The organism is Pseudomonas muyukensis (assembly GCF_019139535.1).
Classification (GTDB): Bacteria; Pseudomonadota; Gammaproteobacteria; order Pseudomonadales; family Pseudomonadaceae; genus Aquipseudomonas; species Aquipseudomonas muyukensis.
The window spans coordinates 1,500,001-1,725,721 of the sequence record NZ_CP077073.1; the positions used below are offsets into that span (position 1 = coordinate 1,500,001).

Annotated in this window: 204 protein-coding genes, 6 tRNA genes, 2 rRNA genes, 1 other RNA gene and 1 pseudogene (1 of these 214 cut by a window edge); 130 read left to right on the top strand and 84 right to left on the bottom strand. The window is 64.5% G+C overall.

Annotated elements, in window-relative coordinates; all coding sequences use genetic code 11:
* The first annotated feature begins 31 nt into the window (after positions 1-31).
* The 7 genes from KSS95_RS06745 to KSS95_RS06775 all read left to right on the top strand — a co-directional run bounded on the left by KSS95_RS06745 (position 32) and on the right by KSS95_RS06775 (position 7,771).
* A tRNA-Ile gene (locus tag KSS95_RS06745) sits at positions 32-108 on the top strand.
* 6 nt (positions 109-114) lie between these two features.
* A tRNA-Ala gene (locus KSS95_RS06750) sits at positions 115-190 on the top strand.
* Between the two features lie 242 nt (positions 191-432).
* A 23S ribosomal RNA gene (locus tag KSS95_RS06755) occupies positions 433-3,325 on the top strand.
* Between the two features lie 130 nt (positions 3,326-3,455).
* Positions 3,456-3,571 (top strand): 5S ribosomal RNA (rrf, locus tag KSS95_RS06760).
* Positions 3,572-4,208: 637 nt separating this feature from the next.
* Positions 4,209-4,868 (top strand): paraquat-inducible protein A, encoded by a 660-nt coding sequence (locus tag KSS95_RS06765; protein WP_217852720.1) that lies wholly within the window; start codon positions 4,209-4,211, stop codon positions 4,866-4,868.
* Positions 4,855-5,478: a paraquat-inducible protein A gene (locus KSS95_RS06770; RefSeq protein ID WP_217852722.1), complete on the top strand. Its 624-nt coding sequence runs from the start codon at positions 4,855-4,857 to the stop codon at positions 5,476-5,478. The genes KSS95_RS06765 and KSS95_RS06770 overlap by 14 nt, the downstream gene beginning before the upstream one ends.
* Positions 5,471-7,771, top strand: coding sequence for a PqiB family protein (locus KSS95_RS06775; RefSeq protein ID WP_217852724.1), 2,301 nt, complete (start codon positions 5,471-5,473; stop codon positions 7,769-7,771). The genes KSS95_RS06770 and KSS95_RS06775 overlap by 8 nt, the downstream gene beginning before the upstream one ends.
* A gap of 245 nt (positions 7,772-8,016) precedes the next feature.
* Here KSS95_RS06775 and rpsT read toward each other — a convergent pair whose 3' ends face one another.
* Complete coding sequence (gene rpsT / locus KSS95_RS06780) at positions 8,017-8,295, bottom strand: 30S ribosomal protein S20 (protein ID WP_003247625.1); 279 nt, start codon at positions 8,293-8,295, stop codon at positions 8,017-8,019.
* A gap of 249 nt (positions 8,296-8,544) precedes the next feature.
* Between rpsT and murJ the strand changes: the two genes are divergently transcribed.
* The 6 genes from murJ to ispH all read left to right on the top strand — a co-directional run bounded on the left by murJ (position 8,545) and on the right by ispH (position 15,880).
* Positions 8,545-10,083: a murein biosynthesis integral membrane protein MurJ gene (gene murJ / locus KSS95_RS06785; protein WP_217852726.1), complete on the top strand. Its 1,539-nt coding sequence runs from the start codon at positions 8,545-8,547 to the stop codon at positions 10,081-10,083.
* A gap of 118 nt (positions 10,084-10,201) precedes the next feature.
* Positions 10,202-11,152, top strand: coding sequence for a bifunctional riboflavin kinase/FAD synthetase (gene ribF / locus KSS95_RS06790; RefSeq protein WP_217852728.1), 951 nt, complete (start codon positions 10,202-10,204; stop codon positions 11,150-11,152).
* On the top strand, positions 11,149-13,980 hold the full coding sequence (gene ileS / locus KSS95_RS06795) for an isoleucine--tRNA ligase (RefSeq protein ID WP_217852730.1): 2,832 nt from the start codon (positions 11,149-11,151) through the stop codon (positions 13,978-13,980). The genes ribF and ileS overlap by 4 nt, the downstream gene beginning before the upstream one ends.
* Positions 13,973-14,488 (top strand): signal peptidase II, encoded by a 516-nt coding sequence (lspA, locus tag KSS95_RS06800; RefSeq protein WP_217852732.1) that lies wholly within the window; start codon positions 13,973-13,975, stop codon positions 14,486-14,488. Before ileS ends, lspA begins: the two co-directional genes overlap by 8 nt.
* Complete coding sequence (locus KSS95_RS06805; protein WP_134693357.1) at positions 14,481-14,918, top strand: FKBP-type peptidyl-prolyl cis-trans isomerase; 438 nt, start codon at positions 14,481-14,483, stop codon at positions 14,916-14,918. The genes lspA and KSS95_RS06805 overlap by 8 nt, the downstream gene beginning before the upstream one ends.
* A gap of 14 nt (positions 14,919-14,932) precedes the next feature.
* A complete protein-coding gene (ispH, locus tag KSS95_RS06810; RefSeq protein ID WP_217852734.1) occupies positions 14,933-15,880 on the top strand; it encodes a 4-hydroxy-3-methylbut-2-enyl diphosphate reductase in 948 nt (315 codons plus the stop codon).
* A gap of 1 nt (position 15,881) precedes the next feature.
* Here ispH and KSS95_RS06815 read toward each other — a convergent pair whose 3' ends face one another.
* Positions 15,882-16,361: a GspH/FimT family pseudopilin gene (locus KSS95_RS06815; RefSeq protein WP_225935564.1), complete on the bottom strand. Its 480-nt coding sequence runs from the start codon at positions 16,359-16,361 to the stop codon at positions 15,882-15,884.
* Between the two features lie 108 nt (positions 16,362-16,469).
* Here KSS95_RS06815 and pilV point away from each other — a divergent pair, with 108 nt between their 5' ends.
* The 5 genes from pilV to thiO are packed head-to-tail and all read left to right on the top strand — an operon-like array spanning position 16,470 to position 19,479.
* Positions 16,470-16,829, top strand: a complete 360-nt coding sequence (gene pilV, locus KSS95_RS24620) for a type IV pilus modification protein PilV (RefSeq protein WP_217852735.1) — start codon at positions 16,470-16,472, stop codon at positions 16,827-16,829.
* Entirely contained in the window at positions 16,826-17,461 is a 636-nt protein-coding gene (locus KSS95_RS06825; RefSeq protein WP_217852737.1) for a PilW family protein, read from the top strand. Before pilV ends, KSS95_RS06825 begins: the two co-directional genes overlap by 4 nt.
* Positions 17,458-17,928 carry a hypothetical protein gene (locus KSS95_RS06830; protein WP_217852739.1) on the top strand — a complete coding sequence of 157 codons (471 nt, stop codon included), beginning with the start codon at positions 17,458-17,460 and terminating at the stop codon, positions 17,926-17,928. Before KSS95_RS06825 ends, KSS95_RS06830 begins: the two co-directional genes overlap by 4 nt.
* Position 17,929: 1 nt before the next feature.
* A complete protein-coding gene (locus KSS95_RS06835; protein WP_217852741.1) occupies positions 17,930-18,328 on the top strand; it encodes a type IV pilin protein in 399 nt (132 codons plus the stop codon).
* Positions 18,329-18,381: 53 nt separating this feature from the next.
* On the top strand, positions 18,382-19,479 hold the full coding sequence (thiO, locus tag KSS95_RS06840) for a glycine oxidase ThiO (protein WP_217852743.1): 1,098 nt from the start codon (positions 18,382-18,384) through the stop codon (positions 19,477-19,479).
* 165 nt (positions 19,480-19,644) lie between these two features.
* Here thiO and KSS95_RS06845 read toward each other — a convergent pair whose 3' ends face one another.
* Together KSS95_RS06845 and KSS95_RS06850 are read right to left on the bottom strand one after the other, a co-directional pair.
* Positions 19,645-19,875, bottom strand: a complete 231-nt coding sequence (locus tag KSS95_RS06845) for a PP0621 family protein (RefSeq protein WP_217852745.1) — start codon at positions 19,873-19,875, stop codon at positions 19,645-19,647.
* A gap of 96 nt (positions 19,876-19,971) precedes the next feature.
* Positions 19,972-20,991: an outer membrane protein assembly factor BamD gene (locus tag KSS95_RS06850; RefSeq protein WP_217852746.1), complete on the bottom strand. Its 1,020-nt coding sequence runs from the start codon at positions 20,989-20,991 to the stop codon at positions 19,972-19,974.
* Between the two features lie 149 nt (positions 20,992-21,140).
* On the opposite strand from KSS95_RS06850, the gene rluD reads away from it, so the two are divergent.
* The 8 genes from rluD to KSS95_RS06890 all read left to right on the top strand — a co-directional run bounded on the left by rluD (position 21,141) and on the right by KSS95_RS06890 (position 27,169).
* Positions 21,141-22,103, top strand: coding sequence for a 23S rRNA pseudouridine(1911/1915/1917) synthase RluD (rluD, locus tag KSS95_RS06855; RefSeq protein WP_217852748.1), 963 nt, complete (start codon positions 21,141-21,143; stop codon positions 22,101-22,103).
* The gene (pgeF, locus tag KSS95_RS06860) at positions 22,100-22,837 is read left to right on the top strand and encodes a peptidoglycan editing factor PgeF (protein WP_217852750.1); all 738 of its coding nucleotides are present in this window, start codon (positions 22,100-22,102) and stop codon (positions 22,835-22,837) included. The genes rluD and pgeF overlap by 4 nt, the downstream gene beginning before the upstream one ends.
* Positions 22,838-23,087: 250 nt before the next feature.
* Entirely contained in the window at positions 23,088-25,652 is a 2,565-nt protein-coding gene (gene clpB / locus KSS95_RS06865; protein WP_217852752.1) for an ATP-dependent chaperone ClpB, read from the top strand.
* A gap of 381 nt (positions 25,653-26,033) precedes the next feature.
* Positions 26,034-26,109, top strand: a tRNA-Asn gene (locus tag KSS95_RS06870).
* 4 nt (positions 26,110-26,113) lie between these two features.
* Positions 26,114-26,190: transfer RNA gene (locus KSS95_RS06875), tRNA-Pro, on the top strand.
* 6 nt (positions 26,191-26,196) lie between these two features.
* A tRNA-Lys gene (locus KSS95_RS06880) sits at positions 26,197-26,272 on the top strand.
* A 103-nt stretch (positions 26,273-26,375) separates the two neighbouring features.
* A complete protein-coding gene (locus KSS95_RS06885; protein ID WP_217852754.1) occupies positions 26,376-26,912 on the top strand; it encodes a dihydrofolate reductase family protein in 537 nt (178 codons plus the stop codon).
* 77 nt (positions 26,913-26,989) lie between these two features.
* Entirely contained in the window at positions 26,990-27,169 is a 180-nt protein-coding gene (locus KSS95_RS06890; RefSeq protein ID WP_263974810.1) for a dihydrofolate reductase family protein, read from the top strand.
* Between the two features lie 124 nt (positions 27,170-27,293).
* Here the strand turns inward: KSS95_RS06890 and KSS95_RS06895 are convergent, their stop codons facing one another.
* From KSS95_RS06895 to KSS95_RS06910, 4 genes are all read right to left on the bottom strand, one after another.
* A complete protein-coding gene (locus tag KSS95_RS06895) occupies positions 27,294-28,589 on the bottom strand; it encodes an NAD(P)/FAD-dependent oxidoreductase (protein WP_217852756.1) in 1,296 nt (431 codons plus the stop codon).
* A gap of 84 nt (positions 28,590-28,673) precedes the next feature.
* Positions 28,674-28,847: a DUF3094 family protein gene (locus KSS95_RS06900; protein ID WP_023631877.1), complete on the bottom strand. Its 174-nt coding sequence runs from the start codon at positions 28,845-28,847 to the stop codon at positions 28,674-28,676.
* Between the two features lie 132 nt (positions 28,848-28,979).
* Entirely contained in the window at positions 28,980-29,609 is a 630-nt protein-coding gene (locus tag KSS95_RS06905) for a DUF1780 domain-containing protein (RefSeq protein WP_186662695.1), read from the bottom strand.
* A 55-nt stretch (positions 29,610-29,664) separates the two neighbouring features.
* Entirely contained in the window at positions 29,665-30,096 is a 432-nt protein-coding gene (locus KSS95_RS06910) for a hypothetical protein (RefSeq protein ID WP_217852758.1), read from the bottom strand.
* 86 nt (positions 30,097-30,182) lie between these two features.
* On the opposite strand from KSS95_RS06910, the gene KSS95_RS06915 reads away from it, so the two are divergent.
* Positions 30,183-30,890, top strand: coding sequence for an energy-coupling factor ABC transporter permease (locus tag KSS95_RS06915; RefSeq protein ID WP_217852759.1), 708 nt, complete (start codon positions 30,183-30,185; stop codon positions 30,888-30,890).
* Between the two features lie 96 nt (positions 30,891-30,986).
* On the opposite strand, the gene yacG is transcribed toward KSS95_RS06915, so the two are convergent.
* The 4 genes from yacG to KSS95_RS06935 are packed head-to-tail and all read right to left on the bottom strand — an operon-like array spanning position 30,987 to position 33,884.
* Positions 30,987-31,187, bottom strand: a complete 201-nt coding sequence (gene yacG / locus KSS95_RS06920) for a DNA gyrase inhibitor YacG (RefSeq protein WP_217852761.1) — start codon at positions 31,185-31,187, stop codon at positions 30,987-30,989.
* Positions 31,184-31,807, bottom strand: a complete 624-nt coding sequence (coaE, locus tag KSS95_RS06925) for a dephospho-CoA kinase (RefSeq protein WP_217852763.1) — start codon at positions 31,805-31,807, stop codon at positions 31,184-31,186. Before coaE ends, yacG begins: the two co-directional genes overlap by 4 nt.
* On the bottom strand, positions 31,807-32,673 hold the full coding sequence (locus KSS95_RS06930; RefSeq protein WP_217852765.1) for a prepilin peptidase: 867 nt from the start codon (positions 32,671-32,673) through the stop codon (positions 31,807-31,809). Before KSS95_RS06930 ends, coaE begins: the two co-directional genes overlap by 1 nt.
* A gap of 2 nt (positions 32,674-32,675) precedes the next feature.
* Complete coding sequence (locus KSS95_RS06935) at positions 32,676-33,884, bottom strand: type II secretion system F family protein (RefSeq protein ID WP_217852767.1); 1,209 nt, start codon at positions 33,882-33,884, stop codon at positions 32,676-32,678.
* Between the two features lie 227 nt (positions 33,885-34,111).
* Here KSS95_RS06935 and KSS95_RS06940 point away from each other — a divergent pair, with 227 nt between their 5' ends.
* The 6 genes from KSS95_RS06940 (at position 34,112) to KSS95_RS06965 (ending at position 38,863) form a co-directional block, all read left to right on the top strand.
* Entirely contained in the window at positions 34,112-34,522 is a 411-nt protein-coding gene (locus tag KSS95_RS06940; RefSeq protein WP_217852769.1) for a pilin, read from the top strand.
* Positions 34,523-34,580: 58 nt separating this feature from the next.
* A tRNA-Thr gene (locus KSS95_RS06945) sits at positions 34,581-34,656 on the top strand.
* 161 nt (positions 34,657-34,817) lie between these two features.
* Entirely contained in the window at positions 34,818-36,140 is a 1,323-nt protein-coding gene (locus KSS95_RS06950) for a tyrosine-type recombinase/integrase (protein ID WP_217852771.1), read from the top strand.
* A 907-nt stretch (positions 36,141-37,047) separates the two neighbouring features.
* Entirely contained in the window at positions 37,048-38,028 is a 981-nt protein-coding gene (locus tag KSS95_RS06955; RefSeq protein WP_217852772.1) for an integrase domain-containing protein, read from the top strand.
* Positions 38,025-38,300 carry a hypothetical protein gene (locus tag KSS95_RS06960; protein ID WP_217852774.1) on the top strand — a complete coding sequence of 92 codons (276 nt, stop codon included), beginning with the start codon at positions 38,025-38,027 and terminating at the stop codon, positions 38,298-38,300. The genes KSS95_RS06955 and KSS95_RS06960 overlap by 4 nt, the downstream gene beginning before the upstream one ends.
* Positions 38,301-38,470: 170 nt before the next feature.
* Positions 38,471-38,863 (top strand): hypothetical protein, encoded by a 393-nt coding sequence (locus KSS95_RS06965; RefSeq protein WP_217852775.1) that lies wholly within the window; start codon positions 38,471-38,473, stop codon positions 38,861-38,863.
* An 89-nt stretch (positions 38,864-38,952) separates the two neighbouring features.
* Here KSS95_RS06965 and KSS95_RS06970 read toward each other — a convergent pair whose 3' ends face one another.
* A complete protein-coding gene (locus KSS95_RS06970; protein WP_217852777.1) occupies positions 38,953-40,119 on the bottom strand; it encodes a hypothetical protein in 1,167 nt (388 codons plus the stop codon).
* 1 nt (position 40,120) lies between these two features.
* A complete protein-coding gene (locus tag KSS95_RS06975) occupies positions 40,121-41,287 on the bottom strand; it encodes a hypothetical protein (protein ID WP_217852779.1) in 1,167 nt (388 codons plus the stop codon).
* Positions 41,288-42,376: 1,089 nt separating this feature from the next.
* On the opposite strand from KSS95_RS06975, the gene KSS95_RS06980 reads away from it, so the two are divergent.
* Positions 42,377-42,607 carry a hypothetical protein gene (locus KSS95_RS06980; protein WP_217852781.1) on the top strand — a complete coding sequence of 77 codons (231 nt, stop codon included), beginning with the start codon at positions 42,377-42,379 and terminating at the stop codon, positions 42,605-42,607.
* 161 nt (positions 42,608-42,768) lie between these two features.
* Positions 42,769-43,737: a LysR family transcriptional regulator gene (locus KSS95_RS06985; protein ID WP_217852782.1), complete on the top strand. Its 969-nt coding sequence runs from the start codon at positions 42,769-42,771 to the stop codon at positions 43,735-43,737.
* Between the two features lie 19 nt (positions 43,738-43,756).
* Here KSS95_RS06985 and KSS95_RS06990 read toward each other — a convergent pair whose 3' ends face one another.
* On the bottom strand, positions 43,757-44,218 hold the full coding sequence (locus tag KSS95_RS06990; RefSeq protein WP_217852784.1) for a Rid family hydrolase: 462 nt from the start codon (positions 44,216-44,218) through the stop codon (positions 43,757-43,759).
* A gap of 243 nt (positions 44,219-44,461) precedes the next feature.
* Here KSS95_RS06990 and KSS95_RS06995 point away from each other — a divergent pair, with 243 nt between their 5' ends.
* The 3 genes from KSS95_RS06995 (at position 44,462) to KSS95_RS07005 (ending at position 46,747) form a co-directional block, all read left to right on the top strand.
* Entirely contained in the window at positions 44,462-45,145 is a 684-nt protein-coding gene (locus KSS95_RS06995) for a hydrolase (RefSeq protein WP_217852786.1), read from the top strand.
* A 162-nt stretch (positions 45,146-45,307) separates the two neighbouring features.
* Complete coding sequence (locus KSS95_RS07000; protein ID WP_217852788.1) at positions 45,308-45,694, top strand: helix-turn-helix domain-containing protein; 387 nt, start codon at positions 45,308-45,310, stop codon at positions 45,692-45,694.
* Positions 45,695-45,733: 39 nt separating this feature from the next.
* A complete protein-coding gene (locus KSS95_RS07005; protein WP_217852789.1) occupies positions 45,734-46,747 on the top strand; it encodes an alpha/beta hydrolase in 1,014 nt (337 codons plus the stop codon).
* A 247-nt stretch (positions 46,748-46,994) separates the two neighbouring features.
* Here the strand turns inward: KSS95_RS07005 and KSS95_RS07010 are convergent, their stop codons facing one another.
* The 4 genes and pseudogenes from KSS95_RS07010 to KSS95_RS07025 all read right to left on the bottom strand — a co-directional run bounded on the left by KSS95_RS07010 (position 46,995) and on the right by KSS95_RS07025 (position 49,381).
* The gene (locus KSS95_RS07010; RefSeq protein ID WP_217852791.1) at positions 46,995-47,591 is read right to left on the bottom strand and encodes a transglycosylase SLT domain-containing protein; all 597 of its coding nucleotides are present in this window, start codon (positions 47,589-47,591) and stop codon (positions 46,995-46,997) included.
* Between the two features lie 231 nt (positions 47,592-47,822).
* The gene (locus KSS95_RS07015; protein WP_217852793.1) at positions 47,823-48,605 is read right to left on the bottom strand and encodes a hypothetical protein; all 783 of its coding nucleotides are present in this window, start codon (positions 48,603-48,605) and stop codon (positions 47,823-47,825) included.
* Positions 48,606-48,682: 77 nt separating this feature from the next.
* A complete protein-coding gene (locus tag KSS95_RS07020) occupies positions 48,683-48,925 on the bottom strand; it encodes a hypothetical protein (RefSeq protein ID WP_217852795.1) in 243 nt (80 codons plus the stop codon).
* Between the two features lie 11 nt (positions 48,926-48,936).
* Positions 48,937-49,381, bottom strand: a pseudogene (locus KSS95_RS07025) (hypothetical protein).
* A gap of 329 nt (positions 49,382-49,710) precedes the next feature.
* On the opposite strand from KSS95_RS07025, the gene eprS reads away from it, so the two are divergent.
* Both eprS and KSS95_RS07035 read left to right on the top strand, forming a co-directional pair.
* A complete protein-coding gene (eprS, locus tag KSS95_RS07030) occupies positions 49,711-52,701 on the top strand; it encodes an autotransporter serine peptidase EprS (RefSeq protein WP_217852797.1) in 2,991 nt (996 codons plus the stop codon).
* A 50-nt stretch (positions 52,702-52,751) separates the two neighbouring features.
* Entirely contained in the window at positions 52,752-55,844 is a 3,093-nt protein-coding gene (locus tag KSS95_RS07035; RefSeq protein WP_437179577.1) for an autotransporter outer membrane beta-barrel domain-containing protein, read from the top strand.
* Positions 55,845-55,905: 61 nt separating this feature from the next.
* Here the strand turns inward: KSS95_RS07035 and KSS95_RS07040 are convergent, their stop codons facing one another.
* The gene (locus tag KSS95_RS07040) at positions 55,906-56,571 is read right to left on the bottom strand and encodes a TIGR02466 family protein (protein ID WP_217852798.1); all 666 of its coding nucleotides are present in this window, start codon (positions 56,569-56,571) and stop codon (positions 55,906-55,908) included.
* A gap of 286 nt (positions 56,572-56,857) precedes the next feature.
* On the opposite strand from KSS95_RS07040, the gene KSS95_RS07045 reads away from it, so the two are divergent.
* The 3 genes from KSS95_RS07045 (at position 56,858) to KSS95_RS07055 (ending at position 59,692) form a co-directional block, all read left to right on the top strand.
* Positions 56,858-57,670: an alpha/beta fold hydrolase gene (locus tag KSS95_RS07045; protein WP_217852800.1), complete on the top strand. Its 813-nt coding sequence runs from the start codon at positions 56,858-56,860 to the stop codon at positions 57,668-57,670.
* A complete protein-coding gene (locus KSS95_RS07050) occupies positions 57,663-58,874 on the top strand; it encodes a PAS domain-containing sensor histidine kinase (RefSeq protein WP_217852802.1) in 1,212 nt (403 codons plus the stop codon). The genes KSS95_RS07045 and KSS95_RS07050 overlap by 8 nt, the downstream gene beginning before the upstream one ends.
* Positions 58,875-59,185: 311 nt before the next feature.
* On the top strand, positions 59,186-59,692 hold the full coding sequence (locus tag KSS95_RS07055; RefSeq protein ID WP_217852804.1) for a hypothetical protein: 507 nt from the start codon (positions 59,186-59,188) through the stop codon (positions 59,690-59,692).
* A gap of 64 nt (positions 59,693-59,756) precedes the next feature.
* Here the strand turns inward: KSS95_RS07055 and KSS95_RS07060 are convergent, their stop codons facing one another.
* Entirely contained in the window at positions 59,757-61,244 is a 1,488-nt protein-coding gene (locus KSS95_RS07060) for a methylenetetrahydrofolate reductase C-terminal domain-containing protein (RefSeq protein ID WP_217852806.1), read from the bottom strand.
* A 372-nt stretch (positions 61,245-61,616) separates the two neighbouring features.
* On the opposite strand from KSS95_RS07060, the gene metE reads away from it, so the two are divergent.
* Positions 61,617-63,905 carry a 5-methyltetrahydropteroyltriglutamate--homocysteine S-methyltransferase gene (gene metE / locus KSS95_RS07065; protein ID WP_217852808.1) on the top strand — a complete coding sequence of 763 codons (2,289 nt, stop codon included), beginning with the start codon at positions 61,617-61,619 and terminating at the stop codon, positions 63,903-63,905.
* A gap of 141 nt (positions 63,906-64,046) precedes the next feature.
* Positions 64,047-64,571: a histidine phosphatase family protein gene (locus tag KSS95_RS07070; protein WP_217852809.1), complete on the top strand. Its 525-nt coding sequence runs from the start codon at positions 64,047-64,049 to the stop codon at positions 64,569-64,571.
* 145 nt (positions 64,572-64,716) lie between these two features.
* On the opposite strand, the gene KSS95_RS07075 is transcribed toward KSS95_RS07070, so the two are convergent.
* Positions 64,717-65,673, bottom strand: coding sequence for an arsenic resistance protein (locus KSS95_RS07075; protein ID WP_217852811.1), 957 nt, complete (start codon positions 65,671-65,673; stop codon positions 64,717-64,719).
* Between the two features lie 76 nt (positions 65,674-65,749).
* Between KSS95_RS07075 and KSS95_RS07080 the strand changes: the two genes are divergently transcribed.
* A complete protein-coding gene (locus tag KSS95_RS07080; protein WP_217852813.1) occupies positions 65,750-66,457 on the top strand; it encodes an SDR family oxidoreductase in 708 nt (235 codons plus the stop codon).
* Between the two features lie 93 nt (positions 66,458-66,550).
* On the opposite strand, the gene KSS95_RS07085 is transcribed toward KSS95_RS07080, so the two are convergent.
* Entirely contained in the window at positions 66,551-67,732 is a 1,182-nt protein-coding gene (locus KSS95_RS07085; RefSeq protein WP_217852815.1) for an acetyl-CoA C-acetyltransferase, read from the bottom strand.
* Between the two features lie 273 nt (positions 67,733-68,005).
* Between KSS95_RS07085 and KSS95_RS07090 the strand changes: the two genes are divergently transcribed.
* The gene (locus KSS95_RS07090) at positions 68,006-68,278 is read left to right on the top strand and encodes a PepSY domain-containing protein (RefSeq protein WP_217852817.1); all 273 of its coding nucleotides are present in this window, start codon (positions 68,006-68,008) and stop codon (positions 68,276-68,278) included.
* Positions 68,275-68,808 (top strand): cytochrome b/b6 domain-containing protein, encoded by a 534-nt coding sequence (locus tag KSS95_RS07095; RefSeq protein ID WP_217852819.1) that lies wholly within the window; start codon positions 68,275-68,277, stop codon positions 68,806-68,808. The genes KSS95_RS07090 and KSS95_RS07095 overlap by 4 nt, the downstream gene beginning before the upstream one ends.
* Positions 68,809-68,909: 101 nt before the next feature.
* Here KSS95_RS07095 and KSS95_RS07100 read toward each other — a convergent pair whose 3' ends face one another.
* From KSS95_RS07100 to KSS95_RS07115, 4 genes are read right to left on the bottom strand one after another with little or no spacing between them, the layout of a single operon-like run.
* On the bottom strand, positions 68,910-70,034 hold the full coding sequence (locus KSS95_RS07100; protein WP_217852821.1) for an agmatine deiminase family protein: 1,125 nt from the start codon (positions 70,032-70,034) through the stop codon (positions 68,910-68,912).
* A gap of 4 nt (positions 70,035-70,038) precedes the next feature.
* Positions 70,039-71,133 (bottom strand): extracellular solute-binding protein, encoded by a 1,095-nt coding sequence (locus KSS95_RS07105; protein ID WP_217852823.1) that lies wholly within the window; start codon positions 71,131-71,133, stop codon positions 70,039-70,041.
* A 3-nt stretch (positions 71,134-71,136) separates the two neighbouring features.
* A complete protein-coding gene (gene aguB / locus KSS95_RS07110; protein WP_217852824.1) occupies positions 71,137-72,033 on the bottom strand; it encodes an N-carbamoylputrescine amidase in 897 nt (298 codons plus the stop codon).
* Positions 72,030-73,079 (bottom strand): agmatine deiminase family protein, encoded by a 1,050-nt coding sequence (locus KSS95_RS07115; protein ID WP_217852827.1) that lies wholly within the window; start codon positions 73,077-73,079, stop codon positions 72,030-72,032. Before KSS95_RS07115 ends, aguB begins: the two co-directional genes overlap by 4 nt.
* 134 nt (positions 73,080-73,213) lie before the next feature.
* Between KSS95_RS07115 and KSS95_RS07120 the strand changes: the two genes are divergently transcribed.
* The 4 genes from KSS95_RS07120 (at position 73,214) to KSS95_RS07135 (ending at position 77,368) form a co-directional block, all read left to right on the top strand.
* Positions 73,214-74,095: a LysR substrate-binding domain-containing protein gene (locus KSS95_RS07120; RefSeq protein WP_217852829.1), complete on the top strand. Its 882-nt coding sequence runs from the start codon at positions 73,214-73,216 to the stop codon at positions 74,093-74,095.
* 157 nt (positions 74,096-74,252) lie between these two features.
* A complete protein-coding gene (fabV, locus tag KSS95_RS07125) occupies positions 74,253-75,452 on the top strand; it encodes an enoyl-ACP reductase FabV (protein WP_217852830.1) in 1,200 nt (399 codons plus the stop codon).
* Positions 75,453-75,618: 166 nt separating this feature from the next.
* Positions 75,619-76,305: a GNAT family N-acetyltransferase gene (locus KSS95_RS07130; RefSeq protein WP_217852832.1), complete on the top strand. Its 687-nt coding sequence runs from the start codon at positions 75,619-75,621 to the stop codon at positions 76,303-76,305.
* 154 nt (positions 76,306-76,459) lie between these two features.
* Positions 76,460-77,368, top strand: a complete 909-nt coding sequence (locus KSS95_RS07135) for an alpha/beta hydrolase family protein (RefSeq protein WP_217852834.1) — start codon at positions 76,460-76,462, stop codon at positions 77,366-77,368.
* 59 nt (positions 77,369-77,427) lie between these two features.
* Here the strand turns inward: KSS95_RS07135 and KSS95_RS07140 are convergent, their stop codons facing one another.
* The 5 genes from KSS95_RS07140 to KSS95_RS07160 form a co-directional block, all read right to left on the bottom strand.
* On the bottom strand, positions 77,428-77,769 hold the full coding sequence (locus KSS95_RS07140; RefSeq protein ID WP_217852836.1) for a HopJ type III effector protein: 342 nt from the start codon (positions 77,767-77,769) through the stop codon (positions 77,428-77,430).
* Positions 77,762-78,058, bottom strand: coding sequence for a DUF1244 domain-containing protein (locus KSS95_RS07145; RefSeq protein WP_050706872.1), 297 nt, complete (start codon positions 78,056-78,058; stop codon positions 77,762-77,764). The genes KSS95_RS07140 and KSS95_RS07145 overlap by 8 nt, the downstream gene beginning before the upstream one ends.
* An 11-nt stretch (positions 78,059-78,069) precedes the next feature.
* Complete coding sequence (folM, locus tag KSS95_RS07150) at positions 78,070-78,762, bottom strand: dihydromonapterin reductase (RefSeq protein ID WP_217852838.1); 693 nt, start codon at positions 78,760-78,762, stop codon at positions 78,070-78,072.
* 76 nt (positions 78,763-78,838) lie between these two features.
* The gene (locus KSS95_RS07155) at positions 78,839-79,408 is read right to left on the bottom strand and encodes a putative antibiotic biosynthesis monooxygenase (protein WP_217852840.1); all 570 of its coding nucleotides are present in this window, start codon (positions 79,406-79,408) and stop codon (positions 78,839-78,841) included.
* A gap of 148 nt (positions 79,409-79,556) precedes the next feature.
* A complete protein-coding gene (locus KSS95_RS07160; protein ID WP_217852842.1) occupies positions 79,557-80,180 on the bottom strand; it encodes a hypothetical protein in 624 nt (207 codons plus the stop codon).
* Positions 80,181-80,374: 194 nt separating this feature from the next.
* Between KSS95_RS07160 and KSS95_RS07165 the strand changes: the two genes are divergently transcribed.
* Positions 80,375-80,830, top strand: a complete 456-nt coding sequence (locus tag KSS95_RS07165; RefSeq protein ID WP_217852844.1) for a flavodoxin — start codon at positions 80,375-80,377, stop codon at positions 80,828-80,830.
* A 147-nt stretch (positions 80,831-80,977) separates the two neighbouring features.
* Here KSS95_RS07165 and KSS95_RS07170 read toward each other — a convergent pair whose 3' ends face one another.
* Positions 80,978-81,862: a LysR family transcriptional regulator gene (locus KSS95_RS07170; protein WP_217852846.1), complete on the bottom strand. Its 885-nt coding sequence runs from the start codon at positions 81,860-81,862 to the stop codon at positions 80,978-80,980.
* 101 nt (positions 81,863-81,963) lie between these two features.
* On the opposite strand from KSS95_RS07170, the gene KSS95_RS07175 reads away from it, so the two are divergent.
* From KSS95_RS07175 to KSS95_RS07195, 5 genes are all read left to right on the top strand, one after another.
* Positions 81,964-82,350: a CidA/LrgA family protein gene (locus KSS95_RS07175; protein WP_217852848.1), complete on the top strand. Its 387-nt coding sequence runs from the start codon at positions 81,964-81,966 to the stop codon at positions 82,348-82,350.
* Positions 82,340-83,026, top strand: coding sequence for an LrgB family protein (locus tag KSS95_RS07180; protein WP_217852850.1), 687 nt, complete (start codon positions 82,340-82,342; stop codon positions 83,024-83,026). Before KSS95_RS07175 ends, KSS95_RS07180 begins: the two co-directional genes overlap by 11 nt.
* Positions 83,027-83,198: 172 nt before the next feature.
* Positions 83,199-84,104: an alpha/beta fold hydrolase gene (locus KSS95_RS07185; protein ID WP_217852852.1), complete on the top strand. Its 906-nt coding sequence runs from the start codon at positions 83,199-83,201 to the stop codon at positions 84,102-84,104.
* 116 nt (positions 84,105-84,220) lie between these two features.
* Entirely contained in the window at positions 84,221-85,135 is a 915-nt protein-coding gene (locus tag KSS95_RS07190; protein ID WP_217852854.1) for an SDR family oxidoreductase, read from the top strand.
* A 385-nt stretch (positions 85,136-85,520) separates the two neighbouring features.
* Complete coding sequence (locus tag KSS95_RS07195; protein WP_217852856.1) at positions 85,521-88,682, top strand: hypothetical protein; 3,162 nt, start codon at positions 85,521-85,523, stop codon at positions 88,680-88,682.
* A gap of 14 nt (positions 88,683-88,696) precedes the next feature.
* Here KSS95_RS07195 and KSS95_RS07200 read toward each other — a convergent pair whose 3' ends face one another.
* Positions 88,697-89,479 carry an IclR family transcriptional regulator gene (locus KSS95_RS07200; RefSeq protein ID WP_217852858.1) on the bottom strand — a complete coding sequence of 261 codons (783 nt, stop codon included), beginning with the start codon at positions 89,477-89,479 and terminating at the stop codon, positions 88,697-88,699.
* A gap of 189 nt (positions 89,480-89,668) precedes the next feature.
* Between KSS95_RS07200 and hmgA the strand changes: the two genes are divergently transcribed.
* The 4 genes from hmgA (at position 89,669) to KSS95_RS07220 (ending at position 94,463) form a co-directional block, all read left to right on the top strand.
* Entirely contained in the window at positions 89,669-90,970 is a 1,302-nt protein-coding gene (hmgA, locus tag KSS95_RS07205; RefSeq protein ID WP_217852859.1) for a homogentisate 1,2-dioxygenase, read from the top strand.
* Positions 90,971-90,973: 3 nt separating this feature from the next.
* On the top strand, positions 90,974-92,266 hold the full coding sequence (gene fahA, locus KSS95_RS07210; RefSeq protein ID WP_217852861.1) for a fumarylacetoacetase: 1,293 nt from the start codon (positions 90,974-90,976) through the stop codon (positions 92,264-92,266).
* 13 nt (positions 92,267-92,279) lie between these two features.
* Positions 92,280-92,909: a maleylacetoacetate isomerase gene (gene maiA / locus KSS95_RS07215; protein WP_217852863.1), complete on the top strand. Its 630-nt coding sequence runs from the start codon at positions 92,280-92,282 to the stop codon at positions 92,907-92,909.
* A gap of 204 nt (positions 92,910-93,113) precedes the next feature.
* Positions 93,114-94,463 carry an MFS transporter gene (locus tag KSS95_RS07220; RefSeq protein ID WP_217852865.1) on the top strand — a complete coding sequence of 450 codons (1,350 nt, stop codon included), beginning with the start codon at positions 93,114-93,116 and terminating at the stop codon, positions 94,461-94,463.
* Here the strand turns inward: KSS95_RS07220 and KSS95_RS07225 are convergent.
* The gene (locus KSS95_RS07225; protein ID WP_217852867.1) at positions 94,452-95,258 is read right to left on the bottom strand and encodes a SirB1 family protein; all 807 of its coding nucleotides are present in this window, start codon (positions 95,256-95,258) and stop codon (positions 94,452-94,454) included. The two genes, KSS95_RS07220 and KSS95_RS07225, sit on opposite strands and share 12 nt — an antisense overlap.
* Before the next feature lie 123 nt (positions 95,259-95,381).
* Here KSS95_RS07225 and KSS95_RS07230 point away from each other — a divergent pair, with 123 nt between their 5' ends.
* A complete protein-coding gene (locus KSS95_RS07230; protein WP_217852869.1) occupies positions 95,382-96,401 on the top strand; it encodes a Leu/Phe/Val dehydrogenase in 1,020 nt (339 codons plus the stop codon).
* An 81-nt stretch (positions 96,402-96,482) separates the two neighbouring features.
* Here KSS95_RS07230 and KSS95_RS07235 read toward each other — a convergent pair whose 3' ends face one another.
* Positions 96,483-96,746 (bottom strand): YebG family protein, encoded by a 264-nt coding sequence (locus KSS95_RS07235; RefSeq protein ID WP_217852871.1) that lies wholly within the window; start codon positions 96,744-96,746, stop codon positions 96,483-96,485.
* Between the two features lie 220 nt (positions 96,747-96,966).
* Between KSS95_RS07235 and KSS95_RS07240 the strand changes: the two genes are divergently transcribed.
* On the top strand, positions 96,967-97,437 hold the full coding sequence (locus KSS95_RS07240; protein ID WP_031315617.1) for a phosphate-starvation-inducible protein PsiE: 471 nt from the start codon (positions 96,967-96,969) through the stop codon (positions 97,435-97,437).
* Positions 97,438-97,440: 3 nt separating this feature from the next.
* On the opposite strand, the gene KSS95_RS07245 is transcribed toward KSS95_RS07240, so the two are convergent.
* From KSS95_RS07245 to KSS95_RS07265, 5 genes are all read right to left on the bottom strand, one after another.
* Entirely contained in the window at positions 97,441-97,740 is a 300-nt protein-coding gene (locus KSS95_RS07245; RefSeq protein ID WP_217852873.1) for a DUF3509 domain-containing protein, read from the bottom strand.
* Between the two features lie 130 nt (positions 97,741-97,870).
* Complete coding sequence (locus tag KSS95_RS07250) at positions 97,871-98,218, bottom strand: HPF/RaiA family ribosome-associated protein (RefSeq protein ID WP_134691200.1); 348 nt, start codon at positions 98,216-98,218, stop codon at positions 97,871-97,873.
* A gap of 177 nt (positions 98,219-98,395) precedes the next feature.
* Positions 98,396-100,699 carry a TonB-dependent Fe(3+) dicitrate receptor FecA gene (gene fecA, locus KSS95_RS07255; protein ID WP_217852875.1) on the bottom strand — a complete coding sequence of 768 codons (2,304 nt, stop codon included), beginning with the start codon at positions 100,697-100,699 and terminating at the stop codon, positions 98,396-98,398.
* A 198-nt stretch (positions 100,700-100,897) separates the two neighbouring features.
* Positions 100,898-101,827: a FecR domain-containing protein gene (locus KSS95_RS07260; protein ID WP_217852877.1), complete on the bottom strand. Its 930-nt coding sequence runs from the start codon at positions 101,825-101,827 to the stop codon at positions 100,898-100,900.
* Positions 101,824-102,318, bottom strand: a complete 495-nt coding sequence (locus tag KSS95_RS07265; RefSeq protein ID WP_217852879.1) for a sigma-70 family RNA polymerase sigma factor — start codon at positions 102,316-102,318, stop codon at positions 101,824-101,826. Before KSS95_RS07265 ends, KSS95_RS07260 begins: the two co-directional genes overlap by 4 nt.
* Before the next feature lie 265 nt (positions 102,319-102,583).
* On the opposite strand from KSS95_RS07265, the gene KSS95_RS07270 reads away from it, so the two are divergent.
* The 6 genes from KSS95_RS07270 to KSS95_RS07295 all read left to right on the top strand — a co-directional run bounded on the left by KSS95_RS07270 (position 102,584) and on the right by KSS95_RS07295 (position 108,948).
* Entirely contained in the window at positions 102,584-102,889 is a 306-nt protein-coding gene (locus KSS95_RS07270; protein WP_217852881.1) for a DUF3649 domain-containing protein, read from the top strand.
* Positions 102,886-104,454 carry a PepSY-associated TM helix domain-containing protein gene (locus KSS95_RS07275; RefSeq protein ID WP_217852882.1) on the top strand — a complete coding sequence of 523 codons (1,569 nt, stop codon included), beginning with the start codon at positions 102,886-102,888 and terminating at the stop codon, positions 104,452-104,454. The genes KSS95_RS07270 and KSS95_RS07275 overlap by 4 nt, the downstream gene beginning before the upstream one ends.
* A complete protein-coding gene (locus tag KSS95_RS07280; protein ID WP_217852884.1) occupies positions 104,448-104,774 on the top strand; it encodes a DUF3325 domain-containing protein in 327 nt (108 codons plus the stop codon). The genes KSS95_RS07275 and KSS95_RS07280 overlap by 7 nt, the downstream gene beginning before the upstream one ends.
* A 4-nt stretch (positions 104,775-104,778) precedes the next feature.
* A complete protein-coding gene (locus tag KSS95_RS07285) occupies positions 104,779-105,351 on the top strand; it encodes an RNA polymerase sigma factor (protein ID WP_217852886.1) in 573 nt (190 codons plus the stop codon).
* Positions 105,348-106,319, top strand: coding sequence for a FecR family protein (locus KSS95_RS07290; protein WP_217852888.1), 972 nt, complete (start codon positions 105,348-105,350; stop codon positions 106,317-106,319). Before KSS95_RS07285 ends, KSS95_RS07290 begins: the two co-directional genes overlap by 4 nt.
* Before the next feature lie 235 nt (positions 106,320-106,554).
* Positions 106,555-108,948 (top strand): TonB-dependent siderophore receptor, encoded by a 2,394-nt coding sequence (locus tag KSS95_RS07295; RefSeq protein WP_217852890.1) that lies wholly within the window; start codon positions 106,555-106,557, stop codon positions 108,946-108,948.
* A gap of 115 nt (positions 108,949-109,063) precedes the next feature.
* On the opposite strand, the gene KSS95_RS07300 is transcribed toward KSS95_RS07295, so the two are convergent.
* Complete coding sequence (locus KSS95_RS07300) at positions 109,064-109,939, bottom strand: helix-turn-helix domain-containing protein (RefSeq protein WP_217852892.1); 876 nt, start codon at positions 109,937-109,939, stop codon at positions 109,064-109,066.
* 230 nt (positions 109,940-110,169) lie between these two features.
* Between KSS95_RS07300 and KSS95_RS07305 the strand changes: the two genes are divergently transcribed.
* Positions 110,170-111,069: a DMT family transporter gene (locus KSS95_RS07305; protein WP_217852894.1), complete on the top strand. Its 900-nt coding sequence runs from the start codon at positions 110,170-110,172 to the stop codon at positions 111,067-111,069.
* A gap of 276 nt (positions 111,070-111,345) precedes the next feature.
* Here KSS95_RS07305 and KSS95_RS07310 read toward each other — a convergent pair whose 3' ends face one another.
* Positions 111,346-112,320 (bottom strand): 2-hydroxyacid dehydrogenase, encoded by a 975-nt coding sequence (locus tag KSS95_RS07310; RefSeq protein WP_217852896.1) that lies wholly within the window; start codon positions 112,318-112,320, stop codon positions 111,346-111,348.
* A 211-nt stretch (positions 112,321-112,531) separates the two neighbouring features.
* A complete protein-coding gene (locus KSS95_RS07315) occupies positions 112,532-113,479 on the bottom strand; it encodes a LysR family transcriptional regulator (protein WP_217852898.1) in 948 nt (315 codons plus the stop codon).
* A gap of 180 nt (positions 113,480-113,659) precedes the next feature.
* Here KSS95_RS07315 and KSS95_RS07320 point away from each other — a divergent pair, with 180 nt between their 5' ends.
* The 4 genes from KSS95_RS07320 to KSS95_RS07335 are packed head-to-tail and all read left to right on the top strand — an operon-like array spanning position 113,660 to position 118,436.
* On the top strand, positions 113,660-115,186 hold the full coding sequence (locus tag KSS95_RS07320) for an efflux transporter outer membrane subunit (RefSeq protein ID WP_217852899.1): 1,527 nt from the start codon (positions 113,660-113,662) through the stop codon (positions 115,184-115,186).
* The gene (locus KSS95_RS07325; RefSeq protein ID WP_217852901.1) at positions 115,183-117,360 is read left to right on the top strand and encodes an FUSC family protein; all 2,178 of its coding nucleotides are present in this window, start codon (positions 115,183-115,185) and stop codon (positions 117,358-117,360) included. Before KSS95_RS07320 ends, KSS95_RS07325 begins: the two co-directional genes overlap by 4 nt.
* A 4-nt stretch (positions 117,361-117,364) precedes the next feature.
* The gene (locus KSS95_RS07330; RefSeq protein ID WP_028689551.1) at positions 117,365-117,565 is read left to right on the top strand and encodes a DUF1656 domain-containing protein; all 201 of its coding nucleotides are present in this window, start codon (positions 117,365-117,367) and stop codon (positions 117,563-117,565) included.
* A gap of 10 nt (positions 117,566-117,575) precedes the next feature.
* Positions 117,576-118,436: an efflux RND transporter periplasmic adaptor subunit gene (locus KSS95_RS07335; RefSeq protein WP_217852903.1), complete on the top strand. Its 861-nt coding sequence runs from the start codon at positions 117,576-117,578 to the stop codon at positions 118,434-118,436.
* Positions 118,437-118,529: 93 nt separating this feature from the next.
* Here the strand turns inward: KSS95_RS07335 and KSS95_RS07340 are convergent, their stop codons facing one another.
* Both KSS95_RS07340 and KSS95_RS07345 read right to left on the bottom strand, forming a co-directional pair.
* Complete coding sequence (locus tag KSS95_RS07340) at positions 118,530-119,306, bottom strand: enoyl-CoA hydratase (RefSeq protein ID WP_217852904.1); 777 nt, start codon at positions 119,304-119,306, stop codon at positions 118,530-118,532.
* Positions 119,307-119,321: 15 nt separating this feature from the next.
* The gene (locus KSS95_RS07345) at positions 119,322-119,786 is read right to left on the bottom strand and encodes a universal stress protein (protein ID WP_217852906.1); all 465 of its coding nucleotides are present in this window, start codon (positions 119,784-119,786) and stop codon (positions 119,322-119,324) included.
* Positions 119,787-119,956: 170 nt separating this feature from the next.
* On the opposite strand from KSS95_RS07345, the gene KSS95_RS07350 reads away from it, so the two are divergent.
* The 5 genes from KSS95_RS07350 (at position 119,957) to KSS95_RS07370 (ending at position 126,445) form a co-directional block, all read left to right on the top strand.
* Positions 119,957-120,862: a LysR family transcriptional regulator gene (locus KSS95_RS07350; RefSeq protein WP_134691164.1), complete on the top strand. Its 906-nt coding sequence runs from the start codon at positions 119,957-119,959 to the stop codon at positions 120,860-120,862.
* Between the two features lie 550 nt (positions 120,863-121,412).
* Entirely contained in the window at positions 121,413-122,969 is a 1,557-nt protein-coding gene (locus KSS95_RS07355; protein ID WP_217852908.1) for an MFS transporter, read from the top strand.
* A 26-nt stretch (positions 122,970-122,995) separates the two neighbouring features.
* Positions 122,996-124,084: an HlyD family secretion protein gene (locus KSS95_RS07360; RefSeq protein ID WP_217852910.1), complete on the top strand. Its 1,089-nt coding sequence runs from the start codon at positions 122,996-122,998 to the stop codon at positions 124,082-124,084.
* Entirely contained in the window at positions 124,081-125,547 is a 1,467-nt protein-coding gene (locus KSS95_RS07365) for an efflux transporter outer membrane subunit (protein ID WP_217852912.1), read from the top strand. The genes KSS95_RS07360 and KSS95_RS07365 overlap by 4 nt, the downstream gene beginning before the upstream one ends.
* A gap of 103 nt (positions 125,548-125,650) precedes the next feature.
* Positions 125,651-126,445, top strand: a complete 795-nt coding sequence (locus KSS95_RS07370) for an SDR family NAD(P)-dependent oxidoreductase (protein WP_217852914.1) — start codon at positions 125,651-125,653, stop codon at positions 126,443-126,445.
* Between the two features lie 171 nt (positions 126,446-126,616).
* On the opposite strand, the gene KSS95_RS07375 is transcribed toward KSS95_RS07370, so the two are convergent.
* The 4 genes from KSS95_RS07375 to KSS95_RS07390 form a co-directional block, all read right to left on the bottom strand.
* Positions 126,617-128,308 carry an alpha-keto acid decarboxylase family protein gene (locus KSS95_RS07375; RefSeq protein WP_217852915.1) on the bottom strand — a complete coding sequence of 564 codons (1,692 nt, stop codon included), beginning with the start codon at positions 128,306-128,308 and terminating at the stop codon, positions 126,617-126,619.
* 45 nt (positions 128,309-128,353) lie between these two features.
* Entirely contained in the window at positions 128,354-129,685 is a 1,332-nt protein-coding gene (gene paaK, locus KSS95_RS07380; protein ID WP_217853944.1) for a phenylacetate--CoA ligase PaaK, read from the bottom strand.
* 153 nt (positions 129,686-129,838) lie between these two features.
* Positions 129,839-130,981, bottom strand: a complete 1,143-nt coding sequence (locus tag KSS95_RS07385) for an acyl-CoA dehydrogenase family protein (RefSeq protein ID WP_217852917.1) — start codon at positions 130,979-130,981, stop codon at positions 129,839-129,841.
* A gap of 72 nt (positions 130,982-131,053) precedes the next feature.
* Complete coding sequence (locus KSS95_RS07390) at positions 131,054-131,467, bottom strand: acyl-CoA thioesterase (protein WP_134691157.1); 414 nt, start codon at positions 131,465-131,467, stop codon at positions 131,054-131,056.
* A gap of 504 nt (positions 131,468-131,971) precedes the next feature.
* Between KSS95_RS07390 and KSS95_RS07395 the strand changes: the two genes are divergently transcribed.
* Together KSS95_RS07395 and KSS95_RS07400 are read left to right on the top strand one after the other, a co-directional pair.
* The gene (locus KSS95_RS07395) at positions 131,972-132,712 is read left to right on the top strand and encodes an SDR family NAD(P)-dependent oxidoreductase (protein ID WP_217852919.1); all 741 of its coding nucleotides are present in this window, start codon (positions 131,972-131,974) and stop codon (positions 132,710-132,712) included.
* A gap of 46 nt (positions 132,713-132,758) precedes the next feature.
* Positions 132,759-133,673 (top strand): HpcH/HpaI aldolase/citrate lyase family protein, encoded by a 915-nt coding sequence (locus KSS95_RS07400; RefSeq protein ID WP_217852921.1) that lies wholly within the window; start codon positions 132,759-132,761, stop codon positions 133,671-133,673.
* Here the strand turns inward: KSS95_RS07400 and KSS95_RS07405 are convergent.
* The 16 genes from KSS95_RS07405 to yaaA form a co-directional block, all read right to left on the bottom strand.
* Positions 133,653-134,330, bottom strand: coding sequence for a TetR/AcrR family transcriptional regulator (locus KSS95_RS07405; protein ID WP_217852922.1), 678 nt, complete (start codon positions 134,328-134,330; stop codon positions 133,653-133,655). The genes KSS95_RS07400 and KSS95_RS07405 overlap by 21 nt on opposite strands.
* 296 nt (positions 134,331-134,626) lie before the next feature.
* A complete protein-coding gene (locus tag KSS95_RS07410; RefSeq protein WP_217852923.1) occupies positions 134,627-135,439 on the bottom strand; it encodes an SDR family oxidoreductase in 813 nt (270 codons plus the stop codon).
* A 119-nt stretch (positions 135,440-135,558) separates the two neighbouring features.
* Positions 135,559-136,023, bottom strand: a complete 465-nt coding sequence (locus KSS95_RS07415; protein ID WP_217852924.1) for a multidrug transporter — start codon at positions 136,021-136,023, stop codon at positions 135,559-135,561.
* A gap of 142 nt (positions 136,024-136,165) precedes the next feature.
* Entirely contained in the window at positions 136,166-137,620 is a 1,455-nt protein-coding gene (locus tag KSS95_RS07420) for a mannose-1-phosphate guanylyltransferase/mannose-6-phosphate isomerase (RefSeq protein WP_217852926.1), read from the bottom strand.
* A gap of 36 nt (positions 137,621-137,656) precedes the next feature.
* A complete protein-coding gene (locus tag KSS95_RS07425; RefSeq protein WP_217852928.1) occupies positions 137,657-138,304 on the bottom strand; it encodes an alginate O-acetyltransferase AlgF in 648 nt (215 codons plus the stop codon).
* Between the two features lie 20 nt (positions 138,305-138,324).
* Entirely contained in the window at positions 138,325-139,482 is a 1,158-nt protein-coding gene (locus KSS95_RS07430; protein WP_217852930.1) for an alginate O-acetyltransferase, read from the bottom strand.
* 10 nt (positions 139,483-139,492) lie between these two features.
* Positions 139,493-140,950, bottom strand: coding sequence for an MBOAT family O-acyltransferase (locus KSS95_RS07435; protein WP_217852932.1), 1,458 nt, complete (start codon positions 140,948-140,950; stop codon positions 139,493-139,495).
* Positions 140,951-141,155: 205 nt separating this feature from the next.
* Entirely contained in the window at positions 141,156-142,256 is a 1,101-nt protein-coding gene (locus tag KSS95_RS07440) for a mannuronate-specific alginate lyase (RefSeq protein WP_217852934.1), read from the bottom strand.
* 7 nt (positions 142,257-142,263) lie between these two features.
* A complete protein-coding gene (locus KSS95_RS07445) occupies positions 142,264-143,706 on the bottom strand; it encodes an alginate O-acetyltransferase (RefSeq protein ID WP_217852935.1) in 1,443 nt (480 codons plus the stop codon).
* Positions 143,707-143,719: 13 nt separating this feature from the next.
* Complete coding sequence (gene algG, locus KSS95_RS07450; protein ID WP_217852937.1) at positions 143,720-145,279, bottom strand: mannuronan 5-epimerase AlgG; 1,560 nt, start codon at positions 145,277-145,279, stop codon at positions 143,720-143,722.
* A gap of 18 nt (positions 145,280-145,297) precedes the next feature.
* Positions 145,298-146,776, bottom strand: coding sequence for an alginate export family protein (locus KSS95_RS07455; RefSeq protein WP_217852939.1), 1,479 nt, complete (start codon positions 146,774-146,776; stop codon positions 145,298-145,300).
* Positions 146,773-148,305: an alginate biosynthesis TPR repeat lipoprotein AlgK gene (algK, locus tag KSS95_RS07460; RefSeq protein ID WP_225935567.1), complete on the bottom strand. Its 1,533-nt coding sequence runs from the start codon at positions 148,303-148,305 to the stop codon at positions 146,773-146,775. Before algK ends, KSS95_RS07455 begins: the two co-directional genes overlap by 4 nt.
* A 12-nt stretch (positions 148,306-148,317) precedes the next feature.
* Positions 148,318-149,484 carry an alginate biosynthesis protein Alg44 gene (locus KSS95_RS07465; protein WP_217852941.1) on the bottom strand — a complete coding sequence of 389 codons (1,167 nt, stop codon included), beginning with the start codon at positions 149,482-149,484 and terminating at the stop codon, positions 148,318-148,320.
* Between the two features lie 34 nt (positions 149,485-149,518).
* A complete protein-coding gene (gene alg8, locus KSS95_RS07470; protein ID WP_217852943.1) occupies positions 149,519-151,000 on the bottom strand; it encodes a mannuronan synthase in 1,482 nt (493 codons plus the stop codon).
* Positions 151,001-151,071: 71 nt separating this feature from the next.
* On the bottom strand, positions 151,072-152,388 hold the full coding sequence (locus tag KSS95_RS07475) for a nucleotide sugar dehydrogenase (RefSeq protein WP_217852945.1): 1,317 nt from the start codon (positions 152,386-152,388) through the stop codon (positions 151,072-151,074).
* Between the two features lie 813 nt (positions 152,389-153,201).
* A complete protein-coding gene (gene yaaA, locus KSS95_RS07480) occupies positions 153,202-153,981 on the bottom strand; it encodes a peroxide stress protein YaaA (protein WP_217852947.1) in 780 nt (259 codons plus the stop codon).
* A 136-nt stretch (positions 153,982-154,117) separates the two neighbouring features.
* Here yaaA and KSS95_RS07485 point away from each other — a divergent pair, with 136 nt between their 5' ends.
* From KSS95_RS07485 to moaE, 5 genes are all read left to right on the top strand, one after another.
* Positions 154,118-155,236: a polysaccharide deacetylase family protein gene (locus KSS95_RS07485; RefSeq protein ID WP_217852949.1), complete on the top strand. Its 1,119-nt coding sequence runs from the start codon at positions 154,118-154,120 to the stop codon at positions 155,234-155,236.
* A 298-nt stretch (positions 155,237-155,534) separates the two neighbouring features.
* Positions 155,535-156,929 carry a PhoH family protein gene (locus KSS95_RS07490; protein ID WP_217852951.1) on the top strand — a complete coding sequence of 465 codons (1,395 nt, stop codon included), beginning with the start codon at positions 155,535-155,537 and terminating at the stop codon, positions 156,927-156,929.
* A 152-nt stretch (positions 156,930-157,081) separates the two neighbouring features.
* Positions 157,082-157,552 carry a cyclic pyranopterin monophosphate synthase MoaC gene (gene moaC, locus KSS95_RS07495; RefSeq protein ID WP_217852953.1) on the top strand — a complete coding sequence of 157 codons (471 nt, stop codon included), beginning with the start codon at positions 157,082-157,084 and terminating at the stop codon, positions 157,550-157,552.
* Entirely contained in the window at positions 157,552-157,797 is a 246-nt protein-coding gene (locus KSS95_RS07500) for a MoaD/ThiS family protein (protein WP_217852955.1), read from the top strand. Before moaC ends, KSS95_RS07500 begins: the two co-directional genes overlap by 1 nt.
* 2 nt (positions 157,798-157,799) lie before the next feature.
* Complete coding sequence (moaE, locus tag KSS95_RS07505) at positions 157,800-158,252, top strand: molybdopterin synthase catalytic subunit MoaE (RefSeq protein WP_217852957.1); 453 nt, start codon at positions 157,800-157,802, stop codon at positions 158,250-158,252.
* A 153-nt stretch (positions 158,253-158,405) separates the two neighbouring features.
* Here moaE and rhlB read toward each other — a convergent pair whose 3' ends face one another.
* Positions 158,406-159,881 carry an ATP-dependent RNA helicase RhlB gene (rhlB, locus tag KSS95_RS07510; protein WP_217852959.1) on the bottom strand — a complete coding sequence of 492 codons (1,476 nt, stop codon included), beginning with the start codon at positions 159,879-159,881 and terminating at the stop codon, positions 158,406-158,408.
* Positions 159,882-159,973: 92 nt separating this feature from the next.
* The gene (locus tag KSS95_RS07515) at positions 159,974-160,630 is read right to left on the bottom strand and encodes an alpha/beta hydrolase (RefSeq protein WP_217852960.1); all 657 of its coding nucleotides are present in this window, start codon (positions 160,628-160,630) and stop codon (positions 159,974-159,976) included.
* Positions 160,631-160,964: 334 nt separating this feature from the next.
* Here KSS95_RS07515 and KSS95_RS07520 point away from each other — a divergent pair, with 334 nt between their 5' ends.
* The 4 genes from KSS95_RS07520 to KSS95_RS07535 all read left to right on the top strand — a co-directional run bounded on the left by KSS95_RS07520 (position 160,965) and on the right by KSS95_RS07535 (position 165,122).
* Entirely contained in the window at positions 160,965-161,993 is a 1,029-nt protein-coding gene (locus KSS95_RS07520) for an amino acid ABC transporter substrate-binding protein (protein WP_217852962.1), read from the top strand.
* Between the two features lie 67 nt (positions 161,994-162,060).
* Positions 162,061-163,239 carry an amino acid ABC transporter permease gene (locus KSS95_RS07525; protein WP_217852964.1) on the top strand — a complete coding sequence of 393 codons (1,179 nt, stop codon included), beginning with the start codon at positions 162,061-162,063 and terminating at the stop codon, positions 163,237-163,239.
* A 10-nt stretch (positions 163,240-163,249) separates the two neighbouring features.
* Positions 163,250-164,347, top strand: a complete 1,098-nt coding sequence (locus tag KSS95_RS07530) for an amino acid ABC transporter permease (protein ID WP_217852966.1) — start codon at positions 163,250-163,252, stop codon at positions 164,345-164,347.
* A gap of 10 nt (positions 164,348-164,357) precedes the next feature.
* On the top strand, positions 164,358-165,122 hold the full coding sequence (locus tag KSS95_RS07535) for an amino acid ABC transporter ATP-binding protein (protein ID WP_011535571.1): 765 nt from the start codon (positions 164,358-164,360) through the stop codon (positions 165,120-165,122).
* A gap of 185 nt (positions 165,123-165,307) precedes the next feature.
* On the opposite strand, the gene algW is transcribed toward KSS95_RS07535, so the two are convergent.
* Positions 165,308-166,468 (bottom strand): Do family serine endopeptidase AlgW, encoded by a 1,161-nt coding sequence (algW, locus tag KSS95_RS07540; RefSeq protein ID WP_217852968.1) that lies wholly within the window; start codon positions 166,466-166,468, stop codon positions 165,308-165,310.
* 268 nt (positions 166,469-166,736) lie between these two features.
* Between algW and KSS95_RS07545 the strand changes: the two genes are divergently transcribed.
* The 3 genes from KSS95_RS07545 (at position 166,737) to cysN (ending at position 170,612) form a co-directional block, all read left to right on the top strand.
* Positions 166,737-167,495, top strand: coding sequence for a Nif3-like dinuclear metal center hexameric protein (locus KSS95_RS07545; protein WP_134691115.1), 759 nt, complete (start codon positions 166,737-166,739; stop codon positions 167,493-167,495).
* A gap of 282 nt (positions 167,496-167,777) precedes the next feature.
* Positions 167,778-168,695 carry a sulfate adenylyltransferase subunit CysD gene (gene cysD, locus KSS95_RS07550; protein ID WP_217852971.1) on the top strand — a complete coding sequence of 306 codons (918 nt, stop codon included), beginning with the start codon at positions 167,778-167,780 and terminating at the stop codon, positions 168,693-168,695.
* Between the two features lie 15 nt (positions 168,696-168,710).
* Complete coding sequence (gene cysN, locus KSS95_RS07555) at positions 168,711-170,612, top strand: sulfate adenylyltransferase subunit CysN (RefSeq protein WP_217852973.1); 1,902 nt, start codon at positions 168,711-168,713, stop codon at positions 170,610-170,612.
* 207 nt (positions 170,613-170,819) lie between these two features.
* On the opposite strand, the gene KSS95_RS07560 is transcribed toward cysN, so the two are convergent.
* On the bottom strand, positions 170,820-171,299 hold the full coding sequence (locus tag KSS95_RS07560) for an Lrp/AsnC family transcriptional regulator (protein ID WP_217852974.1): 480 nt from the start codon (positions 171,297-171,299) through the stop codon (positions 170,820-170,822).
* A gap of 127 nt (positions 171,300-171,426) precedes the next feature.
* On the opposite strand from KSS95_RS07560, the gene KSS95_RS07565 reads away from it, so the two are divergent.
* Both KSS95_RS07565 and mdeB read left to right on the top strand, forming a co-directional pair.
* Entirely contained in the window at positions 171,427-172,623 is a 1,197-nt protein-coding gene (locus tag KSS95_RS07565) for a methionine gamma-lyase (protein ID WP_217852976.1), read from the top strand.
* Between the two features lie 24 nt (positions 172,624-172,647).
* The gene (gene mdeB / locus KSS95_RS07570) at positions 172,648-175,338 is read left to right on the top strand and encodes an alpha-ketoglutarate dehydrogenase (RefSeq protein WP_217852978.1); all 2,691 of its coding nucleotides are present in this window, start codon (positions 172,648-172,650) and stop codon (positions 175,336-175,338) included.
* 146 nt (positions 175,339-175,484) lie between these two features.
* Here mdeB and KSS95_RS07575 read toward each other — a convergent pair whose 3' ends face one another.
* Positions 175,485-175,922, bottom strand: coding sequence for a Z-ring associated ZapG family protein (locus KSS95_RS07575; protein WP_217852980.1), 438 nt, complete (start codon positions 175,920-175,922; stop codon positions 175,485-175,487).
* 135 nt (positions 175,923-176,057) lie between these two features.
* On the opposite strand from KSS95_RS07575, the gene KSS95_RS07580 reads away from it, so the two are divergent.
* The 3 genes from KSS95_RS07580 to zapE all read left to right on the top strand — a co-directional run bounded on the left by KSS95_RS07580 (position 176,058) and on the right by zapE (position 179,408).
* Entirely contained in the window at positions 176,058-176,693 is a 636-nt protein-coding gene (locus KSS95_RS07580) for an alpha/beta hydrolase (protein ID WP_217852982.1), read from the top strand.
* Between the two features lie 25 nt (positions 176,694-176,718).
* The gene (locus tag KSS95_RS07585) at positions 176,719-178,068 is read left to right on the top strand and encodes a tryptophan--tRNA ligase (RefSeq protein ID WP_217852984.1); all 1,350 of its coding nucleotides are present in this window, start codon (positions 176,719-176,721) and stop codon (positions 178,066-178,068) included.
* Positions 178,069-178,313: 245 nt separating this feature from the next.
* Entirely contained in the window at positions 178,314-179,408 is a 1,095-nt protein-coding gene (zapE, locus tag KSS95_RS07590) for a cell division protein ZapE (protein ID WP_217852986.1), read from the top strand.
* A 116-nt stretch (positions 179,409-179,524) separates the two neighbouring features.
* Here zapE and KSS95_RS07595 read toward each other — a convergent pair whose 3' ends face one another.
* Together KSS95_RS07595 and KSS95_RS07600 are read right to left on the bottom strand one after the other, a co-directional pair.
* A complete protein-coding gene (locus KSS95_RS07595) occupies positions 179,525-180,421 on the bottom strand; it encodes a GlxA family transcriptional regulator (protein WP_217853946.1) in 897 nt (298 codons plus the stop codon).
* 234 nt (positions 180,422-180,655) lie between these two features.
* A complete protein-coding gene (locus KSS95_RS07600) occupies positions 180,656-181,696 on the bottom strand; it encodes an NADP(H)-dependent aldo-keto reductase (protein WP_217852988.1) in 1,041 nt (346 codons plus the stop codon).
* A gap of 257 nt (positions 181,697-181,953) precedes the next feature.
* Between KSS95_RS07600 and rplM the strand changes: the two genes are divergently transcribed.
* The 7 genes from rplM to KSS95_RS07635 all read left to right on the top strand — a co-directional run bounded on the left by rplM (position 181,954) and on the right by KSS95_RS07635 (position 186,827).
* Positions 181,954-182,382 (top strand): 50S ribosomal protein L13, encoded by a 429-nt coding sequence (rplM, locus tag KSS95_RS07605; protein WP_008097538.1) that lies wholly within the window; start codon positions 181,954-181,956, stop codon positions 182,380-182,382.
* A gap of 14 nt (positions 182,383-182,396) precedes the next feature.
* Positions 182,397-182,789: a 30S ribosomal protein S9 gene (gene rpsI / locus KSS95_RS07610; RefSeq protein WP_003260797.1), complete on the top strand. Its 393-nt coding sequence runs from the start codon at positions 182,397-182,399 to the stop codon at positions 182,787-182,789.
* 266 nt (positions 182,790-183,055) lie between these two features.
* Positions 183,056-183,649: a ubiquinol-cytochrome c reductase iron-sulfur subunit gene (petA, locus tag KSS95_RS07615; RefSeq protein WP_217852990.1), complete on the top strand. Its 594-nt coding sequence runs from the start codon at positions 183,056-183,058 to the stop codon at positions 183,647-183,649.
* The gene (locus KSS95_RS07620; RefSeq protein ID WP_046857021.1) at positions 183,649-184,860 is read left to right on the top strand and encodes a cytochrome b; all 1,212 of its coding nucleotides are present in this window, start codon (positions 183,649-183,651) and stop codon (positions 184,858-184,860) included. The genes petA and KSS95_RS07620 overlap by 1 nt, the downstream gene beginning before the upstream one ends.
* Positions 184,860-185,639 carry a cytochrome c1 gene (locus KSS95_RS07625; protein WP_217852992.1) on the top strand — a complete coding sequence of 260 codons (780 nt, stop codon included), beginning with the start codon at positions 184,860-184,862 and terminating at the stop codon, positions 185,637-185,639. Before KSS95_RS07620 ends, KSS95_RS07625 begins: the two co-directional genes overlap by 1 nt.
* Before the next feature lie 117 nt (positions 185,640-185,756).
* On the top strand, positions 185,757-186,380 hold the full coding sequence (locus KSS95_RS07630) for a glutathione S-transferase N-terminal domain-containing protein (protein WP_217852994.1): 624 nt from the start codon (positions 185,757-185,759) through the stop codon (positions 186,378-186,380).
* A gap of 12 nt (positions 186,381-186,392) precedes the next feature.
* Positions 186,393-186,827: a ClpXP protease specificity-enhancing factor gene (locus KSS95_RS07635; protein WP_217852995.1), complete on the top strand. Its 435-nt coding sequence runs from the start codon at positions 186,393-186,395 to the stop codon at positions 186,825-186,827.
* A 48-nt stretch (positions 186,828-186,875) separates the two neighbouring features.
* Here the strand turns inward: KSS95_RS07635 and KSS95_RS07640 are convergent, their stop codons facing one another.
* From KSS95_RS07640 to KSS95_RS07660, 5 genes are all read right to left on the bottom strand, one after another.
* Positions 186,876-187,094 (bottom strand): YgdI/YgdR family lipoprotein, encoded by a 219-nt coding sequence (locus KSS95_RS07640; protein WP_186661581.1) that lies wholly within the window; start codon positions 187,092-187,094, stop codon positions 186,876-186,878.
* A gap of 46 nt (positions 187,095-187,140) precedes the next feature.
* Positions 187,141-187,719, bottom strand: a complete 579-nt coding sequence (locus KSS95_RS07645) for a BON domain-containing protein (protein ID WP_134691081.1) — start codon at positions 187,717-187,719, stop codon at positions 187,141-187,143.
* Positions 187,716-188,309, bottom strand: a complete 594-nt coding sequence (locus KSS95_RS07650; protein ID WP_217852997.1) for a phosphoheptose isomerase — start codon at positions 188,307-188,309, stop codon at positions 187,716-187,718. Before KSS95_RS07650 ends, KSS95_RS07645 begins: the two co-directional genes overlap by 4 nt.
* An 88-nt stretch (positions 188,310-188,397) precedes the next feature.
* Positions 188,398-188,769 carry a YraN family protein gene (locus KSS95_RS07655; RefSeq protein ID WP_217852999.1) on the bottom strand — a complete coding sequence of 124 codons (372 nt, stop codon included), beginning with the start codon at positions 188,767-188,769 and terminating at the stop codon, positions 188,398-188,400.
* On the bottom strand, positions 188,769-190,586 hold the full coding sequence (locus tag KSS95_RS07660) for a penicillin-binding protein activator (protein WP_217853001.1): 1,818 nt from the start codon (positions 190,584-190,586) through the stop codon (positions 188,769-188,771). Before KSS95_RS07660 ends, KSS95_RS07655 begins: the two co-directional genes overlap by 1 nt.
* Before the next feature lie 189 nt (positions 190,587-190,775).
* On the opposite strand from KSS95_RS07660, the gene rsmI reads away from it, so the two are divergent.
* The 18 genes from rsmI (at position 190,776) to lpxC (ending at position 210,292) form a co-directional block, all read left to right on the top strand.
* Complete coding sequence (rsmI, locus tag KSS95_RS07665) at positions 190,776-191,651, top strand: 16S rRNA (cytidine(1402)-2'-O)-methyltransferase (protein ID WP_217853003.1); 876 nt, start codon at positions 190,776-190,778, stop codon at positions 191,649-191,651.
* Positions 191,652-191,812: 161 nt separating this feature from the next.
* Positions 191,813-192,172, top strand: an RNA gene (gene rnpB / locus KSS95_RS07670) — RNase P RNA component class A.
* 309 nt (positions 192,173-192,481) lie between these two features.
* The gene (gene mraZ, locus KSS95_RS07675) at positions 192,482-192,937 is read left to right on the top strand and encodes a division/cell wall cluster transcriptional repressor MraZ (protein ID WP_011535546.1); all 456 of its coding nucleotides are present in this window, start codon (positions 192,482-192,484) and stop codon (positions 192,935-192,937) included.
* Entirely contained in the window at positions 192,934-193,881 is a 948-nt protein-coding gene (rsmH, locus tag KSS95_RS07680) for a 16S rRNA (cytosine(1402)-N(4))-methyltransferase RsmH (protein WP_437179581.1), read from the top strand. The genes mraZ and rsmH overlap by 4 nt, the downstream gene beginning before the upstream one ends.
* Positions 193,878-194,171, top strand: coding sequence for a cell division protein FtsL (gene ftsL, locus KSS95_RS07685; protein WP_134691069.1), 294 nt, complete (start codon positions 193,878-193,880; stop codon positions 194,169-194,171). The genes rsmH and ftsL overlap by 4 nt, the downstream gene beginning before the upstream one ends.
* A complete protein-coding gene (locus KSS95_RS07690) occupies positions 194,171-195,901 on the top strand; it encodes a peptidoglycan D,D-transpeptidase FtsI family protein (RefSeq protein WP_167659463.1) in 1,731 nt (576 codons plus the stop codon). The genes ftsL and KSS95_RS07690 overlap by 1 nt, the downstream gene beginning before the upstream one ends.
* Positions 195,901-197,388, top strand: a complete 1,488-nt coding sequence (gene murE / locus KSS95_RS07695; RefSeq protein WP_217853005.1) for a UDP-N-acetylmuramoyl-L-alanyl-D-glutamate--2,6-diaminopimelate ligase — start codon at positions 195,901-195,903, stop codon at positions 197,386-197,388. The genes KSS95_RS07690 and murE overlap by 1 nt, the downstream gene beginning before the upstream one ends.
* Positions 197,381-198,748: a UDP-N-acetylmuramoyl-tripeptide--D-alanyl-D-alanine ligase gene (locus KSS95_RS07700; RefSeq protein WP_217853007.1), complete on the top strand. Its 1,368-nt coding sequence runs from the start codon at positions 197,381-197,383 to the stop codon at positions 198,746-198,748. The genes murE and KSS95_RS07700 overlap by 8 nt, the downstream gene beginning before the upstream one ends.
* Positions 198,748-199,830: a phospho-N-acetylmuramoyl-pentapeptide-transferase gene (gene mraY / locus KSS95_RS07705; protein WP_134691063.1), complete on the top strand. Its 1,083-nt coding sequence runs from the start codon at positions 198,748-198,750 to the stop codon at positions 199,828-199,830. Before KSS95_RS07700 ends, mraY begins: the two co-directional genes overlap by 1 nt.
* A gap of 6 nt (positions 199,831-199,836) precedes the next feature.
* Positions 199,837-201,183: a UDP-N-acetylmuramoyl-L-alanine--D-glutamate ligase gene (gene murD / locus KSS95_RS07710; RefSeq protein ID WP_217853009.1), complete on the top strand. Its 1,347-nt coding sequence runs from the start codon at positions 199,837-199,839 to the stop codon at positions 201,181-201,183.
* Positions 201,180-202,394 carry a putative lipid II flippase FtsW gene (gene ftsW / locus KSS95_RS07715; RefSeq protein WP_134691061.1) on the top strand — a complete coding sequence of 405 codons (1,215 nt, stop codon included), beginning with the start codon at positions 201,180-201,182 and terminating at the stop codon, positions 202,392-202,394. The genes murD and ftsW overlap by 4 nt, the downstream gene beginning before the upstream one ends.
* On the top strand, positions 202,384-203,463 hold the full coding sequence (gene murG / locus KSS95_RS07720; RefSeq protein ID WP_217853011.1) for an undecaprenyldiphospho-muramoylpentapeptide beta-N-acetylglucosaminyltransferase: 1,080 nt from the start codon (positions 202,384-202,386) through the stop codon (positions 203,461-203,463). Before ftsW ends, murG begins: the two co-directional genes overlap by 11 nt.
* Positions 203,456-204,904: a UDP-N-acetylmuramate--L-alanine ligase gene (gene murC / locus KSS95_RS07725; protein ID WP_134691057.1), complete on the top strand. Its 1,449-nt coding sequence runs from the start codon at positions 203,456-203,458 to the stop codon at positions 204,902-204,904. The genes murG and murC overlap by 8 nt, the downstream gene beginning before the upstream one ends.
* Entirely contained in the window at positions 204,901-205,857 is a 957-nt protein-coding gene (locus KSS95_RS07730; protein ID WP_217853012.1) for a D-alanine--D-alanine ligase, read from the top strand. The genes murC and KSS95_RS07730 overlap by 4 nt, the downstream gene beginning before the upstream one ends.
* 6 nt (positions 205,858-205,863) lie before the next feature.
* A complete protein-coding gene (locus KSS95_RS07735; protein WP_217853014.1) occupies positions 205,864-206,733 on the top strand; it encodes a cell division protein FtsQ/DivIB in 870 nt (289 codons plus the stop codon).
* 14 nt (positions 206,734-206,747) lie between these two features.
* Positions 206,748-208,016: a cell division protein FtsA gene (gene ftsA / locus KSS95_RS07740; RefSeq protein WP_134691051.1), complete on the top strand. Its 1,269-nt coding sequence runs from the start codon at positions 206,748-206,750 to the stop codon at positions 208,014-208,016.
* A 55-nt stretch (positions 208,017-208,071) separates the two neighbouring features.
* Positions 208,072-209,268, top strand: coding sequence for a cell division protein FtsZ (ftsZ, locus tag KSS95_RS07745; RefSeq protein ID WP_134691050.1), 1,197 nt, complete (start codon positions 208,072-208,074; stop codon positions 209,266-209,268).
* A 112-nt stretch (positions 209,269-209,380) separates the two neighbouring features.
* Positions 209,381-210,292, top strand: a complete 912-nt coding sequence (gene lpxC, locus KSS95_RS07750; RefSeq protein WP_217853016.1) for a UDP-3-O-acyl-N-acetylglucosamine deacetylase — start codon at positions 209,381-209,383, stop codon at positions 210,290-210,292.
* 227 nt (positions 210,293-210,519) lie between these two features.
* On the opposite strand, the gene KSS95_RS07755 is transcribed toward lpxC, so the two are convergent.
* The gene (locus tag KSS95_RS07755; protein WP_217853018.1) at positions 210,520-210,975 is read right to left on the bottom strand and encodes a DUF721 domain-containing protein; all 456 of its coding nucleotides are present in this window, start codon (positions 210,973-210,975) and stop codon (positions 210,520-210,522) included.
* A 317-nt stretch (positions 210,976-211,292) separates the two neighbouring features.
* Between KSS95_RS07755 and secA the strand changes: the two genes are divergently transcribed.
* The 4 genes from secA (at position 211,293) to KSS95_RS07775 (ending at position 217,098) form a co-directional block, all read left to right on the top strand.
* On the top strand, positions 211,293-214,028 hold the full coding sequence (secA, locus tag KSS95_RS07760; RefSeq protein WP_217853020.1) for a preprotein translocase subunit SecA: 2,736 nt from the start codon (positions 211,293-211,295) through the stop codon (positions 214,026-214,028).
* 187 nt (positions 214,029-214,215) lie between these two features.
* Positions 214,216-215,433, top strand: coding sequence for a bifunctional glutamate N-acetyltransferase/amino-acid acetyltransferase ArgJ (argJ, locus tag KSS95_RS07765; RefSeq protein ID WP_217853022.1), 1,218 nt, complete (start codon positions 214,216-214,218; stop codon positions 215,431-215,433).
* Positions 215,434-215,524: 91 nt separating this feature from the next.
* On the top strand, positions 215,525-216,157 hold the full coding sequence (locus tag KSS95_RS07770; protein ID WP_217853024.1) for a glutathione S-transferase family protein: 633 nt from the start codon (positions 215,525-215,527) through the stop codon (positions 216,155-216,157).
* Positions 216,154-217,098, top strand: a complete 945-nt coding sequence (locus tag KSS95_RS07775; protein ID WP_217853026.1) for a Nudix family hydrolase — start codon at positions 216,154-216,156, stop codon at positions 217,096-217,098. Before KSS95_RS07770 ends, KSS95_RS07775 begins: the two co-directional genes overlap by 4 nt.
* A gap of 77 nt (positions 217,099-217,175) precedes the next feature.
* Here KSS95_RS07775 and KSS95_RS07780 read toward each other — a convergent pair whose 3' ends face one another.
* From KSS95_RS07780 to KSS95_RS07800, 5 genes are all read right to left on the bottom strand, one after another.
* A complete protein-coding gene (locus tag KSS95_RS07780) occupies positions 217,176-218,021 on the bottom strand; it encodes a hypothetical protein (RefSeq protein ID WP_217853028.1) in 846 nt (281 codons plus the stop codon).
* The gene (locus tag KSS95_RS07785) at positions 218,018-221,011 is read right to left on the bottom strand and encodes a T6SS effector BTH_I2691 family protein (protein WP_217853030.1); all 2,994 of its coding nucleotides are present in this window, start codon (positions 221,009-221,011) and stop codon (positions 218,018-218,020) included. Before KSS95_RS07785 ends, KSS95_RS07780 begins: the two co-directional genes overlap by 4 nt.
* Before the next feature lie 192 nt (positions 221,012-221,203).
* Entirely contained in the window at positions 221,204-221,779 is a 576-nt protein-coding gene (locus tag KSS95_RS07790) for a cob(I)yrinic acid a,c-diamide adenosyltransferase (protein ID WP_217853032.1), read from the bottom strand.
* A gap of 1 nt (position 221,780) precedes the next feature.
* On the bottom strand, positions 221,781-223,808 hold the full coding sequence (locus KSS95_RS07795) for a sensor histidine kinase (protein WP_217853034.1): 2,028 nt from the start codon (positions 223,806-223,808) through the stop codon (positions 221,781-221,783).
* 36 nt (positions 223,809-223,844) lie between these two features.
* Complete coding sequence (locus KSS95_RS07800) at positions 223,845-224,762, bottom strand: putative 2-dehydropantoate 2-reductase (protein WP_217853036.1); 918 nt, start codon at positions 224,760-224,762, stop codon at positions 223,845-223,847.
* Between the two features lie 100 nt (positions 224,763-224,862).
* Between KSS95_RS07800 and KSS95_RS07805 the strand changes: the two genes are divergently transcribed.
* The gene (locus KSS95_RS07805) at positions 224,863-225,348 is read left to right on the top strand and encodes a YajQ family cyclic di-GMP-binding protein (RefSeq protein ID WP_011535522.1); all 486 of its coding nucleotides are present in this window, start codon (positions 224,863-224,865) and stop codon (positions 225,346-225,348) included.
* A gap of 111 nt (positions 225,349-225,459) precedes the next feature.
* On the top strand, positions 225,460-225,721 hold the beginning of the coding sequence (locus KSS95_RS07810; protein WP_217853038.1) for a mechanosensitive ion channel family protein. The gene runs 578 nt beyond the window's last position; 262 of the gene's 840 nt are visible here — the first part of the coding sequence; its start codon is at positions 225,460-225,462; its stop codon lies off the right edge, out of view.

Sequence of the window (225,721 nt, forward strand, 5' to 3'; positions counted from 1 at the left end):
TAAAGACGATGCTGTAACGCGACCCTGTTATAGGTCTGTAGCTCAGTTGGTTAGAGCGCACCCCTGATAAGGGTGAGGTCGGCAGTTCAAATCTGCCCAGACCTACCAATATGCGGGGCCATAGCTCAGCTGGGAGAGCGCCTGCCTTGCACGCAGGAGGTCAGCGGTTCGATCCCGCTTGGCTCCACCACTTTCTGTTGTGTCTACTTGATCAGAACTTAGAAATGAACATTCGTTGATGAATGTTGATTTCTGACTTTTGTCAGATCGTTCTTTAAAAATTCGGATATGTGATAGAAATAGACTGAATGCCAGTTTCACTGCTGGTTATTCAGGCTAAGGTAAAATTTGTGAGTTCTGCTCGAAAGAGCAACGTACGAATTTTCGGCGAATGTCGTCTTCACAGTATAACCAGATTGCTTGGGGTTATATGGTCAAGTGAAGAAGCGCATACGGTGGATGCCTTGGCAGTCAGAGGCGATGAAAGACGTGGTAGCCTGCGATAAGCTTTGGGGAGTCGGCAAACAGACTGTGATCCAGAGATCTCTGAATGGGGGAACCCACTCAGCATAAGCTGAGTATCTTGTACTGAATACATAGGTGCAAGAGGCGAACCAGGGGAACTGAAACATCTAAGTACCCTGAGGAAAAGAAATCAACCGAGATTCCCTTAGTAGTGGCGAGCGAACGGGGACCAGCCCTTAAGCTGGTTTGAGATTAGTGGAACGCTCTGGAAAGTGCGGCCATAGTGGGTGATAGCCCCGTACACGAAAATCTCTTGCCAGTGAAATCGAGTAGGACGGAGCACGAGAAACTTTGTCTGAACATGGGGGGACCATCCTCCAAGGCTAAATACTACTGACTGACCGATAGTGAACCAGTACCGTGAGGGAAAGGCGAAAAGAACCCCGGAGAGGGGAGTGAAATAGAACCTGAAACCGTATGCGTACAAGCAGTGGGAGCCTACTTTGTTAGGTGACTGCGTACCTTTTGTATAATGGGTCAGCGACTTATATTCAGTGGCGAGCTTAACCGAATAGGGGAGGCGTAGCGAAAGCGAGTCTTAATAGGGCGCTTTAGTCGCTGGGTATAGACCCGAAACCGGGCGATCTATCCATGGGCAGGTTGAAGGTTAGGTAACACTGACTGGAGGACCGAACCGACTACCGTTGAAAAGTTAGCGGATGACCTGTGGATCGGAGTGAAAGGCTAATCAAGCTCGGAGATAGCTGGTTCTCCTCGAAAGCTATTTAGGTAGCGCCTCATGTATCACTGTAGGGGGTAGAGCACTGTTTCGGCTAGGGGGTCATCCCGACTTACCAAACCGATGCAAACTCCGAATACCTACAAGTGCCGAGCATGGGAGACACACGGCGGGTGCTAACGTCCGTCGTGAAAAGGGAAACAACCCAGACCGTCAGCTAAGGTCCCAAAGTCATGGTTAAGTGGGAAACGATGTGGGAAGGCTTAGACAGCTAGGAGGTTGGCTTAGAAGCAGCCATCCTTTAAAGAAAGCGTAATAGCTCACTAGTCGAGTCGGCCTGCGCGGAAGATGTAACGGGGCTCAAACCATGCACCGAAGCTACGGGTGTCATCTTTGATGACGCGGTAGAGGAGCGTTCTGTAAGCCTGTGAAGGTGAGTTGAGAAGCTTGCTGGAGGTATCAGAAGTGCGAATGCTGACATGAGTAACGACAATGCGAGTGAAAAACTCGCACGCCGAAAGACCAAGGTTTCCTGCGCAACGTTAATCGACGCAGGGTTAGTCGGTCCCTAAGGCGAGGCTGAAAAGCGTAGTCGATGGAAAACAGGTTAATATTCCTGTACTTCCAGTTATTGCGATGGAGGGACGGAGAAGGCTAGGCCAGCTTGGCGTTGGTTGTCCAAGTTTAAGGTGGTAGGCTGAGATCTTAGGCAAATCCGGGATCTTAAGGCCGAGAGCTGATGACGAGTGCTCATTAGAGCGCGAAGTGGTTGATGCCATGCTTCCAAGAAAAGCTCCTAAGCTTCAGATAACTGGGAACCGTACCCCAAACCGACACAGGTGGTTAGGTAGAGAATACCAAGGCGCTTGAGAGAACTCGGGTGAAGGAACTAGGCAAAATGGCACCGTAACTTCGGGAGAAGGTGCGCCGGTGAGGGTGAAGCACTTGCTGCGTAAGCCCACGCCGGTCGAAGATACCAGGCCGCTGCGACTGTTTATTAAAAACACAGCACTCTGCAAACACGAAAGTGGACGTATAGGGTGTGACGCCTGCCCGGTGCCGGAAGGTTAATTGATGGGGTTAGCGCAAGCGAAGCTCTTGATCGAAGCCCCGGTAAACGGCGGCCGTAACTATAACGGTCCTAAGGTAGCGAAATTCCTTGTCGGGTAAGTTCCGACCTGCACGAATGGCGTAACGATGGCGGCGCTGTCTCCACCCGAGACTCAGTGAAATTGAAATCGCTGTGAAGATGCAGTGTATCCGCGGCTAGACGGAAAGACCCCGTGAACCTTTACTATAGCTTTGCACTGGACTTTGAGCTTGCTTGTGTAGGATAGGTGGGAGGCTTTGAAGTGGGGACGCCAGTTCTCATGGAGCCATCCTTGAAATACCACCCTGGCAACCTTGAGGTTCTAACTCAGGTCCGTTATCCGGATCGAGGACAGTGTATGGTGGGTAGTTTGACTGGGGCGGTCTCCTCCCAAAGAGTAACGGAGGAGTACGAAGGTGCGCTCAGACCGGTCGGAAATCGGTCGTAGAGTATAAAGGCAAAAGCGCGCTTGACTGCGAGACAAACACGTCGAGCAGGTACGAAAGTAGGTCTTAGTGATCCGGTGGTTCTGTATGGAAGGGCCATCGCTCAACGGATAAAAGGTACTCCGGGGATAACAGGCTGATACCGCCCAAGAGTTCATATCGACGGCGGTGTTTGGCACCTCGATGTCGGCTCATCACATCCTGGGGCTGAAGCCGGTCCCAAGGGTATGGCTGTTCGCCATTTAAAGTGGTACGCGAGCTGGGTTTAGAACGTCGTGAGACAGTTCGGTCCCTATCTGCCGTGGACGTTTGAGATTTGAGAGGGGCTGCTCCTAGTACGAGAGGACCGGAGTGGACGAACCTCTGGTGTTCCGGTTGTCACGCCAGTGGCATTGCCGGGTAGCTATGTTCGGAAGAGATAACCGCTGAAAGCATCTAAGCGGGAAACTTGCCTCAAGATGAGATCTCACTGGGATCTTGAATCCCCTAAAGGGCCGTCGAAGACTACGACGTTGATAGGTTGGGTGTGTAAGCGCTGTGAGGCGTTGAGCTAACCAATACTAATTGCCCGTGAGGCTTGACCATATAACACCCAAGCAATTTGCTTACGCAGATTGTGGTGGTGAAGACGAAAGACCCGAAGATTCGTAGGGCCACAAATTCACATATCCGAATTGGCTGAGAGTGCTGCAAGGCATTCACGGCAACCGAATTTCTTGACGACCATAGAGCATTGGAACCACCTGATCCCATCCCGAACTCAGTAGTGAAACGATGCATCGCCGATGGTAGTGTGGGGCTTCCCCATGTGAGAGTAGGTCATCGTCAAGATTCATTTCGCAAAACCCCTATCTGCGCGAGCAGGTAGGGGTTTTGTCTTTGTGGTGCAGAAAACCCCGGCAGGTGCGGCCCTTGTAGGAGCGGCCTTGTGTCGCGATCGGGCGCGCAGCGGCCGCAAAACCTGCAGCCTCGGTCCTCCAGGACAATCGCGTCGCCTGGATTACGGCCGCTGCGCGCCCGATCGCGACACAAGGCCGCTCCTACAGGGGCCATTGCAGGGCCGGGGCCAGGCAGACCGCGCCGCTTGGTTCGCCAGCAAGGCTGGCTCCTACAGGCCGCAGGCGGGCGGCGATCGCTGTAGGAGCCGGCCTTGCCGGCGAACACCGGCGCAGCCGGTGCCATCCTGCAGCCTCGGTCCTCCAGGACAATCGCGTCGCCTGAATTACGGCCGCTGCGCGTCCGATCGCGACACAAGGCCGCGCCTACAGGGACCATTGCAGGGCCCGGGCCAGGCAGACCGCGCCGCTTGGTTCGCCAGCAAGGCTGGCTCCTACAGGCCGCAGGCGAACACCGGCGCAACGCGGCGCCGGCACCACCAGCCCGAAACCTTGCCGTTGCTCAATGGCGTCTCCCACAATTCGAGTCGGAACACTAGAATAGAGCCGACGCGTCCATTCAGAACTCCCATATGCCCAACCCTGTTGACCCCCAAGCGCTCACGCAGCTGCCGCTGGACGAACTCGTGGCCTGTCACGAGTGCGACCTGCTACTGCGCAAACCGGTGCTGCAGCACGACGAGAAGGCCCAGTGCCCGCGGTGCGGCTATGAGCTCTATGCCCACCGACACAACCTGGTCAATCGCAGCCTGGCCCTGGTGCTCACCGCCCTGTTGCTCTACGTGCCGGCCAATTTCCTGCCGATCATGCAGTTGCACCTGCTCGGCCAGACTTCCGACGACACGGTCTGGAGCGGTGTGCTCGGGCTGTACAACTCCGAAATGCGCGGCATCGCCGTGGTGGTGTTCCTGTGCAGCATGGCCATCCCGTTGCTCAAGCTGCTGTGCCAACTGGCGGTGCTGCTGAGCATCCGCCTGGACATCGGCCGCAGCTATGGCTTGCTGATCTATCGTATTTACCACCACCTGCGCGAGTGGGGCATGCTCGAGGTCTACTTCATGGGCGTGCTGGTGGCCATCGTCAAGCTGGTCGACCTCGCCGAGCTGAGTATCGGCCTGGGGCTGTTCTGCTTCATCAGCCTGTTGCTGGTGCAGGTATGGCTCGAGGTGGTGATGTCGCCACACCAGATCTGGGTGGCACTGTCGGGGGAGGATGTCCATGCGGGCGATTGATGCAGGCATCCTGGTCTGCAATGAATGCCATGAGCTGAACCGCCGGGTGGCCGACAGCACGTCGCAGACCTGCACCCGCTGTGGCGCCACCGTGCATGCGCGGCGGCCGAACAGCATCGTGCGCACCTGGGCGTTGCTGATCACGGCAATGATCCTCTACATCCCGGCCAACGTGCTGCCGATCATGACCGTCAGCGCCCTCGGCCAGGGTAGCCCCGACACCATCATGTCCGGGGTGATCACCTTGATGAAGCACGGCATGCTGCCCATCGCCGCGGTGGTGTTCATCGCCAGTATCCTGGTGCCGACGTTCAAGCTGGTGGGCATCGCCCTGCTGCTGTATTCAGTGCAACGGCACCAGCCGCTTTCGGCCCGCCAGCGCATCCTGATGTACCGCTTCATCGAGTTCATCGGGCGTTGGTCGATGTTGGACATCTTCGTCATTGCCATTCTGGTGGCAGTGGTGAATTTCGGCCGCATCGCCAGTGTCGAAGCCAACCTGGGCGCCGTCGCCTTCGCCACCGTGGTGATCCTGACGATGCTCGCCGCTTTAACTTTCGATCCCCGACTGATCTGGGATAACACGGAGTCGGATGACGACCATGAGTGACTTGCCTACGGCTAAAACCCGCCCCGCTTCAAATTGGTCGGCCATCTGGATCCTGCCGCTGATCGCCCTGGCGATCGGTGGCTGGCTGGCCTGGCAGGCCTACCGCGACGCTGGTATCGAGATCCAGGTGCGTTTCGAAACCGGTGAAGGCATCGTCGCCAACAAGACCGAAGTCATCTTCAAGGGCATGTCGGTGGGCAAGGTCACCAGCCTGGTGCTGGACAACAAGGGTGACAACCGCGGTGTCATCGCCACTGTCGAGATGAAGAAAGAGGCTGGCCCGCATCTGACCAAGGGCACGCGCTTCTGGCTGGTGAAGCCAAGCGTCAGCCTGGCGGGGATCACTGGCCTGGAGACGCTGGTCTCAGGTAACTACATTGCCGTGGACCCAGGGGACGGCGAGCCGACCAAGCGCTTCACCGCGCTCAAGGAAGCACCGCCGCTGTCCGATAGCGAGCCGGGCCTGCACCTGACGCTCAAGGCCGAGCGCCTGGGTTCGCTCAACCGCGACAGCCCGGTGTTCTACAAGCAGATCCAGGTCGGCCGGGTGAAGAGCTATCGCCTGTCCGACGACCAGGGCACGGTAGAGATCAAGGTGTTCATCGCGCCGCCCTATACGGCCCTGGTGCGCAAGCACACGCGTTTCTGGAACGCCAGCGGGGTCAGCATCGATGCTGATTTCTCCGGGGTGAAGGTGCGCACTGAATCGCTGTCGAGCATCGTCGCCGGCGGTATCGCTTTTGCCACGCCGGAAAACCGCCAGGACAGCCCGCCCACCGACCCGAGCCTGCCGTTCCGCCTGTACGAGGACTTCGACGCGGCCCAGGCCGGTATCCGGGTCAAGGTCAAGCTCAGCGACTTCGAAGGCCTGCAGAAGGGCCGCACGCCTGTGTTGTACAAGGGTATCCAGGTGGGCTCGCTCAAGGACCTCAAGGTCGAAAGCGACCTGACCAGCGCCACGGCCGAACTGACCCTGGATCCGCTGGCCGAGGACTACCTGGTCGAGGGCACGCAGTTCTGGGTGGTCAAGCCATCGATCTCGCTGGCGGGTATCACCGGCCTGGAGGCATTGGTCAAGGGTAACTACATTGCCGTGCGCCCGGGCGAGCCGGGGGCCAAGCCGCAGCGCGAGTTCGAGGCGCGGCCCAAGGCGCCACCGCTGGACCTCAAGGCGCCGGGCCTGCACATGGTGCTGTTCGCCGATACCCTGGGCTCGCTGGAGGTGGGCAGCCCGGTCATGTACCGCCAGGTGCGCGTGGGCAGCGTGCAGAGCTACCAGTTCGCCCGTAACAGCAAGCGCATTCTCATCGGTGTGCACATCGAGAAGGAATACGCCAACCTGGTCAATGGCTCGACACGCTTCTGGAATGCCAGCGGCATTACCCTCACGGGCGGTCTGTCGGGTATCCAGGTCAAGAGCGAGTCGCTGCAGACCCTGATGGCCGGTGGTATTTCCTTCGACACGCCGAAGCCGGACGTGCCGCTCAAGCGGCGTATTCCGCGCTTCCGCCTGCACGAGAGCCAGGATGCGGCCAACCGTGCCGGTACCTTGATCACCATTCGCGTGGACCGCGCCGATGGCCTCAAGCCCGGCACGCCGATTCGCTTCCGTGGGCTGGATGTAGGCAGTGTCGAAAGCGTCGACCTGACCGCCGATCTGCAGGCGGTGTTGCTGCGTGCGCGAATTACCCAGGCCTCCGAGCGTATCGCCCGTAGCGGCACGCAATTCTGGGTGGTCAAGCCGGCGTTTGGCCTGGTGCGCACCGAGAACCTCGACACCCTGGTGAGTGGCCAGTACCTGGAGGTACTGCCGGCGCTCAAGGACAAGGGCCCGCAGCGTGATTTCATCGCCTTGAGCGATGTGCCCGAAGTCAAAGGCGAGGAGGTCGGTTTGCCGCTGACGCTGAGCGCGCCGCGGCGCGGCTCGATCAAGCCAGGTGTGCCGGTCACCTACCGTGAGGTCACGGTGGGCAAGGTCACCGGCTTCGAGCTCGGCCAGAGCGCCGATCGCGTGCTGATCCACATTCTGATCGAGCCGCGCTACGCCGGCCTGGTGCGCGGCGGTAGCCGTTTCTGGAACAGCAGTGGGTTCGGCTTCGACTGGGGCCTGTTCAAGGGCGCCACGGTGCGCACCGAGTCGCTGGAAACCCTGATCGATGGCGGCATCGCCTTCGCCACCCCGGATGGCGAGCAGATGGGCAACCCGGCGCGCCCGCAGCAGACCTTCGCGTTGTTCGACAAGCCGGAAGATGCCTGGCTGCAGTGGGCGCCGAAGATCCAGATCGGCAAGTGATGAAGGGCGGGGCCGTCATGCGGCCCTGCCCCTGTAGGAGCGGCCTTGTGTCGCGAAAGGGCCGCAAAGCGGCCCCAGCGTTACCACATGGATTGCTGGGGCTGCTGCGCAGCCCTTTCGCGACACAAGGCCGCTCCTACAAAGACAATTGTTCCCGCAGGATAAGTGATCTGCCAGCGTGGCCCGGCAAATCACAGGCATAAAAAAACCGACCCTAGGGTCGGTTTTTTCGACAAGAACGTCGCTTAGGCAGCTGCAGCTTCTTTCAGCGCCTTGATGTGGCCATTCAGACGGCCTTTGTGGCGAGCAGCCTTGTTCTTGTGGATGATACCTTTGTCGGCCATACGGTCGATTACTGGTACAGCCAGAACATAAGCAGCTTGCGCTTTTTCGGCGTCTTTTGCGTCGATGGCTTTAACTACATTCTTGATGTAGGTGCGGACCATGGAACGCAGGCTGGCGTTGTGGCTGCGACGCTTCTCAGCCTGTTTTGCACGTTTCTTGGCGGAAGGTGTGTTGGCCACCGTCGAGCTCCTCGAAAGACTTTAGGTAAATAGCAAACAAAATAGGCCGCGAATCATGCCGACGAGTCGAACGGATGTCAAGGCCACCTGCAGGGTTCCGCCGAGCGGTGGGTCGATGAGCGGGAAATATTCCCTTCTGCCGCACGACCTGTAAACTCGGGAATTTTGGCTCCCCCTGCGAAGGCGCGGGAGTATCGCACATTCGAACGCTCTCTGCAGCGTCCTCTGCCCCTGGCGTGAAACTTTTCGATGAATCTGCTCAAATCCCTGGCCGCAGTCAGCTCCATCACCATGATTTCCCGGGTGCTCGGCTTCGTCCGCGACACCATCCTGGCGCGGGTCTTTGGCGCCGGTATCGCCACCGACGCCTTCTTCATCGCCTTCAAGCTGCCCAACCTGCTGCGCCGGATTTTCGCCGAAGGGGCGTTCTCCCAGGCCTTCGTGCCGATCCTGGCCGAATACAAGACCCAGCAGGGCGAGGAGGCCACCCGCACCTTCATCGCCTATATCAGTGGCCTGCTGACCCTGGTCCTGGCGCTGGTCACCGTGGTCGGCATCCTTGCCGCGCCCTGGGTGGTGTGGGCCACCGCGCCAGGTTTTGTCGACAGCGCCGAAAAGTACCAGCTGACCACCAGCCTGCTGCGGGTGACCTTTCCTTATATATTGCTGATCTCGCTGTCGTCGCTGGTGGGGGCCATCCTCAACACCTGGAACCGCTTCAGTGTGCCGGCCTTCACGCCGACCCTGCTCAACGTGGCGATGATCGCCTTCGCCGTGCTGCTGACCCCGTACTTCGACCCACCGATCATGGCCCTGGGCTGGGGCGTGCTGGCCGGCGGCCTGGCGCAGCTGCTGTACCAGCTGCCGGCGCTGAAGAAGATCGGCATGCTCGTGCTGCCGCGCCTGAACCTGCGCGACACCGGGGTATGGCGCGTGCTCAAGCAGATGCTGCCGGCGATCCTCGGGGTATCGGTAAGCCAGATCTCGCTGATCATCAACACCATCTTCGCCTCGTTCCTGGTGGCCGGCTCGGTGTCGTGGATGTACTACGCCGACCGCCTGATGGAGCTGCCGTCGGGCGTGCTCGGCGTGGCCCTGGGCACCATCCTGCTGCCGACCCTGGCCAAGACCTACGCCAACCAGGACCGCCAGGAGTACTCGCGGATCCTCGACTGGGGCCTGCGCCTGTGCTTCCTGCTGGTGCTGCCGTGTACCCTGGCCCTGGCGATTCTCGCCGAGCCGCTGACCGTGGCGCTGTTCCAGTACGGCAAGTTCACCGCCTTCGACGCGGCCATGACCCAGCGTGCGCTGATCGCCTATTCGGTGGGCCTGCTGGCGATCATCCTGGTCAAGGTACTGGCACCTGGCTTCTATGCGCAGCAGAATATCCGCACGCCGGTGAAGATCGCGGTCTTCACCCTGGTCTGCACGCAACTGCTCAACCTGGCCCTGATCGGCCCGCTGGCCCACGCCGGGCTGGCCCTGGCCATCAGCCTGGGAGCCTGCCTGAACGCCGGCCTGCTGTACTGGAAGCTGCGCAGCCAACAACTGTTCCAGCCCCAGCCGGGGTGGACGATGTTCCTGCTCAAGCTGGTGCTGGCGGTGGCCTTGATGTCGGCGGTGTTGCTGCTGGGCATGCATTACCTGCCGGCCTGGGAGCAGGGCGACATGCTCGCGCGCTTCGTGCGCCTGGGCGGCCTGATCGCGGCGGGCGTGGTGACCTATTTCGGTTGTCTGTTCCTGTGTGGTTTGCGCCCGCGGCATTTCGCCCGCAAGGCGTTGCATTGAGGCGTCAGCAGGGTCAGGCGTCGGTTTTTCGCATTCCATGCCCACCGGGGGCGCTGCTGCCTGTCGCCAGCGCCCGGGTGTGGTTATAATCGGCCACTTTATGAGCAAGAAGCGCGTTATGCAGCTGGTTCGAGGTCTTCACAACCTGCGCCCCGGGCATCGGGGCTGTGTCGCCACCATTGGCAACTTCGACGGGGTCCACCGCGGCCACCAGGCGATTCTCGCGCGCCTGCGCGAACGTGGTCAGGCACTCGGCCTGCCGACCTGCGTGGTGATCTTCGAGCCACAACCCCGCGAATACTTCGCCCCAGACAGCGCGCCGGCCCGCCTGGCGCGCTTGCGCGACAAGGTCGAGCTGCTGGCCGCCGAAGGCATCGACCGGGTGCTGTGCCTGTCGTTCAACCAGCGCCTGAGCCAGCTCAGCGCCGAGCAGTTCGTCAAGGCCGTGCTGGTCGAGGGCCTGGGCGTGCGCCACCTCGAAGTGGGCGATGACTTCCGCTTCGGTTGCGACCGCGCCGGTGATTTCGCCTTCCTCACCGAAGCCGGCAAGCGCCATGGCTTCAGCGTCGAGGCGGCCAACACCGTCATCCAGGACGGCCTGCGGGTCAGCAGCACCGAAGTGCGCAAGGCCCTGGCCGAGGGCAACTTCGAGCTGGCCGAACACCTGCTGGGCCGCCCGTATCGCATTACCGGCCGCGTGCTGCATGGCCAGAAGCTGGCCCGCCAGCTCGGCACACCTACCGCCAACATCCAGCTCAAGCGCCGTCGCGTGCCGCTGTCCGGGGTCTACCTGGCCAGCATCGAGATCGACGGCAAGCATTGGCCGGGTGTCGGCAACATCGGGGTACGACCCACCGTCAGCGGTGATGGCCGTCCCCACCTGGAGATTCATCTCCTGGATTACGCCGGCGACCTCTATGGCCGGCGCCTGACGGTGGAATTCCACCACAAGCTGCGTGAAGAGCAGCGTTTCGCCTCCCTGGAGGCGCTGAAGTCGGCGATCGACGCGGACATCGCCGCCGCACGTGCCCATTGGCACGCTCAACCGCTAACGAAGAGCCTGAAATGACCGACTACAAAGCCACGCTTAACCTTCCGGACACCGCCTTCCCCATGAAGGCCGGCCTGCCTCAGCGCGAACCGCAGATCCTGCAGCGCTGGGACAGCATTGGCCTGTACCAGAAGCTGCGCGAGATTGGCAAGGATCGTCCGAAGTTCGTCCTGCACGACGGCCCGCCCTACGCCAACGGCAAGATTCATATCGGTCATGCGCTGAACAAGATTCTCAAGGACATGATCGTCCGCTCCAAGACCCTGTCGGGCTTCGATGCCCCGTACGTGCCGGGTTGGGACTGCCACGGCCTGCCGATCGAGCACAAGGTCGAGGTCACCCATGGCAAGCACCTGAGCGCCGACCGCACCCGCGAGCTGTGCCGCGAGTACGCCGCCGAACAAATCGAAGGGCAGAAGACCGAGTTCATCCGCCTGGGCGTGCTGGGTGACTGGGACAACCCCTACAAGACCATGAACTTCGCCAACGAGGCCGGCGAGATCCGCGCCCTGGCCGAGATGGTCAAGCAAGGCTTCGTGTTCAAGGGCCTCAAGCCTGTGAACTGGTGCTTCGATTGCGGCTCTGCCCTGGCCGAGGCCGAGGTCGAGTACGCCGACAAGAAATCCCAGACCATCGACGTGGCCTTCCCGGTCGCCGACGAGGCCAAGCTGGCCGCCGCCTTCGGCCTGGCCGAGCTGGGCAAGCCCGCCGCCATCGTGATCTGGACCACCACCCCGTGGACCATCCCGGCCAACCAGGCGCTGAACATCCACCCGGAGTTCAAGTACGCCCTGGTCGACACCGGCGAGCGTTTGCTGGTGCTGGCCGAAGAGCTGGTCGAGGCGTGCCTGAAGCGTTACAACCTCGAAGGCTCGATCATCGCCACCGCAGCGGGTTCGGCACTGGAGCTGATCAACTTCCGCCACCCGTTCTACGACCGCCTGTCGCCGGTGTACCTGGCCGACTACGTCGAACTGGGCGCCGGTACCGGCGTGGTGCACTCCTCGCCAGCCTACGGTGAAGACGACTTCGTCACCTGCAAGCGCTACGGCATGGTCAACGACGACATCCTCACCCCGGTGCAGAGCAACGGCGTGTACGTCGAGTCGCTGCCGTTCTTCGGCGGCCAGTTCATCTGGAAAGCCAACCCGGCCATCGTCGACAAGCTCAGCGAAGTCGGCGCGCTGATGCACACCGAGACCATCAGCCACAGCTACATGCACTGCTGGCGCCACAAGACCCCGCTGATCTACCGCGCCACCGCGCAGTGGTTCGTCGGCATGGACAAGCAGCCTTCCACCGGCGAGCCGCTGCGCGAGCGCGCCCTGAAGGCCATCGAGGACACCCAGTTCGTCCCGGCCTGGGGCCAGGCGCGCCTGCACTCGATGATCGCCAACCGCCCGGACTGGTGCATCTCGCGTCAGCGCAACTGGGGCGTGCCGATCCCGTTCTTCCTCGACAAGCAAACCGGCGAGCTGCACCCGCGCACCGTCGAGCTGATGGAAGAAGTGGCCAAGCGCGTCGAGAAAGAAGGCATCGAAGCCTGGTTCAAGCTCGACGCCGCCGAACTGCTGGGTGACGAAGCCGGCCAGTACGACAAGATCGCCGACACCCTCGACGTCTGGTTCGACTCCGGCACCACCCACTGGCACGTGCTGCGTGGCTCCCACGACATCGGCCACGCCACTGGCCCGCGCGCCGACCTGTACCTGGAAGGCTCCGACCAGCACCGCGGCTGGTTCCACTCCTCGTTGCTGACCGGTTGCGCCATCGACGGCCACGCGCCGTACCGCGAGCTGCTGACCCACGGCTTCACCGTGGACGAGAACGGCCGCAAGATGTCCAAGTCGCTGGGCAACACCATCGAGCCAGAGAAGGTCAACAACACCCTGGGCGCCGACATCCTGCGCCTGTGGGTCGCCGCCACCGACTACTCCGGCGAGATGGCCGTTTCCGAGCAGATCCTGCAGCGCAGCGCCGACGCCTACCGGCGTATCCGCAATACCGCGCGCTTCCTGCTGTCCAACCTGTCCGGCTTCGACCCGGCGCGCGACCTGCTGCCGGCCGAAGACATGCTGGCCCTGGACCGCTGGGCGGTCGACCGTACCCTGCTGCTGCAACGCGAGCTGGAAGAGCACTACGGCGAGTACCGGTTCTGGAACGTCTATTCCAAGGTGCACAACTTCTGCGTACAGGAGCTGGGCGGCTTCTACCTCGACATCATCAAGGACCGCCAGTACACCACCGGCGCCAACAGTGTCGCCCGACGTTCCTGCCAGACCGCGCTGTATCACATCAGCGAGGCCCTGGTGCGCTGGATCGCGCCGATCCTGGCGTTCACCGCCGACGAGATCTGGCAGTACCTGCCGGGCGAGCGCAACGAGTCGGTGATGCTCAATACCTGGTACCAGGGCCTGAGCGAACTGCCGGCCGACGCCGAGCTGGACCGCGCCTACTGGGACCGCGTGATGGCGGTCAAGGCGGCGGTCAACAAGGAGCTGGAGAACCAGCGTACCGCCAAGGTCATCGGCGGCAACCTGCAGGCCGAGGTCACCCTGTTCGCCGAAGAGGGCCTGACCGCCGACCTGAACAAGCTCGGCGACGAGCTGCGCTTCGTGCTGATCACCTCCGCGGCCAGCGTGGTGCCATTCGTCCAGGCGCCGGCCGATGCCGTGACAACCGAGGTCGACGGGCTCAAGCTGAAGGTGGTCAAGTCTGGCCATGCCAAGTGCGGCCGTTGCTGGCACTTCCGCGCCGACGTCGGCAGCCACCCGGAACACCCGGAAATCTGTGGCCGTTGCGTCGACAACCTGAGCGGCTCCGGTGAGGTACGCCACTATGCCTAATGCGTCCGCAGGGCGCTTCGGGCGCCTTGCCTGGCTCTGGCTGAGCCTGGTGGTGCTGGTCCTCGACCAGGCCACCAAGGTCTACTTCGAGGGCGCGTTGAGCCTGTACCAGCAGATCGTGGTCATTCCCGACTACTTCAGCTGGACCCTGGCCTACAACACCGGCGCCGCCTTCAGCTTCCTGGCCGACAGTTCCGGCTGGCAGCGCTGGCTGTTCGCCGTGATCGCCGTGGTGGTCAGCGCCGTGCTGGTGGTCTGGCTCAAGCGCCTGGGGCGCAACGAGACCTGGCTGGCCGTGGCCCTGGCCCTGGTGCTGGGCGGTGCATTGGGCAACCTGTACGACCGCGTGGTGTTGGGCCATGTGGTCGACTTCATCCTGGTGCACTGGCAGAACCGCTACTATTTCCCGGCCTTCAACCTGGCCGACAGCGCCATCACCGTTGGCGCGGTGATGCTGGCGCTGGATATGTTCAAGAGCAAGAAGTCCGAGGAAGCCGTCCATGACTGAGACCCGTATCGGCCAGAACACCGAAGTCACCTTGCACTTCGCGCTGCACCTGGAAAACGGCGACACCGTCGACAGCACCTTCGACAAGGCCCCGGCCGTGTTCAAGGTCGGCGACGGCAACCTGCTGCCGGGTTTCGAGAACGCCCTGTTCGGTTTCAAGGCCGGTGACCAGCGCAAGCTGAGCATCGCCCCGGAGAACGCCTTCGGCCAGCACAACCCGCAGAACGTGCAGGTGATGCCACGTTCGCAGTTCGACGGCATGGAGCTGTCCGAAGGGTTGCTGGTGATCTTCAACGACGCCGCCAACACCGAACTGCCCGGTGTGGTGAAAGCGTTCGACGACCACCAGGTGACCATCGACTTCAACCATCCACTGGCGGGCAAGACGTTGAACTTCGAGGTGCAGATCCTCGACGTCAAGGCCTTGTAAGCCGGGAGCCGAGCATGCAAATCAAACTCGCCAACCCGCGCGGCTTCTGCGCGGGTGTCGACCGGGCGATCGAGATCGTCAACCGCGCCCTGGAAGTCTTCGGCCCGCCGATCTATGTGCGCCATGAAGTGGTGCACAACAAGTTCGTGGTCGAAGACCTGCGCAGCCGTGGCGCGGTGTTCGTCGAAGAGCTGGACCAGGTGCCGGACGACGTCATCGTCATCTTCAGCGCCCATGGCGTGTCCCAGGCGGTGCGCCAGGAAGCCGCCGGGCGTGGCCTGAAGGTGTTCGACGCGACCTGCCCGCTGGTCACCAAGGTGCATATCGAAGTGGCCAAGTACAGCCGCGACGGCCGCGAGACCATTCTCATCGGCCACGAAGGGCACCCGGAAGTCGAAGGCACCATGGGGCAATACGACGCCAGCAACGGCGGCGCCATCTACCTGGTCGAGGACGAGGACGATGTCGCCAAGTTGCAGGTGAACGACCCCGACCACCTGGCCTTCGTCACCCAGACCACGCTGTCGATGGACGATACCAGCCGGGTGATCGACGCCCTGCGCGCACGCTTCCCGAACATCGGCGGCCCGCGCAAGGACGACATCTGCTACGCCACCCAGAACCGCCAGGATGCCGTCAAGCAACTGGCCGACGAGTGTGACGTGGTGCTGGTGGTGGGCAGCCCCAACAGCTCCAACTCCAACCGCCTGCGCGAGCTGGCCGAGCGCATGAGCACCCCGGCCTACCTGATCGACGGCGCCGAGGACCTGCAACGCGGCTGGTTCGACGGCGTACAGCGGATCGGCATCACCGCGGGGGCCTCGGCCCCCGAGGTGCTGGTGCGTGGCGTGATCGATCAACTCAAGGCCTGGGGCGCGACCGGCGCCGAAGAGCTCGATGGCCGCGAGGAGAACATCACCTTCTCCATGCCCAAGGAACTGCGGGTACGCTCGCTGATCTGACTCAGTCTCCTGCACAGCGGCGACCCTCGTCGCTGCGCAGGCTGACCCGGCCACTGGGGCCCAGCACCACCTGGTGCTGGCTCCCCGGCCCGCTGCGCTGGCAGATCTCCAGCGTGATCCCGACGAAGCCGACGCCCACGGGCGCCCCCCGCCGACTGAAGCGCACCTCCCGGGTAGAGCTCGCCAGCACTCTCGCCGGCCTGGCCAGGCGATGTTCGCGCAGCAATTGGCCGTCGCGCTCCTGCATCACCCGCCAGCCCTTGCCCCAGTCACCCTCCAGTGGATGTACCGTCAGCGCCTGTTGCTGCAGCGCGGCCTGGTTGCGCGCGGCGCGCAGCGTTTGCGCCAGGTCCCGGGCCACGGCGGCTAGTTGCAGGGTTTCGCCGAGCCGGTTGTAGGCCGTGATACCCAGGTGCGTCAGCAGGCTGCCAATGGCCAGCGCGCACATCATTTGTAGCAGTGTTACGCCTTGTTGCTTCACCGTGCATTCCTCCCTGGAAGTGCTTCGCTATAGCTTCCGGCTTGGCCGCGCAGGGCGCCAGTCAGCCGCTTCGGGCAGGGCGCGAGGAAAGGTCCCAGGAGGGTGAGGATGCAGGCGAAGGAAGGCGGGATGACGTTGCTGGAGGTGCTGCTGGCCATGACCGTGCTGGCGCTGGGTGTATTCGCCGCGGCGGCCTTGCAGGTACGCGGCATGCAGGCTGCCGACAGCGCCAGGCGCGATGGCCTGGCCTTGCAACTGGCCCAGGGCATGCTCGAGCAGGTGAGGGCACGTGGCGCGCTCGATGCAGGCGAGGAGGGCGCCTGGCGGGCACGGGTCACGCAGGCCTTGGGCGCTTCGGCGCAAGGGCGGGTGCGGCGCGCGCCCGGCATGCTGGCGCTGGAGGTGCACTGGCCCGGCATGGCGGATCGGCGGCCGGCGTTGCAGCTACAGGGCCGGGTGTTGCCATGAAGCGTGGGCAACGCGCCTTTGGCCTGATCGAGGTGTTGCTGGCCGTGGCACTGGGCGTTTTGCTGCTGGCGGCGGCGGGCCAGGTGTTCGTCCAGGCCTACCAGGCCTGGCGCCTGCAAGGCGCGGCGGCGCGCTTGCAGGACGATGCGCGCCTGGCCCTGCAACGCATGGCCGAGGATATCCGCATGGCCGGGATGTTCGGCTGCCTGCGGCTGGCGCCGGCAGACTTCGCCGACCCCGCAGCCGTCCAAGCGTTCGCCAGGCCCATCGAGGCCTCTGGCGACAGCCTGACGCTGGTGGGCGCCGAGCTGCCGGGCCTGCTCGGCGCGCCGGACTGGACCGTGCTCAGCGACTGTCGCAGCTGGGCGCGGGTCCAGCGGGGCCAGCATGTGCCGGGCGATACCATGCTGGCCCTGCCGGTGCGCCGGGTGAGCTACCGGGTGCGCAACGGCAGCCTGCTGTTCACCAGCAACGCCCAGCATGCCGCGCTGATCGACAATGTGCGGGCCATGCAGGTGCAGCGGGTCGAGGACCGTGTGGATATCGAACTGCTCATGCACGACCGTGATCATCAACTGCAGCAGCGTCACGCGCTGAGCGTGGCGCTGCGCAACCCCGGTGATGGCGCGTGAGCCGCCAGCGTGGCGTGGTGCTGCTGCTGGCGTTGAACCTCAGCCTGCTGCTCGGCCTGTTGGCGGCGCTGGGCATGCGCGATGCCTTGCAGCAGGCGCGGCAGGTGGGCGAGCAAGTGCGGCGTGCCCAGGCGTTCGAGCTGGCCGAAGCGAGCCTGGTGGAGGGCGCGGCATTGCTCGATGCGGGGCTGGCGAGCGAATGCGGGCCGTGCCTGCCGCCGGACCTACCCACTGCCAGGCCTGGTGAGCCTTGGCAAGCCACCGAGAGCGGCTTCGTGCTGTTGCAGGCACTGGGGACCACCAGCCGCGCCGCTGGCCTGCCCGTTGGCGAACAGGTGAGCCTGGTGCGGGTAACGGCGCTGGGCCGCGAGGCGCGCGGCCGGCAGTACCTGGAGGCGGTGTATGCGTTGGACGACCAGGCCCAGGTGCGGCGGGTCAGCTGGCGCCAACGCCTGGAGGAAGGCTGACATGCAGCGCGGCCTTGGTCTGATCGAATTATTGATTGTCGTGGCGCTGATCGGCATGCTGGCAGCCATTGCCTACCCCAGTTACAGCGACCAGCTGCGCCGCGCCGCGCGCAGCGAGGTGGTCGGCCTGCTGCACGACGCCGCGTTGCGCCTGGAACAACACCGCGCGCACGCCGGTGGCTATGCCGATAGCGAGCAGTTGCAGACGCTGCTGCCGCCGGGCAGCCGTTACTACCAGCTGCACGCCCAACGTGACGCAGAGGCCTTCACGCTGCTTGCCCGACGTGTGCCCGGTGCGTTGATGGCGCACGACTCCTGTGGCGATTTTCGCCTCGATCAGGCCGGCGTGCGTGACAATCCGGGCGGCAGCGAAGGTACTGAAACCTGCTGGGGGAGCTGAAGCGCATTGGGTGCCTGGGCACCGTGGAATTTCTTCAGGTGTTGGATCGAACCATGAGCAAGCAAGTAGTGATTGTCGGTGGTGGGGTAATTGGCCTGCTGACAGCGTTCAACCTGGCGGCAGAGGTCGACCAGGTGGTGGTGTGCGACCAGGGCGAGGTGGGCCGGGAGTCGTCCTGGGCCGGGGGCGGCATCGTCTCGCCGCTGTACCCATGGCGCTACAGCCCAGCGGTGACCGCGCTGGCGCACTGGTCGCAGGATTTTTATCCACAGCTGGGCGAGCGTTTGTTCGCCAGCACCGGGGTCGACCCCGAGGTTCATACCACCGGGTTGTACTGGCTCGACCTGGACGACGAAGCCGAGGCCTTGGCCTGGGCCGCGCGCGAGCATCGCCCGCTCAGCGCGGTGGATATCTCGGCGGCCTACGACGCGGTGCCGGTGCTTGGCCCGGGTTACCGCCATGCCATCTACATGGCGGGCGTGGCCAACGTGCGCAACCCGCGGCTGGTGAAGTCGCTGAAGGCCGCGCTAGAGGCGTTGCCAAACGTGACCCTGCGCGAGCATTGCCAGATCACCGGGTTCGTCCAGGACGGTAGCCGCGTTACCGGTGTGCAGACCGAGGACGGTGTGATCGCCGCTGACGATGTGGTGCTCAGCGCCGGAGCCTGGAGCGGCGACCTGCTGCAGACCCTCGGGCTGACGCTGCCGGTGGAGCCGGTGAAGGGGCAGATGATCCTGTTCAAGTGCGCCGAGGACTTCTTGCCGAGCATGGTCCTGGCCAAGGGGCGCTACGCGATCCCGCGCCGCGACGGGCATATCCTGGTGGGCAGCACGCTGGAGCATGCCGGCTACGACAAGACCCCGACCGGGGATGCATTGGAGAGTCTGAAGGCCTCGGCGGTGGAGTTGCTGCCGGCCCTGGCGGAGGCCGAGGTGGTGGGGCACTGGGCTGGTTTGCGCCCTGGCTCGCCCGAAGGTATCCCGTATATCGGCGCGGTGCCGGGGCATGAAGGGCTATGGCTGAACTGCGGGCATTACCGCAACGGGCTGGTGCTGGCGCCGGCGTCGTGCCAGCTGTTTGGTGATTTGCTGCTGGGGCGCGAGCCGATCATTGATCCGGCGCCGTATGCCCCTGCGGGGCGGTTGAGCTGAGCGCGTAACCACTGTAGGAGCGGCCTTGCCGAGGCGTCGGGCCGGTCGGAAAGGGCTGCGTAGCAGCCCCAGGATTTCATTGTTGACGCAAAGATCGCCGGGGCCGCCTAGCGGCCCTTTCGCGACACAAGGCCGCTCCTACACGGATCGTGTAAGGCGCGTTGGTTAGCGTTGCTGGCCTGGCCCTTGTTCCAGATGCTGCTGGCTGCAATACCACTCCTTGCCCAGCTGCAACGCCCGGTCGTTGGGCAGGTGCACGCCGCAATGGGCGCAGCGCACCATCTTCAGCGGGTCTTGCAGCCGGGGCTCGGCCGGCGACTGCTGACTGCTCTTGAACTTGCGCCACAGCCAGAACGCGGCAGCGATCAGGGCGATCCAGAAAAGTAGGCGAACCATGGTGTCCAGCTTGTCGAATGAAGAAGGCGACAGTCTAGGGCGCGGCCAACAAAAAAGGGAGGCCTCAGGCCTCCCTTTGTTTCGCTTGCGCGTGGCTCAGTCGAACAGACCGAAGGTCATGTAGCTGAACCAGGAGCGGTCCTTCTCGGCTTCCTTCGGACCTTCCGGCAGGATCACATCGCCGTTCTCGTCCTTGGGCAGCAGCTCTTGCGGGATCTCCGAACGGGCATCCTGGAACTGCTTGACCACGTCCTGGTTGGCGCGGGTCTCGCCTGGCGGCAGCGGGGTCTTGGTCTCGATCAGGCCCAGGGTGGCCTTGGACAGCCAGGAGCGGTTGCCGTTTTCGTCCACCTTGGTGACGAACTGGCCGTCGACCAGGCTCGGGTGGTCCGGGTAGTTGAGTTGCAGGGTCTCGAGGCTGGTGGCGGCCAGTTCGTCCAGGTGCATGCGCTGGTACGACTCGACCATCACCGCCAGGCCGTCACCCACCGACGGGGTTTCCTGGAAGTTCTCCACCACGTAGCGGCCACGGTTGGCGGCGGCGACATAGGCTTCGCGGCTCAGGTAGTAGTTGGCCACGTGGATCTCGTAGGAGGCCAGCAGGTTGCGCAGGTAGATCATGCGCTGCTTGGCGTCCGGCGAGTAACGGCTGTTGGGGAAGCGGCTGGTCAGCTGGGCGAACTCGTTGTACGAGTCGCGGGCGGCGCCCGGGTCACGCTTGGTCATGTCCAGCGGCAGGAAGCGCGCCAGCAGGCCGCGGTCCTGGTCGAACGAGGTCAGGCCCTTGAGGTAGTAGGCGTAGTCGACGTTCGGGTGCTGCGGATGCAGGCGGATGAAGCGCTCGGCAGCCGACTTGGCGGCCTCTGGCTCGGAGTTCTTGTAGTTGGCGTAGATCAGCTCGAGCTGCGCCTGGTCGGCGTAGCGGCCGAACGGATAGCGCGACTCCAGGGCCTTGAGCTTGTTCACGGCGCTGGTGTAGCTGGAGTTGTCCAGGTCGGCCTGAGCTTGTTGATACAGCTCGGCTTCGCTGAGGTTCTCGTCAATGACTTCCTTGTTGGAGGAACAGGCCGCGGTGAGCCCGAGGATGGCGATCAGCAGCAGGTGTTTCACTTGCATGGCGGCTTGCGTCCCTTTGACGGCCGCTGTCTTGGGCGGTGCCGTCCTGTTATGATGAGCGCCCCCGGCCAAACCCCGGGGCAAAAGAAGCCGTATTTAACCACAAGCGCGCAGCCGAAACCAAAGGCTGAACGCCCGTCGATTCGAGCATGTCCGAGATCATTCAACTTAGCGCAGAGGTCCCGTCCGAACTGGGCGGCCAACGCCTCGACCAGGTCGCCGCCCAATTGTTCGCCGAGTACTCGCGTTCGCGCCTGTCCTCGTGGATCAAAGATGGCCGCCTGACCGTCGATGGCGCGGTGCTGCGACCGCGCGACACCGTCCACAGTGGCTCCATCCTGGCCCTCGAGGCCGAGCAGGAGGCCCAGGGCGAATGGGTGGCTCAGGACATCGAGCTGGACATCGTCTATGAAGACGACCAGATCCTGGTGATCAACAAGCCCGCCGGGCTGGTGGTCCACCCGGCGGCTGGCCACCCCGATGGCACCCTGCTCAATGCCCTGCTGCACCATGTGCCGGACATCGTCAACGTACCGCGCGCCGGTATCGTGCACCGCCTGGACAAGGACACCACCGGCCTGATGGTGGTGGCCAAGACCCTGCAGGCCCAGACCAACCTGGTCGACCAGTTGCAAAAGCGCTCGGTCAGCCGCGTTTATGAATGCATCGTGGTGGGCGTGGTGATCGCCGGCGGCAAGATCGACGCCCCGATCGGCCGCCACGGCGGCGAGCGCCAGCGCATGGCGGTGACCGAGGGCGGCAAGCCGGCGGTCAGCCACTACCGCGTGCTCAAGCGCTTCCGGGCGCACACCCATGTGCGGGTCAAGCTGGAAACCGGCCGCACCCACCAGATCCGCGTGCACATGGCCCATGTCGGTTATCCGCTGGTCGGCGACCAGACCTACGGCGTGCGCTTCCGCATTCCGCCGGCAGCCAGCGTGGCCATGGTCGAGGCGGTCAAGCACTTCCCGCGTCAGGCCCTGCACGCGCGCTTCCTGGCGCTGGACCACCCGACCACCGGCGAGCGCATGGAGTGGAAGTCGGAGCTGCCGGATGACTTCCAGTGGCTGCTGTCGCTGCTCGACCAGGACCGCGAGAGCTTTATCGGATGAACGGCCTGACCCAGGCGCTGCTCTTTCCCGACTGGCCAGCCCCGGCCACGGTTCGCGCCTGTGTCACCACCCGCGAGGGCGGCGTCAGCTTGCCGCCCTACGCATCCTTCAATCTCGGTGACCACGTGGGCGACGACCCCATCGCGGTCGCCGAGAACCGCCGTCGCCTCAGCGCCGAGTTCGCCATCCAGCCCGCCTGGCTCAAGCAGGTGCACGGGTTGGCGGTGGCCGATGCCGATCCCGCCGTGGTGGCCGAGGCTGATGCCAGCTGGACCGACCAGCCCGGTATTGCCTGCACCGTGATGACCGCCGATTGCCTGCCTGCGCTGTTCTGCGACCGCGCCGGTACTCGCGTGGCCGCCGCCCATGCCGGCTGGCGCGGGCTGGCCGGGGGCGTGCTGGAAGCCACCCTTGAGCGCTTGGCGCTGGCGCCTGAAGAGGTGCTGGTGTGGCTGGGCCCGGCCATTGGGCCGCAGGCGTTCGAGGTGGGCCTGGAGGTGCGCGATGCCTTTACCGCCGTGCATCCCGAGGCCGCCGCAGCCTTTGTCGACGGCGAGCGCCCTGGCAAGCTGATGGCCGACATCTACCAGCTGGCGCGGATTCGCCTGGCGGCGCGTGGGGTGACTGCCGTTTATGGTGGTGGCTTGTGCACGGTCAGCGATGCGCGGTTCTTCTCTTATCGGCGCACCCCGCAGGGTGGGCGCTTTGCTTCGCTGGTCTGGTTGCAGCCGTAATGATGCTGGGGGCGCTTTGCGCCCCTTTCGCGACACAAGGCCGCTCCTACAGGGAATCGTGTAGGAGCGGCCTTGTGTCGCGAAAGGGCTGCAAAGCAGCCCCCAGCCATCCCCCCGCCTGCTGACCCGCGTCAACCCCGCTACGCTTGAATCTTCCAGAATCACCCTTATCTATTGGTCATCTCAGGCAGGTTCTTCATTACAGGTGCTGTCCATCGCTCCGCCTGCCCTTTACAGGAAGGTATCCCCCATGCGAATAGACCGACTGACCAGCAAGCTGCAACTCGCGTTATCCGATTCCCAATCCCTGGCCGTGGGCATGGACCACCCGGCCATCGAGCCCCTGCACCTGTTGCAGGCGCTGATCGACCAGCAGGGCGGCTCGATCAAGCCGCTGCTGATGCAGGTCGGCTTCGACGTCAACAGCCTGCGCAAGGCGTTGACCAAAGAGCTCGACCAACTGCCGAAAATCCAGAACCCCACGGGCGATGTGAACATGTCCCAGGACCTGGCGCGCCTGCTCAACCAGGCCGATCGCCTGGCCCAGCAGAAGGGCGACCAGTTCATCTCCAGCGAGCTGGTGCTGCTCGCCGCCATGGACGAGAACAGCAAGGTCGGCAAGCTGCTGCTCGGCCAGGGCGTGAGCAAGAAGGCCCTGGAGAACGCCATCAACAACCTGCGCGGCGGCGCGGCGGTGAACGACGCCAACGCCGAGGAATCGCGCCAGGCCCTGGACAAGTACACCGTCGACCTGACCAAGCGCGCCGAGGAAGGCAAGCTCGACCCGGTGATTGGCCGTGACGACGAGATCCGCCGCACCGTGCAGGTGCTGCAGCGCCGTACCAAGAACAACCCGGTGCTGATCGGCGAGCCTGGCGTGGGCAAGACCGCCATCGCCGAAGGCCTGGCCCAGCGCATCATCAACGGCGAAGTGCCCGATGGCCTCAAAGGCAAGCGCCTGCTGGCCCTGGACATGGGTGCGCTGATCGCCGGCGCCAAGTACCGCGGTGAGTTCGAAGAGCGCCTCAAAGGCCTGCTCAACGAGCTGAGCAAGCAGGAAGGCCAGATCATCCTGTTCATCGACGAACTGCACACCATGGTCGGCGCCGGCAAGGGCGAGGGCGCCATGGACGCTGGCAACATGCTCAAGCCGGCCCTGGCCCGTGGCGAGCTGCACTGTGTCGGCGCCACCACGCTCAACGAATACCGCCAGTTCATCGAGAAGGACGCAGCCCTGGAGCGCCGCTTCCAGAAGGTGCTGGTCGAGGAGCCGAGCGAGGAAGACACCATCGCCATCCTGCGCGGCCTGAAAGAACGCTATGAAGTGCACCACAAGGTGGCCATCACCGACGGTGCGATCATCGCCGCGGCCAAGCTCAGCCACCGCTACATCACTGACCGCCAGCTGCCGGACAAGGCCATCGACCTGATCGACGAAGCCGCCAGCCGCATCCGCATGGAGATCGATTCCAAGCCCGAGGTGCTCGACCGCCTCGACCGTCGCCTGATCCAGCTGAAGGTGGAATCCCAGGCGCTGAAGAAGGAAGAAGACGAAGCGGCGAAGAAGCGCCTGGAAAAACTCACCGAGGAAATCGAGCGCCTGGAGCGCGAGTATTCCGACCTCGAAGAAATCTGGGCCTCGGAAAAAGCCGAGGTACAAGGCTCGGCGCAGATCCAGCAGAAGATCGAGCAGGCCCGCCAGGAACTGGAAGCCGCCCGCCGCAAGGGTGACCTCAGCCGCATGGCCGAGCTGCAGTACGGGGTGATCCCGGACCTGGAGCGCAGCCTGCAGATGGTCGACCAGCATGGCAAGAGCGAGAACCAGTTGCTGCGCAACAAGGTGACCGAGGAAGAAATCGCCGAAGTGGTGTCCAAGTGGACCGGCATCCCGGTGGCCAAGATGCTCGAAGGCGAGCGCGAGAAGCTGCTGAAGATGGAAAGCCTGCTGCATGAGCGGGTGATTGGCCAGGACGAAGCGGTGACCGCCGTGGCCAACGCCGTGCGCCGTTCCCGCGCCGGGCTGTCCGACCCGAACCGCCCGAGCGGCTCGTTCCTGTTCCTCGGGCCCACCGGGGTGGGCAAGACCGAGCTGTGCAAGGCGCTGGCCGAGTTCCTGTTCGACACCGAAGAGGCCATGGTGCGCATCGACATGTCCGAGTTCATGGAGAAACACTCCGTGGCTCGCCTGATCGGCGCCCCGCCAGGCTATGTGGGCTATGAGGAGGGGGGCTACCTGACCGAGGCCGTGCGCCGCAAGCCGTACTCGGTGGTGCTGCTCGACGAGGTGGAGAAAGCCCACCCGGATGTGTTCAACGTGTTGCTGCAGGTGCTGGAAGACGGCCGCCTGACCGACAGCCATGGCCGCACCGTGGACTTTCGCAACACCGTGATCGTGATGACCTCCAACCTGGGCTCGGCGCAGATCCAGGAACTGGCCGGTGACCGCGAGGCACAGCGTGCGGCGGTGATGGACGCGGTGGGCGCGCACTTCCGGCCGGAGTTCATCAACCGCATCGACGAAGTGGTGGTGTTCGAGCCGCTGGGCCGCGAGCAGATCGCCGGCATCACCGAGATCCAGCTGGGTCGCCTGCGGGGTCGCCTGGCCGAGCGCGAGTTGAGCCTGAGCCTGAGCCCGGAGGCGTTGGACAAGCTGATCGCCGTCGGTTACGACCCGGTGTACGGCGCACGGCCACTCAAGCGCGCGATCCAGCGTTGGATCGAGAACCCGCTGGCGCAGTTGATACTGTCTGGCGAGTTCCTGCCTGGCGCGGCGATCACTGCGAAGGTGCAGGGCGAGGAAATCGTCTTCGCCTGATCACGGCGGTCGTTGAAGAGCCCCGCGAAAGCGGGGCTTTTTTATGTGGGTTGTCCCGACGCTATCACGGGGCAGGCAGCGCAAACCCCTGATTTTCCGGCTTCCAAGCTAACTTGCTGAAAATTTTGAAAAAAGTGCTTGCACAAAATTCGGAGTGCCCCTAATATTCGCCCCGCTGTCAGGCACTGAGCGAATCACCAGCAACATCGGAGATCGCAAAACAACTTACAAATCAGTAAGTTGAACGAAAAAAAGTGGTTGACAAGCAAAACGAAGAATGTAGAATAGCCGGCCTCAGCAGCGACAACGCGAAAGCGAAGCAGCTAAAGAGTTCGAAGCTAACACAGACTTCGAAGCAGTAAAGATGTACCGAAGTTCAGTTCCGCGATAGCTCAGTCGGTAGAGCAAATGACTGTTAATCATTGGGTCCCTGGTTCGAGTCCAGGTCGCGGAGCCAATCTCGGGGTGTAGCGCAGTCCGGTAGCGCGCCTGCTTTGGGAGCAGGATGTCAGGAGTTCGAATCCCCTCACCCCGACCATTTTCCGGGTCGTTAGCTCAGTTGGTAGAGCAGTTGGCTTTTAACCAATTGGTCGTAGGTTCGAATCCTACACGACCCACCATGTAAAAAGGGCATCTCGACTGAGATGCCCTTTTTCTTTTGCCCGCGATTTATCTCCCCGCCCTTTGCTACCCTGTGGCCTCTGCCCGCAGGAGCGCCCGTGCATGCCACTCAAAGCCCGTGTTTTCATCGCCACCAGCCTGGATGGCTACATCGCCCGTGAAGATGGCGGCCTCGATTGGTTGATGGGCGCCACCCAGTCTGCTGACGACCATGGCTACGCCGGGTTCATGGCGGGTGTCGATACGCTGGTAATGGGGCGCGGGACTTTCGACAAGGTCATGACCTTTGGCGAGTGGCCGTATCCGGATACGCGGGTGGTGGTGGTCAGCAGTACCCTCGAGGCGCTGCCCAGGGGTGTGCCAGAGCGCGTCGAGTTGCACCCGGGGCCGATCCCGGTGTTGCTCGAGCACCTGCAGGCCACGGGCGCGAAGAGCCTGTACCTGGATGGCGGCAAGCTGATTCAGGGGTTCTTGCGTGAGGGGTTGGTGGACGAGCTGACCATCACCCGCATTCCCGTGCTGCTGGGGCAGGGGATACCGTTGTTCGGTGATTTGGCGAAGGATGTGCCGTTGCAGCACATGAGGACGACCAGCTACGCGAGTGGGTTCGTGCAGAGCACGTATCGCGTGGTCCGTTGAATGGCTGGGGCCGCTTTGCGGCCCTATCGCGACACAAGGCCGCTCCTACAGGGGGACGCGATCGTCTGTAGGGGCTGATTCAGGGGTTCTTGCGCGAGGGGTTGGTGGACGAGCTGACCATCACCCGCATTCCCGTGCTGCTGGGGCAGGGGATACCGTTGTTCGGTGATTTGGCGAAGGATGTGCCGTTGCAGCACATGAGGACGACCAGCTACGAGAGTGGGTTCGTGCAGAGCACGTATCGCGTGGTCCGTTGAATGGCTGGGGCCGCTTTGCGGCCCTATCGCGACACAAGGCCGCTCCTACAGGCGATCGCATCCCCCTGTAGGAGCGGCCTTGTGTCGCGAAAGGGCTGCGCAGCAGCCCCAGGATCTCAAGATCTCAGTGCAGCTTCAGACGCGGCTCGGTCCCCCGGCCAATCTTGCTACCCAGCATCATCATCGCCGTGCGGAAGAACCCATACAGCGCCATCTGGTGCATGCGGTACAGCGACACATAGAACATCCGCGCCAACCAGCCCTCCAGCTTCACGCTGCCCATCAGGTTACCCATCAGGTTACCCACCGCCGAGAACCGCGACAGCGACACCAGCGAGCCGTAGTCCTTGTACTCGTAGCTCGGCAGCGCCTTGTTCTCCAGGCGCGCCTTCAGGCTCTTGGCCAGCAAGGACGCCTGCTGGTGCGCGGCCTGGGCCCGTGGCGGCACGTTGCGGTCGCTGCCCGGCTGCGGGCAGGCGGCGCAGTCGCCGAAGGCGAAGATGTTGTCGTCCAGGGTGGTCTGCAAGGTTGGGCGCACCACCAGCTGGTTGATGCGGTTGGTCTCCAGGCCATCGATGTCCTTGAGGAAGCCCGGCGCGCGAATGCCCGCCGCCCATACCTTGAGGCTGGCTTGAATCACTTCGCCCGAGGCGGTCTTCAGGCCATCGGCTGTCACTTCGCTGACCGCGGCGTTGGTCATCACCGTCACCCCGAGCTTTTCCAGGGTCTTGTGCACCGGCACGCTGATGCGCTCCGGCAGTGCCGGCAACACCCGCGGGCCCGCTTCGATGATAGTGATGTGCATGTCTTTGGGCTGGATCTTGTCCAGGCCATAGGCTGCCAGCTCGTGCGCCGCGTTGTGCAGCTCGGCCGCCAGCTCCACGCCGGTGGCGCCAGCGCCGACGATGGCCACGCTGATCTGCTCGCTGGCCACGTCGCCCGCGTGGGCACGCAGGTAGTGGTTGAGCAACTGCTGATGGAAGCGCTCGGCCTGCTTGCGGCTGTCGAGGAACAGGCAGTGCTGCGCCGCGCCCAGGGTGCCGAAGTCGTTGGTGTTGCTGCCCACGGCGATCACCAGGGTGTCGTAGCCGAGGGTGCGCGCAGGCAGCAGCTCGTGGCCCTCGTCGTCGAGGGTCGCGGCCAGCTGGATCTGTTTGCCTTCGCGGTCCAGGCCGCTCATGCGACCCATCTGGAAGTTGAAGTGGTTCCACTTGGCCTGGGCCACGTAGTTCAGTTCGTCTTCCGAGGAGTTCAGCGAGCCGGCTGCCACTTCGTGCAGCAGCGGCTTCCAGATGTGCGTCAGGTTGGCATCAACCAGGGTGATCTCGGCCTGTTTGCGCTTGCCCAGGCTTTTACCCAGGCGGGTCGCCAGTTCCAGGCCGCCGGCGCCGCCGCCGACAATCACGATGCGATGAGTCATGGGGATATCTCACAAGTTTTACGGAATTCGTGGGCACAAGGCCCGGCAGCATCCGGCACGAGGGGTGGGCGAGCGCAAGGCAGCTCATAGCACCAGTCCACTCAGCAGGCGGCTCAACAGGCCCAGACCGATGGTCACGGCCACCACCAGCAACAGGAGCAGCCATGGCCGGAAGGGCCGGCGCTCGACTTGATGCTGGGGGGCGCTCAGATACTCATCGACGCGACGCTGATCTTCAGGATTCAGGCGGCTGGTCATGGTGGGCCTCGTCAGATAGACGTTCGTGACTGCGTGTACGCCACAGCGGCCACGCAAACGCATGGATCGAATGATAATGCTTTCTATCCCTGGCGCCGAGTGTACGTGATCGCAAAGACACCCGGCACTGGATCAAAGACTGATGCCAACGTCGAACACGATGCTGCGCCCCAGGTTGCCGCGTAGAAAGTCCGGCGCATCCGGGTGGGCGAACAGCACCCGGGCAAAGGTCGGCCCCACCAGCGACAACGACCGCCAGCCCTGGCGCAGGTACTCGGTGGGCGGTGGGAAATGGCTGTTGAGGTCGAGCACCTCGCGCTTGAGGCTGGCGAAGGCGATGATGTCCAGCTCGCCCAGGTCGAGCCCGCGCTCGCGGTAGTTGTGCGACTTCTTGCGCAAGGTCGGCGCCAGGCGCCCGAGCAGCTCCTGGGCACTGATGCGCCGGGGCCGCTGCTCGCGGCGCACCAGCTGGGCCAGGGAAAACGCGCTGCGCCGGCGTTGCAGTTCCTCGCGCCACTCGTCGTTGAGCCGGCGGCCCTCGTCGAGCACGAAAAACACCTCGAACGCCGCGTCGCGGAACAGCACATCCGGCGGCTCCTGCCCGGCCGGGGTGAAGTCTTCGCTGCGGTAGGGGATGTTCAAGCCTTGCAGCAGGCGCTGGCACACCCAACGCTCACGCTCCCATTTGCGGGCATTGGACAGGAACGCATTGGCTTGCTCGGCCTGGATGGTAAGCAGGCGCAGGTAGTCTGAGTCATCCATGGGGACAAGCTTAGTCGCTAATTGATGACGGTAAGATGCTGTTTGTGCGTGGGAATCAGCCCAGCACCAGCCATTGCTGGACCACGCCCAGCAGATGCAGCAGCCCACCGCCCAGGCAGATCGCCGAACTGACCGCGATGAAACGCCGGCTGCGCCCGGTGCCGGCCAGCGCCAGCGGCCCCAGCAGGCCCCGGGCCAGGTACACCAGGGTAATCAGGCAGATCACCGGCAAGAGTAAAGGTAACGGTCGGATCAGCCCGGCCGCCGACAACGCATAGGCCGACCAGACGAGCAGTATCGCCGCGATCGCTGCGGTGACCAGGGCCGGGTAGGCGCGCCCTTGTTCCGCCGCCCTGGCCATGCGCTCGCCGGCACCGAACAAGCGGTACCAGCGCGGGCCAACGGCGATCACCGCCAGGTGCAGCACGCTGGCGATGGCGCTGAACGCCGCGCCGAGCAGCAGTGGCAGGTTAAGTCCTTCAGGCATAGCGGATGCATCCTGCATCGAAGTGAGGTGCCAGCCTATAGCAACCGGCCAAAAGGGAGAATGGGTGTAGACTCAGGCTTGTCCACATGGCCGACAGGGATAGTGTTCAGGTGATCAGCGCACAGGTCTTGTCCAGTACCAGCCTTACCCTTGGCTGGATAGGTTACGTGCCCCTGCTGGTCTGGGCCGCCAGCCGCACCCGCTGGGTGGAGCTGTTCACCGATACTCGTCGTCAGCACCTGCTGTTTGGCACGGTGTTCTGCCTGTTCATTCTCTGGCTGGTGCGGCGCGATTTCGATACTGGGGTGTCGTATCACTTCATCGGCATGACCGCCGTCACCTTGCTGCTGGACTGGCCGCTGGCGGTGCTCGGCGGCTTCCTGGCCCAGCTCGGCCTGTTGCTGCTGGGCCGCCAGGACCTTGCCGCCATCGGTGTCAACGGCCTGCTGATCGTTGGCTTGCCGGTGCTGGTCACCGAGGTGTGCGCGATCCTGGTCGAGCGCGCCCAGCCGCGTAACCTGTTTGTGTATATCTTCTGTTGCGGGTTCTTTCCTGCCGCGTTGACTGTGCTGGTGTGCCTGGCGGCCGGGCTGGGGGTGTTGTGGATGGACGAGCGGTTTGCCATGCCGGAGTGGCTCAGCGACTTCGTTGGTTATCTATGGCTGATGATGTTCCCCGAGGCGTTCATCAACGGCACGGTGATCAGTGCCCTGGTGGTGTTCTGTCCCGAGTGGCTGGAAACGTTCAACCGCTCCCGTTATCTGCAGGCACCCTGGAAGGACGAGGAACGCTGATGTTCGCCGGCAAGCCGGCTCCTACAGGGCATGCGCCGAACCTGTAGGAGCCGGCTTGCCGGCGAAGAGGCCATCACAGCCAACCCAAAAACCAGGTCAATGCCGCGGCTCCAGGTCCCCCGAATACAACTCATCCTCGGACTCTTCCGCCCCCGCGATCTTGTGCTCCTCGGCCGCCCAGGCCCCCAGGTCGATCAGCTTGCAGCGGTCCGAGCAGAACGGCCGGAACGGGCTCTTGTCCCCCCATTCCACAGGCGCGCCACAGGTCGGGCAATCAACGGTCATCGGCTGGCTCATGGCTGGCCTCCTCGCAAAGTCAGGTAAAAGTGGTGCAGGCGGTCGATCTCGTCGTGCAGTGCTTGCAGGTCACGATCGTTGACCACCACGTCATCGGCATGGCGCAGGCGCTCTTCCCGGGCCAGCTGGGCCTTGAGAATCGCCTGCACCTGTTCCGGGCTGGTGTTGTCGCGCGCCAGGGTGCGTTGCACCTGCAGCTCGGCAGGGGCATCGATCACCAGGATGCGCTGGGTCTTCTGGTACTGCCCCGACTCGATCAGCAGCGGCGACACATACACCGCGTAGGGCGTCTCGGCCTTGGCCAGGTAGCTGAAGATCTCCTGGCCGATCAGCGGGTGCAGCAGTTGCTCCAGCCATTGCCGTTGCGCAGGGTCGGCGAAGATCAGCTGGCGCAGGGCGCCACGGTCGAGCTGGCCGTCGTCGAGCAGTACGCCCGGGCCAAAGCGCTCGACGATACTGGCCAGGGCCGGGCGACCCGGCTCGACGACCCAGCGGGCAGCCTGGTCGGCATCGACCAGGTGCACGCCCAGCTCGACGAAACGCTCGGCGGCGGCGCTCTTGCCGCTGCCGATGCCGCCGGTCAGGCCAAGAATCCAGGGGGTGAAGGGCGCTGTGCTCATCAGGTTCCAAGCAGTTGCAGGTATGAGGCGACTATTTCATCACCCCAGAGCAATGCGATCCACCCCGCAATGGCCAGATAAGGCCCGAAAGGCAATGCAGCGCCCATTTGCGTGCGCTTAAGCCGCACCAGCGTCAGCCCAACCAGCGCCCCCACCAAGGAGGCCAGCATCAAGGTCAGCGGCAAAACCTGCCAACCACCCCAGGCACCCAGCATGGCCAGCAGCTTGAAGTCGCCAAAGCCCATGCCCTCCTTGCCGGTCACCAGCTTGAACACCCAGTACACCGTCCACAGGCTCAGGTAGCCCGCCACCGCGCCCCATACCGCATCGGCCAGCGGCACCAGCAACCCGAAGGCGTTGACCACCAGCCCCAGCCACAACAGCGGCAGCACCAGCACATCCGGCAGCAACTGGTGCTCGGCATCGATCAGGCTCAAGCCGATCAGCCCCCAGGTCAGCAGCATCACCGCCAGCGCCGCCACGCCCGGCCCGAAATGCCAGGCCACCAGCAGCGACAGCAAGGCGCTGGCCAGCTCCACCAGTGGATAACGCGCACTGATCCGCGCCTTGCACCCCGCGCAACGCCCGCGTAAGGCCAGGTAACTCAACACCGGTATGTTTTCCCACGCCCGGATCGGGCGCTGGCAGTGGGGGCAGCGCGACGCCGGCAAACACAGGTCGAAACGCTCGTGCTCGGCCTGGGGCAGCCCCAGCACCTCCTGCGCCTCCCGCTGCCACTGGCGTTCGAGCATCACCGGCAGTCGGTACGCCAGCACATTGAGAAAACTGCCCACCAGCAACCCCAGCACCGCGGCCAGGGCATAAAAGAACGGCGGATGATCGACGATTACGGCCCAGGCATTCATGTTCAGATCAGGCTACCCAACTGGAAGATCGGCAAGTACATCGCCACGACAAGGCCCCCCACCAGCAGCCCGAGGATCAGCACGATGGCCGGCTCCAGCAGCGTGGTCAACTGCTCCAGCGCCTGGCCCACCTGTTCTTCGTAATGTAGCGCGGCCTTGTCCAGCATGGCGTCGAGGGTACCGCTGGCCTCGCCGACCGCCACCAGCTGGCGCAGCAGCGGCGGGAACAGCCCGTCCGCCTCCATCGCCTGTTGCAGGCTCGCCCCATTGGCCACGCCCTGGCGCAACGCCAGGATCGCCCGCTCATGCAGGCAGTTGCCACTGACCGGCGCCACCGTGGCTAGCGCATCCAGCAACGCCACCCCTGCGCTATAGGAAGTCGCCAGGCTGCGCGCAAACCGCGCCAGCGCCGCCTGCCCGAGCAAGGTGCCAACCACCGGCACCCGCAGCCCCCAGCGCACTATCCACAGGCGCGCCGGCAGATGCCGCCGATACACCTCCCGCCCACCAAACCCCAACACAGTTATCAACAGCAGCAGCCACCCCACGTGATTACCCAGCCCTGTGGATAAATCGATCACCCACTGGGTAAATGCCGGCAACGCCTTGTCGAAACTGGCAAACAACCCCTGAAACCGCGGCACCACCTCCAGCAGCAACAACGCCGCCACCCCAAGCCCGGTCAGCAGCAACAGCGCCGGATACATCATCGCCTTGCGCACTTTCTGCCGCAGTGCCTGGCGCTTCTCCAGCATCCCCGCCATCTGCTCCAGCTGCCGGTCCAGCGTGCCCGACTGCTCGCCCACCCGCACCAGGTTGCAGTACAGCGCATCGAACCACGCCGGATGGCGCTGCAACGCCTCCGCCAGCCCAAGCCCCGCCGCCACATCCTGTTTCAACCGCGCCAGCAACGCCGACATGCCGCTGTCCACCGTGCTGCGCGCCATCACCTCGAACGCCTGCAACAACGGCACCCCCGCCGTCAGCAAGGTCGCCAGTTGCCGGCTGAACCCCGGCGCATCCGCCTTGCCCGCCCGCTGCGGCCAACGCCACTGCAACCCACCCGCCAGCCGCACCCGCGTGGCCCGGATGCCCTGGCGTTGCAGCCAAGCCTGCACAAAGGCTGGGCTGCGCCCCGGTTGCTGGCCGTGTTGACGAGCGCCGGAGGCATCGATGCCCTCCCAGGCGTAGAGGCGGGTAGACGGTGGCATGCGAAGGTCCTTTGCAGTGCGGCGACAAGCCCCGTAACAGCTTGCCAGGCCCGAGGCCGGGCGCGTTTCCATGACGCTCACTAGAGTAGTTCAGCGAAGATGACGCCCTGCCGTGCAGGGGTGACAAAAGGTGTCGGTTCAGGCCTACTGCGCGCCTGCCGGCCGGGGCGCAACCCAAGATGAAATGCGCCGACCGCGCCTCCATGTATTACGAAGGAAGACCGTTCATGAAAGGGCAACGAGGTATCACCCTGATCGAACTGATGATCGTCGTCGCGATCATCGGCATCCTGGCGACCATCGCCATCCCCCTGTACACCAACCACCAGGCCCGCGCCAAAGCCGCGGCGGCGCTGCTGGAAATCTCCGCGCTGAAAACGCCGATGGACATCCGCCTGAACGAAGGCAAGGACGTACCCGACGTCGCCAGCCTCGGCGGCCAGCCCGCCACCGCCCATTGCGCGATCACCGCCAGCGGCACGGCGGCCGACGGCACCGCCAGCATCGCCTGCACCCTGGCCGATGCACCAGCCAATGTGCTGGGCAAGACCGTGACCCTGGCCCGCACCCAGGCCGGGTGGAGCTGCGTGACCACGGTGGAGGAAGACCTCGCGCCGAATGGCTGCAAGGCGCCGTGAAAGTGAGGTGAAACAGGGGTTTGCGTAACGGACACGGCAATGGTACGTTGCGCAACACGCCGGTGTAGCTCAGTCGGTAGAGCAGCGCACTCGTAACGCGAAGGTCGCAGGTTCGATTCCTGTCTCCGGCACCAGTTCAGGTTCCAGCGAAGGCTACCAAAATCTCTGGAACCCCCGTAAAACCCGCCTTCTGGCGGGTTTTTTCGTTATGGCGTTCCGTCGGAATCCGACAGCTGCCAGCCGATTTAGGGGTAACGTTTGGGATAAAGTCGATTCGATAAAGGGGTTTACCCTTATGGCTCGTACTACTGCTCCCCTGACCGACACCGCCTGCCGCTCGGCCAAGCCTACTGACCGCCCCTACAAGCTTTTTGACGGTGACGGTCTTTACCTCCTCGTTTACACCAATGGCCGCAAAGGCTGGCGCTTCCGATATGTGAAACCGGATGGGCGAGAGGGGCTGACTTCGTTTGGCAACTATCCCGTCATTGGGCTCGCAGATGCTCGGCAGAAGCGTCTGGAGACTAAGAGGATGCTGGCTGAAGGCATAGATCCGATTGCGTCCAAGCAGCAGGCCAAGGCCGAGGCGGTTGTCAGAGGCCACACATTCGAACGCGTTGCCTTGGACTGGCATAAGGAAATGTCCGTGAAGTGGGCGCCAGGCCATTCGAGGACCGTGCTCAGTCGTTTGAAGACTCACGTATTCTCGCTGCTCGGCGCACGTGCCATCGTTGATCTGGATACCTGCGACCTCATGCAGCCGCTGGAAGAGATCAAGAAACGCGGCACGATCGATGTGGCCTTGAGGGTGCAAAACTACCTACAGAGCATCATGCGTGAGGCTAAGCGGCAACGGCTGATCACGGTGAACCCTGCATATGACCTTGAGGGTTTCATCAGCGCGCCACGGGTTACGCACCGGCCTGCACTCCCGCTGTCACGTCTGCCTGAGTTGATGGACCGCATCGAGAACTACAAAGGGCGCACGCTCACTCGGCTGACAGTCATGCTGTCGCTGCATGTGTTCGTACGCTCCAGCGAATTGCGCTTCGCACGTTGGAGTGAGTTCGACCTGAAGCGCGGCATATGGGAGATACCAGACACGCGGCCCGCGTTGGACGGCGTACCGTATTCGACCAGAGGAACGAAGATGGCGGGTGACATCCATCTGGTCCCTCTGTCACCGCAAGCGGTGGCGTTGCTCGAACAGATTCATGCGATCACGGGGTACTTCGACCTGGTGTTTACCAGTGACGCTCGCTCGTGGAAGCCTATGTCCGAGAACACGGTCAACAGCGCTTTGCGGAACATGGGCTACGACACCAAGACCGAAATCTGCGGGCATGGCTTTCGCTCCATGGCGTGCAGTGCCTTGGTCGAATCCGGGCTGTGGTCAGAGACCGCTATCGAGCGGCAGATGAGCCACAGAGAGCGCAACAACGTTCGGGCGGCGTATATCCACAAGGCGGAGTTTCTGGAGGAACGGCGATTGATCATGAGTTGGTGGAGCCGTTACCTCGAAGCGAACCGGCAGGAGCATATCTCGCCGCATGAGTTCGCGAATCAGACCGGGGCAAACGTTTCTAGCCTAAGAGCAAGGCGTGGCGCAGTCGAGTGAGCGCAGGGCTTTGATATTTCGGTGCTCCGCTTTTCCATGCGGGTCCATCCAAACAGGGCTGCAAAGCCGCCCTGTTTGGATGGACCTCACCTAAAAAGATCAAAAGCATCACATCGGCCACTGGGTGCCACGGTGTTCCGCATACGCCCAATCCCATTTTTAATCGCAAAATCCAGCGGGCAAGTCGCTTGACCCTCTCGGATTGCGGGCGTAGAAAAGACAGTGCAAAGGCTGTCGTTGACAGCACTCCCAGGTGACCCGAGCCTTCAAGGTCACGCCGCTCCTGCGGTGGTTCTCCCCCCAAATGGCGATTCGCGTCCGGCAGTTCGCCCGGTCACCTCCCCGGTGATGGATGCCAACTTCAGATCATGGCCTTCGTGCGCCAGACAACACTTCCTACTTCGCTGCACTGCAGCAACCTTTCCGCTTGGCCGAATCTTGCGCCAACCTACGCCCGTCTCTTTCTCCTGGAAAGAGACGGGCGCTTCCAACACTGCTGCAGCCCTCATCGCACTTGGCTTTGCGGCTACTCCATTCGTGACAATCGGCGTGACAAACGCCGATGTCATCAGCAACAGCGCTGTAGATGATGGTGCCGCAGACCACGGAATGGACTGCACCTGACTGACAGTCAGGCATGCCCCGGTCATCGCATTGCTGCGTTCACCCGGCTCAGGATCTCGCGGCACTGGTCTCGTCAGCCAGTGCAGCCTCCACCCGCCCATCGGTAACGGTGCTCAGGAGGCCAGATCATGAGATGCCCCTGCTCCCGGTCGTGAGGAGCCGCCAGTCCTGCGTTAGAGGACATCCCCACAGGTCGCAGGGGCCTTGATCCCTGATAACACTCAGCACTCTTGGCGGGATGACGTGGGGCGAGGATCGGAGAACGGTAGATGAGGTGACTGACATGGCATTGGTGGGTAGACGCGATGGTCGTAACTTCGGCTACGGCCGGCAATTGAGCTACGCAGGACCGCAGGCGCTGAAAGACATGTTCGCCGGCGGTCACTACGGCACGGTCAAAGCGCACTGTGATCGGTGGCAGGCATTCGTCAAATGGTGCCGCTCCGAACAGGAGCCCGGCATCAATGATGCGCGGCAAATTGATCGAAAGGTATTGGCGGACTATGCGGCGTACCTGCGCGACGTGGTTAGGCGCGGTAACCTCGCCATCAGCACCGCGCAAAATCGGCTCTCCAGCGTTAACAGAACCATGGCGGCGCTTCGCGGTGATCAGTACGTGAAATTGCCCAGCCCGAGCAAGGCGTTGGGTATGCAGCGCACCGGGGTTCGCCACTCGGTGCCGCAGGGCCAAGACCGCGAACAGGTTAAGCAGATTGTCAATGCGCTTTGCAGCCAACATCAGCTGCGGGCCGCCGCGATTGTTCTGTTGGCGCGAGCCACCGGCATGCGCTTGCGTGAGGCCATCTTGGCTGACCTACCACGGCTATGCCGTGAAGCTAACGACCTAGATAGGATTAACATTCAGGATGGCACCAAGGGCGGCCGTGCCGGCGCCTCGGCGCCACGTTGGATAGAAGTGGACGACCATATTCGTGGCGCACTTGGATTCGCATGGCAGGCGTCACCTGCAGGTAGCCGCAACCTGATTGCGCCACACGAAAGCTACCTGAATCTTCTGCAAGAAAGCATCCGCCCGGCGCGGGACATCCTGCATGCACACAACCTCAAGGGCCTCCATGAGCTGCGAGCGGCGTACGCATGTGAGCGCTATGAGCAAATTACCCAACATCGCGCGCCTATCAATGGCGGCCTATGTTGCCAGGTAGATAGGAACCTTGATCGTGAGGCTCGTAGGCAAATCAGCTATGAACTGGGGCACGGTCGGATCGACGTGGTCGCTGCCTACATTGGAGGACGCGCATGAGTAAGCCATTCGACATGGAGCTGTTCTTGGCTGCGGTGCTGACGGGGTCACATGTGACGCGACAACGTCATCTGAGCCAGGCAAAGCGCATCCAAGCTGAAATCGCATTGCGTTGGCATCGAGAGATACCTTGGAGCTGGCAGAGAAAGCATATCGCTTGGTTTCTACACCATCACATATGCCATTGCAGTGAGGCGACGCGGTACTACTATTTGCTGACTGCGCGGCTGCTTGTTCGTCGTTTAGGAAAAACTTGGGTGTTTAGGTTCTGATCGAAGATTTGAATTGCTTGGCACGGCTGTCACCAGCACGCTCCAATTAATCCTTGATAAGGGGCTTGCTATTTTCAAAGGAAGCATTTCATGATGTGCAGAGCTAGTGGTGTTTAAAGCTGCGCTGCTCAGCGCTAACAGATTGATGGTTGTTGTTAACAGGAGAAAATATGAAAAGTAGAAGCCTTGCTTTTTATAGGTTGCTGCACGAAATAGAATATGAAATAGGTAGCGAGTGCTACAATGGAAATATTCAGAACTTCGGACCGGGAGGGACTTGGGAAGGGGAGGGTAGGGATTTTCGTTACCCTATTCGTTTTACAAATTCTGATGGTGTGCGTGAAAAGTATAGAGGTGAACTGCCGTATACTAAAAGTACTAGCGGAGAAATGGCGAATTGTATCCTTGGTGAGGAGCGATTTAACTCGGCTCATTATGCCTTTGGGGCAAATGAGCTTTACATTCTGCGAGGTATAAAACATGCCCTTGAAAAGCTAGAAACTCGGTTTGGTATTGATTTTGAAGAGTTGTTGGAACGGGAAAAATCTAGTGGTGTAGAGTGATTGGTTTGTATTAAATGTGATTGGTCTAGTTGCAGCAAGCTGATGGGGCCTGGAGGCCCGGCGAGCCTCCAGCGAATAGATGTTTGAGTTCAAGCGGGGGGGCTAAAGTAGTCGCCTGAATGTTTGAAATTTAATGCTAGTTTATGGATGATTCGTTCAACTGGATCGCATACGGACTCGATGTCGGCTCGGTCAATTGTGCCGTTACCGAAACCGTGAAAAATCAAGTTTCTAATCAGGTAGTATCCCGTTTTTTCGCTATCTTTTTTCCCGGCTTTAGCTAGTACCGCTTCGCAAGCTCTTTCCACGTCCGCTACAAGGTCTCGATGACTGGCTGACAAAAAGTCAAAAATCCGCTTGATTCGATAAGACTCTGCGCTCTTTCTTCCTAAGTCACCTACTAGATCTTTTGTTTTCCAGGCGTCGCTTGCGAACACAGGGGTGTTTACTACCTTTAGAAAGTCTTGCACTACCCCTGTAAATACATGATGCATTAATATTTCAAAAAATTGGTACTGCAAGAAGAAGCGAACAATCGGATCGCAATCAGTTGCGTCAGCAGGTAGAACGTGGGAGACAAGGAATTGGAAACAGTTATCTCTCAATTCTTGGGGTACACCCGAAACGTAAATATCCTGTTCTTTTACAAACGAATCAGTGTTTTTTCGAGGCTTGAGTGTGCCTATGTCATGCGGGAAGATTTTTGCTTCAGCCAAGCTTATTTTGAATTCGCTAACTAGCGACTTGGCTTCTTCTGAATCCTCGGAAAGGCGATCACTTCCGTAAATTACAACAATTATCTCGTCTTCGTAAAACTCTTCTAGGTCATAAGTTTCCCCCCAGGAAACGGTGATTCCCTGCTTTTGACCAATAGTTCCTCTTGTTAAATTGAAAATCGCACCTAACGCATAGCCAGAAATAACTTCTTTTTCAGTTTGGGTTATGGTTTTTCCAATCGAAAGGGTTGGTAGTGGGAATATGTAGCCGACAGCTTTTTGGGAGGAGTTCTCACTAGTCTTATACTTTATTCTGGAGAAGTCTCCGTCCTGCCAGTCATTGCTTTTGCATACGTCAAGTATATAATTGTACTGCCAGGCTAAATTGATGTCAGCGCTGTAGGTGGGGATGCGTATATATATATATTCGCCATCCGCACCTTTGAGTTCTAAGAGTGATGTCGACTCATTTCCTTCGGGTTTCTGTACGTTCCCCGTAGGCAAAAGCTCGAACTCTTCGTCATCATGCCAAACTTTCATATTAGAAAAGCTGCGTGCGCGTCTTGTGGAGCGCACCCTCAATGCTGGTTTTCAGGTCCTTGAATGAATCACCTTCAGAGTTTAGAAGTTCCCTGAAGTAAAATTGGAAGAACATTCGCTGTGCATTACCAATTTTCTTGGTGTTTTTTGAGATCCAGTCAAGTGCTGAATTTAATTCAATCAAGAATTCTTGTGGTTCACAATCGAAATACAAATCATCGCAGATTTGTTGAATGTCTTCGAGGTTCTCAAGAACTTCCCTGTCTTTCAACTTGCCAATTGCTGCGCCGAAGCCAGCGAAAACCTGCGTTTTTTTAAAGCATTGTTTGGAGTCTTTGCCCCAAAGTGATTTTCCTTGAAGGTCATCCTTGGTGATTGATGTGCCGTTCACTAGCTCGATGACTTTGACAATAAACTTGTGAAGTGCGTTTACATATTCTTTGAAAAGGTCTCGGTTGTTGTTTTCGTGAGATAGCTTTTCTAAGCTGCGAATGTTCTCGAGCAGATCAGTTCGTTCCAGAGGTTGCTCATTTCGCTCCAGATATGAATTAAAGCCTTCGATTACATCTTTGAAATTATATTCGTTAGGTTGAGTCGCATGTTCGCTATCGACTTCTCTGACGAATTTCAGCCCTTCCACTCCGGTATTATGATACTCCCAATACAACATTTCTATTTGCTGGCGCAAAGACATGGGTGTCTGTCCACTATTAAGAGTTAGCATTCTATACAAAATGCCAATCTTGTTTAGGCCCATGTATACTTCTACTCTAATAGGAGTGTCTCTTACGGCTGCTAAATCTTTTGGGGAAGTGTCGGCTATTACATCCTTAAAAGAATGTGTCCTCTGAAGTCCGTCAAGAATTAGTAAGTCCCCTTGGCGCTTAAGGATGGCAGTAATTATATCTTCGTCTTTTTTAGGTGTTGGCCTGCCGTTGTCCGCTACGTCATAGCTGAGTGCTAAGACGATGGGTGGGATAACACAGCCTTTACGAATATCATCACGTAACAACGAATAGACTGTTTTTGAGGATGTTACTCGTTTGCGCTGGAAGGGGTTCTTGTCCATAGCCTCGCTAATGAGATCTAGATACTCGCCCAGCGTAGTTTGTATTAGCACATTTTCAGAATTGATTCGTTGGTCGAAAATTCTAGATTTGACTTCCATTTCTTATCCTTTGCATTTAGGTGTAATTTTGCGAAATATATCATAGCGCCATCATTATTTCCACTGCTTCTGTTTGTGCTGACTTTTTATATTTTGCAGACTGTAACTTTGGCGGGGTGCATTTGTGATTGTATTTTTTTATAGTTAATGTCAGGCGACGCTCTTGCGTTTCTATCTGGTGTCAAAAAGGCGTGTAATACAATGCGATATAGGTATTTATAAGGGTAGTTTTAGGGGTAGATTTTTTCCAATTATCTAGCGAACCTATTAGAAAACAACCGCATGCTGGGTTTGTCGACTCCTGTCTCCGCACCAGCACCCAGAAGTCACCGCAGTCCTTGCAGTGCGGGCGTTTTGTTTCTAGCTATCTCAACAGGCCTCATCACTGACCAGATGTAGCTAACCTGCACGCGTCTGCTATGACGTGGCTGCTGTACGCAGAAGACCATCTGGTCTGCCGGGTTATCTTTTCCTCGGTTCGCCAATCTGCGTACAGCTGCCACCCTCACCACTCCGAACGTAATTTATATCGAGTGCGTTTTCACCATGGCAGCAGTACGTGGGACACCTCCGGTGTGCCGGTCCCTTTCGTCCCGGTCGGCCAACCCACGTACTGTTGCCACCCAGATCCTTCATGCAAGCCATTTCCTACGTTTCCCATCGCCATTTCCTATCCCCAAGAACCTTGCACTAGAAGCCCCCAAGGAATAAATTCCCTACCAGTCGCGGCAAATTCCGCGACCGGGTTTGGCGACCCGGATAAACTTGGCGCAGCAGCGCCCCACACGATTGCAGGCGCTTTTTTTGCGTCCGCAGCCTCGTGCCATGGCGGCTGTGCGCGGGAGACCTTCGGGTTTGCCGGGTTCCAAGTTCCCGGTTCGCCAACCTGCGTACAGCTGCCACCCATTGTTTGGCGACAATGCGTGGTGGTTCCAACCTAACTTGGAGTCTCATGCATGACCATCACACGTCTGTACAGGATCCTCGCATCCGCTCTCCGCCGCCCAACCCCCGCGGCCACCCCATCCCCCACCTTCTACCCAATCGACAGCCAGTCCCTCGCCGAACGCGCCAACCGGGAGGTGCCCCATGCCTGACCATGAACGCCTGTCCACCCTCCAGAGCTACGTCTGGACCCTCGAACTGCTCGGCGAGGCACTGGTCCAGCACGACGAGGTGCTGGAGTGCGAGCACAACCCGCAACTGAGCTTCCGCAACACAGCGGGCATCCACCAGGCGATCCGGATCATCAGCCGGTTGGCCAGCGAGCAGTTCGGCAAGCTGGAGGCGATGAAAGAGGTGTGTGTTTCTGAAGACTGATGCCGCGCATCATCGGGGCCGCTGTGCGGCCCTATTGCGTGGCGTGCCCTGATCGAGCGCCACTTGCACCGCCCAGTTCTCAACCAATCGCCAGAACAATATGGCTGCTTCACCCACCCCCATCTCGTATCATCAGCGCCTTCGCATCCGGAACGAACTGTGTGAAATCGCCAACTGGAAAAGCGCCAACTGCCGCTGATGGGCCGAAGTGGGACGTCGCCGAGGCGGTCAATCAGCTCTCGTGGGACGACTTGCGCATCATCAAGACGCTCAGTGATTGCGGCAACCGTGCGGCGACGGCCAAGAAGCTTGGCATCAATGTCTCCACCGTTTCGCGCCGGGTGGCCCAGGTCGAGCGAACCCTCGGCATCGCGCTGTTCGACCACCGCAAGTCAGGCTACCTGCTCACCGCCGAGGGCGCGGAATTGCGAGCACTCGCCGAGCGCGTGGAGCTGGATATCGTCAGCGTCACGCGGCGTGTTTCACGTTCAGGCCAAGGCCCGCTGGGGAAACTTCGCATTACCACCAGCGACTCGCTGCTGCTGTACTTCTTCACCCCCATCATCGCGGACTTCAAGGCCCTGAACGAGGGGATCAGCCTCGAGGTGCTGGTGGGCAATGAAACCCTCAGCCTCGCCCGGGACGAGTCGGATATCGCCATTCGGGCGACGAGAAAACCTGCGGAAAGCCTGGTGGGCCGTAAGCTGGCGAACATTGCCTGGGCGCCTTACTGCAGCGCCAAGCAGATGACTGGCGAGCCCTTGTTCGAAGAGGGGCAGGCATGGGTGTCCTACTCGGCAGCGCTCAGCGGGTTGAGGGCGACACGCTATGTCGAAAGCCGGGTCGCCGCGGAGCGCATTGCCTACCGCACCGATTCCGTTGCAGCCGCAAGCGTTGCTATCGCGGCGGGCCTGGGGTTTGGATTTTTGCCCTGCATGCTGGGCGACATCACCCCGGGGTTGGTACGCGCAGGCCCGGTGGTGCCAGAGCTTCAGGACGAGTTGTGGCTGCTGACGCACCAGGACATTCGCAAGTCGTGGCGCGTCAAAGCATTCATGACCTTCTGCGCCGCTGCCGTGGCCAGTCAAAAGCCCTTGGTCGAGGGGCAGTCGGTACTCCCGGTCGCCTGATCGCAACCGGGAGTGCAGCTTAGATGTCCCGGGCGCCAATCACGGCCTTGCAGGCGATCTCGATCAATTGCGGGCGCTGGGCAAGCCTCGACACCCCAATGATATTGCTCGCGCACTGCGGCCGCTCAGTGCCGTAGGCCGCCTTGCGCACTTTGCCGACCACCGCGAAGGCAGCGTCCATATCCAGTACATAGAGCGTTTCCTCGACAACGTCTTGCAGCGTCGCGCCATACAAGGCGAGCAGCTTTGAGATGTTGTCGTAGGCGACCTGCATCTGCTCGCCCATCGACGAGAAATCACTGGGCTTGCCGTCGGCGTTCAGTGGCGCCGGGGCTACCAGGTTGCCGGCCTCGTCATGGTTGAACTGGCCTGATACGTAGATCTCGTTGCCTACCCGCCGTGCCTGCGGATAGCCATACGCCTCCTCCCAGGCAACGCCCCAGTAGGCGGTCTGCTTGTTGAACGGTTGTGAAGCTGCCATTGCATTCTCCTGCACATGACGGACCGGCTTAGTCCGAATGGAAGGGCGAATGCTAGCAGCGCGGCTGCGTATTCAATGGCGCAAAAATGAGCCGGCAGGGGCGCAAAAGTGCGCCACCGGCAGGCGCTTTGTTTCGTTATCTTTTGCTCGTCCTCAAGCAACGACGCTGAGGCGAGCACTCGTGGCGACGGTAATGCCTGCAACGGGGGCGATCGAACTTCATCACATTGAAAGGAAACAACAATGAGCAATCCTAAGACTGAAGTCCTGACCCCGTTCAACAGCCAACTGATCTTCATCGACCAGCAGCCGCAGATGGCCTTCGGCGTGCAGAGCATCGACCGGCAAACACTGAAGAACAACACCGTTGGCCTGGCCAAGGCCGCGAAGATTTTCAATATCCCCACCACCTTCACCACGGTCGAGACGCAAAGCTTCTCGGGCCACACCTACCCCGAGCTGCTCGCGGTGTTCCCCGACGCGCCGCTGCTGGAGCGCACCTCGATGAACTCCTGGGATGACCAGAAGGTGCGCGACGCACTCAAGCGCAATGGCCGCAACAAGATCATCGTCTCCGGCTTGTGGACCGAGGTCTGCAACGCCACCTTCGCCCTGTCGGCAATGAACGATGCCGGCTATGAAATCTACATGGTCGCCGACGCCTCCGGCGGCACCACCAAGGAAGCCCACGATTACGCCATGCAGCGCATGATCCAGGCCGGCGTGGTACCGGTGACCTGGCAGCAGGTGTTGCTGGAATGGCAGCGGGACTGGAAGAACCGCGACACCTACGACGCCGTGATGGCGCTGGTCAAGGAACATTCCGGCGCCTATGGCATGGGCGTCGACTACGCCTACACCATGGTGCACAAGGCGCCTGAGCGCGTTCAGCATGGCCCCACCTTGGCACCTGTCGCTGCTGCCTGAGCCATCGCCAGCCCCTGCCCTGGGGCTGTTCACTGACGTGCGAAGGGTGCGCAGTGGGCTGATCCGAATCAACGAGCCTGGCCTGGAACCTCTGCGGTCTCCAGCGGCCAGCGCTGCTCGGGTCAGGCGCGCGCATCCTGCTACCTGGATTGATGGGTGTGTATGAACAAGGACAACTCCACCGTGCTGGCGACGCTCACCCTGGCTTCGACAGGGCAGCTCAAATCCTGGCAGTTGAGAACGGCCACACAGCTGATGCTGGACAGGCTGGATACCTGCCTATCGGTGACTGAAATCGCCAAGGCGTGTGCATTGTCGCGCAGTCACTTCTCACGCATGTTCAAGGAAAGTACCCGGATGTCCCCGCAACAATGGTTGCGTGAACAGCGGGTGATGAAGAGCAGGGAGCTATTGAAGACGTCCACGATGTTGCTCGCAGAGATCGCCCTGGAATGCGGCTTCTGCGATCAATCGCACTTCTGCCGCACCTTCGTGAAGGCTGAAGGCATGACACCGAAGGCTTGGCAGCAACAAGTTGTCTGCACTTGACCCTCTGACTACCGCCTCAACAGAAACAGGGGAAATGAATTGAACGTTTTGACCAAAACACTCGCGGGCTCGCTGCTTGCCTTGTCGATCGGTAACGCATTCGCCGGCGCTGGCGTCGAGCACAGCACCCAGGCATTCCTCGATGCCTTGAACGCGGGCGGGGGCACACCCATCGAGCAGCTTTCGCCGAAGGACGCCCGCGCGGTGCTGGCCGGCGCTCAGGCCGGGGTGAAACTGACACTGCCCAAGGCGGATGTCAGCGAAAAGACCATCAGCGTCGATGGCCAGGCCATCCGCTTGACCATCGTGCGCCCGGCGGGGGTGAAGGGGACCTTGCCGGTGTTCATGTACTTCCACGGCGGCGGCTGGGTGCTCGGCGACTTCCCGACCCATGAGCGCCTGGTGCGCGACCTGGTCGTCGGGTCTGGGGCGGTGGCGGTGTTCGTCAACTACACCCCGTCCCCAGAGGCGCACTACCCGACGGCGATCAACCAGGCCTACGCGGCCACCCGATGGGTGGCCGAGCACGGCAAGGACATCGATGTCGACGGCAAGCGCCTGGCGGTAGCGGGCAACAGTGTCGGCGGCAACATGGCGGCGGTGGTCAGCCTGATGGCCAAGGACAAAGGCACCCCGGCCATCAAGTACCAGGTGCTGCTGTGGCCGGTGACCGACGCCAACTTCGAGACCGCGTCGTACAACCAGTACGCCGAGGGGCACTTCCTCACCCGCAACATGATGAAGTGGTTCTGGGACAACTACACCACCGACCCCAAGCAACGTGCCGAGATCTACGCCTCGCCGCTGCGCGCGACCACCGAGCAGTTGCAAGGCTTGCCGCCAGCGCTGGTGCAGACGGCGAGTGCCGATGTACTGCGTGATGAAGGCGAAGCCTACGCTCGCAAGCTGGACCAAGCCGGCGTGCCAGTCACGGCGGTGCGCTACAACGGCATGATCCATGACTACGGCTTGCTGAACGTGGTCAGCCAGGTGCCGGCGGTGCGCGCTGCAATGCTGCAGGCAGGCGAGGCGCTGAAAGTGCATTTGCAGTGAGCCCACCCAAGCCCGCAGGTGGATGCCCTGAAAGGGCGATCAATGCGGGCAGCGATAAAACTGCCATTCAGTTAGCGCTTCATCGCACTTATTGGGGGCTGCTTTGCAGCCCTTCGCGGGTAAACCCGCTCCTACACGTACAGCGTTCGATTCAGCGTTTGCGCAATCCTGTTGGAGCGGGTTTACCCGCAGAGCGATAACGGACTGGCAGCCGGCTTTTGGGTCGACAACCTATCGCCAGGCGGCCCTACCAGAACCACCCACCCCGCGCGAGCTCCTGCTCGCAACTGCGGTACTGCGCACCGAACACCGAGGCCCGGGCCTGGACCTTCTGCGAAACGTTCTTCAGCCACGGCTTGGCGTCGTAGCTGCGGTTGCGGTAGCCGCCCCAGCCTTCGTGGTAATTCAGGTACTGGCCATAGGCGTCCCATTTGGACGTGCCATTGACCTGCTGGCTCTTCTGCATATACCAGCCCATGAAGTCGAGGGCGTCGGCGAAGTCGTCGCGGGCGGCGCCCCAGCCGCCGGCTTCACGCTTGTAGTCGGCCCAGGTCTCGTCCTTGGCCTGGGCATAGCCGTAGGCGGTGCTCACCCGGCCCCAGGGGATGAAACCGAGGAAGTAGTAACGCGGCGGCAGGGCATCGTGCTTGAACGAGGACTCCTGGTACATCATCGCCATCGGCACCTGCACCGGGGCGCCCCAGCGCGCCTGCATCTTCAGCGCCGCCTCGTGCCACTTTGGCTTCTCGCGGAAGATCTCGCAGAGGTTTTCGGGGTTGGCGGGCGGCTTGGTGGCGCAGCCGGCAAGGGCCAGGAGCAGGGCTGGCAGCAAGGGCCGAAGCATGACGGGGAGTTCCTTTTGCGAACGTCGGGGGCGCTGGCGCTTTATACCGTCTTTTCAGGTGCAGATGAATCAGCGGCTGCGGCGCAGTGCGATTGTGGTCAGGTGATTTTCTGAGCTGTGGGCTTGGGCGATTGCAGGTCACAAAGCGGGTTCACAACTTCGGATGCCCGGGGCCGCTTTGCGGCCCTTTCGCGACACAAGGCCGCTCCTACAGGGGGCGATGCAAGGGGGTCAGCGGGTGCTCGCTTGCTCGATCAGTAATTGCCAGTTGCGGGCTTCCTGCCAGTCGGCGGCGAAGGGCAGTTGCAGCCAGTACGGGTGCTGGCCGGCGCTTTGCAACTGAACGTGCAGGGTAAAGCTGCGCACGGTGTTGTGGGTGGTGGTCGAGGTGGAGCGGGACTTGCCGCCGCCGATCATGCCGAAATGGTTGCTGAACGCGTAGACGTTGCGCCAGCCGTGCTTGGTGGTGGTCTTGGTGGTGCTGCTGGTGACGGCCTGCTCGTCCACGCGCACCTGCTTGACCACCTGCGGCGCGTCCATCAGGGCGTGGCGCTCGCCGACTTCCGGGGCCAGCACATACAGCACGCGGCTGTCGGGGAACACCGCCAGCATGCGTCCGCCGCGGCAGACCCAGCGATACGGCCCCAGGGCCTGGCTGGCCAGAAACGCCTTGCCTTGCTCCATGCGCGTCGCATCGAGGGTGCGCCAGGCCTTGTCCAGCGCGCGTTGGCGGGGGTACCACAGCACCGCCACCGGGTAATACAGCAGCCACAGCAGGCACCAGAGCAACACCGCATAGATCGGCCCGCCGATGTAATGGCCCTGCCACATCCACTTGAGCATCAGGTAGCCGCAGTAGGCCGTCTGGAGGCCCATGAAGGCCAGGGTGACCTGGCGCCTGCGCTGGTGCAGGCGGGCTTCGGCCTGCTGCACCTGGTCAAGGGCTTGGCTGAGCGCGGCTGGGGTGGCGGTGAGGGTGGTATCGGGGGTGGCAACGGCGTGTTGAAGGGGCATGGGGCATCCTGCACGTGAAGACAACGCGCCACTCTGGGCGCGGCGGGGCGGCAGTATACCTTGGCTAAACCCTGGTTTTACCCCTGTGAATGGAATCGCCGGCGCCTCAGGAACAAGCCCACGCCCAGCGCCGTGGCAAAGACCGACAGCAGGCCCAGGTCCAGCACGAACAACCGGGTTTGGCTGAGCACCAGGCAACCGATCACACCGGCCAGCATCAGCGCCACGCCAAGCCACTTGCGCAATGGGTAGGGCTTGAGCAAGCGATCCAGCAGGGCATACAGCACCAAGGCCAGCAGCGCATAAATCAACTCGGTCACAGGCAGTGTCCTCAGGGCTTGATGATCAGGGTCGAGGTGGTGTGCTGCGGGCCAATCCCGCCGTTGACCTGCGCCTCGATACTGACCAGCACGTCGCCGGCATGGTAGGTGGGCAGGATGTCATTGGCATAGGCGCGCACCCCCTGCGCCCACCGGCACCCCCACATAGGAGGCGGCCAGGTTGGCGACCTTGGTGCGCTGGGCATTGAGGGTGTCGCCCTGCTGGCGGGTCAGCGGCTTGGAGATGCCGACTTTCATCACGCAGGGCAAGCCTTTGGCCAACATCTTGTCGTACACCTCGACGACCTTGCTGTTGACCTCGTAGTGGGCGTTTCTCGCTTCGCCGAAATGCAGCTCGCGCAGGCGCCCGCGCTCGCTGTCGGTCAGGGTGATCTGCGAGACGTTGAAGACGATCCCGTGATTGCCCATGTATTGGAAAGTCCCTTCGAACTTCATCTGCACGCATCCTTACGAGGCAAATGGCGATTTTCCATGACGCACGGTAGGCCGGCAAATGGTGGCATCTGGCTATTCCGTTGTCTGGCCGATTTATCTTCTGGGGGCTGCGCATACCGACGGGCGCGACTTCACCCCAAAGCGATATTTTTGCCGCTGGATCGCGAAAAAATATGTCTATCCCTTTCGCCTGACGCCGAAGTACCCTGCGCGGTGGCGGGCGACCGTCCCTTGCTCGATGGCCCGCCAATGTGTGGCCGGGCAAGGCCGTGACAACAGGTCGAACAGGAACGCTCGGCCCAACAACAAAAACAAGAGAAGTCATCGACATGGATGTGAGATGTAATCGGCTCAAGACGCTGACGGCCACCCTGTGCCTGGCGTTCACCCCCGCATTGCCGCTGGCGGCTGCGGCGGCCTATCAAGAAACCGGCCGTGCCGGCGACCCTGCCAGCTGGCGCTCGGCCGAATACCAGCAGGACTGGGGCCTGGAGCGCATGCAGGCCAGCCAGGCCTATGCCGCCGGCATCACCGGTGCGGGGGTCAGTATCGGCGCCCTGGACTCTGGGTTCGATGCCGCCCATCCCGAGGCCAGCCCCGGGCGCTTCCATCCTGTCACCGCCACTGGCCAGTACCTGGACGGCACGCCGTTTACTGTGTCTGGGGTGCTCAATGGCGCCAATGACAGCCATGGCACCCATGTCACCGGCACCATGGGCGCGGCGCGCGATGGCGTGGGCATGCATGGCGTGGCCTTCGAGGCCCAGGTGTATGTCGGCAACACCAACAAGAACGACAAGTTCCTGTTCGGCACCGACCCGGATCCGCGCTACTTCAAGGCGGCCTACGACGCCCTGGTGGATGCCGGCGCGCGGGCGATCAACAACAGCTGGGGCAGCCAGCCCAAGGATGTCAGCTACCAGAGCCTCGAGGGCCTGCGCGCGGCCTACGCCCAGCATTACCAGCAAAACACCTGGCTCGACGCCGCCGGCGATGTGGCGCGCCGGGGCGTGATCAATGTGTTCAGCGCCGGCAACAGTGGCTATGCCAATGCCAGCGTGCGCTCGGCGCTGCCGTACTTCCAGCCGGAGCTGGAAGGCCATTGGCTGGCGGTGTCGGGCCTGGACAAGAACAACCAGCAAAAATACAACCAGTGCGGCATCGCCAAGTACTGGTGCCTGGCTACCCCTGGCGCGGCAATCACCAGTACCGTGCCCGGTGGCGGCTACGCCACCTACAACGGCACCTCGATGGCCTCGCCCCATGCCACCGGGGCCTTGGCCCTGGTCATGCAGCGTTATCCCTACCTGAACAACCAGCAGGCCCTGGAGGTGCTGCTGACCACCGCGCGCCAGCTCGATGGCGCGCCCACCCAGGGGCCCAGCGAGCGGGTGGGCTGGGGCGTTCCGGACCTGGGCCGGGCATTGCACGGCCCGGGGCAGTTGCTGGGCGAATTCAACGTCAACCTGGGGCGCGGGCAGGGCGATAGCTGGAGCAACGGCATCTCCGACCAGGCCCTGGCGCAGCGCCAGGCCGAGGACGCCGCCGAGCGTCAGGCCTGGCAGCAGACCCTCAAGGCGCGTGGCTGGGAGCAGGGCCTGGGCGCGGAGGCCAGCCAGCAGGATCGCAGCGACTATGCCCTGGGCATGGCCCGCGACGCGGCGGCCGCGCAGCGGGTCTACCAGGGCAGCCTGGTCAAGGCCGGGGCCGGCTGGCTGGAGCTGAGCGGCGACAGCAGCTACCGCGGCCCGACCCGGGTCGACGGCGGCTTGCTGGTGGTCAACGGCAGCCTGCAATCGGCGGTGACGGTCAACGCCGCGGGTACCCTGGGTGGCAGCGGCCGGGTGGCGGCGCTGACCGCCAGCGCCGGCGGCGTGGTGGCCCCGGGCAATTCCATCGGCACCCTGAATGTCGCCGGCAACCTGGACTTGCAGCCGGGCTCGACCTACCGGGTGGAGCTCTCGCCCACGGCCAGCGACCGCCTGCTGGTGGGCGGCCAGGCCCGTGTCGCTGGCGCCAACCTGAGCCTGGTTGCCGAGGCGCGCCCGAACCTGTTGGCCGCAGGCCCGGTCGCCAGCCTGGTGGGGCGCCAGTTCGACATCCTGCAGGCGGCGGGTGGCGTCGATGGCCGCTTCGCCCAGGTGCAGTCCGGCTACCTGTTCCTCGGCACCATGCTCGATTACTCGGCCAACGGCGTGCAACTGGGCCTGGCCCGCAGCGCCGCGACCTTCGACAGTGTCGGCGCCACGGCCAACCAGCGCGCCAGCGGCGGCGCGGTGGAGCGGCTGGGGCCGGGCAACCCGGTGTACGAAAGCCTGCTGCTGTCGACCTCGCTGGACCAGGCCCGGGACGGCCTGCGGCAGTTGGCCGGGGAGATCTACCCGGCGCTGGACTCGATGCTGCTCAGCCAGGGCGCGGTGCTGCGCGAGGCCTTGGGCGAGCGTGTGCAAGCGGATGCCTTGCAAGCCAACACAACATCGAGCGAGACGGGGGCGTCGCAGCTCTGGCTCAAGGGCCTGGGCAGCTGGGGGCGCATCGAGGGCGTGCAGGGCACCGAGTCCTACACCAGTTCCCTCGGCGGCCTGCTGCTGGGCCTGGACCGTGACCTCGACGCGCAAACCCGCGCCGGCCTGGCTGCCGGCTACAGCGACAGCTCCCTGGGCATGGGCGCCAGCCACTCGCGGGCAACGGTCGACAGCTACCACCTGGGCGGCTATGTGCGCCACGACATCGACCAACTGCGCCTGAGCCTGGGCGGCAGCTACAGCTGGCACCGCGCCGAGGTGCGCCGCGACCTGGCCTACGCCGAGGTCTCCGGCCGCCAGCGCGCGCGGGTCGATGCGCGCAGCCAGCAGTTGTTCGCCGAGGCGGCCTATCGCCTGGCGTTACCGGCGGTGCAGTTGGAGCCCTTCGCCAACCTGACCTACCAGCACCTGCAGCGCGACGGCTTCCATGAAAAGGGCGACGCCGCGGCGCTGCATGCCGGCGATGAGCAGCGCGATGCCTGGCTCAGCACCTTGGGCCTGCGTGGCCGCCAGCAATGGCAGCTGGGCCCGCAGCAAGACCTGCAACTGGCGGCCAGCCTGGGCTGGCAACACCGCCTGAGCGGCACCCAGGACAGCGAGCACCTGGCCTTCGCCGGCAGCGACCAGGCGTTTCGGGTGCACACCGCGCCGGCCCTGCGCGATGCCGCGCTGGTGGGGCTGCAGGCACGCCTGGGCTTGGCCCGCGACCTGGACCTGAGCCTGGACTATCAGGGGCGCCTGGCCAGCCGTGAACAACAACATGGCGCAGGGCTGAGCCTGCAATGGCGCTTCTGACGCGTCGCGCGCCTGGCAAGACGGAGTTTGACCAACGCAGTTTTCCATCCATGCAGCTAAGGAAGGTTGTAGTGAAGCAAATCAGAAAGGATGACGGTGCACGTGGGCAGGGCGGGGCGCTGGCCCCACTGGGGTGGGCGTTGCTGGGCTCGGCGGCGTTGCTGGGCACGGCCCAGGCGGCGCCCTATGTCGAGAGCGGGCGCCTGGGTGATGCCAGCAGCTGGCGCAGCAGCGAGTTCAAGGCCGACTGGGGGCTGGGGGCAATCAACGCCGACAGCGCCTATGCCGCTGGCTACAGCGGCAAGGGCGTGAAGCTGGGGATCTTCGACCAGCCGGTCTACGCCCCGCACCCCGAGTTCGCCGGCAAGGACAAGATCGTCACCTTGGTCACCAGCGGCATCCGCCAGTACACCGACCCCTACATCCCGGTGAAGGCCGGCGATGCGTTCCGCTATGACGGCAGCCCGTCGGTGGGCTCCGATGGCAAGCTCGGCTCCCATGGCACCCACGTCGGCGGCATCGCCGCCGGCAACCGTGATGGCGTCGAGATGCACGGCGTGGCCTACGCCGCGCAGATCATCAGCGCCGACAACGGCGACCCCGGCCCCGAGGACGGCATCGTCCTGGGCAACGACGGCGCGGTGTACAAGGCCGGCTGGGACAGCCTGGTGAACAGTGGCGCGCGGATCATCAACAACAGCTGGGGCATCGGTATCACCGATCGCTTCGCCAAGGGCGGGCGCAATCCGGACTTCCCGCATTTCACCCTGGACGATGCCCGGGCGCAGTTCGCGCAGATCCAGCCGCTGCTGGGCACCTTGCCCGGCGGTGCCTATGACGGCGCCATCGCCGCGGCCCGCAGCGGGGTGCTGACCATTTTCGCTGCCGGCAACGACTACAACCTGAACAACCCCGATGCGATTGCCGGGCTGGGCTATTTCGTTCCTGAGATCACGCCCAACTGGATGACCGTGGCGGCGTTGCAGCAAAACCCCGACACCAGCAGCGCCAACCCTTACGTCATCAGCACCTTCTCGTCCCGTTGCGGCTATACCGCAAGCTTCTGCGTCTCGGCCCCCGGCACGCGCATCTACAGCGCGGTGATTGGCGGCACCAGCCTGGCCGACCTGACCCAGGGCTACGCCAACAAGAACGGCACCTCCATGGCCGCGCCCCATGCCGCGGGCGCGGCGGCGGTGCTGATGGAGCGCTTCCCGTACATGAGCGGCGCGCAGATCGCCAGCGTGCTGCGCACCACCGCCACCGACATGGGCGCGCCGGGCATCGACAGCTTGTACGGCTGGGGCATGATCAACCTGGACAAGGGGATTCGTGGCCCGGGGATGTTGGTCACCGAGCAGGATATTCCCGAGGAGTTTCGCATCGCCGGCGGCTACGGCCCGAGCCAGTTCGTGGCTGACTTGCCCGGTATCGGCGCGCAGGTGGACGCCGGCAGGCCGACGCAGCGCCAGTGCAATGGCCTGAGCTGCGGCTGGGACCTGTGGAGCAACGACATTTCCGGCCATGGCGGCCTGACCAAGCAGGGCATCGGCACCCTGGTGCTCAGCGGCAACAACACCTACTCCGGCCCGACCCTGGTCAACCAGGGGCGACTGGCGGTCAATGGTTCGCTGCAATCGACGGTGACGGTCAACGACGGCGGCGTGCTCGGCGGCAATGGCCGGATCGGCGCGCTGGTGGTCAGCCGTGGCGGCGTGGTGGCGCCAGGCAACTCGATCGGCACCTTGCGCGTCAGCAACGACGTGACCTTCCAGCCGGGCTCGACCTATGCCGTGGAGGTGGCGGCTGCCGGCAGCGACCGCCTGGTCAGCGATGGTCAGGTGGCCGTGGGCGGTGCCAACCTGGCCCTGGACCTGCAGAACCCTGGGGTTTCGCTGCAATCACAGCAGGCCACCAGCCTGGTGGGGCGGCAGTTCGACATCCTCAGTGCCGCGGGCGGCGTGCAGGGCAGTTTCGCCGCCGTGCAGGCCAACTCGTTGTTCCTTGGCGGTGGCTTGGCCTACAGCGGCAACGGGGTGCAACTGGCGGTGCAGCGTAACGCCACGTCCTTCGCCAGTGTCGGCTTGACCGCCAACCAGCGTTCGGTGGCCGCGGCAGCCGATCGCCTGGGCGCGGGCAACCCGGTCTACGAGAGCCTGCTGCTCTCGGCTGATGTCGCCAGCGCCCAGCAGGCATTCGACCAGTTGTCCGGGGAAATCCACCCGGCGGTGGCCAACCTGCTGCTCAACGACAGCCGCCAGGTGCGCGATGCCGTGACCGAGCGCACCCGCCAGCAGCGCCTGGACGGCCAGGACAACGGCCTGTGGATCAAGGCCCTGGGCGCCTGGGGCAAGGCCGAGGGTGACTCCGGCCGGGCGCGCTACAGCAGCTCCATTGGCGGCATGCTGCTGGGCATCGACGGGCAGATGAGCGAGGACACCCGCGTCGGCGTCTTCACCGGCTACAGCGACAGTTCGTTGAGCATGGGCGATGGTCGGCACTCCTCGGCCAGCGTCGACAGCTACCACCTGGGCGCCTATGCCGGCAAGGAGCTGGAGCAGATGCGCTTGAGCGCGGGCGTCAGCCACAGCTGGCACCGCATCGAGACCAAGCGCGAGCTGCACTACAACGAGGTTGCCGACCGCCAGAAGAGCAAGCGCGATGCGCAGAGCACCCAGGTGTTCGGCGAGGCGGCGTGGAAGCTCGACCTGCCGAGCGTGGCGCTGGAGCCGTTCGCCAACCTGGCCTATGTGCACATCGCCAGCGACAGCTTCACCGAGCACGGCGGCGCCGCCGCGCTCAAGGGCGGCGAGGATAACCGCGATGCCTGGCTCTCGACCCTGGGCATGCGCGCCGGCAAGCAGCTGCAATTGTCCAGCGGCCAGGCGGTGGAGCTGTCCGCCACCCTGGGCTGGCAGCACAACCTGAGCGCCACCGGGGCCGACCAGCACCTGGCCTTTGCCGGGCAGGGCGACACCTACAAGGTCCAGGCGCTGTCGCTGGACCGAGATGCCGCGGTGGTCGGCGCACGGGCGGGCATCGCCCTGAGCCGCGAGGCGCGGGTCAACCTCGACTACAACGGGCTGCTGGGCAGCCGCGACAAGAGCCACGGGGTCGGCCTGACCCTGGATTGGGCGTTCTGAGGCAGCGCTGACGGTGGCAGCTCAACCCTGCGGACCTGGCAACGGGTTCGTGGGGTGCTGCTCACAGGCCAAAGTTGAAGGCGATGGAGATGCGTGGCCGGTGGCCTTCGAAGCGCCGCACCGCATGCATCAGCCAGGACGGAAACATCACCAATGTGCCGCTGCTCGCCGCGCAAGTGCTGCTGAACCCTGCCGCCAGGCAATCTTCCACGCGCATACGCAGCGCTGGGTTGTAGGTGGAGGCGACCATGCCGCGAGGGTCGATGAACTCCAGATCACCGCCCACGGCGGGGTCATCCTCGCGCCCGCCCGCGTCGACCCAGTACACGCCAGACCAGAATGCCCCCGGGTGGCCATGCAGCGCGTTGCTGTCGCCGCGCCGGTTGACGTTGGCCCAGGCATTGAGGGTCCAGGCGAAACCGGGCTCGATCAGCCCGTGCTGCTCGCTGTGGACGGCGGTCAATTGGCTGGCGAAGGCGGTGGCGAAACGCACCAGGGCATCGCAGGCGGCGCCGCCCCAGTGGGCGAAGTCGCTGGTCGATTGCCAGCCGCCCTGGTTGCTGTGCCGGGTGCCCTTGGGGTCGGCCGCCATGCGCTCGAGAACCAGCGCTTTGAGCTCGGCATTGAGCCGGCCAGGGTCGGGGTACTGGATGCTGGCCAGTGGGGTTGCGAACAGGCGGCGGATGTTGATGTGCTCGGGGGCTGGCAGGGGGCTGCTCGGCTGCATGATGTCTCCAGGTGGCGCGCGGCGAACGGGAGCGGCACCCTAGCAATGCTGCTAGCCAGCCAACTTCATGAACATTGCTAAGGATTGTTAAAAAGTTTCAACGGCGTTGCCGGCGCCTTGCCCACCGTTGAGGCTGCGCTGGCGCGTCTGCCAGGCGGGCGATAGGCTGCAAAATTCGTACTGTTGGCAACGCTTTCGCGTATGGTGTCCACCAGATGACACGTGAGGCGCTGCATGGACCGCTCGGCACTGCTCAGCACAACGTTGCACGATCTTGGGATAGGTAATGACCCTGCAAAAGCGTAACAACGTGCACGTGGCTGGCCGTGGCAGCGCCACCTTGATCCTGTCCCACGGCTTCGGTTGCGATCAGTCGATGTGGAAGTTCCTGCTGCCTCATCTGCTCACGCGTTTTCGGGTGGTGACCTACGACCTGGTGGGCGCTGGCCAGTCAGATTCCGCTGCCTATGAGCGCGACAAGTATGCGTCGCTCTGGGGCTATGCCGCGGACCTCAACGAGCTTGTCGATACTTACGCCCAGGGCCCGGTCATCGTGGTGGGGCACTCGGTGAGCGCCATGATCGGCGCCCTGGCGGCGCGTCAGCGGCCAGGGCGCATCGCCGGCCTGGTGATGATCGGCGGGTCGCCCTGCTACATCGACTCAGGGGACTACACCGGTGGTTTTTCCCGGGATGAAATCCACGCCCTGCTCGCCACTATCGATGACAACTACCTCGGCTGGTCCAGCACCATGGCCCCGGTGCTGATGGGCGCGCCTGGGCAACCGGCGCTGCAAGTGGAACTGACCAGCAGCTTTTGCCGCACCGATGCGCAGATTGCCCGGCATTTCGCCCGGGTCATCTTCCTTGGCGACCACCGCGCCGATATCGAAGGCCTGCCGCTGCCGACGCTGATCGTGCAGTGCTCGGGCGACCCGGTGGTGCCGGTTGCCGTGGGCGAGTACCTGCACCGGGTGCTGCCCGAAAGCCAGTACCGGCTGCTCGACAACCTGGGCCATTACCCGCAGTTGAGCGCCCCGGACGCCTGCTCGGCAGCCATGGATGCATTCTTCGCCCAGCAGGGGTTTGGCCATGGATGACAGCGCCGGGCTTTGTTGCGAGTCGTTCTTTGAGCACGCGCCCTGTGGGCTGGTGGTCATGGCCGTGGATGGCCGCCTGCTGCGCTGCAACCAGACGTTCAGCCACTGGCTGGGTTACGACAGCGCCGCCCTGCATGCGCGCAGTTTCGATCAGTTGCTGACAGCCGCAGGGCGGGTGTTCCAGCGCACGCACTGGGGCCCGTTGCTTAACCAGCAGGGCTCGGTGTCGGAGGTGAAGCTCGAGTTGCGCCATCGCCAGGGGCATGTGCTGGCCCTGCTGCTCAATGGGGTGCGCCGGGAAACGGCCGAAGGTGTGCGCTACCACCTGGCGCTGGTCGGCACCACGGCGCGTGATCGCAACGAGCGGGCGGTGTTCGTGGCCATGCAGCGCGCCGAAGAGCTGCTGGCGCAGAAAATCAGTGCGCAGGCCGCCCTGCAACGGGCCCAGGCCGAGCTCGCCAGCGCTTATGAAAATGCCCAGCGCCGCGCCGTGTTGGCCGAGCAGATGGTCGCGGTGGCCAGCCACGACCTGAAGAACCCGATGACGGCGATCAAGATGGCCAGCCAGCTGCTCGAGCGCGATGCCCAGAGCGAGCGCGCGCGGCGCTTGCTGCAGAGCATCGGCAGCTCGGCCGAGCGGGCCCAGCGCATGATCGTCGACCTGCTGGATTTTGCTTCGGTCAGGCTGGGCCAGGGTATCCGTGTTCGGCGCGAACAGGTCGACCTGCGCCAGGCGCTGGACCAGTGCGTGAGCGAGCTCAGGGTGGCGTTCGCCGCGGCCACCATCCGCCATTTGTCGCGGGGCCACGGCACCTGCGAGCTGGACCAGGACCGCTTGCAGCAGATGATTGGCAACCTGGTGGCCAACGGCGTGGCCTATGGCGACCTAAGGTACCCGATCACGCTCACCAGCGACCTGTCGGAGCAAGGTACAACCTTGAGCGTGCACAACCACGGCCCGGTCATCGCCCAAGGGCTGATCCCGAGCTTGTTCGAGCCGATGACCCGGGGCAGCGAACAGCAGGACCCGCTGCGCTCGGTAGGGCTTGGGTTGTTCATCGTCAAGCAGATCGTCCAAGCCCATGGCGGCAGTATCGGCGTGCACTCGAGCGCTACCTGCGGCACCACCTTCACGATTCGCTTGCCGGCCAGACAGGTTTCGCCTGCCGCTGACGGGCAGGAAACGCCATTGGCTTCCACGTGATGGGCTGGCGAGCGCCGAATAAGTTTTATGGTTTATAAGTTTGCGCTAATTTCAAAGTGAGTAGTAGTTGCAAGTAGTTATGGGCGGCGTGGTAATGCCAAGTGACAGGCTTATTAAGTTGCTCGGCAAGGACGGCTGCGTTCGCAATAATAGTGTTCGAGGTAATAGCCAATTATGTTGTTGGGCTTTGTTGACAGGGCGCGGGGGCTAAACAAAACTGCTAAGCGCGCACCCCGGTTGGGCTGCGCGATAGGGTGAAACTTTCAGGTAAAGTTTCAATGCATACGACATAGGGAATAAGGAAATTAAAAATGTCTTCATCAGCTGCGCTCAAGGATAAAGTACAAAGAGACCAACAACCGCCGAAACCCTTCAATATTTTCAATAGCAATCAAATCCTGATTACCTTGGAATTACCCGCTGCGCTGCAGATCAATCAGAACCGCCAGGAACTCTTCGCCACGGCGCCGATCTTGCACAACAAAACCCCGTTCGATATTACCGGGGCGGAGTTCTCGATCTTCCTCAACGATGTGATTGACCCTTCGAGCAATGTCATTGCCAACGTCCGTTGGTGGGCCCCCACCACTTACACGGGCGAGCAGACAATGACCTTCGTCTGTGAAAAGGTCGCAAGCGGCGGTTCGGTGACGTGCACGCCGAAATCCCCTGAATTCACCAACGTGCGTTGGAATGCCACGGTGTCGAGTGGGCACGCCACCGAAGTGTTCAGCAATAGCGTCAAGCTGGTTTCACTGACCTACTCGCCAGGGGACTCGAAAACCCCTGCCCCGGGCCCGATCATCCAAGTCGGCTGACTGATCGCCCACGGCGGCGCCCTGTGCCAGGGCGCTGTCGCTTGCAAGGCCCAGCACCTGCCCGTCAGTCATTGAACTCGGGCGCGGTGCCGGGGGCCTGGGTGGCATGAGTGGCCGTTGCCGCCTCGAACCATAGCGGCCACGAACTGCGCTGGCGCTGTTCCACCTGCACGCAGGGGATCAATCGCTCGCTCAGTACGGCGGTACTGCCCACGCTGACCGCCAGCCGATACTTGGCACTGTGCACGCACTCCCGGTCGCCGAACTCGCAACGGTCCAGGCGTGTGCCGCCGCAGGGCCCGTTCGCCAGGCCCTTGGGGCAGGTCTCGGGGCAGATGTAGAGGGTGTCCTGCAGCCGGCAGCTGCCACAGGTGTCACAGCCCACCAGCGGGCGCTTGAGGCGCCGCTCCAGTTGGTGCAGCCACTGCGCCGCCGTGGGGTTGGCCCACAGCGGTCGGGTCACCGCCCAGCCGAAGGCCTTGCTCAAGGCCGTGGTGCGGCTGAACAGCTGGTGGTGCATCGCCCCGAGCAGTTGGTAGCGGGCCTTTTCCTTGTACGAGGCGCTGACCTGCCGTTGTCCAGGGTGCCAGCTGTGTCCTGGGGGATTGAACGTGACCGGGGCCACGCCAGGTTCCTGCCAGGCGGCCTGCCACGCCGGTGTCCACGCCTGCAGCGAGGTGAACTGCGGCTGCAAGTGCGCGATGGCCTGCTCCAGTGCATCGAACTGCGCCACTTCATGGATGCCGGACAAGTGCACGCCGGCATAGCCCATCAACTTCAGGCCGATCACCTGCAAGGCCAGGCGATGGTTGGCGCGTGCCTTGGCGTAGGCCTTGGACACCGCCGTTTCGGCGGCCAGCAGCGCCCGCATCGACGGCGTGACGGTCACCCCGGCAACGTGATCGAGCATCCCGGCGCGACCTTCGCTCAGGGCCATGATGCAGGCCATCAGCGGCTTGGGCCGGGGTTGGCGCTGCATCCAGTCGAAGGCTTCCCGGTGTTTGTCGATATCGAAACCCAGCTGCAGGATGAACAGGTCGGCGCCGGCGGCGAGTTTCTTTTCGGCCTTGCAGTACTGCGCGCCGCCTTCGGCCTCCTGGTACTTGAACGGATTCAGTGCGGCGGCCAGCAGCCAGTGCGGGCGGGCCTGGCGGACAATCTGCAAGGCCGCGACCGATTCCAGGTAGCGCACCGGGCGTTGGCCGGGGATGTGGCCGGGCAGGCGGTCGCCGCTGAGCAGCAGCACCTGGTCGAGGCCGGCGGCGTCCATGCGCTGCAACTGGGCGAGCAGGTCGCGGCGTTCGCGGTCCTTGCCGGAGAAGTGCAGCAGGGCGGGAACGGGCTGGGCGAGGCTGGCGAAGGCGTCCAGCGGCGACATGTCCAGGGCGCTGCCGACGCGGTCGCCGATGGCCACGGTCAGCGGCCAGCCGCACAGTTGGGTGCGGGCCATGAGGGTGTCGAGGGTGGCGAAACGCTCGGCGCTGGGCTTGGGCACGAACTCCAGGATGCAGGCGAAGGCGTTGGCGTCCAGGGTGGTTTTCAGCAGGCTCATGGGGGCTGGCTACCGGGTTGGGGCAGGGTGGCAGTGTGCACCAGCGGGTGGGGCGGGGCATGTCTGATTGCGCGGAGTACTGTGCTGGTTGAGACATTCACAACGGTCTGTCAGGCGACGCAGCTCCCTGTAGGAGCGGCCTTGTGTCGCGAAAGGGCTGCGAAGCAGCCCCAGGATTTCAGTGTTGATGCATCAATCGCCGGGGCCGCGTTGCGGCCCTTTCCCGACACAAGGCCGCTCCTACAGGGGGCTTCATCTTTGCCAAGCATCATGAACAAATCTTGAGTTGATCTCAAATTTTATGAGTTTGTCTCACGTTGTTGTTCCCCGCAGAATCCCCTCATTCACATTCAAGGTTCGAGGGACGACGACATGGCACTGGCACACAACCTGGGGTTTCCGCGCATCGGTCGCGACCGTGAGCTGAAGAAAGCCCAGGAGGCCTTCTGGAAGGGCGAACTCGATGAAGCCGGCCTGCGTGCCGTGGGCCGTGGCTTGCGCGCCGCGCATTGGCAGGCGCAAAAGGCCGCCGGCATCGAGCTGCTGCCGGTGGGTGACTTCGCCTGGTACGACCAGGTCCTCACCCACTCGCTGACGTTCGGTGTGATCCCGGAGCGCTTCCGTGCCAAGGACGGTGCCCGGCCGACCCTGCAAACCTTGTTCGCCATGGCCCGGGGCGTAAGTGACAGCTGCTGCGGTGGCGCCCACGCCCAGGAGATGACCAAGTGGTTCGACACCAACTACCACTACCTGGTCCCCGAATTCAGCGCCGACCAGCAGTTCGCCCTGAGCTGGGAGCAACTGTTCGACGAGGTCGAGGAGGCAAAGGCCCTGGGCCACGCGGTCAAGCCGGTGCTGATCGGCCCGCTGACCTACCTGTGGCTGGGCAAGACCAAGGGCGCCGAGTTCGACAAGCTCGAGCTGCTCGACCGCCTGCTGCCGCTGTATGACCAGATCCTCAACCGCCTGGCTGGCCAAGGTGTGGAATGGGTGCAGATCGACGAGCCGATCCTCGCCCTCGACCTGCCCCAGGCTTGGAAAAACGCCTACGAGCGGGTCTACAACATCCTTCAGCGCGCGCCGCTGAAGAAGCTGGTCGCCACCTATTTCGGCGGCCTGGAAGACAACCTGGGCCTGGCTGCCAACCTGCCGGTCGATGGCCTGCATATCGACCTGGTGCGCGCCCCGGAGCAGTACCCGACCATCCTCGACCGCCTGCCGGCCTACAAGGTGCTGTCGCTGGGCGTGGTCAACGGTCGCAACGTCTGGCGTTGCGACCTGGAGAAGGCCCTGGAGGTGCTGCGCCATGCCCACGAGCGCCTGGGCGACCGCCTGTGGGTGGCGCCGTCGTGCTCGCTGCTGCACAGCCCGGTGGACCTGGAGCGTGAAGACCAGCTCGATGACGAACTGAAGAGCTGGCTGGCCTTTGCCGTGCAGAAGTGCCAGGAAGTGGCACTGCTGGCCAAGGCGCTCAACCAGCCCGAGGCGGCCGATGTCGTCGAGGCGCTGGCGCAGAGCCGCGCCGTGCAGCATGCCCGCGCCACCTCGCCGCGCATTCACAAGCCGGCGGTGCAGGCCCGTGTCGCGGCGATCAAGCCCGCCGACAGCCAGCGCGTGTCCGCGTTCGAGCAGCGCATCGCCAAGCAGCGCGCCGGGCTGAACCTGCCGGCGTTTCCAACCACCACCATCGGCTCGTTCCCGCAGACCTCGGCGATTCGCCTGGCGCGCCAGTCGTTCAAGCAGGGCAAGCTGACCGAGGCCGACTATGTCGAGGCCATGCACAGCGAGATCCGCCATGCGGTGGAAATTCAGGAAAACCTTGGCCTGGATGTGCTGGTGCACGGCGAGGCCGAGCGCAACGACATGGTCGAGTACTTTGCCGAGCAACTGGACGGCTATGTCTTCACCCGCTTCGGCTGGGTGCAGAGCTACGGTTCGCGCTGCGTCAAACCGGCGGTGATCTTCGCTGACCTGAGCCGCCCGCGCGCCATGACCGTGGCCTGGAGCAAATACGCCCAGGGCCTGACCCACAAGGTGATGAAGGGCATGCTGACGGGCCCGGTGACCATGCTGATGTGGTCGTTCCCGCGCGAGGACGTGACGCGCGAGGCGCAGGCGCGCCAGCTGGCGCTGGCCCTGCGCGACGAGGTGGTCGACCTGGAGGCGGCGGGCATCAGGATCGTGCAGATCGACGAGGCCGCCTTCCGCGAAGGCCTGCCGCTGCGCCGCAGTGCCTGGCCGCATTACCTGGAGTGGGCGACCGAGGCCTTCCGCCTGTGCGCCTCGGGGGTACGCGACGAGACGCAGATCCACACCCACATGTGCTACAGCGAGTTCAACGATGTGATCGAGTCGATCGCGGCGATGGATGCCGATGTGATCACCATCGAGACCTCGCGTTCGGACATGGAGCTGTTGGAGGCGTTCGAGAAGTTCCACTACCCGAACGAGATCGGCCCAGGCGTGTACGACATCCACTCGCCGCGGGTGCCGGCCAAGGAGGAGATGGTCAAGCTGCTGCGCAAGGCGGCCCAGCGGATTCCGGCCGAGCGGCTGTGGGTGAACCCGGACTGCGGCTTGAAGACCCGCGGCTGGCCGGAAACCGAGGCAGCCTTGGTGAACATGGTCGCCGCCGCCCGCGAACTGCGCGCCACGGCTTGATGACCTTTCGCGGCACAAGGCCGCTCCTACAGGGGATCGCGGTCGTCTGTAGGAGCGGCCTTGTGTCGCGAAAGGGCTGCATGGCAGCCCCAGGATCGTTCAGGCACCATCGTACTTTCGACTGTGACCAGAGCCTCGGCCATGAAATCCATCCACCTCACCCTCATCTGTCACGCCCGCACCGAGGCGCAACGGGTGGGGCGCTTTGCACTCGACGACGATCCGCTTCGCGATCCACCGTCCCCTCCCATCGAGCTGGCCACAACCCCCCGTTGCCTTTGCGCACCAGAGCTGCGCGCCCGCGAGACCGCCGAGGGCCTGGCCGCGACCATCGATGAAGGCCTGCGCGATTGTGACCTGGGCACCTGGAAAGGCCTGCCGCTCAAGCAACTGGGCGCGCGCGAGCTCCAGGCCTGGCTGGCCGACCCGCAGGCCACGCCCCATGGCGGCGAATCGATTGCCGCCCTGTGCCAGCGGGTCGCGCATTGGATGGACAGCGCCCTGGGCGAGGGGGAATGGATCGCTGTCAGCCATCCCTTGGTCATCCGCGCCGCGATGCTGCATGCGCTGGCGGCGCCTTTCGAGGCATTCCATCGCATCGATGTGCCGCCGCTGGCGCGTGTGTGCTTCAGCCATTACGGCCAGTGGCGGCTGCAACTGGGCTGACGACTGTGCATTGGCCGCTATTGCCGCAGCCCTTTCGCGACACAAGGCCGCTCCCACAGGTACAACAATGCCCATGAGGGTTGTGCTGTACCTGTAGGAGCGGCCTTGTGTCGCGATAGGGGCGCGCAGCGGCCCCGGGGCTTGCCTAGCGCCGCACCAGCGCCGGCACCGCGCGCACATAGACCAGCTCACTCACCAGTTCCACCAACGTCTGGGTAATCACCGCCGCGGCCGCCAGCGTGCGGACCGACTCCGGCAGCGCCAACGCCAATGGCAGCACCACCAGCGAATTGCGCGTCGCGGCGCTGAAGGTCACGGCCCGGGCCTCGCCTGTGGGCAACTTCAACAGCCGCGCTGCAAGCAACCCAAGCAGCGGCGCCAGCAACGCGAAGCCGACATACACCGGCAGCACCGGCAACAGGTCGTCCAGGCGGCTGGCCAGCACGCCGATCTGCGAACCGATCACCGCGACCAGCACCAGCGCCATGGCCGGCACCGGCAGCCAGGCCCAGGCGTCGTTCCACTTTGCCACCCGCGCCGAGCGCCGCGCGCCGGCACTGCTGGCGACCGCCAGCAACAGCGGCAGCATGATCAGCAGCACGAAGGCTTCGATGAACGGCGCCACGGCAATCTCGACCTCCGCCGCGCCACCGAGCATCAGCGCCAGGTACAGCGGCAGCAGCGCCAGTTGCACCAGCAACAGCACCGGCGTGGCGGCCAGGGTCAGGCGCGCGTCGCCCTTGCCGATGTGGGTGAACACCACCACGTAGTCGATGCACGGCGTCAGCAGCACCAGCAAGGCGCCGACCAGTACCGCGGGGTGCTCGACCAGCCCGCGGGTAATGGCCCACACCAGCACCGGCACCAGTACGAAGTTGGCCAGCAGCAGCGCGCCGATGAAGCGGCGGTTGCCCAGGCCTGCGCGCAGGTCGAGGAAGGGAATCTGCAGGAACATCGCGTACATCAGCACGGCGATGGCCGGGGTCACCAGCGCCGCCAGCGGTTGGGCCACGCCGGGTGCCAGCAGGCCGACGGCGGCGGCGAGTAGCACGGCGATGAAGTACAGGGGGATCTGGTTGTGTTCGAGTTGCGCTCTGTCCACGGCTAGCCTGGCATTTCCGACTGAATTACTGGGTGGGGCAGGGTACTATCTGGCGCAGTCCATAGGGAGTGATTCGATGCGAATTCTAGTGGTGGGTGCAAGCAAGGGATTGGGCAAGGCATTGGTCGAGGGCCTGGGTGAGGCAGGCGATACGCTGATCGGCGTGTCGCGTACCCGGCCGGCGTCGTTGCCCGGCGCTGTGCACTGGATCGAGGCCGACCTCGGCCAGCCGCGCCAGGCTGCGCTGGCCATCCACGAGGCGGTGGCCAGCACAGGGCTGGATGTGCTGGTGTACAACGTCGGCATCTGGGAAGCGCGGGCCTTCGAGGAGGACTACAGCTTCCTCGACGATGACGACGGGCAGATCGAACGCATGGTCGCCACCAACCTCACCGCGCCGCTGCTGTTGATCAAGCGCCTGCTGCCGGTGCTGCTCAAGAGCGAGCGGCCACGGATCATCCTCACCGGCTCCACCTCGGGCCTGCCTGGCAGTGGTCGGCCTGAAGTTGCCTTCGGCGCCAGCAAGTTCGGCCTGCGCGGTATCGCCGAGACACTGCGCGAAGGCTTCCGCGAGCAGGGGTTGGCGGTGAGCTGCCTGAACCTTGGTTACCTGAACACCGAGGACGGCCTGGACGTGCCGCTGGCCGAGGCCGAGCAGCGCGGCGAGGGGGCGTTGATCCCGCTGCATGATGTGGTACAGGTGTGCCGGATGATGTTGAGCCTGTCTGCGGCCAGCTACGTGCGTGACATCACCCTGCCGGCGCTGCGGGATGAGCGCTTCTGACAGGCGCTGATGGCGCTGCGGGTGGCCCATTCGCCGGCAAGGCCGGCTCCTACAGGTATCGTGTAGACCCCCCGTAGGAGCCGGCGAAGCGGATCAGCCGCGCTCGAGCGCCAGCGCCACGCCTTGGCCGCCACCGATGCACAAGGTTGCCAGGCCCTTCTTGGCATCGCGCTTGATCATCTCGTGCAGCAAGGTCACCAGCACCCGGCAGCCCGAGGCACCGATCGGGTGGCCCAGGGCGATCGCGCCGCCGTTGACGTTGACCTTGGCGGCGTCCCATTCCAGCTGCTTGCCCACCGCCAGCGCCTGGGCGGCGAAGGCTTCGTTGGCCTCGATCAGGTCCAGCTCGCCGAGCTGCCAACCGGCCTTGGCCAGGCAGCGCTGGGTCGCCGACACCGGGCCGATGCCCATGATTGCCGGGTCCACGCCGGCGCTGGCGTAGCTGGCGATCTTCGCCAGCACCGGCAGGCCGAGGGCCTTGGCCTTGCTGGCGCTCATCAGCAGCACCGCGGCGGCGCCGTCGTTGAGGCTGGAGGCGTTGCCGGCGGTGACGCTGCCGTCTTTCTTGAACGCGGCGCGCAGTTTGCCCAGGGACTCGGCGCTGGTGCCGGGGCGGGGTTGCTCGTCGGTGTCGAACACCAGCGGCTCGCCTTTTTTCTGCGGGATGTGGATCGGGGTGATCTCGTCCTTGAAGCGCCCGGCCTCGATGGCGGCCACGGCCTTGCGCTGCGACTCGGCGGCGAAGGCGTCCTGCTGTTCGCGGGTGAGGCTGTACTTGTCCACCAGGTTCTCGGCGGTGATGCCCATGTGGTAGTCGTTGAAGGCGTCCCACAGGCCGTCGCTGATCATGCTGTCGACCAGTTGGCCGTGGCCCATGCGCTGGCCGGTGCGTGCCGAGGGCATCACGTAGGGCGCCAGGCTCATGCTCTCCTGGCCACCGGCGATCACCACCTCGGCGTCGCCGCAGCGGATGGCCTGGGCCGCCAGGTGCAGGGCCTTGAGGCCCGAACCACAGACCTTGTTCAGGGTCAGGGCCGGGACCTCAAAGGGCAGGCCGGCCTTCACGGCGGCCTGGCGGGCGGGGTTCTGCCCGGCGCCGGCGGTGAGCACCTGGCCGAGGATCACTTCGTCGACCTGGGCCGGGTCCAGCTGGGTCTGGGCCAGCAGCTGGCGGATCACCGCGGCACCCAGCTCGACGGCGGACACATTGGCCAGCGCCCCCTGGAAGCTGCCGATGGCAGTGCGGGTGGCGGCGACGATGACGACTTCGTTCATTGTTGTTCTCCGAATACGGGCGTGATCGGCACAGCATCGGTGCTGGGCGCTTATTTGGGAAGTTTGTTTTTCTTTGCCATTGATCCGAATTTCAAATGAATGGGTGGTGTTGGCGGGGGGCAACTAAGCTTGCTGGCAGCCATTCGCCGGCAAGGCCGGCTCCTACAGGGACAACGTCAACCTGATGGATGATGTTGATCGTGTAGGAGCCGGCTTTGCCGGCGAATGGGCCGCGCTGCGGCCCCTCTTCCTAACCCGCAAGGAACCCCGACCATGCGCCAAACCCTGATCCTTCCAACCCTGCTGCTCGCCAGTACCGCTGCCTTTGCCGCCGAACCGAAGTGCACCAGCGCCGACAAGGCCACCTGGCAGGACGCCGAGCAGTTCCAGGCCAAGCTCAAGGACGAGGGCTACAAGATCAACAAGTTCAAGGTCACCAAAGGCAACTGCTACGAGATCTATGGCTTCGACAAGGATGGCCGCAAGGTCGAGATCTACCACGACCCGGTCAGCGGCAAGGCGGTGAAGACCGAGATTCATAAATGACCGCCAGCGTGCGGCTGTGGGACCCGTTGCTGCGGGTGTGCCACTGGTCGCTCGCTGGGGTGTTCTTCGCCGATTACTTTTTCAACGAGGTGGGTGACGACTGGCACCAGTGGCTGGGCTACTACGCCTGTGCGTGCCTGCTGTTGCGCGTGGCCTGGGGGTTCGTCGGGCCGCGCAGCGCACGCTGGGCGGATTTCTGGCCGACGCCGGCGCGGCTGATGGTGCATGGCCGGGCATTGTGGCGTGGCGAGCGTTATCACCGCCTGGGGCACACGCCGATCGGCGCGTTGGTGATGCTGCTGATGATGACCGGCATTGCCAGCCTGGGGGTGACCGGCTGGATGATGCTGGAAGTGGATGCGTTGTGGGGCGCCGAGTGGCTGGATACGCTGCACAGCTGGCTGGCCGATGGGTTGCTGGCGCTGGTCTGCGTGCACCTGCTGGCGGCGGTGGTGGAGAGCGTGCGGCTGCGCGAGAACCTGCCGTTGTCGATGGTGACGGGGCGCAGGCGCTCGCCTGACGACCCATGAGCGCGGGGCCATTCGCCGGCAAGGCCGGCTCCTACAAGGCCTGCGCAATCCTGTAGGAGCCGGCCTTGCCGGCGAATGGGCTGCACAGCAGCCCCTGGTACTCATACCGCCGGGCACTGGTTGGTCACGCAGTGAATCCCGCCCCCTCCCGCCGCGATCGCGTCGATGTCCAACTGCACCACCTCCCGCCCCGGATACAGCTGCTCCAGCAACGCCCGGGCCTTTTCGTCGGCACTGCGATCGCCGAACTGCGGGGCGATCACCGCGCCATTGATCACGAAGTAGTTGATATACCCTGCGGCAAAATCCGGGTTGCCCTTGCTGAACGTGTTGCGGCGCGGCTTCAGCGGCGGCGACATCGTGTGGATCTGCAGCTTGCGCCCATCGGCGTCGGTAGCGCCCTGCAAGATCTCCAGGTGCTCGCGCGTCACCTCGTGGTCGTAGGAGTCCGGATCGTTGTCCAGGTTCGCCACCACCACGCCGGGCGCCGCGAAGCGCGCGTAGAAGTCGACGTGGGCGTCGGTGATGTCCTTGCCCTTGATGCCCGGCAACCAGATGATCTTGCGCAGGCCCAGGCGTGCTTTGAGTTCCTCCTCGACCTGGGCCTTGCTCCAGCCGGGGTTGCGGTTGCCGTTGATCCAGCTGCTCTCGGTCATGATCCCGGTGCCATGGCCATCCACCTCGATGCCGCCGCCTTCGCCCACCAGCTCGCTTCGTTGGTACTGGGCACCGGCCAATTTGGCGACGCGGGCCGCCAGCTTGGCGTCGTAGCGGTGCTGTTGCTTGCCGCCCCAGCCGTTGAAGTTGAAGTCCACCGCCGCCAGCTCGCCATCGTCGTCGACCACGAAGTTGGCGCCGATGTCGCGCATCCAGATGTCGTCCAGTTCGGTTTCGACGTAGGTGATGTTGTGGCTGCCGCACTCTTGCTCGGCGATATCGCGTTCGCTGGCGCGGCAGAACACCGTCACCGGCTGGTAGGCGGCGATGGCGCGGGCGATACGCCCAAGCGCGGCCTGGACGTCTTCGGTGAAGTCTTCCCAGATGGCGTCCTGGGCGCCGAAGGCGATGAAGGCGCGCGCGTGCTTTTCCCCTTCGTCGGGCATGAACCAGCGGCCGGCCTCGGCGGCGCGGGCGCTGTTGCCAGCGAATGGCAGGCCGAAGCTGGCGGCGGCGCCGAGGCCGGCGACCACGCTCAGTTGTTGGAGGAAGGTGCGGCGTGTTGGCATGGGGTCAGTCCTGTGCGGTCTTGAAGCGGGTCCAGACGCGCATGCGCGCACGCATGTCGGCCTGGGGGATGTCCTTGCCCGGGATCAGCCGGGTATAGGTGGCCTCGCCGAGGTAGATGTCCGGGTTGTCACGCAGGTGCGCGTCCACCAGGGGGCGGGCCTTGGCGCTGGCGGTGGGGTAGCCGGTGAAGTTGCTGATCGCCGCCATGTTCTCCGGGCGCATGACGAAGTTGATGAAACGATAGGCGTATTCCGGGTGCTTGGCATCGGCGGGGATGGCCATGGTGTCCATCCACACCGTGGTGCCTTCACGCGGCACGCGGTACTGGAAGTCGATGGCCTTGCCGGCGGCCTCGGCGGTGCGCTGGGCCTGGATCACGTCGCCGCTGTAGCCCAGCGACAGGCAGGTGTTGCCGTTGACCAGCTCGGTGACCGGCTGCGATTGCAGCTTGCGCACATAGGGGCGGATGCCCTTGAGCAGTTCGCTGGCGGCGGCCAGGTCCTCGCGCTTGGCGCTGCGCGGTTCGCGGCCCAGGTAGTGGAGCACCACAGCCAGCACTTCGTCGGGCGAGTCGATGATCGAGATGCCGCAGTCGGCGAACCTTTTCGCCAGCTCCGGCTTGAACAGCAGGTCGAGGCTGTCCAGCGGGGCGTCAGGCATGCGCTCGCGGATCTTCTTCGCGTCCATGGTCAGGCCGATGGTGCCCCAGGTGTAGGGCACGGTGGCCTGGCTAGCCTTGGGGTAGCGCTCGTGCAACTGGCGCAGGCCGGGCTCGACGTCGTCGATCGCGGTCAACTGCTTGCGGTCCAGCGCTTGCAGGCTGCCGGCGCGCATCAGCCGTTCGGCCACGGTGTCGCCGGGGAAGACCAGGTCGTAGCCGCTGCGCCCGGACATCAGCTTGGCCTCGAGCACCTCGCTGCCGTCCATGACGTCGTAGATCACCGGGATGCCGGTTTCGGCGGTGAAGCGCTTGAGGGTGTCCTCGGCGAAGTAGTCGGCCCAGTTGTACAAGCGCAGGGCCTCCTGCTCGGCGTGGGCGATGCTGGCGCCGGCCAGCAGGGCGGCGAGGGCGAGCAGTTTCGAGGGACGGCTGGGCATGGATCAGGCCTCCGTGGGCTGGCGGGTACGGCCGTCAAGGGTCAGCAACGGCGCATACAGGTCGGGGCGGCGGTCGCGATAGATACCCCAGCTCAGGCGATCCTCGCGCATGCGCGCCAGGTCCAGGTCGTGCAGCCAGACGTCGCTGCTGTCGCGGTCGGCCTCTTGCAGCATCGCGCCCTTGTGGTCGCAGATGAACGACGAGCCGTAGAAACGCATCGACAGGCTGTCGTCGCTGCGCGCCACTTCATGGCCGACGCGGTTGGCGGCCACCACTGGCAGCAGGTTGGCGGCGGCGTGGCCGCGCATCGCCATCTGCCAATGGTCGCGTGAATCCAGTTCGGCGGCGCCAGGTTCCGAGCCGATGGCAGTGGGGAACAGCAGCACTTCGGCGCCCAGCAGGGCCAGGCAGCGGGCGGTCTCGGGGAACCACTGGTCCCAGCAGATGCCGATGCCCAGGCGACCGAAGGCGGTGTCCCAGACCTTGAAACCGGTGTCGCCGGGGCTGAAGTATTCCTTTTCCTGGTAGCCGATGGCGTTGGGGATGTGGGTCTTGCGATACACACCCAGCAGGCGCCCGTCGGCGTCGGCCACGGTCAGCGAGTTGAAGAAGGCGTTGCCGGCCCGTTCATACCAGCTCAGCGGCAGCACAACGCCGAGTTCCTTGGCCAGCGCGGCGAAGCGCTTGAGCAGCGGGCTGTCGTGGTAGTCCTGGGCCAGGGCCTGGTGGCTGTGGCACTGCTCGATGCAGAAGTACGGGGTGGCGAACAGCTCCTGCAGCAGGATCACCTGGGCGCCCTGGGCGGCGGCCTGGCGCACCAACTGCTCGGCGCGGTCGAGGTTGGCGGCCAGGTCCCAGCTGCAGGCCATCTGCGTGGTGGCGATGCGCAAGGTGCTCATGGCCGCGCTCCCTGCCAGGCCGGCTGCTGCTGGGTGATGCAGTGAATGCCGCCACCACCGTGGGCGATGTGGTCGATGCGCACCGGCACCACTTCGCGGCCAGGGAAGGCCAGGGCCAGTTGCCGGGCGGCGGCCTGGTCGGCGTCGATGCCGTAGGCCGGCATGATCACCGCGCCGTTGGCCAGGTAGAAGTTGGTGTAGGAGGCGCAGAACACCTCGGCTTCGGTATCCACGGCCGCCGTGGCCTCGTAGAGATCGAGCAGTTCGAACGAACGACCCTGGGCGTCGGTGGCCAGCTCAAGGGCGCGGCGGTTCTCGCGGGCCACTTCGGCGTACAGCGAACCCTGGTCGTGGGTGGCGTCCACCAGCAGCACGCCGGGGCGGGCGAAGGCGCACACGCCATCGACATGGCCGTCGGTCATGTCGCCAGTGACGTACTGTGGGTCGCCCGGCAGCCAGATGGTCTTGCGGATGCCCAGCAGGCGGGCGAAGCAATCCTCGAACTCGGCCTTGCTCAGGCCTGGGTTGCGGTTGGGGTTGAGCAGCACCGATTCGGTGGTGATCAGGGTGCCTTCGCCGTCCACATGGATGGCGCCGCCTTCGTTGCACAGCGGGGTGCTCAGGCCTTCGAAGCCAAGGTGGTCGAGGATGCGCCGGGCCAGGTTGCGGTCCTTGCCGTGCTCGGACTTGTTGCCCCAGGCGTTGAAGCGCCAGCTCAGGCCAGCCACGCCCTGTTGCGGGTGGACCAGAAAGCTCGGCCCGCTGTCACGGCACCAGCTGTCGTCCACCGCCAGTTCCACCAGCTCGATGCCTGGGCCGCAGAGGTCGCGGGCGGTGGCCAGGGCGCTGGGGTCGACCACCATCTTCACCGGCTCGAAGCGGGCGATGGCGGCGGCCACGCGGGCATAGTCGCGCTGCACGTCGGCCAGGGTCACGCCCCAGCCAGACTCCCACAGCGGCTGGTTGTGCGGCCAGATCATCCAGGTGGCGGCGTGGCGGGCCCATTCGGCAGGCATGCGCCAGCCGCTGTCGTGGGACAGGGTCATAGTGAACTCCGATCTATTAGGGATTTTTATCAACGAAGCCCGCCGTCGCGGGTGTTGGCGCCCATGTTATGGCTGGGCAGGCGGGGCGACAAACGATAGATTTAGCGTATTTCTGATCAGTCAGGCTTATCAGCATGCTCAAACACTGGCCCCCGCTCAATGCCCTGCGCGGCTTCGAAGCCGCCGCCCGCCTGGGCAGTTTCCACAAGGCCGCCGAGGCCCTGAACCTCACCCAGTCGGCGATCAGCCAGCAGATCCGCAGCCTGGAGAGCTACCTGGAACAGCCGTTGTTCCACCGCAGCGGGCGCAGCGTCAGCCTGACCGATGCCGGGCATGACTTGCTCAGCACCACCCAGACCTTGCTGCAGCAGCTGGCGGTGGGCATTCGCCGGCTGGACCAGTACCGCAAGCCCAACCAGCTGGTGGTCAACACCACCCCGGCGTTCGCCCGCCACTGGCTGCTGCCGCGCCTGGCCGACTTCCACCAGCGTCACCCGGATGTGGACCTGTGGCTGTTCACCAGCTTCGAGGCGCCGGACATGGCCAGCGAGACCATCGACCTGGCCATTCGCGATGATCTTGGCCCGCAGGCCGAATGCAGCTTCACCGTGCTGCATCAGGACCAGCTGTACCCGGCCTGTCACCCGGCGTTGCCCGAGGCCGGGCGCACGACCTTGCACGGCGAGCGCGAGATGGACTGGAGCCACTGGCAGGTCGAAGGCGGCGAGGATGTCGGGCAGCAGGGCAAGGGGCTGAATTTCTCCGACCCGGGATTGCTGCTGGAGGCGGCGGGCGAGGGGTTGGGGATCGCCCTGGTCAGCCAGTTGCTGGCGCGGCGGATGGTCGATGAGGGGCGCTTGCGGCCCTTGTCTGAGCAGCGTGTGCGCGGGCCGGTGTGGAGCTGCCTGGTGCACTGGGAAAGCCAGGAGGATCCGCTGGCGCGGCAGTTCCTGGCGTGGTTGCGCGAAGCCCTTTCGCGACACAAGGCCGCTCCTACAGGATCGAGCCAGCCTTAGGCTCAGAGCCGAATCGGGCTGTACAGACCATGCAGCAATCTCAATGACCCCGTAATATGTGTCGGATATCCCGCGAGGGTAGTCTCACCCTCTAGATCAAACGGCAGCGCCCCGAATCCGGGCGCTGCTCCAGCCTAAACCTGACGAGGTACAGACATTGGCCATCATTCATCCCAAGGTTCGCGGTTTCATCTGCACCACGACTCACCCAAAGGGCTGCGAGCTCAACGTCCGTGACCAGATCGAAGCCACCCGCAAGCTGGGCGTGCGCGAGGATGGTCCGAAGAAAGTCCTGGTGATCGGCGCCTCCAGCGGCTACGGCCTGGCAGCGCGCATCACCGCGGCGTTCGGCTTCAAGGCCGACACCCTGGGGGTTTTCTTCGAAAAGCCAGGCACCGAGACCAAGGCCGGCACCGCCGGCTGGTACAACGCCGCCGCCTTCGACAAGTTCGCCAAGGCCGAAGGCCTGTACAGCAAGTCGATCAACGGTGACGCCTTCTCCGACGAAGCCCGTGCCAAGGTCATCGAGCTGATCAAGAACGAAATGGGCGGCCAGGTCGACCTGGTCGTCTACTCCCTGGCCTCGCCGGTGCGCAAGCTGCCGCAGACCGGTGAAGTGATCCGCTCGGCGCTCAAGCCGATCGGCCAGCCGTACAAGTCGACCGCCATCGACACCAACAAGGACACCATCATCGAGGCCAGCATCGAGCCGGCCACCGAGCAGGAAATCGCCGATACCGTCACCGTGATGGGCGGCCAGGACTGGGAACTGTGGATCGACGCCCTGAACGCTGCCGGCGTGCTGGCGCCACAGGCCCGCACCGTGGCCTTCAGCTACATCGGCTCCGACATCACCTGGCCGATCTACTGGGACGGCGCCCTGGGCAAGGCCAAGCAGGACCTGGACGAAACCGCCCAGCGCCTGGCCGGCAAAGTCGGTGGCAGTGCCAACGTTGCGGTGCTCAAGTCGGTGGTTACCCAGGCCAGCTCGGCGATCCCGGTGATGCCGCTGTACCTGTCGATGGTGTTCAAGATCATGCAGGAGAAGGGTATCCACGAAGGTACCCAGCACCAGCTGGACCGCATGTTCCGTGACCGCATGTACCGTGCGGACGGTGCGCCGGCGGCACTGGACGACGAAGGCCGCCTGCGTCTGGACGACTGGGAGCTGCGCGATGATGTGCAGGACGCCTGCCGTGCCATGTGGCCGAAGGTCACCACCGAGAACCTGTTCGAACTGACCGACTATGCCGGTTACAAGAAGCAGTTCCTCAACCTGTTCGGTTTCGAGCGCGCTGACGTCAACTACGACGAAGACGTGGCCACCGACGTACGGTTCGACTGCGTCGAGCTGTAAGCAAGTCCTTGACCGTGCAGCCGTTGATGACGGCTGCACGGTTCCCGCCGACGACTTGTTAACATTCTGCAACAAATCCCCCGATGGCCCTTGGCCATGGGCGCTGCGCGCCTGATCTATACCCCAGCTATTGGCCTGGTAATTCCGCCGGGGCCGGGGAGGCAGCATGGGCGTTGTGCAAAAACTACAAGAACGAATCCGCCAGAAGGGTTTCAAGCGTACCTGCAAGACCTTGTTCGAACGTTACGTGTTCTTCCACTGGGAGTTGTTGTGGATGGAGCGCGACCTGGTCAGCCCGGTACCGCCCTACAGTCTCAAGCCCCACTCACCGGTCACCCTGGTGCAGATCACCCCAAGCAATGCCGATGCCTTCGCCCGCCATTTCGGCGACCGCGTCCAGACCATGCGCGAGCTGGCCAGCGAAGGGCACACCGGGCACATGTACCTGGACGAGCAGGGCGATGCCGTGGCCTTCATCTGGGCCAGCGTGGTGGATTACCACGACAAGCACTACTACGGCTGCACCTTCCCGGTGAAGCCGGGCGAGTTCTTCGAGTTCGGCGGCGAGATGACCCGGCCTTACTTCGGCAGCGAGCTGTCGGTGACCGCCCAGGTCGAGTTGTGGAACACGATGCGCGAGAAGGGCTGCCACAAGGTGGTGGACGTGGTGGAGACCCACAACGTGCCGGCGATGAAGCTGCACCTGCGCATGGGTTACCACGAGCAGGGGCGGGTGATGCACGTGTATGGCCTGTTCGGGCGCTGGAAGCTGTTCCGCGAGACCCGCTACGACGGCTCGCGCCTGGCCGTGCTGCGCAAGCCGGGCGTGGTCGGCGCGTTGCCCACGACCTAGGCAATGTGCACCGCTCGTTGCCCCTAGGCGCATCAGGCGGGCACCCGGCCCGTAGAAGCCAGCCTGGCTGGCGAACCAGGCGACGCGGTGGCGTTTGTCTGGATAACTCGGGGGCATCTTTGCTAGGGTTGGCGGACCACGCAGGGAGCGCGCCATGAGCAGCCTCACCCAACCCGCCTGTGCCTTTCGTCATGTCGCCGCCGACGGCTACCGCCTCGGCGGTTTCCGTTGGCGCCACGCCCAGCCCGATGCCCAGCGCCCGCTGGTGATCATCAATGCCGCCACCTCGGTGCGCTGCCGCTATTACTCGCGGTTCGCCGACTACCTGTTCGCCCAGGGCTTCGATGTGCTCACCTACGACTACCGCGGCATCGGCGAATCGCGCCCGGCCTCGTTGCGCGGGTTCAAGGCATCGTGGAGCGACTGGGGCCGGCTGGACTTCGAGGCGATGTTGCAACTGGCCGCCGCCGAACACCCTGGCCAGCCAGTGCATGTGGTCGGGCACAGCTTCGGTGGCTGGGCACTGGGCCTGGCGCCTTCGGCGGTGCAGGTGCGCCACGCGGTGCTGGTGGGCGCCCAGTTCGCCTATTGGCGCGACTATGCGCCGGAGCAGCGTTGGCAGCTGTTCGGCAAATGGCACGTAGTGATGCCACTGTTGACCCGGATGTTCGGCTACTTTCCCGGCAAGCGCCTGGGCTGGCTGGAGGACACCCCGGCGGGCGTGGTGCGCGATTGGGTTGCCCGTACACCGCGTTACGAGCAGCGGCCCAGTGGGCGTTTACTGCCGGCGACGCCATTTACCCAGGTACAGGCGGCGACCCTGGCCATCAGCCTGACTGACGATCCGTTCGGCACGGTGGCGGCCACTGAACGATTGTTGGGGTACCTGCAAACGGGCGAGCGGCGGCATCTGCGGGTGGCGCCTGTGGATATCTCGGTCGAAGAGATCGGGCACTTCGCGTTCTTTCACGACCGGTTCCGTGAAAGTCTGTGGCCGATTGCGCTGGAGTGGTTGCACAAGGGGCGCCTTGAGGCTGGAACACCAGGCCACCTCATCAGTTGAAGTCCGGTTCCTGCAAAGGCCTGTGGGATCTTGGGGCCGCACAGCGGCCCCATCTGCTATCAGCCCAGGCGCGCCAGCGGCTGCGCGGTGAACTTCACCCCGGCCAGGCCGTGCTTGATCAGCGCCCGGATGTTGCCGTGGTCGCTGCCCTCGGGCGTGGCCACCACGCTGCGGTAGTGCTCGCCGAAGGCCAGCAGCGCCTCCTGGTCGCTCAGCCCCTCGAGCAGCGCCAGGCCCAGGGTCTTGCACGAGCCTTCGTTCTGCCCGGCGGCGTTGTGCACCTCGCCGTTGTCGAACGCCTGGGGCTGGTAGCTGTAGTTCGCGGCAACGAATGCCAGGGTATCGGCGAAGGCATGTTCGCCGCTGGCGAGGCTGCTGCGCAGGCTGTTCAGGTCAGTCACGGGGTTTTCCTTGTTCGAACGCCGCCTGTTGTTCGGCGCTGGCTTCTTTCTGGTGCTGGGCTTTCCACTCGGCGTAGGGCATGCCGTACACCTGCTCGCGGGCGTCGTCCAGGCTCAGCTCGATCTGGCGATCGTCGGCGGCGGCCTTGAGCCATTTCGACAGGCAGTTGCGGCAGAAGCCGGAGAGGTTCATCAGGTCGATGTTCTGCACGTCGGTGCGCTTTTGCAGGTGGTCGACCAGGCGCCGGAACGCGGCGGCTTCGAGTTCGAGCTGTTGTTGCGGGGTCATGGGTCGTCTCTTCAGGTCATGCGGTTCTTCAGATGGCGGCCACCGTTGATGACCACCTGGCTGCCGGTACTGTACTGGCTGTGCAACAGGAACTGCACGGCGTCGATCAGCGGGCGGGCGCCGGGCTCGAATTCGAGCAGGGCTTTTTTCAGCGTTTGCTGGCGGTACTGCTCGTCGCCGCCTTCCTTGAGGATCAGCAGGCCGGGCAGGATACCGTTGACGCGCACCTTGGGCGCGTACTTTTCGGCGAACGACAGCACCATGTTCTGCAACGCCGCCTTGGTCGCGGCATAGCCGATGTGGCTCTTGCTGCCACGCGACGAGGTTTCGTCGCAGATGTGGATGATGTCGGCCTTGTCGACCTTGTTCAACAGCTCGCCCAGGGCCAGGTTGAGGTGGTAGGGCGCCTCGACGTGCAGGCGGAACATGGTGTCGAGGTTGTCCAGGCCGTCGTCGAGCCACAGCGAGGCGTTGTGGATGATCGCGCGCAGGCCGTCGTACTCACTTTGCAGGTGGTCGATCAGGGCCTGGCGCTCGTCGGCGCGGGTGAGGTCGGCCTGGAACTGGCGGATATTCGGGTGGGCCGCCTGCGCCAGCAGGGTCCGGCTGGCACTGACCACCATATGGCCGGCCTCGGCCAGCTCCAGGGCCAGGGCCAGGCCGACGCGCTGGCTGGCGCCGGTGATGAGGATTGGGCTGTTCATGTTCGGGCGGTCTGTTCGTCTGTCCGTGCGTGATGCCCCAGCATACCCGAACTCAACCGCCTTGCGAGCTTTGCCCTCAGCGGCTGCGCAGGCCCTGCGGGCGTTCGTCGGCGGGGCTTGGCGCGGCATTCAGCCAAGGCGCCAGCACGCGCGTGGACAGCGGGATGAACAGGTACACCATCAATGGGGTCAGGGCCAGGGTGCTGAGCAGTACCCGTGGTACCAGGTCGAGCGGCGCCAGCCACTGACCGAACAGCAGGTTGAACAGCAGCGACACCGGGAAGAACGCCAGCCAGATGGCCGTGGCCTGCTTCCAGCGCGGTGGTTTTTGCACCGTTTCGGTGCCAAACCAGTCGTCGATACCGCTGACGCGCCTCTCTTTGGGGCGCTCGAACAAGCCGTCGCCGCGTTGCAGCCAGGTGCGGCGGGACGCGGAATGTTCCCAGGCGTGCAGGGTGTGTTCGTTGTCGAAGCGGAAGATGATCTGGAATTCATCGCCCTCGGCCGGTGGCGCGAGGATGCCCGAGCCGAGGTAGCCGGGGAAGTCGGTGGCCAGTTGCTCGCCTTCGTGCAGCCAGGCCAGCAAGTCCTGGTAGCGGCCATGGGCGGCGCGGCGCGACACCATGAGGGTGACGGGGGTAGACATCGTGTATCTCCTGGCGACGGGGCTGGCGGGTAGCCGGCCCCTTGGCGTGCGGCCCGGGGTGGTGGGCGGCGCAGGCATGCATGCAAGAATCGGGCGCGGATTATCGCCGATCGATCATGACCGGTCAGTTTCAGCTGCCAGGTGGTCGTCAGAGCACGCTGGGGGCCTGGGCGTGCAGCTCGGGATGGGCCCTGCGGTGGGCCTGGAGAATGTACTCGCGCAGGCGCTCGACCTCTTCGGCCGGGGTCTGGGTCAGGTCGTAGGCGGCCAGGCGCGGGCCGATGCGCCGGCGCAGGGTGCCGTGCAGGCCGATGGGCGGGATGTCCTCGGCGGCGAAACGCAGGTCGAATTGCGCAGGCGCCTTGGCGCCGCCGCGCACTTCCAGCAGTACGCCCTTGAAGGAAATGTCGCGTACCCACAGGTCGCTGGCCTGGCCGTGGTCGTCCAGCAGCGCCGCCGGCTGCTCCAGCGACAGGCGCCAGGGCCGCAGCATCGGGCCGTCCTCGTAGATGTCCGGCGAACCCAGTTGCAGGTGCAGGGCGTGGAATTCGTCCTCGACCAGTTGCAGGGGGAAGCTCAGCTGCTGGTTGTTGAAGCTGGCCTGCAGCGTCACCTGCTCGTTGGCCACCAGGCGGGTGAGCAAGTCCTTGAGGCGACGGTCGCCGTTGACCAGCAGGCTCGACATCGGGTCGGCCAGGTTCAACTGGGGCGAATGCTGCATGTCCTGGATGAAGTCCAGCTCGTCCTGGGAGAGGAGGGCGTCTGCTTGCATGGTCGAACTCGAAGGGGCGATCGATAAGGGCGATTTCTTCACGGCGATGGACAGTGGCCAATACGCTTCGTTCCGGCCATTCGTCGGCGGGCGATGCATCCGGACGAATGCCTGTGACTTTGGCCGTAGGCGGCCTTTTGCCACTGTCGAGTGCTAGTATCCTACGTTTTCACTCAGTTTCGGAATCCCGCTCGATGAAAGTCGCCATTATTTCCGGTTCGGTGTATGGCACCGCCGAAGAAGTTGCCCGCCATGCCCAATCGCAGCTCGAGGCCGCTGGCCTGGAGGCCTGGCATGCCGCCCGCGCCACCCTGCAGGACCTCGAGGGTTTCGCCCCGGACGCCTTGCTGGCGGTGACTTCGACCACCGGCATGGGTGAATTGCCCGACAGCCTGATGCCGTTGTACAGCGCCATTCGCGACGTGCTGCCGGCAGCATGGCGCGGGTTGCCGGGGGCGGTGATTGGCCTGGGCGATTCCAGCTATGGCGACACCTACTGCGGCGGTGGCGAGCAGATGCGCGAACTGTTTGCCGAGCTGGGGGTGAAGGAGGTGCTGCCGATGCTGCGCCTGGACGCCAGCGAGACCGTGACCCCGGAGACCGATGCCGAGCCCTGGCTGGCGGAGTTTGCGGCTGCCCTTAAAGGCTAACCTTCTGAGGCTCGACGGTCCCTGTAGGAGCGGCCTTGTGTCGCGAAAGGGGCGCGCAGCGGCCCCAGGTCCTGAGCGTCTGCAGGTAAATTGCTGGGGCCGCGTTGCGGCCCTTTCGCGACGCAAGGCCGCTCCTACACGTCCGCGTCATGTTTCGCGCCGTTCGCGCAACAACGTCAGCCACGCCTGCGCCGCCCGCGACAGATAAGCCCCGCGCCGCCAGATGAAGGCGATGTCCCAGCGCAGAGGCTCCGGCGCCCGCAACGGCAAACGCACCACTCCGGGCCGTTCCAGCGCCCGCGCGACGATCGCCGGCAGCAATACCACGCCTTGGCCGGCCGCCACCAGCGCGGCGAGAAAGTCCGCCTGGCCGCTGCGTCCACCTTCCCTGGGCGTGAAGCCCTCCTGCTGGCAGGCACTGAGCAACCGATCGTTCAACACGAAGCTGCGCTGATACAGCAGGAACGGTGTGTCGGCCAGTTGCGCCAGGGCGACGTCGGCCTGCCCGGCCAGCGGGTGGCCGGCGGGCAGCAGGGCCTCCAGCGGCTCGTTGCAGAAGGGTTGGTAGTCGAATGCCGGATCGCTCGGCGTGAGGCTGCCGCCCAGTTCCAGCTCGCCACTCTTCACCGCCTGCTCGACCATGCGGCTGCCGCCTTCGAGCAACTGGATCGAGATGTTCGGATGCCGCCGCCGGTACTCGGCGAACAACCCGGCGAACAGCGCGTCGCTGCCCAGCAGCGGCAGGCCCAGGCGCAGTTCGCCGCGGGCCATCTGGCTGAGGTCGTCCAGTTCGCTCAGCAGCTCCTGGCGCTGGCGCAACAGCGCTTCGCCACGTTCGAGGACAATGCGCCCCGCAGCGGTCAGCAGCAACTGCGAACCCTGGCGCTCCAGCAGTGGCTGGCCGATATCCTGTTCCAGCTGGGCGACCTGCTTGCTCACCGCCGACTGGCTGATGTGCAAGGTGGCCGCCGCCTGGGTGAAACCGCCCTTGTGGACAACTTCGATGAAACTGCGCAGCTGTTTGAATTCCATAGTTTCGAATTCCATTATGGAATGCCAGCCAGTCTAACAATTCGCTTCTGGCCTAGGTGGGCGACTTTTACAATGGGCACGTTGTCGAGGAACCCCCGCCCATGAATCCTGCACTACTGAAGAAAACCCTGCGCCTGCTCGCTGAGCTGGCGGTGCTGTTGGCGCTGTTTCTGATTGGCGGCCAATTGGCCGCCTGGCTTGGCTGGCCGATCCCCGGTGGGGTGATGGGCCTGGCGCTGTTGCTGCTGCTGTTCGCCAGCGGCGTGCTCAAGCCGGCCACGCTGCAGCTTGGCGCCGGTTGGCTGATGGCCGAGATGCTGCTGTTCTTCATCCCCGCGCTGATGAGCCTGCTGGACTACGGCAGCCTGCTGCGCAGCGAAGGCTGGCGCATCCTGTTGGTGATCGCGGTGAGCACCTTGCTGGTGATGGTGGTCACGGCGATCACGGTCGAGCTGGTGTGCCGCTGGAGCGTGCGCCATGAGCCTTGAACCGATGCCGCTGTTCTGGCTGGCGCTGACCCTGGCCGCTTATCTTGGCAGCCGCTGGCTATACCGGCGCAGTGGGCGATACCTGCTGTCGCCGTTGATCCTGGTGCCGGCGCTGCTGTTGGCGGTGGCGCTGCCGCTGCATACCGCCTATGCCGAATACGCCCGCAACACCCACTGGCTGATGGGCGTACTGGGCCCGGTGACGGTCGCCTTCGCCGTGCCGATCTGGCAGCAGCGGGCATTGCTGGCGCGGCATTGGCCGGCGCTGCTGGTGGGCATGCTGGCCGGCAGCGTGGTGTCGGTCGGCAGCTCCTGGGCCCTGGCCCACTGGCTGGCGCTGGACGAGGCGGTGAGCCTGTCGCTGGTGCCGCGCTCGATCACCACGCCGTTCGCCATGCCGGTGGCCCAGGACCTGGGCGGCGTGCCGGAACTGACCGCCGTGTTCGTGATGTTCACCGGTGTGCTCGGGGCGATGTTCGGCGGCATCCTGCTGCGCTGGCTGCCGCTGCGCACGGCGCTGGCGCGGGGCGCGCTGTTTGGTGTTGGCGCCCACGGCGCGGGCGTCAGCCGGGCGCGGGAGGTCGGCCGCGAGGAGGGCTCGGTGGCCGGGCTGGTGATGGTCCTGACCGGATTGCTCAACTTGTTCGCCGCGCCCCTGCTGGTGATGCTGCTCTGACCGTTCGTGCCACTGACTCGCTCGGTCATCAGGCTGGCTGCCAAGGCGACCTATCACCTTGGTATTGGCTTCTAGACTCAGCCTCGACATGAAGAGCACATGCATGTGCCGAGGTGCCAACCATGAACGCAACCTTGCCCTGTATCGAACATCATCCAGCGGGACGACCGTGATGCCACTGGCCGAGATTCCATTGTGCGTCTGGCGCACCCGCAGCCAAGGTTTCACCTTCCGCGGCCAGAGCATCCGTTACTGGACGGCAGGGCAAGGAGAGCCCCTGCTATTACTGCACGGTTTCCCCACCGCCAGCTGGGATTGGCACTACCTGTGGGGGCCGCTCACCCAGCGGTTTCGCGTGATCGCCTGCGACATGCTCGGCTTCGGCGACTCGGCGAAACCGGCCGACCACGACTACAGCCTGCTGGAGCAGGCCGACCTGCAGCAGGCGTTGCTGGCGCACCTGCGCATCGACCAGCCGGTGCATGTGCTGGCCCATGATTATGGCGGCAGCGTCGCCCAGGAACTGCTGGCACGCCACCATGAACAACGCCTGGCCGTGGCCAGTTGCGTGTTCCTCAACAGCGGGTTGTTCCCCGAAAGCTGCCGAGTGCTGCTGATCCAGAAACTGCTGCTCAGCCGTGTCGGCTGGCTGGTGGGGCGCTCGTTCGGCCGCGACGACCTGGTGCGCAACGTCACCCAGGTCTATGGCCCCTGCACCCACCCCAGCGAAAGCGCCCTGGACGACTACTGGAGCCTGATCGCCTCGAACCGCGGCCCACGCATCCTGCACAAGCTGATTGCCTTCTTGCCCGAGCGCCGGGCGCAGCGCGAGCGCTGGGTGGCGGCGATGCAATGCGCCGGGGTGCCGCTGCGCTTCATCAATGGCGCGGTCGACCCGCTGTCCGGGGCGCACATGGTCGAGCGCTACCGCCAGGTGGTGCCGGCCCCGGACACCGTGCTGCTGCAGGGCATCGGCCATTACCCGCATACCGAGGCGCCGGTGCAGGTGCTGCGGCACTACCTGGCCTTTCGTGAGCAACCCATGAGTTATGTGCCGCTGAAGGTCGCCTGGTCCTGAGCGGGTGATCATCGCCGGGCGTTATCGCCCGGCATTCGCCAGGGTGCGCTTGATTGCCCGGCCCGGGCGGTGGGCGGAGACTGTGCTGCATCCTTTGTATGCCTGGAGCCTTGAGCATGAGCGAGCCGGTGAACCTGCAAGACCGAGTGGTGATCGTCACGGGGGCCGGCGGTGGCCTGGGCCGGGCCCATGCGCTGCTGTTCGCCGCCCACGGGGCGCGGGTGGTGGTCAACGACCTGGGCGGCACCACCCACGGTGAAGGCGCCAACGCCTCGGCCGCCGACCGGGTGGTGGAGGAAATCCGCGCCGCCGGCGGCACGGCGGTTGCCAACCACGATTCGGTCACCGACGGCGCGCGTATCGTCGAGCAGGCCCTGGACAGCTTCGGCCGGGTCGATGTGCTGGTGAACAATGCCGGCATCCTGCGCGACAAGACCTTCCACAAGATGGACGACAGCGACTGGGAGCTGGTCTACCGGGTGCATGTGGAGGGCGCCTACAAGGTCACCCATGCCGCCTGGCCGCACCTGCGCGAGCAAAACTGGGGGCGGGTGATCTTCACCTCGTCCACCTCGGGCATCTACGGCAATTTTGGCCAGGCCAACTATGGCATGGCCAAGCTTGGCCTGTATGGGCTGACCCGCACCCTGGCGATCGAGGGACGCAAGTACGGGGTGCTGGTCAATGCCATCGCGCCTACTGGCGGCACGCGCATGACCGAGGGGCTGATTCCGCCACAGGTGTTCGAGCGGCTGCGCCCCGAGCTGATCAGCCCGTTGGTGGTGTATCTGGGCAGCGAGCAGTGCCAGGACAGCGGTGAGCTGTACGAAGTGGGGGGGGGCTGGATCGGCAAGGTGCGCTGGGAGCGCAGCCAGGGCGTGGGCTTCGACCCGCGCGAAGGCTTCACCCCTGAGCAGGTGGCGGACAACTGGGCGCGGATCGGCGACTTCGACGGCGCGGGGCATCCGCAGGACAGCCTGCAGGCCATGCAGCAGATGATGGCGAATCTGCACAAGTACCCGTTGGGTTGAGACGCGTCCAGTGCGCTGAACCCCGCGCCGATCTTGCACAAATAAAAAAGGCCGCTGCATGCGCAGCGGCCAATCGAGACGTTAGATCAAGGAGCTTCAAAATCAACGTCGGTGAACCTTGGTGGCCCGAAAAGCGGGGGGGAGAGCCCTTCGTGCCGAACCAATGGGGTAAGAATAGGCACATTAGTCAGTGGGAAAAATACCTGCTTTTGACATTCTCTGTTACATCACCTGCGATAATCCCGCGCATTTCCGGGGTGTATTGAAGCGCTTCCAGTCAATAACGCTTGGGAAAGTGTAGGCTCCTGTACCAGCCTTTCCCTCCGCTATGTTTTTTCTGATTTCTTCACTGTGCAATTTCCTACATTGCATTGAGATAGAAGTCATGAATCCACATTTCCCCGATACCGCCCCGACCTGGGTTGCGCCGGCCGCCGACCAGCAAACCCTGAGTGCCCTTGCCGTCTTGAGCATGATGTTGCAGGCGCAACTGGCCCTGGCCCCCAGCCTTCCTCCAGCCGCTACCGCTGTCGACGATCCCGAGCTTTGGCTGGATCAGCAGTGGCAGGCCGATGCTGACCTGTGGTGGGCGCAGCAGTCGGCGGGGCTCGCTGAACAACTGCGGGCGTTGCTGGCGCTGCAGGTCCGTGCCCGCGCCTTGCGCCGGGGTGCCCCCAGGACGGACATCGAGGCGCTGCTGCCGGAGAGCGACCCGGTGAGCATGGCTGTCTCGCTGAGGATGGCGACCGGGGAACCGGTGCGTATCCCAGGCTTTGTCGCGCTCAGCCACAACCCGTTCGATGACGAGGAGCCGCTCGTGCTCTGCGGTTTGGGCGTCGTTGTCTGGTTCGACACCTATCAAGCCATGGCACAAGCCCTGCAGGGCTACCTGGGTACCGAGGGCTGCTGGCAGCAGTTGATCTGCAAGCCAGCACGCGAGGCGTTGGCCGAGGCGCTGGCCGTCGACCTGATTTGCACACCGTTGCAGCAATCGCCTGAAAACTACCTGCTCGGGGATCTGCGCCTGCTGCAACGGCACCTGGCAATCCAGGCGCTGGCTGGCGCAGATGCTATGCGGGCTGGCGCCGTGGCCCTCGAGCCTTGGCTCGAGCAGTTGCAGGGCTATGTGGCTGACGCCATCGCTGCCTTGCGCAGCGACTTGGCGCCCGCGTGGTTACGCAACCTGGCGCCGGCAGAGGCCGAGCGGTTGGCAGCGCTCGAGCAGGCGGTAGACGAGGCGCAGTTGAAACTGGCCCAGCAATCCGGGCATAGCGATTTCCATGCCTATGCCGAACACCGGATCGGCCTGTGGTTGACCGATCGCGGGTTCCCTGGGTTGCAAGCACAAGAGGTGCAACTGCACATCCGGCATGACTTCACCCAGGATGCGCCGGTACAGGTGGTGACCCTTCTCGAGTGGATCTGTGGCGGTGCCTACCACGGTGAGCGCCTGGCGGTGACGATCCAGCATGAGGGCCTGCGCGAGGCCCTGGGGCAGTCGGGTGTATCGACGGTTGCCGCTGAGCTGCAGCTCCATCAGGGGTACATCGAGCAGGTCGAGCACCTGTATGCCAGCGACTGGATCCAGCACCTGCTGGGCAAGGCGCTGGCGGCCCGGCTGCAACTGGCCAGGCAGGCCGCGGACTTCCAGGGCCTCGATCGCAGGGCCGTGGGGTTGTTGGAGCAGGCCCTGCAGCCTTCCCATGCGGGCAGGGTCAATGTGGCGCTGTTGTCCATCAATGGTGAAATGCTGCTGACCGATCACCTGTATCTGTACAACGACGATATCCACGTGCTCTACGCGCCCGGCTCGCCAGCGGGTGACCTGCAGGCGTTCACCTCGGCGGGGCAGATGAGTTTCGCACTGGGTGCGCTGACGGCGACGCCGCAAGGGCGTGACTATCTTGTCGAGCATGTCCAGCAGGCTCATCGCCCCGCGTTGGTTCGGTATTTGAAGCTGATTGCCAGGCTGCCGCAAGCGTGGTCCCACGAAACGATCAATGTGCATGTGCAAGCCATCGACGGTAGGGACTCGTTGATCCGGCATTGGGCTGACCTGAGGGTGTTGAAGATGCTCGACGACCTCGAACCGCTCAGGCCGCCCGCCTATGACGCGCCGGCCGAAGCCTTGCAACGTCGCGTGGTGGATATCGACCACGAGCTACGCGTGCTCATGGCGGACTACCAGTCGGTCGCCGAAGTACCGACCTTCATGGCCTATGCCCGTGCACAGGTGAGTGAGCGGATCAACCGCTATCCAGGCAACCCGGGCGGCTGGATCGACGCCGATACCGTGCTGGTCGAGCTGGAGCATGGCGTTCGCCAATCCCTGACCCAAGTGGTGGCCGGCGGATACCCCGCGGACTTCAACTTCAAGGATTTCGCCCGGGTCTCCTCCACCGTTGGCCAGGACTTGTCGCACCTGAGCACCCAGGCCCTCGATGGCTATATCCGCGCCGCCCGGCTGGGCGAGGGTTACTGTGCCCACGTGCGCAGCAGCTATCTGGACCCGGAGGGGGAGGCTCAGTCCAGGCCTTTGGCGCTGCATCGCCATCTCATTGGCATGAAGATTCAACGCGATTGCCTGGTGGCGCTGCAAAGCGGGCACCTCAGCGAGGCCCATGCCCGTTGGCTGACGCCGGTTTGCATGAGGTTTCATCCAGGCAGTTTCGTCGACGATTGCCAGCTGGCCGAGCTGAAGATCAATGGCGCCGCGGTGTCCGGTGGGTACCTGCTGCAGTCGCCGCAGGCGCAAGGCACTGTGGTCTATCTCAGTGACGGCCCCGAGGGTCGTTACCTGTACACCGTCGAGGATTTCGTCGCCCAATGGCGAGGCGAGGCGATGCAGGATTGGCTCTACGAACACGTTTCGGTCGACGATGAATTGCTGCTGCGCGAGTTGAACGAGGATGTGCGCAACGATGACTTTCGTGATCGCTCGGGGCACCGAGGGAATGCCCGGGTCGCCAGGTCGTTGCAGGTCTTGTACAACATCCGTGACCTGTCGGTTGCCCTGCGCCTGCGCATACAGCGCCTGCTGGCCGAAGCGGCACGCGACGCCTACAGCGCGGCACGGCGCATTACCCAGGAAGTATTCTGGCTGGTCGGCCTGGTGGCGGATGTCGTTGCCTTGGTGTTCCCGCCCGCGCGCATCGTGTTGGGCTTCATCGGGGCTGGCGTCGGCTTCTACCAAAGCATCGTGGCGTTGCGCGATGGCGATCGGACCGCGGCACTGTTCGCCCTGCTCAAAGGCATGTTGGCGCTGCCAGGCTTTACCGCTGTGCTGAAGGCGTACGGTACCCAGCTGTTCGACCAGGGTAGCAAGCTGTGGTCGCACCTGTTCCCTGGGCCGTCATCGGCCTTGAGTCGGTGGCTCAAGCAGCAATACCAGCTACTCAAGACCTGGTACGAAAAGCATGAACTGTTGCTGGAGGCCGGACGGCTCCCGACCAAGCAGCTGTATGGCGCATTCGAGCAAGAGCTGGCGTGGTTCACCCAAATGTCGGTTGCCCAGCAGGCACCGGGCGCCGCTGATCCTCTGCAATAAGCTGCAAGCAGCGATCAGGATACCGCGTCATACCCCATCCGCCTGCTGACGGCCCCCGCGGCCGCCAGCAGGCGTTGCGCCGCCGGCCCCTGCTCGTCGGCATGAAAGATCGAGGTTGGCCCGACCACGGTCATCACCGCCACGACCTGGCCCATGGCGTTGAACACCGGGGCAGACAGCGCGTCCACCCCGGGCATCAGCAAACCATGGATATGGTGCAGGCCGCGCTGGCGGATCTGCGCCAGCAACGGTGCATAGTCTTCGGCGCTGTGATTGAGCGCGGCCAGTTCCCGGTCGCGCAGCTCCACGGTCTCGCGCTCCGGCAGGTGCGCGGCGAACACCAGCCCGGTGGAAGAGCTGAGCAGCGGCAGCACCGAGCCGATCTGGGTCACTACCGTCACCGCGCGCACCGCCGGTTCGATGCTCACCACCGTGGCGCCCTGGTTGCCCCACACCGCGATGAAGCAGCTCTCGTTCAATGCGTCACGCAGCTGCGACAGCGGCAGGGCCGCCACCTTCAGCACATCGATGCTGCCCAGCGCCGCCATGCCCACCCGCAGTGCCTCGCGCCCCAGGCCGTAATGGTTGGTGGCCGGGTCCTGCTCGGCGAAGCCGCTGGCGATCAGCGCTTGCAGGTAGCGGTGCACCTTGCTCGCGGGCATGTCGACATGCTCGGCCAGGCGCGACAGCGAGGTGGAGGGCGAGAGCTCGGCCAGGGCCTTGAGGATGTCGGTGCCGACTTCCGCCGAACGGACCTTCTGTTTGCCGTTGTCGGTGTTGCTGCTGGCTTTGGCCATGGGGGGCTTCTATGCAGATTTTACGAGGTGGCGCCTTTATAGCTTGACGCCTGCGCGGGAGCAAATTACGTTATTCGTAATCTGATTACGATAAAAACAATGCAGACGCGCTGCCGCCCTTGGTGCCGGTTTCAGGATCGGGCTACGCAGCCAGCTGCCCGCAACGGCTCCAGCAGCCCGGAGGCACCGATGACTCGCGCTACATCCCCTGAACTCCAGTACCTGAGCGGCTTCGGCAACGAATTCGCCAGCGAAGCCCTGCCTGGGGCGTTGCCGGTGGGGCAGAACTCGCCGCAGAAGGCGCCCTATGGGCTGTATGCCGAGCTGCTGTCGGGCACCGCGTTCACCATGACCCGCAGCGAGCTGCGCCGCACCTGGCTGTACCGCATTCGTCCCTCGGCGCTGCACCCGCGCTTCGAGCGCCTGGCGCGCCAGCCGCTGACCGGCGCCCTGGGCCCGGTCAACCCCAACCGCCTGCGCTGGAGCCCCCAGCCGATGCCGGCCGAGCCTACCGACTTCATCGAAGGCTGGCTGCCGATGGTGGCCAACTCGGCGGCCGAGAAACCGGCCGGGGTGAGCATTTATATCTACCGTGCCAACCGCTCCATGGAGCGGGTGTTCTTCAACGCCGACGGCGAGCTGTTGCTGGTGCCCGAACAAGGCCGCCTGCGCATCGCCACCGAGCTGGGCGTGCTCGAGGTCGAGCCGCTGGAAATCGCGGTGATTCCGCGCGGCATGAAGTTCCGCGTCGAGTTGCTCGACGCCCAGGCCCGCGGCTATATCGCCGAGAACCACGGCGCGCCGCTGCGTATCCCCGACCTTGGCCCGATCGGCAGCAACGGCCTGGCCAACCCGCGGGACTTCCTCACCCCGGTGGCGCATTACGAAGAAGCCACAGGCCCGGTCCAGCTGGTGCAGAAGTTCCTTGGCGAGCACTGGGGCTGCGAGCTGCAGCATTCGCCGCTGGATGTGGTCGCCTGGCACGGCAGCAACGTGCCGTACAAATACGACCTGCGCCGTTTCAACACCATCGGCACGGTCAGCTTCGACCACCCCGACCCGTCGATCTTCACCGTGCTGACCTCGCCGACCAGCGTGCATGGCATGGCCAACATGGACTTCGTGATCTTCCCGCCGCGCTGGATGGTGGCCGAGAACACCTTCCGTCCACCTTGGTTCCACCGCAACCTGATGAACGAGTTCATGGGCCTGATCCAGGGTGCCTACGACGCCAAGGCCGAAGGCTTCCTGCCCGGTGGCGCCTCGCTGCACGGGGTGATGAGCGCCCATGGCCCGGACGCCGAGACCTGCGACAAGGCCATCGCCGCCGACCTGGCACCGCACAAGATCGACAACACCATGGCCTTCATGTTCGAGACCAGCCAGGTGCTGCGCCCGAGCCTCCAGGCCCTCGAAAGCCCGCAATTGCAGGCCGACTACGATAGTTGCTGGGCCACCTTGCCGAGCACCTTCAACCCGAACCGGAGATAACCGATGAACCACACCGCCATTGCCCGTAGCTGGGTCGAGCACGCCAACGGGCACCGCGACTTCCCGCTGCAGAACCTGCCGCTGGGCATCTTCAGCCGGCCAGGCCAGGCCCCGCGTTGCGGCGTGGCCATCGGCGAGGCCATCCTCGACCTTGAGGCGGTGCTGGCCGCCGGCCTGTTCGACGGCGCGGCCAAGGCTGCCGTCGAGGCCACCGCCGGTGGCGCGCTGAACGCTTTCTTCGCCCTTGGCCGCACGGCCCGCGTGGCCCTGCGCGAGCGCCTGCTGGCGCTGCTGGGCGAGGGTAGCGAGCACCAGAGCACGCTGAAAGCCGCCCTGCACCCTGCCGCCGAGTGCCAGCTGCACCTGCCGGCGAAGATTGGCGACTACACCGACTTCTACGTCGGCATCGAGCACGCCAAGAACGTCGGCAAGCTGTTCCGCCCGGACAACCCGCTGTTGCCCAACTACAAGCACGTGCCGATCGGCTACCACGGCCGCGCCTCGACCATCCGCCCATCCGGTACCGACGTGCGCCGCCCCAAGGGCCAGACCCTGCCGGCGGGGCAGAGCGAGCCAAGCTTCGGCCCTTGCGTGCGCCTGGACTACGAACTGGAACTGGGCATCTGGATTGGCCAGGGCAACGACATGGGCCAGCCGATCCCGGTCGGTGACGCTGCCGAACACGTGGCCGGCTACTGCCTGCTCAACGACTGGTCGGCACGCGATATCCAGGCCTGGGAATACCAGCCGCTGGGCCCGTTCCTGTCCAAGAGCTTCATCACCACGGTGTCGCCGTGGGTGGTCACCGCCGAAGCCCTGGAGCCGTTCCGCTGCGCCCAGCCGGCCCGTCCGGAGGGTGACCCGCAGCCGCTGTCGTACCTGCTGGACGCGCGCGACCAGGCTGGCGGTGCCTTCGATATAGAGCTGGAAGTGCTGTTGCTGACCGCGCGCATGCGCGAGCAGAACCTGCCGGCGCATCGGCTCACGCTGAGCAACACCCGCAGCATGTACTGGACCGTGGCACAGATGGTCGCCCACCACAGCGTCAACGGCTGCCAGCTGCAACCGGGCGACCTGTTCGGCTCGGGCACCCTGTCGGGCGCGGCGCCAGGCTCGTTCGGCAGCCTGCTGGAGATCACCGAGGGCGGCAAGCACCCGGTGGAACTGGCCAGCGGCGAGGTGCGCAAGTTCCTCGAGGACGGCGACGAGCTGATCCTGCGCGCCCGTTGCGTGCGTGACGGCGTGGCCAGCATCGGCTTCGGCGAGTGCCGCGGCACTGTCGTCGCGGCCAACTGAGGAGGGCAGGGCGATGGAACTGTTCACCTACTACCGTTCCACCTCGTCGTATCGGGTACGCATCGCCCTGGCACTCAAGGGCCTGGATTACCAGGCCTTGCCGGTGAACCTGCTCAAGGGCGAGCAGCGCGGCGAGGACTACCTGGCGCTCAACCCGCAAGGGCGGGTGCCGGCCTTGCGCCTGGACAGTGGCGAGCTGCTGGTGCAGTCGCCGGCGATCATCGAGTACCTCGAAGAGGCCTTCCCCGATACCCCACTGCTGCCCCGCGCCCTGGCGGCACGGGCCCAGGCGCGTGGGGTGGCGGCGATCATCGGTTGCGATGTCCATCCATTGCACAACGTCAGCGTGCTCAACCAGTTGCGCCAGTTGGGGCAGGGTGAGGAGCAGGTCAACCAGTGGATCGGCCACTGGATTGGCCAGGGCCTGGCGGCAGTGGAGCAATTGATCGGCGCCGAGGGCTTCTGCTTCGGCGCCACGCCGGGGCTGGCCGATGTGTACCTGATCCCGCAGCTGTATGCGGCCGAGCGTTTCGGCATCGACCTGGGTGGCTACCCGCGCATTCGCCGCGTGGCCGCCCTGGCCGAACAGCACCCGGCCTTTGCCAAGGCCCACCCAGCCAGGCAGCCCGATACGCCGAGTTAACCGGCAGGTTGCGGTGTGTAGGCGCCAGCTTGCTGGCGAACCAGGCGGCGCGGTGGATGGCACCGGCGCTGCCGGTGTTCGCCGGCAACGCCGGCTCCTACGGGGATTCGCAGGTTGCGATGTGTAGGCGCCACCAGTGTTCGGCTGGTTTCAATACGTCACGAACCCGGCAAAACAATAAAAACAACAGACAGGTACCTTGCGATGCACAACCAGATAGCCAGCTTTCGCGCGGCGCTCGACGCGCGCCCGGTGTCACCCTACCAGTGGCGCCTGCTGCTGCTGTTGATCCTGCTGTTGGTCACCGATGGTTATGACGCCCAGGTGCTGGGCTATGTGATCCCCGCGCTGGCCCAGGACTGGGGCCTGGAAAAGGCTGCCTTCGGGCCGGTGTTCAGCGCCAACCTGCTGGGCCTGACACTGGGCTCGCTGGCGGTGACGCCACTGGCCGACCGCTTCGGTGTGCGCCGGGTGCTGCTGTGCTGCGTGCTGCTGTACGCCAGCCTGACGCTGCTGATGGTGTTCGCCTCTTCCCTCGACAGCCTGATGCTGGCGCGCTTTCTCTGCGGTATCGGCATGGGCGGCGCGATGCCCAGCGCCATGGCGCTGATGGCTGACTATGCGCCGCCTCGACTGCGCACGCTGATGGTCACCCTGGCGGCCTGCGGTTTCTCCCTGGGTGGTGCTGCCGGGGGCTTCGTCGCGGCAGGCTTCATCGATCATTACGGCTGGCAGGCGGTGTTCCTCGCCGGCGGCGTGGCGCCTTTGCTGTTGTTCCCGTTCTTGCTGCTGTTGCTGCCCGAGTCGCTGCCGCGCCTGCTGCGCGATGCGCCGCCGTATGCCCGCTTGCAGCGCATCGCCAAGCGCCTGTTGCCGGGCTGGCAGGTGCCCTTGGCGCAGCGTGGCGTCGACGAACCGGCGGACAGCAAGCTGACCGTGGTGGCGTTGTTCCGGGGTGGCTTCGCCCGGCCGACCTTGCTGCTGTGGAGCACCTTTTTCGTCAGCCTGATCCTGCTGTATTTCATGATCAGCTGGTTGCCGTCGTTGTTGCAGGACAGTGGCCTGGCGTTGAATCAGGCCAACCTGGTCACCTCGTTGTTCCTGTTCGCCGGCACCTTGGGTGCGGTGTGCATGGCCTGGTGCGCCGACCGCATGGTCAACAAGGCGCGCCTGTTGGCCGGCGTGCTGCTGGGGGCGGCGTTGTTCAGCGTGCTGGTGGGGTTGAACCACGACGATCCGCGCTGGCTGGTGCCCTGCGTGTTCGCCGCCGGCTTCTGCATCATTGGCGGGCAACTGACCCTCAATGCCTTCGTCAGCAACTTCTATCCGGCCCAGGTGCGTGCCACCGGCACCGGGTGGGCGCTGGGCGTCGGGCGCTTCGGCTCGATCCTCGGGCCGTTGCTGGGCAGCCTGCTGCTGACCTTGCACATGCCGGTGGAGCAGATTTTCTACTTCTGCGCCGTGCCGGCACTGCTCGGCGCCCTGCTGGTCAGCCAGGTGCGTGCGCCACGGCCGCGCGAAGTGGCGGTCAAGGGCCAGGCGCTAATGGATTGAGCGTTTGCCGCTGGGCAGTTGGGCAAGGCGTTCGCCGAGCTTGAGGCGCTGCAGCGGGTCGTCGCTGAGCAGCAGGGCATGCTCCAGGTCGAAGCGTTCGGCCTGGGGACAGTCCAGGTGCTGGTACAGGGTGGCGCGGGCCAGGTAGTCGTTGACCTGTACCGGCCCCAGCTGCATCACCCGCTCGGCGTCGACCAGCGCGGCCAGGTCGTTGTCGTTGCTGCTGTGCAGTTGGCGCAGGTTGCGCGACAGGCGCTGGAGCATCTGCATGGGCGTGGCCGCGCGCAGGTGCTCGGCGTTCAGCGGCAGCTGCGGGCCGAACTGGCGGGCGAGCAGCTCGCGACAATCGGCAGGGTACAGGCGACGGCCCCCGCAGGGGTCGAGCAGGTGGTCGGCGCCGGGCACGCGCAACAGAAAATGGCCGGGAAAGTTGACCCCCTCCAGCGGGATCGACAGGCGCCGTGCCAGCTCGAGGGCGAGAATGGCCAGCAGCAGCGGTTGCCCACGCCGACGTTGCAGCACCTTGTCCATCAGCGCGGCTTGTGGGCGCAGCGGGTGGTACTCATCCTGCTGGAAGCCCAGGGCGTTGAGCTGGCGCAACAGCGGCTGGGCCAGTTCGTTGAGCGGCAGCATCGGCAACTGGGCGCTGACCTCGCGCTGCAGCGCATGCAGGTGGGCCAGGCCGAGCGCGGGCTCGACCTCGCGGTCGTGCTCGGCGGCGATCCACAGGGCGGCTTCCAGCAGGGCGACCGGCTCGCGTTCCAGGCAGGCCAGGCAGGCTTGGCGTGGGTTCATGGGACCTCTCCATCACGCTTAACTTGTAGCCCTGGCGCGGCTTTTCGTCCAGTGGTCCGCTGGCGCGGCGGGTGGGCCTGGCCTGTTTATACTGGTAGCAGCACCTGTCGGGGGAGCCCGTCGATGTTCGCGCTCATGCAAAGTACCCGTGCCCAATCATTGCACCTGTTCATCGACCCGCCCACGGGGCTGAAGGCGGTGGTGGTGATCCACAGCGAGCAGCTGGGCCCGGCCATGGGCGGCTGCCGCTACCTGCCGTATGCCGATGACGAAAGCGCCATGACCGATGCCATCCACCTGGCCCAGGGCATGAGCTACAAGGCCGCCCTGGCCGGGCTGCCGATGGGCGGCGGCAAGGCGGTGATCGTGCGCAACCCGCATGTGGAAAACCGCGCGGCGCTGTTCGAAGCCTTCGGTCGCTTCGTCGACACGCTGCAAGGGCGCTTCATCACGGCCGTGGACAGTGGCACTTCGACGCTCGACATGGACTGCATCGCCCAGTCCACCCCTCACGTCACCAGCACCACCGCCTCGGGCGACCCTTCGCCCCACGCGGCGCTGGGCGTGTTCGCCGGTATCCGCGCGACGTCGATGGCGCGCCTGGGCAGCGACAACCTGGAAGGCTTGCGGGTGGCGGTGCAGGGGTTGGGGAATGTGGGCTATGCGCTGGCTGAACAGTTGCATGCGGCGGGGGCCGAATTGCTGGTCAGCGACCTGGACCCGGGCAAGGTGCGCCTGGCGGTGGAGCAGTTCAATGCCCAGCCCGTGGCCCATGAGGCCTTGGTCAGCACACCCTGCGATATCTTCGCGCCCTGCGGCGTGGGGCCGGTGTTGAACGGCCAGAGTGTGATGCAATTGCGCTGTGCGGCGGTGGCGGGGTCGGCGAACAACCAGTTGACCACCTTGCAGGTGGCGGATCAGTTGGAGAGCCGGGGGATCCTGTACGCGCCGGACTACGTGATCAACGCGGGTGGGTTGATCTATGTGGCGTTGACCCACCGTGGGGAAGCCGTGGGCACCATCACCGCGCACCTGGCGCGGATCCCCACGCGGCTGACCGAGGTTTTTGCCCATGCCCAGGCGGAAAAGCGCTCGCCGGCCAGGGTGGCGCAGATGCTGGCGGAAAGATTGTTGTATGGCTGATGGCCCAATCGCCGGGCAAGCCTGCTGCCACGCTGGCCGCCTTGATGAACGAGGGGCGTGGCAGTGGGCTTGCCTGGCGATTTACTCGGCCGCGGCGCCTTCGAGCAGCTCCGACAGTGCATCGGGCTGGCTCTTGAACGCACGGGCGAAGACATCGCGGTTCTTGGCCATGTAGATACCGGCCTCCTCGACCTGTTGCTCGCTCAGCGACGGCACCGCCTTGTGCAGCACCTCGGCCAGGCGCTCGGCCAGCTCGAGCATCTTGTCGTGACGGTCTGCTTCGGCCTTATCCATGAACAGGCGCTCCGGATCGCGGCTGCTGCGGTACACCACTTCGACGGCCATTCATCACCTCTGTGCCTTTTTGGTTGGGTTGGCTAACAACTGTATTTTTATACAGTACAGGCTCAAGCCATCGTCCTGCAACCGCAATGATGGCCTTTTATGCTGAAAAACAGCGTAGCCCACAGGTGCCCTGCGGCAATCGGCCGCCTTCCAAGGCAAGGGCCTGGCCCTTTAACTGCATGCCACAAGACCTTCAGCCGTATCGGGGATATCGAACATCGTGAACATCAAATGGGCAGAAAAACTGCGCAAGGGCCTGCATGGCTCGGCCGACTCGCTGGGCAACCTGTGCGTGGAGGCCTTCCACTACCTGGCGCTGTTCGGCATTGGTGCGATCACCGCCTATGCGGCGGTGGTGACTTTCCTGGACATGCTGGGCAAGGGCGGGGTCAGCGTCGATGACATCCTGCTGCTGTTCATCTACCTGGAGCTGGGGGCGATGGTGGGGATCTACTTCAAGACCAACCACATGCCGATCCGCTTCTTGCTGTACGTGGCGATCACCGCGCTGACCCGCCTGCTGATCGGCGACGTGTCGCACCACAAGGCGCCGGATGTCGGCTTGCTGTACGTGTGCGGTGGCATCCTGTTGCTGGCCTTCGCCATCCTGGTGGTGCGCTACGCCTCGTACCGCTACCCGTCGACCAAGGCGCTGGATGCCAGTGGCAAGGAAGTGGACGAGGGCAAGTAGGCCTCAGTTGGCCAGGCCGGCGGCGGGGAAGCGGCGTTCGTCGGGCTGGCTGCGGGTCAGTGCGGCCAGCACTTGCACAGGGTTCTGGCCAAGCTCGATGGCCAGCCCCAGGCGGATGCTGTCGATGACCCGGCCAAGGCGCACCGGATCGTTGCGCTGGGCTTGGCTGATCAGGCGCTTGGCGACCACGCCGCTGTCGTCCGACAGGGTCAGCATGATGCTGCCGTCCAGGCGCTCGATGCTGAGGTTGACGCGGTACTCAGGCGCGAAGGCGGCGCTGATCTGGTCGAAAGGATTGTTCATGGTCGGGTTCTGCCTTGAATGACTGCACAGATTGACCGGGCGCGTTCGAGGTTGGTTCAGGGCCGTTGATCGGTGAATTGCGAAAACGCCCGGCGCAAGGCCGGGCGTTGGTGTGTGACAGCTGCTTGGCTCAGGCGTCCGGATCACTCAGTTCCAGGGCGCCGCGCTTGCTGCGCAGCTTGCCGTAGAAATGTTCCAGGGCGTGGTTCAGCTTGCTGGCGGCGCCGTCGACCGCCTGGTCGAGCGAGGCGGCGGTGTGGGTCACGGAAATCGGTTGGTGGCCTTTGGGGCGAGCCTCCATCTGGCAGCGTTTGTCATGCGGGCCGGGCTTGGCGCCGTTCTCGTCGCGCAGGTGGACCTCGATGCGGGTGAGGTCGTCCTCGTAGCGTTCGAGGCTGCTTTGCAGGGTGCTGCGCACCCATTGGTCGAGACGGATGTTGCCTTCGATGTGGTTGCTGCTGTTGACCTGGATTTGCATGATTCAATCCTTATTCAGCTTGCTCGCCAGAGGCGTGCCTAGGCCACTGAGGGCGTTGGGTTTTCTGCGCCTCTTGACTCTAAGGTCAGGCATCGGCGCGACGAATTCAAGCCCCTGTCGAAGAAAAATTTCCTGTTGCAAAAAGCCCGGCGATCGCCGGGCTTTTCTTGTCGTCGATCAGAACTCGACCGAGGTTTGCAGGTATAAAGTGCGAGGTTCACCCACGTACTTGCCCTTGTTGTTGTCATCGAACGAGCGGGTGTAGTACTCGCGGTTGAACAGGTTCTTCACCCCCACCGCCACCTTCAAGTTCGACAACTGCGGCCCGAAGTCGTAGCCGGCACGGGTGCTCACCAGCATGTAGCCCGGAATGCGCCCGGTGCTGCCGTCGGCGCTCTCGGCACCGGTATTGGCGTTGTCGGCGTACTGGCTGCTCTGGAAGCTGCTGTCCAGGTTCAACTGCCACGGGCCCTGGGTGTAGCCGAGCCCCAGGGTGCCCTTGTGGCGCGACGAGAACGGCACCTGGTTGCCCTTGTTCGGCCCATCCTCACGAATGGTGGCGTCGACGAAGGCGTAGCCGGCATGCACGTCGAAACCGGCCAGGGCCGGGCTCAGGCCGTCGAGGGCGTAGCGCAGGCTGGTCTCGATGCCCTGGTGGCGGGTTTCACCGCGGGCGATCACCGAGTCGTTGGTCTGGTTGCTCTCGTACTGGTTGTCGAAATTGATCAGAAACGCGCCGATCTCCGCTTGCAGGTCGCCATTGTCGTAGCGGGTGCCCACCTCCCAGGTACGCGCTTTTTCCGGCTTCACCTCGCCACTGCTGACCCGGTTGGGCATCTGGCTGTACTGCACGCTGCCGAACGAGCCTTCGGTGTTGGCGTACAGGTTCCAGTTGTCGGTCAGGTGGTACATCACGTTCAGCGCCGGCAGCGCGGTGTTGTAGCTGCCCTGGTAGCGCTGGCCGCTGAGCTTGTTGCTCTGCTCGGAGTCGATCATCTCGTAGCGGATGCCCGGGGTGATGGTCCAGCGGCCGATGTCGATGCGATCGTCCAGGTAGAGGGCGTGGGCCTCGGTGCTGCCGCGGGTGTCGCGGTCGTTGCGGCTGTTGGTGGTGGGCAGCCGGTTGGCGTTGCTCGGCTCGCGGTAGCGCAGTTCGTGGCCGGCTTCGTTGACGTAGCGGTAGCCGATGCCCAGCTCGTGCCAGCTGTCGCCCAGGGCCAGGCCCTGGGAGAAGCGGGTCTCGATACCGCGCACCCAGTACTCGCGGGGCGACAGCGAGACGAAGCTGCCCTGGTCGAGGTAGCCGCTGCGCAGGGTCTTGGTGAAGAAGCTGTTGACGCTGAACTGGCGGTCGTCCTGCTGGTAGTCGTAGCCGAAGTTGAACAGCGTGCGGCGGCCCCAGAACTTGTCCTTCAAGCGGGTCGACTGGTACGGGTCGGCGTCGAAGTCGGCCGCGCTCAGGCCACCGGGCATCTGGGCTTCGCCCTCGTAGTACTGGGCCATGGCGTGCAGGCTGTTGGCCTCGTCCAGTTGCAGCTTGCCCTTGAGCATCAGGTCGTCGATCTGCGTGTCGCTGTGTTCGCGCCAGTCGCTGCCCCGGCTGCCGGAGTAGAGCAGGGCGCCGCCCAGGCCGTTGGCGTTGGTGCCGCCGATCAGCAGGTTGGCGCTGTTCTTCAGGCCATCCTGGCTCGAAGACGGGCTGATCTGGTTCTGCATCGCCGCCTTGAAGGTGGCCTGTTCGGGGATGGCGCGGGTGACGAAGTTGACGATGCCGCCGACGTTCTGCGGGCCATAGCGTACCGCGCCGCCGCCGCGCACCACGTCCACCGCGTCCATGTTACCCAGGCTGATCGGCGCCAACGACAGCTGCGGCTGGCCGTAGGGGGCGAAGGGCACCGGGATGCCGTCCATCAGCACGGTGGAGCGCGAGGCCAGGCGCGGGTTGAGGCCGCGGATACCGAAGTTCAGCGCCAGGTCGTGGCTGCCGGTGCCGTTGTTTTCCGGAGCGTTGACCCCGGGAATGCGGTTGAGCACTTCGCGGGCATTGGCGGCGCCGCTGCGCTCGAACTGCTCGCGGCGCACCACGTCGCGGGCGCCGGGGTGATCGAAGACGTTGTCCTGGCGCGCCTCGCCCAGCCAGTCGCCGACCACGGTCGAGGCGCCCAGCTCGACGGCGGTGCCGTTGCCGCCAGTGGGCAGCGGTTGCAGGCTGTAGGCGTTGTCGGTTTCCTGGCGGGCTTGCAGGCCGCTGCCACGCAGCAGGGTGTCGAGGCCCTGGCCGATTTCGTATTGCCCCTCCAGGCCCGGACTGTTCAGGCCCTGGGTGATGGCCGGGCTGAACGAGATCAGCGCGCCGCTTTCGCGGCCGAACTGGTTCAGGGCCTGTTCCAGGGTGCCGGGGGCGATGTGGTAGTCGCGGGGGGCGGCCAGGGCGATCGGCGCGGCGAGGATCAGGGCGTAGGCGAGGGAGCTGGGGTGCATGTGGCGCAAGTCCTGTGACAAGGGGTTCTGCCTTCTCTGTCACGCGAGGTTCGGGAAATGGCTCAGGCGGATTAAACATTTTTTGCATCACGCGCTCGGTAGGAGCCAGCCTTGCTGGCGAACCGAGCCAACGCAGGGATCCGTGCGTGGAGCTGTTCGCCAGCAAGGCTGGCTCCTACAGGGGGAGGCCGCGCCTGTTCAACTGGTGGCGGCTTCCACGTTGATCCAGTAACGGGTGAAGCGCCGCACCCGTACCGGCAACGCCACTTCGAGCATGTCGAGGACCTGCTCGCTATCTTCCAGCGGATACGAGCCGGAGATCCGCAAATCGGCCACCCGCTCACTGCAGGCAAGTTGCCCGAGCCGGTAGCGCGACAACTCGGCGAGAAAGTCCGTCAGGCGCATCTGCGACACTACCAGCATGCCGTCCACCCAGGCCGCGCGGTTGGGGTCCAGGGGCGCGATGGCCTGCCAGCCACCCTGGGCGAAGCGGGCCTGGTGCCCAGCCAGCAGGGGTTGGCCGGCGACGCTGGCCTGGCCGCTGAACACCGAGACCAGGCTGAAGCCGTCGAACTGGCGAATATCGAAGCGGCCCCGAGCCAGGTGCAGCTCGCCTTCGGCCGTGCGCACGCGCAGCGGGCGGGGTTCCTCGACCACGTCGAGCAGCACCTCGCCTTCGCGCAGGCGTACCAGGCGCTGTTGGCCATCGAAGCGCACGTCGGCGGCGCTGCGGGTGTTCAGGTGCAACTGGCTGCCGTCCTCGAGGCTCAGGCGTCGGCGTTGGCCCACTGGGCTACGGTAGTCGGCCATCAGCCCGGGCAGTGGATTGTGTTGTTGCAGGCCCAGCCCGGTGGCGCTGGCCACGCCCACCAGCAGCAGGGCCTTGAGCGCCCGGCGCCGGGCCGGCGAGGGCGGTGCCTGCAAGGTGGCGTGGACCACCGGCGAGACCACGCCGCGCAGGCGCTGGTTGACCTGCTGGATATGCGCCCAGGCGCGCTGGTGCTCGCTGTCGGCCTGCAACCAGCGCTCCAGGGCCTGGCGCTGATGCTGGTCGAAGGCCTCGCCTTGGGATTCGATCAGCCAGTGCACCGCCTGCTCGGCGATCTGTGGCGAGAAGCGGGTGTTCACAGGGCGAAGTAGCAGCGCAGGGCTGCCTTGTTCAGGTAGCGCTTGACGGTGGCCAGCGAGATACCCAGCTCGCGGGCGATCTCGCCCTGGCCCAGGCCATCGACCTGGGCCAGCAGGAAGGCGCGCTTGACCAGCGGCGCCAGGCCGTCGAGCAGGCGGTCGAGTTCGAGCAGGGTGGCGAAGATGATCGCCTTGTCCTCTTCGCTCGGCGCCAGTTGCTCGGGCACCTGGGCCAGGGCCTCGAGGTAGGCGCGCTCCAGTTCTTGGCGGCGCAAGTGGTTGCACAGCACGCGCTTGGCCACGGTGGCGAGGAACGCGCGGGGCTCGATCAGTTGTGGCGCCTCGCGGGCCTGGAGCAGGCGCACGTAGGTGTCCTGGGCCAGGTCGGCGGCGCTCTGTGGGCAGCCCAGGCGCCGGCGCAGCCAGCCGGTCAACCAGCTGTGGTGGGCGACATAGAGGCCTTCGACGGTGGAAGAGAGGGCGCTGGGCACCGATGCGACTCCGGCGCTGGCTAGCGCAACTGGAAGTAAGAATTGTTCGCATTGTATTCATGCGACCGATGTTCGGCAATTGCTGGCGACGTAAGGAGGGTCGGGATCCTTGTAGGCGCGGCTTCAGCCGCGATGAAGCCAACCGGTGCAGGGCACCCGCTTCGCGGGTGATCGCGGCTGAAGCCGCTCCTGCAGGTCCGACAGGGGTTTTGCTTATGAGAATTGAAATCATTACTATTGCAACCCCATTCCTCGGACTTCCGCCATGAACCGCAAAGCCGTCGGTCTTCCCCTGAGCTATCGCCTGGCCGTGACCTCACGCAGCCTGGCCGCGCTGCTGGGCGGGTACCTGCTGGCGTCCATGGCCAGTGTCTGCATCACCCTGCTGGCGCCCATGAGCCAGGTGGACGCGACCATGACCGGCATGATGCTGTCGTTCGTGTTCTACCTGCTGGCCTTCCTCTGGTGCTTCGCCTGCCGCAGCGCCTGGCGCGCCTGGCTGGGGGTGCTGCTGCCGAGCGTGCTGCTGGGGGCGATCAACGGCCTGGCCTACTGGATGAAACTGCCATGAAAGAGGGCTTCCGCCAGGCGATGGCCTGGTTGCACACCTGGACCGGCCTGATCTTCGGCTGGCTGCTGTTCGCGATCTTCCTGACCGGGACGCTGTCGTACTTCAAGGATGAGATCAGCCACTGGACCCAACCGGAAATCCGCAGCCACGCGCTCGATCCCGCAGCCAGCCTGACGGCGGCGCAACGCTACCTGGAGGCCAACGCCGGGCACGCCAGCGGCTGGTTCATCCGCCTGCCCAGCGAGCGCGAGGCGGCGTTGAGCGTCGGCTGGCGCGACCCCGAGGCCGGCGGGCGACGGGGCTTCGTCAGCAAGACGCTGGATGCGCGCAGCGGCCAGGAAGTCGAGGCCCGCGACAGCCGCGGCGGCGAGTTCTTCTATCGCTTCCACTTCCAACTGCAGATGCCCCACCCCTGGGGCCGCTGGCTGGCGACCTTCTGCGCGTTCATCATGCTGCTCGGGCTGGTCACCGGGATCATCACCCACAAGAAGATCTTCAAGGAGTTCTTCACCTTCCGCCCAGGCAAGGGCCAGCGCTCCTGGCTCGACGGGCACAACGCCATCGGCGTGCTGGTGCTGCCGTTCCACCTGATGATCAGCTACAGCAGCCTGGTGATCTTCATGTACATGGTGATGCCGGCCAGCATCATGGCCAGCTATGGCGACAGCAACCGCTACTTCAGCGACGTGTTCGGCCGCGACCAGGCGCCCAAGGCGGCGGCCCAGGCCGCGCCGCTGGTGCCGTTGGCCGAGCTGTACGGCAAGTTGCAGGCCCAGGCGCCGGGCGCGCGGCTGGGCTTCATCCAGGTGCAGAACCCCGGCGACCGCAACGCCCGCGTCACCTTCAACCGCGCGTCTTCCGACAGCGTGGCCTACCGGCGCAGCGCCAACTGGACCTTCGACGGCGCCAGCGGCGCACTGCTCACCCAGGGCGCGGCGGAAAGCGCGGCGATGTTGACCTCGTTCACCTTCGTCGGCCTGCACATGGGCAACTTCGCCGGACCCTGGTTGCGCTGGCTGTACTTCGTCTTTGGCGTGGCCGGCACCGCGGTGATCGGCACGGGCCTGGTGATGTGGCTGGGCAAGCGCCAGCTCAAGCACGCCAAGAGCGCACGCATGCCGGGCGAGCTGCGCCTGGTGGAGGTGCTCAATATCGCCAGCATGAGCGGCCTGATGCTGGCCGTGGCGGCGTTCTTCTGGGTCAACCGTTTGCTACCGGCGACGCAGGCTGGGCGCGCCGACTGGGAGATCAACGGGTTCTTCCTGGCCTGGGGGCTGTCGTTGCTGCATGCGCTGCTACGCCCCGGGCGCCGCGCCTGGGGTGAACAACTGGCGCTGGGCGCGCTGGCATTCGCGCTGTTGCCCGCGCTCAACGCGCTGACCACCGGGCAGGGCCTGAACCACTCTATCGCCGTGGGCGATTGGGCCATGGCCGGTTTCGACCTGACCGCGCTAGGCACTGGGCTGTTCCTGGCCTGGGCCGCCGGCAAGATGCTGCGCACGCCCAAGCCGGTGGTCAAGCGGGCGCCGCGCGCCGCAAAAGCTGTGGAGGCGAGCGGATGCTGAGTGTCGGGCTGATCGGTTTCGCCGGTTTTGCCGGGCTGTGCCTGGCGATGGAAAAGCATTTCAACGAGCTGCTCGGGCGCAAGCCAACGGCTGTTCAGTTGCGTGCCTTGCGCGCGGGTGGCTGGGCCTTGCTGCTGTTGTCGTTGGTATTGGCCGTGCAAGGGCGCGGTTGGGCGTTGGGGTTGGTGGAGTGGAGCGCCGTGTTGATGGCCGGGGTCACCCTGTGGGTGTTCGGCCTGCCGTATCAACCTCGCCTGTTGCTGGGGTTGGCGGCGGCGAGCCTGCTGCTCGGGCCGCTGCTGGTCTTGCTGGCGCTGTGACAGCTTGAGCGAGCCGGGAGAGGTGATCGACGCCGAGGCCGACAACGCCGGCCGGGCGCGCTTCGTCCAGGTGTTCCTGGCCCAGCGGGCGCGCATGGAGGCGCTGGTGAGCCGACGCATCGGGTGCCGAGCCACCGCCTCGGACCTGGTCCAGGACCTGTTCCTGCGCTTCTGGCGCCGCCCCGAGGTCAAGGTCGAGGCCCTCGACACCTACCTGCTGCGCAGCGCCGGCAACCTGGCCATCGACTACCTGCGCAGCGAAGGTTCGCGTGATCGCGCCACCGAAGGCCTGCATGGCAACGACGACGAGCCCGGCACCCAGGCGCCCGAGCAGGCGCTGGAAGTTGCCCACGACCTGCAACGCATCGAGTCGGCGTTGCGCGCCTTGCCCGAGCGTACCCGGCAGATCTTCCTGCTCAACCGCATCCACGGCTGTACCTACGGCGAGATCGCCCGGGCCATGCAGCTGTCCCAGAGCGCGGTGGAAAAGCATATGATGCGCGCCCTCGAAGCGTGCAAGGCGAGCATCGCCGAGTCCGCGTCCCCACTGCGCCGGCCAGGGAGTGCCCGTCGATGAATGTTGAGCCGCCGATCACTGCCGAACAGTCCCGCGCCGCCCTGGGTTGGCTGGGGCGCATCAACCAGCAGGCCGAGCAGGCCCATGGCGCGGCGTTCAAGCGCTGGCTGCTGGAGGACCCCGCTCATCGCCGTGCCTATGCCCAGGCCGAGGCCCTGTGGCGCCTGAGCGAAGCCCCGGCGGCGCGCCTGGCCGCCGAAGAGCAGGCTAGCCTGCGCCAGTACCTGGAGGCGATGCGGCGTCCCCGTCGCCCCAGGCATTGGCGGCGTTTCGCGGTTGCGGCTTGCCTGGTGCTTGGGGTGGGCAGCGTGGCGGGTTGGCATCCACAGGCCTGGCTGCAGGACCTGCGCGCCGACTACAGCAGCGCTGAACAGGTGCGCCAGGTGACCCTGGCGGATCGCTCGCAGCTGACGCTGGATGCTGGCAGTGCGGTGGCCGTGGACTTTGGCCATGGCGAGCGGCGGGTGCGGCTGCTCAGGGGCACGGCGTTCTTCGAAGTGACCCATACCGGGCAGCCGTTTCTGGTCGAGGCCGGTGGCGGCGAGGTGCGTGTGCTGGGGACGCAGTTCGCCGTGCGCAAGCAGGGCGCTGGAGCCCAGGTGACCGTGCGCAGCGGGCGGGTGGCGGTGACGGCGGCCGCAGGGCAGCAGGCCCGGGAGCTGACCGCCAACCAGCAGTTGGCCTACGCCGGGGGTGTGGTCGGTGCTGTCGAGGCAGTGGACAGCGAGGGGCGGCTGGCCTGGCGCCAGGGGTGGTTGAATTACTACCAGGTGCCGCTGGGGCAGGTGGTCGAGGACCTGGGGCGTTACTACCCGGGGCGGATCCTGTTGCTCGATGGCGAGTTGGCGCAGCGCAAGGTCAGTGGCAGTTTTCCGGTGACGGAGCCGCTGGCGGCGCTGGATTCGCTGGGCAAGGTGCTGGGCTTTTCGCGGCAGACGCTGCTGGGGCGGCTGACGGTGTTGCGCTGATATTCAGCCCCCAAACGCAGGTGCTGTAGGAGCCAGCCTTGCTGGCGAACACCGGCGACGCGGTGGATGGCACCGGCGGTGCCGGTGTTCGCCGGCAAGGCCGGCTCCTACGGTGATCGCGCAGTGGCGCAAAAAATTTTGAGCAGGGGGGTGAGGTACTTCATCACGGCATCCGTGTAGTGAGTGGAAGTGCGATTCATTCGCAAACGTTCATTCCTCTCACAGGTCAGCGTCCATGAAGTTCACCCCGCGTTGCGTCACTCTCTGGTTCGGGCTCTGCACCTTGCCCGCCCTGGCCCTGGCCCCCCAGGCCCTGGCCGAGCAGCAGCGCCAGGCCTATGCCTTCGCCCAGCCGAGCCAGCCGCTGGCCCAGGCGCTCAACGCCTTCAGCCGGGCCACCGGGCAAAGCGTGGTCTACACCCTGGAACTGCCACGGCAACAGGCGCCCGCGCTCAATGGCACGTTCAGCGCCGAGCAGGCCCTGCAACAACTGCTGGGCAATGCCGGGCTGGCCTGGCGCCGCCTCGACGCCCGCACCCTGACCCTGGAACCTGTCGACACCTCCGGTGCGCTGAACCTGCAGGCCACCACCATCAATTCGCAGATGGACGAGTACAGCTACCAGCCGCCGGCCAGCGCCTCGATCATGCGCGGCCAGGGTTCGACCCTGGAGATTCCCCAGGCAATCAACGTGGTGCCGGCCCAGGTGATCCGCGACCAGGCGCCACGCAACCTGGACGACGCGCTGTACAACGTCAGCGGCATCACCCAGGGCAACAACTTCGGCGGCACCGCCGACACTGTGATGAAGCGCGGCTTCGGCGACAACCGCGACGGCTCGATCATGCGCGACGGCATGCCGCTGGTGCAGGGCCGCGCGCTCAATGCCAGCAGCGAGCGGGTGGAAGTGCTCAAGGGCCCGGCGTCGCTGCTGTATGGCATCCAGGACCCGGGCGGGGTGATCAACGTGGTCAGCAAGCGCCCGCAATTGCAGCAGTACAACGCCCTCACCCTGCGTGGCTCGACCTATGGCAGTGGCAAGAACGGCAGCGGTGGCGGCTTTGACAGCACCGGGGCGCTGGGCGACAGCCCGTTCGCCTACCGGCTGATCGTCGACCATGAGGACGAAGACTACTGGCGCAACTATGGCGTGCACCGCGAATCGCTGCTGGCGCCGTCGCTGGCCTGGTACGGCGAGGACACGCAAGTGGTGCTGGCCTACGAGCACCGCGAATTCCTCTCGCCGTTCGACCGCGGCACGGCCATCAGCAACCGCACCAACCACCCGCTGGACATCCCCGCCACGCGCCGCCTCGACGAGCCGTTCAACGACATGCAGGGGCGCTCCGACCTGTACCGCCTGGAGGTCGATCACCGGCTCGCCGACGACTGGAAATTGCACGTCGGCTACAGCTTCAACCGCGAAACCTACGATGCCAGCCAGGTGCGCGTGACCGGCGTCAATGACGCGCGCGGCACGCTCACCCGCAGTATCGACGGCACCCACGGCGCCATGAGCCGCGACCAGTTCGCCACCTTCAGCCTTAACGGCAGCGTGCAACTGGCGGGGCTGCAGCACGACCTGCTGGTGGGGGTCGACCATGAGGACCGCAAGGTCTACCGCGCCGACCTGATCCGCCAGGCCAGCCGCTCGACCTTCAGCTACCTCGACCCGGTGTACGGCCGCGAAGTCGAAGGCAGCACCGTGCGCGCCAGCGACAGCGACCAGACCGACAAGCTGCGCACCGACGCGCTGTTCTTCCAGGATGCCCTGCACCTGGACGAGCACTGGATCCTGGTGGCGGGTGCGCGCCTGCAGCAGTACGACCAGTACGCCGGCCGTGGCCGCCCGTTCAGTGCCAACACCGATACCCGTGACCGCGCTTGGGTGCCCCACGCGGGGGTCGTGTACAAGGTGGACGAGCAGTTGTCGTTCTATGGCAGCTACAGCGAGTCGTTCAAGCCCAACTCCAGCATCGCGCCGTTGACCGGCGGGCGGGTGCTGGACTCGTCGGTCGCCCCGGAAGAGGGCAAGTCCTGGGAGCTGGGGGCCAAGCTCGACATGCCCGGGCGGCTCTCCGGCACGCTGGCGCTGTTCGACATCACCAAGCGCAATGTGCTGGTGTCCAACTTCGATAGCAACACCGGCGAAACCTTGTACAGCAACGCCGGTGAAGTGAGCTCCCGTGGCGTCGAGCTGGACCTGGCCGGCCAGCTCAGCGAGCGCTGGAGCCTGATCGGCGCCTATGCCTTCACCGATGCCGAGGTGACCCAGGACCCGGACCTGAAGGGCAACCGCTTGCAGAACGTCGCCCGCCACAGCGGCTCGCTGTCGGCGGTGTACGACTACGGCAGTTTGTTCGGCGGTGATCGACTGCGCCTGGGAGCGGGTGCCCGTTATGTAGGGGAGCGTGCGGGGAATGCGACCAACGACTTCGACCTGCCGGCCTATACCGTCGCCGACGCCTTCGCCAGCTACGAGACCCAGCTCGACGAGCACAAGGTGCGTTTGCAACTGAACGTGAAGAACCTGTTCGACAAGGTGTACTACAGCTCGGCGGTGAATCGGTATTTCGTGGCGATCGGCGATGCGCGGCAGGTGAGCCTGTCGAGTACCTTCGAGTTCTAGCGCACTGGCACTGTAGGAGCCAGCCTTGCTGGCGATGCAAGGCGCAGCCTTGCCCTGTACCTTGAGGACGCCTTCGCCAGCAAGGCTGGCTCCTACAGTTGCGTGTACACCAGGATCAACCGGCGAACGCTGCCCGGTACTCCCCCGGCGTCGCCCCCAGCGCCTGCCGGAACCGGTTGCTGAAATGGCTGGCGCTGGCGAACCCGCACAGCAGCGCCACCTGCCCCAGCGCCAGGTCGCCCAGGCGCAGCAGCTCGCAGGCCCGGTGCAGGCGCCTGGCCAACAGGTACTGATGCGGCGGCAGGCCGAAGCTGGTGCGGAACATCCGCGCGAAGTGGTATTCGGACAGGTTGCAGCGCAACGCCAGCTCGCCGAGGGTCAATGGCTGGTCGAGGTGGGTCTCGATGTACTCCACCAACTGCCGGCGCAGATGGGGCGCCAGCCCGCCCTTGAGCTTCAGCCCTTCGCGCAACCCGGCCTGGTGCAGCACGGCATGGTCGATGATGGCATGGGCCAGGCTGCTGGCCAGCAGGCGTTCGCCGGGCTCGGCCCAGTCCAGGTGGATCAACTGGTGGAAGCGCCGGGCCTGTTGCGGGTCGTCGAGAAAGGTTTCTTCGCGCAGCTGCATCTCCCGGGGCTCGCGGTCGAGCAGGCGAGCGCAGCCGAGGGCGAACTGTTCCTCGCTGATGTACAGGTGGGCCAGGCGGATCGAGCCGTTGATCACCCAGTTCGACTCGTGGCCGGCGGGCATGACGCACAGTTTGTCCGGCGCGCCTTTGTCGGCCGGGCGCTGGCGGCGGAAGGTGCCGGTGCCCTCGGCGATGTAGCAGGACAGGGTGTGGTGGCTGGGGGCCTGGTAGTCGCGGGCGTCGTGGCGGTTGCTCCACAGCGCCGCCGCCAGCCCGTCGCCCAGGTGCGCGCTCAGCTCCAGGCGGGCGTGGGGCGAGGCGTTCAGGGCGTTGAAGACCTGCAGGTGATCGAGTGCGGGCATGGGCGGTTCCTCTGGCGCCCATCGTACTGCGCGCGGGGCGCGCTGGCAGCTACCTGGGGTGGAAAAGCGCAAGTTTGTGCAAGCCGGAACAACCAGGGCGTTGGAAACTGGCAGTGGGCATGTCGTCTCGGTTGTTCGCCGGCAAGCCGGCTCCTACAGCGCCCCCGTAGGAGCCGGCTTGCCGGCGAAGGCCGCAACGCGGCCCTTGGCTCAACACCCGGAGGACCGCCATGAACCTGTCGCTCTACCTGCTCACCGTCCTGATCTGGGGCACCACCTGGATCGCCCTGAAATGGCAGCTGGGCACGGTCGCCATCCCGGTGTCGATCGTCTACCGCTTTGCCCTGGCCGGGCTGATCCTGTTCGCCTTCCTGCTGCTCACCCGCCGCCTGCAGCCGATGAACCGGCGTGGCCACCTGGTGTGCCTGGCCCAGGGCTTTTGCCTGTTCTGCGTCAACTTCCTGTGTTTTCTCACCGCCAGCCAGTGGGTCGCCAGCGGCCTGATCGCCGTGGTGTTCTCCACCGCCACCTTGTGGAATGCCATCAATGCGCGGCTGTTCTTCGGCCAGAAGATCGCCGCCAACGTCTTGGGCGGTGGCGCCTTGGGCCTGCTCGGCCTGGGCTTGCTGTTCTGGCCGGAGCTGTCGCACCACGCCGCCAGCCGTGAAACCCTGTACGGCTTGGGGCTGGGCCTGCTCGGCACCTTGTGCTTCTCGGCGGGCAACATGCTGTCCAGCGTGCAGCAGAAGGCCGGGCTCAGGCCCATGACCACCAATGCCTGGGGCATGCTCTATGGCGCCTCGATGCTGGCGCTGTACTGCGTGCTCAGCGGCATTCCCTTCACCATGGAGTGGAATACCCGCTATGTCGGCGCGCTGCTGTACCTGGTGATCCCAGGCTCGGTGATCGCCTTCACCGCCTACCTGACCCTGGTCGGGCGCATGGGGCCGGAGCGGGCGGCGTATTGCACGGTGCTGTTCCCGCTGGTGGCGCTGAATGTGTCGGCGGTGGCCGAGGGGTACCAGTGGACGGCGCCGGCGTTGCTGGGGCTGGTGGCGGTGATGGCGGGGAATGTGCTGGTGTTTCGCAAGCCCAAGGCCAGGACTGAGGTCGTGGCGTTGGCACGTTGAATGACGGATGGCGCCCTGGGGGAGTACATCGGGCGGTGATCGCTATCTTCCCGTCAACCGCCCCCTGTAGGAGCCAGCCTTGCTGGCGAACCAGGCGCCGCGATGATGGCACCGGCAAGCCGGCTCCTACGCCGTCTGCGACCTGACCGCCCGTAGGAGCCAGCCTTGCTGGCGAACAGCGCCGCGCACAGATCTCAGGCTTGCGTTGGCTCCAGTTCGCCAGCGACGCTGGCTCCTACAAGGGCGCGCCAACCGGCAGGAAACGGCGAACGCGCTTCAGTGCTTCCACACCTGCGGGTTCACCAGGTCCCGTGGCCGCTCACCCAGTAGCGCCGCGCGCAGGTTGTCCACCGCCCGGTTGGCCATGGCCTCGCGGGTTTCGGCGGTGGCCGAGCCTATGTGTGGCAGGGTCAGGGCGTTGGGCAGCTTGAACAGCGGCGAGTCGGCGAGCGGCTCTTTCTCGTACACGTCCAGCCCGGCGCCGCGGATCGTGCCGTTTTGCAGCGCCTCGACCAGCGCTGCCTCGTCCACCACCGGGCCGCGGGCGATGTTGATCAGGAACGCGCTGGGCTTCATCCGTTTCAGCTCACGGGCCCCGATCAGCTTGCGGGTGGCCTCGGACAGCGGCACCACGATGCAGACGAAATCCGCCTCGGCCAGCAGCGCGTCCAGGCTGCGGTACTGCGCGCCGAGCTCCTGCTCCAGCGCGGCCTTGCGGCTGTTGCCGGTGTACAGCACCTGCATGTTGAAACCGAAGCGCCCGCGCCGGGCGATGGCGGCGCCGATGTTGCCCAGGCCGACGATGCCCAGTGTCTTGCCGTGCACATCGCTGCCGAAGTGCGCCGGGCCCACGGTGGCCTGCCACTGGCCGGCCTTGGTCCAGGCGTCCAGCTCGGCGGTGCGCCGGGCGCAGCCCATGACCAGGGCGAAACCCAGGTCGGCGGTGCTTTCGGTGAGCACGTCGGGGGTGTTGGTCAGGGCGATGCCGCGTTCGTTGAAGTAGTCCAGGTCATAGTTGTCGTAGCCGACCGAGACGCTGGACACCACCTCCAGCTTACCGGCGCCTTCGAGCTGCGCGCGGCCGAGCTTGCGGCCTACGCCGATCAGGCCGTGGGCCTCGGGCAGGGCTTCGTTGAACTGGGCGGCGATGTCGCCCAGCTTGGGGTTGGGCACGATCAGGTTGAAGTCGTGTTGCAGGCGCTCGGCTGAGGCCTGGGTGATGCGGCTGAAGGCCAGGACGGTCTTTTTCATCGGGCTGCTTCTCTGCAAGGCGCAAGGACGGAGTCGGGCGCAGAGGGGGCCGCGTTGCGGCCCATCGCGGATAAATCCGCGCCCACCTGTTTTCTGTAGGAGCGGATTTATCCGCGAGGGAGGGCGAAGCCCTCCCATGGCCCTGTCTGCCAGACGCTGGAATCAATGGTTAGCAACCTACCATTGGCCCCACCTCCAATGCAGCCCTTTTTCAATTGCCGACCCGTAACTCATGGGTCTTCAGGTCGGCCTCATGGGCGGCAAGAATCTCCGGCAGCGAGTTGCGCAGGTACTCGACCCAGGTCTTGATCTTGGCATCCAGGTACTGGCGCGACGGGTAGATCGCGTACAGGTTCAGCTCCTGCAGGCGGTACTGCGGCAGGATCCGCACCAGGCTGCCGTCGCGCAGGCCGTCGATGGCGGTGTAGATCGGCAGCACGCCCACGCCCATGCCGCTGCGGATCGCGGTTTTCATCGCATCGGCCGAGTTCACCTGGAACGGCGAGGTAGTGATGTTGACCACCTCCTGGCCTTCGGGCCCGTCGAACAGCCATTTTTCCAAAGGAATCACCGGGCTGACCATGCGCAGGCAGGCGTGCTTGAGCAAATCGGCGGGCTTGTGGGCGAAGCCGTGGCGCGCCACGTAGTCGGGCGAGGCGCAGACGATGCTGTAGGTGATGCCCAGGCGCTGGGAGACGAAGCCGGAGTCCGGCAGCTCGCTGGCCAGGACGATGGACACGTCGTAGCCCTCGTCGAGCAGGTCGGGCACGCGGTTGGCCATGGTCAGGTCGAAGGTGACGTCCGGATGCGACTCGCGGTAGCGAGCGATGGCGTCGACCACGAAGTGCTGGCCGACCCCGGTCATCGAGTGCACCTTCAACTGCCCGGCGGGGCGGGCGTGGGCATCGCTGGCCTCGGCCTCGGCTTCTTCCACAAAAGTAAGAATCTGCTCGCAGCGCATCAGGTAGCGCTTGCCGGCTTCGGTCAGCGCGATGCGCCGGGTGGTGCGGTTGAGCAGGCGGGTTTGCAGATGGGCTTCCAGGTTGGAGACCGCCCGCGACACGTTCGCGGTGGTCGTATCCAGTTGCGCCGCGGCAGCGGTGAAGCTGCCGAGCTGGGCCACGCAACTGAAAGCACGCATGTTTTGCAGGGTGTCCATGGGTCACTCTCGGTTTAGAGGACAAAATTGTGACATGAAGTAACGTGATGTCGCTTCCGACTAAAGCCGGATTATCGCTGTTTTGGTAACAAAGATTCGCAGGAATATACGCTTATCGCCAATCCACGCGCCCCCTAGAATTGCTCGGCCCCTCCACCTCTTCCTCGGGAAATCGCAGCTGTGCCGCGTCGCCACATCAGAGCGCTCCATGCGTTCAGTGCCTGTGCCCTTTGTCTCACCTTGAGCGGCTGTATCGGAACCTGGGGCATCGCCCCGCAAAGCAAGACCCTTCAAGCCAACCAACTGACCACCGACGAGGCGATCCGCGAGGCCGCGCGTGATGCCCACTGGCCGGCCCAGCAGTGGTGGCGCGCCTATGCCGACCCGCAGCTCGACGGCTGGGTCGCCCAGGCCCTGGCCGGCAGCCCGAGCCTGGCCATGGCGGCCGCCCGGGTGCGTGAAGCCAAGGCCATGGCCGGGGTGGTCGAGTCGGCGGAAAAACTCCAGGCCAACGGCAACGCCACGCTCAAGCGCCACAACTGGCCGGAAGATCAGTTCTACGGCCCCGGCGCGCTGTCGGGCGCCAATACCTGGGATAACAATGCCAGCATCGGCTTGAGCTACGCGCTGGACCTGTGGGGCCGTGAGCGCAATGCCAGCGAGCAGGCCGTGGACCAGGCGCACATGCGTGTCGCCGAAGCGCGCCAGGCCCAGCTGGAGCTGGAAAACAACGTGGTGCGCAGCTACATCCAGCTCAGCCTGCACTTCGCCCGGCGCGACATCGTCCAGGCCGAACTGGCCCAGCAGGAACAGATCCTGGCCCTGGCCCAGCGCCGCCTCGACGCCGGCATCGGCACGCATTTCGAAGTCAGCCAGGCCGAGGCGCCACTGCCTGAGACCCATCGCCAGCTCGACAGCCTCAACGAGGACATCGCCCTGACCCGCAACCAGCTTGCGGCCCTGGCCGGCAAGGGCCCGGGGGAGGGCGCGCAACTGCAGCGCCCGAGCCTGACCCTTGGCGCGCCGTTGCAGCTGCCGTCGAACCTGCCCGCCGAACTGGTCGGCCAGCGCCCCGACGTGGTCGCCAGCCGCTGGCAGGTGGCGGCCCAGGCCCGGGGCATCGACGTCGCCCACGCCGGCTTCTTGCCCAATGTCGACCTGGTCGGCAGCCTCGGCTTCATGGCCACCGGCGGTGGCCCGCTGGAGTTCCTCACCGGGCGCAAGTTCAACTACAACGTCGGCCCGGCCATCAGCCTGCCGATCTTCGACGGTGGCCGCCTGCGTTCGCAGCTGGGCGTGGCCTCGGCTGGCTACGACGTGGCCGTGGCACGCTACAACCAGACGGTGATCGGTGCGTTGAAGCACATCTCCGACCAGTTGATCCGCCGCGAGTCGATGAAGGAGCAGGCGCACTTCGCCGCACAGAGCGTGGCCGCCGCGCAGAAGACCTACGACATTGCCACCGTCGCCTTCGAGCGCGGCCTGACCGACTACCTCAACGTGCTCAACGCGCAGACCCTGCTGTTCCGTCAGCAGCAAGTGCAACAGCAGGTCCAGGCCGCGCGCCTGGTGGCCCACGCCGAACTGGTCACTGCCCTGGGCGGGGGCCTGGAGGCAGGCCGCGACGTGCCGGACGAACAGCGCCAGGCCGCACCGAAAACCCCGGCCAGCCTGGCCATCTTCGATGCGGCGGAGCACGCCGAATGAGCACACCGAGCTTGCTCCTGCGCTGGCTGCAGAGCTTGGAGTGGCGCCGCGGCTTCTTTGCCTGGGCGCGCACCGACGGCGTCACCTGGGTGTATATCTTCAAGGTCCTGGCCGCCGCTTTCATCACCCTGTGGCTGGCCATGCGCCTGGAACTGCCGCAGCCGCGCACGGCGATGATCACCGTGTTCATCGTCATGCAGCCGCAAAGCGGCCACGTGTTCGCCAAGAGCTTCTACCGGGTGCTCGGCACCCTGGCCGGCTCGGCGATGATGATCGCGCTGATTGCGATCTTCCCGCAGAACACCGAACTGTTCCTGCCCAGCCTGGCCCTGTGGGTCGGCCTGTGCTCGGCCGGCGCCATGCGCTACCGCACCTTCCGCGCCTATGGCTTCGTGCTGGCTGGCTACACCGCGGCGATGATCGGCCTGCCGGTGCTGGAGCACCCCGACCAGGCGTTCATGGCGGCGGTGTGGCGGGTGCTGGAAATCGCCCTGGGCATCCTGGTGTCGACCTTCGTCAGCGCCGCGATCCTGCCGCAGTCGGCCAGCGCCGCCATGCGCAATGCCTTGTACCAGCGCTTCGGCACCTTCGCCGCGGTGGTGGTCGAGGCCCTGCGCGGCGACAGCCAGCGCGACCGCTATGAAACCAGCAACGTGCGTTTCGTCGCCGAGGCAGTGGGCCTGGAGAGCCTGCGCAACGTCACGGCCTTCGAAGACCCACACATGCGCCGGCGCTCTGGCCGATTGGTGCGCATGAACAGCGAGTTCATGGCCATCACCACCCGCTTCAACGCCCTGCACCGGCTGCTCGAGCGCCTGCGCGCGCGGGGCCCGCTGCAGATCGTCGGTGCGATCGAACCGGGTATCGAAACCCTCGCGCAATTGCTCCAGCCCTACGTTGGCCGCGCCCTCACCGATGCCGACGCGCTGCGCCTGGCACTGGAGCTGGGCAGCTACAAGGAAGGCTTGCAGGCGCAGGTGCGGGGCCTGCGCGCCGACTACCTGGAGACCGGCCCCAGCGAGTCCGACCTGCTCGATTTCCACACGGCGTTCGAGCTGCTGTACCGCTTCGTCGACGAGATGTACAGCTACGCCGAGACCCACGCCTCGCTGGCCGTGCACAAGCATGAGCGCGAGCACTGGGACGAGCCCTATGTGGCCCAGACCAGCTGGCTGGTGTCGTTGGCCGCCGGCGTGCGGGCCTCGGCGGTGCTGTTGCTGTTGGGCAGCTACTGGCTGCTCAGCGACTGGCCCAGCGGCGCCATGATGACGCTGATCGCCACCGTCACCGTGTGCCTGTCGGCCGCCTCGCCGAACCCCAAGCGCATGTCGTTCCAGATGGCCTGCGGCACGGCGATCGGCGCCTTCGTCGGCTTCTTCGAGACCTTCTTCGTGTTCCCCTGGATCGATGGCTTCGCGCTGCTGTGCATGGTCCTGGCGCCGGTCTTCGTGCTCGGCGCCTTCCTCGCCTCGCGCCCGGCCTATGCCGGTTACGGCCTGGGCCTGCTGGTGTTCTTCGCCATCGGCTCGGTGCCCAACAACCTGACCGTCTACAACCCCTACACCTTCATCAACGACTACATCGGCATGGTCATCGGCATGTTCGTCTGCGCCGCCGCCGGGGCGATCATCCTGCCGCCCAACAGCCGCTGGTTGTGGAGCCGCCTGGAGCAGGCGTTGCGCGAGCAGGTGCTGTTCGCCATCGGCGGGCGCCTGCGTGGCCTGGGCTCGGCGTTCGAGAGCCGCACCCGCGACCTGCTGCACCAGGCCTATGGCCTGGCCGCCGGCAAGCCGCAGGTGCAGAGCGAACTGATGGGCTGGATGTTCACGGTGCTGGAGATCGGCCACGCCATCATCGAGCTGCGCAAGGAGCAGGCGCGGGCGCCGATCCACCCGGCCTATGCCGAGTCGCAGCCCTGGCGCCAGGCCATCCGCGTGATGGGCCGCGCCCTGGCGCGCTTGTTCCTGCAGCCCAGCGCCAGCAACCACGAGCGCGCCCTGGTGGCGGTGGACCACGCCATCAGCCGCGTGCAGGCCACCGACGAGCCTTTCGCCCGGCACTTCGACACCTCGGTGCTGCGCCGCGCGCAGAGCTACCTGCACTTCATCCGTTCCTCCCTGCTCGACCCACAGTCGCCGCTGGCACCGGCGAAAGGACTGCACGATGCTCCGTGAAACCATGCCCCGCGAGATCGCCTTCCATGGCGTGTACATGCCCACCATGACCTTGATGTTCCTGTTCGCCCTGGGCCTGGCCTGGGGCCTGGACCGGTTCATCGCCAGCGTGGATGGCTACCGTTTCTTCTGGCACCCGGCGCTGCTGCGCCTGAGCCTGTTCGTCTGCCTGTTCGGCGCCCTGGCGCTGTCGCTCTACTGGTGAGAATCCCTCGATGAAAAAGTTCTTCAGCCTGATCGCCACCCTGCTGGTGCTGGTCGCTGCCGTGGTGATCGGTCGCCAGTTATGGCTGCACTACATGACCACGCCGTGGACCCGTGACGGCCGGGTGCGCGCCGACATCATCAACGTCGCCGCCGATGTGCCGGGCTATGTGGTCGACGTGCCGGTGCTGGACAACCAGCGGGTGAAGAAGGGCGATGTGCTGATGCGCATCGACCCGGAGCACTACCAGCTGGCGGTGGACCAGGCCAAGGCCCTGGTCGCCGCGCGCAAGGCCACCTGGGAGATGCGCAAGGTCAACGCCAAGCGCCGGGCCGACATGGACAACCTGGTGATCTCCAAGGAGAACCGCGACGATGCCAGCAACATCGCCAGCGCCGCGCTGGCCGACTACCAGCACGCCCAGGCGCAGTTGGCCGCGGCCGAGTTGAACCTCAAGCGCACGCAGATCGTCGCCACCGTCGATGGCTACGTGACCAACCTGAACATCCACCGCGGCGACTACGCGCGCACCGGCGAGGCGCTGATGGCGGTGGTGGACGAGCATTCGTTCTGGGTCTACGGCTTCTTCGAGGAGACCAAGCTGCCGCATGTGAAGGTGGGTAACCAGGCCGAGTTGCAGATGATGAGCGGCGAGCGTCTCAAGGGCCATGTGCAGAGCATCGCCCGGGGTATCTATGACCGTGACAACCCGCAGAGCCGCGAGCTGATCGCCGATGTCAACCCGACCTTCAACTGGGTGCGCCTGGCGCAGCGGGTGCCGGTGCGCATCCAGATCGACGAGGTGCCGGAGGGCTTCCTGCTGGCGGCCGGCACCACCTGCACCGTGGTGGTCACGCCGGATAGCGATTGACCTTGACCCGACAACCCTAGGCCGGCCTTGCGGGCGAACAGCGCGTCGTCTGGTTCGCCAGCAAGGCTGACGCCTACGGTTTGGCGCCGAGGCTCAGCGGTGCATGAACTGCGGGGCGCGTTTCTCGGCGAAGGCGGCCATGCCTTCCTTCTGGTCGTCGATGGCGAAGGTGGAGTGGAACAACCGGCGTTCGACCCGCACACCTTCGTTCAGGCTGGTTTCGAAGGCGTGGTTGACTGCCTCCTTGGCCATCATGGTCACCGGGCCGGAATAGCTGGCGATGCGCGCGGCGGCCTGCAGCGCCTCATCGAGCAGCGTGGCATCGCTGACCCGACGGCTGACCAGGCCGCAACGCTCGGCTTCCTCGGCGTCCATGGTACGCCCGGTGAGCACCAGGTCCATGGCCTTGGCCTTGCCGATCGAGCGGGCCAGGCGCTGGCTGCCGCCGGCGCCGGGGATGGTGCCGATCTTGATTTCCGGCTGGCCGAACCGGGCGCTTTCGGCGGCGATGATCATGTCGCACATCAGCGCCAGCTCGCAGCCGCCGCCCAGGGCGTAGCCGGCCACCGCGGCAATGGTGGGCTTGCGAAAGCTCGCCAGGCGCTCCCAGTTCACCGTCACGAAGTCGCTGGTGTAGACCTCCATGTAGCTGCGGTCGCGCATGGCCTTGATGTCGGCGCCGGCGGCGAACACCGTGTCGCCGCCGGTCAGCACCAGGGCGCGCACGCTACGATCCTGCTCCAGGCGCTCGAGCAGCCCGGCCAGTTCTTCCATCAGCTCGCTGCACAGCGCGTTGAGGGCCTCGGGGCGGCTCAGGCGAACCAGCGCGACGGCGCCGAGCTGTTCCAGTTGCAGGTAGTCGAGTTTCATCGGTGTCGTCTCGCTTCAGTGGCGTGGGGGTTGGTGGCGGGCATCGACCAGCACCGGGCAGCCGGCTTCGTCGATGACCTTGCTGGCGATCGAAGGATCGAGCATGCGTTTGAGGCGTGACAGGTGGCGGTGGCCCATGACCACCAGGTCGCTGTTGCGGGCCTTGGCCACCTTGATGATGACCTCGGCCGGCTCGCCGACCTCCTGGCTGCCGGTGGTCGAGAAGCCCGCCTGGGTGAAGGCCTGGATGGCCTCCTGCACGATCTTGTCCGCGTGCAGCTGCTCCTGGGCGGCGGCCGGGTATTCGGTCTGGTCGAAGCGGCTCAGGCGCTGGTCGAATTCCTCCAGGGCGTAGGCGCTGTCGACCGCCAGCAACACATGCAGCAAGTGCTGCTCGGTGTCGCAGAAGCGTTTGACGGTGTCGAGGATGCCTAGGCTGCGCGGGGTGCCATCGATGGCGATCAGTACCGACCGGAACATGGTTACGGATCCATTGGTTATGCAGAAGGCAGGTATTCTTGGGAATGCTTGCATCGGGGTAAATGGTGTACGGTGCAATCACAAGTTGCGTCGTATGCAAAGGCAGGAAAACCGGCAAAGACTGGTAATATTGCAGCGGATTCACCGAAATTCTTGAATGGATGCTTACCATGCACTTTCCGGATATGAACTTGCTGGTCGCACTGGACGCCCTGCTCGACGAGGGCAGCGTGGTCGGGGCGGCACGCCGCATGAACCTCAGCCCGGCGGCCATGAGCCGCACCCTGACGCGGATCCGTCATGCCGTCGGCGACCCGATTCTGGTGCGTGCCGGCCGTGGCCTGGTGCCCACGCCCAAGGCCATGGCCTTGCGCAGCCAGGTCCGCAGTGTGGTCGAGCAGGCCGGCCAGGTCTTCAGCTCCAGCGACGAGGTCGACCTGCCAACCCTGGAACGCTCTTTCAACCTGCGCGCCAACGACGTGTTCATCGCGCCGTTCGCCACGCCGTTGCTGGAAACCATGCGCAAGCAGGCGCCGCGCACCGTGCTGCGCTTCGTGCCCGAAGGCGAGGGCGGCGACGAGGACGAAAGCCTGCGCGATGGGCGCCTGGACCTGTATATCAGCGCCACCCGCAACCTGGGCCCGGAGATCAAGGTGCAGAGCCTGTTCTCCACCACCTTCGTCGGCCTGGCGCGGGTCGACCATCCGATCTTCAACGACGAGATCACCCCGGAGCGCTTCGCCGCCTACGAGCAGATCAGCGTGTCGCGGCGTGGCCGCGCCACCGGGCCGATCGACCAGGCCCTGGCGGGCATGGGCCTGAGCCGGCGGGTGGCGTTGATCACGCCGAGCTTCCACTCGGCGATGTTCTCGCTGCCCGAGTCGGACCTGCTGCTGCCGCTGCCGCAGCATGTGCTGCTCAGTGTCGCCCGGCTGGGCTTGCCGTTGCGCTCGTTCCGCATTCCGATGGCGCTGGAATCGGTGGCCATCATGCAGGCCTGGCACCCGCGTTACGACAACGACCCGGCACACCGCTGGCTGCGCCAGACGCTCAAGGAGTGTTGCAGCAAGCATTGAGTTCGGCGTGGGAGGTTTGGCGCCTAGGCGATCGAGCGCCGCGCGCGCGGGCGCATCGCAGAAGGCGTTCGCCGCAGCATCCTCAGCGCCTACAAGATCGAGCGCCGCCCGCGCGGCGCATCGCGGATGAATCCGCTCCCACATTTGTTGCAACGTGGCCATGCCTGATAGGCCATGGTTGTTAGCCTTGTGTGCTCGACGCGATTGTTGCGTGGGCGTTGCCGCCGCCTCACTGGTCTTGCGCCCTGCGCCAAGGCTGGCAACCATGGCCTTGCAGGTTCGGCGCGTTGCAGCAAATGTGGGAGCGGATTCATCCGCGATGCGCCGCGCGGGCGGCGCTCGATCGCCTGGGCGCCACATCCCTCCTGTGGTACTTATGATTATGTGACTTCATAGTTGTGTTGCATGCAGCATAAAGCTGCGAATATGTCAGTTTTCGACAGCATTGCGCCTCCCTAGACTTGCCGGGTATCTACTTTTCCCGGAGTTCTAAAGCCATGCGTGCCTATCTGCCTCGTCCCGCCCCAGCCCGCGCCACCGGGGCCAGGCCATGACTTCGCTGGCCGCCACGGCTACCGTGGCCGCCCCCGCGAGCGCCGCGGCGCCGGCCCCGGCCAAGCCGGCCGCACCACCGGCGTTCGGCCCGCGCATCGTGGTCGGCCTGGTCGGCGTGCTGCTGGCGGTGCTGTGCGCCGGCCTCAACGAGATGGTCACCAAGATGGCCCTGGCCGATATCCGTGGCGGCATGGGCATCGGCGCCGACGAAGGCTCGTGGCTGGTGGCGCTGTACTCGGCCACCTCGGTGTCGGCCATGGCCTTCGCCCCCTGGTGCTCGGTGACCTTTTCCCTGCGCCGTTTCACCCTCTGCGCCATCGGCGCCTTCGCCGTGCTTGGCCTGTTGTGCCCGTTCGCGCCCAACCAGGAAAGCCTGATGCTGCTGCGCACCCTGCAAGGCTTCGCCGGCGGCGCCTTGCCGCCGATGCTGATGAGCGTGGCGCTGCGTTTCCTGCCGCCGGGCATCAAGCTCTACGGCCTGGCCGGCTATGCCCTGACCGCCACCTTCGGCCCCAGCTTGGGCCTGCCACTGGCCGGCCTGTGGACCGAATACGTCGGCTGGCAGTGGGCCTTCTGGCAGATCATCGTGCCTTCGCTGCTGGCCATGGCCTGCGTGGCCTGGGGCCTGCCGCAGGACCCGCTGCGCCTGGAGCGTTTCAAGCAGTTCGACTGGCGCGGCCTGCTGCTGGGGCTGCCGGCGATCTGCTCGATCGTCATCGGCCTGTCCCAGGGCGACCGTTACGGCTGGTTCAACTCGCCGATGATCTGCTGGTTGCTGGGCGGTGGCCTGGTGCTGCTGGTGCTGTTCATGATCAACGAGTGGTCCCACCCGCTGCCGTTCTTCAAGTTGCAGATGCTCACCAACCGCAACCTCACCCATGCCCTGATCACCCTGGGCGGCGTGCTGGTGGTGCTGTCGGCGGTGATCATCATCCCGTCCAGCTTCCTCGCCCAGATCCAGGGCTACCGCCCGGCACAGACGGGCCCGGTGATGCTGCTGGTGGCCTTGCCGCAGTTGCTGGCGCTGCCGCTGACCGCGGCGCTGTGCAACATCCGCGCGGTGGACTGCCGCTGGGTGCTGGCCATCGGCCTGGGCATGCTGGCGGTCTCTTGCTTTGGCGGCACCTTTGTCACCTCGCAGTGGATCCGCGACAACTTCTACGTGTTGCAGCTGTTCCAGATTTTCGGCCAACCCATGGCGGTGATCCCGCTGCTGATGCTCGCCACCGGCGGTATGACCCCGCAGGACGGCCCGTTCGCCTCGGCCTGGTTCAACACCGTCAAGGGCCTGGCCTCGGTGGTCGCCGCCGGGGTGCTCGACGCGCTGACCACCAGCCGCCGGCATTTCCATTCGAACATGCTGGTGGACAACCTGGGCAACTCGCCGCTGGTCGACGGCAATGCCGCCGGCCTGGCCAAGCGTATTCACGAGCAGGCCGTGGTGCTGACCTCGGCTGACCTCTACCTGTGCATGGCGCTGCTGGCGCTGGCGCTGATCGTGCTGATTCCCTTCGTGCCTACCCGGATCTATCCACCGCGGGCGGTGGCATAGCGTTCTTGTTGAGAGAGAAAGACATCATGAGCATAAGCAAAAACCACAAACTGGCCTTGATCGCGGCGGCGGTCATCGTCGTCGGCGGCATCGCCTTCACGGCCTTGCCGTCGCTGTTCGGCGGCGCTGGCGTGCAATCGACCAACGACGCCTACGTGTCGGCGGACTACACCGTGGTGGCGCCGAAAGTGGCCGGCTTCATCACCCAGGTGCTGGTGGAGGACAACCAGCAGGTCAAGGCCGGGCAGACCCTGGCGCGCATCGACGACCGCGATTTCCAGGCCGCCCTGGCGGCGGCCGAGGCCCAGGCGCAGATGTCCCGGGCGCAGTTGCAGAACGCCAAGGCAACGTTGGAGCGCCAGGCCTCGCTGATCTCCCAGGCCGAGGCCGCGGTGGCTGCCGACAAGGCCGAACTGGCCTTCGCCAGCCATGAACTGACCCGTCATACGCGCCTGGCCGAGCAGGGCGCCGGCACCGTGCAGAACGCCCAGCAGGCGCGCAGCCGGGTCGACCAGGCCCAGGCGCGGCTGACCAACTCCAGCGCCGCCCTGGCGGCGGCGCGCAAGCAGACCGACATCCTCAGCGCGCAGCTGCAGGCCGCCGAGGCCGGGCGCAAGCATGCCGACGCGGCCCTGGACCGGGCACGCCTGGACCTGTCGTACACCACCATCGTCGCGCCCATCGACGGCATGGTCGGCGAGCGCGCGGTGCGCATCGGCTCCTATGTTCAGCCCGGGGCGAAGATGCTCTCGGTGGTGCCGTTGCAGCGCGCCTACGTGATCGGCAACTTCCGCGAAACCCAGCTGACCCACGTGCTGCCTGGCCAGCGCGTCGAAGTGAGCGTCGATACCTTCCCCGGCGAGCGCCTGCGCGGTGTGGTGCAGAGCGTCGCGCCGGCCACCGGCCTGACCTTCGCGGCGGTCAAGCCCGACAACGCCACCGGCAACTTCACCAAGGTGGTGCAGCGCATTCCGGTGAAGATCGTCTTCGACGCCGACCAGCCGCTGTTGCAGCGCCTGCGCGTGGGCATGTCGGTGATCGCCGATATCGACACCGGCAGCGAAGGCGGCCAGGACGCCCGGGCCAAGCCCCACCAGGAGGTCAGCGCCCGATGAAGCTTGCACGTACCGGCACGCCCTTGCTGTTGGGCGCCACCCTGGCCTTGAGCGCCTGCACCCTCGGCCCGGACTTTCACAAGCCTGCCTCGAGCGCCCCGGCGGCCTGGCCGGCGTTGCAGGAGAAGGCCGCGCCCAGCCAGCCGCAGAGCACGCCGCTGGAAGCCCGCTGGTGGGAGACTTTCCATGATGCGCAACTCACGGCGCTGATCCAGCGCGCGGTAGAGCGCAACCTGGACCTGCAGATCGCCACCTCGCGCCTGCTGCAAAGCCGTGCGCTGCGCATGAGCATCGCCTCCGAGCAGTACCCGTCGGTGGACCTGGACGCCGGCTACAGCCGTGCGCGCAACAGCGCCGAAGGCCTCGCCGACCCGTCTGGCAAAAATGGCAAGTCGGCGTTCAACCTGTGGCAGGGCGACTTCGTCGCGGCCTGGGAGCTCGACCTGTGGGGCCGCGTGCGCCGCGAAGTGGAAGCGGCCGACGCCAGTGTCGAGGTCGCCGAAAACGATCGCCAGGGCGTGCTGTTGTCGCTGCTGGCAGAAACCGCCAGCACCTATATTCAGTTGCGCTCGGTGCAGAGCACCTTGGGCGTGGTACGCGAGAACCTTGACGTCTCCCGCCACTCGCTGCGCCTGTCGCAGATGCGCCTGAGCGATGGCGTGGCGACCAACCTCGATGTCGCCCAGGCTGCCGCCCAAGTGGCCGCGGTCGAGGCGCGCCTGCCGACCCTCGAAGAGCGCCAGGCGCAGTTGATCAACGCCCTGAGCCTGCTGCTGGCCGAGCCGCCGCGCAGCTTGCAGCAAGAGCTGCTGACCCCAGGCGAACTGCCGCGCACCGCCCAGCGCTTCGCCATGGGCCTGCCGTCGGAGCTGGCCGAGCGCCGTCCCGACATCCGCCAGGCCGAGGCGCGGCTGCATGCGGCCACCGCCAGCATCGGCGTGGCCAAGGCCAACTTCTACCCCAGTATTCGCCTGTCCGGCAGCGCCGGCTTCCAGTCGATGCAGCTGTCCGACTTCGGCAACTGGGACGCGCGGCGCTTCGCCATCGGGCCACAGTTGAACCTGCCGATTTTCGAAGGCGGGCGCCTCAAGGGCGTGCTCGAACTGCGCGAGGCGCAGCAGCAGGAAGCGGCGCTGCAGTATCAGCAGACGGTGCTGCGTGCCTGGCACGAAGTGGACGATGTGTTGCGCCAGTACAACGCCAGCCAGTTGCGCCGCGACCTGCTCGAGGAAGCGGTGCGCCAGAGCCGGGTGGCCCTGGACAACGCCAAGCGCCAGTACGTGGAAGGCGCGGTGGACTTCCTCAACGTGTTGACGGTGCAGAGCGCGTTGCTGGCCAACCAGGAACAGTGGGTGGAAAGCAGCGCTGCCACGTCGTTGTCCATGGTCGGGCTGTACAAGTCCCTGGGCGGTGGCTGGCAATCGTTTGCGCCAGTATTGCAAGCCAAGGTTGAACGCGATTGAAAGTCGCGGTCAAAGAGCCATGAGGCACGCCGCCAACAATGCTTGCGTTGTTGGCGGCGTGTCGTTTTTGGGAACAGATATCATCCAGAAAAAGGACGCAGGTATGAATATTTCCTTGCACGGCAAAAGTGCAATCGTCAGCGGTTCCACGGCCGGCATAGGGTTCGCCGTCGCTTTCGGCTTGGCCGAGGCGGGTGCGAATGTGGTGATCAACGGTCGCGATGAAGGCCGGGTGAAACGCGCCATCAAGAAAATCACCGACAAGCTGCCAGGCGCCAGGGTGTCCGGCGTGGTCGCCGACCTGGGCACGCTCGAGGGCGTGAAGAAGCTGATCGCCAAGGAGCCGGAAACCGACATCCTGGTGAACAACCTGGGCATCTTCGAGCCCAAGGGCTTCTTCGAGATCAGCGACGAAGACTGGCAGCACTTCTTCGAGGTCAACGTGATGAGTGCGGTGCGCCTGTCGCGTCACTACGCCCAGGGCATGAAAGTGCGCAATTGGGGGCGGGTGCTGTTCATGTCCAGCGAGTCGGCGCTGCAGATCCCGACCGAGATGATCCACTACGGCACCACCAAGACCGCGTTGCTGGCGGTTTCCCGCGGGTTGGCCGAGACCCTGGCCGGTACTGGGGTGACGGTCAACGCCGTGCTGCCGGGGCCAACCCGTTCCGAGGGAGTGGGCGGTTACTTCGAGAAGATGGCTGACGAGGCCGGCAAGCCGGTGGAGGAGCTGGAGGCCAGCTTCATCGCCGAGCACCGTTCCAGCTCGATCATCAAGCGCCTGGCCACGGTGGAAGAGGTGGCCAACCTGGTGGTCTACCTGGCTTCGCGCCAGGCCAGTGCCACCACCGGCGCGGCCATGCGCGTGGATGGCGGGGTGGTGCGTTCGATCGCCTGATGCAAAAAAAGCCCGGGCGGCCATGCCGTCCGGGCTTTGCTGTGGTCGCGATCGCTGGCGAACACGGTGTTGCCTGGTTCGCCAGCAAGGCTGGCTCCTACTGGTTGGAATCTGTGTAGGAGCCGGCTTTGCCGGCGAACACCGGCGCAGACGGTGCCATGCACCGCAGGGTCAATGCGCCAAGGTCGGCTGGCTCAGCGCCGGCAGCCCGTAGTCGAATTCGGCGAACAGCCGGGCAAAGCGCTTGAGCGACTCCGGCGCATCCATGCGCTCCATCACCACCTCGATGAACACCAGCGCGTCGCAGGCTTCGGCCTCGATCAGCGCCACCTCCAGCTGGTCCTCGGTGTGCACCGTGAAGTGCCGGGCGCGGTCGCGGGTGTCGAGCACCTTGGGCAGTTGCGCATAACGCCACGGGTTGATGTCGTTGTAGCTGGAGTTCTCGCCGAGGATCAGCCGCTCGATGGTGTAGCCATCGTTGTTGATCAGGAAGATGATCGGCTTGAGGTCATGGGCCAGCAGGGTCGACAGCTCCTGCACGGTCATCTGCAACGAACCGTCGCCGATGAACAGCATTTGCCGGCGCTGCGGCTGGGCCAGCAGGGTGCCGAGCAGGGCCGGCAGGGTGTAGCCGATCGAGCCCCAGATCGGCTGGGTCAGGTAGGTCACCCCCCGCGGCATGCGCAGGCCGTTGAGCCCGGCCGAGGAGGTGCCGCTCTCGGCGATGATCAACTCGTCGCCGCGGATCAGGTGGGCGATGCGCTGCCAGAAGCGCAGTTGGCTCAGCGGGTGCTCGGGCAGCGCACGGAACGCCGCCGGGCCGCTGAACGGCGGGACCTGGCGCGCCATGGCCTGCATCACCGGCGGTTGCTGGACCAGGGTTTCCAGCACCTGGCGCATGCTCACCGCGTTGTAGTGCACCTTGGCCATCGACGCGGCGTAGGGCTGCAGCTGGATCAGTGCGCCGTCCTGGAATTTTTGCGAGAACAGCGCGGTGCTGACGTCGGTGAAGCGCGCGCCGATGCTCAGCACGCAGTCGGCCTGCTCGATTGCCTCGCGCACCGCCGGGGCGCTGCCGGCCCCGGCGTAGGTGCCGAGGAACAGGTGGTGGGTCTCCGGCAGCATGGCCTTGGCCGGCGGCAGGTTGGCGAACGGCAGGTCGAGGCGCTCGATCAGCTCCAGCACCTGCTCGGTCAGGCCGAAGCGTTCGACGTCGATGTCCACCAGCACCACCGGCCGGCTGGCCTTGGCCAGGCGTTCGCGCAACTGGGTCACCACGTGCTGCAGCTGGCCTGGCTCGCTGCGACTTTCGCAGCGTTGCAGCGGGGTGTCGGGCACCTCGATGTGCAGGTAGGCGAGGTCCGAGGGCAGTTGCAGGTAGACCGGGCGGCGTTCGCGCAGGCAGGTCTGCAGCACCCGGTCGATCTCCTGCGCGGCGTTTTCCACGGTGATGCGCGCCTGGGCCACGGTGAACTGGCGCACGGCAACCATGACGTTGTCGTAGTTGCCGTCAGCCAGGGTGTGGTGCATCAGCGCCCGGTCGATGATCGCGTGCAGCGGCGGCATGCCGGAGATCATGACCACCGGCACCCGCTCGGCATAGGCCCCGGCAATGCCGTTCAGGGCACTGAGGTCGCCCACGCCGTAGGTGGTCAGCACCGCGCCGAAGCCTTGGGCGCGGGCGTAGCCGTCGGCGGCGTAGGCAGCGTTGAGCTCGTTGCAGTTGCCGATGAACTGCAGGTCCGGCATGACCTCGACCTGTTCGAGCAAGGTCAGGTTGTAGTCGCCGGGCACGCCGAACAGATGGCGGATACCGAATTCCTGCAGGCGACGCAGGAGAAAGTCGCCGATGGTCATGTCCATGTTGGAGTCAACCTCGTGAGTCCGTTGAGGAGGGATAGCGCGCCGTCAGCGTGTGCCGCGCAGGTCGATGACCTTGCCGGCCTTGCCTTCGGAGCGTTTCAGGGAGTGGCAGGGGTTGAGCACGATGCGGGTGCTGATGCCGACATGCACCTTGATCCGGTGGCTGAGCTGCTGGCAGGCCGCCTGTTGTTCCTCGTTGCTCAGCCGGCTGTGCTCCGGGCGCAACTCGACCTGGACGCTGAGGGCGTCGAGGTTGCCTTCGCGGCTGACGTGCAGTTCGTGCACGGGGCTGAAGATGAACAGGTTCAGCAGCTGTTCCTCGATCTGGCTGGGGAACACATTGACCCCGCGGATGATCAGCATGTCGTCGCTGCGCCCGGTGATCTTGTCCAGGCGGCGCATGGCGCGGCCGTTGCCCGGCAGCAGGCGGGTCAGGTCGCGGGTGCGGTAGCGCACCATCGGCAGCGCTTCCTTGCTCAGGGTGGTCAGCACCAGTTCGCCGAACTCGCCCTCGGGCAGCACTTGGCCGGTCACCGGGTCGATGATCTCCGGGTAGAAGTGGTCTTCCCAGAGGGTCGGGCCGTCCTTGGTGTCCAGGTGCTCCATGGCAACGCCCGGGCCCATGACTTCCGACAGGCCGTAGATGTCCAGGGCCTGGATGCCCAGGCGCTGTTCCAGCTCGGCGCGCATCTGCTGGCCCCACGGCTCGGCGCCGAAGATCCCGACCCGCAGCGACAGCGCGCGCGGGTCCAGGCCCTGGCGCTCGATCTCTTCGGCGATGTTGAGCATGTACGACGGCGTGACCATGATGATGTCGGGCTGGAAGTCGCGGATCAGCTGGACCTGTTTCTCGGTCTGGCCGCCGGACATCGGGATCACCGTGCAGCCAAGCTTTTCGGCGCCGTAGTGCGCGCCCAGGCCGCCGGTGAACAGGCCGTAGCCGTAGGCGATGTGGATCCGGTCGCCGCGCTGGCCGCCGGCGGCGCGGATCGAACGGGCCACCAGCGACGACCAGACATCGATGTCATGCCGGGTGTAGCCGACCACGGTGGGCTTGCCGGTGGTGCCGCTGGAGGCGTGCAGGCGCACCACCTGGTCCATGGGCACGGCGAACAGGCCGAACGGGTAGTGCTCGCGCAGTTCGGCCTTGCTGGTCAGGGGGAAACGGGCCAGGTCCTCCAGCTGGGTCATGTCCTGTGGGTGGACCCCCAGGGCCTGGAACTGCTCGCGGTACCAGGGCACGTTGGCGTAGGCATGTTCCAGGGTGACGCGCAGGCGCTGCAGCTGGTGGGCGCGCAGGGCGTCGACGCTGGCTTGTTCGAAACGATCGTCGACCGGGTCGGCGAAGGCGGTGGACGTTGTGCTGTGCAAGGGCATCGATGGGATGGGCATCGGATCTGCTCTCTTTGTGTAGGGCGCATTGGAAGGCAGGCAAAGCCCCACTGCCGGCTCACCCCAGGCCGACCCCGAAGGGTTGGCCTGGCGTGCCGGCAGGGCATGGCAGGGCTTGCGAGCTGCGGGCTCGACCGTTCAGACGGCCTGTGTCAGGCGCAGCAGCTGGTTGAAGATGTTCTTCTGGTGCATCTCTTCGGTGCCGCCGACGCTGGCGAAGCCCAGGGCATCCTTGACCAGGTTGGCGACGTCGCCTTCGTGGTAGCCCAGGCTGCCGTACAGCTTGAGCAGGCTGATGGCGCTGTTGATGAAGTCCTGCGCGGCGCCGAGCTTGGCGATCGAGCAGTTCATCAGGGCCTGGGGCTGGTCGTTGAGCAACTGGTCGAGGGCGGCATAGGCCATCCAGCGGTTGCGTTCGATGCCCATGGCCAGGTCCACCAGGCGCTTCTGCACGTACTGGTGGTTGTCGATGGTGCTGTTGAAGCTTTCGCGCTTGGCCGCGTACTGCATGGCTTCGGCGAGGAACGGGGTAGGCAGGTTGGCCGCCACCAGGCCGTAGTACAGGCGGCCCAGGGAAATGATCTTGATCAGCTGCTGCAGGCCGCGGCCTGGCTCGCCGAGCACCTGGGCAGTCGGTACGTGCAGGTTGTCGAAGTGCAGCGGGCCGGTCGGCAGGTGCTTGTTGCCGAGCTTGTCGTCAGGTTGGCCGCGGGTCAGGCCCGGGGTGTCCTTGTCGATCATCACCAGGGCGATATTGGCCTTGGCGTCGGTGTCCAGCTTGGTGACGATCAGCATGAAGTCGGCCACGGGGGCGTGGGCGATGTTGAACTTGCTGCCGTTGAGGCGGTAGCCGCCATCGACCGGGGTCAGCAGGCTGTGGATGCTGCGTACGTCGGTGCCGGTACCGGGTTCGGCGATGCCGGTGGCGCTCAGCGCGCCGTTGAGGATCGCGGTGAGGTAGCGGTCTTTCTGTTCGTCGTTGCCGTACAGCATCAGGGCACGGACCATGCCGGCCTGGGCGATCACCGAGAGCAGCAGCTCAGGGGTGCGGATCGACGAGGCCAGGCCTTCGAGGGCGGCGGTGAAGCCCCACCAGTCCTCGCCCAGGCCACCGTGGCTGACGGGGATGACCAATTGCCAGAGGCCGGCATCGCACAGGCGTTGCCAGCCGTAATGGTCGAAACCCGGTTCGGCGCTGCGGCGGGCGTGTGCCAGCTCGGCGCCGATGGCCCGGTATTTCACCAGCAGTTCATGCTGCTGGGGCGTCCAGGAAAAATTCATCGCGAGAGTTCCTTTGCAGTCTGCTCGCCGGCCGCCAGGCGCCCGGCGAAACCATCATCCCTGAGCCCGGGCTCAGCCTTCCTGGAATGCCAGGACCTGGTCCTTGAACGCTTGCGGGACCGGCACGGTGGCTTGTTTGTCGTAGTCGAACATCACGTGGTACGACTTGGCCTTGGCGACGATTTCCTTGCTGTCGTCCGAGCGGCGCATGATGTGCTCGATCTCGAAGCTCTTGGTGCCGAACTTGACCACCGAGCTGGTGACTACCAGGGTTTCGCCGTACATGGCCTGGGCCACGTAGTCGCACTCGCTGCGCACCATGATGTGCGGCAGTTTTTCGCGCTTGGGCAGGTCCAGCAGGTCGTGCATGTAGCAGAGGTAGGCGTGCTGCATGTAGTCGTAGTAAATCGGGCTGCTGACATGGCCCATGGAGTCGGTGTCGCGGTATTTGATTTCAATGACGGTGTCGAAACCCTTGGTGCTCATTATGAACGTCCTTTTATATGAGGGTGGAGAGAGGAATGTCATTATCTTGAAACTTTTTTGTCTCATGTCAGTGCGCTTGAAGTGCGACTGAAATATAAAGTTTCAAAGTGGTTTTAATCCTAAGCAGCTTGTCCGACGATAGCTACTCGCATTCTTATAACTGACTGTTGCACTCTGTTATATACAAGCTGTGGGCCACGAAATACGCGGTCTTGCTAGGTTTTTTCGACGCGCTTGGGGGCGTTGGGAGGCGCGGGGACGATCGGTCGCAGGGAAATTAAAATAGCACTGGGAAAAGCTCGCGTTTTGCCGGCAACGACGAACGTCATGACTGTTTATTTAGCCGGGGTCGAGAATGCGAGTTTATTTTCGGTGGCGCTGGTCTTGCGCCCCGTTATTACGCTTTGCTGAATGCGAGTAGTTGAGTTGTATACATTCTTTTAGCATGTCGAAGAGCGTGCCCTGCGCTGAATGGGCACTGTTGTCGCAAGGAGTACTTTCGATATGTTGGAACGAACCAAGGTGGCGGTGGTGACCGGTGCCGCCAGCGGCATTGGCGCGGCGACAGCCCGCCTGCTGGCCGCTGAAGGCTACCGGGTCGCCTGCCTGGACCTGGACGGCCACGGCCTGGCCGCGACCCTCGACGCCATCGGCACGAAGCATCGGCCGTATTGCCTGGACCTGTGCGACGAGCAGGCGGTGGCGCAGGTGTTCAGCGAGATCGAAGGCGCGTTCGGCCAGGTCGATGCGCTGGCCACCTGCGCCGGCGTGGTCGACACCAGCGCTTTCGATGCCTTGAGCGTGGCGCGCCTGCGCCAGTTGCTGGACATCAACCTGATCGGCACCTTCAGCGTGGTCCAGCAAGCTGTGCGGCTGATGCCCCACGGCGGGCGCATCTGCACCGTGGCCAGTGTCGCCGGCATTCGCGGTGGCGGCCTGGCCGGCACCTTGGGCTATGCCACCAGCAAGGGCGCGGTGATCACCCTGAGCAAGGGCCTGGCCCGAGAGCTGGGCCCGCGCGGCATCAATGTCAACTGCGTGGCCCCGGCGGTGATCCGCACGCCGATGCTCGACGACACCACCCGGGTCGCCGGCAAGCTCGAGCAACTGCATGGCATGACCGCCCTGCGCCGCGAAGGCAGTGCCGAGGAGGCCGCCGAGGTGATCGCCTGGCTGTTGTCGGGCAAGTCGTCGTTCGTCAGTGGCACCACCATTGCCGTCGACGGCGGCTTGGCGATGCTCTAGCGCCCTGGCGCGCTTTCTTTTTTCCCCTTCACTACAGGACGTCTACATGGCTGTTTCCAAGGACAATCCCCTGGCGCTTTGCCGCACCTTCCTTTTCATTCCCGGCGCCGACGAGGCGGCATTGCTCGACGCGCTGAACGGCGACGGCGACGTGCTGGTCCAGGAGCTGGAAGATTTCACCCCGCCCGAGCGGCGGGCCGAAGCGCGGCAGCTGGCCGCGCGGGTCATGCAGCACTGGCGCGAATGCGGGCGCATCAGCTCGGTGCGCATCAACCCGTTCGAGACCTGCGGCCTGGAGGACCTCGAGGCGGTGATGGCGGCGCGCCCGCAAGTGGTGATGATGTCCAAGGTCGAGTCGCGCGAGCAGATGGCCCTGCTGGACTGGCACATCACCCGCCTGGAAGGCCAGTACGGCATCGCCGCAGGTTCCACGCTGATCGTGCCGAACATCGAGACCGCGCTGGGCGTGGTCCGGGCTATCGACATCGCCCATTCGACGCCGCGCATCAAGGCGATGCTGGTGGCCACCGAGGACATGGTCGCCGACCTGGGCGCCGGTCGCAGCCGCGCCGGAACCGAGCTGTTCTACCCGCGTTCGCGCTTTCTGCTCGAATGCGCGGCGGCGGGCGTGCTGGCGATCGACTCGCCGTATACCTTCGCCGACGACGAAGGCGCCGAGGCGGACATGCAGTTCGCCCGCTCCATCGGCTACCAGGCCAAGGGCGTGGTCAACCCGGCGCATGTCGCCGTGGCCAACCGCTACCTGACCCCGACCGCGGCCGAGGCCGAGCTGGCGCAGCGCCAGATCGACGCCTTCGAACACGCTACCCGTTCGGGCAGCGTGCGCGCCGAGGTCGATGGCCTGGTGGTCGAGGTGCCTAGCTACCTGCAGTCGCGCCGCTTGCTCGAGCGCTACCAGCAACTGCTGCAGGTTCAGGCATCACGCGGCGCCCAGGTGTGAGTGGCTGACGATGCCGCTGGCCAGGTAACCGGCCTGGCTGAAGCTGCTGTGCGGACTGGCGCACAGCAGCCCGGTCACCGAGCAGCAGATCGCCTCCTCGATACCGGCCTGGCTGATCTGCGGTGCTTCCAGGGTGTAGGCCTTGACCATCGAGGTGATCATCTGCGCGGTCAGCCACGCGGCTGATTGCAGGTTGCCGTGGGCCAGCCGGTGGCGCCAGCGTTGCAGCAGGCATTCCATCGAATGGGTGATGCGCGCCTGGTGCTCGCCGCTGCCGTTGCTGAGGAAGGCGAAGTCCTTGTCCAGCATGCGGTGCAGCTCGGGCTCCTGCAGGTGCAGTTGCAGCAGGCCGCGTACCAGCAAGGTGATGTGGCTTGGCAGGTCGGCTACGTCCTGGCGGCCGGCGACGTCGAGGATGATCTGGTTCACCGCCTGGGCGTGGCGCTCGTACAGGGCGGCGATCAGGGCATCCTTGTTGGGGAAATACTGGTAGACCGAACCGACACTGACGCCGGCGCGTTCGGCCACCAGGTTGGTGTTGGTTCCCGCATAGCCATGCTTGACCACCACCGTGGCGGTGGTCTTCAGGATGGTCTCGACCATCATCCTGGAGCGGGCTTGCGTGGGGACTTTGCGAGGAAGTTGAGCGTGTTTCACGAATGACTCCAGAGTTTACCTGTATGCATTTGTGAGAAAGACTGCCAGCCAGACCATGGGGCTCCGATCCTGGAGGTTTCTCCCTGATTGCCTTTGAGCCGGCAGTGTCTCTCCCCCGCAAAATGGGCCCCGCAGGGCAAATTTCAGCGGGAGAGGACACTAATGTCTGGTGTGACCGTTCAAATGCGATAGGGATTCTTGGCCCTGGCGCAACATTGGAAAATGCTCTGGTGTGCACTTTATAGTTAGCGATAGGGTCAGCTATCGATCGCTCAAATCCCGTAAAACCGGGAAGATCAAAGCGTTACGTCGAGGCCGAAACGCTTCATCAAGACTTTTTCCAGCATACCGCCGGGCAGCCAGCGGGCCAGCCAAGGCAACGCGCGGCTGCCATTGCCCAGGCGTATCAGCTGCGGCACGCGATTGCGTTGCAGTGCCTTGAGCACTTGGCGGGCAAAATCCTCGGCCGGGGTCGGCCGATCCTGCGAGGCCCGGGCCCGGGCGCGGATGCCTTCGCGCAGTGGCCACCAGGGCGAACCCTCGGTAATCAACAGCTCGGCCTCGCGCCCGGCGTTGCTGGCGAACTGCGAGGCGATGGCCCCCGGCTGCACTTCCATGACCCGGATCCCGAACGGGGCCAGCTCCAGGCGCAGCGCCTGGCTCAGGGCGTGTACCGCGGCCTTGGAGGCGCAGTAGGCGCCGGCGAAGGGGGTGACCAGCACGCCGGAGACGCTGCCGATGTTCACCACCACACCGCGGTTGCGGCGCAGTAAGGGGAACAATGCGCGGGTGACAGCCACCGGGGCGAAGACGTTGGTCTCGAACTGTCGGCGCAGGGCCTCGCTGCCGCCGTCGAGCAAGGGCCCCATGGCCCCGTAGCCGGCGTTGTTGATCAGGATGTCCAGTTGCTGCAGTTCGCTGGCCAGGCGGGCGATGGCCTCGGCATCGTTGACGTCCAGTTGCCGGGCATGGAAGCCGGCGGCGGCCAGGCACTCGACATCCTCGGGCTTGCGGGCGGTCGCCCAGACGTCATGGCCGGCCGCGTGCAAGGCGTCGGCCAGGGCGCGGCCGATGCCGCTGGAACAACCGGTGATCAGGGCGGTGGGCATGCAGGGGACCTGTCAGCAGAAAAGTGGGGTGGCTTACCGGCCCTTTCGCCGGCAAGCCGGCTCCTACAGCGTAATGTAGGAGCCGGCTTGCCGGCGAAGAGGCCGGTACAGACAATCGATCAATTGGCGAATGTACCTTGCAGGTGCTCGGCGCGAAACTCCAGGTTCTGCGGTCGATAGCCTGAACGCAGCGGTGGCAGCGGCAGGCAGTCGCGCCACTCGCCGCCCGGCTGCAGGTCGCCTGGGCCGCGGTAACGCGGGGCGCTGTAGGCGTTCTCGGCGAGGTTCACGGTATCGCCCGGCGCGTAGGCGCCGACACGCCAGCGCAGTTCGGTGAGCGGGGCCTGGTTGCCGTTCTTCATGTGCACCTGCAGGGCGCGGTCGGCGGGGCATTGGTCGGGAGCGTAGCTGAGGCGGATGTCCAGGCGCGCGAGTTGCGAGGCTTCGCGGGTGTCCTGCCAGGCCACCCCGAGGGCCACCAGGCCCAGGCCGCATACGGCCGCTAGCGAGATGGGCAGGGCCTTGGCCGGGTAGCGTAGCAGCAGGACCAGCCAGGTGAGGACGAGCAGGGCGCCGATGATCATGGTGGAGCAGGCCTTGGTGGCGGGGGTTTGATCATCTTGGAGCGCCAGGCTGCAAGCTGCAAGCCACAAGAAAAAGCGGGGGCGCGACGAATCGAGCATTTCGATTCACCGCCCCCCCGCTTTTTCTTGCAGCTTGCAGCTGTTACTGCGCGATGGTCTTCACCGACACCCCACGCTCGAGCGGCGTCGAGCTACGGCCATAGACATCCTCGAAGCGCTCGATGTCATCCTCGCCCAGGTAGCTGCCGGACTGCACCTCGATGATCTCCAGCGGGATCTTGCCGGGGTTGCGCAGGCGGTGCACCGAGGCGATGGGGATGTAGGTGGACTGGTTCTCGGTGAGCAGGAACACGTTCTCGTCGCAGGTCACCTCGGCGGTGCCGGACACCACGATCCAGTGCTCGGCGCGGTGGTGGTGCATCTGCAGCGACAGGCTCGCGCCCGGCTTGACGGTGATGTGCTTGACCTGGAAGCGCCCGCCCATGTCCACCGAATCGTACGAGCCCCACGGGCGGTACACCTCCAGGTGGTTCTGGGTTTCGCTACGGCCCTGGGCATCGAGGGTGTTGACCAGTTGCTTGACGCCCTGAACCTTGTCCTTGTGGGCGATCATCATGGCGTCCTTGGTCTCGACCACCACGATGTTCTCCAGGCCAATCACCGATACCAGCTTGCCGTTGCCGTGGATCATGCAGTTGTGGCTGTCCTGCACCACCACGTCGCCCTTGGTGACGTTGCCGTTGTCGTCCTTGGCGTGCACGTCCCACAGCGACGACCAGCAGCCCACGTCGCTCCAGCCGGCCGATAGCGGCACCACGCAGGCGCGCTGGGTCTTCTCCATCACCGCGTAGTCGAGGGAGTTGTCCGGGCAGCAGGCGAAGGTGGCTTCGTCGATGCTCAGCACATCGCCGTCCTCGGCGCTGCGCTCCAGGGCCAGCAGGCAGGTGTCGTAGATGTCCGGGTCGTGCTTTTTCAGCTCTTCGAGCAAGCGGCTGGCGCGGAACAGGAACATGCCGCTGTTCCAGAAATAGCCGCCGGCGCGGACGAACTCATTGGCGCGTTTCTCGTCGGGTTTCTCGACGAACTGCGCGACCCGCGCTACGCCCTCGGGCAGCAGCGCGTCCTGGCTGGAGCGGATGTAGCCGTAGCCGGTTTCAGGCTTGGTCGCCGGCACGCCGAACAGCACCATCTCGCCGCGCTCGGCGGCCACGGTGGCCAGGGCCAGGGCGCGCTGCAGGGCCTTCTGGTCCTCGATCACGTGGTCGGCGGGCAATACCAGCATCAGCTCGTCACGGCCTTCGTTGAGCAGTTTCATCGCGGTGATCGCCACCGCCGGCGCGGTGTTGCGACCGAACGGCTCCATCAGGATCGCCTGGGTATCGAGGCCCAGCGCGCCGAGCTGCTCCTGGACGATGAACTTGTGGTCCTTGTTGCAGACCACGATGGGGCTGTCCATGCCTTCGAACACCAGGCGCTCGAGGGTCTGCTGGAACAGGGTGTGCTCGCCGGTCAGCGCCAGGAACTGCTTGGGGAACTGCTTGCGCGACAGAGGCCACAGACGCGAACCGCTACCACCAGAAAGAATTACCGGGATCATGTCGTTTCTCCAATAAAGGTCGTATAGGGGCTGGAATCAGTTAGTGGCTACGGGACGGGTGACCCACACCGGCGCCAGGCTGTTGCCGGAACCGGTGACGTACAGCACGGCGGCTTCGCCGCGCTCGAGGGCGACGGGCTTGACGTCGCCGACCTTCTTGTCGCCTGCATACAGGGCAAGGTTGACCTTGACCGGATTGATTTCACGCTCGCCACGGCCCTTGGCGGCCACTGGCTTGACCACTTCGGTCTTGCCGTCGGCGGTCTTCAGGGTCAGCGCCTGGTCGCTCAGGTTCTGCACCCGCACCAGGGCCTTCTGCTTGTTCTTGAACGGCGGCTCCTCGATCAGCTGCGGGTTGCCGCCGCTGTTGTTGACCAGGGTGTAGTACTTGTCGGCGGCAAGCTTCACCGGGACGCTCTTGCCGCCGACTTGGGCGGTGTAGTCGCCACCGGGCAGGAAGCTGAAGTCGCTGCTGGCCTGGGCACCGACCTGCTTGATCTGGGTGTTGCCGACCGAGGCGGCGGTAGGCGCGCTGGCGGCGTTGTACAGGCGCACGAAGGTCGAGCCCTTCGGCGCGCTGGGGCCATACAGGGCGGCGTCGGCGCCGGCGAAGGCCTGCATCGAGGCGAGGCTCAGGCCGGCGGCGAGGGTGAGGGCTTTGGCAATGCGAGTCTTGGTGGTCATGTGCGTGTTCCTCTCTATCTTCAGTGGTCCGTCCGGTTGGACGACAGGGCCAGGTTTGCTTCGGATTGACGGGGTTGCTTCAACTGCGCGATCCACTGCGGGTCGAAGCTGCCGAGGTCGTTGTTCATTGGCAGATAACGTTCGGGGAATTCCCACACCACGACCTGTGGCGGGGCGTTCTTGAAGGCATCGCTTTGCAGGTACTTGAGCATCGGCACGAGCGGGCCGTGGCCATCCTCGGCGTAGTTGGCGACGTCGCTGCGCAGCGCCTGCTGCAGGGCGCCGAGGAAGTTCCAGTGGGGGTTGGCGCTGTAGCTGGTGCCCACCAGCGCCACCGGGATCTGGCTGTCGGCGAACAGCGCGTCGCCACCTTCGCCGTCGGCCTGCACCGGCAGGGTCTTGCGCTGCTGCAGGGTGTCCGGGCTCGGCAACAGGTTGCTGAACAGTGGGTCGAGCGGCAGGAAGTTGGTCAGGTCGCCCTTGTACGGCGCGCTGGCGCCGGCCTCGGTGATGTACTGCTGTGGCGCGCCGCTGAGCAGGCTCTGGCGGTTGACCGCCTCGGCCAGGGCCTGGGCGACCACCTCGGCGCCCAGCGGCGTCCAGTGGGTGTCGGTGCGCAGGAACACCTGGCCGCGGGCCTTGGCCTGCTCCAGCGGGGCCAGCAGGTCGGGGGCGAACACCCCAGCCTGACGCACCTGGGCATGGAAGCGGTTGAACAGCTCGTCGTGCAGGCTGGCCGGGGTTTGCTTGCCGATGTACTCCGAATACAACCGCGCCTTGGCCGGGACGATCGCCAGCACCAGCTGGCTGCCGTGGCGTTGCAGGGTGTCGCGGATGCCGCGCACCAGCGCCAGGTTGTCCTGCATCAGTTGTTCGGCGCCGGCGGTGGGCTTGAACTCCTCGTCGCTGAACAGCCACTGCTCGCGGCCCAGCACCACGCCGGGGCGGCCTTCGTTGAACAGCTTGAAGTCCAGCGCGGCCCATAGGTTGGTGCCCAGGCGCTTGATCGGGAACTGCTCGTCGTAGTGGGTCTCGGCGGCCTTGGCCAGCTTGCCGTCGAGCAGGGTCATCTGGCCACTGCGATTGAAGCTTTCCAGCCCGCCGAGGGAGGCTGCGCCCAGGCCCACCAGCAGGCCCATGAACGACAGCGAATAGGTGATGCGAAGTGTCCGGTTCATGATTCAGGCCTCAGAACTGGAAGTACAGGAACGGTGAGTAGCTCTGCGCCGAGAGCTTGAGCACCGAGGCGGCGAACAGCAGCAGGACCAGGGCGCGGGTCATGACCCGGGCCCAGTCCAGGCCCAGCGAGCCGTCGGCGTTGACGTGCACCGGCGTGGCCCGGGGCGTTGGCTTGGCGTTGCGGTAGAAGTCGCGCAGGCCGAAGAACGCCAGGGTCAGGTAGGCGACGATCAGCGTGGCCACTTGCAGGCCGGTGAGCTGGGCTCGGTTGAGTTCCGACAGCTGCCAGTCGCCGAAGCTGAACATGGCGCCGTACATGCGCGCGGCCACATGCAGGTTCTCGGCGCGGAAGATCACCCAGCCGACCACCACCAGCAGGAAGGTGAAGGCCCATTTCACCGGATTGAAACGCTGCGGGTTGGTGTCCAGCCCCAGCGCCCGCTCGATGGCCAGCCACAGGCCGTGCCAGGCGCCCCAGATGATGTAGGTGAAGTTGGCGCCGTGCCACAGGCCACCCAGCAGCATGGTCAGGAACAGGTTGCGGTAGGTGTTGAACGTGCCTTTGCGGTTGCCGCCCAAGGTGATGTACAGGTAGTCGCGCAGCCAGGTCGACAGGCTGATGTGCCAGCGCCGCCAGAACTCGGTGATCGACTGGCTGATGTAGGGCTGCTTGAAGTTCTCCATGAAGCGAAAACCCATCATCAGGCCCAGGCCGATGGCCATGTCGCTGTAGCCGGAGAAGTCGAAGTACAGCTGTGCGGTGTAGGCCAGGGCGCCCAGCCAGGCATCACCGGTGGTCGGGTTCTGCAGGGCGAAGCAGTGGTCGGCGACCACCGCCAGGGTGTCGGCGATGAACACCTTCTTGATGAAGCCTTGCATGAAGCGGGTGCAGCCTTCGGAGAACTTGTCCAGGGTGTGGGTGCGGTTGTTGAACTGCTCGACCAGGTCCTTGAAGCGCAGCACGGGGCCGGCGATCAGGTGCGGGAAGATCGCCACGAACGCGGCGAAGTCGATCAGGTTGCGCGTGGCGGGGGTGTCGCCGCGGTACACGTCGATGATGTAGCTGATCGACTCGAAGATGTAGAACGAGATGCCGATCGGCAGCAGCACGTGGGTGAGGATGAACGGCTCCAGGCCCATCGAGGTCATGATCGCGTTGAGGCTGTCGACGCCGAAGTTGGCGTACTTGAAGTAGCCGAGGATGCCCAGGTCGACCCCCACGCCCAGCAGCAGCCAGCGTTGCGCGGGCTTGGTGCGCACGCCGGCGGCGCCGACTTTCAGGCCGATCCAGTAGTTCCACAGGGTGACCCCGGCGAACAGGGCGAGGAAGTCCACCCGCCACCAGGCGTAGAAGATGTAGCTGGCAACCAGCAGCAGCAGGTTGCGGTAGCGGTTCCCGCTTATGTAGTACAAGCCGAGGAAAACCGGCAGGAACAGGAACAGGAACACATTGGACGAGAAGACCATCCCGGTTCTCCTAGTTATGCACAGCATTCGGGGCACAGCGCCCCCCAAACCCCCCACGCAAACGCAGGGGAAACCTTTGTTGCCTCAACCGTTGCTGGCGAGGGCTTCGCCCTCGTTTCGCGACACCAGGCCGCTCCTACAGGATTAGCGCCGTCCCTGTAGGAGCGGCCTGGTGTCGCGATGGGCCGCAAAGCGGCCCCTGGCCTTACTTCTTTTCCGCGCCCGGGTCATAGACCCGGGTCATATCGCCACCCAGCCGGAAGTTGTTGAACGGCTGCATGTCGTGCTTGCGCTCGAGGGTGTCGCCGACGCACTGGTACAGCGCGCACCACGGCTCGAGCCAGGCGTACTTGCTGTCGACCTTCAGGTCCTTGAGGTCCTGCTTCACGCCGGCGCGGGTGTTGAAATGAACAGGGTCGCGGGCCCCGGCGAGCACGCCTTCGCCAAGCCGTTGCAAGGCGAAGTTGTTCTCCTTGCGCAGGTCCACGCCGTTGGCCTGGGCGAAGCTGGCGATCATCGCCAGCGGCGGCAGGGCGTAGTTGTGGTAGGCCAGGGCGCGTTGCTTGCGCTTGACCTCGTTGGGCAAAAAGCCCTGTTCGTCCACCTGGTTGACGCCGACCTTGTATTCCTTCACCGCCCAGTCGAACAGGTCGCGGCGGTCGGTGGCCACGGCGGTGGCCATCACCGACCAGGCCGCCCAGTAGCTGTGGTTGTTGATCTTCTCCAGGGGCAGGTCGCTCCAGTCGCGCACGGTCTGTTCGGCCAGGCGCGCCAGCCACTTCTCGATCTGCGCGGCCTGGGCCTGGTGCGCGGCCAGCGGCTGGGAATTGGAGAACTTCAGCCGCAGCCACGAGCCGCTCATGCTGCCTAGCGCCCATTTGCGCATCGACTTGCCGGTGTGGTTGAAGTCGGTGGATTCCAGGGCGTCGGCCTGGGCCCAGGTCTCGAGCCAGCCCAGCGCGCAGTCGAGCTGGGTCGGGCGGCCGTCGCGCAGGTACTGGCCGACCATCTTGCTGATGCCTCGCTCGAGGCGGGTGATGTCCTCGGTGGCTTTGTGGAAGGCTTTTTCCGAGGCGACATTGAGCGTCGCCCGGGCCTTGTCGGAGCCTTCGTACTTGCTGCGAAACTGCAGCGCCCCGGTGAACGGCTTGGGCGCCGCTTCGCAGCGGAAGTTGCCGTCGCCGGTCTTGAGTTTCTCGATACCCTCGTAGTAGCCCTGGGGCGGCACCAACGCGGCCTGCGCCGCGCCGCCGAACAGGGCGAGAACGAGCAGGGCCGGTGCGGTCTTGCGATGGATGGCTGTCATGGTCGCCTCACTGGCCAGCTTGCGCGGTGTGCTGCGCGGGGCTGGCGAAGTTGTTGCGTTTGCAGAGTTTGGCTTCGACCTTCTGCGTACCGCTTTCTGGCCCTTGGACCTCCAGGGCAAGCAGGTTCTGGCCTGCCCAGTCTTCGTCCTCGCGCATCTGGAAGACGAAGCGCCCATCGGTGTCGGAGGTTTCGGGCTTCTCGATCTTGATGTCCTCGTGGCGGCCGTTGAGGTACCACAGGGTGGCCTGCAGCACCTTCACCGAGCTGTCCTCGAACTTGATGTCGAGCTGGTGGTTGCGGTTGACCAGGTCCTTGATCACGCCGTTCTTGCCGTTGACCATCAGCTCGTTCTTGCCGGGCTTGAGGGTGGCGCTGGCGCTCATCTGCGCCGGGCGGGCGTCGCAGCCGTCGTCGAGCAGGGCGAGGATCTGTCGCCAGATGGTTTCCTGGTCGAGGCGGTACAGCGGCGAGAACTCCCACACCAGGATCTTCGGTGGGTGGTTCTGGAACTCCTCGCTGCCCAGGTACTGGATCATCGAGCCTTCCAGGCCGCCGCCGGGGAAGGCGACGTTGAGCACGTCGGCGCCAATGTATTGCTCGAGGAAGCCTGAGAAGTTGTAGTTCTTGCCGCTGTGGCTGGTGCCGACCAGGGTGATCTGCGCGTTGCCCGAGTCGCCGAACAGGTCGTCACCGCCGGCGGCGCCCTTGGGTTCGGTGGCGAACTGATCCATGTACTGCACCGCATAGCTGGTGCCACACAATTGCCCGGCGACGTTGTGCAGGGTGCCGGTCTTGCCCATGCGCCCGGACTTCCTGGTCTCGAATTCCTTGCGCGGGATACCTTCGAAGGCCGGCATCCGGTGCACGGTGTCGGCGACGATCTTCGCCGCGCGCTCGGCACCGTAGGGGGTCCAGTGCTGGTCGCCGCGGAAGTAGAAGTCCTTGCCCTGGTCGGCGGCGGCCAGTTGCTCGTTGGTCAGCGGCGACAGGTCGGGCACGTTGTAGCCCATCTTGGAAAAGCGCTGGAGCATGGCCTGGTAGTTGCGCAGGGCCTTCTGGTAGTCGAACGCGGCCTTTTCTTCAGGCTTGAGCATGTTGCGGTTCACCAGGCCGCGGGTCGGCTGGTACACCACCACCAGTTCCACGCCGCGCTTCTTGAAGGCGTCGTGCACCTGCTGCAGGCGCTTGTAGCCGCCTGGGGTGGTGTCGAACTCGGTGCGCAGGTCCTCGCGGGTACGGAACAGCCAGTCGCCCTGGGCTTGCACCAGGGTGGTGAAGTTCTGCTGGTAGCGGGTGGTGTAGCGGCTGGCGTCGTGGGCCTCGGGGCACAGCTGGCAGCACGGTTCGGCGCTGAAGGTCGGTGCCTTGATGTCTTCGGCGCGCACGCCCTGGCTGATGGCCAGGAGGGCGGCGGACAGGCCCAGCAGTTTCATCAGGTGTGGAGTCATGGTCTGGGCTTCCTTAGTCGATCATTTCGGTCTGGCGTTCGACCGGGTCGATCAGCACGGCCTTCTGCTGGCGCACCAGCAGGTCGAGGATTTCGTCCTGGCGCTCGCCGAGCACGCCGTTGAAGCTAATGCCATTGGCCTTGCGCGGCATCAGCATCGACACCTTGTACAGCTCCACCGACAGCGGCGAGTCGATCGACAAGGGGCCCGAGCCATTGGCCGCCAGCTCGCCGCCGACCACGATCAGCGACACCTTGGTGTCGAACGGGTCGAGGGCGATGTCGCGGTCGGTGTCGGACAGGTCCTTGATGTGCCCGTACACGCCCACCAGGCCGTTGGCCATGGCGACGTTCTCGTACAGGCGGATGTTCACGCTGTTGCGCACGCGGATGCCGTGGCGGCGGTTGTTGATCAGCTTGTTGCCCCAGATCAGGTTGTCGCCGCTTTCGTACAGGGTGATGCCGTCGGTGTGGTTGCGGTAGATCTCGTTGTAGGCGATCAGGTTGTTGACGCTGTTACGGTCGATCACCACGCCCGAGAGCTTGTTGTCGTAGCTCTTGTTGTTGATGATCCAGCTGTCGTTGACCTCGCGCGAGACGATGATCCCGTGCTTTTTCTTGGTGCCGTGCACGGTGTTGCCGGCGATGATCAGGCGGTGCGAGCGGTCGTGGGGGTCGATGCCGTAGACGATGTTGTCGCGGTAGGTCGAGTCCTTGATCACGAAGTCCTGGGTTTCGTAGCAGTAGAAGCCGTACCACATGTCGCTGAACTCGGAGCCGATGATCCAGCCGGTGGGTTCCGGGCGGCCCATCTGCTTGGCCATGTTCGGCGTGTACTGCGAGATGCTCACGCCGTAGGACTTGGACTTGGCGTAGCCGAAGCTGGCCATCTTGCTGTTGACGATGTAGGTCTCGGTGCCGCCCCAGCTGAGCAGGAACGGGCGGAATTCATCGGGCTTGCGAAAGGTCGCCGGGCCGTTGGCCTGTTCGCGCCAGCCGGTCACCTGGGTATCGCTGACGAACAGCTTGCCGTCGTTGACGATGAACGAGCCGCCTTCCTCGGACAGGCGCAGCTCCTTGACCTTGCCGTCGATCTCCAGCACGCCCTTGCGCCCGACCACGATCGGCAGGCGCGCCAGGTACACGCCGGGGGCGGTCTCGCGCAGGTACTGGCTGGGGACTTTCCGGCTCAGCTCGACCAGGTCGACATGGCCGTCGTCGACGAAGATCGCCTGGGGAATGCCGTGCTGGCGGCGGACCCACTCGGCGCCTTTGTTGTCGCCGCCGATGAACTCCTTGAGGGTGTCCTCTTGGAGCATGCGGCGCACGCTGACCTTGCCCTTGTGCTGGCGGTCGATCTTCTTTTGCACCGCCGCGGCGGTGTAGCCGGACAGGTCGGGCAGCTTGGGCGGGTCCATCTGCAGCGGCGCGATCGGCGCGCTGGAGACGGTGTAGGTCTTGGCCTGCTGCAGCTCCTTGGCGATCACTGCCGGTTCTGCGGCGGCGACCAGGCCGCTGGCCAGCAGCAAGGCGCTGGCGAGGAGGCTGTGGCGAAGGTTGGGGTGCAGGTTCATGGCTTTCCTCTCCCGGCCTCAGAAGCGCCAGATCACGTCGACGAAGGCACGGTGCATGTACGAGTCCGCTTCCTTGCCATAGGCGTCGCCCGGCTTGAACACACCGGCGCGCAGGCGCACCAGGGCCGAGGGCTCGTCGATCGACTGGCTGATGGAGGCTGGCAGCAGGCCCTGCTTGAAGTACTTGGTGACGACCACGTCCATTTCCTGGCCCAGGTCCTTCTCGCCGTTGACCAGCGGACGGCTCACCCCGCCGTCGTCGACCACCGCGTTGATGCCGCTGGCGCCGATGTTCTGCTGGTCATCGACGCGCCAGAACTTGTGGTAGATGAAGCTGGCGTCGTAGTCGTCGCGCAGCTGCCAGGAGGCGAACAGGGTTGCGGCCTGCAGGTTGCCCAGCTGGCCGCGGAAGGCCTCGCCGAAGCGGTGCACGCGCGAGCGGGTGCCGGTGAAGTTGGAGCGGTTGCTTTCCAGGCCGGTCTGTTCGAAGTTGCTCGAGCCGTCGTCGCCACCGCCGCCGCTGCCACGGGCATAGGCCGCGCCGACCTGCCACTGCGGGTCGAGGCGCAGGCGGATGCCAAGGTCGGTGGCCCAGGCGTTGACGTCGCCACTCTGCTTGCCGGTGGCGACCTGGTCGTTGCCCAGGGTGCTGGTGGTCAGCTTGTCGCGGTCGCCGGTCAGCCAGGTGACGCTGCCCCAGTAGTTGACGGTATGCTCGTTGCGCCAGTTGTAGGCGTCGCTGTTGGCTTCCAGGCCCAGCCAGGTGAGGTCGCCGGTGCGGGTCTTGTCGAGGGCATCGACGGTCTCGCCGGGGTTCTTCAGGCTGCCGCCGTCATGGGTGTGGTGGGCGCGCACGCCGACCCAGTGGCCGGGGGTCCACTGTGTGGCGATGTTGCCGTAGAGGTGGGTGCGGTCCTTGTCCTCGGGAGCCAGCTCGGTCAGGTCGGTGCGGTACTCGCTGAAACGCTGGGCCACGCCCAGGTCGGCCTTGAGCAAGGTGGTGTCGAAGGTCCAGTTCAGCGCCTCGATGTTGGTGTCGCGCCACATGCCGTCGTCGCTGCGCAGGCGCTGGCGGCCGAAGCGCAGTTGCTCGCCAGGGTAGGCGGTCAGGCCACTGTAGCCGACCCAGAATTCGCGCATGGCCAGGTAGCTCTTGTCCTGCTTGCGCTCGTCGGCGGCGGTGTCGGTGGCGCTGCCGTCGTCGTTCTGGCGCAGGGTGTCGGTCTCGATGGTGTCGGTGGCGGTCACCGCCTGGCCCATGGCGAAGGCGCTCCAGTTGCCGCGCTCGCCATACACCCAGGGGCGCAGGTCCAGGCCCAGGCCGTTGACGTCGCCGCCGGAGCGGGTGCCGAGGTCGCGGTCGTCTTCGGACTGGCCGGTGATCTTCACGTCCAGGCCGAAGTTCTTCTGCGCGGTTTGCGCCGCCAGGGTCGGCATCGACCACAGCAGGGCGAAGCTCAGGCCAATGCCGGCTTTCACGAAGGGGTTGAGCGTCATAGCGAATCCTCGGCGTCTACTTCATCGTGCTCGTCTTGCAGCGCTTCGATGGCCAAGGTGCTGTGGGCGCCTTGGTTCATGCTGCCGCGAGCCTGCTTCTCCTGCGCCAGCAGGTTTTGCGCCTGGCTGCGCTGGTCGGGCGTGAGTTGCTGGTCGAGCTGTTGCAGCAGTTCGGCCGATTGCGGCGTCGGGTTGACCTGCGACAGCTGGGCGAATACCCAGGCGTTGGTCGGCTCACTGCGGATGCCGTGGCCTTCGCTGAACAGCTGGGCGAGGGCGTAGTCGGCGCTGTTCTGGCCACCACGGGCGGCGGCCAGCAGGTGGTCGACGGCCTTCTGCGGCTCGACGTTGCCCAGGTAGCCGCGGCGGTACAGCTGGCCGAGGTAGTAATGGGCACTGACTTCGCCTGCGTCGGCGGCGGCCTGCAGGTGCTGCTCGGCCTTCGCCGCGTCGGCCGGCACGGTCTTGCCTTCGTAGTACAGGCGGCCCAGCAGCAGCTCGGCGCGGGGTTGCTCGGCAGCGCGGCCCTTGTCGATGTAGGCCATGAGCTGGTCGGTATCGCCCAGCTCGGGGAAGTCGTAGAGCAATTGCGCCAGGCTCACCCAGGAGGCAGGGTTGGCGGGGGCGACTTGCTCGAGCAAGTCCTTGGCGGTTTTCTCGTCGGTCTGGCCCAGGCTGCGGTCGGCCAGCACCCGGGCCACGCTGTCGACCCGGGTGGCCGGCACGGCGCCGCGGGCGTAGGCGGCCTTGAGCTGCTCCAGCAGGGCGGCCTGCTGCTCGGGCTGGGCGCGCTTCTGGTAGACGCTGGCCAGTTCGACGTAGCAGATGTCGGTGCTGGCCAGGGCCGCCTTGCAGATCTTTTCCACCTCGCCCAGGTGTTGGTCGTAGCTGCCCTGGGTGCGGTACAGCAGCACCTGGGCCAGGCCCGCCTCGGGGTTGCCGGCGGCGCGCCACTGGTCGATCTGCTGCTGGGCGTTGATGTTGGGGAAGCTCTGCGGGTACTGCAGGTAGAGCATCGCCAGGGGGATCAGGGTGTTGCCTTCGCCTTGCCTGGCCGCGAGCTTGAGCAGCGATTCGGCCTCTTCGCGCTCGGCCTGGGTGCTGTCGGGCTTGGCCACCAGCAGGCGGCCGAGGCGGGCCTGGGCGCGGGGCGAGGTGGCGGCGGCGGCGCGGTAGGTGGCTTCGGCCTGTTTGAGCTGGGCCGGGTCGCGGGTGGCGACCTGGATATCGGCCAGGCCGACTTGCGCCTCGCTGTAACCCAGATCGGCCAAGGCCTTGTAGTTGCGCTCGGCGGTGGCGGTGTCGCCGCGCTTGAGCGCTTCGTTGGCCAGGCGCTGGTCGGGCAGGCCGGCGCAGCCGGCCAGGGTGATGGCCAGGGCCAGCGCGCACAGGCCCTGGCCAAAACCGTCCCTGTAGGAGCCGGCTTGCCGGCGAATGGCTCGCGCAGGTGTTGCATCCCATGGGCGAGTGCTGCGCACTCGATCGCCGGCAAGCCGGCTCCTACAGGTATCGGGGTATCTGCTGGTCATGGGTTATCCCTCTTAAAGCCCGCGGGCCACGGCCTTGTCGATCAGCCAGTTCAGCGACGGGCCACGGTCGCTGTTGACCGCGGCCGGGCGCCCGGCGAGTTCGGCCGGCAGGCCTTCGTCGGGCTGGATCTGCACGCGGATGTCGGCGGCCAGGTTGTCGGTGTCCAGGCTCGAACTGCCGACGATCTTGCCGCTGCGCACGTCGTCCTCGCCGGCGACCTGGAAGTTGACCCGGGTGCCGGGCTTCACTTCATCGAACTGGCGGTAGCTGAAGCGCGCCTCGACGGTCGGGGTGGTGGTCCGCGGGATCAGCGCGAACACCGGCTGGCCCTTGCTGGCGTACTGGCCGTCGTCCACCAGCTGGCGCGAGACCACGCAATCGCAGGGGCTGGTGAGGGTGCCGGAGAGCTGCTTGCCGAACAGCTCCTCGACCTTGGCCGGTTCCAGCTGCGAATCGTCCAGGTGCCCCTTGAGCAGGTCGAGCATGCTGGTGTTGAAGGTCGCCAGCGGCGCGCCCTTGGCCACCGTGGCGCCGCTGTGCACCAGGCTTTGCAGGCTGCCGTCGCGGGGCATGGTGACGTTGGTGGTGGGCACCGCCACCACGCCGGCTTCGGCATGGCTGACGAAGTACAGGCCGTACAGCGACTTGGCGACGAAGCCGAAGGCCAGCAGGCCGACGGCGAACACCCCGGCGGTGACGGTGACCGCGCGCAGGCGGCCGAACGCCGACAGGCCGGAGCCGCCGTCCTTCTGCTTGCGCGCCTTGGTGAAGTTGTCGCGCTGCAGGGTGCTGAGCACGTCGCCGACGCTGATCAGTTCGCCGGACAGGTGGCTGGTGATGATGTGGCGCAGGGTGGCGATGTCGCGCGGCTCGAGGTTCTGGAACTCGGTGCCGATGCGCCCGCTCTGGGCATCGCTGGTGCGCACCAGCAGCTCGACGTCCATCGACAGGCCAAGGTTGTCGACCACGAACTGCAGGCGGCCACGCAGCACCTCGCCCTCGGCCAGGGGTTTTCTGGCATGGAAGGACAGGCCCCCGGCGGAAAGATCGTCCACCTTCACATCGTGCGGCTCGCGGTTGCCGTCCAGGTAGCGCAGCTTGGCAGGGATGCGCACCCGGGCGTGCTGGCGCTGCGCCTCGGATTCATGCACGACGTTGACGTTCACGGCGGTATTCATGGCGATTTCGTTCCTGTTATCCGATCCGGGGGGCTCACACGACCATGAACAGCACGGCGACGAAGATGCTCGCGGCCGAGAAGGTCATGGTCCGCGAGGACCAGGTGTTGAACCATTGTTGAAAGCTTGCGAGGTCGCGCTTGAGGGCAGTGGGCTGGCGGGTCCAGGACTGCTTGTCGAGACGGAAGAACACGTAGATCTTCATCAGCGCGCCGACGATCTGGTTGTAATAGAGAATCAGCGGGTAGGCGGGGCCGACGTTGTGCCCCGAGCACAGCAGCATGATGGTGAGGATCAGGCGGGTGATGCCGATCCACAGCAGGTACACCAGCAGGAACTGCAGGCCGAACTTGAAGCTGGCGATCACCGCCACGGTCAGGCCCAGCAGGCTGGTCCACATCGACACGCGCTGGTCGAGCAGCACGATGCTGGTGAACAGCCCCAGGCGCTTGAGGCCCAGGCCCAGGGCGCGGGAGTTCTGCCGCAGGTTGTTGCCGTACCAGCGGTACATCAGCTTGCGGCTGGCCTTGACGAAGCTCTTCTCCGGCGGGTGCTCGACGGTGTTGATCGCCGCGTCCGGCACGTAGAAGGTGTCGTAGCCCAGGCGCATCAGGCTGAACCAGCTGGACTTGTCGTCGCCGGTGAGGAACTTGAAGCGGCCCAGGCGCCAGTGCATCAGCGAGTCGCTTTCCACATCGGCGATGAATTCGGGGTCGGTCACCACGCTTGCGCGGAACATCGACATGCGCCCGGTCATGGTCAGCACGCGCTTGCTCAGGGCCATCGAGCACATGTTGATGTGGCGCTGGGCGAAGCGCAGTTTGTGCCACTCGCTCATGATGTAGCCGCCGCGCACTTCGCAAAATTCGTTGGTGGTCAGGCCGCCGACGTTGGGATAGAGCTTGAACCACGGCACGGTCTTGCGCACCACGCCCTCGGCCAGCACGGTATCGCCATCGATCACCGCCACCACGGCATGGTCGTCGGGCAGCATCCGCGAGATGGCGCGGAAACCGTAGGCCAGGCCGTCGCGCTTGCCGGTGCCGGCGATGCGCACGATGTCCAGGGTGACATGCTCGGGTGGGTTGTACTTGGCCCACAGGCTCTTGACCAACAGCTCGTCGGACTTTTCCACCAGCGAGCAGACCACGGTGGTGGGGAAACCGCAGTCGATGGCTTCGCGGATCACCGAGCTGTACACCTGGGCGGTGGTCAGGGCGTCGATGCGAAAGCTGGTGACCATCAGGTACACGTGCGACGGGTCGGCGGCGCTGCCCAGCTTGCGCACCTTGCGGCGCAGGTAGGGGTAGACCAGGTACAGGAAGATCATGCCACGGATGAAATGGGTGGCGCCCATGGAGTAGCGCCAGATGCCGACCGCGCCGACCAGGAAGATGAAGTGCTTGGACTGCGCGTCGAAGATATCGCTGGGCAGGGCCAGGGCGATCAGCATGAGCAGGCTCATGTAGAGCAGCCAGCCGGCGCACTGCAACAGCACTGTCTGGAACCTTTGCATGTTCGGCATCCGTCGAGAATTCGGGAAAGGACGGGCGGCGCGCTGGGGAGGGACGCGCCGCCCGGCCGGGGTTACCAGCAGATACCTTCGGTGCGGCTGGTGGCGTTGGTCGGCTTGTTCATGAAACCGACCAGGTCGATCACCTGCTTGCCTGCCGGCGCCTGTTGGGCCAAGGCGCGGAACTGCTCGTCGCGGTTGCCCAGGACGATGATGTCGGCGTTGTCCACCACCTGGTCGAAGTTGGCGTTGAGCAACGAGGACACATGGGGGATCTTCGACTCGATGTAGTCCTTGTTGGCGCCGTGGACGCGGGCGTACTCGACGTTCTGGTCATAGATGTCCAGCTGGTAGCCCTTGCCGATCAGGCGTTCGGCCAGCTCTACCAGCGGGCTTTCGCGCAGGTCGTCGGTGCCGGCCTTGAACGAAAGACCCAGCAGGGCGACCTTGCGCTTGTCGTGGCTTTCGATGATGTCGAAGGCGTTCTGCACCTGGGACTCGTTGCTGCGCATCAGCGAGTCGAGCAGGGGGGCGCGCACATCCAGGCTGGCGGCGCGGTAGGTGAGGGCGCGCACGTCCTTGGGCAGGCACGAGCCGCCGAAGGCGAAGCCTGGGCGCATGTAGTACTGCGACAGGTTCAGCGCCTTGTCCTGGCAGACCACCTCCATCACATCGCGGCCATCGACGCCGACCGCCTTGGCGATGTTGCCGATCTCGTTGGCGAAGGTGACCTTGGTGGCATGCCAGACGTTGCAGGTGTACTTGATCATCTCGGCCACTTCGACCGGCTTGCGGATGATCGGCGCGTCGAGCTCCTCGTACAGCGCCTGGAGCACGTCGCCGCTGGCGCTGTCCAGTTCGCCGATGACGGTCATCGGTGGCTGGTCGTAGTCCTTGATCGCGGTGCTTTCGCGCAGGAACTCAGGGTTGACCGCGACGCCGAAATCGACGCCGGCCTTCTTGCCCGAGCAGTCCTCGAGGATCGGGATGACCACGTTGTTCACGGTGCCCGGCAGCACGGTGCTGCGTACCACGACGGTGTGGCGGCTGGCCTTGTCGCGCAGCACATAGCCGATTTCGCGGCACACCGACTCGATGTACTCCAGGCCCAGGTCGCCGTTTTTCTTGCTTGGGGTGCCCACGCAGATCATCGACACGTCGCTGGCGCGGATGGCTTCGGCGAAGTCGGTGGTGCCGCGCAGACGGCCGGTGGCGATGCCCTGTTGCAGCAGTGCTTCCAGGCCTGGCTCGACGATGGGCGACTTGCCCTTGTTGATCAGGTCGATCTTGCTGCTGGAAACGTCCACACCAATCACTTCGTGGCCTCGTGCCGACAGGCAACCTGCACAGACTGCACCCACATAACCCAAACCAAAGATGCTGATACGCATCGCATTCACCTCATGTGTTTATCACGCCAGCCCTTCAACGAAGAGCCGACTGGGTTGATTGACCAGCAGTTTTCGGGCGCACGGATCCATGGCGAATTAACACTTCACCGAACGCAGGCATGAATAAATCCGGAACGCAAAAACCGCTGCGCTCAAAGTTGGCAAATAAAGGCCAGTATTTAAAAGGCGTGCCCTGAAATGCAGCCGTCTTTATTGCAATTCAAACTTGGTGAATTGCTGTGCTTGTTCTTTCAATTGGAAAAACCTTTTGAAATCAACCACTAGGACGATTCGTAAGGGGCGCGACTCTCCTTCTGGGCAGGGCTTTAGGCGGTCACCGTTGCGCTGCCTGACTTGTTGGGGCTGAGGGTGGATACCGTTCAGCTGTCATCTGTAAGTCATTTCTCACGACCCGCGCTTGAAACTCGTTACGGGTGCTATGAGCCGTGGGCCGTCGTAGAAGTTCCGGGGTGGGTTCGGCGTCGATGAAAGATTTCTAAATATTTTTTCAGTGGAAAATACTTTCATATTGATAGCACCCCACAGTGTCCCCCCCGTATATAAAGGGCGAAAACGAGGCGGGATGGTTATATGCCAGCATGGAAAAATATTTTTCAAAATTCGTCAAAAAACTACGAACGGTCTTATGGCGTTTTGCGATAAGGAAATGCGTGCTGGTTTTTTGGCGTCTGTAAACTGGCGTCTTCAGGGTGAAAACGCGCCCCGTTGCAGGGCTAGGTGGGATGGGCTGCGCGGTCCCTGGCGACGCGGCCTTGTGTGGCGAAAGGGGCGCAAGGCGCCCCCTCAGGGCCCTCAGCCCTCAGCGTGATCGCGCAGGAACACCAGGTGGTCCGGCTTCGACTGCTCGGCGCTGTAGTAGTAGCCCTGCACGTCGAAGCGCTTGAGCTGCTCGGGGTCGTTGATGCGCTCCTGGATCACGAAACGGCTCATCATCCCGCGGGCCTTCTTGGCGTAGAAGCTGATGATCTTGTACTGGCCGTTCTTCAGGTCCTTGAAGTCGACATCGATCACCCGGGCCTTCAGCGCGCTCTTTTTCACCGCGCTGAAGTACTCGTTGCTGGCCAGGTTGAGCAGCACGTCGTCGCCCTGGTCGGCCAGGGCCTGGTTCAGCCATTGGCTGATGCGCGTGCCCCAGAAGGCATACAGGTCCTTGCCGCGGGCGTTGGCCAGCTTGGTGCCCATTTCCAGGCGATAGGGTTGCATCAGGTCCAGCGGGCGCAGCAGGCCGTACAGGCCGGAGAGCATGCGCAGGTGCTCCTGGGCGTAGCTGAAGTCGTCTTCGCCGAGGGTCTCGGCGTTCAACCCGGTATATACGTCGCCCTTGAACGCCAGCAGCGCCTGTTTGGCGTTGGCCGGGGTGAAGTCTGGGGTCCAGCTGCCGAAGCGCGCGGCGTTGAGCCCGGCGAGCTTGTCGGACAGGTGCATCAGCTCGGCGATCTGCGCAGGTGTCAGTTCACGCAGTTGCACGATCAGTTCCTGGGAGTCGTCCAGGTACTGCGGCAGGGTGTGGCGTTGGGTGACTGGCGGGGTCTCGTAGTCGAGGGTCTTGGCGGGGGAAATCACCGTCAGCATCGGGTCGGCTCCTGGAATCGATGGGGGGATTCTACGGGGCTGGCCGGGCAAGTCCAAACTATGGCGACGATAGTCACGGAACATCGCCTGGGCTCGCGCTATAGTGCGCGCCATGCTTTCAAGGAGAATGCCCACCGTGCGTATCGCGTTTGCCCTGTTCGCCGGATTGTTGAGCCTGGGCGCGCAGGCGGCCCCGGCGGACTTCGTCAGTTTCGACCGCAGCCTGTGGCCGGAACAGCTGGACAGCCCGACGCTGTTCGATGTGGCGTCGCGGGCCGAAATCCTGTCGTTTGCCCGGGTGCTGCATGAAAGCGAAATGCTCGACGAGCAGGCGCTGACCACGCGCCTGGGGCTACGCCAGGTCAACCTGCCGGTGGTCCGCGCCGTGCGCGCGCGGATGTGGCAGCGCTTGTGGACCAGCTACCAGCAGGCGCAACAGAGCTGCGAAGAGGATGCGTCGTTCTGCTATCCAGTGGCGTCGATGGCCGACTTGCGTACCCAGGCCGCCACGTTCGCCACTGATGTCGGCACGTTCTATGCCGATTGGGTCGAGCCGAGCCACCAGTTCCATAGTCGCTACCTGGACGAGCAGCTACGCAAGGCCGCGCTGTTTCCACACACCACCAGCGAGGTGGAAAAGCTCTCCGGGCGCGAGCGCAATGGCGAGGAACTCAACGACCGGATGTACCTGCTGACCTTCGTTGGCGGCCCAGGGCCCGAGGGTGGCAGCACCGACCAGATGACCGATTACCTGCGCCGGCAGAAGCTCGACGCAATCTTCTTCGTGCTGGGCAACCGCCTGCAGCAGCGGCGGGACACCGGGCCGGTGGCACCGCTGTATGCCGGGCAATGCGTGGGGATCCAGGGCTGGGAGTACCGTTCCCATGCCCAGTGGCAGGGCTGGCAGGATTCGTTGCGGCGCAGCCAGGCACGGGTCCAGGCGGATTTGCCGGAGCAGTATGTGCCGTTGTTCCGGCCGCCTTATGGGCAGCGCCGGGCCGATGGCGAGGGGTTCATGGCCCGCCAGCAGTTGCAGGTTTCGTTGTGGGATATCGATGCCCAGGACGACGGCCCGCTGACGGCAGAGGCCTCGGCGCAGCGGGTGCTGACCTTGATGCTGCTGTGGCGCAAGGGGGTGATCCAGTTTCGCGACAACCAGCCCAAGGCGCAGCCGGCGCTGGAGTGGCTGTTGCAACACACGGCGCAGAGCGGGATTGGCTGGGAGGATTGCCGGGGGTATGGGCCAGGGGAGTAGCTTGGTGACCCCATCACAGCCACCTGATCCCTGAGCGTAGTCCCCTGCGCCCCCAGCGCCAAGCCCTGTTCGTCATTCCGAAAAATAAACTTCACCCAAGCGTAAAAAGTCTTTTTTCGGTCATGGTTTTTGCGGTATCAAGGAACCAGACAGCCGAATCCTGCAGCACAGGTGGCGTCATCCACGCCCCTTCGCCAGGTGAGCTTCCCGCCCGTAACAACGCGGATACGGGGAGAACGGCAGTCACTCTGCGGCGCAGCCGTATGCGCCGTGCGGCTTTCACATAAGGTGACCGAGTATGGATGACCAAGGACGCACCCCTTCCTCCAACCAGCCAATCCTGTATGTGCTCGATACAAACGTCCTGATTCACGACCCCAACGCCCTGCTCAACTTCGAGGAGCACCACGTCGCCATTCCGATGACGGTGCTGGAGGAACTCGACAAGCTCAAGACCGGCAAGCACACCATCGCCGCCGAATGCCGCCAGGCCATCCGCCTGATCGACCAGACCCTCGGTGATGCCTCGCCCAGCGATGTCGAGCAGGGCGTGCCGATCCAGCGTGGCAAGAGCGGGCCCAAGGGCTTCCTGTCCATCCTCATGAGCACGCGCAACGAACCCAACCGCCTGCTCCCCGAGAACCTCGCCGACAACATCATCATCAACCAGTTGCTGGACCTGCGCGGCAAGCGCCCGGACCTGGACGTGGTGCTGGTCACCAAAGACATCAACATGCGCCTGAAGGCGCGCGCCTGTGGGATCGCCGCCGAGGACTACAGCACCGACCAACTGGTCGATGATGTTTCCTTGCTGTCCAAGGGCTACCACTCGGTAACCGGTTCGTTCTGGGACCGGGTCAGCAAGGTCGACACCCGCCAGGAACGCGGTCGCACCTGGCATCGGGTGCAGATGATCGACAACCTGCCGGCGGTGCACATCAACGAGTTCATCATCGACGAACAGGGCTTCGTCGGCTGGATCAAGGGTATTCGCGACAACGAACTGCTGCTGCTCGATCTGCACCAGGAACCGCTGCTGCACCAGGAGGCCTGGGGCCTGAAGCCGCGTGACATCCACCAGAGCCTGGCGCTGTTCGCCTTGCTCGACCCGGATATCCACCTGGTCAACCTGACCGGCGCCGCCGGTTCCGGCAAGACCATCCTGGCGCTGGCCGCGGCCATCGAGCAGACCATGGTCAGCAAGCGCTACCGGCGCATCATCGCCACCCGCAGCGTGCAGGGGCTGGACCAGGAGATCGGCTTCCTGCCAGGCACCGAGGCGGAGAAGATGGAGCCGTGGCTGGGTGCGATCACCGACAACCTCGAAGCCTTGCACATGGATGACGAGAGCACCCACGGCAGCGTCGAGTACATCCTCGAAAGGGTGCCGTTGCAGTTCAAGTCGCTGAACTACATCCGCGGGCGCAGCTTCCAGCAGAGCCTGATCCTGATCGACGAGTGCCAGAACCTCACGCCGCACCAGATGAAAACCATCATCACCCGTGCCGGGGCCGGCTCGAAGGTGGTTTGCCTGGGCAACCTGGCGCAGATCGACACCCCGTACCTGTCGGCCACCAGTTCCGGGTTGACCTACCTCACCGAACGCTTCAAGGACTTCCCCCACGGCGTTCATATCACCTTGCAGGGCGTGCCACGCTCGGTACTGGCCGAGTACGCCGAGTCGCATCTGTAACACTGAGCCGCTTGTTCGCCGGCAAGGCCGGCTCCTACAGAACCGCGTAGGAGCCGGCCTTGCCGGCGAATGGGCCGGTGCGTCGAATTACCCCTCTGCTCAAACCTGACCCACAGGTTTACACTCTGCTTTCCCTTCACAGGAGCAGAGCTGTGCTGACTCATCTTGATTCCCAGGGGCGCGCCAACATGGTCGACGTCACTGAAAAAGCCGTGACCGCCCGCGAGGCGCTGGCCGAGGCGCGGGTGCGCATGCTGCCTGCCACGCTGCGCATGATCGTCGACGGCGAGCACCCCAAGGGCGATGTGTTCGCCGTGGCGCGCATCGCCGGTATCCAGGCGGCGAAGAAGACCAGCGAGCTGATCCCGCTGTGCCACCCGCTGATGCTCACCAGCGTCAAGGTCGAACTCGCCGCCGAAGGCGAGGACGTGGTGCATATCGTCGCCCGTTGCAAGCTGGCCGGGCAGACTGGCGTCGAGATGGAGGCCCTGACCGCCGCCAGTGTTGCCGCGCTGACCCTCTACGACATGTGCAAGGCGGTGGACAAGGGCATGGTCATCGAGCAGGTGCGCCTGCTGGAGAAGACCGGCGGCAAGAGCGGCCACTACAAGGTGCAGCGGTGATGAAGGTCAAGGTCATGTATTTCGCCCGCTACCGTGAATGCCTGGGCGTCGACGGCGAGCCCCTGGAGGGCGATTTCAAGGTGCTGGCCGATGTGCGCCAGGCCTTGCTGGGCAAGGGCGGGCAGTACGCGGTGCTGGCCGAGCAGAACCTGATGTGCGCGCGCAACGAAGAGCTGTGCCGGCTCGACGAAGCGCTGGAGGAGGGCGACGAAGTCGCGTTCTTCCCGCCGGTCACTGGAGGTTGAGCATGAGCGTACGGGTACAGGAAGCGGCGTTCGACCCAGGTCTTGAGGTCAACGCCATGCATGCTGCCAATGTCGGCGTGGGCGCGGTGGCCAGCTTCGTCGGTTATGTGCGCGACTTCAACGATGGCTTGGAGGTGGCGGGGATGTTCCTCGAGCACTACCCGGGCATGACCGAGAAGGCCTTGCACAAGATCGTGGTCGAGGCCCAGGCGCGCTGGCCACTGCTCAAGGTCGAAGTGCTGCACCGTGTGGGGGCGCTGGAGCCAGGCGAGCCGATCGTCTTCGTCGGCGTGGCCAGCGCGCACCGGCAGGCGGCGTTCGACGCCTGCAACTTCATCATGGATTACCTGAAGACCCGGGCGCCGTTCTGGAAGAAGGAGAATACCCAGGAAGGGCAGCGCTGGGTGGAAGGCAAGCAGAGCGACCAGGATGCCGCAGGGCGCTGGGAGTCCTAGGCTAAGGCCGCTCTCTGTAGGAGCGGCCTTGTGTCGCGATAGGGCCGCCTCGCGGCCCCGGATCCGAGCATTGATGCAGATATTGCAGGGGCCGCTTTGCGGCCCTTTCGCGACACGAGGCCGCTCCTACAGGGCGGTGGGCGGCCTTGAAGATCAGTGATGCTTGCGCGGCACCGGCTTCAACAGCTCGTCCGGCGGCATCTCGCACTTGATCTTGCGTCCCAGCAGCTCCTCGATTGCCGGCAACTGGTAGGAGTCGTCCTCACCGGCAAAGCTGATCGACACGCCGCTGGTGCCCGCACGGCCGGTACGGCCGATACGGTGCACGTAGTCGTCCGGGTCTTCCGGCAGGGTGAAGTTGATCACGTGGCTGATGCCGTCGATGTGGATGCCACGGCCGGCCACGTCGGTGGCCACCAGCACGGTGATGCGCCCCTCGCGGAAGCTCTCCAGGGTGCGGATACGCTTGTGCTGCGGCACGTCGCCCGACAGTTGCGCGGCGTTGATGCCGTCGCGCACCAGTTTTTCCTCGATGCGCCGTACCTCGTCCTTGCGGTTGGCGAACACCATCACCCGTTCCCACTTGTTCTGCGTGACCAGGTTGTACAGCAACTTGTACTTGTCGCTGCCGGCCACGGCGTAGACGTGCTGCTCGACGGTCTCGCTGGCGACGTTCTCCGGCTCGATCTCGACGATGGCCGGGTTGGTGGTCCACTGCTTGGCCAGGTTCATCACATCGTCGGTGAAGGTGGCGGAGAACAGCAGGGTCTGGCGTTCGCTCTTGGGCGGGGTCTGGCGGATGATCTGCCGGACCTGGGGGATGAAGCCCATGTCGAGCATGCGGTCAGCCTCGTCCAGCACCATCACCTCGACCATGTCCAGGTGCACCTCGCCGCGCTGGTTGAAGTCCAGCAGGCGGCCCGGGGTGGCCACCAGGATGTCGCAGTGGCGTGCCTCTAGCGCCTTGAGCTGCTTGTCGAAGTCCATGCCGCCGACGAAGCTCATCACGTTCAGGCCGGTGTACTTGGTCAGGGCCTGGGCATCCTTGGCGATCTGCACCACCAGCTCGCGGGTCGGGGCGATGATCAGCGCCCGCGGCTCGCCCATGTAGCGTTCCTTGGGCGGTGGCGTCTGCTGCAGCTGGGAAATGATCGAGATCAGGAACGCGGCGGTCTTGCCGGTGCCGGTCTGGGCCCGGCCGATGGCGTCCTGGCCGCGCAGGGTGTACCCCAGGACCTGGGCCTGGATCGGCGTGCAGTAGGGGAAGCCCAGGTCATGGATGGCATGCATCAGCTCGTTGGAGAGCTTGAAGTCGTGGAAGCGGGTCTTGCCTTCCTGCGGCTCGACCACGAAGTCCTCGGGCTTCCACAGGCTGGCCTGGGGCTTGGGCTTGCGCTCGCGGCGTGGTTTTTCCTTGGCAGGCTGCTCGGCGCGCGGCTGTTCGGCGACCGGGGCGGCGACGGCCTGGGGCTTGGCCTTGGCCTTGGGCGCAGGTTTTGACCTGGGTTTGCCGGCAGGGCGCTCCGGCGCCTGGGCGGCGGCCGGCTGTGGGGCCGGCGCGGGCTGGGGCGCGGCGATGGACGGCGCGGCGTCAGCTTTGGCGAATATTTTCTTGAGTGCCTTGAGCACGATCGTCTCGTCAACTGGTTAAGGAATGTACGCCGGGCAGTGTAATGCAAGAAGCGGGCGCGGCGTAGTGGAATGCGCGCTGGGCTACAGGCTCACTGCAGCTGGTGGCTCAGCCAGTCGTGGATGTCGTTGAGTTCCTCGACCACCACCTCGTGTTCCATCGGGTACTCGTGCCAGCGCGCGGCCACGCCCCAGGTATTGAGGTACTCGAACGCGGTGCGGCCCATGGACGGGATCACCACCGGGTCGTGCACGCCATGCAGGCACAGCGCCGGGGTGCGTTGCTGGCAGGCGCTCAGCTGCTGGGCGTCGCTGAAGGTGGGGGCGTAGGTGGACAGGGCGATGACCCCGCCCAGCGCTTCCTGCCACTTTATATAGGCGGTATGCAGCACCACCGCGCCGCCCTGGGAGAACCCGGCGAGGAAGATGCGCGACAGGTTGATGCCCTTGGCCTGTTCGGCCTTGATCAGGGCGATCACCTGGTCGGCGGATTCTTCCAGCTGCGCCTCGTCGATGGCCCGTGCCGGGGTCATGGCCTTGATGTCGTACCAGCTGGGCATCTGGTAGCCGCCGTTGATGGTCACCGGGCGGGTCGGTGCCTGGGGCATGATGAAGCGCGTGCTGAGCAGGCGTTCCTGCATGAATTCCGCTACCGGTAGGAAGTCGTAACGGTCGGCCCCCAGGCCGTGCAACCAGATCACACAGGCGTCGGCGGTTTTCTGCGGTTCGAGAATCAGCGGTTGGGTCATGACTGCTCCGAAAAAGGGCGTGTGTACTGAGAGAGTGCGTAAAAAACAGACGCTGGTAGTCGATGCCAGCAAAAGGATGTCGCAACTCTACAACTTTTGAGACTTGACGGCCGTTTTCTCGTTTTGTTGTAGGACTGTGGTACGGGCTTTGCTATGTCCTTGGCATGCGCAGAGGTGGACCTTCGCGGTAACACCCTTCGTATGGATTGAAGGCTGTCACAGAACAGCCCATTGCGCCATTGACCCAAAAACAAGCCAACCAGGGGTCGGATGCGCCTCATAAGGGTGCGGTGCAATTCCGGCTCATACAACAAGAGCGATTTGGAGGTTGTTGATGAAGATGTTGAAAACCACGCTGGCAGTCCTGACCGCCGCCGCCGCGCTGGGCGCTACCAGTTTCGCCCAGGCCGGCGCCACCCTCGATGCGGTGAAGAAGAAGGGCTTCGTCCAGTGTGGCGTGAGCGACGGCCTCCCAGGCTTCTCGGTGCCTGACGCCCAGGGCAAGATCGTCGGCATCGACGCCGATGTCTGCCGCGCCGTGGCCGCCGCGGTGTTCGGCGACGCCACCAAGGTCAAGTTCAGCCAGCTCAACGCCAAGGAACGCTTCACCGCGCTGCAGTCCGGCGAAGTCGACGTGCTGTCGCGCAACACCACCTGGACCAGCTCGCGCGACGCTGGCATGGGCCTGGTGTTCGCCGGTGTCACCTACTACGACGGCGTCGGTTTCCTGGTCAACAAGAAGCTCGGCGTCTCCAGCGCCAAGGAGCTCGATGGCGCGACCATCTGCATCCAGGCCGGTACCACCACCGAGCTGAACGTCTCGGACTTCTTCCGCGCCAACAACCTCAAGTACACCCCGATCACCTTCGACACCTCCGACGAGAGCGCCAAGTCGCTGGAGTCCGGCCGCTGCGACGTGCTCACCTCGGACAAGTCGCAGCTGTTCGCCCAGCGCTCCAAGCTGGCCGCGCCGACCGAGTACGTGGTACTGCCGGAAACCATCTCCAAGGAGCCACTGGGCCCGGTGGTGCGCAAGGGCGACGAGGAGTGGTTCAGCATCGTCAAGTGGACCTTGTTCGCCATGCTCAACGCCGAGGAGGCCGGCATCACCTCGAAGAACGTCGAGGCCGAGGCCAAGGCCACCAAGAACCCGGACAACGCCCGTCTGCTGGGTGCCGACGGCGAGTACGGCAAGGACCTCAAGCTGCCCAAGGACTGGGTGGTGCAGATCGTCAAGCAAGTCGGCAACTATGGCGAAGTGTTCGAGAAGAACCTGGGCCAGAGCACCGACCTGAAGATCGACCGTGGCATGAACGCCCTGTGGAACAACGGCGGCATCCAGTACGCGCCACCGGTGCGCTGATGGCTGCACCCCGCGGCGGCATCCTGCCGCCGCGGGTCGTTCGAATCCCTTCTTTTCGGGGCACTTCATGCAAAATCAAATCGGCGCACGGAAAGGGTTTTCCCTGAGCGATCCACGTGTGCGCGCGTGGCTGTTCCAGATCGTCACGGTGGTGTTCGTGGCGGGCCTTGGCTGGTACCTGTTCCACAACACCCAGACCAACCTGCAGCACCGGGGCATCACCTCGGGCTTCGACTTCCTCGAGCGCAGTGCCGGCTTCGGCATCGCCCAGCACCTGATCCCCTACGTGGAATCGGACAGCTACGCCCGGGTGTTCGTCATCGGCCTGCTCAACACCCTGCTGGTGACCTTCATCGGCATCATCCTGGCTACCTTGCTGGGCTTCGTCATCGGCGTGGCGCGGCTGTCGCCGAACTGGATGATCAACAAGCTGGCGACGGTGTACGTGGAAACCTTCCGCAACATCCCGCCGCTGCTGCAGATCCTGTTCTGGTACTTCGCGGTGTTCCTGACCCTGCCGGGGCCGCGGGGCAGCATCAATATCGAAGACACCTTCTTCATCAGCAACCGCGGCCTGAACATGCCCGGCGCCTCGATGGCCGAGGGCTTCTGGCCGTTCGTGCTGGCGCTGGGGCTGGCGATCGTCGCCATCGTGTCGATGGTGCGCATGGCCAACAAGCGCTTCGACGAAACCGGCCAGCCGTTCCACAAGTTCTGGGTCGGCCTGTTGCTGCTGGTCGGCATCCCCGGCATCTGTGCGTTGCTGTTCGGCAGCCCGGTGCTCTGGGAAGTGCCGCAGCTCAAGGGCTTCAACTTCGTCGGTGGCTGGGTGCTGATCCCCGAGCTGCTGGCCCTGACCCTGGCGCTGACCATCTACACCGCGGCGTTCATCGCCGAGATCGTGCGCTCGGGCATCCGCTCGGTCAGCCACGGCCAGACCGAGGCGGCCCGTTCGCTGGGCCTGCGCGAGGGCCCGACCCTGCGCAAGGTGATCATCCCCCAGGCGCTGCGGGTGATCATTCCGCCGCTGACCAGCCAGTACCTGAACCTGGCGAAGAACTCGTCGCTGGCAGCCGGTATCGGCTACCCGGAGATGGTCTCGCTGTTCGCCGGTACCGTGCTCAACCAGACCGGCCAGGCCATCGAGGTGATCGCCATCACCATGAGCGTCTATCTCGCCATCAGCATCAGCATTTCGCTGCTGATGAACTGGTACAACAAGCGCATCGCGCTGATCGAACGGTGAGGGTCCAACCGTGACAGCCCATGTTTTCAAACCTGACATGCCGCCACCGGTGAAGACCGTCGGCGTGCTCGCCTGGATGCGGGCCAACCTGTTTTCCAGCTGGCTCAACACCCTGCTGACCCTGTTCGCCCTGTACCTGGTATGGCTGATCGTGCCGCCGCTGGTGCAGTGGGCGTTCATCGATGCCAACTGGGTCGGCACCACCCGCGCCGACTGCACCAAGGACGGCGCCTGCTGGGTGTTCATCCAGCAGCGCTTCGGCCAGTTCATGTACGGCTACTACCCGACGCAGCTGCGCTGGCGGGTCGACCTGACCGTGTGGCTGGCCGTGCTCGGCGCCGCGCCGCTGTTCATCAAGCGCTTCCCGCGCAAGGCGGTGTACGGCCTGGGCTTCCTGGTGCTGTACCCGATCATCGCCTACACCTTGCTGCACGGCGGCGTGCTGGGCCTGGAGACGGTGCCCACCAGCCAGTGGGGCGGCCTGATGCTGACCCTGGTGATCGCCACCGTCGGTATCGTCGGTGCCTTGCCCCTGGGCATCCTGCTGGCGTTGGGGCGGCGCTCGAACATGCCGGCGGTGAAGGTGGTCTGCGTGACCTTCATCGAGTTCTGGCGTGGCGTGCCGCTGATCACCGTGCTGTTCATGTCCTCGGTGATGCTGCCGCTGTTCCTGCCCGAGGGCATGAGCTTCGACAAGCTGCTGCGGGCGATGATCGGCGTGATCCTGTTCCAGTCGGCCTATATCGCCGAAGTGGTGCGCGGCGGCCTGCAGGCCATACCCAAGGGCCAGTACGAAGCCGCCGCGGCCATGGGCCTGGGCTACTGGCGGGCGATGGGCCTGGTGATCCTGCCCCAGGCGCTCAAGCTGGTGATACCCGGCATCGTCAACACCTTCATTGCCCTGTTCAAGGACACAAGCCTGGTGATCATCATCGGCCTGTTCGACCTGCTCAACAGCGTCAAGCAGGCCGCGGCCGACCCGACCTGGCTGGGCATGGCAACCGAGGGCTATGTGTTCGCCGCCCTGGTGTTCTGGATTTTCTGTTTCGGTATGTCCCGCTACTCCATGCACCTGGAGCGCAAGCTGGACACTGGCCACAAGCGTTAGGAGTTTCGAAATGAGTGAAGCGATCAAGCAGCCTGCCGGCCCCGAAGGCATCATCCAGATGCAGGGCGTGAACAAGTGGTACGGCCAGTTCCATGTGCTCAAGGACATCAACCTGAACGTGCGCCAGGGCGAGCGCATCGTCTTGTGCGGGCCGTCCGGCTCGGGCAAGTCGACCACCATCCGTTGCCTCAACCGCCTGGAGGAACACCAGCAGGGACGTATCGTCGTCGATGGCGTCGAGCTGACCAACGACCTCAAGCAGATCGAGGCGATCCGCCGCGAGGTGGGCATGGTGTTCCAGCACTTCAACCTGTTCCCGCACCTGAGCATCCTCGAGAACTGCACCCTGGCACCGATGTGGGTGCGCAAGATGCCCCGGCGCAAGGCCGAGGAAATCGCCATGCACTTCCTTGAGCGCGTGCGCATTCCCGAGCAGGCGCACAAGTACCCGGGGCAGTTGTCCGGCGGTCAGCAGCAGCGCGTGGCGATTGCCCGGGCGTTGTGCATGAAGCCGAAGATCATGCTGTTCGACGAGCCGACCTCGGCGCTCGACCCGGAAATGGTCAAGGAGGTGCTCGACACCATGGTCAGCCTGGCCGAAGACGGCATGACCATGCTCTGCGTGACCCACGAGATGGGCTTTGCCCGCACCGTGGCGAACCGGGTGATCTTCATGGACAAGGGCGAGATCGTCGAGCAGGCGGCCCCGGACGACTTCTTCGACCGGCCGCGCAGTGACCGGACCAAGCTGTTCCTGAGCCAGATCCTGCATTGATGCAATCGGGGCCGCCCCACCGGGGCGGCTGACGCGGTCCCTGTAGGAGCGGCCTTGTGTCGCGATGGGCCGCTACGCGGCCCCGGGGATAGGTGCTGCGAAGCTGAAAACCTGGGGCCGCTTACGCGCCCCATCGCGACACAAGGCCGCTCCTACAGGGTTGCGAAGCAGCCCTGATCCAAGCCTTATTTTTCTTCCTTCGTGGCCACCGGCGCCGGTGGCGGGCGCAGCCCCACCTCGGCCACCAGCTTCAGTTGCTGCCCGTTGCGCACCACCTCGATGGTGATCTTCTCGTTGGGCTTGATCCGCGCCACCTGGTTCATCGACTTGCGCCCGTCGCCGGCCGGCTCGCCATTGATGCTCAAAATCACGTCGCCCAGCTGCAACCCGGCCCGCGCCGCCGGGCCATCGCGGAAGATCCCCGCCACGACGATGCCCGGGCGGCCCTGCATGCCGAACGATTCGGCCAGTTCCTGGCTCAGCGGTTGCACTTCGATGCCCAGCCAGCCACGGATCACCTGGCCATGCTCGACGATCGACTTCATCACCTCCAACGCCAGCTTGACCGGGATGGCGAAGCCGATGCCCTGGGAGCCGCCGGACTTGGAGAAGATCGCCGTGTTGATGCCCACCAGGTTGCCGTTGGCGTCCACCAGCGCGCCGCCGGAGTTGCCTGGGTTGATCGCCGCGTCAGTCTGGATGAAGTCTTCGTAGTTGTTCAGGCCCAGCTGGTTGCGACCGGTGGCGCTGATGATGCCCATGGTCACGGTCTGGCCGACGCCGAACGGGTTGCCGATGGCCAGGGTGACGTCGCCGATGTGGATGCTGTCGGAGCGGCCGATGGTGATCGCCGGCAGGTTCTTCAGGTCTATCTTCAGCACCGCCAGGTCGGTTTCCGGGTCGTTGCCGATGACCCGGGCCAGGGTCTCGCGGCCGTCCTTGAGGGCCACGACGATCTGGTCGGCGCCGCTGGTGACGTGGTTGTTGGTCAGCAGGTAGCCCTCGGGGCTCATGATCACCGCCGAGCCCAGGCTCGATTCCCAGCGCCGCTGCTTGGGCAGGTTGTCGCCGAAGAAACGGCGGAATTGCGGGTCTTCGAACAGCGGGTGGGCGCTCTTGTTCACCACCTTGGTGGTGTACAGGTTGACCACGGCGGGCGCGGCGAGGGTCACCGCATCGGCATAGGATACCGGGCCCTGCATGATCTTCGTGGTTTGCGGTGCCTGCTGCAGGTTGACGTCCTGGCTGGGCAGGCCGACCCACTGCGGGAAGCGCTGGATGATCAGCAGGGCGATCAGCACGCCGGTGAGCAGGGGCCAGCCGAAGTAACGCAGAGCCTTGAACATGAATGAATCCTGGGAGTAGGGCGGGGGCCATGTCAGTTCGGCCCGGGGCGAGCGCGCGCGATCATACACGTGAAAAAATCGGCTGGCGACGGTTGCTGTATCGCCGGGCAAGCCGGCTGCCACGCCGTTTGTGTACGGTGTGGCAGCGGCCTTGCCCGGCGAAGGGGAGTACCTGACAGCGGTTCCCCCGACACCGGCGACGGCCCATAATGGCGGCCATTATAGGGCCTGGGGCCCTGCCGCAACGCCGAATTCGAGGAGATTTTTCATGGCCGTCGCCCTCAATACCCTGGTCGAGGAAGCCGAGCGCTACCTGGGCAGCGCCAGGATCCCGGACTATTGCCCCAACGGCCTGCAGGTCGAGGGCCGCCCGCAGGTCAGCCGCATCGTCAGCGGCGTGACCGCCAGCCAGGCACTGCTGGACGCCGCGGTCGAAGCCGAGGCCGACCTGGTGCTGGTCCACCATGGTTATTTCTGGAAAGGCGAGAATCCGTGCATCACCGGCATCAAGCAGCGCCGCCTGAAAACCCTGCTCAAGCACGACATCAGCCTGCTGACCTTCCACCTGCCGCTGGATGTGCACCCGGAGGTGGGCAATAACGTGCAGCTGGCGCGCCAGCTGGACATCACCGTCGAAGGCCCGCTGGACCCGAACAACCCCAAGGTGGTCGGCCTGGTCGGCTCGCTGGCCGAGCCGCTGTCGGTACGTGACTTCGCCCGGCGTGTGCAGGAGGCCCTGGGCCGCGAGCCGCTGGTGGTCGAGGGCGAGCAGATGATTCGCCGGGTCGGCTGGTGCACCGGCGGTGGGCAGGGCTACATCGACAATGCCATTGCCGCCGGGGTCGACCTGTTCATCAGTGGCGAGGCTTCCGAGCAGACCTTCCACAGTGCCCGGGAAAACGGCATCAGCTTCATCGCCGCCGGGCACCACGCCACCGAGCGCTACGGCGTGCAGGCGCTGGGCGATTACCTGGCGCGTCGCTTTGCCCTGGAGCACCTGTTCATCGATTGCCCGAATCCGATCTGATGATGCAGGTGTCGTTCCTGTAGGAGCGGCCTTGGGTCGCGAAAGGGCCGCAAAGCGGCCCCAGGCTTTCAGCGTTTACGCATCAATTGCCGGGGCTGCTTTGCAGCCCTTTCGCGACCCAAGGCCGCTCCTACAGGGGCCTCGCAGGTCCCAAACCCCCAGTCATATCGTTAGATTGTTTCGATCTAGGCAGCCTCCTAAATAGAACAGGGCGCTGTGATAAAGTGGCTCGCTCGAACACGGCCCGCAGGCCGTCCATAAGATCGTTTTTCGTGAGTAGCCATGGTCGACAATCTGACGCACTTGAAACAGCTGGAGGCGGAGAGCATCCACATCATCCGCGAGGTGGCCGCCGAGTTCGACAACCCGGTGATGCTGTACTCGATCGGCAAGGATTCCGCGGTCATGCTGCACCTGGCGCGCAAGGCGTTCTTCCCGGGCAAGCTGCCGTTCCCGGTGATGCACGTCGACACCCAGTGGAAGTTCCAGGAGATGTACCGCTTCCGCGACAAGATGGTCGAAGAGATGGGCCTGGAGCTGATCACCCACGTCAACCCCGAGGGTGTGGCGCAGGGCATCAACCCGTTCACCCATGGCAGCTCCAAGCACACCGACATCATGAAGACCCAGGGCCTGAAGCAGGCGCTGGACAAGCATGGCTTCGACGCCGCCTTCGGTGGCGCGCGCCGCGACGAAGAGAAGTCGCGGGCCAAGGAGCGCGTCTACTCGTTCCGCGACAGCAAGCACCGCTGGGATCCGAAGAACCAGCGCCCGGAGCTGTGGAACATCTACAACGGCAAGGTCAACAAGGGCGAGTCGATCCGCGTGTTCCCCTTGTCGAACTGGACCGAGCTGGACATCTGGCAGTACATCTACCTCGAAGGCATCCCGATCGTGCCGCTGTACTTCGCCGCCGAGCGCGAAGTGATCGAGAAGAACGGCACCCTGATCATGATCGACGACGCGCGCATCCTCGAGCACCTCACCGAGGAAGAGAAAGCGCGGATCGTCAAGAAGAAGGTGCGTTTCCGTACCCTGGGCTGCTACCCGCTGACGGGTGCGGTCGAGTCTGAAGCCGAGACCCTGACGGACATCATCCAGGAAATGCTCCTGACCCGAACGTCCGAGCGCCAGGGCCGCGTCATCGACCACGATGGCGCCGGTTCCATGGAAGACAAAAAACGCCAAGGCTACTTCTAATTTCAGGGCTTCCTCATGTCGCACCAATCCGATCTGATCAGCGAGGACATCCTCGCCTACCTGGCCCAGCACGAGCGTAAAGAGCTGCTGCGCTTTCTCACCTGCGGCAACGTGGACGACGGCAAGAGCACCCTGATCGGGCGCCTGCTGCACGACTCGAAGATGATCTACGAGGACCACCTCGAGGCCATCACCCGCGATTCGAAGAAGTCCGGCACCACGGGTGAGGAAGTCGACCTGGCGTTGCTGGTCGACGGCCTGCAGGCCGAACGCGAGCAGGGCATCACCATCGATGTGGCCTATCGCTACTTCTCCACCGCCAAGCGCAAGTTCATCATCGCCGACACCCCGGGCCACGAGCAGTACACCCGCAACATGGCCACCGGCGCGTCCACCTGCGACCTGGCGATCATCCTGGTCGATGCCCGCTACGGCGTGCAGACCCAGACCCGTCGGCACAGCTACATCGCCTCCCTGCTGGGCATCAAGCACATCGTCGTCGCGGTCAACAAGATGGACCTCAAGGGCTTCGACGAGCAGGTGTTCGAGTCGATCAAGGCCGACTACCTGAAGTTCGCCGCGGGCATCGACCTCAAGCCATCGAGCCTGCACTTCGTGCCGATGTCGGCGCTCAAGGGCGACAACGTGGTCAACCGCAGCGAGCGCTCGCCGTGGTACACGGGCCCGGCCCTGATGGAAATCCTCGAAACCGTCGAGATCGCCGGCGACCGCAATGTCACCGACCTGCGTTTCCCGGTGCAGTACGTCAACCGCCCGAACCTGAACTTCCGCGGCTTTGCCGGCACCATCGCCGGTGGCGTGGTGCACAAGGGCGACGAGATCGTCGTGCTGCCGTCGGGCAAGAGCAGCCGGGTCAAGTCCATCGTCACCTTCGAAGGTGAGCTGGAAAACGCCGGCCCAGGCCAGGCGGTGACCCTGACCATGGAAGACGAGATCGACATCTCCCGCGGCGACCTGCTGGTGCATGCCGACAACGTGCCGCAGGTGGCCGACCAGTTCGACGCCATGCTGGTATGGATGGCCGAGGAGCCGATGCTCCCGGGCAAGAAGTACGACATCAAGCGCGCCACCAGCTATGTGCCGGGCTCGATCGCCAGCATCAGCCACAAGGTCGATGTGAACACCCTCGAGCAGGGCGCTGCCAGTGCCCTGCAATTGAACGAGATCGGCCGGGTGAAAGTGGCGCTGGACAGCGCCATCGCCCTGGACGGCTACGACAGCAACCGCACCACGGGTGCGTTCATCGTCATCGACCGCCTGACCAATGGCACTGTCGGCGCCGGCATGATCATCGCCCCGCCGGTACTGCCCCATGGCAGTGCCGGGCAGCACGGCAAGCTGGCCCATGTGTCCACCGAGGAGCGTGCCCTGCGCTTCGGCCAGCAGCCAGCCACCGTGCTGTTCAGCGGCCTGTCCGGCGCGGGCAAGAGCACCCTGGCCTATGCCGTGGAGCGCAAGCTGTTCGACATGGGCCGTGCGGTCTATGTGCTCGATGGCCAGAACCTGCGCCACGACCTGAACAAGGGCTTGGCGCAGGACCGTGCCGGGCGCACCGAGAACTGGCGCCGCGCCGCCCATGTGGCGCGCCAGTTCAACGAAGCCGGTATGCTGACCCTGGCCGCGTTCGTCGCCCCGGATGCCGAAGGCCGCGAACAGGCCAAGGCGCTGATCGGCAAGGAGCGTCTGGTGACCGTCTATGTGCAGGCCTCGCCGCTGGTCTGCCGCGAGCGTGATCCGCAGGGCCTGTATGCCGCTGGCGGCGACAACATCCCGGGCGAGAGCTTCCCGTTCGATGTGCCGCTGGATGCCGACCTGGTGATCGACACCCAGTCGGTCAGCGTCGATGAAGGCGTGAAGCAGGTGCTGGATGTGTTGCGCCAGCGCGGCGCGATCTGATCTTCACCCTGCATGAACAACCCCGCTTCGGCGGGGTTTTTTATTGGTTCGGGGCCGGCAAATGCGGTGCTTGCGAGAGCCTGGGGCTGCTTCGCAGCCCTTTCGCGACACAAGGCCGCTCCTACAGGGGAACGCGAGCGCCTGTAGGAGCGGCCTTGCCGAGGCGTCGGACCGGTCGGAAAGGGGCGCAAAGCGCCCCCGGCATTGCTAGATATGTTTCTCGGTAACGGGAATCACCCGCCGCTCCTTCACCGCTTTGTACGAAAAACTCGAATAGATCTCCTTCACCCCCGGCAAGCGCTGCAGCACCTCGCGGGTGAACTCGCCAAACGACTCAAGGTCGCGGGCGAGAATCTCCAGCAGGAAGTCATAGCGCCCGGAAATATTGTGGCAGGCGACGATTTCGGGGATTTCCATCAGCCGCTGCTCGAATGCCAGGGCCATGTCCTTGGTGTGCGAGTCCATCATGATGCTGACGAAGGCGGTCACGCCAAAACCCAGCGACTTGGGCGAGAGGATGGCCTGGTAGCCGGTGATGTAGCCGTTGTCCTCGAGCAGCTTGACCCGTCGCCAGCAAGGCGAGGTGGTCAGGGCGACCTGGTCGGCGAGTTCGGAAACGGTCAGGCGCGCGTTGTCCTGCAGGGCGGCGAGCAGGGCGCGGTCGGTGCGGTCCAGCGACGAAGGCATATCTTGCCCTCCCATGTTTATTTTTGTTGTTTTTATTTCAGCAATGGCCGGTAACCGTGGGCAACTTTGGAAAAAACGTCGCAGGCCGGTGGCATAAGCTTATAGCAAACCACAAGAGGCTGTTGCCATGCGCGACTCCAATAACAACACCGGTTTTTCCACGCGGGCCATCCACCACGGCTATGACCCGCTGTCCCACGGCGGCGCGCTGGTGCCGCCGGTCTACCAGACCGCCACCTACGCCTTCCCCACGGTCGAGTACGGCGCCGCCTGCTTTGCCGGCGAGCAGCCCGGGCATTTCTACAGCCGCATTTCCAACCCGACCCTGGCGTTGCTGGAGCAGCGCATGGCCTCGCTCGAAGGCGGCGAGGCCGGGCTGGCGCTGGCCTCGGGCATGGGCGCCATTACCGCCACGCTATGGACCCTGCTACGCCCGGGGGACGAGCTGATCGTTGGCAGCACCCTGTACGGCTGCACCTTCGCCTACCTGCACCATGGCATCGGCGAATTCGGGGTGAAGATCCGCCATGTCGATCTTAACGACAGCGCCGCGCTCAAGGCCGCGCTCAGCGCCAGGACGCGCATGATCTACTTCGAGACCCCGGCCAACCCCAACATGCAACTGGTGGACATCGCCGCGGTGGCCGAGACGGCCCGCGGCCATGACTTGAGCATCGTGGTCGACAACACCTACTGCACGCCATACCTGCAGCGGCCGCTGGAGCTGGGTGCCGACCTGGTGGTGCACTCGGCCACCAAGTACCTCTCTGGCCATGGCGACATCACCGCCGGCCTGGTGGTCGGGCGCCAGGCGCTGGTCGAGCGGATTCGCCTGGAAGGGCTCAAGGACATGACCGGCGCGGTGCTCTCGCCGCATGACGCCGCCTTGCTGATGCGCGGCATCAAGACCCTGGCCTTGCGCATGGACCGGCACTGCGCCAACGCGCGCCAGGTGGCCGAGTACCTGGCGCGCCAGCCCCAGGTGGAACTGATCCATTACCCAGGCCTGCCGTCGTTCGCCCAGTACGCCCTGGCGCAGCGGCAGATGCGCCTGCCAGGCGGGATGATCGCCTTCGAACTCAAGGGCGGCATCGAGGCCGGGCGCCGCTTCATGAACGCCCTGCAACTGTTCAGCCGCGCGGTCAGCCTGGGCGACGCCGAATCGCTGGCCCAGCACCCGGCGAGCATGACCCATTCCAGCTATACCCAGGCAGAGCGCGCCGCGCATGGCATCTCGGAAGGCTTGGTACGGCTTTCGGTAGGCCTGGAGGACATCGACGACTTGCTGGCCGACATTGCCCAGGCCCTGAAGGCTTGCGCCTGAACCGCCACGCACGAGGCTTGAGCGATGGTAGCGATGATGAATCCGAACGAGCCGCTGACGGCCCTGGACCAGGCCCTGGACAGTGACCCCGGGGAAACGGCGGAATGGTGCCAGGCGTTGGAATCGACCCTGGTCCACTGCGGGCCGACGCGCGCGCGGTATCTGTTGCAGCGTTTGCAGGCCCACGCCCTGGAGTTGGGCCTGGCGCGCGAGGCCCAGGCCTTCTCGGCCTATCGCAACACCCTGGCGGTGGAGCAGCAGGGCGCCTACCCCGGTGACCTGGAGCTGGACCAGCGCATTACCAGCATCCTGCGCTGGAACGCCCTGGCCATGGTGGTGCGCGCCAACCACGCCTATGGCGAGCTGGGCGGACACATTGCCAGCTACGCCTCGGCGGCGGAGCTCTTCGAGGTCGGCTTCCAGCATTTCTTTCGCGGCGAAGGCGACGGGCCGGGGCGCAGCGCCGACCTGGTGTTCTTCCAGCCGCATTCGGCACCGGGCATTTATGCCCGGGCGTTTCTCGAGGGGCGCCTGGACGAGGCGCAACTGGCCAACTACCGCCAGGAAGTCGCCGGCAACGGCCTGTGCTCTTATCCACACCCTTGGCTGATGCCCGGCTTCTGGCAGTTCCCCACCGGCTCCATGGGCATCGGCCCGCTCAACGCGATCTACCAGGCGCGCTTCATGCGCTACCTGCAGCACCGTGGCCTGCTCGACACCTCGCGGCGGCATGTGTGGGGCGTGTTCGGCGACGGCGAGATGGACGAGCCGGAATCCATCGCCGGCCTGACCCTGGCTGCGCGCGAAGGGCTGGACAACCTGACGTTCATCGTCAACTGCAACCTGCAACGGCTGGACGGCCCGGTGCGCGGCAATGGCCAGATCATCCAGGAGCTGGAAGCGCTGTTCAGTGGCGCCGGCTGGAATGTGATCAAGGTGCTGTGGGGCTCGGAATGGGACCCGCTGTTCGCCCGCGACCACGAGCATGCGCTGCTGCGTCAGCTGGCGGCGACCCCGGACGGCCAGTTCCAGACCCTTGGCGCCAAGGACGGCAGCTACAACCTCGAGCATTTCTTCAAGCAGCACCCGGCCTTGCAGCGCCTGGTGGCGCACATGAGCACCGACGAAATCAACGCGCTCAAGCGCGGCGGCCATGATTTTCGCAAGCTGCACGCCGCCTATGCCGCCGCCAAGGCGTGCAAGGGCCGGCCGACGGTGATCCTGGCCAAGACCAAGAAGGGCTACGGCATGAGCAGTGCCGGTGAATCGCGGATGACCGCGCATCAGGCCAAGAAGCTCGACGTGCAGGCGTTGCTGGCGTTCCGCGATCGTTTTCGCCTGCCGCTGTCGGACCAGGCGGTGGAGCAGTTGCAGTTCTATCGCCCGGCCGAGGACAGCCCGGAAATGCGCTACCTGCGCCAGCGCCGCGCAGCCCTGGGGGGGCCATTGCCAAAGCGGCGCACCGATTGCGAGACACTGCCCTTGCCGGACCTGCAGGCCTTCGCCGGCTTTGCCTTGCACGCCGACGGCAAGCAGATGTCCACCACCATGGCTGCCGTGCGCCTGCTAGGCAACTGGCTGAAGGCGCCGGGCCTGGGGCCGCGGGTGGTGCCGATCGTCGCCGACGAGGCGCGCACCTTCGGCATGGCCAGCCTGTTCCGCCAGATCGGCATCTATGCCCCCCAGGGGCAGCGCTACGAACCCGAGGACGCCGGCTCGTTGCTGGTCTACAAGGAGGCGCGCGACGGCCAGCTGCTGGAGGAGGGCATCACCGAGGCCGGGGCGCTGTCTTCCTGGATCGCGGCGGCCACCGCCTACGCGGTGCATGGCGAACCGATGTTGCCGGTGTACATCTATTACTCGATGTTCGGTTTCCAGCGGGTCGGCGACCTGATCTGGGCCGCCGCCGACCAGCGTGCCCGCGGGTTGTTGCTGGGCGCCACCGCCGGACGCACCACCCTGGGTGGGGAAGGGCTGCAGCACCAGGACGGCTCCAGCCTGGTGATGGCTTCGATGGTGCCCAACTGCCGGGCCTGGGACCCTTGTTTCGCCGGCGAGCTGGCGGTGATCCTCGACCATGCCGCGCGGCGCATGCTGGTGGAGCAGTGCGACGAATTCCACTATGTGGCGGTGATGAACGAAAACTATGCACAGCCATCGTTGCCCGATGGCGCGCGGGAGGCCGTGTTGCGTGGCATGTATCTGTACACCCGGCAGCAGGCGCAGCGCCCGCTCGGCCAGGTGCGTTTGTTGGGCTCGGGCACGATCCTGCGCGAGGTGATCGCGGCGGGCGAGTTGCTGGCGAACGACTGGCAGGTCGATTGCGAGGTGTTCAGCGTCACCAGCTTCAGCGAACTGGCGCGCGACGCCCGGGATGCGCGACGGGTTGCGCTGGCGGGCGGCGAGGAAGATTGCCATCTGCGTGGCTGCCTGCCCGGCGATGCACCGGTGATCGCGGCGAGCGACTATGTGCGCGCCTGGCCGCAATTGATTGCCGAGTATGTCGGCGCCCCCTACATCACCCTGGGCACCGATGGCTTCGGGCGCAGCGATACGCGGCAGCAGTTGCGGCGGTTCTTCGAGGTGGACCGTTACGCGGTGGTGATGGCGGCGTTGTACAGCCTGGTTCGCCAGGGGCAGTTGCCCGAGCAGGTGGTGGCACACGCCAGGGCGCGCTATTCGATCACGGATGATGCTGCACCTTGGTATCGCTGACTACGCAACACCTGCAGGAGCCGGCTTGCCGGCGAACGCAAGGCGCAGCCTTGCTTGTCGGTACCGCGATGCCTGCTTCGCCAGCAAGGCTGGCTCCTACGGTCTGGACTGCGGTACAAAAAAAGGCCTCTTGCGAGGCCTTTTGTTTAACGCTTGAGCCCGTAGCTCTCGTCGAGCATGCCCGGCGAGTTCGGCGCTTTGGGCGCATAGTCGCGTGGCACTTCGGCGGTGTCCTTGGGCGGCGTCAGGCGGTCGCGCGGACCTTGCGCGGCGTCCGAATGCAGCGCGGCCAGCAGGCGCTGGCGGGTCAGCTCGTCCAGGGCCAGGCGGTTGGCGCCATCGGCCAGGTGATCCTGGACGTCCTGGTAGCTCTGGGTCAGCTTCTTGACCAGCGAAGCGGTGCTGTTGAAGTGGGTCACCACTTCGTTCTGGTAATTGTCGAAACGCTGCTGGATGTCATCCAGCTGGCGTTGGGTGTTGCTCGGTGCCGCATTGGGCAGCAGGCGGGCCAGCGCGAAACCGACGACCACGCCGACAACCAGGGCCAGGGTCGGCAGCAACCAAACAAGGAGCGAGTGTTCCACGAGTCCTTCCTCTATAAACGGCTTTGCTTTACGTTAACGGCTCAGACCTGCGCTGTATACCGCGAGCGATCGCAAATCAGAACAGAATTCCTCAGCTAGACGAGTCGACCCTTCCCGAGGTCACGGAGTAGTGCCTTGCTTATCCGCGAAACACCCTTGTTCATCGATGGCCCGTGCGGTCAGCTGGAAGCCTTGTACCTGGACGTGGCCGACGCCCGCGGCGCGGTGCTGATCTGCCACCCCAACCCGGTCCAGGGCGGCACCATGCTCAACAAGGTGGTCTCGACCCTGCAACGCACCGCTCGCGATGCCGGCTACGTCACCTTGCGCTTCAACTACCGGGGCGTCGGCCAGAGCGCTGGCAGCCATGACATGGGCGCCGGCGAGGTAGACGACGCCGAGGCGGTAGCGGCCTGGCTGCGTGAACAGCACCCCGAGCTGCCCCTGGTGCTGATGGGGTTCTCCTTCGGCGGTTTCGTCGCCACCAGCCTGGCCGGACGCCTGGAGGGCGAGGGCGTCGAATTGCAACAACTGTTCATGATCGCCCCGGCGGTGATGCGCCTGACCGAGCAGTTCCCTCTGCCCGAGCGCGCCACGCTCACTATCATCCAGCCGGACAGCGACGAAGTGGTCGCCCCGCAGCTGGTCTACGACTGGTCCGAGGCCCTGTCGCGTCCCCATGAGCTGCTGAAAGTGGCAGAATGCGGACACTTCTTCCATGGCAAGCTGACCGATCTGAAGGATCTGCTGCTGCCGCGCCTTTCGAACTGAGCCAAGCCTGAATAAGCGAACACCCATGACCACGCGCATTCTCACCGGTATCACCACCACCGGCACCCCGCACCTGGGCAACTACGCCGGCGCCATCCGCCCGGCCATCCTCGCCAGCCAGCAGCCCGGTGCCGACTCGTTCTACTTCCTGGCCGACTACCACGCCCTGATCAAGTGCGACGACCCGCTGCGCATCCAGCGTTCGCGCCTGGAAATCGCCGCCACCTGGCTGGCCGGTGGCCTGGACCCGGACAAGGTGACCTTCTACCGGCAGTCCGACATCCCCGAGATTCCCGAACTGACCTGGCTGCTGACCTGTGTCGCGGCCAAGGGCCTGCTCAACCGCGCCCACGCCTACAAGGCCTCGGTGGACAAGAACGTCGAGGCCGGCGAAGACCCGGACGCCGGCGTGAGCATGGGCCTGTTCAGCTACCCGGTACTGATGGCCGCCGACATCCTGATGTTCAACGCGCACAAGGTGCCGGTCGGACGCGACCAGATCCAGCACGTGGAAATGGCCCGCGACATCGGCCAGCGCTTCAACCACCTGTTCGGCCAGGGCAAGGACTTCTTCGCCCTGCCCGAGGCGGTCATCGAGGAAACCGTGGCGACCCTGCCGGGCCTGGACGGTCGCAAGATGTCCAAGAGCTATGACAACACCATTCCGTTGTTCACCAGCGCCAAGGACATGAAGGATGCGATCTCGCGCATCGTCACCGACTCCCGCGCCCCGGGCGAGGCGAAGGACCCGGACAATTCGCACCTGTTCACCTTGTTCCAGGCGTTCTCGACGCCAGCGCAGTCCGCCGCGTTCCGCGACGAGCTGCTGCAGGGGCTGGGTTGGGGCGAGGCCAAGCAGCGCCTGTTCCAGTTGCTCGACGGCCAGCTGGCCGAAAAGCGCGAGCACTACCATCAGTTGATCGCACGCCCCTCTGACCTGGAAGACATCCTCCTGGCCGGCGCTGCCAAGGCGCGCAAGATCGCCACGCCGTTCCTCGAGCAATTGCGCGAGGCGGTGGGCCTGCGTTCGTTCCGCACGGCCGTGCAGGCCAGCGCTGAAGTGAAGAAGAAGGCCGCCAAGAGCGCCCGTTTCGTCAGCTTCCGCGACGAGGACGGCAGTTTCCGCTTCCGCCTGCTGGCTGCCGATGGCGAGCAACTGCTGCTGTCGCGCAGCTTCGCCGATGGCAAGAGCGCCGGTGCCGTGAGCAAACAACTGCAGCAAGCTGGCGAGGCCGATGTACGGGTCGAGGGCTTGAGCTTCAGCCTGTGGCTGGAAGGCGAGCAGGTCGCCGAAGGGCCGCAGTTCGAGAGCGCCGAAGCCCGTGACGCGGCCATCGCGAGCTTGCGCGAGGCCCTGGCGCCGCAGCAGGACTGAGCGCCTGCCCTGTAGGAGCGGCCTTGTGTCGCGAAAGGGGCGCGTAGCGGCCCCGGGATTTTTTGTTTCATGCGCAACTGTCGGGGCCGCTTTGCGGCCCTTTCGCGACACAAGGCCGCTCCTACAGGCGACGTGGAGTGCTTGCCTTCTCAGGTAATGAGGCAAGTGGTCGCATGTATCATTGCCATCAGGCGGGCCTGTCGCTACAGTGACGGCCCGTTTTTTGTTGCCTCGCTAACGAAATCATGACTCCTCTAGAACGCTATCAAGCAGATCTGAAACGTCCCGACTTCTTCCATGACGCGGCGCAGGAAACTGCGGTGCGCCACCTGCAGCGCCTGTACGACGACCTGGTGCGCGCGCAGAACAACAAGCCGGGCGTGTTCGGCAAGCTGTTCGGCAAGAAGGAACAGACGCCGGTCAAGGGCCTGTACTTCTGGGGCGGGGTAGGGCGAGGCAAGACCTACCTGGTCGATACCTTCTACGAAGCGCTGCCGTTCAAGCAGAAGATGCGCACGCACTTCCACCGCTTCATGAAGCGTGTCCACGAGGAAATGAAGACCCTCAAGGGCGAGAAGAACCCGCTGACCATCATCGCCAAGCGCTTCAGCGACGAAGCCAAGGTGATCTGCTTCGACGAGTTCTTCGTCTCCGACATCACCGACGCCATGATCCTCGGCACCCTGATGGAAGAGCTGTTCAAGAACGGCGTGTCGCTGGTGGCGACTTCCAACATCGTGCCGGACGGCCTGTACAAGGACGGCCTGCAGCGCGCGCGCTTCCTGCCAGCCATCGCCATGATCAAGCAGTACACCGACGTGGTGAACGTCGACAGCGGCGTGGACTACCGCCTGCGCCACCTGGAGCAGGCCGAGCTGTTCCACTTCCCGCTCAACGAGGCGGCGCACCAAAGCATGCGCGCCAGCTTCAAGGCACTGACCCCCGAGTGCACCCAGGCCGTCGACAACGACGTGCTGATGATCGAGAACCGTCCGATCCACGCCCTGCGCACCTGTGACGACGTCGCCTGGTTCGACTTCCGCGCCCTGTGCGACGGGCCGCGCAGCCAGAACGATTACATCGAGCTGGGCAAGATCTTCCACGCCGTGCTGCTGAGCAACGTCGAGCAGATGGGCGTGACCACCGACGACATCGCCCGGCGCTTCATCAACATGGTCGACGAGTTCTACGACCGTAACGTGAAGCTGATCATCTCGGCCGAGGTGGAGCTCAAGGACCTGTATACCGGTGGTCGCCTGAGCTTCGAGTTCCAGCGCACGCTCAGCCGGTTGCTGGAGATGCAGTCCCACGAGTTCCTGTCGCGGGCGCACAAGCCTTAAGAATCTGGGGCCGCTTTGCGGCCCTTTCGCGACACAAGGCCGCTCCTACAGGGATCGCGTGACTTCTGTAGGCGCGGCCTTGTGTCGCGAAAGGGCTGCAAAGCAGCCCCAATGCCTCAAGCTTCCTGCATGAACTGCTGCCGATACTGGTTCGGCGACAACTCCGTGTGCTGGCGGAACAAGCGGGCGAAGAAGCTCGCGTCGTCGTAGCCGACCTCGTAGCTGATGGTCTTGATGCTCTTGCGGGTGCTCGACAGCAGGCCCTTGGCGGTCTCGATGCGCAGGCGCTGCAAATAGTGCAGCGGCTTGTCGCCGGTGGCGCTCTGGAACCTGCGCATGAAGTTGCGGATGCTCATGCCGTGGTTGCGCGCCACGTCCTCGAAGCGGAACTTGTCGGCGAAGTGCTCCTCGAGCCAGTGCTGGATCTGCAGGATGATCAGGTCCTGGTGCAGCTTCTGGCCGCCGAAACCCATGCGCCCGGGCGTGTAGCTGCGCTGTACCTCGTAGAGGATGTCGCGGGCCACCGCCCGGGCGACGTTCGCCCCGCAGAAGCGCTCGATCAGGTAGATGTACAGGTCGCAGGCCGAGGTGGTGCCGCCGGCGCAGTACAGGTTGTCGGCGTCGGTCAGGTGCTTGTCCTGGTTGAGGCGGATCTTCGGGTAGCGCTCGGCGAAACTGGCGAAGAAGCGCCAGTAGGTGGTCGCCTCCTTGCCGTCGAGCAGGCCCGACTCGGCCAGCCAGAACACCCCGCTGGCCTCGGCGCACAGCACCGCGCCACGGGCATGCTGCTCGCGCAGCCAGGGCAGTACCTGCGGGTAGCGTTGCAGGAGGTTGTCGAAGTCGTCCCAGAACGCCGGGAGAATGATCACGTCGGCATCGTCCAGGCCGCCGTCGACCGGTAGTTGTACGTTGCTGAAACTGTCCACGGGCAGGCCGTCCGGGCTCACCAGGCCGATCTCGAACATCGGCTGCAGGCCCAGGCCCAGCTGCTTGCTGTAGCGCAGGCTGGCCAGGTGGAAGAAATCCTTGGCCTGCATCAGTGTCGAGGCGAACACTTTATCAATGGCCAGGATGCTGACGCGCCGCAAGGACGCGGAGGGTTGGGTAAACATCATTGTCATTGTTCTTATAGGGTAGAGTGGTCAATCACCGGCTGGATCGTCTTATTTTTTGGCGATTGTGTCTACCCCGTATTCCCCATCGCCGGGCAAGCCCGCTGCCACGCCCGTGCAGGAGCGGGCCTCGGCTCAGGGCGCCGGGTTCGGCTGCTCCTGATGCAGCGCCTCGATTGCCGCCAGCAGCTCGTCGCCCAGGTTCAGTGCCTGGCTGTCGATATTGCTCTGCAACTGCTCGATGCTGGTCGCGCCGATGATGTTGCTGGTGACGAATGGCTGGCGGGTGACGAACGCCAGGGCCATCTGCGCCGGGTCCAGCCCGTGCTCGCGGGCCAGTTGCACATAGCGGCTGCAGGCCGCCACGGTCTGCGGGTTGGAATAGCGGGCGAAGCGGCTGAACAGGGTCAGGCGGCCTTGCGCCGGGCGGGCGCCGTTCTCGTACTTGCCCGACAGCATGCCGAAGGCCAGCGGCGAGTAGGCCAGCAGCCCGCACTGTTCACGAATCGCCACCTCGGCCAGGCCCACTTCGAAGCTGCGGTTGAGCAGGTTGTAGGGGTTCTGGATCGACACCGCGCGTGGCCAGCCGCGGGTTTCGGCCAGGTGCAGGAACTTCATCGTGCCCCACGGGGTTTCGTTGGACAGGCCGATATGGCGGATCTTGCCGGCGCGCACCTGTTCGTCGAGCACCTCCAGGGTTTCTTCCAGCGGCGTGAACAGGTCGTGGGGCAGGTGCTGGTAGCCGAGCTTGCCGAAGAAATTGGTGCTGCGCTCGGGCCAGTGCAGCTGGTACAGGTCGATGCGGTCGGTCTGCAGGCGCTTCAGGCTTTGCTCCAGCGCCGCGACGATGTGCTGGCGATTGTGCTTGAGCTGGCCGTCGCGGATATGGCTGATGCCGTTGCCAGGGCCGGCGACCTTGCTGGCCAGGAACCAGTCGTCGCGGTCGCCGTTGGCGGCGAACCAGTTGCCGATGATGCGCTCGGTGGCGGCGTAGGTTTCCGGGCGTGGCGGCACCGGGTACATCTCGGCGGTGTCGATGAAGTTGATGCCGCAGGCCTTGGCCAGGGCGATCTGGGCGAAGGCCTGTTCCTGGGTGTTCTGTTCGCCCCAGGTCATGGTGCCCAGGCACAGGGCGCTGACGTTGAGGTCGGTGCGGCCGAGCTTGCGGTATTCCATCAAAAAAGCGCTCCAGGCAAAGAAGCCCATAAAAGCAGGTTGAAATTTCTTGTGCAATCTGGATAATTCTGCAGCTCTTCGCGTGGCGGAAGTGATGCACCACCATGACTGAAGAACCTTTGTCGAACATTGGCGTGCCCGACCCGAGCCCCCAAAAGCGTCAGCGTTCGGCTGCGCGTTTGCCCTTGGCAAGCTGTGCACTATCCAGTAAGATTCGCCGTCTATTTTTCGCTGGGCGGCCTCTGAGGCTTTAGAGAATGAAAACTTTTACTGCTAAACCGGAAACAGTAAAGCGCGAGTGGTTCGTAGTCGACGCCGCTGGTCAGACCCTGGGTCGTCTGGCTACCGAAATCGCTAGCCGCCTGCGTGGCAAGCACAAGCCAGAATACACCCCTCACGTTGACACCGGCGACTACATCGTCGTCATCAACGCCGAGCAAATCCGTGTGACTGGTGCCAAGTCTTCCGACAAGATGTACTACTCCCACTCCGGCTTCCCGGGCGGTATCAAGGAAATCAACTTCGAGAAGTTGATCGCCAAGGCCCCTGAGCGTGTCATCGAAACCGCGGTCAAAGGCATGCTGCCGAAGAACCCGCTGGGTCGCGACATGTACCGCAAGCTGAAAGTGTACGCGGGTGCTGCTCACCCACACACTGCTCAGCAGCCTCAAGAACTGAAGATCTAACGGGATAGTTCATTATGTCGGCGACTCAAAACTACGGCACTGGCCGTCGCAAGACCGCAACCGCTCGCGTTTTCCTGCGTCCTGGTACCGGTAACATCTCCATCAACAACCGTTCCCTGGACGTGTTCTTCGGCCGCGAAACCGCTCGCATGGTTGTTCGCCAGCCGCTGGAACTGACCGAGACCGTTGAGAAGTTCGACATCTACGTCACCGTTTCCGGTGGTGGTGTCAGCGGTCAGGCCGGTGCGATCCGCCACGGTATCACCCGCGCCCTGATGGAATACGACGAAACCCTGCGTGGCGCCCTGCGTCGTGCTGGCTACGTCACCCGCGACGCTCGTGAAGTCGAGCGTAAGAAAGTGGGTCTGCGTAAAGCGCGTAAGCGTCCTCAGTACTCCAAGCGTTAATACCGCTTCGGCAGTCGAAAAAAGCCCGGTTCCAGTTTGGAACCGGGCTTTTTTTATGTCTTGAACTACCCTCTCTGCTAGTCCGTGGCCGTTTGTCGCATAGACGCAGATCAAGCAAAGCGAGGGTTGTGGCCCGACGAGCGGGTAATCACCTTGTCAGCGTGTGGATTTGTTCCTTACCATTGCGGCCAATTTTTAGTGCCACAGACGTACCTAAGTAGATGCCTGTTCAAAACAGGCCAAGCAAGCTGATGGGAGAGGACTGAATGAGCAATGACGGCGTCAACGCAGGCCGGCGCCGCTTCCTCGTAGCCGCGACATCCGTGGTCGGGGCAGCGGGGGCAGTGGGGGCAGCGGTACCGTTCGTGGGGTCATGGTTTCCCAGTGCCAAGGCGAAAGCCGCAGGGGCACCGGTGAAGGTCAATATCGCCAAGGTCGAGCCCGGTCAGCAGATGGTAGCTGAATGGCGCGGGCAACCTGTATTCATCGTGCGGCGAACGGAGGAGATCCTCGGCAATCTGAAAAAGATCGCCGGCGAGCTGTCCGACCCGGAATCCAAGGCGTCGGTGCAACCGACCTACGTTGACCCGCAAGTCCGCTCGATCAAGCCGGAGATCCTCATCCTGGTCGGCCTGTGCACCCACCTGGGCTGCTCGCCGACGTTCCGTCCGGAAGTCGCGCCTGCCGACCTGGGGCCGAAATGGGTGGGCGGCTACTTCTGCCCTTGCCACGGCTCGCACTACGACCTCGCCGGCCGCGTCTACAAGTCCCAGCCGGCGCCTCTCAACCTGCCAGTGCCACCGCACTCGTACGAGTCGGACGACATCATCGTCATCGGCGTCGATCAGGAGAACGCATGATGAGCAAGTTCATGGAGTGGATCGATGCGCGCTTCCCCGCGACCAAGATGTGGGAAGACCATCTGAGCAAGTATTACGCGCCCAAGAACTTCAACTTCCTGTACTTCTTCGGCTCCCTGGCACTGCTGGTGCTGGTCAACCAGATCGTCACCGGCGTGTGGCTGACCATGAGTTTCACCCCCTCGGCGGAAGAGGCCTTCGCCTCGGTCGAGTACATCATGCGCGACGTCGAATACGGCTGGATCCTGCGCTACCTGCACTCCACCGGCGCCTCGGCGTTCTTCATCGTGGTCTACCTGCACATGTTCCGCGGCCTGCTCTACGGCTCCTACCAGAAGCCACGCGAGCTGGTCTGGCTGTTCGGCATGCTGATCTACCTGGCGCTGATGGCCGAGGCCTTCATGGGCTACCTGCTGCCATGGGGCCAGATGTCGTACTGGGGCGCCCAGGTGATCATCTCGCTGTTCGGCGCCATCCCGGTGATCGGCGACGACCTGACCCAGTGGATCCGTGGTGACTACCTGATTTCGGGCATCACCCTGAACCGCTTCTTCGCCCTGCACGTAGTGGCCCTGCCGATCGTGATCCTCGGCCTGGTGGTGCTGCACATCCTGGCCCTGCACGAAGTGGGGTCGAACAACCCCGATGGCGTGGACATCAAGAAGAAAAAGGACGAGAACGGCATTCCGCTGGATGGCATTCCGTTCCACCCGTACTACACCGTGAAGGATATCGCCGGGGTGGTGGTGTTCCTCTTCGTGTTCTGCGCCGTGGTGTTCTTCTTCCCGGAAATGGGTGGGTATTTCCTGGAAAAACCGAACTTCGAACAGGCCAACGCCTTCAAGACGCCTGAGCACATCGCCCCGGTGTGGTACTTCACGCCGTTCTACGCGATCCTGCGGGCGGTGCCCGACAAGTTGTTCGGGGTCATCGCCATGGGCGCCGCCATCGCCGTGCTGTTCGTATTGCCCTGGCTCGACCGCAGTCCCGTGCGCTCCATGCGCTACAAGGGTTGGCTGAGCAAGATCTGGTTGCTGGTGTTCTGCGTGTCCTTCGTCATCCTTGGCGTGCTGGGCGTACTGGCGCCAACCCCGGGGCGTACCTTGCTGTCGCAGGTGTGCACGGTGTTGTACTTCGCCTACTTCCTGCTGATGCCGTTCTACACAAGGCTTGAGAAGACCAAACCGGTTCCGGAAAGGGTGACTGGCTGATGAAAAAGTTGATTGCAGTATGCTTGCTGACACTGATGCCTAGCCTGTCGTTCGCCGCCGAACATGGCCTGGAGCTGGACAAGGTCGACATCGACCTGACCGACAAGGCCGCGATGCAGGATGGCGCGCGCACCTTCGCCAACTATTGCATGGGTTGCCACAGTGCCAAGTTCCAACGCTACGAGCGGGTGGCCGACGACCTGGGCATTCCCCACGAGTTGATGCTCGACAACCTGGTGTTCACCGGCGCCAAGATTGGCGACCACATGAAGATCGGCATGCAGCCCAACGATGCCAAGACCTGGTTCGGGGCGGCACCGCCCGACCTGACCCTGGTCGCCCGGGTGCGCGGCAACGACTGGCTGTACACCTACCTGCGCAGCTTCTATGAAGACAAGGCGCGGCCGTATGGGGTGAACAACAAGGTCTTCCCCAACGTCGGCATGCCGAACGTGCTGGTGGGCCTGCAGGGCAACCAGGTGATCGGTTGCAAGCAGGTGCAGAGCGTGGTCGATGGCAAGAAGCAGTTCGACCCGCTCACCGGTAGCCCGCTGACCCATGAGGCGTGCGACCAGCTGACCGTGGAAGAGAAATCCGGTACCCTGACCGCCGAGCAGTTCGACGAGAAGGTCAAGAACCTGGTGACCTTCCTGGCCTATTCGGCCAACCCGGTCAAACTGGAAAGCCAGCGCATTGGTACCTATGTATTGCTGTACCTGGCTTTCTTCTTCGTGTTCGCCTACTTGCTCAAGCGCGAATACTGGAAGGACGTGCACTGATCACGCAGTAGTTTCTGGTAGTTGAACGCGCCCGGGGCGGCCCAGCATGAGTGCTGGGCCGCCCCGGGCGCGTTTTCATTTATAGTTTTACAAGCATCCCGTGCGAGGAGGCGCTACATGGGCGCAACCAACAGGTTAGCCTGCTATTCCGACCCCGCTGATCATTACTCCCATCGGGTTCGCCTGGTGCTCGCCGAAAAGGGCGTCGCCGTGCAGATCATCGATGTCGCCGCCGATCGCCTGCCGCCCAAGCTGGTCGAGGTCAACCCTTATGGCAGCCTGCCGACCCTGGTCGACCGCGACCTGGCGCTGTACGAGTCGACCGTGGTCATGGAGTACCTCGAGGAGCGTTACCCGCACCCCGCGTTGATGCCGGTCTACCCGGTGGCGCGTGGCAACAGCCGCCTGCTGATGCACCGCATCCAGCGCGACTGGTGCAGCCTGGCCGATACCGTGCTCGATACGCGCAACAGCGATGCGGCCCGGGCCCAGGCACGCAAGGAGCTGCGTGAAAGCCTGACCGGCGTGGCACCGTTGTTCGGCGAGATGCCGTGCTTCATGAGCGAGGAGCAAAGCCTGGTCGATTGTTGTCTACTGCCCATCCTCTGGCGATTGCCGGTGATGGGGATCGAATTGCCGCGGCAGGCCAAGCCGCTGCTGGAATACATGGAGCGACAGTTCGCCCGCGAGCCTTTCCAGGCGAGCCTGTCCGCTGCCGAACGTGAAATGCGCAAGGTTTAAGAGGAGCCGTTGATGAACTCCAGTCGCCCCTATCTGGTTCGCGCGCTGTACGAGTGGATCGTCGACAACGATTGCACGCCCCATATGCTGGTCAATGCCGAATACCCGGCGGTCCAGGTGCCACAAGGTTTCGCCAGTGATGGCCAGATCGTCCTGAACATCTCGCCCAGTGCCGTGCGCAACCTGCACATGGACAACGAGGCGGTGAGCTTCGAAGGGCGCTTCGGTGGTGTCGCCCACTCGCTCTATGTGCCCGCCAGCGCGATCCTGGGCATCTATGCCCGGGAGAACGGCCAGGGCATGGTCTTCGAGCTGGAGCCGCCGCTGGACGATGATGAGGACGACCTCGTCGACGACAGCGTCGAGCCGGATGACCAGGGGCCGCCGCCAGGTGGTGGCCAGCCGCCGCGTCCGAGCGGTCGACCCAGTTTGAAGGTGGTCAAGTAACAAAAAAGGCGATCCGGATGGATCGCCTTTTTTTTGCCGCGGTGCCGATTACAGGTCCTTGATGGTCTGAACCTGGTCCTTGTTGATGCGGGTCGGCTTGCCGTCGAGTTGCTTGAACTCGTAGAAGCCGGAGTTGCGGTCGTAGTGCGGGGTGTCGGTGGTCTGCAGTTCGCGGCCGTCGTTGAGGACGATGACGCTCGGGGTGGAGCAGCCGGCCAGGGTGGCGAAGGCGCCGATCAGCAGGGTGGGCAGCAACAACTTCTTCATGGGTGTTTCCTGGTGAGGTAGGTTCGCCGGCAAGCCGGCGAGAGGGTCAATCGATGTATTCGAACAGTTTGACGATCTTCTGCACGCCCGACACGCCCTGCACCACGTTGGTGGCGGCGTTGGCCTCTTGCTGGCGCACCAGGCCGAGCAGGTAGACGATGCCGTTTTCGGTGATCACCTTGATCCGCGAGCTGGGGACGTTTTCGTCGGTCAGCATCTGGGTCTTGATCTTGGTGGTCAGCCAGGCGTCGTTGTTGCGGGCGAGAATCGACGAGGGCTGCATCACCTGCAGCTCGTTGTGCACTTTCTTGACCCGCTGTACCTGGCCGGCGGTCTGCTCAGCGAGGGACTTGAGGTCGGCGCGCGGGGTCTGGCCGGCCAGCAGGACAACGCCGTTGTAGCTGCTGACGACGATGTGCGAGCCTTTGTCCAGGTCCGGGTTGGCCTTGGCGATGTTGACCGAGACCTTGGTCTCGATCAGCGAGTCGTCGATCTTGCTGCCGATGGTGCGGGTGCCGCGGTCATCCTCGATCGGCGAGTTGCGGGCCGAGGTCAGGACCGAGCTGCAGCCGGACAGGCCCAGGCACAGGGTGAGGGCCATCAGGCCGAGACGCTTGGGGATCATTCTTCACTCCCGAACAGTTGGCTGTCGATCAGGTCGCACAGGCAGTGGATCGCCAGCAGGTGGACTTCCTGGATGCGCGCGGTGACGCTCGCGGGGACGCGGATTTCCACGTCCTCGGGCAGCAACAGCGAGGCCATGCCGCCGCCGTCGCGGCCGGTCAGGGCGACGACAATCATTTCGCGGTCGTGCGCGGCCTGGATCGCCTGGATCACGTTGGCCGAGTTGCCGCTGGTGGAGATCGCCAGCAGGACGTCACCGGGCTGGCCCAGGGCGCGGATCTGCTTGGAGAACACTTCGTTGTAGCTGTAGTCGTTGGCGATCGAGGTGAGCGTGGAGCTGTCGGTGGTCAGGGCAATGGCCGGCAGGCTCGGGCGCTCGCGCTCGAAGCGGTTGAGCAGTTCCGACGAAAAGTGCTGGGCATCGCCGGCCGAACCGCCGTTGCCGCAGGCGAGCATCTTGCCGTCGCTGAGCAGGGCGTTGACCATGACCAGGCTGGCCTGCTCGATGTGGGGTGCCAGGATGTCCATTGCCTGTTGCTTGGTGTCGATGCTGGCCTGGAACAGCCGGCGAATTCGGGATTGCATGTCCATCTGGTGTGACCTTAAGTGGGGCGGTGGCTGGCGCGGCGCGCAACAGTGACCAGCCCGCGAAACATAGAGCAAAAAAATCGAATAGGGTTCAGCATTCGAAGGCGTTTTTCAGCCATTGAAGCGGTTGCCCGGCATGGCCCTGGCCCTGCAGCGCGACGATGTCGAAGCGGCAGGGTTGATCGGCCCAGCGGGGCTCGTGCTGCAGGAAAAGGTTGGCGGCAAGCGCCAGTCGCTGCTGCTTGCGCCCATCGATGCTGCCGAGCGCTCCGCCGAACTGCGCGTGCCACCGGTAGCGGACTTCGACGAATACTACTGTATCGGCATCGAGCATGACCAGATCGAGCTCGCCACCGGTGCATCGCCAGTTGCGCGTCAGCAGCTGCAGGCCATGCCCTTGCAGAAAGGCAAGGGCCTGGTCTTCAGCGGCTTGGCCGGCGCAACCGGGCGATGCACTGGGCATCAGCGCGGGGTGTCCGGCAGGCGCTTGACCTGGCCGCCGGCGAACTCGGCCCACGGCAGCTGGCGTTCCACGCGCTGGCTCGGGCTCATGCTCAGGCTACCGGACAGGCCTTCGACGCGGTTGTCCGGCAGGGCCTTGAGCTGGCCCAGGCGCGGCGCCAGGCTGTAGGCATCGACGCCCATGGCGTACAGGCGGCCGAGGCTGCCGGCGGCCTGCGGCCACTGCTGGACCACCTGCTGGCGCAGGCTGTTGCTGGTGTCGAGCAGCCATGGCGTTTCGCAGAAGCGGATGCCGTTCATGTCGTTGTACTGGTTCACGTCACCGCTGGCGCTGTACAGGTTGGAGGTGGCGTAGACCGGTACGTCGCCGGCGTACTGGAAGTTCAGGGTCGGCTTGATCTGCTGGGCCTGCTGCGGGGTCGAGGCGAGGAAGATGAAGTCGATGTCCTGGCGGCGCGACGGTTGCGCGGCGATGTTGCCGCCCACGGTGCTCTGCAGGCTCTTGGCTCGGGCTTCGCTTTGGCGCAGCTGGAACAGCTGGGCAATCTGCTGGGCCAGGGCGACGGGCTGGGCAATGCGCTCGGCGGCGAGCAGGGTGCCGCCGTTGCTTTCCCAGTCCTGGCGGAAGGCGGCCAGCACGCGGTCGCCCCATTCGCCACTCGGCACCAGGGCCACGGCGCGGACCATGCCGTCGGCGCGGGCGCGGCGGGCCACTTCGCGGGCTTCGTCCTCGGCGGCCAGGCCGAACTGGAACAGCTGCGGCGGGGCTTTCTGCCCGGCATCGGCGTAGTTCAGTGCCAGGGTGGTGATCGGCAACTGCGGGTAGGCGGCGAGTTTCTTCACCAGCGGTTTTTCCAGCGGGCCGACCACCAGTTGCACGCCGGCGGCCTGGGCCTGGCGGTAGAAATCGTCGAGGGAGGTGATGCGCGAGCTGTCGAACACCTGCACCGCCGGCGCCGGCTGGCCACCTTGCTGGGCCTGGAAGTGGGCGGCCATGAAGCCGTCGCGCAGGGCGCGGGCGACACCGGCCAGCGGGCCTTCCTGGGGCAGCAGCAGGGCAATCTTGGTCAGCGGCTGGCTGGCCAGTTCCTTGAGCTTGACCAGCGCGGTGGGCAGCTGCTTGGCGGCTGGGTGCTGCGGATGCTGGTTGCGCCAGGTATCGATGGCGGCTTGTTGCTGCTCGAGGGTGCCGGCGCTTTTCACGGCGAAGGCCAGGCTGGTCCAGCCGGCCAGGGTTTCGTTGGCGGCCGGCTGCTGCAGCTGTTCGGCGGGCAGCGCGGCGACCAGGGCCCAGATCGCATCATTGTTGCTGGCGGCGGCCTGGCCGCTGAGCAGCGGGCTCAGTGCCACGCGCTGCTGGGCGGCGGCCAGGGCCTGGCCGTCGGCCTCGAGGGCGGCGGCGTGCACGCTGTAGGTGCGCGCCTGCTGCTCGTCCGGCAGTTCGCCGAGCCGCTGCAGGCTGGGGTGGGCGAGGGCGGTCAAGGCGGCCTTGGGCTGGTTGCGGCTCATGGCCAGCTCTGCGGCCAGGGTCGAGGCGAACACTTGCTGGGCAGGCTTGAGTGGCTCCAGTTGCACTTGCTCGAGGATGCGGGCCGCGCGCGGGAAGTCCTTCTGCTTGTAGGCCAGGTCGGCGGCGCTCAGGCGCAGCAGGGCTGCGTCCTCGGCGGACTTGCTGGAAGCCGCCTTGTCGAGCAGTTGCTCGATGCTGGCGTCCGGGGTGCGCGGCAGTTCGCCCAGGCTGGATGAGGGCGAGCTGGCGCAGGCTGCCAGCAGGGCAGCGAGGCAGAGGGCTGTGAGCAGCCGCAGGCAAGCGATCATGTAAAGGTCCTGTTACTCGATCAAGTTGGCCGGCAATTGTACCCAAGCCTCGCGCCCGACGCGATGTTGCCGACGGTGAACCTTCACTATAGGTGGCTGGCGCGCGGCGCAGGACGAAGTTCTTTGCGCCCTGTTGCCGGTGCTCGGGCTACAATGGCGGCCTTTGATCCGTGAAAGCAGGTGTGCGCAGTGACTGATGGTGCAGGGGTTTCGAATTCCGCGTTGGGCAAGTTGTATGTGGTGGCCACGCCCATCGGCAACCTCGACGACATGAGCGCGCGGGCGCTGAAGGTGCTGGCCCAGGTCAGCCTGATCGCCGCCGAGGACACCCGCCACTCGGTGCGCCTGCTGCAGCACTTCGGCATCGATACGCCGCTGGCGGCCTGCCATGAGCACAACGAGCGCGACGAGGGTGGGCGCTTCATCACCCGCTTGCTGGCGGGTGACGATGTGGCGCTGGTGTCCGATGCCGGCACGCCGCTGATTTCCGATCCGGGCTATCACCTGGTGCGTCAGGCGCGCGCCGCCGGGGTACAGGTGGTGCCGGTGCCGGGTGCCTGCGCGTTGATCGCCGCGTTGTCGGCGGCGGGGTTGCCGTCGGACCGCTTCATCTTCGAGGGCTTTCTGCCGGCCAAGGCGGCCGGGCGCCGGGCGCGCCTGGAGCAGGTCAAGGAAGAGCCGCGGACCTTGATCTTCTATGAGGCGCCGCACCGTATCCTGGAGTGCCTGGAAGACATGGAGGCGGTGTTCGGTGGTGAGCGCCCGGCCGTGCTGGCGCGCGAGATCAGCAAGACCTTCGAAACCCTCAAGGGCTTACCGTTGGCTGAGTTGCGCGGGTTCGTGCAGGGCGACAGCAACCAGCAGCGTGGCGAGTGCGTGGTGCTGGTGGCTGGCTGGAGCGCCCCGGAGGGTGAGCAGGCAATCAGCGCCGAAGCCCAGCGCGTGCTGGATCTGCTGCTGGCCGAGATGCCGCTGAAGAAGGCTGCGGCGTTGGCGGCCGAGATCACCGGGGTGCGCAAGAACCTGCTCTACCAGTTGGCCCTGGAAAAGCAGAAAGCCGATTAGTAAATGGTCTCGAGGTGTCCGGCGCTGGCGCTGCGGAGCCTGTGAGACCGAGCGCCGCGCGGGCGGCGCTCGATCTAGAGCGCGTCGCCGATAGTGGCGTAATGGCATTGTTTGTCAGATCACTTGTTCTTGAGCGCGCCTACCGGTAACCTTGGCGGCGGAGAGTCGATCGGACAGTCGCTGCCGTCTTTTGTTCCGCAAGGGGCGGGGGAGGAAAGTCCGGGCTCCATAGGGCAGAGTGCCAGGTAACGCCTGGGAGGCGCGAGCCTACGGAAAGTGCCACAGAAAACAACCGCCTAAGCACTTCGGTGCCGGTAAGGGTGAAAAGGTGCGGTAAGAGCGCACCGCACGGCTGGCAACAGTCCGTGGCTAGGTAAACCCCACTCGGAGCAAGACCAAATAGGGTTCCATACGGCGTGGCCCGCGTCGGAACCGGGTAGGTTGCTAGAGGCGTCCAGTGATGGCCGTCGTAGAGGAATGACTGTCCTCGACAAAACCCGGCTTACAGATCGACTCTCCACCTCTTCCTTCCCTGCTTGAATCGATAGCAGATGTGTCCTGGTAATACCAAAAAAATCTTACTCTTAATAAATCACTTTAACTTCGCACTCTATCCGCTTGAGTGTGTTTGATTTTTTCCGTCATTTTTCCTCTCCAGTATTCCTTCGGCCTTCTTTTGTTGCGCTAAATCGCCGTCCTGTAAGGGATTTCCTTATGAACGTGCCTTGACGGTGTGGCGGGCGGATTCCTATAGTGTGCGCAAGTGGCAGAAAGTGGGATGAAGTGGGTTTTCTGACACAAAAAAGCTAACATTGTGGGGAATCGCAGCCGTGTTCCGCGGAGCCAACGCCGTCAGTCTCGATGCCAAGGGCCGTCTCGCCATGCCGAGCCGGTACCGTGACGAGCTCGATTCGCGTTGCAATGGTCAACTGATCGTGACCATCGACGCCGTTGACCCCTGCTTGTGTGTTTATCCCCTCGATGAGTGGGAACAGATAGAAGCCAAGTTGCGCGCCTTGCCATCGTTGCGTGAGGAAAACCGCCGCCTGCAGCGTTTGCTGATCGGTAATGCGGTGGACCTGGAGCTCGATGGCAGTGGGCGTTTCCTGGTGCCGCCACGCCTGCGTGAGTACGCCAAGCTGGACAAGAAGGCGATGCTGGTGGGGCAGCTGAACAAATTCCAGCTGTGGGATGAGGATGCCTGGAACGCGGTTTCGGCAGCCGACCTCGCAGCTATTCAACAACCGGGCGCCATGCCCGATGATTTGCGTGACCTGATCCTGTGACCATAGATAGCGGCTTCAACCACATCACCGTCCTGCTCGACGAAGCTGTCGAGGCATTGGCCTTGCGCGCCGACGGTTGCTATCTGGACGGCACCTTCGGGCGTGGCGGCCACAGCCGCCTGATCCTCAGCAAGCTCGGGCCACAGGGGCGGCTGCTGGGGTTCGACAAGGATCCTCAGGCGATTGCCACCGGGCAAGCGCTGGCGGCCGAAGACGGCCGCTTTGTCATTGTGCAGCGCAGCTTTGCCGAGCTTGGCGACGAAGTGCGCGCCCGCGGCCTGGACGGCAAGGTCAGTGGCGTGCTGCTCGACCTGGGTGTGTCCTCGCCACAGCTGGATGACCCCGAGCGCGGCTTCAGCTTCCTCAACGACGGCCCGCTGGACATGCGCATGAACCCTGCCCAGGGCGTCAGCGCCGCCGAGTTCATCGCCACTGCCACCGTCGAAGAAATTGCCCGGGTGTTCAAGGAATACGGCGAGGAGCGTTTTGCCGGCCGCATGGCGCGCGCCGTGGTCGAGCGCCGCGAGAAGCAGCCGTTCACCCGTACCGCCGATCTGGCCGAGGTGCTCAAAGTCGCCAACCCGGCCTGGGAAAAGGGCAAGAACCCGGCGACCCGCGCCTTCCAGGGCCTGCGAATCCACGTCAATAATGAACTGGGCGACCTCGAGACCGGCCTTGAGGCTGCGCTCGATGCCCTTGAAGTCGGTGGCCGCCTGGCGGTGATCAGCTTCCACTCGCTGGAAGACCGTATCGTCAAGCTGTTCATGCGCAAGCTGGTCAAGGGCGAGGCGGACAACCTGCCGCGCAACCTGCCGGTGCAGCACAAGGTCTTCGAGCCGAAGATCAAGCTCATCGGCAAGGCGCAGTTCGCCTCCGATGCCGAGCTCAAGGCCAACCCGCGGTCGCGCAGCGCCGTGATGCGGGTGGCGGAGAAGTTGCGGTGAGCCGGCTGTTCGCCAAGCCATTGCCAGGCGGAAGCTTCCTGATGCTTCTGCTGTTCGTCGGCGTGCTGATTTCGGCTATCGCCGTGTCCTACAGCGCGCACTGGAACCGTCAGTTGCTCAACACCCTTTACGGCGAGCTGAGCGAGCGCGACAAGGCCCAGGCCGAATGGGGCCGGCTGATCCTCGAGCAAAGCACCTGGACCGCGGCCAGCCGCATCGAGAGCCTGGCCTCCGAGCAGCTCAAGATGCGCGTGCCGGCGGCTGACGAAGTGCGGATGGTGGCGCCATGATGAAGCTCGAAGGCGCACTCTACCCCTGGCGCTTCCGGGTGGTGATCGGCTTGCTGGCATTGATGGTCGGTGCCATCTGCTGGCGCATCATCGACCTGCAGGTAGTCGACCGCGACTTCCTCAAGGGCCAGGGCGATGCCCGCAGCCTGCGGCACATTCCAATCCCTGCGCACCGCGGCCTGATCACCGACCGCAATGGCGAGCCCCTGGCCGTCAGTACCCCGGTCACCACCCTGTGGGCCAACCCCAAGGAAATGCAGGCCTCGAAAGAGCGCTGGCCGCAACTGGCCGCCGCGCTGGGGCAGAACCCGCAGCAGCTGGTCGAGCGCCTCACCCAGCAGGCCAACAAGGAATTCATCTACCTGGTCCGTGGCCTGACCCCTGAGCAGGGCCAGCACGTGCTCGACCTCAAGGTGCCGGGCGTCTATGGCCTGGAAGAGTTCCGCCGCTTCTACCCGGCCGGTGATGTCACCGCGCACATGGTCGGCTTCACCGACCTTGACGACCACGGCCGCGAGGGTGTGGAGCTGGCCTACGACGAATGGCTCGCCGGGGTGCCCGGCAAGCGCCAGGTGATCAAGGACCGGCGCGGCCGGCTGATCAAGGACATCCAGGTTACCAAGAACGCCAAGGCCGGAAAGACCTTGGCGTTGTCGATAGACCTGCGCCTGCAGTACCTGGCCACCCGCGAGCTGCGCAACGCCATCGCCGAGCAGGAAGCCAAGGCCGGCAGCCTGGTGATCATGGACGTCAAGACCGGCGAAGTCCTGGCCATGGTCAACCAGCCGACCTACAACCCGAACAACCGCCGCAGCATGTTCCCCGCCGCGATGCGCAACCGGGCGATCATCGACGTGTTCGAGCCGGGCTCGACGGTCAAGCCGATTTCCATGAGCGCCGCCCTGCAAAGCGGCCGCTGGAAGGTCACCGACAAGGTCGAGGTATACCCGGGCAGCCTGCAGATCGGCCGCTACACCATCAAGGACGTGTCGCGCAGCGAGGGCCCGATCCTCGACCTGACCGGCATCCTGATCAACTCGTCCAACGTCGGCATGAGCAAGATCGCCTTCGATATCGGTGGCGAAGCCATCTACCGGGTCATGTCCCAGGTCGGCCTGGGCCAGTACACCGGCCTTGGCTTCCCCGGCGAGCGCGTCGGCAACCTGCCCAACCACCGCGAGTGGCGCAAGGCCGAGACCGCCACGCTGTCCTATGGCTACGGCGTGTCGGTGACCGCCCTGCAACTGGTGCATGCCTACGCCGCCCTGGCCAACGACGGCAAGATGGTGCCGCTGTCGATCCTCAAGGTCGACAAGGCCCCGGAAGCGGTGCAGGCGATCCCCAAGGAAACCGCCGAGACCGTGCAGGGCATGCTCCAGCAAGTGATCGAGGCGCCGCGCGGGGTGTTCCGCGCGCAGGTGCCGTTCTACCACGTAGGCGGCAAGTCGGGTACGGCCCGTAAAGCCACCGTGGGTTCCAAGGGCTACACCGAGAACGCCTACCGCTCGCTGTTCGCCGGCTTCGGCCCGATGAGCGACCCGCGCTACGCGATCGTCGTGGTCATCGACGAGCCGAGCAAGGGCGGCTACTTCGGTGGCCTGGTCTCGGCCCCGGTCTTCAGCAAAGTGATGTCGGGCACCCTGCGCCTGATGAATGTACCGCCGGACAACCTGCCGCCGTCCTCGACGCAGCAAGCCAGCGCAGTACCCGCCAAGGGAGGGCGTGGTTGATGACGATGCCATTGAGCAAATTGTTCGCCCATGCCAGCCGCGATCCGTTGATCCGCGAGCTGACCCTGGACAGCCGCCAGGTGCGCCAGGGCGATCTGTTCCTCGCCGTGCCGGGCGCCAAGGTCGACGGCCGTGAGCATATTGCCGACGCGCTGTCCCGTGGCGCCGCCGCGGTCGCCTATGAAGAGCAGGGCACCTGCGTGTTGCCGATTACCGACGCGCCGCTGATCCCGGTCAAGGGGCTGATCGGCCAGCTGTCGCAGATCGCCGGTCGCTTCTATGGCGAGCCCAGCCGCCAGATGAACCTGGTGGGTGTCACCGGCACCAATGGCAAGACCAGCGTCACTCAGCTGGTAGCCCAGGCGCTCGATGCCCTTGGTCAGCGTTGCGGGCTGATCGGCACCCTGGGCACCGGCTTCTACGGTGAATTGCAGAGCGGCCGCCTGACCACGCCAGACCCCATCGCCGTGCAGTCGACCCTCAACGACCTGAAAAAAACGGGTGCCAGGGCCGTGGCCATGGAAGTGTCCTCTCACGCCCTCGAGCAAGGGCGCGTCGCCGCGCTGGAGTTCGATATCGCGGTGATGACCAACCTGTCGCGCGATCACCTGGACTATCACGGCAGCATGGAGGCCTACGAGGCCGCCAAGGCCAAGCTGTTCGCCTGGCCGAGCCTGCGTTGCCAGGTGGTCAACCTGGACGATGCCTTTGGCCGCCGCCTGGCTGCCGACTTCGCCCGCCGCCCGAGTACCGATCATATCGAGACCCGGTTGCTCAGCTACAGCCTGGAAAACCCGGACGCTTCGCTGTTCTGCCGCGAGGCCACGTTCGACGATGATGGCGTACGGGCTACCCTCGTCACCGCGCAGGGCGAACGCAGCCTGCGCAGCCAACTGCTGGGGCGCTTCAATCTGAGCAACATGCTGGCGGCGGTGGCGACCTTGCTGGCGCTGGATTATTCGCTGGACGAGATCCTGAAAATCACCCCGCAGCTGCAAGGCCCGGTCGGTCGCATGCAGCGCCTGGGTGGCGGTGACAAGCCGTTGGTAGTGGTCGACTACGCCCACACCCCTGATGCCCTGGAAAAGGTGCTGGAGGCCTTGCGCCCGCACGCCCACGGCAAGTTGCTGTGCCTGTTCGGCTGTGGTGGTGATCGTGACGCCGGCAAGCGCCCGCTGATGGCTGCGGTGGCCGAGCGCCTGGCCGATCGTGTACTGGTGACTGATGACAACCCGCGTACCGAAGATCCGCAGCGCATCTTCGATGACATTCGCCCCGGCTTTGCCCAACCCGACAGCGTGGAGTTCGTCGCTGGCCGTGGCCAGGCCATTGCCCACCTGGTCGCCACTGCGGCTGCCGAGGATGTGATCGTGCTGGCCGGCAAGGGGCACGAGGATTACCAGGAGATCAATGGCCAGCGCCATGACTTCTCCGATTTGGTCGAAGCCGAGAAGGCCCTTGCCGCCTGGGAGGCTCCACATGCTTAAGCCCATGATGCTCAGCCAGCTGACTGCTGCGTTGAAAGCACGCCTGGCAGGCGCCGACGCCTGCTTCACCGGCGTCAGCATCGACAGCCGCAGCGTCGCTGCCGGCCAACTGTTCGTCGCCCTCAGCGGGCCGCGCTTCGATGGCCACGACTACCTGGCCGATGTGAAGGCCAAGGGTGCGGTCGCCGCGCTGGTCGAGCGCGAAATCACCGATGTCGATCTGCCGCAATTGGTGGTCGCCGACTGCCGCGTCGCCCTCGGCCAGCTTGGCGCGCTGAACCGTGCCGGCTTCGACAAGCCGGTGGTGGCCATCACCGGCTCCAGCGGCAAGACCACGGTCAAGGAAATGCTTGCCGCGATCCTGCGTACCCGCGGCCCGGTGCATGCCACCCGCGGCAACCTGAACAACGACCTTGGCGCGCCGCTGACCCTGCTGGAGATCGCCCCGGAGCACAGCGCTGCTGTAATTGAACTGGGCGCGTCGCGCATTGGCGAGATCCGCTACACCGTCGGCCTCACCCGGCCGCAGGTGGTCATCATCAATAACGCTGGAACCGCCCACGTCGGCGAGTTCGGCGGCCCGGAAAAGATCGTCGAAGCCAAGGGCGAGATCCTCGAAGGCCTGGGCGAGGGCGGCACGGCCATCCTCAACCTGGCCGACAAGGCGTTCGATATCTGGCGCAAGCGTGCCGGCAGTCACCGTGTCGTCAGCTTCGCCCTGGACAACCCACAGGCCGACTTCCATGCCAGTGACATTGGTCGCGATGCCCGTGGCTGCCCATCGTTCACCCTGCACGGCCCGGACGGCAGCGTCCCGGTGCAACTGAACCTGCTCGGCACCCACAACGTCAGCAACGCCCTGGCCGCTGCCGCTGCCGCCCACGCTGTCGGTCTGAGCCTGAGCGGTATCGCCGCGGGCCTGGGCGCCGTGCAACCGGTCAAGGGTCGCACCGTGGCGCAGATCGCCGCGAACGGCGTGCGCGTGATCGACGACAGCTACAACGCAAATCCCACCTCGATGTGCGCCGCCATTGATATACTCGCCGGCTTTTCCGGCCGCACCGTCCTGGTGCTCGGGGATATCGGCGAGCTGGGGCAATGGGCCGAGGAAGGTCACCGGCAAGTGGGCGACTACGCCCGCGGCAAGGTCGACGCGCTGTACGCGGTGGGCACCAACATGGCCCATGCTGTTCAGGCGTTTGGCGCCAATGCCCGCCATTTCGCTACTCAAGCTGAGCTGATCGATGCCGTTAGCGCCGAGACCGCCAGCGATACCACTATCTTGATCAAGGGCTCGCGCAGCGCTGCGATGGAAAACGTCGTGGCAGCCTTGTGCGAAGCTTGCGGGGAGAAACATTAATGCTGCTGCTGTTGGCCGAGTATCTGCAACAGTTCCACAAGGGCTTCGCGGTCTTCCAGTACCTGACCCTGCGCGGGATCCTGGGTGTGCTGACCGCGTTGTCCCTGGCCCTGTGGCTGGGCCCCTGGATGATTCGTACCCTGCAGATCCGCCAGATCGGCCAGGCCGTGCGTAACGACGGCCCGCAATCGCACCTGTCCAAGTCCGGCACCCCGACCATGGGCGGTGCGCTGATCCTGTCGGCCATCGCCATCAGCACCCTGCTGTGGGCCGACCTGAGCAACCGTTATGTGTGGGTGGTGCTGATCGTCACCCTGGCGTTCGGCGCCATCGGCTGGGTCGACGACTACCGCAAGGTGATCGAGAAGAACTCCCGTGGCCTGCCGAGCCGCTGGAAGTATTTCTGGCAATCGGTATTTGGCCTGGCGGCGGCGATCTTCCTCTACCAGACCGCGCCGACCAGCGTCGAAACCACGCTGATCATCCCGATGGTCAAGGACCTGGCCATTCCGCTGGGTGCCGGGTTCATCGTGCTCACCTATTTCGTCATCGTCGGCTCGAGCAACGCGGTCAACCTCACCGACGGCCTCGATGGCCTGGCGATCATGCCGACGGTGATGGTCGGCGGTGCCCTGGGCATCTTCTGCTACCTGTCGGGCAACGTGAAGTTCGCCGAATACCTGCTGATCCCCTACGTGCCGGGCGCCGGCGAGCTGATCGTGTTCTGCGGCGCGCTGATCGGCGCCGGCCTGGGCTTCCTGTGGTTCAACACCTACCCGGCCCAGGTGTTCATGGGCGACGTCGGCGCCCTGGCGCTGGGCGCCGCGCTGGGCACCATCGCGGTGATCGTGCGCCAGGAAATCGTGCTGTTCATCATGGGCGGCGTGTTCGTCATGGAAACCCTGTCGGTGGTCATCCAGGTGGCCTCCTTCAAGCTGACCGGCAAGCGCGTGTTCCGCATGGCGCCGATTCACCACCACTTTGAACTCAAGGGCTGGCCCGAGCCTCGGGTGATCGTCCGCTTCTGGATCATCACCGTGATCCTGGTGCTGATCGGCCTTGCCACCCTGAAACTGAGGTAAACGAGCGTGTCACTGATCGCTTCCGACCAATTCCGCATCGTTGTCGGCCTCGGCAAGAGCGGCATGTCCCTGGTTCGCTTCCTGGCGAACCGGGGCATTGCCTTTGCGGTCGCCGACACCCGCGAGCAACCGCCGGAACTGGACACCCTGCGCCGTGAATACCCGCAGGTGGAAGTGCGCTGTGGCGAGCTGGACGTCGAGTTCCTCTGCCGTGCCAACGAGCTGTACGTGAGCCCCGGCCTGGCCCTGGCCACTCCGGCCCTGCAGCAGGCCGCCGCGCGCGGCGTGAAGCTGTCTGGCGATATCGAGCTGTTCGCCCGTCATGCCAAGGCGCCGATCGTGGCGATCAGTGGTTCCAACGCCAAGAGCACCGTGACCACCCTGGTCGGCGAGATGGCCGCCAAGGCAGGCAAACGTGTGGCAGTGGGTGGCAACCTCGGCACCCCGGCACTGGACCTGCTCGACGACAGCGTCGAGCTCTATGTGATGGAGCTGTCGAGTTTCCAGCTGGAGACCACCGACCAGCTCAATGCCGAAGTCGCCACCGTGCTCAATGTCAGCGAAGACCACATGGACCGCTACAGCGGCCTGCCGGCCTATCACCTGGCCAAGCACAGAATCTTCCGCGGGGCGCGCCAGGTGGTGGTGAACCGCCAGGACGCCCTCAGCCGGCCGCTGCCGGTCGAAGGTCGGCCGTGCTGGACCTTTGGCCTCAATGCCCCGGATTTCAAGGCTTTTGGCCTGCGCGAAGTCGATGGTGAGAAACACCTGGCATTCGAATTCCAGACCCTGATGCCCGTGCGTGAGCTGAAGATTCGTGGCGCCCATAACCAGAGCAACGCCTTGGCCGCCCTGGCCCTGGGCCATGCCGGCGGATTGCCGTTCGCGCCGATGCTCGAGGCCTTGCGTGAGTTCAAGGGCCTGGCGCACCGCTGCCAGTGGGTCCGTGAGCGTAACGGGGTGAACTGGTACGACGATTCCAAGGCCACCAACGTCGGCGCTGCCCTGGCTGCCATCGAAGGCCTGGGGGCCGATATCGACGGCAAGCTGGTGCTGATTGCCGGCGGTGATGGCAAGGGTGCCGACTTTGCCGCCCTGCGCGCACCGGTGGCGCAGCATTGCCGCGCTGTGGTGCTGCTGGGCCGTGATGCCGAGCGCCTGGCCGAAACGCTCAAGGATGCCGTGCTGCTGGTGCACGTGCAGACCCTGGACGAAGCCGTGCAGCGCTGCGCCGAACTGGCCCAGCCGGGGGATGCGGTGCTGCTGTCGCCGGCCTGCGCCAGCCTCGACATGTTCAAGAACTTCGAACAACGCGGGCGCCTGTTCGCCCAGGCGGCGGAGGCGCTGGCATGATCTTCGGCATCCTCAAGCCTTACCCGTCGCCGCTGATCAGCGGCCGTGGCATCGACCTCGACTTCCCGCTGCTGGCCGGTTGCCTGGCACTGCTGGGCCTGGGCCTGGTGATGATCACCTCGGCCTCCTCGGAAGTGGCCGCGGTGCAGTCGGGCAACCCGCTGTACCACATGTTCCGCCACCTGGTGTATGTCGCCCTGGGCCTCGGCGCCGGGGTGCTGACCATCCTGGTGCCGATCGCCACCTGGCAACGCATGGGCTTCATGATGCTGATCGGCGCCTTCGGCCTGCTGGTGATGGTGCTGGTGCCCGGTATCGGCCGCGAAGTGAACGGCTCGATGCGCTGGATCGGCTTCAGTTTCTTCAACGTCCAGCCTTCGGAGATCGCCAAGGTCTTCGTGGTGATCTACCTCGCCGGTTACCTGGTGCGCCGGCAGACCGAGGTGCGCGAGAGCTGGATGGGCTTCTTCAAGCCGTTCATCGTGCTGTTGCCGATGGCCGGGCTGCTGCTGATGGAGCCGGACTTCGGCGCCACGGTGGTGATGATGGGCGCGGCGGCGGCCATGCTGTTCCTCGGAGGGGTGGGCTTGTTCCGCTTCTCGCTGATGGTGGTGCTGGCGGTGATATCGGTGGTGGTGCTGGTGCAGGCCCAGCCGTACCGGATGGCGCGCCTGATCACCTTCACCGACCCCTGGTCCGACCAGTTCGGCTCCGGCTACCAGCTGACCCAGGCGCTGATCGCCTTCGGTCGCGGCGAGTGGCTGGGCGTGGGCCTGGGCAACAGCGTGCAGAAGCAGTTCTACCTGCCCGAGGCGCACACCGACTTCGTGTTCTCGGTACTGGCCGAGGAGCTGGGGGTGATCGGCTCGCTGCTGACCATCGCGCTGTTCGTGTTCATCACCGTGCGCGCGCTGTACATCGGCCTGTGGGCCGAGAAGGCCAAGCAGTTCTTCGCCGCCTACATGGCGTTCGGCTTGTCGTTCCTGTGGATCGGCCAGTTCCTGATCAACATCGGGGTGAACGTCGGCCTGCTGCCGACCAAGGGCCTGACCCTGCCGTTCCTGAGCTATGGCGGCAGCTCGCTGGTGATCTGCTGCGCCTGCGTGGGGCTGTTGCTGCGGATCGAGTGGGAGAGCCGCACGCACCTGGGCAGCGAAGAGCACGAATTCAACGAGAGCGATTTTGCCGAGGAGACCAGCCATGGCCGCTGACGGCAAAAATGTCCTGATCATGGCCGGCGGTACCGGTGGCCACGTGTTCCCGGCCCTGGCCTGCGCCCGCGAGTTCCAGGCACGTGGCTACCGCGTGCACTGGCTGGGTACCCCGCGCGGCATCGAGAACGAACTGGTGCCCCAGGCCGGGTTGCCGTTGCACCTGATCCAGGTTACGGGCCTGCGTGGCAAGGGCAAGCTGTCCCTGCTCAAGGCGCCGTTCACCCTGGTCAAGGCGGTGCTCCAGGCGCGGCGCATCGTGCGTGAACTCAAGCCGGTGTGCGTGGTCGGCTTCGGTGGCTACGTGACCGGCCCTGGCGGCCTGGCCGCGCGGCTGTGCGGCGTGCCGCTGGTGATCCACGAGCAGAACGCCCGCGCGGGGACCAGCAACCGCCTGCTGCTGCCGATGGCGGCGCGGGTCTGCCAGGCCTTCCCCGACACCTTCGCCGCCAGCGACAAGCTGCGCACCACCGGTAACCCGGTGCGCCCCGAGCTGTTCATGGACGCGGCACGCGCGCCCCTGGCCGAGCGCCGCGCGCGCCTGCTGGTGATGGGTGGCAGCCTGGGTGCGGAACCATTGAACAAATTGTTGCCTAAGGCCCTGTCCGAAGTGGCGGCGAACCTGCGCCCGGAGGTGTTCCACCAGGCCGGGAAAAACCATGCGCCGATCACTGCCGAGCGTTATCGCGAGGCAGGCGTCGAGGCCCAGGTGGAACCGTTCATCAAGGACATGGCCCACGCCTATGGCTGGGCCGATATGGTGGTGTGCCGGGCCGGCGCCCTGACGGTCAGCGAACTCGCGGCGGCGGGCCTGCCCTCGATGCTGGTGCCCTTGCCCCACGCGATCGACGACCACCAGACCCACAACGCCCAATACCTGGCTCGTGAAGGCGCCGCCTTCCTGATGCCACAAGCGACAACTGGCGCAGCGCAGCTCGCTGAACGCCTGAACGAGGTGCTGATGCAACCCGAGAAACTCAACACCATGGCTGGCACCGCACGGCGCCTGGCCAAGCCTGATGCAACCAGCACCGTGGTCGATATCTGCCTGGAGGTGGCCCATGGTTGAAAGCCAGAAAGCCATGCCGCAACCGAAGATGGGCCGCATCCGTCGCATCCACTTCGTCGGTATCGGCGGCGTGGGCATGTGCGGCATCGCCGAAGTGCTGCTGAACCTGGGCTATGAAGTGTCCGGCTCCGACCTCAAGGAGTCGCCGGTCACCGAGCGCCTGCAGTCGTTCGGCGCGCAGATCTTCGTTGGCCACCGTGCCGAGAACGCCGCCACCGCCGATGTGCTGGTGGTGTCCAGCGCGATCAACCCGGCCAACCCGGAAGTCGCCACCGCCCTGGAGCGGCGCATCCCCGTGGTGCCGCGTGCCGAGATGCTCGCCGAGCTGATGCGCTATCGCCACGGCGTGGCAGTGGCCGGCACCCACGGCAAGACCACCACCACCAGCCTGCTGGCCTCGGTGTTCGCCGCCGGCGGCCTGGACCCGACCTTCGTCATCGGCGGGCGCCTGACCGCGGCCGGCACCAATGCCCAGCTGGGCACCAGCCGCTACCTGATCGCCGAAGCCGATGAAAGCGACGCCAGCTTCCTGCACCTGCAGCCGATGGTAGCCGTGGTCACCAACATCGACGCCGACCACATGGCGACCTACGAAGGCGACTTCAACAAGCTGAAGAAGACCTTCGTCGAGTTCCTGCACAACCTGCCGTTCTACGGGCTGGCGGTGATGTGCCTGGACGACCCGGTGGTGCGCGAGATCCTGCCGCAGGTCAAGCGTCCGACCGTGACCTATGGCTTCAGCGAAGAGGCCGACATCCGCGCCATCAACGTCCGCCAGCAGGGCATGCAGACCCACTTCACCGTGCTGCGCCGCGACTGCGAGCCGCTGGAGGTGTCGGTGAACATGCCCGGCAACCACAACGTGCTCAACGCCTTGGCCACCATCGCCATCGCTACCGACGAAGGCATCAGCGACGAGGCCATCGTCCAGGGCCTGTCGGGCTTCCAGGGCGTCGGCCGACGCTTCCAGGTGTACGGCGAACTGCCGGTCGACGGCGGCAGCGTGATGCTGGTCGACGACTACGGCCACCACCCGACCGAGGTCGCCGCGGTGATCAAGGCGGTGCGTGGCGGCTGGCCGAGCCGGCGCCTGGTGATCGTCTACCAGCCGCACCGCTATAGCCGCACGCGCGATCTGTACGACGACTTCGTGCAGGTGCTGGGCGATGCCAACGTGCTGCTGCTGATGGAGGTCTACCCGGCCGGCGAAGAGCCGATCCCCGGTGCCGACAGCCGCCAGCTGTGCCACAGCATTCGCCAGCGGGGCAAGCTCGACCCGATCTACATCGAACGTGGCGCCGAGCTGGCGCCGCTGGTCAAGCCGCTGCTGCGCGCCGGCGACATCCTGATCTGCCAGGGTGCCGGCGATGTCGGCGGCCTGGCCCCGCAATTGATGAAAAGCCCGCTGTTCGCAGGCGCCAAGCAGGAGAAGTCGAAATGACCAGCGCCTACGACAAGTTGCACTCGACCCTGGACGTCAAGGCCTTTGGCCGCGTCGCCGTGCTGTACGGTGGCAAGAGTGCCGAGCGCGAGGTTTCCCTGAAGTCGGGCAAGGCAGTGATCGAGGCGCTGACCAACGCTGGTGTCGACGTCGTTGCCATCGACGTCGGCGACGACCTGCTGACCCGCCTGCAGAGCGAGAAGATCGACCGCGCCTTCATCATCCTCCACGGCCGTGGCGGTGAAGACGGCAGCATGCAGGGCCTGCTCGAGTGCCTGGGGATTCCCTACACCGGCAGCGGTATCCTGGCCTCGGCCCTGGCCATGGACAAGCTGCGCACCAAGCAGGTGTGGCAGAGCCTGGGCATTCCGACGCCGCGTCACGCGGTGCTGGCCAGCGCGCAGGACTGCGTGGCAGCCAGTGCGGAACTGGGCTTCCCGCTGATCGTCAAACCTGCCCATGAAGGTTCGAGCATCGGCATGGCCAAGGTGAACAGCGAGCAGGAACTGGTCGCGGCCTGGCAAGACGCCGCCAACTACGATTCGCAAGTGCTGGTCGAGCAGTGGATCCATGGCCCGGAGTTCACCATCGCCGTGTTGCGTGGCCAGGTGCTGCCGCCGATCGCGCTGGGCACCCCGCACGTGTTCTACGACTACGACGCCAAGTACATCGCCAATGACACCCAGTACCGCATCCCGTGCGGCCTGGACAGTGCCAAGGAACAGGAACTGATCGACCTGACCGCGCGCGCCTGCGATGCCATCGGCATCGAAGGCTGGGGCCGGCTGGACGTGATGCAGGACGAGCAGGGCCGCTTCTGGCTGCTCGAAGTCAACACCGCACCGGGCATGACCGACCATAGCCTGGTGCCCATGGCGGCCCGCGCGGCCGGCCTGGACTTCCAGCAACTGGTGCTGGCGATCCTGGCCGACAGCGTAGCGACGCGAGGTTAAGCAATCATGCAAGGCGCGATGATACGTCAGCAGCAACCCGCCACCGGCCGCAGCAAGCCGGTGCCGCGCGGTGCCAGCCGACTGGTGGCCGACGAGCCCGTATCGGCGCGCCTGCCGCGGCCGAACTTCGGCGGCCTCAAGCGCCTGCTGTGGCCGGTGCTGCTGGTGGCCGCAGGCTTTGGCGCCTATGAAGGCGCCATCCGCCTGATGCCCTATGCCGACCGGCCGATCACCAAGATCGACGTGCAGGGCGACCTCAGCTACATCAGCCAGCAGTCGGTGCAACAGCGCATTGCGCCCTACGTGGCGGCGAGCTTCTTCACCGTGGACCTTGCGGCCATGCGTGTCGAGCTCGAGCAGATGCCCTGGATCGCCCACGCCGAAGTGCGCCGGGTGTGGCCGGACGAGGTGGTGATCCGCCTGGAAGAACAGTTGCCGGTGGCGCGCTGGGGCGACGAGGCCTTGCTCAACAACCAGGGCCAGGCCTTTACCCCGCGCGAGCTGGCCAACTACGAGCACCTGCCGCAGCTGTTCGGGCCGCAGCGCGCTCAGCAACCAGTCATGCAGCAGTATCAGGTATTGAGCCAGATGCTGCGCCCCATGGGCTTTTCCATCGCTCGCCTGGAGCTGCGCGAGCGAGGCAGCTGGTTCCTGACCACTGGTGCGGGTAGCGCCGGCCCAGGCATCGAGCTGCTGCTGGGGCGCGACCACCTGGTGGAGAAGATGCGCCGTTTCATTGCCATTTACGACAAGACGCTTAAAGACCAGATCACCAATATCGCCCGCATCGATCTGCGTTATTCCAACGGACTTGCCGTTGGTTGGCGGGAACCGAATGCACCGACGACGGCCCAACCCGCCGTTGCGAAGAATTAGAGAGAGGCAGGACCATGGCAAACGCGCATAGCGGCAAAATGATCGTCGGGCTGGACATCGGCACCTCCAAGGTGGTGGCGCTGGTGGGTGAAGTCGGCGAGGACGGTACCCTGGAGATCGTGGGCATCGGCACCCACCCTTCGCGCGGCCTGAAGAAGGGCGTGGTGGTGAACATCGAGTCGACCGTGCAGTCGATCCAGCGCGCCGTCGAGGAGGCCCAGCTAATGGCGGGCTGCCGCATCCACTCGGCGTTCGTCGGCGTGGCCGGCAACCACATCCGCAGCCTGAACTCCCACGGCATCGTCGCCATTCGTGATCGCGAAGTCAGCACCGCCGACCTCGAGCGCGTGCTCGACGCCGCCCAGGCCGTGGCCATCCCGGCCGACCAGCGCGTGCTGCACACGTTGCCGCAGGACTACGTGATCGACAACCAGGAAGGCGTGCGCGAGCCGCTGGGCATGTCGGGCGTGCGCCTGGAGGCCAAGGTCCACGTGGTCACCTGCGCGGTCAACGCGGCGCAGAACATCGAGAAGTGCGTGCGTCGCTGCGGCCTGGAAATCGACGACATCATCCTCGAGCAACTGGCCTCGGCCTACTCGGTGCTGACCGACGACGAGAAAGAGCTGGGCGTGTGCCTGGTAGACATCGGTGGTGGCACCACCGACATCGCCATCTTCACCGAAGGCGCGATCCGCCACACCGCGGTGATCCCGATCGCCGGCGACCAGGTCACCAACGACATCGCCATGGCCCTGCGCACCCCGACGCAGTACGCCGAGGAGATCAAGATCCGCTACGCCTGCGCCCTGGCCAAGCTGGCCGGTGCCGGCGAGACCATCAAGGTGCCGAGCGTCGGCGACCGCCCACCGCGCGAACTGTCGCGCCAGGCCCTGGCCGAGGTGGTCGAGCCGCGTTACGACGAACTGTTCACCCTGATCCAGGCCGAGCTGCGTCGCAGCGGCTTCGAGGACCTGGTGCCGGCCGGCATCGTCCTCACCGGCGGTACCGCGAAGATGGAAGGCGCCGTGGAACTGGCCGAGGAAATCTTCCACATGCCGGTACGCCTGGGCGTGCCGCACAGTGTTCGGGGCCTGAGCGACGTGGTGCGCAACCCGATCTATTCCACCGGCGTGGGCTTGCTCACCTACGGCCTGCAGAAGCAGTCCGAGGACCCGTCCCTGACCGGTATCAGCAACAGCAGCAACAGCAATAACAGCTATGGCGATGAACCCAAGGGGCCAGTGCTTGAGCGACTCAAGCGTTGGGTCCAGAGCAACTTCTGAGTTTCAAAGCAGTAGTGGTAGGCGCGACAACTAGAGAACTGTAAGGAGAGGGAAAATGTTCGAGCTCGTAGACAACGTCCCGCAAAGTCCGGTCATCAAGGTGATCGGCGTCGGCGGTGGTGGCGGCAACGCCGTCAACCACATGGTCAAAAGCAACATCGAAGGCGTCGAGTTCATCTGCGCCAACACCGATGCCCAGGCGCTGAAGAACATCGGCGCGCGCACCATCCTGCAATTGGGCACCGGCGTGACCAAGGGCCTGGGTGCCGGTGCCAATCCGGAAGTCGGCCGTCAGGCCGCGCTGGAAGACCGTGAGCGCATCGCCGAAGTGCTGCAGGGCACCAACATGGTGTTCATCACCACCGGCATGGGCGGCGGTACCGGTACCGGTGCTGCGCCGATCATCGCCGAAGTGGCCAAGGAAATGGGCATCCTCACCGTTGCGGTGGTGACCCGTCCGTTCCCGTTCGAAGGCCGCAAGCGCATGCAGATCGCCGATGAAGGCATCCGCATGCTGGCTGAGAGCGTCGACTCGTTGATCACCATCCCCAACGAGAAGCTGCTGACCATCCTGGGCAAGGATGCAAGCCTCTTGTCCGCCTTCGCCAAGGCCGACGACGTGCTGGCCGGTGCCGTGCGCGGTATCTCCGACATCATCAAGCGTCCGGGCATGATCAACGTCGACTTCGCCGACGTGCGCACCGTGATGGGCGAGATGGGCATGGCCATGATGGGGACTGGCTGCGCCAGCGGCCCGAACCGTGCGCGCGAAGCCACCGAGGCGGCGATCCGCAACCCGCTGCTCGAAGACGTCAACCTGCAGGGCGCCCGCGGCATCCTGGTGAACATCACCGCAGGTCCCGACCTGTCGCTGGGTGAGTACTCCGACGTGGGTAGCATCATCGAGGCCTTCGCCTCCGACCACGCGATGGTCAAGGTCGGCACCGTGATCGACCCGGACATGCGCGACGAACTGCACGTGACCGTGGTGGCCACTGGCCTGGGCGCGCGCATCGAGAAGCCGGTCAAGGTCGTCGACAACACCCTGCAGACCGCCCAGCAGGTGTACGAGTCGTCCAACCCGGCGCCGGTTCGCCAAGAGCAGCCAGCCGTCAACTACCGTGACCTGGAGCGTCCGACCGTGATGCGCAACCAGGCCCACGCAGGTGCCGCGGCAGCCGCTAAACTCAATCCTCAGGATGACTTGGACTACCTGGATATCCCGGCCTTCCTGCGTCGCCAGGCCGATTAATGGAATTTATCAGGGGTATAAGGGTGATTGGTGTTCAGCAAAGGCCGGGTCTGTTATCATCCCCAGCCTTTGTTGATACCTGTTCGCAATTTGCGCTGAAGCGGCCAATGCCATGATTAGACAACGCACCCTGAAGAATACCATCCGTGCCACAGGTGTCGGCCTGCACTCCGGGGAGAAGGTCTACCTGACCCTCAAGCCTGCGCCTGTCGACACCGGCATCGTCTTCCGTCGCGCCGACCTCGACCCTGTGGTCGAAATCCCGGCGCGCGCGGCCAACGTCGGTGAGACCACCATGTCCACGACATTGGTCAACGGTGACGTCAAAGTCGATACGGTCGAGCACCTGCTCTCCGCCATGGCGGGCCTGGGCATCGATAACGCCTACGTCGAGCTCTCCGCCTCGGAAGTGCCGATCATGGATGGCAGCGCCGGACCCTTCGTATTCCTGATTCAATCGGCCGGCCTGGAAGAGCAGGACGCACCGAAGAAGTTCATCCGCATCCTGCGCGAAGTGACAGTGGAGGAGGGCGACAAGCGCGCTACCTTCCTGCCGTTCGACGGGTTCAAGGTGAGCTTCGAGATCGACTTCGATCACCCGGTTCTCAAGGGCCAGACCCAGAGCGCCTCGGTCGACTTCTCGAGCACCTCGTTCGTGAAGGAAGTCAGCCGCGCCCGGACCTTCGGGTTCATGCGTGACATCGAGTACCTGCGCAAGCACAACCTTGCGCTTGGCGGCAGCGTCGAGAACGCCATCGTGGTCGACGAGACCGGCGTGCTCAACGAAGACGGCCTTCGTTCCGAAGACGAATTCGTCAAGCACAAGATCCTCGATGCCATCGGCGACCTCTACCTGCTGGGCAACAGCCTGATCGGCGAGTTCAAGGGCTACAAGTCCGGCCACGCGCTGAACAACCAGCTGCTGCGCAAGCTGATCGCCGAAACCGATGCCTGGGAAGTGGTGACTTTCGAAGATGCCAGCACGGCACCGATCTCGTACATGCGCCCTGTCGCGGCCGTGTAAGTTCGAACACTCTCTAGTTCATTGAGGCCACCTTCGGGTGGCCTTTTTTATGTCCACAGATCGTCCATCACTCTTTAGCTTTGCGCGATCCCTGTAGGAGCGGCCTTGTGTCGCGAAAGGGCCGCAAAGCGGCCCCAGGATTTCAGTGTTTTTCCAGAAATCGCCGGGGCCGCCTTGCGGCCCGTTCGCGACACAAGGCCGCTCCTACAGAATGATGTTCTGGGCCTTCAGTTCTTGCCCTGCGCATGCGCAGCCAGGCGTTCCAGGGCTGCGCGCAGCTTCGGGTCGCTGATGCCCTCGGCCGAGCCGCGAATGCTCTGGGCGGCGTTTTCCGACAATTCCGGCCCTTGGCCTTCGCGCTTGGCCGGCACCAGCGGCGGCTGCACCTTGAACAGGATACGCGTAAGGTTGGCGAAGGCTTCCAGCGCCAGCAGCTGGCGCTGCAGGCGTTTCTGCTGGTAGCGCAGGCGCGTGGCCCAATGGCCATCGGTCACCACCAGCAACAAGGTGCCTTCTTTCCACGAGGCCACATGGCAGTGCTCGCGCGCCGCCGGTTGCAGCTGGCTTTCCAGCAGGCGCTGCAAATGCTCCAGGCGCTCGGCCTGGTTCAGCAGCAGGCGCAGTGGACGAGCCTGGCGCAGCAAGGCGGCGGGGGGGCGGGCGGGGGTGGGTTTGTAGGCCATGGGGGTACGCGGCAGGTTGCTAGTTCGACAGTTTAACAGTTGGGCATTGATCGTGCGCTGGGCCCAGGTCGGTCGGCGAGGGGGGGATCTTGATGCAAGTCATTCGCGATACGTTTCATGTCCGCGCACCTTGAACTTGCGAAAAAAGCCCCTATGTTAGTCAGGCCCCCAAAAAGCGCTGTGCCAGCATCGTGGAAATCCACCACTTTCCTCACCATCGTTTCCGGGTAGAATGCTCGTTCGCATGCGGCCTATGGGCTGCACGGGCGACTTCACGGGGCCGCCCTCCATCCCTACGTGTGGAAGATCCTGCCGATATGTTTGCGCCTTTGTTAAAGAAACTTTTTGGAAGCAAGAACGAGCGTGAAATCAAGCGCATGCTCAAGACGGTGAGCGCCGTCAACGCCTTCGAAGAGAAAATGGTGGCCCTCTCTGACGAGCAACTGCGGGGCAAGACCGCAGAGTTCAAAGAGCGCCTGGCCAAAGGCGAGACCCTCGACCAGCTGCTGCCTGAAGCCTTCGCCGTGGCCCGTGAGGCCGGCAAGCGCGTGATGGGCATGCGTCACTTCGATGTCCAGCTGATCGGCGGCATGACCTTGCACGAAGGCATGATCGCAGAAATGCGCACCGGTGAAGGCAAGACCTTGGTCGGTACCCTGGCCGTCTACCTCAACGCGCTGTCCGGCAAAGGCGTGCACGTGGTCACGGTCAACGACTACCTGGCCCGCCGTGACGCCAACTGGATGCGCCCGCTGTACGAGTTCCTCGGCCTCACCGTGGGTATCGTCTCGGCCTTCCAGCCGCCTGAAGAAAAGCGCGCTGCCTACGCCGCCGACATCACCTACGGCACCAACAACGAATTCGGTTTCGACTACCTGCGCGACAACATGGCCTTCAGCCAGGACGAGAAGTTCCAGCGTGAGCTGAACTTCGCGGTGATCGACGAAGTCGACTCGATCCTCATCGACGAGGCGCGTACCCCGCTGATCATCTCCGGCCAGGCCGAGGACAGCTCCAAGCTGTACATCGAGATCAACCGCCTGATCCCGCGCCTGACCCAGCACATCGAGGAAGTCGAAGGCCAGGTGACCCAAGAGGGCCACTACACCATCGACGAGAAGAGCCGCCAGGTCGAGCTCAACGAAGCCGGTCACCAGTTCATCGAGGACATGCTCACCCAGTCCGGCCTGCTGGCCGAGGGCGAGAGCCTGTACTCGGCGCACAACCTGGGCCTGCTGACCCACGTCTACGCCGGCCTGCGCGCGCACAAGCTGTTCCACCGCAACATCGAGTACATCGTCCAGGAAGGCCAGATCCTCCTGATCGACGAGCACACCGGCCGCACCATGCCGGGCCGGCGCCTGTCCGAAGGCCTGCACCAGGCCATCGAGGCCAAGGAAAACCTGAACATCCAGGCCGAGAGCCAGACCCTGGCCTCGACCACCTTCCAGAACTACTTCCGCCTGTACACCAAGCTGTCCGGCATGACCGGTACCGCCGACACCGAGGCGTTCGAGTTCCAGTCGATCTACGCCCTCAACGTGATGGTGATCCCGCCGAACAAGCCGCTGGCGCGCAAGGACTTCAACGACCTGGTGTACCTGACCGCCGACGAGAAGTACGCCGCGATCATCGCCGACATCAAGCAAAGCATGACCCAGGGCCGTCCGGTGCTGGTGGGTACCGCGACCATCGAAACCTCCGAGCACATGTCCAACCTGCTCAAGAAGGAAGGTATCGACCACAAGGTCCTTAACGCCAAGTACCACGAGAAGGAAGCCGAGATCATCGCGCAAGCCGGTGCGCCGGGCGCCCTGACCATCGCCACCAACATGGCCGGTCGCGGTACCGACATCCTGCTGGGCGGTAACTGGGAGGCCGAAGTCGCCGCCCTGGACAACCCCAGCGCCGAACAGATCGCCCAGATCAAGGCCGACTGGCAGAAGCGCCACCAGCAGGTGCTGGAGGCCGGCGGCCTGCACGTGATCGCCTCCGAGCGCCACGAGTCGCGCCGTATCGACAACCAGCTGCGTGGCCGTGCCGGCCGTCAGGGCGACGCCGGCTCCAGCCGCTTCTACCTGTCGCTGGAAGACAGCCTGATGCGTATCTTCGCCTCCGACCGGGTGAAGAACTTCATGAAGGCCCTGGGCATGCAATCCGGCGAGGCCATCGAGCATCGCATGGTCACCAACGCCATCGAGAAGGCCCAGCGCAAGGTCGAAGGCCGCAACTTCGACATCCGCAAGCAGCTGCTCGAATACGACGACGTGGCCAACGAACAGCGCAAGGTGATCTACCACATGCGCAACAGCCTGCTGGCCGCCGAGAACATTGGCGACACCATCGCCGAGTTCCGCCAGGAAGTGCTCGATGCCACCATCAGCCAGCACATCCCGCCGCAGTCGCTGCCCGAGCAGTGGGACGTGGCGGGCCTGGAAGCCTCGCTGTCCAGCGACTTCGCCATCAAGCTGCCGATCCAGCAGTGGCTGGACGAGGACGATCACCTCTACGAGGAGACCCTGCGCGAGAAGCTGCTCAAGGAAATCACCGACGCCTACCACGAGAAGGAAGACCAGGCCGGCCTCGACGCCCTGCGCACCTTCGAGAAGCAGATCCTGCTGCGCGTGCTGGACGACCTGTGGAAAGACCACCTGTCGACCATGGACCACCTGCGCCACGGTATTCACCTGCGCGGCTATGCGCAGAAGAACCCGAAGCAGGAGTACAAGCGCGAGTCGTTCACCCTGTTCCAGGAGCTGCTGGAATCGATCAAGCGCGACACCATCCGTGTGCTGTCGCACGTGCAGGTACGCCGCGAAGATCCGGCCGAGGAAGAAGCCCGTCTGCGCCGCGAGGCCGAGGAGCTGGCCAGCCGCATGCAGTTCCAGCACGCCGCTGCGCCTGGCCTGGAAGGCGAGCAGTTGGCTGAAGAGGGCGCCGAAGTCGCCGTTGCCTCGGCCCCTGTACGCAACGACATGAAGCTGGGCCGCAACGAGCCGTGCTGGTGTGGTTCGGGCAAGAAGTTCAAGCATTGCCATGGTCAGATTGAATGATCTGAACCACCTGCAGTAACGTGACATATCCGGGGGCCGCTTTGCGGCCCTTTCCGACCGGTCCGACGCCTCGGCAAGGCCGCTCCTACAGGTATCGCAGTAAGCCTGTAGGAGCGGCCTTGTGTCGCGATGGGGCGCGAAGCGGCCCCGCTTTTTGCTATCAACCGATTTATCTAGGAGCGCTCTAATGGCTGTTGGTCTTGGTCCCCTGCCCACCCTGCACCCGGTTCCCGGTTTCGAACTCGGTATCGCCTCGGCGGGCATCAAGCGCCCTGGGCGCAAGGATGTGGTGGTGATGCGTTGCGCCGAAGGCTCCAGCGTGGCTGGCGTGTTCACCCTCAACGCCTTCTGCGCAGCCCCGGTGATCCTCTCCAAGCAACGCGTGCAGGGCACCGTGCGCTACCTGCTGACCAACACCGGCAATGCCAACGCCGGCACCGGCGCCCCGGGCCTGGCCGCCGCCGAGCGCACCTGTGCCAAGCTGGCCGAGCTGGCCGGGGTAGCGGCTGAGTCGGTGCTGCCGTTTTCCACCGGCGTAATCGGCGAGCCGCTGCCGGTCGAGAAGATCGAAGGCGCGCTGCAGGCTGCCCTGGACAACCTGTCCGAGCACAACTGGGCCGAAGCCGCCACCGGCATCATGACCACCGACACCTTGCCCAAGGGCGCCAGCCGCCAGTTCCAGTTCGACGGCAAGACCATCACCGTCACCGGCATCAGCAAGGGCGCGGGGATGATCCGCCCGAACATGGCCACCATGCTCGGCTACATCGCCACCGACGCCAAGGTCGCGCCCCAGGTGCTGAAAGACCTGATGCTCGACGGCGCCAACAAGTCGTTCAACCGCATCACCATCGACGGCGACACCTCGACCAACGACTGCTGCATGCTGATCGCCACCGGCAAGGCTGACGTGCCGGAGGTGACCGAGGCGCGTGGCGAGCTGTTCGAGGCCCTGAAGAAAGCCGTATTCGAGGTGTGCATGGAGGTGGCCCAGGCCATCGTCCGCGACGGCGAAGGTGCCACCAAGTTCGTCACCGTGCAGGTCAACGGCGGTGGCAACCACCAGGAATGCCTGGACGTCGGCTACGCCGTCGCCCATTCGCCGCTGATCAAGACCGCGCTGTTCGCCTCTGATCCGAACTGGGGGCGTATCCTCGCCGCGGTCGGCCGTGCCGGCGTGCCAGCGCTGGATGTCAGCCTGATCGATGTGTACCTGGACAGCGTCTGCATCGCCAGCAAGGGCGGACGCAGCCCGAGCTACACCGAGGAGCAGGGTTCGAAGGTGATGGCCCAGGAGGAGATCACCATCCGTATCGAACTGGGTCGTGGCCAGTGCAGCGAAACCATCTGGACCACCGACCTGTCCCACGAGTACGTGAAGATCAACGCCGAATACCGTACCTGATTCATCGCGGGGCAAGCCTGCTCCCACGACTGTCGTGGGAGCAGGCTTGCCCCGCGACTCCTGCACACTGTCCGCAACATGGAGCCGAACCATGAGCTATCACCTGATCATCGGCGACAAGCTGTATTCCTCCTGGTCGCTACGCGGCGCTCTGGCCCTTGAGCTGGCTGGCGTGCGCTATGAAGAAACCCTGGTCAAACTCAACCAGCCCGACACCCGCCAGCGCCTGCTGGCCTTTTCCGCCACCGGCAAGGTGCCGCTGCTCAAGAGCGAGCACGGCGTGATCGCCGACTCCCTGGCCATCGCCGAATACCTCAACGAACGCCACCCTGAGGCCCGCCTGTGGCCTGAGGACATCGCCGCCCGCGCCCAGGCGCGTTCGGCCTGTGCCCAGATGCACAGCGGCTTCTTCGCCCTGCGCGGTGCCATGCCGTTCGACCTTGCACGCGACGAAGCCTTGGAACATGTCCCACTGGACGTGCAGGTGGACATCGACCGCATCGTCGCGCTGTGGTCCGAATGTCGCTTGGCGGCCAAGGACAGTGGCCCGTTCCTGTTCGGCCGGCCGACCTTGGCCGATGCCTTCTTCGCCCCAGTGGCCGTGCGCCTGCGCACTTATCGGGTCGAGGTGCCGGCCGAGGCCGCGGCCTATATCGAGACCATCTACCAGTGGCCGGCCTTCCAGGCATGGCAGCAGGCCGGCCTGGCGGAGCGTGAAGGGTGAAGCGTATTCATGTAGTGGCTGCGGTCATTCGCGGCGCCGACGGTCGTATCCTGATCGCCCGGCGTGCCGACACCCAGCACCAGGGTGGCCTGTGGGAGTTTCCCGGTGGCAAGGTGGAGCAGGGCGAGGGTGTCGAGGCGGCGCTGGCCCGTGAGCTGCGCGAGGAGCTCGGCATCGAGGTCAGCCGTTCGCGGCCGTTGATCAAGGTCAGCCATGACTACCCGGACAAGCAAGTGCTGCTGGATGTGCGCGAGGTGCACGCCTTCAGCGGCGAGCCGCACGGCGCCGAGGGCCAGCCCCTGGCCTGGGTGACGCCGCGCGAGCTGGACCAGTACGCGTTCCCCGAGGCCAACACGCCGATCGTCGCGGCCGCGCGCCTGCCCGATCAGTACCTGATCACCCCGGACGGGCTGGAAGTGCCGCAGATGCTCAAGGGCATCCAGAAGGCCGTGGCCAGTGGTATCCGCCTGATCCAGTTGCGCGCGCCGGACATGTACGACCCCAAGTACCGCGATGTGGCGGTGGATGCGGTGGGCCTGTGCGCGGGCAAGGCGCAGCTGATGCTCAAGGGGCCGCTGGAGTGGCTGGGCGACTTCCCGTCGGCGGGCTGGCACCTGACCTCGGCACAACTGCGCAAATACGCGGCCAAGGGCCGTCCGTTCCCCACGGCGCGTTGGCTGGCGGCGTCCTGCCACAGTGCCGAGGAGCTGGCGCTGGCCGAGCAGATGGGGGTGGATTTCGTCACTCTGTCGCCAGTACAGGCGACCCAGACGCATCCCGAGGCGTTGCCGTTGGGCTGGGATGAGGCGCAGCGCCTGATCGCTGAGTTCAAGCAGCCGGTATTCCTGTTGGGTGGAGTCGGGCCGGGTGAGCGGGAGAAGGCCTGGGCAGCCGGGGCACAAGGTGTTGCCGGGATTCGGGCGTTTTGGCCTGAGACCTGATGAGGTCGTCAGCCTGACTGCCGCCCGATGGGGTGGTAGTCAGGCTTTTGCTTGCCGGCAGAAGCAGCGGGCGTGATTCAAATTGGCGCAGGTGGGCTCTTGACGTTGAACAGTCGGCAAACCACATACCAACACAGCGCGGAAAACAAGTTATAAGGAAACAGCACGAACCAAAACGGTAGCATCCAGTTTTTTTTGCCCTGCATTTCCCCCGGTTCGCCTGTTCGCCAAGGTGCGTAGTGGCGCCACGCCTGTTTAGGTGTCAGGAAAATTGTATGTAATGGTAGGTGCCACCAGTTTGGCTCTTTCGGTGCAGGGAGTGTTTCGTGGCCATGCGCCATGAAATGGCGGATATATTCCCACAGTTCCTGAGCATACAGAGGATTGCACTCGCTGGGCTCATTGCTCGGGAACCACATGGCGTCTTTGGGTTTGATGGTTCCGTGTTCAGTTCGCTGGGCAATCGCTAGTGCGTAGCTGATGCTGAATGAATTTCCTCCAAATTCGGATTTTTCAAGAAAGCCTCCGACACATTTATTCCAATCTAAAGTGATTGTTTTTTTGTTTCGCTTATAGATTATAGCTTTTGAGTTGTAGTCGAAATAAATGTGTGACAGGCGCTTTATCAGGAAAATCCTATACCACAAAAATGGGGTCATAACAAACATTGAGATTCCGATTGTGATGACGTTAAATGTGTCAAAGTGCTCTTTGCTCCATAGGTGAGAGTCTTTCCATAGGGCGGTCTGAAATATTATCAGGAAGAAAGTAGTTGCAGAATACATTTTACCCATGAATATGGAGTCTGAGATCCATGGGTTTCGCAGGCAAAGATATCGACTGTTCATGCTCACCCGCTGATCACCAATGGAGGGTGCGGTTTTTGACTTTTGATGGGGAGAAAAAATCCATGCGATGTTCATTCGTGTGGGCTCACCGATATCCGGGCTCGAGCCGAGCTGTCTTCCACGACTCCTTGGCCGGGAAAGTATTCTAAGTCGAGGGTGAGTGTTGCCCCTGCTGGCAGGTCACTTTTAAAATGTAGAATAAGGCCGCCTGAAATTAGGTGGCATGTCGCTTGTATCGGCAAGGCTCGGGTAATACCTGACAAGCCACTCTGATGGCAAAGGGCAGCGGACCATCTACTTTGACCAAGGACGAACCCACGGAGAAATACGGTGATTTCACCTCGATTGACGGATTGACTTACACCGGATTGCACAATCGTACCCCAGTCCGGATATGCCCAGGTTGTATCGTTGTGGATACGAGTCCCAAGACCTTCAAGACCGAGTTGCCGGGCATCGTCACCGGTAACTCGCAAGGGCGAGTAATAGGCGGCGTGCCAGCTTTTCAGTTCGTCAGTCAATGTCAAGAAATGCGGCAATTTTTTTGCCCCGTCCAGAGGCAAGCCAGGTCGTTCCTCGCCATCGTTCAACCGCGTTCCAAATATGCTGCGTGCTGCCCACAGCTCCATTGGTGAGTGCAAGCGTTCGGATGCATTGGCCTGCAATGCCAATCCGACCATCAAAATCGATGCGCCCAGCAGGACTACGGCTGCTGCGGCCCAACCGCCGAATGGAATGAAGAGAGTAGGGCCGGCGATAGCAAGGCTACCCTCTAATATGATTGCTGAGCCAATGGCAATGTTGATAGATGAGTTGATGGTAAGGCGCTGAGCAACATCGTCACCATTATCTGATTGTCTTTTTCCTTTTAGATAATCTGAAAGAAGTCCAGATATTATTGCGGGATACCCAAGGGAACGTGCAAAAAGGTTGCTGCTTAAGAACTTGATAAGCCCGTTGCCAAACGCCATGCCTGGCGCTGAGTTAGTGAGTTTAATCGTCATGGATTTCTGTGCCGCCCGCGTAGTGATGAGCGTCGCGTTCAGCGCTCCAATCACGCCAAAGATGGCAGAAGCAAAACCCGTCGTAAACTCCGGCGCCGAGCTTTTCTGCACATTCGCGTAGGCGACCTTGAGATTGATAATGTTCAACCAGAGCATGCCCGCGTTCAGCCCTGCTCCTGTAACCGAACGAAGTATTGACGCTATCTTGGGCTTCACAAACTGCGTCGTGGTTGACTCCAGGGTGACTGTTCGACTGCCACTGATACGGAGCTTGTTGGTTTCTTCAATCTGTGCCATGCCCGACTCGAGAAAATCAGTCACTGCCTGGCTAAGACTGCTTTCCCGTATGGCTTGACCGGTAATTCTGTAGCGCGTGCTTAACAGGCCTACGGCCTTCTCGGCGTTGGCTTCCTGCACGGCTGCAAGGATTCGCTGCTGGAAAGAGTGGCTGGCATCCCAACGGGTTTTGCCATCCAACCGCTTGAGAACGACCGTGTTCACCGCTTGGGCAGTGAGGTCCGTGATGTCGGCGATTGCAGGGAAGCGCCCTGCGAGTACTTCGATGGTGCTGTCGGAAGCCCCGATCAATGTGCCGGCGGCATCGGCTTTATCCTTGAAAGGGTTGAACGGTGCCAAAGCCAGGTACAGAGGGCTGTCATGTTGATCGAGCCATTTCTCCAGGCGCTTGAACCGCTGATCCTGCTCTTCTGCGCCGGGGACGGGTTGGCTCATGCTGCCGAGCATCAGTGCCAGGCTTATTTCCAGGCCACAGGCACTGGAAGAGTGATCACGGTCGTAGCTGGCGAGGGCAGCCGCCAGTGATTTAGGGTCGTCCACTTGATCATTTTCGGCGGTGGCCAGCCAGATGTCGTGGTCCGCGCTGGCGTTCAGCGCCTGCATCTGCAAGTTGGCTATTACCTGTTGTTGTGTCTCGCGCTCGGTGATGAATGCATGGTAACGGGCACTGTCGATACGCTGGCCAAGGCGGGCGCCAAGCGGTGAGCAGTGTTCGTCGGTCAGGGCCTTGTACCGTGCCAAACCAGTTGATTGTCTGTCACGTGCTGCGCACGCTCTTGTGGCCTGAACGAGATCTGGGGCACTTGGCGGGTATAGCGTTTGCAGGGTTTTTTCCAGCAATGCTGCCACAATGCTCTTGTGGTGATATTCCTGGCTTTGCTTACCGATGCGCTCAGCGTCCACGTGATAACAGTCAGGTACCTGTTCCTGTGTCTGCGAAGGCGCGCTGAATAAAGCTCGATGTGGGTCAGGCGCTGAAATGTCACGCAGAGCGTGGTGGTAAGCACTTGCCGACAGTCCAAGATCCAGTGAGATGCCTTCGGCGTCATGGAGTGCGACGACGGCGGGAATTCTGGGTTGGGTGTAGGGATAGTGACGTGCCATGCCAGCCAGAGCGCCAGTGTTCAATGCTTCCGGGCATGGATGGCTGCTCCAGCCTAGTTTCATGCGCAGAGCGTCGGGTTTGAAGTCTTCGACCCAGGTTCTCAGAGCGCTGACGGGCAACACGTGTAGCTGGCTGGAGTTGGAGCGCTCACCGGCAATCAGCTCGGCGATGTTCAGCGCCTGCATGTGGCGCTTGCGCATGGCAGTCGATGCCATGATGCGTGCGGACATCGCATTGCTCCACAAATGAGCGCTGTAGCCGATCCACACTTCGCTGGCGGTGTCCTGATAGGTATCTGCCCAGACCCAGCCTGTTGTGGGACCAACGGTATAGCGATCCCGGCGGTGATAGTCTTCAAGGCCGTTGTACATGAGTTCTTTGTAGCGGCCTGCGCCGTTGTATTCATGAATGACCAGCTTCTCGCCGCAGGGGCCTCTCATGAAGACATAGACGTAGCCTTCGCGCAGGGCCCGAAGGGTGTAGGCGCTGTGGTGCAGTTCAGTGAAACCTTGTTCCAGCCTGAAGCCTGAGTCGACATAACGGAAGTGATGTGCGCCGGGCGCCTTGGGTACTACTGCGTATCGAATCGGCAGAATAGGAATGCGAGCACTGCACGCGGGGGCAGAGGTAGCTTCGGAAACGTAGGTGCTATTCGGCATGCGATCCCCCCCAGCGAGCACCCTGGCAGGCGAATGGGGGAACAGGCGGGAAAATGGCTGATCGAGGCATCGGGGCTCCTTGTCCCGTTGCAACCTTTTCAAGGCTGCAACGCTTGTGTGAGACAAGGAGATTAAGGTTGGTGTAGCGATGTATCTTCCTTCGAACGTCCTAAAAGCTCGTAGGATATTTCGCTATTTGATTTGAACGTCAGGCTTTTCGCTCGGCTGCCACAAAACCTCTGCAATCCCCTGTCGCCGCCCGATGAGACGCGCTGCGACAAACAGCAAATCCGAAAGCCGGTTGATATACGCCAACCCCACTCCCTCCAGCGGCTCCTGCGCATTCAACTGCTGACACCGCCGTTCCGCACTGCGCGCCAGGCTCCGGCATACATGTGCCTGGGCCACCAACGCCGAGCCACTGGGCAGGATGAAGTTCTTCAGCGGCCCCAACTCCTCGTTCCACACATCGATGGCTGCCTCCAGCCGCTCGACCTCGGCCAGGTTCAATGCCTGGTAGCTCGGCATCGCCAACTCGCCACCGAGGTCGAACAAGCGATGCTGGCACGGCGCAAGCACCGCGCTCACCTCATCCAGCCCCTGCTCGGCCAAACCGGCCAATAGCAGACCCAGTTGACTGTTGAGGCTATCCACCTCGCCAATCGCTTCGATTCGTGGATGGTCCTTGGGCACCCGGCGCCCATCGCCCAGGCCGGTTTCACCTTTGTCGCCGGTGCGGGTATAGATCTTCGACAGGCGATAGCCCATGTCATGTCTCCGTGTTCAAGGGGGCCGGTTGGGCCTGGTTCAGGGGCAGGCGCAGGGTGAAGCAGGTGCCCTGGCCCGGGGTGGACTGTACCTCCATCTGCCCCTTGTGGTTGTTGGTGATGATGAAGTACGACACCGACAGGCCCAGGCCGGTGCCCTGGCCGATCTCCTTGGTGGTGAAGAACGGCTCGAAGGTGCGTTTGCGCACCGTCTCGGGCATGCCGACGCCGTTATCCTCGACCTGAATCTCCGCCCAGGGCGGGCTCAGCCGGGTACGCAAGGTGATGCGCCCCGGCTCGCTGGGTTGCGGGCGCTGGTGGATGGCCTGGGCGGCGTTCTTCAGCAGGTTCAGCAGCACCTGCTCGAGTTCGTTGGCGGTGCAGGGCACCGGCCCCAGCTGTGGGTCGAACTGGCGGACGATGGCCTGGCCCTTGAAATCGAAGCCGATGGCCAGGTCGAAGTCGTTGCCGGCGATCTCCACCGCCTGGTCGATCAGTGCCGGCAGCTCGCACGGTGCCAGCTGGCGATTGCTGCGGCGGCTGAAACTGAGCATGTGGGTGACGATCTTCGCCGCCCTGGCGCCGGCCTGCTGGATGCCATCGAGCAGTTGTGGCACGTCGCGGCTGTCCAGGTAGCGGTTGACCATCGGCAGGTCGATGCCCAGCTCGCTGGCCTGTTCCTGGTTGCGTGGCAGGTCTGGCGAAAGGCGTCGGCGGATGTTCTGCACGTTGTGCAGGATCGCCCCCAGCGGGTTGTTGATCTCATGGGCCATGCCGGCGGCCAGGCCGCCGACCGAGAGCATCTTCTCCGACTGCACCATCATTTCTTCCAGCGACAGGCGCTGGGTGATGTCGTCGATACGGATCACCACCCCGCGTCCGCCACCGCCCATCAGCGGGTAGAAGGTCAGCGCGTAGTGGCGCAGGTCTTCGCCCTTGGGCCAGGTGACGCGCTCGATCTTGGCGACCCGGTGCTTCTCCACGCTTTCCTTGAGTTGCGGCAGGAACGGCTTGAGCGGCTCGAAGGCGAGGAAGATCGGCTGGTTCAGCGCTTCGTCCAGCGGGGTCCCGGAGAGCACCGTGGCCTCGTGGTTCCACTGGGTGACGTAAAGCTGTTCGTCGAGGGCGATCAGCGCCGAAGGCATCGAGTCGATGATGCTGTTGAGGTAGTTCTGGAAACCGGTGAGCTTTTTCTCGATCTTGCTGCGCACCTGGACTTCCAGCTCCAGCTTGCGGTTGGTATGGCGGGTTTCCTCGGCCAGGCCCTGGGCCTGGTCGTAGGCGTCCTGGAATTCGTCACGGGTGCGCTTGAGCTGCTGCTCACGGGCCTCGATGCGCGACAGCATGGTGTTGAACGCCTCGGCCAGGCTGCCGATTTCGTCGTCGTTGCCGCGCTGGGCGCGCAGCGCGTAGCTCTCCTCGCGGGTGACCTGGCGCGACAACTCCTCGAGGTTGTTGATCGGCAGGGTGATCAGGCGCTTGATCTGCCGGGCGATGACCAGCCACAGCAGCACGCTGAACACCAGGATCGCCAGGCTGGCCGACAGCGTGCCGGTATAGAACGCGGTGGGCAGCTCGCTGCTGGCCACCAGCAGCAGGTGCGCGGGCGGGTTGGCGTTGCGTGGCAGGCGGATCAGCTGGGTGCTGCGAAACTCCATGAGGCGCCAGCCGTCGATGTTGCGAAAACGCTTGGGCAGGGTCAGCGCCTCGCCGTGCTGCAACTGCGCCAGCAGGCGCCCGTCGCCGCCGTAGATGGCCGCGGCGCGCAACGGCGTGTAGCTGTCGAGCTCCTTGAGCAGCGCCGTGGCGGTGTCTGGCGAGTCGCCGGCGCGGGCCGAGAGTTGCGGGTTGGCCACCAGCTTGCCGATGGTCTGCAGGGCCTGGGGCGCCATGCTCTCCTGGGTGATCCAGTAGGCGGCGCTGATGAACGCCAGGTTGGCCACCAGCAGGATGGTCACCAGCAGCACCAGCAGGGCCGCCAGCAGCTTTTGCCCGACCGGGAGGTTTTCCAGGCGTTGGCGCAGGGTCATGGGTCAGGGCGTGTCCATAATCGGTGGATGGGGGCGTCAGTCGCTGCGCAGGCCGCGCGCCTCGAGGTTATCGACCAGGCGCCGCAGCAGGCGTTCCAGCTGTGGCACCGCGGCGCCATGGCGGGCGGCACTGCGGCAGGCATGGCCGAGCAGGTAGTGGACCTCGGTGCGCCGGCCATGGCGGACGTCCTGGTACATCGAAGAGTAGTTGGCCGCGGTGGCGACGATCACCCGTTGCACTTCTTCGTGCAGGCCCTCGGCAGCCTCGGGCTGGCCGCAACGTCGCAGCAGGCCGGCAAGCTCGTCGCACAGTTGGTCGACCTCGCCCAGGTGGCCGAGCAAGCCGCCGTTGTGGCAGCCGTGAAGGACGGTCAGCGGGTTGATCGCGCAGTTCAGCGCCAGTTTGCGCCACAACCGGGTGGCGATGTCCGGTGTCCATTGGCCGGGGATGCCGGCATCGAGCAGCTCGTCGAACCAGTACGGCACGCTGGGGTTGCCTGGGTCGCCCAGCCAATTGAAGCCGTGGCCGGCGAAGCGCACCTGCCAGTCGCCCTCGCGGAAGGCGCCTTCGGTGCTGGAGGCGAACACGCAACGGGCGTGGGGCACCTGTTCGGCGACTTCATCCTGGCTGCCCAGGCCGTTTTGCAACAGCACCAGTTCGCCGCCCTGGGCCAGGCGCGGCGCCAGCTGCGCCACGGCGGGGGCGGCATCGTAGGCCTTGCAGGCCACCAGCAGGCGGTGGATCGGGCCGGGGGCACTGGCGGTCTCGGCAGGGATCGCATAGTGGCGCTGGCCGTCGTGCTCGACCAGGGTCAGCCCGCCGCCGCGCTGGTAGGCGGCCAGGCGCTGCTGATCGCGCAGGATCAGACGTACCGGTTTGCCGGCGCGGGCCAGCCGGCAGGCCCAGAGGCTGCCGAGGCTACCGGCGCCGAGAATATGCCAGGTGCTGCTCATCTGCGTTTCGCAACCCGTTATAATGAGTCCGCATTTTAACCATCAAACCCGACGCGCTCCATCTTCAGGCCGAGCGCGCTTTTTTTTCTGGAGATCAACCATGCCTTCGTTCGACGTGGTATCGGAACTGGACAAGCACGAAGTGCAGAACGCCGTCGACAACGCCATCAAGGACCTCGACCGCCGTTACGACTTGAAGGGCAAGGGCACCTTCGAGTTCAAGGACAAGGAGCAGACCGTGCTGCTGACCGCCGAGGAGGAGTTCCAGCTCGAGGCGATGCTGGAAATCCTGCGCCTGGCGCTGGTCAAGCGCAAGATCGACGTCAAGTGCCTGGAAACCAAGGACCCCTACGCCTCGGGCAAGGAAAAGAAGCAGGAAGCCAAGTTCCGCGAGGGTATCGACAAGGACCTGGCCAAGAAGATCGTCGCCACCATCAAGGATGGCAAGCTCAAGGTCCAGGCCGCCATCCAGGGCGAGCAGGTGCGCGTGACCGGCAAGAAGCGCGACGACCTGCAGGAAGCCATTGCCCTGCTGCGCACCAAGGAATTCGACATGCCGCTGCAGTTCAACAACTTCCGCGACTGAGCCTGGCGTTGGAACCTTGATGGCCTACTGATGTCCATCAGGTCCCGTGGCCGCTGAGGTTTCAGCGGCCTGCTTCACTGTGCACTTGCCGTTCGGCATCAGGAGATGAACATGGATTTGAACGCTGAAGTCGATCAGCTGGTCCGCCAATCGCAAACCTGGATTCCAATGATCATGGAATACGGCAGCCGCCTGTTGCTGGCGCTGCTGACACTGGCCATCGGCTGGTGGATCATCAACAAGCTCAGTGCCCGGTTGGGCAAGCTGATCGGCTTGCGTGCCGATGCTGGGCTGCAGGATTTCCTCAGCACCTTTGCCAACATCGTGTTCAAGGTGCTGCTGGTGGTCAGCGTGGCATCGATGATCGGCATCG

What these genes read in the sequence shown, in the direction of transcription:
- KSS95_RS06765 (WP_217852720.1), top strand. Translation starts at nt 4,209, where the DNA reads ATGCCCAACCCTGTTGACCCCCAAGCGCTCACGCAGCTGCCGCTGGAC.
- KSS95_RS06770 (WP_217852722.1), top strand. Translation starts at nt 4,855, where the DNA reads ATGCGGGCGATTGATGCAGGCATCCTGGTCTGCAATGAATGCCATGAG.
- KSS95_RS06775 (WP_217852724.1), top strand. Translation starts at nt 5,471, where the DNA reads ATGAGTGACTTGCCTACGGCTAAAACCCGCCCCGCTTCAAATTGGTCG.
- murJ (WP_217852726.1), top strand. Translation starts at nt 8,545, where the DNA reads ATGAATCTGCTCAAATCCCTGGCCGCAGTCAGCTCCATCACCATGATT.
- ribF (WP_217852728.1), top strand. Translation starts at nt 10,202, where the DNA reads ATGCAGCTGGTTCGAGGTCTTCACAACCTGCGCCCCGGGCATCGGGGC.
- ileS (WP_217852730.1), top strand. Translation starts at nt 11,149, where the DNA reads ATGACCGACTACAAAGCCACGCTTAACCTTCCGGACACCGCCTTCCCC.
- lspA (WP_217852732.1), top strand. Translation starts at nt 13,973, where the DNA reads ATGCCTAATGCGTCCGCAGGGCGCTTCGGGCGCCTTGCCTGGCTCTGG.
- KSS95_RS06805 (WP_134693357.1), top strand. Translation starts at nt 14,481, where the DNA reads ATGACTGAGACCCGTATCGGCCAGAACACCGAAGTCACCTTGCACTTC.
- ispH (WP_217852734.1), top strand. Translation starts at nt 14,933, where the DNA reads ATGCAAATCAAACTCGCCAACCCGCGCGGCTTCTGCGCGGGTGTCGAC.
- pilV (WP_217852735.1), top strand. Translation starts at nt 16,470, where the DNA reads ATGCAGGCGAAGGAAGGCGGGATGACGTTGCTGGAGGTGCTGCTGGCC.
- KSS95_RS06825 (WP_217852737.1), top strand. Translation starts at nt 16,826, where the DNA reads ATGAAGCGTGGGCAACGCGCCTTTGGCCTGATCGAGGTGTTGCTGGCC.
- KSS95_RS06835 (WP_217852741.1), top strand. Translation starts at nt 17,930, where the DNA reads ATGCAGCGCGGCCTTGGTCTGATCGAATTATTGATTGTCGTGGCGCTG.
- thiO (WP_217852743.1), top strand. Translation starts at nt 18,382, where the DNA reads ATGAGCAAGCAAGTAGTGATTGTCGGTGGTGGGGTAATTGGCCTGCTG.
- KSS95_RS06845 (WP_217852745.1), bottom strand. Translation starts at nt 19,875, where the DNA reads ATGGTTCGCCTACTTTTCTGGATCGCCCTGATCGCTGCCGCGTTCTGG.
- KSS95_RS06850 (WP_217852746.1), bottom strand. Translation starts at nt 20,991, where the DNA reads ATGCAAGTGAAACACCTGCTGCTGATCGCCATCCTCGGGCTCACCGCG.
- rluD (WP_217852748.1), top strand. Translation starts at nt 21,141, where the DNA reads ATGTCCGAGATCATTCAACTTAGCGCAGAGGTCCCGTCCGAACTGGGC.
- pgeF (WP_217852750.1), top strand. Translation starts at nt 22,100, where the DNA reads ATGAACGGCCTGACCCAGGCGCTGCTCTTTCCCGACTGGCCAGCCCCG.
- clpB (WP_217852752.1), top strand. Translation starts at nt 23,088, where the DNA reads ATGCGAATAGACCGACTGACCAGCAAGCTGCAACTCGCGTTATCCGAT.
- KSS95_RS06885 (WP_217852754.1), top strand. Translation starts at nt 26,376, where the DNA reads ATGCCACTCAAAGCCCGTGTTTTCATCGCCACCAGCCTGGATGGCTAC.
- KSS95_RS06895 (WP_217852756.1), bottom strand. Translation starts at nt 28,589, where the DNA reads ATGACTCATCGCATCGTGATTGTCGGCGGCGGCGCCGGCGGCCTGGAA.
- KSS95_RS06900 (WP_023631877.1), bottom strand. Translation starts at nt 28,847, where the DNA reads ATGACCAGCCGCCTGAATCCTGAAGATCAGCGTCGCGTCGATGAGTAT.
- KSS95_RS06905 (WP_186662695.1), bottom strand. Translation starts at nt 29,609, where the DNA reads ATGGATGACTCAGACTACCTGCGCCTGCTTACCATCCAGGCCGAGCAA.
- KSS95_RS06910 (WP_217852758.1), bottom strand. Translation starts at nt 30,096, where the DNA reads ATGCCTGAAGGACTTAACCTGCCACTGCTGCTCGGCGCGGCGTTCAGC.
- KSS95_RS06915 (WP_217852759.1), top strand. Translation starts at nt 30,183, where the DNA reads ATGGCCGACAGGGATAGTGTTCAGGTGATCAGCGCACAGGTCTTGTCC.
- yacG (WP_217852761.1), bottom strand. Translation starts at nt 31,187, where the DNA reads ATGAGCCAGCCGATGACCGTTGATTGCCCGACCTGTGGCGCGCCTGTG.
- coaE (WP_217852763.1), bottom strand. Translation starts at nt 31,807, where the DNA reads ATGAGCACAGCGCCCTTCACCCCCTGGATTCTTGGCCTGACCGGCGGC.
- KSS95_RS06930 (WP_217852765.1), bottom strand. Translation starts at nt 32,673, where the DNA reads ATGAATGCCTGGGCCGTAATCGTCGATCATCCGCCGTTCTTTTATGCC.
- KSS95_RS06935 (WP_217852767.1), bottom strand. Translation starts at nt 33,884, where the DNA reads ATGCCACCGTCTACCCGCCTCTACGCCTGGGAGGGCATCGATGCCTCC.
- KSS95_RS06940 (WP_217852769.1), top strand. Translation starts at nt 34,112, where the DNA reads ATGAAAGGGCAACGAGGTATCACCCTGATCGAACTGATGATCGTCGTC.
- KSS95_RS06950 (WP_217852771.1), top strand. Translation starts at nt 34,818, where the DNA reads ATGGCTCGTACTACTGCTCCCCTGACCGACACCGCCTGCCGCTCGGCC.
- KSS95_RS06955 (WP_217852772.1), top strand. Translation starts at nt 37,048, where the DNA reads ATGGCATTGGTGGGTAGACGCGATGGTCGTAACTTCGGCTACGGCCGG.
- KSS95_RS06960 (WP_217852774.1), top strand. Translation starts at nt 38,025, where the DNA reads ATGAGTAAGCCATTCGACATGGAGCTGTTCTTGGCTGCGGTGCTGACG.
- KSS95_RS06965 (WP_217852775.1), top strand. Translation starts at nt 38,471, where the DNA reads ATGAAAAGTAGAAGCCTTGCTTTTTATAGGTTGCTGCACGAAATAGAA.
- KSS95_RS06970 (WP_217852777.1), bottom strand. Translation starts at nt 40,119, where the DNA reads ATGAAAGTTTGGCATGATGACGAAGAGTTCGAGCTTTTGCCTACGGGG.
- KSS95_RS06975 (WP_217852779.1), bottom strand. Translation starts at nt 41,287, where the DNA reads ATGGAAGTCAAATCTAGAATTTTCGACCAACGAATCAATTCTGAAAAT.
- KSS95_RS06980 (WP_217852781.1), top strand. Translation starts at nt 42,377, where the DNA reads ATGCCTGACCATGAACGCCTGTCCACCCTCCAGAGCTACGTCTGGACC.
- KSS95_RS06990 (WP_217852784.1), bottom strand. Translation starts at nt 44,218, where the DNA reads ATGGCAGCTTCACAACCGTTCAACAAGCAGACCGCCTACTGGGGCGTT.
- KSS95_RS06995 (WP_217852786.1), top strand. Translation starts at nt 44,462, where the DNA reads ATGAGCAATCCTAAGACTGAAGTCCTGACCCCGTTCAACAGCCAACTG.
- KSS95_RS07000 (WP_217852788.1), top strand. Translation starts at nt 45,308, where the DNA reads ATGAACAAGGACAACTCCACCGTGCTGGCGACGCTCACCCTGGCTTCG.
- KSS95_RS07010 (WP_217852791.1), bottom strand. Translation starts at nt 47,591, where the DNA reads ATGCTTCGGCCCTTGCTGCCAGCCCTGCTCCTGGCCCTTGCCGGCTGC.
- KSS95_RS07015 (WP_217852793.1), bottom strand. Translation starts at nt 48,605, where the DNA reads ATGCCCCTTCAACACGCCGTTGCCACCCCCGATACCACCCTCACCGCC.
- eprS (WP_217852797.1), top strand. Translation starts at nt 49,711, where the DNA reads ATGGATGTGAGATGTAATCGGCTCAAGACGCTGACGGCCACCCTGTGC.
- KSS95_RS07035 (WP_437179577.1), top strand. Translation starts at nt 52,752, where the DNA reads ATGCAGCTAAGGAAGGTTGTAGTGAAGCAAATCAGAAAGGATGACGGT.
- KSS95_RS07040 (WP_217852798.1), bottom strand. Translation starts at nt 56,571, where the DNA reads ATGCAGCCGAGCAGCCCCCTGCCAGCCCCCGAGCACATCAACATCCGC.
- KSS95_RS07045 (WP_217852800.1), top strand. Translation starts at nt 56,858, where the DNA reads ATGACCCTGCAAAAGCGTAACAACGTGCACGTGGCTGGCCGTGGCAGC.
- KSS95_RS07050 (WP_217852802.1), top strand. Translation starts at nt 57,663, where the DNA reads ATGGATGACAGCGCCGGGCTTTGTTGCGAGTCGTTCTTTGAGCACGCG.
- KSS95_RS07055 (WP_217852804.1), top strand. Translation starts at nt 59,186, where the DNA reads ATGTCTTCATCAGCTGCGCTCAAGGATAAAGTACAAAGAGACCAACAA.
- KSS95_RS07060 (WP_217852806.1), bottom strand. Translation starts at nt 61,244, where the DNA reads ATGAGCCTGCTGAAAACCACCCTGGACGCCAACGCCTTCGCCTGCATC.
- metE (WP_217852808.1), top strand. Translation starts at nt 61,617, where the DNA reads ATGGCACTGGCACACAACCTGGGGTTTCCGCGCATCGGTCGCGACCGT.
- KSS95_RS07070 (WP_217852809.1), top strand. Translation starts at nt 64,047, where the DNA reads ATGAAATCCATCCACCTCACCCTCATCTGTCACGCCCGCACCGAGGCG.
- KSS95_RS07080 (WP_217852813.1), top strand. Translation starts at nt 65,750, where the DNA reads ATGCGAATTCTAGTGGTGGGTGCAAGCAAGGGATTGGGCAAGGCATTG.
- KSS95_RS07085 (WP_217852815.1), bottom strand. Translation starts at nt 67,732, where the DNA reads ATGAACGAAGTCGTCATCGTCGCCGCCACCCGCACTGCCATCGGCAGC.
- KSS95_RS07090 (WP_217852817.1), top strand. Translation starts at nt 68,006, where the DNA reads ATGCGCCAAACCCTGATCCTTCCAACCCTGCTGCTCGCCAGTACCGCT.
- KSS95_RS07095 (WP_217852819.1), top strand. Translation starts at nt 68,275, where the DNA reads ATGACCGCCAGCGTGCGGCTGTGGGACCCGTTGCTGCGGGTGTGCCAC.
- KSS95_RS07100 (WP_217852821.1), bottom strand. Translation starts at nt 70,034, where the DNA reads ATGCCAACACGCCGCACCTTCCTCCAACAACTGAGCGTGGTCGCCGGC.
- KSS95_RS07105 (WP_217852823.1), bottom strand. Translation starts at nt 71,133, where the DNA reads ATGCCCAGCCGTCCCTCGAAACTGCTCGCCCTCGCCGCCCTGCTGGCC.
- aguB (WP_217852824.1), bottom strand. Translation starts at nt 72,033, where the DNA reads ATGAGCACCTTGCGCATCGCCACCACGCAGATGGCCTGCAGCTGGGAC.
- KSS95_RS07115 (WP_217852827.1), bottom strand. Translation starts at nt 73,079, where the DNA reads ATGACCCTGTCCCACGACAGCGGCTGGCGCATGCCTGCCGAATGGGCC.
- KSS95_RS07120 (WP_217852829.1), top strand. Translation starts at nt 73,214, where the DNA reads ATGCTCAAACACTGGCCCCCGCTCAATGCCCTGCGCGGCTTCGAAGCC.
- KSS95_RS07130 (WP_217852832.1), top strand. Translation starts at nt 75,619, where the DNA reads ATGGGCGTTGTGCAAAAACTACAAGAACGAATCCGCCAGAAGGGTTTC.
- KSS95_RS07135 (WP_217852834.1), top strand. Translation starts at nt 76,460, where the DNA reads ATGAGCAGCCTCACCCAACCCGCCTGTGCCTTTCGTCATGTCGCCGCC.
- KSS95_RS07145 (WP_050706872.1), bottom strand. Translation starts at nt 78,058, where the DNA reads ATGACCCCGCAACAACAGCTCGAACTCGAAGCCGCCGCGTTCCGGCGC.
- folM (WP_217852838.1), bottom strand. Translation starts at nt 78,762, where the DNA reads ATGAACAGCCCAATCCTCATCACCGGCGCCAGCCAGCGCGTCGGCCTG.
- KSS95_RS07155 (WP_217852840.1), bottom strand. Translation starts at nt 79,408, where the DNA reads ATGTCTACCCCCGTCACCCTCATGGTGTCGCGCCGCGCCGCCCATGGC.
- KSS95_RS07160 (WP_217852842.1), bottom strand. Translation starts at nt 80,180, where the DNA reads ATGCAAGCAGACGCCCTCCTCTCCCAGGACGAGCTGGACTTCATCCAG.
- KSS95_RS07165 (WP_217852844.1), top strand. Translation starts at nt 80,375, where the DNA reads ATGAAAGTCGCCATTATTTCCGGTTCGGTGTATGGCACCGCCGAAGAA.
- KSS95_RS07170 (WP_217852846.1), bottom strand. Translation starts at nt 81,862, where the DNA reads ATGGAATTCAAACAGCTGCGCAGTTTCATCGAAGTTGTCCACAAGGGC.
- KSS95_RS07175 (WP_217852848.1), top strand. Translation starts at nt 81,964, where the DNA reads ATGAATCCTGCACTACTGAAGAAAACCCTGCGCCTGCTCGCTGAGCTG.
- KSS95_RS07180 (WP_217852850.1), top strand. Translation starts at nt 82,340, where the DNA reads ATGAGCCTTGAACCGATGCCGCTGTTCTGGCTGGCGCTGACCCTGGCC.
- KSS95_RS07185 (WP_217852852.1), top strand. Translation starts at nt 83,199, where the DNA reads ATGCCACTGGCCGAGATTCCATTGTGCGTCTGGCGCACCCGCAGCCAA.
- KSS95_RS07190 (WP_217852854.1), top strand. Translation starts at nt 84,221, where the DNA reads ATGAGCGAGCCGGTGAACCTGCAAGACCGAGTGGTGATCGTCACGGGG.
- KSS95_RS07195 (WP_217852856.1), top strand. Translation starts at nt 85,521, where the DNA reads ATGAATCCACATTTCCCCGATACCGCCCCGACCTGGGTTGCGCCGGCC.
- KSS95_RS07200 (WP_217852858.1), bottom strand. Translation starts at nt 89,479, where the DNA reads ATGGCCAAAGCCAGCAGCAACACCGACAACGGCAAACAGAAGGTCCGT.
- hmgA (WP_217852859.1), top strand. Translation starts at nt 89,669, where the DNA reads ATGACTCGCGCTACATCCCCTGAACTCCAGTACCTGAGCGGCTTCGGC.
- fahA (WP_217852861.1), top strand. Translation starts at nt 90,974, where the DNA reads ATGAACCACACCGCCATTGCCCGTAGCTGGGTCGAGCACGCCAACGGG.
- maiA (WP_217852863.1), top strand. Translation starts at nt 92,280, where the DNA reads ATGGAACTGTTCACCTACTACCGTTCCACCTCGTCGTATCGGGTACGC.
- KSS95_RS07220 (WP_217852865.1), top strand. Translation starts at nt 93,114, where the DNA reads ATGCACAACCAGATAGCCAGCTTTCGCGCGGCGCTCGACGCGCGCCCG.
- KSS95_RS07225 (WP_217852867.1), bottom strand. Translation starts at nt 95,258, where the DNA reads ATGAACCCACGCCAAGCCTGCCTGGCCTGCCTGGAACGCGAGCCGGTC.
- KSS95_RS07230 (WP_217852869.1), top strand. Translation starts at nt 95,382, where the DNA reads ATGTTCGCGCTCATGCAAAGTACCCGTGCCCAATCATTGCACCTGTTC.
- KSS95_RS07235 (WP_217852871.1), bottom strand. Translation starts at nt 96,746, where the DNA reads ATGGCCGTCGAAGTGGTGTACCGCAGCAGCCGCGATCCGGAGCGCCTG.
- KSS95_RS07245 (WP_217852873.1), bottom strand. Translation starts at nt 97,740, where the DNA reads ATGAACAATCCTTTCGACCAGATCAGCGCCGCCTTCGCGCCTGAGTAC.
- KSS95_RS07250 (WP_134691200.1), bottom strand. Translation starts at nt 98,218, where the DNA reads ATGCAAATCCAGGTCAACAGCAGCAACCACATCGAAGGCAACATCCGT.
- fecA (WP_217852875.1), bottom strand. Translation starts at nt 100,699, where the DNA reads ATGCACCCCAGCTCCCTCGCCTACGCCCTGATCCTCGCCGCGCCGATC.
- KSS95_RS07270 (WP_217852881.1), top strand. Translation starts at nt 102,584, where the DNA reads ATGAACCGCAAAGCCGTCGGTCTTCCCCTGAGCTATCGCCTGGCCGTG.
- KSS95_RS07275 (WP_217852882.1), top strand. Translation starts at nt 102,886, where the DNA reads ATGAAAGAGGGCTTCCGCCAGGCGATGGCCTGGTTGCACACCTGGACC.
- KSS95_RS07280 (WP_217852884.1), top strand. Translation starts at nt 104,448, where the DNA reads ATGCTGAGTGTCGGGCTGATCGGTTTCGCCGGTTTTGCCGGGCTGTGC.
- KSS95_RS07290 (WP_217852888.1), top strand. Translation starts at nt 105,348, where the DNA reads ATGAATGTTGAGCCGCCGATCACTGCCGAACAGTCCCGCGCCGCCCTG.
- KSS95_RS07295 (WP_217852890.1), top strand. Translation starts at nt 106,555, where the DNA reads ATGAAGTTCACCCCGCGTTGCGTCACTCTCTGGTTCGGGCTCTGCACC.
- KSS95_RS07300 (WP_217852892.1), bottom strand. Translation starts at nt 109,939, where the DNA reads ATGCCCGCACTCGATCACCTGCAGGTCTTCAACGCCCTGAACGCCTCG.
- KSS95_RS07305 (WP_217852894.1), top strand. Translation starts at nt 110,170, where the DNA reads ATGAACCTGTCGCTCTACCTGCTCACCGTCCTGATCTGGGGCACCACC.
- KSS95_RS07310 (WP_217852896.1), bottom strand. Translation starts at nt 112,320, where the DNA reads ATGAAAAAGACCGTCCTGGCCTTCAGCCGCATCACCCAGGCCTCAGCC.
- KSS95_RS07315 (WP_217852898.1), bottom strand. Translation starts at nt 113,479, where the DNA reads ATGGACACCCTGCAAAACATGCGTGCTTTCAGTTGCGTGGCCCAGCTC.
- KSS95_RS07325 (WP_217852901.1), top strand. Translation starts at nt 115,183, where the DNA reads ATGAGCACACCGAGCTTGCTCCTGCGCTGGCTGCAGAGCTTGGAGTGG.
- KSS95_RS07330 (WP_028689551.1), top strand. Translation starts at nt 117,365, where the DNA reads ATGCCCCGCGAGATCGCCTTCCATGGCGTGTACATGCCCACCATGACC.
- KSS95_RS07335 (WP_217852903.1), top strand. Translation starts at nt 117,576, where the DNA reads ATGAAAAAGTTCTTCAGCCTGATCGCCACCCTGCTGGTGCTGGTCGCT.
- KSS95_RS07340 (WP_217852904.1), bottom strand. Translation starts at nt 119,306, where the DNA reads ATGAAACTCGACTACCTGCAACTGGAACAGCTCGGCGCCGTCGCGCTG.
- KSS95_RS07345 (WP_217852906.1), bottom strand. Translation starts at nt 119,786, where the DNA reads ATGTTCCGGTCGGTACTGATCGCCATCGATGGCACCCCGCGCAGCCTA.
- KSS95_RS07350 (WP_134691164.1), top strand. Translation starts at nt 119,957, where the DNA reads ATGCACTTTCCGGATATGAACTTGCTGGTCGCACTGGACGCCCTGCTC.
- KSS95_RS07355 (WP_217852908.1), top strand. Translation starts at nt 121,413, where the DNA reads ATGACTTCGCTGGCCGCCACGGCTACCGTGGCCGCCCCCGCGAGCGCC.
- KSS95_RS07360 (WP_217852910.1), top strand. Translation starts at nt 122,996, where the DNA reads ATGAGCATAAGCAAAAACCACAAACTGGCCTTGATCGCGGCGGCGGTC.
- KSS95_RS07365 (WP_217852912.1), top strand. Translation starts at nt 124,081, where the DNA reads ATGAAGCTTGCACGTACCGGCACGCCCTTGCTGTTGGGCGCCACCCTG.
- KSS95_RS07370 (WP_217852914.1), top strand. Translation starts at nt 125,651, where the DNA reads ATGAATATTTCCTTGCACGGCAAAAGTGCAATCGTCAGCGGTTCCACG.
- KSS95_RS07375 (WP_217852915.1), bottom strand. Translation starts at nt 128,308, where the DNA reads ATGGACATGACCATCGGCGACTTTCTCCTGCGTCGCCTGCAGGAATTC.
- paaK (WP_217853944.1), bottom strand. Translation starts at nt 129,685, where the DNA reads ATGCCCTTGCACAGCACAACGTCCACCGCCTTCGCCGACCCGGTCGAC.
- KSS95_RS07385 (WP_217852917.1), bottom strand. Translation starts at nt 130,981, where the DNA reads ATGAATTTTTCCTGGACGCCCCAGCAGCATGAACTGCTGGTGAAATAC.
- KSS95_RS07390 (WP_134691157.1), bottom strand. Translation starts at nt 131,467, where the DNA reads ATGAGCACCAAGGGTTTCGACACCGTCATTGAAATCAAATACCGCGAC.
- KSS95_RS07395 (WP_217852919.1), top strand. Translation starts at nt 131,972, where the DNA reads ATGTTGGAACGAACCAAGGTGGCGGTGGTGACCGGTGCCGCCAGCGGC.
- KSS95_RS07400 (WP_217852921.1), top strand. Translation starts at nt 132,759, where the DNA reads ATGGCTGTTTCCAAGGACAATCCCCTGGCGCTTTGCCGCACCTTCCTT.
- KSS95_RS07410 (WP_217852923.1), bottom strand. Translation starts at nt 135,439, where the DNA reads ATGCCCACCGCCCTGATCACCGGTTGTTCCAGCGGCATCGGCCGCGCC.
- KSS95_RS07415 (WP_217852924.1), bottom strand. Translation starts at nt 136,023, where the DNA reads ATGATCATCGGCGCCCTGCTCGTCCTCACCTGGCTGGTCCTGCTGCTA.
- KSS95_RS07420 (WP_217852926.1), bottom strand. Translation starts at nt 137,620, where the DNA reads ATGATCCCGGTAATTCTTTCTGGTGGTAGCGGTTCGCGTCTGTGGCCT.
- KSS95_RS07425 (WP_217852928.1), bottom strand. Translation starts at nt 138,304, where the DNA reads ATGACCACCAAGACTCGCATTGCCAAAGCCCTCACCCTCGCCGCCGGC.
- KSS95_RS07430 (WP_217852930.1), bottom strand. Translation starts at nt 139,482, where the DNA reads ATGAACCGGACACTTCGCATCACCTATTCGCTGTCGTTCATGGGCCTG.
- KSS95_RS07435 (WP_217852932.1), bottom strand. Translation starts at nt 140,950, where the DNA reads ATGGTCTTCTCGTCCAATGTGTTCCTGTTCCTGTTCCTGCCGGTTTTC.
- KSS95_RS07440 (WP_217852934.1), bottom strand. Translation starts at nt 142,256, where the DNA reads ATGACAGCCATCCATCGCAAGACCGCACCGGCCCTGCTCGTTCTCGCC.
- KSS95_RS07445 (WP_217852935.1), bottom strand. Translation starts at nt 143,706, where the DNA reads ATGACTCCACACCTGATGAAACTGCTGGGCCTGTCCGCCGCCCTCCTG.
- algG (WP_217852937.1), bottom strand. Translation starts at nt 145,279, where the DNA reads ATGAACCTGCACCCCAACCTTCGCCACAGCCTCCTCGCCAGCGCCTTG.
- KSS95_RS07455 (WP_217852939.1), bottom strand. Translation starts at nt 146,776, where the DNA reads ATGACGCTCAACCCCTTCGTGAAAGCCGGCATTGGCCTGAGCTTCGCC.
- algK (WP_225935567.1), bottom strand. Translation starts at nt 148,305, where the DNA reads ATGACCAGCAGATACCCCGATACCTGTAGGAGCCGGCTTGCCGGCGAT.
- KSS95_RS07465 (WP_217852941.1), bottom strand. Translation starts at nt 149,484, where the DNA reads ATGAATACCGCCGTGAACGTCAACGTCGTGCATGAATCCGAGGCGCAG.
- alg8 (WP_217852943.1), bottom strand. Translation starts at nt 151,000, where the DNA reads ATGCAAAGGTTCCAGACAGTGCTGTTGCAGTGCGCCGGCTGGCTGCTC.
- KSS95_RS07475 (WP_217852945.1), bottom strand. Translation starts at nt 152,388, where the DNA reads ATGCGTATCAGCATCTTTGGTTTGGGTTATGTGGGTGCAGTCTGTGCA.
- yaaA (WP_217852947.1), bottom strand. Translation starts at nt 153,981, where the DNA reads ATGCTGACGGTGATTTCCCCCGCCAAGACCCTCGACTACGAGACCCCG.
- KSS95_RS07490 (WP_217852951.1), top strand. Translation starts at nt 155,535, where the DNA reads ATGGATGACCAAGGACGCACCCCTTCCTCCAACCAGCCAATCCTGTAT.
- KSS95_RS07500 (WP_217852955.1), top strand. Translation starts at nt 157,552, where the DNA reads ATGAAGGTCAAGGTCATGTATTTCGCCCGCTACCGTGAATGCCTGGGC.
- moaE (WP_217852957.1), top strand. Translation starts at nt 157,800, where the DNA reads ATGAGCGTACGGGTACAGGAAGCGGCGTTCGACCCAGGTCTTGAGGTC.
- KSS95_RS07515 (WP_217852960.1), bottom strand. Translation starts at nt 160,630, where the DNA reads ATGACCCAACCGCTGATTCTCGAACCGCAGAAAACCGCCGACGCCTGT.
- KSS95_RS07520 (WP_217852962.1), top strand. Translation starts at nt 160,965, where the DNA reads ATGAAGATGTTGAAAACCACGCTGGCAGTCCTGACCGCCGCCGCCGCG.
- KSS95_RS07525 (WP_217852964.1), top strand. Translation starts at nt 162,061, where the DNA reads ATGCAAAATCAAATCGGCGCACGGAAAGGGTTTTCCCTGAGCGATCCA.
- KSS95_RS07535 (WP_011535571.1), top strand. Translation starts at nt 164,358, where the DNA reads ATGAGTGAAGCGATCAAGCAGCCTGCCGGCCCCGAAGGCATCATCCAG.
- algW (WP_217852968.1), bottom strand. Translation starts at nt 166,468, where the DNA reads ATGTTCAAGGCTCTGCGTTACTTCGGCTGGCCCCTGCTCACCGGCGTG.
- KSS95_RS07545 (WP_134691115.1), top strand. Translation starts at nt 166,737, where the DNA reads ATGGCCGTCGCCCTCAATACCCTGGTCGAGGAAGCCGAGCGCTACCTG.
- cysD (WP_217852971.1), top strand. Translation starts at nt 167,778, where the DNA reads ATGGTCGACAATCTGACGCACTTGAAACAGCTGGAGGCGGAGAGCATC.
- cysN (WP_217852973.1), top strand. Translation starts at nt 168,711, where the DNA reads ATGTCGCACCAATCCGATCTGATCAGCGAGGACATCCTCGCCTACCTG.
- KSS95_RS07560 (WP_217852974.1), bottom strand. Translation starts at nt 171,299, where the DNA reads ATGCCTTCGTCGCTGGACCGCACCGACCGCGCCCTGCTCGCCGCCCTG.
- KSS95_RS07565 (WP_217852976.1), top strand. Translation starts at nt 171,427, where the DNA reads ATGCGCGACTCCAATAACAACACCGGTTTTTCCACGCGGGCCATCCAC.
- mdeB (WP_217852978.1), top strand. Translation starts at nt 172,648, where the DNA reads ATGGTAGCGATGATGAATCCGAACGAGCCGCTGACGGCCCTGGACCAG.
- KSS95_RS07585 (WP_217852984.1), top strand. Translation starts at nt 176,719, where the DNA reads ATGACCACGCGCATTCTCACCGGTATCACCACCACCGGCACCCCGCAC.
- zapE (WP_217852986.1), top strand. Translation starts at nt 178,314, where the DNA reads ATGACTCCTCTAGAACGCTATCAAGCAGATCTGAAACGTCCCGACTTC.
- KSS95_RS07600 (WP_217852988.1), bottom strand. Translation starts at nt 181,696, where the DNA reads ATGGAATACCGCAAGCTCGGCCGCACCGACCTCAACGTCAGCGCCCTG.
- rplM (WP_008097538.1), top strand. Translation starts at nt 181,954, where the DNA reads ATGAAAACTTTTACTGCTAAACCGGAAACAGTAAAGCGCGAGTGGTTC.
- rpsI (WP_003260797.1), top strand. Translation starts at nt 182,397, where the DNA reads ATGTCGGCGACTCAAAACTACGGCACTGGCCGTCGCAAGACCGCAACC.
- petA (WP_217852990.1), top strand. Translation starts at nt 183,056, where the DNA reads ATGAGCAATGACGGCGTCAACGCAGGCCGGCGCCGCTTCCTCGTAGCC.
- KSS95_RS07620 (WP_046857021.1), top strand. Translation starts at nt 183,649, where the DNA reads ATGAGCAAGTTCATGGAGTGGATCGATGCGCGCTTCCCCGCGACCAAG.
- KSS95_RS07625 (WP_217852992.1), top strand. Translation starts at nt 184,860, where the DNA reads ATGAAAAAGTTGATTGCAGTATGCTTGCTGACACTGATGCCTAGCCTG.
- KSS95_RS07630 (WP_217852994.1), top strand. Translation starts at nt 185,757, where the DNA reads ATGGGCGCAACCAACAGGTTAGCCTGCTATTCCGACCCCGCTGATCAT.
- KSS95_RS07635 (WP_217852995.1), top strand. Translation starts at nt 186,393, where the DNA reads ATGAACTCCAGTCGCCCCTATCTGGTTCGCGCGCTGTACGAGTGGATC.
- KSS95_RS07640 (WP_186661581.1), bottom strand. Translation starts at nt 187,094, where the DNA reads ATGAAGAAGTTGTTGCTGCCCACCCTGCTGATCGGCGCCTTCGCCACC.
- KSS95_RS07645 (WP_134691081.1), bottom strand. Translation starts at nt 187,719, where the DNA reads ATGATCCCCAAGCGTCTCGGCCTGATGGCCCTCACCCTGTGCCTGGGC.
- KSS95_RS07650 (WP_217852997.1), bottom strand. Translation starts at nt 188,309, where the DNA reads ATGGACATGCAATCCCGAATTCGCCGGCTGTTCCAGGCCAGCATCGAC.
- KSS95_RS07655 (WP_217852999.1), bottom strand. Translation starts at nt 188,769, where the DNA reads ATGCCCAGTGCATCGCCCGGTTGCGCCGGCCAAGCCGCTGAAGACCAG.
- KSS95_RS07660 (WP_217853001.1), bottom strand. Translation starts at nt 190,586, where the DNA reads ATGATCGCTTGCCTGCGGCTGCTCACAGCCCTCTGCCTCGCTGCCCTG.
- KSS95_RS07690 (WP_167659463.1), top strand. Translation starts at nt 194,171, where the DNA reads ATGAAGCTCGAAGGCGCACTCTACCCCTGGCGCTTCCGGGTGGTGATC.
- murE (WP_217853005.1), top strand. Translation starts at nt 195,901, where the DNA reads ATGACGATGCCATTGAGCAAATTGTTCGCCCATGCCAGCCGCGATCCG.
- KSS95_RS07700 (WP_217853007.1), top strand. Translation starts at nt 197,381, where the DNA reads ATGCTTAAGCCCATGATGCTCAGCCAGCTGACTGCTGCGTTGAAAGCA.
- mraY (WP_134691063.1), top strand. Translation starts at nt 198,748, where the DNA reads ATGCTGCTGCTGTTGGCCGAGTATCTGCAACAGTTCCACAAGGGCTTC.
- ftsW (WP_134691061.1), top strand. Translation starts at nt 201,180, where the DNA reads ATGATCTTCGGCATCCTCAAGCCTTACCCGTCGCCGCTGATCAGCGGC.
- murG (WP_217853011.1), top strand. Translation starts at nt 202,384, where the DNA reads ATGGCCGCTGACGGCAAAAATGTCCTGATCATGGCCGGCGGTACCGGT.
- murC (WP_134691057.1), top strand. Translation starts at nt 203,456, where the DNA reads ATGGTTGAAAGCCAGAAAGCCATGCCGCAACCGAAGATGGGCCGCATC.
- KSS95_RS07730 (WP_217853012.1), top strand. Translation starts at nt 204,901, where the DNA reads ATGACCAGCGCCTACGACAAGTTGCACTCGACCCTGGACGTCAAGGCC.
- KSS95_RS07735 (WP_217853014.1), top strand. Translation starts at nt 205,864, where the DNA reads ATGCAAGGCGCGATGATACGTCAGCAGCAACCCGCCACCGGCCGCAGC.
- ftsA (WP_134691051.1), top strand. Translation starts at nt 206,748, where the DNA reads ATGGCAAACGCGCATAGCGGCAAAATGATCGTCGGGCTGGACATCGGC.
- ftsZ (WP_134691050.1), top strand. Translation starts at nt 208,072, where the DNA reads ATGTTCGAGCTCGTAGACAACGTCCCGCAAAGTCCGGTCATCAAGGTG.
- lpxC (WP_217853016.1), top strand. Translation starts at nt 209,381, where the DNA reads ATGATTAGACAACGCACCCTGAAGAATACCATCCGTGCCACAGGTGTC.
- KSS95_RS07755 (WP_217853018.1), bottom strand. Translation starts at nt 210,975, where the DNA reads ATGGCCTACAAACCCACCCCCGCCCGCCCCCCCGCCGCCTTGCTGCGC.
- secA (WP_217853020.1), top strand. Translation starts at nt 211,293, where the DNA reads ATGTTTGCGCCTTTGTTAAAGAAACTTTTTGGAAGCAAGAACGAGCGT.
- argJ (WP_217853022.1), top strand. Translation starts at nt 214,216, where the DNA reads ATGGCTGTTGGTCTTGGTCCCCTGCCCACCCTGCACCCGGTTCCCGGT.
- KSS95_RS07770 (WP_217853024.1), top strand. Translation starts at nt 215,525, where the DNA reads ATGAGCTATCACCTGATCATCGGCGACAAGCTGTATTCCTCCTGGTCG.
- KSS95_RS07780 (WP_217853028.1), bottom strand. Translation starts at nt 218,021, where the DNA reads ATGAACATCGCATGGATTTTTTCTCCCCATCAAAAGTCAAAAACCGCA.
- KSS95_RS07785 (WP_217853030.1), bottom strand. Translation starts at nt 221,011, where the DNA reads ATGCCGAATAGCACCTACGTTTCCGAAGCTACCTCTGCCCCCGCGTGC.
- KSS95_RS07790 (WP_217853032.1), bottom strand. Translation starts at nt 221,779, where the DNA reads ATGGGCTATCGCCTGTCGAAGATCTATACCCGCACCGGCGACAAAGGT.
- KSS95_RS07795 (WP_217853034.1), bottom strand. Translation starts at nt 223,808, where the DNA reads ATGACCCTGCGCCAACGCCTGGAAAACCTCCCGGTCGGGCAAAAGCTG.
- KSS95_RS07800 (WP_217853036.1), bottom strand. Translation starts at nt 224,762, where the DNA reads ATGAGCAGCACCTGGCATATTCTCGGCGCCGGTAGCCTCGGCAGCCTC.
- KSS95_RS07805 (WP_011535522.1), top strand. Translation starts at nt 224,863, where the DNA reads ATGCCTTCGTTCGACGTGGTATCGGAACTGGACAAGCACGAAGTGCAG.